Annotated in this window: 165 protein-coding genes, 2 tRNA genes and 5 pseudogenes (1 of these 172 cut by a window edge); 82 read left to right on the top strand and 90 right to left on the bottom strand. The window is 37.0% G+C overall.

Annotation, left to right across the window (positions count from 1 at the left end; genetic code table 11):
* From bamA to E4N74_RS11965, 10 genes are all read left to right on the top strand, one after another.
* Window positions 1-1,692, top strand: partial view of an outer membrane protein assembly factor BamA gene (bamA, locus tag E4N74_RS11920; protein WP_255805424.1) — the 3' portion only. It extends 759 nt beyond the left edge of the window; the window shows 1,692 of its 2,451 coding nt (coding positions 760-2,451); the start codon falls outside the window, past its left edge; its stop codon occupies window positions 1,690-1,692.
* A gap of 11 nt (window positions 1,693-1,703) precedes the next feature.
* On the top strand, window positions 1,704-2,231 hold the full coding sequence (locus tag E4N74_RS11925; RefSeq protein WP_044978363.1) for an OmpH/Skp family outer membrane protein: 528 nt from the start codon (window positions 1,704-1,706) through the stop codon (window positions 2,229-2,231).
* Window positions 2,232-2,244: 13 nt separating this feature from the next.
* Window positions 2,245-4,953 (top strand): DNA mismatch repair protein MutS, encoded by a 2,709-nt coding sequence (gene mutS, locus E4N74_RS11930; protein ID WP_044979707.1) that lies wholly within the window; start codon window positions 2,245-2,247, stop codon window positions 4,951-4,953.
* 76 nt (window positions 4,954-5,029) lie between these two features.
* Entirely contained in the window at window positions 5,030-6,712 is a 1,683-nt protein-coding gene (locus tag E4N74_RS11935; protein WP_255805426.1) for an IdeS/Mac family cysteine endopeptidase, read from the top strand.
* Window positions 6,713-6,783: 71 nt separating this feature from the next.
* The gene (locus E4N74_RS11940) at window positions 6,784-7,569 is read left to right on the top strand and encodes an ABC transporter ATP-binding protein (protein ID WP_338113398.1); all 786 of its coding nucleotides are present in this window, start codon (window positions 6,784-6,786) and stop codon (window positions 7,567-7,569) included.
* Window positions 7,570-7,584: 15 nt separating this feature from the next.
* Window positions 7,585-8,385: an ABC transporter permease gene (locus E4N74_RS11945; protein WP_255817925.1), complete on the top strand. Its 801-nt coding sequence runs from the start codon at window positions 7,585-7,587 to the stop codon at window positions 8,383-8,385.
* An 18-nt stretch (window positions 8,386-8,403) separates the two neighbouring features.
* Entirely contained in the window at window positions 8,404-9,189 is a 786-nt protein-coding gene (locus tag E4N74_RS11950; RefSeq protein ID WP_255817927.1) for an ABC transporter permease, read from the top strand.
* A 190-nt stretch (window positions 9,190-9,379) separates the two neighbouring features.
* A complete protein-coding gene (locus E4N74_RS11955) occupies window positions 9,380-11,500 on the top strand; it encodes a methyl-accepting chemotaxis protein (RefSeq protein WP_255817929.1) in 2,121 nt (706 codons plus the stop codon).
* Window positions 11,501-11,536: 36 nt separating this feature from the next.
* Window positions 11,537-12,310, top strand: coding sequence for a hypothetical protein (locus tag E4N74_RS11960; protein ID WP_255817931.1), 774 nt, complete (start codon window positions 11,537-11,539; stop codon window positions 12,308-12,310).
* Between the two features lie 131 nt (window positions 12,311-12,441).
* Entirely contained in the window at window positions 12,442-12,699 is a 258-nt protein-coding gene (locus E4N74_RS11965) for a hypothetical protein (RefSeq protein WP_255817933.1), read from the top strand.
* 51 nt (window positions 12,700-12,750) lie between these two features.
* On the opposite strand, the gene E4N74_RS11970 is transcribed toward E4N74_RS11965, so the two are convergent.
* Window positions 12,751-13,551, bottom strand: coding sequence for a putative ABC transporter permease (locus E4N74_RS11970; protein ID WP_255817943.1), 801 nt, complete (start codon window positions 13,549-13,551; stop codon window positions 12,751-12,753).
* A complete protein-coding gene (locus E4N74_RS11975; protein ID WP_255817944.1) occupies window positions 13,551-14,972 on the bottom strand; it encodes an alpha-L-fucosidase in 1,422 nt (473 codons plus the stop codon). Before E4N74_RS11975 ends, E4N74_RS11970 begins: the two co-directional genes overlap by 1 nt.
* Before the next feature lie 102 nt (window positions 14,973-15,074).
* Here E4N74_RS11975 and E4N74_RS11980 point away from each other — a divergent pair, with 102 nt between their 5' ends.
* Together E4N74_RS11980 and hcp are read left to right on the top strand one after the other, a co-directional pair.
* On the top strand, window positions 15,075-16,688 hold the full coding sequence (locus E4N74_RS11980) for an ATP-binding protein (protein WP_255817946.1): 1,614 nt from the start codon (window positions 15,075-15,077) through the stop codon (window positions 16,686-16,688).
* A 78-nt stretch (window positions 16,689-16,766) separates the two neighbouring features.
* Window positions 16,767-18,398: a hydroxylamine reductase gene (hcp, locus tag E4N74_RS11985; RefSeq protein ID WP_044978373.1), complete on the top strand. Its 1,632-nt coding sequence runs from the start codon at window positions 16,767-16,769 to the stop codon at window positions 18,396-18,398.
* Between the two features lie 44 nt (window positions 18,399-18,442).
* Here hcp and E4N74_RS11990 read toward each other — a convergent pair whose 3' ends face one another.
* Window positions 18,443-19,093, bottom strand: a complete 651-nt coding sequence (locus tag E4N74_RS11990) for a Crp/Fnr family transcriptional regulator (RefSeq protein ID WP_044978374.1) — start codon at window positions 19,091-19,093, stop codon at window positions 18,443-18,445.
* Between the two features lie 55 nt (window positions 19,094-19,148).
* Between E4N74_RS11990 and E4N74_RS11995 the strand changes: the two genes are divergently transcribed.
* On the top strand, window positions 19,149-20,456 hold the full coding sequence (locus E4N74_RS11995; RefSeq protein ID WP_255817948.1) for an ABC transporter substrate-binding protein: 1,308 nt from the start codon (window positions 19,149-19,151) through the stop codon (window positions 20,454-20,456).
* A 52-nt stretch (window positions 20,457-20,508) separates the two neighbouring features.
* Here E4N74_RS11995 and E4N74_RS12000 read toward each other — a convergent pair whose 3' ends face one another.
* A complete protein-coding gene (locus tag E4N74_RS12000) occupies window positions 20,509-21,576 on the bottom strand; it encodes a biotin--[acetyl-CoA-carboxylase] ligase (RefSeq protein ID WP_255817950.1) in 1,068 nt (355 codons plus the stop codon).
* 104 nt (window positions 21,577-21,680) lie between these two features.
* Here E4N74_RS12000 and E4N74_RS12005 point away from each other — a divergent pair, with 104 nt between their 5' ends.
* The 7 genes from E4N74_RS12005 (at window position 21,681) to E4N74_RS12035 (ending at window position 29,555) form a co-directional block, all read left to right on the top strand.
* Entirely contained in the window at window positions 21,681-23,333 is a 1,653-nt protein-coding gene (locus E4N74_RS12005; RefSeq protein WP_044978376.1) for an AMP-binding protein, read from the top strand.
* Between the two features lie 159 nt (window positions 23,334-23,492).
* Window positions 23,493-24,728 carry a beta-ketoacyl-ACP synthase II gene (gene fabF, locus E4N74_RS12010; RefSeq protein WP_044978377.1) on the top strand — a complete coding sequence of 412 codons (1,236 nt, stop codon included), beginning with the start codon at window positions 23,493-23,495 and terminating at the stop codon, window positions 24,726-24,728.
* Between the two features lie 237 nt (window positions 24,729-24,965).
* Complete coding sequence (locus E4N74_RS12015) at window positions 24,966-25,214, top strand: AbrB/MazE/SpoVT family DNA-binding domain-containing protein (protein WP_002666876.1); 249 nt, start codon at window positions 24,966-24,968, stop codon at window positions 25,212-25,214.
* A complete protein-coding gene (locus E4N74_RS12020) occupies window positions 25,211-25,621 on the top strand; it encodes a putative toxin-antitoxin system toxin component, PIN family (RefSeq protein ID WP_255817953.1) in 411 nt (136 codons plus the stop codon). Before E4N74_RS12015 ends, E4N74_RS12020 begins: the two co-directional genes overlap by 4 nt.
* A 242-nt stretch (window positions 25,622-25,863) precedes the next feature.
* Complete coding sequence (locus E4N74_RS12025) at window positions 25,864-26,508, top strand: endonuclease/exonuclease/phosphatase family protein (RefSeq protein WP_255817955.1); 645 nt, start codon at window positions 25,864-25,866, stop codon at window positions 26,506-26,508.
* Window positions 26,509-26,688: 180 nt separating this feature from the next.
* Window positions 26,689-28,197 (top strand): McrB family protein, encoded by a 1,509-nt coding sequence (locus E4N74_RS12030; protein ID WP_255817957.1) that lies wholly within the window; start codon window positions 26,689-26,691, stop codon window positions 28,195-28,197.
* Between the two features lie 5 nt (window positions 28,198-28,202).
* Window positions 28,203-29,555, top strand: a complete 1,353-nt coding sequence (locus tag E4N74_RS12035; protein WP_255817959.1) for an McrC family protein — start codon at window positions 28,203-28,205, stop codon at window positions 29,553-29,555.
* Between the two features lie 233 nt (window positions 29,556-29,788).
* Here the strand turns inward: E4N74_RS12035 and E4N74_RS12040 are convergent, their stop codons facing one another.
* Window positions 29,789-31,759 carry an alpha/beta hydrolase family protein gene (locus tag E4N74_RS12040; protein ID WP_255817961.1) on the bottom strand — a complete coding sequence of 657 codons (1,971 nt, stop codon included), beginning with the start codon at window positions 31,757-31,759 and terminating at the stop codon, window positions 29,789-29,791.
* Between the two features lie 70 nt (window positions 31,760-31,829).
* Window positions 31,830-33,986: a glycogen debranching protein GlgX gene (glgX, locus tag E4N74_RS12045; protein WP_255817963.1), complete on the bottom strand. Its 2,157-nt coding sequence runs from the start codon at window positions 33,984-33,986 to the stop codon at window positions 31,830-31,832.
* 63 nt (window positions 33,987-34,049) lie between these two features.
* Between glgX and E4N74_RS12050 the strand changes: the two genes are divergently transcribed.
* Window positions 34,050-35,354, top strand: coding sequence for a cyclic nucleotide-binding domain-containing protein (locus E4N74_RS12050; protein WP_044978381.1), 1,305 nt, complete (start codon window positions 34,050-34,052; stop codon window positions 35,352-35,354).
* A gap of 25 nt (window positions 35,355-35,379) precedes the next feature.
* Here E4N74_RS12050 and E4N74_RS12055 read toward each other — a convergent pair whose 3' ends face one another.
* From E4N74_RS12055 to E4N74_RS12065, 3 genes are read right to left on the bottom strand one after another with little or no spacing between them, the layout of a single operon-like run.
* Window positions 35,380-36,522 carry a cysteine desulfurase family protein gene (locus E4N74_RS12055; protein WP_255817965.1) on the bottom strand — a complete coding sequence of 381 codons (1,143 nt, stop codon included), beginning with the start codon at window positions 36,520-36,522 and terminating at the stop codon, window positions 35,380-35,382.
* Window positions 36,519-37,550, bottom strand: a complete 1,032-nt coding sequence (locus E4N74_RS12060; protein ID WP_044978383.1) for a 3-dehydroquinate synthase — start codon at window positions 37,548-37,550, stop codon at window positions 36,519-36,521. Before E4N74_RS12060 ends, E4N74_RS12055 begins: the two co-directional genes overlap by 4 nt.
* Window positions 37,551-37,567: 17 nt before the next feature.
* Window positions 37,568-38,290 (bottom strand): 5'-methylthioadenosine/adenosylhomocysteine nucleosidase, encoded by a 723-nt coding sequence (locus E4N74_RS12065; protein ID WP_044978384.1) that lies wholly within the window; start codon window positions 38,288-38,290, stop codon window positions 37,568-37,570.
* Between the two features lie 169 nt (window positions 38,291-38,459).
* Here E4N74_RS12065 and E4N74_RS12070 point away from each other — a divergent pair, with 169 nt between their 5' ends.
* Window positions 38,460-39,449: an asparaginase gene (locus E4N74_RS12070; RefSeq protein WP_255805449.1), complete on the top strand. Its 990-nt coding sequence runs from the start codon at window positions 38,460-38,462 to the stop codon at window positions 39,447-39,449.
* Here the strand turns inward: E4N74_RS12070 and E4N74_RS12075 are convergent.
* Entirely contained in the window at window positions 39,446-41,041 is a 1,596-nt protein-coding gene (locus tag E4N74_RS12075) for an ATP-binding cassette domain-containing protein (protein WP_255817968.1), read from the bottom strand. The two genes, E4N74_RS12070 and E4N74_RS12075, sit on opposite strands and share 4 nt — an antisense overlap.
* A 2-nt stretch (window positions 41,042-41,043) precedes the next feature.
* Complete coding sequence (locus tag E4N74_RS12080) at window positions 41,044-41,454, bottom strand: hypothetical protein (protein WP_044979713.1); 411 nt, start codon at window positions 41,452-41,454, stop codon at window positions 41,044-41,046.
* A gap of 61 nt (window positions 41,455-41,515) precedes the next feature.
* On the opposite strand from E4N74_RS12080, the gene rsmI reads away from it, so the two are divergent.
* Window positions 41,516-42,187: a 16S rRNA (cytidine(1402)-2'-O)-methyltransferase gene (rsmI, locus tag E4N74_RS12085; RefSeq protein WP_044978387.1), complete on the top strand. Its 672-nt coding sequence runs from the start codon at window positions 41,516-41,518 to the stop codon at window positions 42,185-42,187.
* 70 nt (window positions 42,188-42,257) lie between these two features.
* On the top strand, window positions 42,258-42,539 hold the full coding sequence (locus E4N74_RS12090; protein WP_044978388.1) for a flagellar biosynthesis anti-sigma factor FlgM: 282 nt from the start codon (window positions 42,258-42,260) through the stop codon (window positions 42,537-42,539).
* Window positions 42,540-42,669: 130 nt separating this feature from the next.
* On the opposite strand, the gene E4N74_RS12095 is transcribed toward E4N74_RS12090, so the two are convergent.
* The gene (locus tag E4N74_RS12095; protein WP_044978389.1) at window positions 42,670-43,692 is read right to left on the bottom strand and encodes a hypothetical protein; all 1,023 of its coding nucleotides are present in this window, start codon (window positions 43,690-43,692) and stop codon (window positions 42,670-42,672) included.
* A gap of 125 nt (window positions 43,693-43,817) precedes the next feature.
* On the opposite strand from E4N74_RS12095, the gene gltX reads away from it, so the two are divergent.
* Complete coding sequence (gltX, locus tag E4N74_RS12100) at window positions 43,818-45,338, top strand: glutamate--tRNA ligase (protein WP_044978390.1); 1,521 nt, start codon at window positions 43,818-43,820, stop codon at window positions 45,336-45,338.
* 72 nt (window positions 45,339-45,410) lie between these two features.
* On the opposite strand, the gene E4N74_RS12105 is transcribed toward gltX, so the two are convergent.
* Window positions 45,411-47,204, bottom strand: a complete 1,794-nt coding sequence (locus E4N74_RS12105) for a leucine-rich repeat domain-containing protein (RefSeq protein ID WP_044978391.1) — start codon at window positions 47,202-47,204, stop codon at window positions 45,411-45,413.
* 181 nt (window positions 47,205-47,385) lie between these two features.
* On the opposite strand from E4N74_RS12105, the gene E4N74_RS12110 reads away from it, so the two are divergent.
* Both E4N74_RS12110 and E4N74_RS12115 read left to right on the top strand, forming a co-directional pair.
* Complete coding sequence (locus E4N74_RS12110) at window positions 47,386-48,558, top strand: glycerate kinase family protein (protein WP_255817970.1); 1,173 nt, start codon at window positions 47,386-47,388, stop codon at window positions 48,556-48,558.
* Between the two features lie 103 nt (window positions 48,559-48,661).
* The gene (locus E4N74_RS12115; protein ID WP_255817988.1) at window positions 48,662-51,298 is read left to right on the top strand and encodes a heavy metal translocating P-type ATPase; all 2,637 of its coding nucleotides are present in this window, start codon (window positions 48,662-48,664) and stop codon (window positions 51,296-51,298) included.
* 85 nt (window positions 51,299-51,383) lie between these two features.
* Here the strand turns inward: E4N74_RS12115 and E4N74_RS12120 are convergent, their stop codons facing one another.
* Window positions 51,384-52,205, bottom strand: coding sequence for a cytidylate kinase family protein (locus E4N74_RS12120; protein ID WP_044978394.1), 822 nt, complete (start codon window positions 52,203-52,205; stop codon window positions 51,384-51,386).
* An 82-nt stretch (window positions 52,206-52,287) separates the two neighbouring features.
* Between E4N74_RS12120 and E4N74_RS12125 the strand changes: the two genes are divergently transcribed.
* The 3 genes from E4N74_RS12125 (at window position 52,288) to E4N74_RS12135 (ending at window position 54,153) form a co-directional block, all read left to right on the top strand.
* Entirely contained in the window at window positions 52,288-52,854 is a 567-nt protein-coding gene (locus tag E4N74_RS12125; RefSeq protein WP_044978395.1) for an NUDIX hydrolase, read from the top strand.
* Window positions 52,855-53,051: 197 nt separating this feature from the next.
* The gene (locus tag E4N74_RS12130) at window positions 53,052-53,489 is read left to right on the top strand and encodes a Dps family protein (RefSeq protein ID WP_044978396.1); all 438 of its coding nucleotides are present in this window, start codon (window positions 53,052-53,054) and stop codon (window positions 53,487-53,489) included.
* 16 nt (window positions 53,490-53,505) lie between these two features.
* Complete coding sequence (locus E4N74_RS12135; protein ID WP_044978397.1) at window positions 53,506-54,153, top strand: peroxiredoxin; 648 nt, start codon at window positions 53,506-53,508, stop codon at window positions 54,151-54,153.
* Between the two features lie 102 nt (window positions 54,154-54,255).
* Here E4N74_RS12135 and folD read toward each other — a convergent pair whose 3' ends face one another.
* Window positions 54,256-55,137: a bifunctional methylenetetrahydrofolate dehydrogenase/methenyltetrahydrofolate cyclohydrolase FolD gene (gene folD, locus E4N74_RS12140; protein WP_044978398.1), complete on the bottom strand. Its 882-nt coding sequence runs from the start codon at window positions 55,135-55,137 to the stop codon at window positions 54,256-54,258.
* A 207-nt stretch (window positions 55,138-55,344) separates the two neighbouring features.
* Between folD and E4N74_RS12145 the strand changes: the two genes are divergently transcribed.
* The 3 genes and pseudogenes from E4N74_RS12145 to E4N74_RS12155 form a co-directional block, all read left to right on the top strand.
* A complete protein-coding gene (locus E4N74_RS12145; protein WP_044978399.1) occupies window positions 55,345-55,959 on the top strand; it encodes a TP0733 family outer membrane beta-barrel protein in 615 nt (204 codons plus the stop codon).
* 18 nt (window positions 55,960-55,977) lie between these two features.
* Window positions 55,978-57,000 carry a hypothetical protein gene (locus E4N74_RS12150; protein WP_044978400.1) on the top strand — a complete coding sequence of 341 codons (1,023 nt, stop codon included), beginning with the start codon at window positions 55,978-55,980 and terminating at the stop codon, window positions 56,998-57,000.
* Window positions 56,945-58,315 (top strand): annotated as a pseudogene (locus E4N74_RS12155) (AAA family ATPase); the annotation flags it as partial. The gene E4N74_RS12150 and the pseudogene E4N74_RS12155, both read left to right, overlap by 56 nt.
* A 64-nt stretch (window positions 58,316-58,379) precedes the next feature.
* On the opposite strand, the gene E4N74_RS12160 reads toward E4N74_RS12155, so the two are convergent.
* The 3 genes from E4N74_RS12160 to E4N74_RS12170 form a co-directional block, all read right to left on the bottom strand.
* Window positions 58,380-59,408: a M42 family metallopeptidase gene (locus E4N74_RS12160; RefSeq protein ID WP_044978402.1), complete on the bottom strand. Its 1,029-nt coding sequence runs from the start codon at window positions 59,406-59,408 to the stop codon at window positions 58,380-58,382.
* Between the two features lie 87 nt (window positions 59,409-59,495).
* Complete coding sequence (locus E4N74_RS12165; RefSeq protein ID WP_044978403.1) at window positions 59,496-60,026, bottom strand: LysM peptidoglycan-binding domain-containing protein; 531 nt, start codon at window positions 60,024-60,026, stop codon at window positions 59,496-59,498.
* Window positions 60,027-60,150: 124 nt separating this feature from the next.
* A complete protein-coding gene (locus E4N74_RS12170; protein ID WP_145475305.1) occupies window positions 60,151-61,815 on the bottom strand; it encodes a formate--tetrahydrofolate ligase in 1,665 nt (554 codons plus the stop codon).
* Between the two features lie 291 nt (window positions 61,816-62,106).
* Here E4N74_RS12170 and E4N74_RS12175 point away from each other — a divergent pair, with 291 nt between their 5' ends.
* Genes E4N74_RS12175 through E4N74_RS12185 form a run of 3 tightly spaced genes read left to right on the top strand, consistent with a single transcriptional unit; the run spans window position 62,107 to window position 65,101 of the window.
* A complete protein-coding gene (locus tag E4N74_RS12175; RefSeq protein WP_044978404.1) occupies window positions 62,107-63,459 on the top strand; it encodes a glycine--tRNA ligase in 1,353 nt (450 codons plus the stop codon).
* Window positions 63,460-63,474: 15 nt separating this feature from the next.
* Window positions 63,475-64,476 (top strand): CDP-alcohol phosphatidyltransferase family protein, encoded by a 1,002-nt coding sequence (locus E4N74_RS12180; protein WP_255817992.1) that lies wholly within the window; start codon window positions 63,475-63,477, stop codon window positions 64,474-64,476.
* A gap of 55 nt (window positions 64,477-64,531) precedes the next feature.
* Entirely contained in the window at window positions 64,532-65,101 is a 570-nt protein-coding gene (locus tag E4N74_RS12185; RefSeq protein WP_044978406.1) for a hypothetical protein, read from the top strand.
* Window positions 65,102-65,133: 32 nt separating this feature from the next.
* Here E4N74_RS12185 and E4N74_RS12190 read toward each other — a convergent pair whose 3' ends face one another.
* The 3 genes from E4N74_RS12190 to E4N74_RS12200 are packed head-to-tail and all read right to left on the bottom strand — an operon-like array spanning window position 65,134 to window position 68,184.
* Window positions 65,134-66,033: a GNAT family N-acetyltransferase gene (locus tag E4N74_RS12190; RefSeq protein ID WP_255805459.1), complete on the bottom strand. Its 900-nt coding sequence runs from the start codon at window positions 66,031-66,033 to the stop codon at window positions 65,134-65,136.
* 10 nt (window positions 66,034-66,043) lie between these two features.
* Entirely contained in the window at window positions 66,044-67,717 is a 1,674-nt protein-coding gene (locus E4N74_RS12195) for a glycoside hydrolase family 3 protein (protein WP_255817994.1), read from the bottom strand.
* An 8-nt stretch (window positions 67,718-67,725) separates the two neighbouring features.
* On the bottom strand, window positions 67,726-68,184 hold the full coding sequence (locus E4N74_RS12200; RefSeq protein WP_044978408.1) for a hypothetical protein: 459 nt from the start codon (window positions 68,182-68,184) through the stop codon (window positions 67,726-67,728).
* Between the two features lie 82 nt (window positions 68,185-68,266).
* On the opposite strand from E4N74_RS12200, the gene E4N74_RS12205 reads away from it, so the two are divergent.
* Window positions 68,267-68,338: transfer RNA gene (locus tag E4N74_RS12205), tRNA-Cys, on the top strand.
* A gap of 95 nt (window positions 68,339-68,433) precedes the next feature.
* On the opposite strand, the gene E4N74_RS12210 is transcribed toward E4N74_RS12205, so the two are convergent.
* The 4 genes from E4N74_RS12210 to E4N74_RS12225 all read right to left on the bottom strand — a co-directional run bounded on the left by E4N74_RS12210 (window position 68,434) and on the right by E4N74_RS12225 (window position 74,303).
* Window positions 68,434-69,624 (bottom strand): TraB/GumN family protein, encoded by a 1,191-nt coding sequence (locus E4N74_RS12210; RefSeq protein WP_044978409.1) that lies wholly within the window; start codon window positions 69,622-69,624, stop codon window positions 68,434-68,436.
* Window positions 69,611-70,594 carry a DHH family phosphoesterase gene (locus tag E4N74_RS12215; RefSeq protein ID WP_255817996.1) on the bottom strand — a complete coding sequence of 328 codons (984 nt, stop codon included), beginning with the start codon at window positions 70,592-70,594 and terminating at the stop codon, window positions 69,611-69,613. Before E4N74_RS12215 ends, E4N74_RS12210 begins: the two co-directional genes overlap by 14 nt.
* A gap of 66 nt (window positions 70,595-70,660) precedes the next feature.
* A complete protein-coding gene (locus E4N74_RS12220) occupies window positions 70,661-72,499 on the bottom strand; it encodes an ABC transporter ATP-binding protein (protein ID WP_255818007.1) in 1,839 nt (612 codons plus the stop codon).
* 1 nt (window position 72,500) lies between these two features.
* A complete protein-coding gene (locus E4N74_RS12225; protein ID WP_255818008.1) occupies window positions 72,501-74,303 on the bottom strand; it encodes an ABC transporter ATP-binding protein in 1,803 nt (600 codons plus the stop codon).
* A gap of 631 nt (window positions 74,304-74,934) precedes the next feature.
* On the opposite strand from E4N74_RS12225, the gene E4N74_RS12230 reads away from it, so the two are divergent.
* Entirely contained in the window at window positions 74,935-75,699 is a 765-nt protein-coding gene (locus E4N74_RS12230; protein ID WP_255818009.1) for an Rpn family recombination-promoting nuclease/putative transposase, read from the top strand.
* A gap of 74 nt (window positions 75,700-75,773) precedes the next feature.
* On the opposite strand, the gene E4N74_RS12235 is transcribed toward E4N74_RS12230, so the two are convergent.
* From E4N74_RS12235 to E4N74_RS12250, 4 genes are all read right to left on the bottom strand, one after another.
* Window positions 75,774-76,535, bottom strand: a complete 762-nt coding sequence (locus tag E4N74_RS12235; protein WP_255805465.1) for a class I SAM-dependent methyltransferase — start codon at window positions 76,533-76,535, stop codon at window positions 75,774-75,776.
* A 100-nt stretch (window positions 76,536-76,635) separates the two neighbouring features.
* Entirely contained in the window at window positions 76,636-77,382 is a 747-nt protein-coding gene (gene atcS / locus E4N74_RS12240) for a histidine kinase AtcS (protein ID WP_255818010.1), read from the bottom strand.
* Entirely contained in the window at window positions 77,382-78,101 is a 720-nt protein-coding gene (gene atcR, locus E4N74_RS12245) for a response regulator transcription factor AtcR (protein ID WP_255818011.1), read from the bottom strand. The genes atcS and atcR overlap by 1 nt, the downstream gene beginning before the upstream one ends.
* Before the next feature lie 16 nt (window positions 78,102-78,117).
* Window positions 78,118-78,852 (bottom strand): hypothetical protein, encoded by a 735-nt coding sequence (locus tag E4N74_RS12250; protein WP_044978416.1) that lies wholly within the window; start codon window positions 78,850-78,852, stop codon window positions 78,118-78,120.
* Between the two features lie 283 nt (window positions 78,853-79,135).
* Here E4N74_RS12250 and E4N74_RS12255 point away from each other — a divergent pair, with 283 nt between their 5' ends.
* The 10 genes and pseudogenes from E4N74_RS12255 to E4N74_RS12300 all read left to right on the top strand — a co-directional run bounded on the left by E4N74_RS12255 (window position 79,136) and on the right by E4N74_RS12300 (window position 84,284).
* Window positions 79,136-80,110 (top strand): hypothetical protein, encoded by a 975-nt coding sequence (locus E4N74_RS12255; protein WP_255818012.1) that lies wholly within the window; start codon window positions 79,136-79,138, stop codon window positions 80,108-80,110.
* Between the two features lie 231 nt (window positions 80,111-80,341).
* Window positions 80,342-80,770, top strand: a complete 429-nt coding sequence (locus E4N74_RS12260) for a hypothetical protein (RefSeq protein WP_044978418.1) — start codon at window positions 80,342-80,344, stop codon at window positions 80,768-80,770.
* Between the two features lie 16 nt (window positions 80,771-80,786).
* Complete coding sequence (locus E4N74_RS12265) at window positions 80,787-81,029, top strand: hypothetical protein (protein ID WP_044978419.1); 243 nt, start codon at window positions 80,787-80,789, stop codon at window positions 81,027-81,029.
* A gap of 29 nt (window positions 81,030-81,058) precedes the next feature.
* A pseudogene (locus E4N74_RS12860) lies at window positions 81,059-81,214 on the top strand (death domain-containing protein); the annotation flags it as partial.
* A 144-nt stretch (window positions 81,215-81,358) separates the two neighbouring features.
* Window positions 81,359-81,790: a YdbC family protein gene (locus E4N74_RS12275; protein WP_158506571.1), complete on the top strand. Its 432-nt coding sequence runs from the start codon at window positions 81,359-81,361 to the stop codon at window positions 81,788-81,790.
* 109 nt (window positions 81,791-81,899) lie between these two features.
* Complete coding sequence (locus E4N74_RS12280) at window positions 81,900-82,268, top strand: hypothetical protein (RefSeq protein ID WP_255805469.1); 369 nt, start codon at window positions 81,900-81,902, stop codon at window positions 82,266-82,268.
* A 2-nt stretch (window positions 82,269-82,270) separates the two neighbouring features.
* Window positions 82,271-82,591, top strand: a complete 321-nt coding sequence (locus E4N74_RS12285) for a TfoX/Sxy family protein (protein ID WP_255805470.1) — start codon at window positions 82,271-82,273, stop codon at window positions 82,589-82,591.
* A gap of 180 nt (window positions 82,592-82,771) precedes the next feature.
* Window positions 82,772-83,077: a flavodoxin family protein gene (locus E4N74_RS12290; protein WP_245609021.1), complete on the top strand. Its 306-nt coding sequence runs from the start codon at window positions 82,772-82,774 to the stop codon at window positions 83,075-83,077.
* On the top strand, window positions 83,050-83,655 hold the full coding sequence (locus tag E4N74_RS12295; protein ID WP_245609022.1) for a 4Fe-4S dicluster domain-containing protein: 606 nt from the start codon (window positions 83,050-83,052) through the stop codon (window positions 83,653-83,655). Before E4N74_RS12290 ends, E4N74_RS12295 begins: the two co-directional genes overlap by 28 nt.
* 170 nt (window positions 83,656-83,825) lie before the next feature.
* Window positions 83,826-84,284: a flavodoxin family protein gene (locus tag E4N74_RS12300; RefSeq protein WP_255818014.1), complete on the top strand. Its 459-nt coding sequence runs from the start codon at window positions 83,826-83,828 to the stop codon at window positions 84,282-84,284.
* 76 nt (window positions 84,285-84,360) lie between these two features.
* On the opposite strand, the gene E4N74_RS12305 is transcribed toward E4N74_RS12300, so the two are convergent.
* The 16 genes and pseudogenes from E4N74_RS12305 to E4N74_RS12380 form a co-directional block, all read right to left on the bottom strand.
* A complete protein-coding gene (locus tag E4N74_RS12305; protein WP_255818015.1) occupies window positions 84,361-85,782 on the bottom strand; it encodes an ABC transporter ATP-binding protein in 1,422 nt (473 codons plus the stop codon).
* A pseudogene (locus E4N74_RS12310) lies at window positions 85,782-86,479 on the bottom strand (energy-coupling factor transporter transmembrane component T family protein). Before E4N74_RS12310 ends, E4N74_RS12305 begins: the two are co-directional and overlap by 1 nt.
* 55 nt (window positions 86,480-86,534) lie before the next feature.
* Complete coding sequence (locus E4N74_RS12315) at window positions 86,535-87,137, bottom strand: MptD family putative ECF transporter S component (protein WP_255818018.1); 603 nt, start codon at window positions 87,135-87,137, stop codon at window positions 86,535-86,537.
* A 9-nt stretch (window positions 87,138-87,146) separates the two neighbouring features.
* Window positions 87,147-87,911, bottom strand: coding sequence for a class I SAM-dependent methyltransferase (locus tag E4N74_RS12320; RefSeq protein ID WP_255818020.1), 765 nt, complete (start codon window positions 87,909-87,911; stop codon window positions 87,147-87,149).
* Between the two features lie 191 nt (window positions 87,912-88,102).
* Window positions 88,103-88,771, bottom strand: coding sequence for a hypothetical protein (locus tag E4N74_RS12325; RefSeq protein WP_255818021.1), 669 nt, complete (start codon window positions 88,769-88,771; stop codon window positions 88,103-88,105).
* A gap of 126 nt (window positions 88,772-88,897) precedes the next feature.
* The gene (locus E4N74_RS12330; protein ID WP_255818023.1) at window positions 88,898-89,539 is read right to left on the bottom strand and encodes a transglycosylase domain-containing protein; all 642 of its coding nucleotides are present in this window, start codon (window positions 89,537-89,539) and stop codon (window positions 88,898-88,900) included.
* Between the two features lie 91 nt (window positions 89,540-89,630).
* Window positions 89,631-90,401 (bottom strand): HAD family hydrolase, encoded by a 771-nt coding sequence (locus E4N74_RS12335; protein WP_255818025.1) that lies wholly within the window; start codon window positions 90,399-90,401, stop codon window positions 89,631-89,633.
* 92 nt (window positions 90,402-90,493) lie between these two features.
* Window positions 90,494-91,048 (bottom strand): GNAT family N-acetyltransferase, encoded by a 555-nt coding sequence (locus E4N74_RS12340; protein WP_255818026.1) that lies wholly within the window; start codon window positions 91,046-91,048, stop codon window positions 90,494-90,496.
* Between the two features lie 67 nt (window positions 91,049-91,115).
* A complete protein-coding gene (locus tag E4N74_RS12345; RefSeq protein WP_338113399.1) occupies window positions 91,116-91,406 on the bottom strand; it encodes a BrnT family toxin in 291 nt (96 codons plus the stop codon).
* 261 nt (window positions 91,407-91,667) lie between these two features.
* Entirely contained in the window at window positions 91,668-92,081 is a 414-nt protein-coding gene (locus tag E4N74_RS12350; RefSeq protein ID WP_044978431.1) for a PIN domain-containing protein, read from the bottom strand.
* On the bottom strand, window positions 92,078-92,332 hold the full coding sequence (locus E4N74_RS12355; RefSeq protein ID WP_044978432.1) for a DUF6364 family protein: 255 nt from the start codon (window positions 92,330-92,332) through the stop codon (window positions 92,078-92,080). The genes E4N74_RS12350 and E4N74_RS12355 overlap by 4 nt, the downstream gene beginning before the upstream one ends.
* Window positions 92,333-92,672: 340 nt before the next feature.
* Complete coding sequence (locus tag E4N74_RS12360) at window positions 92,673-93,287, bottom strand: HAD family hydrolase (protein WP_044978433.1); 615 nt, start codon at window positions 93,285-93,287, stop codon at window positions 92,673-92,675.
* Between the two features lie 156 nt (window positions 93,288-93,443).
* Complete coding sequence (locus tag E4N74_RS12365; RefSeq protein WP_255818030.1) at window positions 93,444-94,250, bottom strand: HEPN domain-containing protein; 807 nt, start codon at window positions 94,248-94,250, stop codon at window positions 93,444-93,446.
* 331 nt (window positions 94,251-94,581) lie between these two features.
* On the bottom strand, window positions 94,582-95,196 hold the full coding sequence (locus tag E4N74_RS12370) for an L-2-amino-thiazoline-4-carboxylic acid hydrolase (RefSeq protein WP_255818032.1): 615 nt from the start codon (window positions 95,194-95,196) through the stop codon (window positions 94,582-94,584).
* Window positions 95,193-97,004, bottom strand: a complete 1,812-nt coding sequence (locus tag E4N74_RS12375) for an ABC transporter ATP-binding protein (protein ID WP_255818034.1) — start codon at window positions 97,002-97,004, stop codon at window positions 95,193-95,195. Before E4N74_RS12375 ends, E4N74_RS12370 begins: the two co-directional genes overlap by 4 nt.
* Window positions 97,001-98,806 carry an ABC transporter ATP-binding protein gene (locus E4N74_RS12380; RefSeq protein ID WP_255818041.1) on the bottom strand — a complete coding sequence of 602 codons (1,806 nt, stop codon included), beginning with the start codon at window positions 98,804-98,806 and terminating at the stop codon, window positions 97,001-97,003. Before E4N74_RS12380 ends, E4N74_RS12375 begins: the two co-directional genes overlap by 4 nt.
* Window positions 98,807-99,067: 261 nt before the next feature.
* Between E4N74_RS12380 and E4N74_RS12385 the strand changes: the two genes are divergently transcribed.
* Window positions 99,068-99,733, top strand: coding sequence for a CPBP family intramembrane glutamic endopeptidase (locus tag E4N74_RS12385; RefSeq protein WP_044979718.1), 666 nt, complete (start codon window positions 99,068-99,070; stop codon window positions 99,731-99,733).
* A 54-nt stretch (window positions 99,734-99,787) separates the two neighbouring features.
* On the opposite strand, the gene E4N74_RS12390 is transcribed toward E4N74_RS12385, so the two are convergent.
* From E4N74_RS12390 to E4N74_RS12400, 3 genes are all read right to left on the bottom strand, one after another.
* On the bottom strand, window positions 99,788-100,414 hold the full coding sequence (locus tag E4N74_RS12390; protein ID WP_255818044.1) for an HD domain-containing protein: 627 nt from the start codon (window positions 100,412-100,414) through the stop codon (window positions 99,788-99,790).
* Between the two features lie 115 nt (window positions 100,415-100,529).
* Window positions 100,530-101,234: a DUF4405 domain-containing protein gene (locus E4N74_RS12395; RefSeq protein WP_245609024.1), complete on the bottom strand. Its 705-nt coding sequence runs from the start codon at window positions 101,232-101,234 to the stop codon at window positions 100,530-100,532.
* A gap of 43 nt (window positions 101,235-101,277) precedes the next feature.
* Window positions 101,278-101,805, bottom strand: a complete 528-nt coding sequence (locus tag E4N74_RS12400) for a flavodoxin (protein WP_044978439.1) — start codon at window positions 101,803-101,805, stop codon at window positions 101,278-101,280.
* Window positions 101,806-101,953: 148 nt separating this feature from the next.
* Between E4N74_RS12400 and E4N74_RS12405 the strand changes: the two genes are divergently transcribed.
* Window positions 101,954-102,589 carry a TetR/AcrR family transcriptional regulator gene (locus E4N74_RS12405; RefSeq protein WP_044978440.1) on the top strand — a complete coding sequence of 212 codons (636 nt, stop codon included), beginning with the start codon at window positions 101,954-101,956 and terminating at the stop codon, window positions 102,587-102,589.
* A gap of 32 nt (window positions 102,590-102,621) precedes the next feature.
* On the opposite strand, the gene E4N74_RS12410 is transcribed toward E4N74_RS12405, so the two are convergent.
* The 3 genes from E4N74_RS12410 to E4N74_RS12420 form a co-directional block, all read right to left on the bottom strand.
* Complete coding sequence (locus tag E4N74_RS12410; RefSeq protein WP_255805488.1) at window positions 102,622-102,765, bottom strand: hypothetical protein; 144 nt, start codon at window positions 102,763-102,765, stop codon at window positions 102,622-102,624.
* A gap of 54 nt (window positions 102,766-102,819) precedes the next feature.
* Window positions 102,820-103,254: an aminoglycoside 6'-N-acetyltransferase gene (aac(6'), locus tag E4N74_RS12415; RefSeq protein WP_044978441.1), complete on the bottom strand. Its 435-nt coding sequence runs from the start codon at window positions 103,252-103,254 to the stop codon at window positions 102,820-102,822.
* A gap of 72 nt (window positions 103,255-103,326) precedes the next feature.
* Window positions 103,327-103,560, bottom strand: a complete 234-nt coding sequence (locus tag E4N74_RS12420) for a hypothetical protein (RefSeq protein WP_044978442.1) — start codon at window positions 103,558-103,560, stop codon at window positions 103,327-103,329.
* Window positions 103,561-103,597: 37 nt separating this feature from the next.
* Between E4N74_RS12420 and E4N74_RS12425 the strand changes: the two genes are divergently transcribed.
* Window positions 103,598-103,876 (top strand): hypothetical protein, encoded by a 279-nt coding sequence (locus tag E4N74_RS12425; RefSeq protein WP_245609025.1) that lies wholly within the window; start codon window positions 103,598-103,600, stop codon window positions 103,874-103,876.
* 146 nt (window positions 103,877-104,022) lie between these two features.
* On the opposite strand, the gene E4N74_RS12430 is transcribed toward E4N74_RS12425, so the two are convergent.
* From E4N74_RS12430 to E4N74_RS12465, 8 genes are all read right to left on the bottom strand, one after another.
* Window positions 104,023-104,370, bottom strand: a complete 348-nt coding sequence (locus E4N74_RS12430) for a hypothetical protein (RefSeq protein ID WP_255805489.1) — start codon at window positions 104,368-104,370, stop codon at window positions 104,023-104,025.
* A gap of 133 nt (window positions 104,371-104,503) precedes the next feature.
* Window positions 104,504-105,268 carry a CPBP family intramembrane glutamic endopeptidase gene (locus E4N74_RS12435; RefSeq protein ID WP_255818045.1) on the bottom strand — a complete coding sequence of 255 codons (765 nt, stop codon included), beginning with the start codon at window positions 105,266-105,268 and terminating at the stop codon, window positions 104,504-104,506.
* Between the two features lie 25 nt (window positions 105,269-105,293).
* Window positions 105,294-105,911, bottom strand: a complete 618-nt coding sequence (locus E4N74_RS12440; protein ID WP_255818046.1) for a DNA alkylation repair protein — start codon at window positions 105,909-105,911, stop codon at window positions 105,294-105,296.
* A 222-nt stretch (window positions 105,912-106,133) separates the two neighbouring features.
* Complete coding sequence (locus E4N74_RS12445) at window positions 106,134-106,391, bottom strand: type II toxin-antitoxin system RelB/DinJ family antitoxin (RefSeq protein WP_044978446.1); 258 nt, start codon at window positions 106,389-106,391, stop codon at window positions 106,134-106,136.
* A gap of 145 nt (window positions 106,392-106,536) precedes the next feature.
* A complete protein-coding gene (locus tag E4N74_RS12450; protein ID WP_044978447.1) occupies window positions 106,537-108,018 on the bottom strand; it encodes an ABC transporter ATP-binding protein in 1,482 nt (493 codons plus the stop codon).
* Window positions 108,015-108,719, bottom strand: coding sequence for an energy-coupling factor transporter transmembrane component T family protein (locus tag E4N74_RS12455; RefSeq protein ID WP_255818047.1), 705 nt, complete (start codon window positions 108,717-108,719; stop codon window positions 108,015-108,017). Before E4N74_RS12455 ends, E4N74_RS12450 begins: the two co-directional genes overlap by 4 nt.
* Complete coding sequence (locus E4N74_RS12460) at window positions 108,720-109,322, bottom strand: MptD family putative ECF transporter S component (protein WP_255818048.1); 603 nt, start codon at window positions 109,320-109,322, stop codon at window positions 108,720-108,722. It lies immediately after the preceding gene.
* Window positions 109,323-109,329: 7 nt separating this feature from the next.
* Window positions 109,330-109,947 (bottom strand): TetR/AcrR family transcriptional regulator, encoded by a 618-nt coding sequence (locus E4N74_RS12465; RefSeq protein ID WP_255818049.1) that lies wholly within the window; start codon window positions 109,945-109,947, stop codon window positions 109,330-109,332.
* 206 nt (window positions 109,948-110,153) lie between these two features.
* Here E4N74_RS12465 and E4N74_RS12470 point away from each other — a divergent pair, with 206 nt between their 5' ends.
* The 11 genes from E4N74_RS12470 (at window position 110,154) to E4N74_RS12520 (ending at window position 118,821) form a co-directional block, all read left to right on the top strand.
* Window positions 110,154-110,417 (top strand): hypothetical protein, encoded by a 264-nt coding sequence (locus E4N74_RS12470; RefSeq protein WP_255805494.1) that lies wholly within the window; start codon window positions 110,154-110,156, stop codon window positions 110,415-110,417.
* Window positions 110,399-110,755: a hypothetical protein gene (locus E4N74_RS12475; RefSeq protein ID WP_255818050.1), complete on the top strand. Its 357-nt coding sequence runs from the start codon at window positions 110,399-110,401 to the stop codon at window positions 110,753-110,755. Before E4N74_RS12470 ends, E4N74_RS12475 begins: the two co-directional genes overlap by 19 nt.
* A 242-nt stretch (window positions 110,756-110,997) precedes the next feature.
* A complete protein-coding gene (locus tag E4N74_RS12480; protein WP_255805496.1) occupies window positions 110,998-111,480 on the top strand; it encodes a pyridoxamine 5'-phosphate oxidase family protein in 483 nt (160 codons plus the stop codon).
* Between the two features lie 28 nt (window positions 111,481-111,508).
* Window positions 111,509-112,288 (top strand): protein-ADP-ribose hydrolase, encoded by a 780-nt coding sequence (locus tag E4N74_RS12485; RefSeq protein ID WP_044978454.1) that lies wholly within the window; start codon window positions 111,509-111,511, stop codon window positions 112,286-112,288.
* 18 nt (window positions 112,289-112,306) lie between these two features.
* The gene (locus tag E4N74_RS12490) at window positions 112,307-113,185 is read left to right on the top strand and encodes an SIR2 family NAD-dependent protein deacylase (RefSeq protein ID WP_044978455.1); all 879 of its coding nucleotides are present in this window, start codon (window positions 112,307-112,309) and stop codon (window positions 113,183-113,185) included.
* Window positions 113,182-113,601, top strand: a complete 420-nt coding sequence (locus tag E4N74_RS12495) for an Rrf2 family transcriptional regulator (protein WP_255818051.1) — start codon at window positions 113,182-113,184, stop codon at window positions 113,599-113,601. Before E4N74_RS12490 ends, E4N74_RS12495 begins: the two co-directional genes overlap by 4 nt.
* A 112-nt stretch (window positions 113,602-113,713) precedes the next feature.
* A complete protein-coding gene (locus E4N74_RS12500; RefSeq protein ID WP_255818052.1) occupies window positions 113,714-115,360 on the top strand; it encodes a hypothetical protein in 1,647 nt (548 codons plus the stop codon).
* A complete protein-coding gene (dgcA, locus tag E4N74_RS12505; protein ID WP_255818053.1) occupies window positions 115,341-116,456 on the top strand; it encodes a diguanylate cyclase DgcA in 1,116 nt (371 codons plus the stop codon). The genes E4N74_RS12500 and dgcA overlap by 20 nt, the downstream gene beginning before the upstream one ends.
* Before the next feature lie 20 nt (window positions 116,457-116,476).
* Window positions 116,477-117,103: a rhomboid family intramembrane serine protease gene (locus E4N74_RS12510; RefSeq protein ID WP_044978459.1), complete on the top strand. Its 627-nt coding sequence runs from the start codon at window positions 116,477-116,479 to the stop codon at window positions 117,101-117,103.
* Between the two features lie 20 nt (window positions 117,104-117,123).
* The gene (locus tag E4N74_RS12515; RefSeq protein ID WP_044979719.1) at window positions 117,124-117,804 is read left to right on the top strand and encodes a hypothetical protein; all 681 of its coding nucleotides are present in this window, start codon (window positions 117,124-117,126) and stop codon (window positions 117,802-117,804) included.
* A gap of 3 nt (window positions 117,805-117,807) precedes the next feature.
* On the top strand, window positions 117,808-118,821 hold the full coding sequence (locus E4N74_RS12520) for a tRNA-dihydrouridine synthase family protein (protein ID WP_255805501.1): 1,014 nt from the start codon (window positions 117,808-117,810) through the stop codon (window positions 118,819-118,821).
* Between the two features lie 47 nt (window positions 118,822-118,868).
* Here E4N74_RS12520 and E4N74_RS12525 read toward each other — a convergent pair whose 3' ends face one another.
* Both E4N74_RS12525 and E4N74_RS12530 read right to left on the bottom strand, forming a co-directional pair.
* Window positions 118,869-120,434, bottom strand: a complete 1,566-nt coding sequence (locus tag E4N74_RS12525; RefSeq protein WP_255818056.1) for an LTA synthase family protein — start codon at window positions 120,432-120,434, stop codon at window positions 118,869-118,871.
* Between the two features lie 31 nt (window positions 120,435-120,465).
* Entirely contained in the window at window positions 120,466-121,665 is a 1,200-nt protein-coding gene (locus tag E4N74_RS12530) for a coenzyme F420-0:L-glutamate ligase (RefSeq protein WP_145475238.1), read from the bottom strand.
* Window positions 121,666-121,810: 145 nt separating this feature from the next.
* On the opposite strand from E4N74_RS12530, the gene E4N74_RS12535 reads away from it, so the two are divergent.
* Window positions 121,811-122,710 (top strand): DUF4349 domain-containing protein, encoded by a 900-nt coding sequence (locus tag E4N74_RS12535; RefSeq protein WP_255805503.1) that lies wholly within the window; start codon window positions 121,811-121,813, stop codon window positions 122,708-122,710.
* Here E4N74_RS12535 and E4N74_RS12540 read toward each other — a convergent pair.
* The 8 genes from E4N74_RS12540 to E4N74_RS12575 are packed head-to-tail and all read right to left on the bottom strand — an operon-like array spanning window position 122,707 to window position 130,504.
* Window positions 122,707-123,330 (bottom strand): hypothetical protein, encoded by a 624-nt coding sequence (locus E4N74_RS12540; protein ID WP_255818058.1) that lies wholly within the window; start codon window positions 123,328-123,330, stop codon window positions 122,707-122,709. The two genes, E4N74_RS12535 and E4N74_RS12540, sit on opposite strands and share 4 nt — an antisense overlap.
* Window positions 123,327-123,665 (bottom strand): hypothetical protein, encoded by a 339-nt coding sequence (locus E4N74_RS12545; protein ID WP_255818060.1) that lies wholly within the window; start codon window positions 123,663-123,665, stop codon window positions 123,327-123,329. Before E4N74_RS12545 ends, E4N74_RS12540 begins: the two co-directional genes overlap by 4 nt.
* On the bottom strand, window positions 123,646-125,616 hold the full coding sequence (locus E4N74_RS12550) for a FapA family protein (protein ID WP_145475240.1): 1,971 nt from the start codon (window positions 125,614-125,616) through the stop codon (window positions 123,646-123,648). Before E4N74_RS12550 ends, E4N74_RS12545 begins: the two co-directional genes overlap by 20 nt.
* Before the next feature lie 9 nt (window positions 125,617-125,625).
* Window positions 125,626-126,414 (bottom strand): RNA polymerase sigma factor WhiG, encoded by a 789-nt coding sequence (gene whiG, locus E4N74_RS12555; protein ID WP_044978464.1) that lies wholly within the window; start codon window positions 126,412-126,414, stop codon window positions 125,626-125,628.
* A 33-nt stretch (window positions 126,415-126,447) separates the two neighbouring features.
* The gene (locus tag E4N74_RS12560; protein ID WP_255818071.1) at window positions 126,448-127,125 is read right to left on the bottom strand and encodes a hypothetical protein; all 678 of its coding nucleotides are present in this window, start codon (window positions 127,123-127,125) and stop codon (window positions 126,448-126,450) included.
* Between the two features lie 36 nt (window positions 127,126-127,161).
* Window positions 127,162-128,052: a MinD/ParA family protein gene (locus tag E4N74_RS12565; protein WP_044978466.1), complete on the bottom strand. Its 891-nt coding sequence runs from the start codon at window positions 128,050-128,052 to the stop codon at window positions 127,162-127,164.
* 1 nt (window position 128,053) lies between these two features.
* Window positions 128,054-129,403 carry a flagellar biosynthesis GTPase FlhF gene (gene flhF / locus E4N74_RS12570; protein WP_338113370.1) on the bottom strand — a complete coding sequence of 450 codons (1,350 nt, stop codon included), beginning with the start codon at window positions 129,401-129,403 and terminating at the stop codon, window positions 128,054-128,056.
* A gap of 21 nt (window positions 129,404-129,424) precedes the next feature.
* Window positions 129,425-130,504, bottom strand: coding sequence for a pyridoxal phosphate-dependent aminotransferase (locus E4N74_RS12575; RefSeq protein ID WP_255818092.1), 1,080 nt, complete (start codon window positions 130,502-130,504; stop codon window positions 129,425-129,427).
* A 208-nt stretch (window positions 130,505-130,712) separates the two neighbouring features.
* Between E4N74_RS12575 and E4N74_RS12580 the strand changes: the two genes are divergently transcribed.
* The gene (locus E4N74_RS12580; RefSeq protein WP_255818094.1) at window positions 130,713-131,342 is read left to right on the top strand and encodes a TetR/AcrR family transcriptional regulator; all 630 of its coding nucleotides are present in this window, start codon (window positions 130,713-130,715) and stop codon (window positions 131,340-131,342) included.
* A gap of 4 nt (window positions 131,343-131,346) precedes the next feature.
* On the opposite strand, the gene E4N74_RS12585 is transcribed toward E4N74_RS12580, so the two are convergent.
* The 3 genes from E4N74_RS12585 to E4N74_RS12595 are packed head-to-tail and all read right to left on the bottom strand — an operon-like array spanning window position 131,347 to window position 134,329.
* Window positions 131,347-132,159, bottom strand: a complete 813-nt coding sequence (locus E4N74_RS12585) for a DUF4300 family protein (RefSeq protein ID WP_255818095.1) — start codon at window positions 132,157-132,159, stop codon at window positions 131,347-131,349.
* A gap of 16 nt (window positions 132,160-132,175) precedes the next feature.
* Complete coding sequence (locus E4N74_RS12590) at window positions 132,176-132,505, bottom strand: nuclear transport factor 2 family protein (protein ID WP_255818096.1); 330 nt, start codon at window positions 132,503-132,505, stop codon at window positions 132,176-132,178.
* A gap of 45 nt (window positions 132,506-132,550) precedes the next feature.
* Window positions 132,551-134,329: an ABC transporter ATP-binding protein gene (locus E4N74_RS12595; protein ID WP_255818098.1), complete on the bottom strand. Its 1,779-nt coding sequence runs from the start codon at window positions 134,327-134,329 to the stop codon at window positions 132,551-132,553.
* A gap of 301 nt (window positions 134,330-134,630) precedes the next feature.
* Here E4N74_RS12595 and E4N74_RS12600 point away from each other — a divergent pair, with 301 nt between their 5' ends.
* From E4N74_RS12600 to fliP, 12 genes and pseudogenes are all read left to right on the top strand, one after another.
* Window positions 134,631-135,701 carry a DUF2871 domain-containing protein gene (locus tag E4N74_RS12600; RefSeq protein ID WP_255818100.1) on the top strand — a complete coding sequence of 357 codons (1,071 nt, stop codon included), beginning with the start codon at window positions 134,631-134,633 and terminating at the stop codon, window positions 135,699-135,701.
* 242 nt (window positions 135,702-135,943) lie between these two features.
* Entirely contained in the window at window positions 135,944-137,317 is a 1,374-nt protein-coding gene (locus E4N74_RS12605; protein ID WP_255818102.1) for a flagellar hook-length control protein FliK, read from the top strand.
* A gap of 11 nt (window positions 137,318-137,328) precedes the next feature.
* Window positions 137,329-137,838, top strand: coding sequence for a flagellar hook assembly protein FlgD (flgD, locus tag E4N74_RS12610; protein ID WP_255805515.1), 510 nt, complete (start codon window positions 137,329-137,331; stop codon window positions 137,836-137,838).
* Window positions 137,839-137,850: 12 nt separating this feature from the next.
* Window positions 137,851-139,242, top strand: coding sequence for a flagellar hook protein FlgE (gene flgE, locus E4N74_RS12615; RefSeq protein WP_255818103.1), 1,392 nt, complete (start codon window positions 137,851-137,853; stop codon window positions 139,240-139,242).
* Between the two features lie 25 nt (window positions 139,243-139,267).
* On the top strand, window positions 139,268-139,465 hold the full coding sequence (locus E4N74_RS12620; protein WP_044978474.1) for a flagellar FlbD family protein: 198 nt from the start codon (window positions 139,268-139,270) through the stop codon (window positions 139,463-139,465).
* A 21-nt stretch (window positions 139,466-139,486) separates the two neighbouring features.
* Window positions 139,487-140,266, top strand: coding sequence for a motility protein A (locus tag E4N74_RS12625; RefSeq protein WP_044978475.1), 780 nt, complete (start codon window positions 139,487-139,489; stop codon window positions 140,264-140,266).
* 1 nt (window position 140,267) lies between these two features.
* Window positions 140,268-140,987, top strand: a pseudogene (gene motB / locus E4N74_RS12630) (flagellar motor protein MotB).
* Between the two features lie 42 nt (window positions 140,988-141,029).
* Complete coding sequence (locus tag E4N74_RS12635; protein ID WP_044978477.1) at window positions 141,030-141,575, top strand: flagellar basal body-associated FliL family protein; 546 nt, start codon at window positions 141,030-141,032, stop codon at window positions 141,573-141,575.
* A gap of 14 nt (window positions 141,576-141,589) precedes the next feature.
* Window positions 141,590-142,624 (top strand): flagellar motor switch protein FliM, encoded by a 1,035-nt coding sequence (gene fliM / locus E4N74_RS12640; protein WP_044978478.1) that lies wholly within the window; start codon window positions 141,590-141,592, stop codon window positions 142,622-142,624.
* On the top strand, window positions 142,617-143,819 hold the full coding sequence (gene fliN / locus E4N74_RS12645; RefSeq protein WP_255805517.1) for a flagellar motor switch protein FliN: 1,203 nt from the start codon (window positions 142,617-142,619) through the stop codon (window positions 143,817-143,819). The genes fliM and fliN overlap by 8 nt, the downstream gene beginning before the upstream one ends.
* A gap of 25 nt (window positions 143,820-143,844) precedes the next feature.
* Window positions 143,845-144,504, top strand: coding sequence for a flagellar biosynthetic protein FliO (fliO, locus tag E4N74_RS12650; protein WP_255805518.1), 660 nt, complete (start codon window positions 143,845-143,847; stop codon window positions 144,502-144,504).
* Complete coding sequence (gene fliP / locus E4N74_RS12655) at window positions 144,501-145,316, top strand: flagellar type III secretion system pore protein FliP (RefSeq protein ID WP_145475241.1); 816 nt, start codon at window positions 144,501-144,503, stop codon at window positions 145,314-145,316. The genes fliO and fliP overlap by 4 nt, the downstream gene beginning before the upstream one ends.
* Window positions 145,317-145,346: 30 nt before the next feature.
* On the opposite strand, the gene E4N74_RS12660 is transcribed toward fliP, so the two are convergent.
* The 5 genes from E4N74_RS12660 to E4N74_RS12680 form a co-directional block, all read right to left on the bottom strand.
* On the bottom strand, window positions 145,347-145,823 hold the full coding sequence (locus E4N74_RS12660; protein ID WP_255805519.1) for a hypothetical protein: 477 nt from the start codon (window positions 145,821-145,823) through the stop codon (window positions 145,347-145,349).
* Window positions 145,824-145,848: 25 nt separating this feature from the next.
* Window positions 145,849-146,628 carry a hypothetical protein gene (locus E4N74_RS12665; protein WP_255818104.1) on the bottom strand — a complete coding sequence of 260 codons (780 nt, stop codon included), beginning with the start codon at window positions 146,626-146,628 and terminating at the stop codon, window positions 145,849-145,851.
* A 58-nt stretch (window positions 146,629-146,686) separates the two neighbouring features.
* Complete coding sequence (locus tag E4N74_RS12670; RefSeq protein WP_249689221.1) at window positions 146,687-146,959, bottom strand: BrnA antitoxin family protein; 273 nt, start codon at window positions 146,957-146,959, stop codon at window positions 146,687-146,689.
* The gene (locus tag E4N74_RS12675) at window positions 146,931-147,263 is read right to left on the bottom strand and encodes a BrnT family toxin (RefSeq protein ID WP_255805521.1); all 333 of its coding nucleotides are present in this window, start codon (window positions 147,261-147,263) and stop codon (window positions 146,931-146,933) included. The genes E4N74_RS12670 and E4N74_RS12675 overlap by 29 nt, the downstream gene beginning before the upstream one ends.
* Before the next feature lie 185 nt (window positions 147,264-147,448).
* Window positions 147,449-147,907 carry a hypothetical protein gene (locus E4N74_RS12680; protein WP_255818105.1) on the bottom strand — a complete coding sequence of 153 codons (459 nt, stop codon included), beginning with the start codon at window positions 147,905-147,907 and terminating at the stop codon, window positions 147,449-147,451.
* A gap of 312 nt (window positions 147,908-148,219) precedes the next feature.
* Between E4N74_RS12680 and E4N74_RS12685 the strand changes: the two genes are divergently transcribed.
* From E4N74_RS12685 to E4N74_RS12695, 3 genes are all read left to right on the top strand, one after another.
* On the top strand, window positions 148,220-149,839 hold the full coding sequence (locus tag E4N74_RS12685) for a peptide ABC transporter substrate-binding protein (protein WP_255818107.1): 1,620 nt from the start codon (window positions 148,220-148,222) through the stop codon (window positions 149,837-149,839).
* A gap of 126 nt (window positions 149,840-149,965) precedes the next feature.
* Entirely contained in the window at window positions 149,966-150,985 is a 1,020-nt protein-coding gene (locus tag E4N74_RS12690) for an ornithine cyclodeaminase (RefSeq protein ID WP_255805524.1), read from the top strand.
* 115 nt (window positions 150,986-151,100) lie between these two features.
* Window positions 151,101-152,168, top strand: a complete 1,068-nt coding sequence (locus tag E4N74_RS12695; RefSeq protein ID WP_044978487.1) for a peptidoglycan DD-metalloendopeptidase family protein — start codon at window positions 151,101-151,103, stop codon at window positions 152,166-152,168.
* A gap of 120 nt (window positions 152,169-152,288) precedes the next feature.
* On the opposite strand, the gene E4N74_RS12700 is transcribed toward E4N74_RS12695, so the two are convergent.
* The 8 genes from E4N74_RS12700 to E4N74_RS12735 form a co-directional block, all read right to left on the bottom strand.
* Window positions 152,289-152,561 (bottom strand): glutaredoxin domain-containing protein, encoded by a 273-nt coding sequence (locus E4N74_RS12700; RefSeq protein WP_255818111.1) that lies wholly within the window; start codon window positions 152,559-152,561, stop codon window positions 152,289-152,291.
* Between the two features lie 3 nt (window positions 152,562-152,564).
* Entirely contained in the window at window positions 152,565-154,277 is a 1,713-nt protein-coding gene (locus tag E4N74_RS12705; RefSeq protein WP_170225369.1) for a hypothetical protein, read from the bottom strand.
* 44 nt (window positions 154,278-154,321) lie between these two features.
* A tRNA-Ala gene (locus tag E4N74_RS12710) sits at window positions 154,322-154,394 on the bottom strand.
* Window positions 154,395-154,466: 72 nt separating this feature from the next.
* Entirely contained in the window at window positions 154,467-155,636 is a 1,170-nt protein-coding gene (gene hflX / locus E4N74_RS12715; protein ID WP_255818113.1) for a GTPase HflX, read from the bottom strand.
* Between the two features lie 53 nt (window positions 155,637-155,689).
* Window positions 155,690-156,148 (bottom strand): GNAT family N-acetyltransferase, encoded by a 459-nt coding sequence (locus tag E4N74_RS12720; RefSeq protein ID WP_044978490.1) that lies wholly within the window; start codon window positions 156,146-156,148, stop codon window positions 155,690-155,692.
* Between the two features lie 90 nt (window positions 156,149-156,238).
* Window positions 156,239-157,969, bottom strand: a complete 1,731-nt coding sequence (locus E4N74_RS12725) for a M3 family oligoendopeptidase (protein ID WP_255818115.1) — start codon at window positions 157,967-157,969, stop codon at window positions 156,239-156,241.
* Window positions 157,970-158,138: 169 nt separating this feature from the next.
* A complete protein-coding gene (dusB, locus tag E4N74_RS12730; protein ID WP_255818117.1) occupies window positions 158,139-159,134 on the bottom strand; it encodes a tRNA dihydrouridine synthase DusB in 996 nt (331 codons plus the stop codon).
* Between the two features lie 3 nt (window positions 159,135-159,137).
* On the bottom strand, window positions 159,138-159,911 hold the full coding sequence (locus E4N74_RS12735) for a TatD family hydrolase (RefSeq protein WP_044978493.1): 774 nt from the start codon (window positions 159,909-159,911) through the stop codon (window positions 159,138-159,140).
* Window positions 159,912-160,089: 178 nt separating this feature from the next.
* Between E4N74_RS12735 and E4N74_RS12740 the strand changes: the two genes are divergently transcribed.
* The 3 genes from E4N74_RS12740 to E4N74_RS12750 all read left to right on the top strand — a co-directional run bounded on the left by E4N74_RS12740 (window position 160,090) and on the right by E4N74_RS12750 (window position 163,062).
* A complete protein-coding gene (locus tag E4N74_RS12740; protein WP_044978494.1) occupies window positions 160,090-160,791 on the top strand; it encodes a lysoplasmalogenase in 702 nt (233 codons plus the stop codon).
* Window positions 160,792-161,132: 341 nt separating this feature from the next.
* Window positions 161,133-162,101 (top strand): GGDEF domain-containing protein, encoded by a 969-nt coding sequence (locus tag E4N74_RS12745; protein WP_255805531.1) that lies wholly within the window; start codon window positions 161,133-161,135, stop codon window positions 162,099-162,101.
* Window positions 162,094-163,062, top strand: a complete 969-nt coding sequence (locus tag E4N74_RS12750) for a GGDEF domain-containing protein (RefSeq protein WP_255805532.1) — start codon at window positions 162,094-162,096, stop codon at window positions 163,060-163,062. Before E4N74_RS12745 ends, E4N74_RS12750 begins: the two co-directional genes overlap by 8 nt.
* 170 nt (window positions 163,063-163,232) lie before the next feature.
* Here the strand turns inward: E4N74_RS12750 and E4N74_RS12755 are convergent.
* The 5 genes and pseudogenes from E4N74_RS12755 to gyrB form a co-directional block, all read right to left on the bottom strand.
* Window positions 163,233-163,421: pseudogene (locus E4N74_RS12755) on the bottom strand (hypothetical protein); the annotation flags it as partial.
* Window positions 163,418-164,590 carry an RNA-binding domain-containing protein gene (locus tag E4N74_RS12760; RefSeq protein WP_255818128.1) on the bottom strand — a complete coding sequence of 391 codons (1,173 nt, stop codon included), beginning with the start codon at window positions 164,588-164,590 and terminating at the stop codon, window positions 163,418-163,420. The gene E4N74_RS12760 and the pseudogene E4N74_RS12755, both read right to left, overlap by 4 nt.
* A 22-nt stretch (window positions 164,591-164,612) precedes the next feature.
* Window positions 164,613-165,287, bottom strand: coding sequence for a hypothetical protein (locus E4N74_RS12765; protein WP_044978498.1), 675 nt, complete (start codon window positions 165,285-165,287; stop codon window positions 164,613-164,615).
* A gap of 26 nt (window positions 165,288-165,313) precedes the next feature.
* A complete protein-coding gene (locus E4N74_RS12770; RefSeq protein ID WP_255818136.1) occupies window positions 165,314-166,033 on the bottom strand; it encodes a DUF5058 family protein in 720 nt (239 codons plus the stop codon).
* A 21-nt stretch (window positions 166,034-166,054) separates the two neighbouring features.
* Entirely contained in the window at window positions 166,055-167,971 is a 1,917-nt protein-coding gene (gene gyrB / locus E4N74_RS12775; protein ID WP_044978500.1) for a DNA topoisomerase (ATP-hydrolyzing) subunit B, read from the bottom strand.
* Between the last annotated feature and the right edge of the window lie 108 nt (window positions 167,972-168,079).

The raw sequence follows: 168,079 nt of genomic DNA on the forward strand, positions 1-168,079 counted from the left end.
ATAGATACGGAATCCGATCCGCAAAAAGATCAAATTACTCTTACATATGTAATAATGGAAGGGGAACAATTTACATATACAGGCACCGATTTTGAAGGAAACTATATTTTTTCTACTAACGAGTTAAGCGAAAAAATTAAGCTAAAAAAAGGTGATATTTTTAACTTAAGAAAATTTGAAACAGGGTTTGGAGATATTGCCAACTTATATTTTGAAAACGGTTATACCGGTAACTATATAGACAAAAAAGAAAACCGTAATACATCGACAAAAGAAGTAGGTTATACAATTATAATTGTGGAACGCGAAAGAAGCCATGTCGAAAATATTATAATAAAAGGAAATACCAAAACTAAGGAAAATGTCATTTTAAGAGAAATTCTACTAAAAGAAGGTGATGTATTTTCTAAAACCAAACTAATGAATAGTTTTAGAAATTTAGCCAACCTAAGATATTTTTCTGCTGTTTTACCCGATGTTTTACCCGGCTCGGAACCTGATCTTGTTGATGTTATCCTCAATGTTGAAGAACAATCAACCGCCGGAATTCAATTCGGTGTTACTTTTTCAGGTTCACCGGATCCGGATACCTTTCCTATGTCCGTATTTGCACAATGGGAAGAAAAAAACTTGTTTGGGACAGGAAGAGAACTGTCGGTTAATGTAAATGCTGCAAGCGATACGCAAAGCTTAATTCTAGGTTTTACGGAAAACTGGTTTTTAGGTAAACCTCTTTCGGTAGGGTTTGATTTTTCAATATCGCATAAGACGATGTATAGTTATCAGGACTTGAACTATAATAATATAGCCGATCCTTTCTTTACTGAATCGGAATTTAATTCTAATTCTTCATTGGCAGATGCATTTAAAATGAAATATGACAAACTGGAATTCGGTGTAGGAATGAACTCAGGATATAGATGGTTTCCAAAATTTGCCGTTATAACCCTTAGGGGCGGGCTAAATTTCGGTCTTGTCAAAAACTTTTATGATAATAATCTATACAGACCTGTTGACGAAAAAGTTAGAAAGCAACAAGAAAGATGGGGCTTAACTAATTCTTTAAAGGTAAAACTGTCTGTAGATGATAGAGATATTACATATGATCCTTCTAAAGGATGGTTTTTAAGCCAAGAAGTAAGTTTTTTCGGCCTTATACCAAAAATTGAAGATGAGTACTTTTTTCAGTCGGACACAAAGGGAGAATTTTATATTACACTTTTAGACTACCCTGTAAGCGACATATGGAACCTGAAATTTGTTCTAGGTTTTTACTCAGGGTTTTCCTTCCAAGTCCCTCTTGCTCAGCAGTCTATAAGTTTTGAGCGAATGCTCTATATTGACGGATCTTTTAAAGGCCGCGGATGGGTTGGACTGGGGCTTCAAGGAGCCGGAACCGTTATGCAAAATAACTGGGTAGAATTTAGATGGCCTTTAGCTCACGGAATTTTATCACTTGATTTCTTCTTTGATGCCGTAGCTGTAAAAAAGGACCTGAATGACTTAAAAAACTTGAGTATAAACGATTATTATTTTAGTTTTGGGCCGGGACTTCGGTTCTCTATACCACAATTCCCTTTGCGGTTACTACTTGCCAATACGTTTAAGTCTGAAAACGGCAAACCCGTTTGGGGAAACGGAAAAGGTGCTGACTGGAGATTCGTTCTTTCTTTCAATATTCCAAATTTATAAGAGGTTAGATTATGAATAAAAAAGGTGTTTTGATTATTTTTATTATGTTTTTAGTGTCTCTCGGAATCTATGCACAGCAGATTACAAGATTTGCCGTAATAGATACGGGTTTAATATTTGATACTTTTGGGCGCGATGCGAAAGCAGCCCGTGATTATCAGGAAAAAAAGGAAAAATTTGAAAATCAAAAGAAACTTCTTGAGGCTGAGATTATACAGCTTAGACAAAGAAAAGTTAATGCCGAAGCTGACGGACAGGAAGCTGAAGTAAAGAAATATGAAGAAAGGATAAAAAGTAAAATTACATTCTTGTTGGAATATGTAAAAGCTTCAAATGATGAACTCAATATGCTCCGAAAGAATTTAATAAATGATGATGAATTTTACAGCAGCCTTTATGAAGCCGTCCGCCGCGTTGCCGAATCGGAAGGCTACACGATGGTTTTAAGCTATGAACATAATGCCGGAATAATATGGTACAGTCCAACCGTCGATATTACGGAAAAAGTTATTCAAGAATTAAGAAGACAAAGTGAATAAGCCTCAAACGCCCATGATGAGGCAATACCTCAGCATTAAGGCAAAATACAAGGACGAAATACTTTTTTTTAGGCTCGGCGATTTTTATGAGATGTTTTTTGATGAGGCCGTTGAAGTAAGCCGAATCTTAAACCTAACCCTCACAAAAAGAACCGATGTGCCTATGTGCGGAATTCCATATCATGCCGCAAAAATATACATAGCCCGCCTCCTGCGTGCAGGAAAAAAAATTGCAATATGCGAGCAAGTTACGGAGCCCGTCGCAGGAGGATTGACCGAGCGCAAAGTAGTCGAAGTTATTACACCCGGTACCGTTGCAGAAGATGACTTTTTGGAGCAGGGAAGCAATAATTACCTTGCCGCCGTCTATTGTTCAAACAAAAAAACGGAGGGAAACAGCGGCACGGACTACTATACAGGCTTTGCCTATATCGATGTTACTACAGGCAATTTTTTTGCTACATCCTTTCCTAAATCGGACTTTAAGGAACAGTTTTTAAAAGAAATAGGAAGAATAAATCCAAAAGAAATTTTAATCCAGCAATCTCTTCAAAGTGAATTACCGGCTTTAAAGCAAATTCTTTCGGAATTCCCTTCGATGATACAAAACTTTTATCCGGATTGGAGCTTTAACCCCGATCAAGCCGAAAAAAGGCTTTGTTCACTTTTCGGAACCGAAAACTTAAAAGGCTTTTTACTCGATATAGATTCTCCCGAAGTTCCGCCTGCCGGTCTTTTGATTCAATACTTGGAAGAGATTTCAGGCAGGAGCATCTCCCATATTTCGGGTATTAAAATTTATGCTGAAAGTGACTTTGTTTCATTGGACGACTCCACAAGAAAAAATTTAGAGCTCTTATCAAACCTTAGAGACAACAGTACCTCATACAGCCTCTTTGAATCGGTAAATTATACAAGGACAGCAATAGGAACCCGTCTTTTAAGGAGAAGGATAAGCTATCCTCTCCGTTCAAAAATTGAAATAGATAAGAGGCTTGACAAGGTAAACAGTCTTTTTAAGGATGGAAAGGCCTCGGCTATTATACGGGATACTCTTTCTTCCATACTCGATATTGAGCGTCTTGCCGGACGAATTGCTATGAAAAAGACTCACGGAAAGGACCTTCTTGCCCTTAAGCAAAGTCTTAAATCGATAATAAAAATAAACGCATTCATAGAAGAAAAAAAACTTGACTTTTTGCAGCTTAATGATGAAGAAAAAAAATTGCTTAACGAAATCTACGAACTTTTGGAAAGGGCAATTAATGAAGATTGTACAATAGCCTTAAATGACGGAAAACTTATAAAAAAAGGCTTTTCAAAAAAAGTGGACGCAATAAAAAACATAAAAGAAAATGCCCACGAAATTCTTGAAAAATATTTGGATGACGAACGAAAAAAAACAGGTATTAATAATCTAAAAATAAAATACAATAGAATGATGGGTTATTTTTTAGAAGTTTCTTTAGGAAATATCTCGGCTGTTCCGGATTACTTTATCCGCCAGCGTTCTCTGTCGAATGCAGACCGTTTTACCACTGAAACCTTACAACAAATTGAAGATAATATAAATAACTCTGAAGAAAGGCTGATCGAAGCCGAAAAGGATGCTTTTGATGAGGTTTGTTCCGAAATAGGTTCACATCACCGCTTTTTACAAAAACTTGCAGAAGAGGTTGCAGAGCTTGATGTAAACCAATCCTTTGCACAAGCCGCCGTTTTGCACGCTTGGACAAGGCCGGAGCTTTGTGAAGATTCCGGTATTTTGAATATAATCAACGGCCGGCACCCCGTGGTCGAAAACCATCTTAGAGCCGGAGACTTTGTTCCCAACTCCATTGAGCTATTATCCGGAGAGGATGACTCTTATTTAGATGATGATAGGCCGGATTCAGGCCAAGATTCCAAGAGTCCGGACAAAGATTCCAACAAAAATATTCCCTCCTTTGCAGTAATTACAGGCCCCAACATGGCGGGAAAAAGCACTTTTTTGCGACAGACAGCCTTAATCTGCCTATTAGCCCAAATAGGCTCCTTTGTTCCGGCAGAAAAAGCCGTTCTAAGCCCCGTAGATAAAATTTTTTGCAGAGTAGGCGCTACGGATAATCTAGCCCGAGGGGAATCAACCTTTTTAGTGGAGATGATAGAAACAGCCTACATCCTTAATTCTGCAACACGGAACAGCCTTGTCATAATGGACGAGGTCGGCAGAGGAACTTCTATGGAGGATGGGCTTGCCATAGCTCAGGCTGTAAGCGAACACCTCCTTAATACTATAAAAGCTAAGACTCTCTTTGCAACCCACTATCACGAGCTTACCCGCTTGGAGCACAAAAAAATCATAAACCTAAAACTGGATGTACTTGAAGCGGAAGGAAAGATAGTATTTTTAAAAAAGGTCGTACCCGGTGCTGCGGGAAACTCTTACGGCATCCATGTTGCGGGTCTTGCCGGTATTCCTCAAAGCGTTCTAACACGGGCAGAAAATCTTTTATACATGCGAAGCCGGTTCCAAAATGAAGAAAATATCCAAAAAACGGATTCTGCTTTACAAGGAGCTGAAATAGCATCTCTGTCAGCTCCATCTGCAAAAAATTTATCTCTTTTTCCTGAAGAAGAGCTTATCTTAAACGAAATTCTTTCAACCAATCCCGACGAAACGGCCCCAATAAAGGCTTTGCAGCTCATAGCTTCATGGAAAAGCAGACTTTCGGGGAGATAAAAACGTTTTATAGGTAAATGTGCTTGACTTTATATACGGAATAATATATTTTATAAACATATTGGAGTTTTTTTTGATGTTAAAAAGATATAAACTGGTGAGTTTTGCCGCCGTTGCAATTTTTTTTCTTGTGTCCTGTAAAAACAGCTATATATCCGACATTAAACCGAAAAAAACTGTTGGACATGTTACCGAGAGTTCTTTTTTGACTGATGAAATCACCGTTGCACCGGAACCGGTTCCGGTTGAAAATATTGTGGTTGAAGAGACGGTACCTAAGCTTATGCTTATCGGAAATACCTTTAAAATCAAAGCGAAGGCACAGCCCGATGAGGCTACTGATCAAGGCCTTATCTACTCCGTAGATAACGGCAATGTGCACATTGCCGAAGACGGAACGGTAAGAGCTCTTAAAAACGGTTCTGCAACAATAACCATAGCATCAAAAAGTAATAGCGGCATTACAAAGAGAGTTACGGTTACTATTAAAAAAAGGCCAGAAATTGCACTGAATAAAACAGAATTTGAAATTGAGAGTACCGAAGCAAATCCCGCTTTTACGGTAAAAACGCTTCACGGCAAATTGAACTATAAGCCCGAGATAATAGGCGGCGGGGCTAAATGGTTGAGTTTTGACAAAAAAGTCTCTACAGACGAAAGCACAGATACAATAACGCTGATTTGCCAAAAAAACAAAACCGTTTGGGAAAGAAGTGCATATATCAAATTTAAGGATGACAATAATAAATATATTAAAGAGCCGGGCACTAATAAGGATATGGAGGTAAAACTCACCCAAAAGAAGAATGAGCATCCGGTTGTAACAATAAAATGGGTACACGGCATAGATGCCCCGCTCCCTGCTGAAAAAGAAAAAATTGAAATTCCTCATACATATCCCACAGAATACTGGGATAACTCCTATATATTTTTTTGGAATGAATCCGAAACGACAAAATGGTTTAACAACAGAAAGGTAAATAATTTAGGTATAAATACTCCCGACGGCGGGGATACTAATCAATGCTGGGCTAAAACCGCTGCCAATATGCTGGATTGGTGGTTTGAACAAAATAAAACCAACATAGCACGGTATATAGAGAAGGAACCTGTAACAGGTGCCGATGCTGAAAAATATATGTATTTTTATAAACGAGAATTTCAGGATGAGCAGGAAAAAGAAAAAAGCTATATAGCAAATATTTTCAGAACACAAGCCCATAACGGCGGACAAGGCGATTATGCTATGAGCGGACTTATGTGGTACCTATACGGCAATAACAGCGTGTCATCGCCGAAGATTAAAGCCGAAGACCCGTCGTTTATCGGCCCTGCCTTGTTTAAGGATGTGTTCGACAAAGACCATACACCAATCGCCACTGCAATAGGTCACACAAAAAAAGAATTTGAAGATGCACTGAAAAATGCCCTCGATTCCAAAAAAGCAATCGGAATAAATATAAAAGGCACAAAAGGCAGCAGGCTTGCATACGGTCATTGGATAACGCTGTGGGGTGCCGCCTTTGACGAAGACGGCAATATTCTTGCCGTTTACGTTGTCGATAATAATAACAAAGAAAACAGGATATTCCCTTACGGTATACATTATAAAAACGACATCTATACCGGCACCGGCGAAAACAGGCCGTACCTTTTTAATTTTCCCAATAATGCGGCCGACAATGACAAATATATTGAGGAAATAACCACGCTCGATACAGGCGAAGCGCAGTGGGAAAAATGGCTGACGGCACATTAGAATTCAAATCTATAAATTGATTTAACGGCCTTACAAAGCCTGATGATTCGTTTTTAAAAATGGAAGAAAAAATGATTACGGTTCAAAATATTTGCAAAACGTACAAGGTAGCAAAGAGAAATAAGGGCTTAAAAGAAGCGGCAAAAGCTCTTTTTACGAGGGAGTTTGAGTATGTAAAAGCCCTAGATGATATTTCTTTTACAATTAACGAAGGAGAAACCGTAGGTTACATCGGCCCGAACGGAGCCGGAAAGAGTTCTACCATAAAGGTTCTCTGCGGAATCCTTACTCCCGATTCGGGAACTTGTGAAATTGCAGGTCTTGTTCCATGGAAAAAGCGAGTGGAATATGTAAAAAACATCGGCGTAGTTTTTGGGCAAAGAACTCAACTGTGGTGGGATATTCCCGTTATAGATTCCTTTGAGCTTTTAAAGGATATTTATTCTGTGCCTCAAAATCTTTTTCAAAACAATTTGGAAGAGCTGATCAATCTTTTAGAATTAAAAGAAATTGTCAAAACACCTGCCCGTCAGCTTTCTTTAGGCCAAAGGATGAAGTGCGAAATTGCAGCCTCGCTTTTACACAGTCCCAAAATTCTTTTTTTGGATGAACCGACAATCGGACTTGATGCTCTTTCAAAATTGACGGTGAGAAAATTTATTTCGGAACTGAACAGAAAAAATAAAACGACTATTATTTTAACAACCCACGATATGCAGGATATCGAAGCAATTACCGAGCGTATTATTTTAATAGACAAAGGACAGATTCTTTTAGACGGCACATTAAAAGACATTAAGAAGGATTCCTTATCTTTGGATGAAAGCCTTGCCGAGTTTTATAAAAAAAATTGTTAAAGGGCTGTACGGCTTATGAAAAAATATCTTTCTTTTTTTAAAATACGTTTTATCGCAAACTTACAATACAGGGCAGCAGCTCTTGCCGGTATCTCAACTCAATTTGCTTGGGGAACTTTAAATATCATTTTATTTAAAGCCTTTTATGAATCCTCTCCGGAAAATTTTCCTATGGGCTTTTCTGCTTTTGTTTCTTATATTTGGATGCAGCAGGCCTTCTTAGCGTTTTTTGCAATGTGGACATTTGAAAGTGATATAACCGATTCGATTGTTTCGGGCTCTATCGCATATCAAATGTCTAAACCGATAAACATATACAATCTTTGGTTTACCCGCTCGGTTGCATTAAGACTTGCAAGAGGTCTTTTAAGATGTTTTCCGGTTTTAATAATTGCCTCAATTTTACCTCAGCCTTACCGTCTTATGATGCCCGATCCTATTACCTTTTTTATATTTATAGCTTCTATGATATTGGGGCTTTGCACGGCAGCAGCCTTTACCTGCCTGATATATGTGCTTTGTTTTTTTACTGTTTCTCCCAAAGGGCTTCAAATAGTATTTTTATCGGCCTCCGAGATGCTCATGGGGCAGATAATCCCTATTCCTTTTTTTCCTGAAACAATAAAAAAGATTTTGGAATTTTCTCCCTTTACGGGAATTCAAAATATTCCTTTAAGAATTTTTTCTTACGATATTTTACCTGCCGATGCAGGTAAAAAAATACTCTTACAAGTCTTCTGGCTCCTCGTTTTATTTTTATCGGGAAAAATTATTGCAAGAGCTGCAGAAAAAAAACTGGTAGTGCAAGGAGGCTAATTAAAATTTAGGATAATTATGAAAGGCTTAAAACTTTATTTTAAATATCTAGGTATTCTTTTAAAAAGTACAATGCAATACAAGGCTTCATTTTTTTTATCCTGCTTGGGTCAGTTTCTTTTAACATGTAACAGCGCGGCAGCTCTTTATTTTTTATTTGCGCGCTTTCAGTCCATAAAAGGATTTTCCTTTGCCGAAGTTGTTTTTTGTTATTCAATAATGCAGTTAAGTTTTGCCCTTACCGAAAGCTATGCAAGAGGCTTTGACTCATTTTCTACACTGATTATAACCGGAGACTTTGACAGACTTCTTTTGCGTCCCCGAAATTTACCCCTTCAAGTACTGGGAAGTAAATTCGAATTTTCAAGGATAGGAAGATTGCTCATAGCCGTTGTTTTATTTTTTTACGGCATAAGATTCGGAAATATAGATTGGTCTTTTTTAAAAGTTCTGACTGTTTTCTTTATGCTCTTAGGAGGCATAGCAGTATTTTCAGGGCTCTTTTTAATCTATGCAGCTATTTCTTTTTTTACCATACAAAGCCTTGAGTTTATGAATATCTTTACCGACGGAGCCAGAACATTTGCCTCATACCCTGTTTCAATATACGGAAATAAAATTTTACGCTTTTGCACTTTTATAATTCCTTATGCTCTTTTTCAATATTATCCGCTTTTGTTCTTATTCGATAAATACAAAAATCCCTGTCTCGCCTTTTTACCCCTTCTTTCATTTTTGTTTTTGATTCCTGCTTATCTTTTTTGGCGGCTCGGGGTTTCTAAATACAAATCTACAGGCTCGTAAAAACCTATCGGCTATAAATTTCTATTTTATAAATTTTCTCTACTATAATATTTTTCATTTATTTATTGCATAAACGCCTAGTAAAAATAAAAAAATTAGTGTAAAATTATATTTTCCGACTCTTAATGTATATTCAATAAAAATCAATTACAAATAGTTTTTAAAATAATACTTGAAAGGAACTCTAAATATGGTAAGTGGAAAAAATTATCAGAAGGAGGGAAGACGGTTTTCTATCTTAAGAAAATTAGTTTTCTTTTTTGGTGGGTTAATCCTGATAGGAGGATTTACAATGGGAGCCTCTGCTTTATTTGTAGCAAGAAAAGCCTTAATGGAAAAAATTGAAGAGGCTTTAATAATGAAGGCAAAGGATACGGCAGAAATTGTCGACGGCCGGGCCAATGCCTTGTTATATTTTTTGGAAGGCCTTGCACGTATCCCGATACTACGTGATTCCAAACTTAATTTTTCTGAGAAAGTAATAGCATTACAAAAAGATGCCGAGCGGAATAAAACGATAGAATACTTTGGAGTTTCCGATAAAAACGGTATAAGATATTCTCCTGACGGAACTTCCATTTTTGTCGGTGATCGGGACTGGTATAAGGAGGCTATTAAAGGCAGGAATTTTATTTCTGAGCCTCTTATAAGCCGTACAACGGGTGAACTTCAAATTATATTTTCCGTACCTATTTATGATGATGAACACAATATTTTAGGCGTGTTTAGTGCCGCAGTTAACGGCTTAGATCTTAACAATCTAATCGACGACATCGTAATAGGAGAAACGGGAGGTTGTTATATTATTGATGCTTCAGGAACAACGATTGCTGATAAGGACATAGAACTGGTTAAAAGACAAGAGAACAGCATTAAAAAAGCCGTATCCGACCCTGAACTTAAAAGCATTGCCGATTTTGAACAAAAAGTTTTGGCATCTTCTGAAGCCGGTTTAGATAGATTTGTATATGAAGGAGAAGAGGAAATTGCCGCTTATTCTCCTATGAAAACGACAAAATGGAAAATAATAGTCAGTGCTCCTGTTAGTGAACTTACCGGCAGTCTCCGGCCTTTAAAAATTACAATCAGAATTATAGGCATTATCATATTGATTGTGTCTATTATACTTACGGTTATTATCGCCCTTACAATAGTCAGACCCATTACATCGACAGTTCACGCTCTTAAAAATATTGCCGACGGTGACGGAGATTTAACGGTACGCTTACCGGTTAAACGAAATGATGGAATAACCGATTTGTCAAAATACTTTAATAAAACAATTGAAAAAATCGGAAACTCAATCAAAACGGTAGGAGCCGGAACACAAGAAATGGAACAAACAGGAAATGAACTTGCAAGTAATATGATTGAAGCGGCTAGTGCTATTCACCAAATAAGTACAAACATAGAAGGTGTAAAACAACAAGCCCTTACACAGGCGGCAAGCGTTACCCAGACATCCGTGACTATCGAACAGATCATTAAAACCATTACACAATTAAACGGCATGATAGAATCTCAAGCCGTAAGTGTAGCCGAATCCTCATCGGTAATAGAGCAAATGGTCGGTAACATAAGTTCTATAACTCAGAATCTTGTAAAAACGGATGAAGCAATCAAAAATCTTGCAGAAGCTACGGCTGAAGGAAAAGAGACTCTTTTACTATCAAATACCGTAACTCAAAAAATTTCGGAAGAATCGGGAGGTCTTTTGGAAGCTTCAAGCGTTATCCAGCATATTGCAAGTCAAACAAATCTGCTTGCTATGAATGCAGCGATTGAAGCCGCTCATGCCGGAGAAGCAGGAAAAGGTTTTGCCGTTGTTGCCGACGAAATTAGAAAACTCGCAGAAGAATCAAGCTCACAGGGAAAAACAATAACTTCAACTTTAAAAATTTTAAGCAAAGAAATTGAAAACCTTTCATCTTCTTCAAAATTGGCTGAAGAAAAATTTGACAGCATCTTTGCCTTATCGGAGCAGGTAAAAAAGATGAGTGAGACTCTTATGCTTGCAATGAAAGAGCAAGAAAACGGCGGCCGTGAAGTTTTGACGGCAATTCATAATATCAATTTAATAACTTCTCAGGTAAATGACGGCTCAGCCGAAATGCTTGAGGGAGGAAAAAATGTTGCCGATGAAATGCAAAAACTTGATGACCTTACAAGAGTTATCACTGCAAGTATGAATGAAATGTCAGCTGGTGCTCTTCAAATAAATGAGGCAACTCAAGAAGTCAACATCATCACTCAAAAAAATAAAGAAAATATCGGCAATCTCGTAAACGAGGTTGAAAAATTTAGAGTCTAAAAATAGAGAGGAATAAATTTGTACGGGGAGATTTTTATGAAAAAACTGGCTTTTATATTGGCATTGTTAGGAATGCTTTTTGGGTGCAGTAAAAACACTGAGGTAAGCACGAACGAAAGCATTACAAGGGAAACAGAAACTGCAACAGAAGTGCAAAACGAAGCAAGCACTGTTGTACAAAATTCAACAGGTGTTGAAACTAAAACAGAAGAACCATGGATTGCTCTTATCGAAAAAGAGATTACAAAAATTTCTTTTAACAATGGAGAATACAGGTTAATGCCAAATGACAAAGAAGGTTATTATTATATTAACGCTGAATTAAAAAATGGTTTGAATTTTTATGTACAGCTCATTCAAAAAAACTATATAGATGATTCCATTAAATTCGAACTGCCAGAAACATTTCAAGAATATGCAAAAGCTGTTTTGTCTGTTTCAACTTTACCGCAAGATTTGAGAACTGCTAGAGGGGCTGTTGAAGTGAATGGTCACAAATTTGCACGAAACATTCGGGTTTCGCAATTTGCACCTGATATTTCTATGTTTCAAATGAGTTATTATACAACAACGCCCATGTATACGCTAGAATGTACCTTTTCAAGGGGCGCTGATGAATTCAAACAAGAAGCCCCAGAGTACTTTGAAGAAAATGGAGACTGGAAAGAAGAAATGCCTTCAGGCGAAACTGGACATGATGAATTTGTAAAAAAGATAATTGACGGTACAATCGAAAGTGAAACTGCACGGGAATTGTATAAAATAAGTGAAGATTTTATGAAAACTATTGAAATAAAAACAGTGGAGTAATTATTAGTTTCTTTCAGAGTAATTAACGTCTTCATTTGACTGTAGAGGCGTTATCTCTAAAGAAAAACAAATTCCAAATGATGTAAAGCTGCCTTTTATTGCACATGTTGTTACGTCAGTTGGCAACCATTATGTTACTTTTGCAAGCAATACAAATCCGTAACAACCTTAAAATGCTTGATGAACAAATAAAAAATGCAAATAGTAAAATAGAAGCGCTTAAATTGCGCAATTTAGAAGCAGAAAGTATGTACTCATCTGGGTACATTAGCGAAGTAGAATGTAGTTTGCAGAAGCTAGAATTACAAGAAGCAGAGTTGGCATATACAAGTTTAAGACTTTCGAAAATTATCTATTATTTACAATTTTATAACAAAAAACAATTATAAGCTATTTAAGATATATCATCAATGATAATTTTGAATTTTATTCCTCTTTTTTTATTCTCCCCTCTTCTCCTTAAAATATTTTAAAAGTTTTAAGTGTAAATTATTTCTTCTTTGCCTCATATTCGGAAAGGCCGATAAAATATGCCCCTTGTTTTTTTCAGCAATAAGTTTAAGTTGTTCCTGTACTTTTTCATAAGCGGAATATCCGTCTTGTTTTAGTTTTTCACGCAGAAGATTAAAACTTTCTGCAATATTGCTTTCGCTTATTTTTTCATGTATATCAAGCGATTCAAGATGTGCATAAAAATTCTCTGTCAAAGTCTTAATATGTAAGAGCGCATCATGGAGACCGATCAGAGCCTTAAGCGTAAAAATAAAGTCGGCAATAAAAATAAAAAGTAAGGCTTTTGAAATAATCAAGATAAATAGATCGGGTATTTGATTTACATATTTTGAAATAAAAGGATTTACTATATACATTAAAGCAAGCCCCAATATTCCAAAAAGCGTCGAATTAAGGGCACAAACCCTTCCGTTAATATTCAGTTTGTGTTTTGAATAATCCCACCAAAGGGTATCAAATAAATATTCTAAAATAAAACTCGCAGCATATTCAAGAGCACTTGTCAAAAGTACGGCAGCAAAAAACAAAACTATAGGATAAGGGATTAAATTTTTTAGCGAAAAAATTAAAATCAAAGCCCCAAAACCGTATATGGGACATACAGGTCCGTAAAGCATTCCTCGGTTTAACACAAACTTCCTTTGTAAAAGCGAGCAATAGACTACTTCACAAAACCATCCGATAAAACTGTAAATAGTGAAATATAAAATCAAATAATCCAATGCCATCATTTTCCTCCTACTCTCAAAATTAAGTTATCCTGTTTTAAGGCCTTACGCAATGAAGGTGCTCCGCTTGTAGATACTGAAATTTTGAGAGGCTTTTCTATTTTTATGTTTTTAAAAATTTCCAATTCTTTTTTATTTGAGGGGAAGCTAAATTCATTCCCGTTTATTTTTAAAACTTCATTTTGGGATAAAGGCTTTTTTCTGACCAAATATATTGTCCACAAAGTTTTATTATTCACGTCTTTTGAAATTTTTAGATTAACTTCAAGTTCCGTACAAATAAAATGAGAAGAATAATAATCTTTTCCCGTAAATCGGTACAATTTTTTTGTAAATGGGATTTCGTTTATTTTATCTTTTAATTCTGTAATAAAATCTTGGGGGAGAACTAAATTTAATTCTTTACAAAGTTTTTTTGCGCACCCTTGAGAAAGAGCTTTTGATTTAAAAAAGTTGCCTATCTTTTTTAAGACTTCCGATTCAAAAGCGACAACGCCTCCGTCTCCTTTAGGGCCGATGTTCAAAAGGTAATTGCCTCCCATAGCTCTTACCCTTATAAGGCTTTCTATAAGCTCCCGCGCTTTTTTATTTTTATCGTCCCGTTTTTGCCATGAACGGTAGCCCCATGTTTCATGGTAAATGGAAGCAGGTGTTTGCCAAGGAACATTTAAACTTTTATCAGGGAATTTATTATCTCCCATGGTGCAAAAATCTCCGCAGTCATTCCATATACGGCCGTTTATCATCATGTTAGGCTGAAGTTGTTGAGCAAGAGCTTTCACCTCTTCGCTTTGTTTTTTCGTAGGAAAGCCCATATCCATCCAAAGCTCACAAAGGGGGCCGTAATTTGTAACCAGCTCTTTCAGCTGCTCAAGATTAAGTTTTTGATGCTTGGGCGGAATTTTATCGCTGTTATGATCGCTTATAGGAAGAGCAAATTCGCAGTCCCAATCTATCCAAGAAAAATAAAGCCCGAACTTTAAACCGTTTTTTTTGCATGCGTTAGAAAGTTCTGCAACAAGGTCTCTTTTTGCAGGTGCCTTCATAGAATTATAATCGGTAGTCTTTGTATCAAAAAGACAAAATCCGTCATGGTGCTTTGCTGTGATAATTATGTATTTCATTCTTGCAGCTTTTGCAAGAGCACATATTTTTTCCGCATCGAAATTTTTACAGGTAAATTTATTTTGTAAGGCCTTATATTCTTCTTTAGGAATTTTACCGTGACTTAAAATCTGTTCACTGTAACCGCGCTTTATAGGTTCACCCTTCCAAACACCTCCGCATAAAGAATAAAGCCCGTAATGAATAAACATTCCGAAACCTAATTTTTGCCACTGTATAATCTTATCCGGTTTCATAATATTGAGTATATAAGATAGAATGAGAGATTTCAAGTGAGTAAAAATAGACAAGCCCATAAAATTGATCAATACTTGAACCACTATAAATTATAATATATAATAAATAAAGGGAATGAAGAATAAGCACTTATCAACGATTATTTGGGGAGGCAAAAAACGATGGATTTTTCTCGGAAGATACCTATAGGTGTACAAAGTTTTGAAGATTTACGCAAAAAAAATTTTTTATATGCAGATAAGACGGAATATGTGTTCCGGCTTGCCAATTTCGGCAAGGTTTATTTTTTAAGCCGCCCCCGCCGTTTCGGGAAAAGCCTTTTTCTTTCTACTCTTGAAGCCTATTTTTTAGGAAAGAAAGAATTGTTTCAGGGATTGTATATCGAGAAAGCCGAAGAAAACAGAACTAAAAACGAAGGAACTGAAGCATGGATTCAATATCCTGTCCTTTATTTGGATTTTAATATGGGGCAGTATGACGAAAAAGAAGGTGTAAAGCAGATTCTAAATTATCATCTTACCGATTTTGAAAAAATATATGGGAGCAATAAAACGGATGACGGCTTGGCCGCCCGTTTTGCCGGTATCATCAATAGAGCTTATGAAAAAACCGGCAAACAGGTAGTTATCCTAGTAGACGAATATGATAAGCCCCTTTTACAGACAATGTATGTAAATGCAACACTAAACGATGAATTCCGAAGCACACTCAAAGCTTTTTATTCGGTTTTAAAAACTTGTGATAAATACATCCGGTTTGCATTTTTAACTGGAGTAACAAAATTCAGTAAGATAAGTATTTTCAGTGACCTAAATAACTTGCAGGACATAAGCCTTCACGAAGATTGTTCTGCCCTTTGCGGTATAACACAAGAAGAATTAGAGGCTGTATTTTGCCCCGAAATTCAGGTCTTGGCAGACAAAGAAAAAATAAGCTATGACGAATGTTTAAGTCTTTTAAAAAAACGCTATGACGGGTATCTTTTTGCAAAAGAAGGAAAGAGCGTTTATAATCCTTTCAGCCTTTTAAACGCTTTTTCTGCAAAGGATGTTGGAAGCTATTGGTTTGCAACAGGAACTCCGACCTTTTTGGTAAATTATCTAAAAGATGCTCACTATAATATTCCCGACTTAGACGGGAATATTGAGCTTGATGAGGCCGGCTTATCCGATTACCGAGCCGACACAAAGAACCCTCTTCCGATTTTATTTCAGGCAGGATATTTAACAATAAAAGAATATATAAGAGAAGCAGCCCTTTACAGGTTAGGTTTTCCTAATGATGAGGTCCGCTACGGGTTTCTAAAAAATCTTTTGCCGGACTATACTTCTTTGCGTGCTGATCAAACGGCTTCTTCCGTTTGGCGTTTTGTCGAAGATGTAAAGGCAGGAAATGTGGACGGCTTTATGGAAAGAATGAAGTCTATAATTGCCGGTATTCCTTACGATAATCTTCCCAAAGAAAAGTTAAAGCTTAGAGAGCAAAATTATCAGACTGCCGTTTATTTGATTTTTAAGCTGATGGGACAGTTTGTTGAAACCGAAATACACTGTGCTTCCGGAAGAGCGGATTGTATTGTTCACACGGCCGATACGATTTATATCTTTGAATTTAAACTTGACGGAAATGGAAGCTCGGAAGATGCGGTAGCACAGATAAAAGAAAAAGGCTATGCAGCACCTTTTAAATCAAGCGGTAAAAAAATTGTCTTAATCGGTTCCTCCTTTGATGAAAAAGAGCTCACCATAAAAGACTGGAAAACCGAAAAAATGTAACATCTGCGTAACATTCGTTACAGACTTCTATTCATAGAATAACTATAATTTATTTAAACCTTTGAATAGGAGAATACTATGGACACTATGTTTTGTTTTCAATGTCAGGAGACATTTAAAAATTCAGGCTGCGTAAGGGTAGGAGTATGCGGGAAAAACCCCTTAGTTGCAGGATTGCAGGATTTTCTCATCTGGGGAACAAAAAAACTTTCCGAGGTGACGAGTTATATGAGGGAAAAAGGGATTAAGGTTGAAAAAGAAATTAACCACATCGTAAGCACGAACCTTTTTGTTACAATAACCAATGCAAATTTTGATGAAAAGGCAATCAACAACAGAATAAATATTACTCTTAAAGCAATCCATGATTTGTATAGTTCTTTAAACCGCTCCCTTGATCCGGAGATTGAAGCACATCTTGGCTCGGATATACCGAAAAGGCTGGGCAAGGCCATGACAATAGGTGTTTTGCAGACAAAAGATCCGGATAAGCGTTCCTTAAAAGAACTTATTATCTATGGGCTAAAGGGGCTATGTGCCTACGTAAAACATGCTAACACCTTGGGCTATGAAGATGAAGAGGTGGATGCTTTTATTCAAAAAACGCTTTCAATGCTCATAGATGAAAATTTAAGTGTTGATGAACTTATTTCGCTTACCTTAAAGACAGGAGAGGCCGGAGTTAAGGGAATGGCTCTGCTGGATAGCGCCAACACAGGCAGCTACGGCAATCCTGAAATAACCGAAGTTTCGATAGGTGTAAGAAATAATCCTGGCATCCTTGTGTCAGGTCATGATCTAAAAGATATAGAAATGCTCCTTGAGCAAACCGAGGGAACCGGTATTGATGTTTATACTCACTCCGAAATGCTGCCTGCAAATTATTATCCAAAACTAAAAAAATATAAACATCTTGCAGGTAATTACGGTAATTCGTGGGCAAAGCAGGCTTCCGAATTCGAAAGTTTTAACGGCCCCATCCTTATGACAACCAACTGCATAATTCCTACAAAGGCTTCCTACGTATCAAGAATGTATACTACAAATGCAGCAGGACATCCCGGCTGTGTTCATATCGAAGCCGATGAAAACGGACATAAGGACTTTTCCGAAATTATAAAAAAGGCAAAATCTTGCCCGCCGCCTAAGGAAATTGAAACCGGAAAGATTATAGGCGGCTTTGCTCACGCCCAAGTTTTTGCTCTTGCCGATAAAATTGTCGAAAGCGTCAAAAACGGGGATATTAGAAAATTCATAGTAATGGGAGGCTGTGACGGCAGACACACAACGAGATCTTATTATACAAATTTTGCAGAAGCTCTTCCAAAAAATACCGTGATTCTGACAGCAGGTTGTGCAAAATATAGGTATAATAAACTAAATCTTGGAGATATAAACGGAATTCCAAGGGTATTGGATGCAGGGCAGTGTAATGATTCTTATTCGCTTGCTCTTATTGCTCTTAAATTGAAGGAAATATTTAACCTAAGCGATATTAATGATTTACCTATAATTTTTAATATAGCATGGTACGAACAAAAAGCCGTCATAGTACTATTGGCGCTATTATTCTTAGGTGTAAAAAATATACATCTTGGGCCTACTATTCCGGGTTTCCTTTCGCCCAATGTAAAGGAGGTTTTAATAAGCAAATTCGGATTATCGGGAATATCTTCAATAGAAGATGATATAAAACGTTTCTTCGGCTAGAAACATAATCGAGTGACAGACTAAGGGCTTTTTCTGATAAGCCCTTAGCTAAAATCTTCGAGCTTATCAAGGTTGACAATGATGGTATCTTTTTCGATTTTTAAAAGACCGTCTTTTTGCATGTTCATAAGCTCACGGGAAAGAGATGGACGAGGAAGGGCTAAGTATTCAGCCATAGCTTCCCTGTTTAGGTTTAGCTCAACCTTTGAGCTTCCTTTAGCCTGCTGCAATAAATAGAGGGCTATTTTTTGACGAAGACTGAATGAAGAAAAGATAAGGAGCTTTTGGTTTAAAAAATAAGCCTTATGAGCTAAAATATTTAATAGGTTCTTTAAAACCTTAAAATGAGTTTCGGAATAAACTTCGGCACCAAAAACTCCTTCTATGGGGAGACAAAGAATTTCAGCATCGTTTATGACACGGCATGAATAATCATATACGGCCGAATCTAAAAGAGCATAGACTTCGGCAAAAACCGTACCGGGATGTTCAAAGCGGTTTACAATCAACCGCTTTCCATCGGCGGTGTTTTTTTCGATTTGAACGATACCCGATTTTAAAACAAAGATAAAAGAAGGGATATCGCCCTCAAAAAAGATAAAGGCATCTTTTTTATAGTTGAGGGTTTTGGCCTTGGTATTTTTTAAATATTTTTCCGTTTCTTGGGCGGATATATTTTTAAAAATAGGATTCATACTTTTAATTTCGGGTTATTTTAATTTTAACTTGATTATATATCGGAGGATTATAATGAATAAATATTTTAATATGGATGAAAGCGTTTTTGATATTACAGAACGCTTTCCTGAAACAATAAGATACTTGGCAGGAAAAGGCTTTACCCCTCTTACCAATCCCCTTATGCGTAAAATAATGGGTAAAAAGATTAGTCTTGAAAAAGCTCTTTTATCGAAGAACCTTGATATTGATTCGTGCGAAAAAGAGCTTATCGAAATTATCGAACAAAATAAAAATACTGATTTTGCCAAAATAGATTTAAGCCTAGAAAATAAAGATGCACAAAATACCGGGTATGATGACGGCAAAAAAAATATAAGAATTGAGGGAGTGCTTCCATGCCCTATAAGAATTCCCTTGCTTGAAGCCTTTAAAGAATTTCATTCCAAGTATATTGAAGAAAATAAAGAAGAGCTTGAAAAACAAAACTACAAAATCAGCTATGATCTTCGTTCTGCAAACCTTGGAATCGACTGGATAATAAAGCAAGCTCAAACAGGGAAAAAAGAAAATCTTCCCGATATTCTCCTCTCTGCAGGATTTGAGCTTTTTTTCGATAAAAAACTCATGGGCTCCTTTATCGAGAATAAAGATTTTCATTGTTCAATCGAAAAAATGAATAAGGATTTTTGTAATGATTATATCGATCTTAGAGACAGTAGAAAAAATTATGGAATTATCGGAGTAGTTCCCGCAGTAATGATTGTAAATACCGAGATGCTAAGGGGAAGAAAAATGCCCGAAACTTGGGAAGACCTCCTCTTACCCGAATTTGAAAATTCTGCGGCAATTCCTTTCAGCGATTTGGATTTGTTTAATTCTGTAATTCTAAATATCTACAGCCGTTTCGGAGATGAAGGCATAAAAAAACTAGGCAGGGCATGCCGCACCTCTCTTCATCCGGCTCAAATGGTAAAGGGTAAAGCCTCTCTTGTTTTAAAAAAAGCAAACTCCGTTGTAAATGAGCCTCCTGCCGTAAGCATAAGCCCATACTTTTTTTCAAAGATGATAAAAGAGGATTCGGCATTAAAAACGGTTTGGCCTAAAGACGGGGCTATAGCAGCTCCTATTTTTATGCTTGTAAAAAAAGAAAGTGAAGCTTTAACTAAGCCCTTTGCAGACTTCTTTCTTTCAGAAAAGACCGGAAAGGTGTTTTCTGAAAGCGGCTTTTTTCCGTCAACTAATCCCGATGTCGATAACCGTTTAGGAGAGGATAAAAAGTTTTCTTGGGTAGGTTGGGATTTTATTTATCAAAACGATATAGGAACTCTATTGGAAAAAATCAAAACCGATTTTGAAACGGCAGCCGGAAAAATTTAAACCTATGTTATTTGGCAAAAAAAGTGAGGCAAAGAAAAAGAAATAGTAAATACTATTCCACTTGGTTCAAACTAACCTCGTCGGAAACTAACTCATTTTTTTTGCCGTCATCGGTTTCTATAATAAGGTGACCTAAATCGCTGATTCCCAAAACCAAGGCTTTATAAGGGACTCCAGCAAAGGGCAGAACTCTTACCTTTTTTCCGGTAAGAAGGGAGAGGCTTTTATATTCTTCCATTAGATTGCCTTGAGAATGCAAGCCGTAAAGGGCTTCAATCAGGCTTGATATAATGGAAGAAGCTAAAACATTCCGGCTAAAGGAAAGAGTTCCGGCTTCGGTAAAAGATGTGCCGGTTTCAGTAAAAAGTTTGCCTGCTTCGACAAAAAGAGAGCCGGCCTTGTTTTTAAGCTCGGGAGGAAAATTTGACTCTTTTACATTGAGGCCAATACCGATAATCACGGCTTGCATAGAAGAACTTTCCATATCGATTATACCTTCGCTTAAAATGCCGCAGATTTTTTTTCCGTTAAGATAAATATCGTTTACCCATTTTATTTGCGGAGCAAAGCCCAGAGCCTTTAAACAGCGGCAGATGATAACTGCCGAAATCACCGTATAAAGAGCTGTATCCGGCACTTCCTTTTCAGCCCTTGCCGGAATTGATGGACAAAAAATCAGGCTAAAATATAAACCTGCGCCCCTCGGCGAATAAAAACTGCGTGAAAAGCGGCCCCTTCCGGCACTTTGATGCTCGGCAAAAAGAACCGTTCCGTGAAGGGACTCGGCATTGTTTGAGGAATTTAAACGCCTTTTTGCTTCGGTGTTAGTGGAATCTATTGTCTTAAAAACTTCTATTCTTCCCTTACAAACAGACCGGGCAAAAGAAGATAAATTTTTTTCAATTAAAAAAGCGTTTAATACATCGGAAGATGGGCTTAAAATATAGCCCTTATTTTTTCCGCCTTGAATATCATAACTTTCGTCTCTTAGTTTTTGCACAGCCTTCCAGACGGAAACCCTCGAAAGCCCTAAGTGTAGTGCCGCTTCTTCGCCCGAAAGAGGCCTTCCGCTTTGTTCTATAAGCATATCCAAAAGGATATCGCTCGTTGTCCTTGACATAAACTCTCCATTAAAAATCGAACGGGATTCTATCATATTTTTGTTTTTTTTTCTATTGCAACTTTTTTTAAACAGCCTTGTCTATTATCTTATAAGGTGAAGCTATGTTTTATAAAGAATACATAAACTATATTGAAAGCGACGACTGGGAAACCGTACATAATTCTTTTTCAGTCAAAGCTCCGGAAAATTTTAATTTTGCTTATGATGTCATAGATAGAATGGCGAAAGAATATCCCGAAACGGAGGCACTCGTCTGGTGCGATGAAACCGAAGAAAGGATTTTTTCGTTTGCAGAATTAGCAAAGCAGATAAACAAAGCGGCTAATTTCTTTAAGGCTATGGGAATAGGAAGAGGCGATACTGTTCTTCTTTTTTTGCGAAGAAGATACGAGTTTTGGTTTGTTCTTCCTGCCCTGCACAAGATCGGAGCCATAGCCGTTCCTGCAACGGTTCAGCTTGCCTCTCATGATATCGAATACCGTATTCAGTCCGCCAATATAAAAATGGTCATGGCCGTACAAGAAAAAAATTTACAAGAAGAAATTCAAAAAGCTGCCGAATCCGCTTATAATAAGCCCCTTCTCGTATGGGTTCATGACGAAATGGAAGGCTGGATTTCCTTTGATAAACTTGTAAAAAATATGAGCGATGATTTTACATCTCCCCAAGGAGATGCCTATCCTTGCGGCAAAGACACTGCCCTCTTGTACTTTACCTCAGGCACTTCGGGCAATCCCAAAATGGTGGAGCATAATTTTTTATATCCGCTTGGACACATTGCAACGGCTAAATTTTGGCAAAACGTCAAAGAAGGCGGAAGGCACTTAAGCGTTGCCGAAACGGGCTGGGCAAAGGCTATGTGGGGAAAAATCTACGGTCAATGGCTTTGCGGATGTTCCGTCTTTGTGTATGATATGAAAATGTTTATCCCTAAAAACATGCTCGAAAAACTATCAAAATACAAGATAACCTCCTTTTGCGCTCCTCCGACGGTTTACAGGTACTTAATCCGCGAAAAGATAGAAGATTATGATTTATCATCATTGGAAGAATGTACAACGGCGGGTGAGGCTCTTACTATGGATATTTTTAATACCTTTAAAGAAAAGACCGGAATAGACCTTAGAGAAGGCTACGGCCAAACAGAGCTTACCCTCACAACGGGAACCTTCCCGGGCATGAAAATTAAACCCGGCTCAATGGGAAAACCTGCCCCCGGCTATGAGATAGATATTATCCGCCCCGACGGTTCTTCCTGCGAGGCAGGAGAATCGGGAGAAATAATCTTGCGTTTGGATAAAAAGGTTCCTTTCGGAATGTTCGGCGGTTATTATAAAAATGCGGAAAAAACGGCCGAGGTTTTTAAGGGCGGAGTTTACCATACTGGAGATGCCGCCTATAGGGATGAAGACGGTTACTTTTGGTTTGAAGGCCGAACAGATGACCTTATAAAAAGCTCCGGTTTCCGTATAAGCCCCTTTGAGGTGGAGTCGGTTCTTCTCCAGCATCCGGCAGTCTTTGAATGTGCAGTAACAGGCGTGCCCGACCCGAAAAGAGGGCAGGCAGTAAAGGCCTTTGTTGTTTTAAACAAAACCTATAAGCCTAGCCAATCCTTGGAAAAAGAGCTTATGTTCTTTGCAAAAAAAAATGCAGCCCTCTACAAGGCTCCGCGTTCTCTAGAATTTGTAGAAACTTTGCCCAAGACTCACAACGGGAAGATAAGCAGGGCAGCCATAAGGAATCGAATGGCTTGATAAAAAGTAGGACAGATAAAAACAGATAAAAATCGGCCTTGACAGAGAGGCTGTAAGCAAGTACACTTTGTTTATAGGCTGTTGAACAGACTGACATAAAAAACATTCTTTAACCAAAGAGTACAAAAATGCGGAAATTTACGCAAAATAGGAGTTTATATGAGAAGAGTTGTAATTACAGGCCTCGGTGCCGTAACCCCCATTGGAAACACCCTAGATGAAACATGGGAAGGAATCAAAGCAGGTAAATGCGGAATAGGAAACATTACCCAATTTGATTGCTCTGATTTTAAAATTAAAATAGCGGCAGAGGTAAAAAACTTCGACGCCTCACAATTTATGGATAAAAAAGATGCCCGTAAAATGGCCCGGTTTACTCAATTTGCTGTAGCCGCAGCTTCACAGGCAATGAAGGATGCAGGCCTTTCAAAAGAAAACATCGATGCAAACCGCACAGGTATCATACTTGGAAACGGTATAGGCGGTTTTGAAATCTACCAAGAGGCCTTTAAAAAATACTTTCAAGTCGCTCCGGATCGTATCCCCCCTATGACGGTTCCTCTTCTTATTCCGAATGAGGCCGCCGGAAACATAAGTATGCAGTTCGGCATAAAGGGCCCGTCTTGGACATTGGCTACGGCCTGTGCTTCCGGTACCGATGCCCTCGGAAATGCTTTAGATCTTGTCCGCTCAGGAAGGCTTGATGTATGCGTATCGGGCGGCACGGAAGCAACAATTACCGGTTTCGGCATAAGCGGTTTTACGATTTTGCAAACCCTTGCCTCAGGCGATCCTGCCAAGGCTTGCTGCCCCTTCGATAAAAAGCGTTCAGGCTTTGTAATGGGCGAAGGCTCAGGCATTCTCATTCTTGAAGAATATGAACACGCAAAAAAGAGGGGCGCTAAAATATATGCGGAATTTGCAGGCTATGGAGCTTCCTCCGATGCCTACCACTTAACCAGCCCCGACCCCTCAGGTGACGGAGGAGCATTGGCCATCACCAAGGCCTTAGCCGATGCAGGCGTAAAACCTGAAGAAGTTCAATACTATAATGCTCACGGAACCTCGACACCGATTAACGACCCTGCAGAAACGGCCATGATTAAAAAAGCTTTCGGAGACCATGCGTATAAAATGAAGGTTTCTTCAACCAAATCGATGATAGGCCACTGCTTAGGTGCCGCAGGAGCTCTTGAAGCCATCTTCTGTATAAAGGCAATGGAAGAAGGATTTTATCCCCCGACCATCAACCTAACCGAACCCGACCTTGAAGCCGGCTGCGATTTGGACTATGTTCCGAATAAGGGCGTCAAAGGCGAAATAAACTGTGCCGCCTCAGGCTCCCTCGGCTTCGGAGGCCATAACGGCGTCGCCGTCTTCAAAAAGATAAAGTAAGGGCTTTTTAAAAAACTCTAATTAGATAAGCTAAAACTGAAACAACACATTTAACTTTGGCCCTCGGAATTTCCGTACCGAAGTTAAATGTGCAATTCTAAAAGAAAAAGAAATCGAAGACTTCATAAGAATAAATTTTTCAAATAAAGTAGGATAAAAAGATTTAATACAAATTATTGACAGAAAGTAATTAATTATTATATAATAATATAAGTAAGGAAAGTAAGGAGGCGTTTTATGGAACTTGCAAAACTAACATCTAAGGGTCAGATTACAATTCCGCTTGCAATAAGAAATATGCTCGGATTAAAAACCGGCGATAAAGTCTTTTTTGAAGAAAGCAGAGGAAAAGTTTATATTACAAATGCTTCTCAAATAACTTTAGCAAATATTCAGACTCAAATGCAAGGAGAAGCAGAAAAAGCCGGCTTTCAAACAGAAGATGACGTTATTGCTTATATTAAAGAGCTAAGGAAAAAGAGTTGAGGATTTTCATAGATTCAAACATTGTGATTTCTGCGATACTTTTCCCTGATGGTAAGGTTGCTAAAGTTTTTTCTCATTTGCTTGAAAATCATACGGTAATAATTTCTTCATATACAAAGGAAGAATGCAAAAAAGTTTTTGAAAATAAATTTCCATTTAAAAAAGAGTTATTGGGTATTTTCTTTGATAGAATTACTTTTGAAGAATTTAAGAGTCCCGATACAATTGATGAAAATAAATATCCAAAAGTTCGGGATATAAAAGATTTGCCGGTTCTTGTATCTGCAATTTTATCTGATTCAGATATTTTGATTACGGGAGACAAGGATTTTGAAGATGTAAAAATTGATAAACCATTAATTTTTACACCATCAAAATATTTCGAATTGATTGCAGAAAAATATTGATATATTTAGGGGTGAAAATAATTTTAAAAACCGGAGGATAAAATTAAAATGGATAATTGTATATTTTGTAAAATTATCCGAGATAGAAAACTTATAGACTAATGGCATATGCGTACATATAAATTTTGAACGGTTTTTTGTTAGTTGAAAAAGATGATTTTTTGAGGTAGGATAGGTGTAGGCCTAATGTGTGTAAGAGGCGGCAAAGGAATTGGAATACGATGAAATTGATTAGTTGGAATATGAATTACTGGCAACAGAAAGATAACCATGATTTAGCTTGGGATTATTTAGTAAATACAATAAATCCTGATATAGCATTACTTCAAGAAACCGTTGTTCCTGAATTATATAAGGAGCAAACGGTATTTTTGGAAAGCCATACTTGCAGAGCTCAGGACCCGATAAAATGGGGAACATGTGTATATATCAGCAAAGATCTACTACAGAAAAGTTCATTTAAGAATGTTACTGAATTGTATGTCGATAATGTGTATGTAGATAATGAAAGTATAAATGGAAAACAAGTATTTGCAGAATTAATGTTTAATAATAATATTTTCACTATATGTAGTTTACATACTAATACTTCGCCTGATGATATTTATTCAATTAGAAACCATATTGAACAAATCTTCAATAATAAAATAATGAATGATAGCATTAGTAAATTTATCATTGGTGGAGATTTTAATGCTGATATTGAAATGTATAAGGGTTTTTTCTTGAAAACTTTCAATAGCATAAAAGCGCAGTATCATGAATGTATACCAAAATACACACAAACATTTTTTGGAAATAATATGGCTGAAAGAAATCATTATCAAGATGATCATATATTTGTCAGCAAGGATTTGTCAAATAATATAGGTGAAACATTTTCTTGAAATTATGGTAAAGTTAAGCAATATAGCGATCATACGATTTTGGAGGTAGAGCTTAATATATAAGAATAACCTGACACACACATTAATCTGATATTCATTTAATAAAACATAGATGAAAAATAAAATTATTTTTATTTTTCCGGCATATTAAAAAATCTTATATAGAATGGAGATGAATAAATGTTAACTGATGTTATTGAACGAGAAAAGGATAAAATTTATGAAGAATTCAACAATGAATTTCCTTTAGAAAGAGTACGAAATTTAACTTTGGAAGAATATACAAATACGGAGAGGAGTAACTCATTTTGTTATTGGGTTGAGAAAAAAACAGAAAAGCTAGGCTCAATATGGGGCGGATCAGCTTATAAATTTGGAATATTTAAAATAGGCGGTAAAATAAAGGGGAGAAATGGAACTTTATCCGACAATGAATATGCTTGGTATAGTAAATACGGGAAAGATCGACAGGAAGCCTATGAAAATGTACACTCAAATATAATCAGAATTATTGAAGCATCTCAAAAAGGTCATTTTGAAGAAATAGATTTAATTGATTTAGGCGATGCATATAAATGGAAAATTGCTTTTTTATACTCTAATAAAAAACTGCTAAATATTTATTTACCAAAAGCAATATTATATTTAGCAAATAAATATGATAACAATTTCACTATTAACAGTCCCATTTCAAAAATGCAGCAAATTATACTTTCAAACACTGATTCTAAAAAAACTATATGGCAAAAAGGAGATGAATTATGGAGTATTTGGGAAAATAGTCTGGAAGCAAAAAAAGATAATACTGAACAAGAAGAGGATGAACCTGATACAAATGATTTAATCCTCAAAACAAATATACAAAATTACAAAAATTTCCTTAAAAAGCATCACAATATAATTTTACACGGTGCTCCCGGAACGGGGAAAACATATCTTGCAAAACAGATAGCTAAACTCATGGATGCGGAAACGGAATTTGTTCAGTTTCATCCAAGTTATGACTATACGGATTTTGTTGAAGGCTTAAGGCCTGTAAATAATACCGATAAAACTAACATGATGTTTGAACGCAAGGATGGAGCCTTTAAGGCTTTCTGTAAAAAAGCCGTTCATAAAAAAACTGAACAGATAAAAGAAACCTCTTTCGTGTTTATTATTGATGAAATCAATCGTGGAGAAATAAGTAAAATTTTTGGAGAACTTTTCTTTTCCGTTGATCCCGGTTACCGTGGTAAAAAAGGACTTGTAAAAACACAGTATCAGAATCTTGTTGAAACAGGCGATATTTTTGAAGACGGTTTTTATGTTCCCGAAAATGTTTACATCATCGGTACAATGAACGATATTGACCGCAGCGTTGAAAGCATGGATTTTGCTATGAGACGAAGGTTTGCTTTTAAAGAAATTACGGCAGCTCAAAGTGCGGAAAATTTTGAGCTTTCAGAAAACACAAAAACACGTATGGAGAGCCTTAACAATGCAATAAGCAAAATTGACGGTCTTAATTCTGCATATCATATAGGAGCTGCTTACTTTAAGCAATTGGATGATGACATGGAAACTTCTGATGAACTTTGGGAAAATTCATTGCATGATCTTCTTGTTGAATATTTAAAAGGAAGCGGAAATGAAGAAAGCAATCTTGAATTATTAAAGAATGCTTTTGATATGATAAATATTGAATAATTTTTATGGCTATTTTTAAGACTACAGACAATAACGGCGGCAAACGCTTGCAAGTCATTAATCAAGAATATGGAGAAACTGATTTTAAGGCCGCCGTAAGTGATATAAAAAGAATTTCAAATAAAACGCTTGCAGAACTTTCAACGGAGGAAAACCTTTTGATATTTCCGACAAAGTTGGAAGATTCCGCAGACTTACTAAAAGAGTCAAAACTCGGAAGCCTTACAAAATCAGACAAGGAAGAAGATTATATTTTTTCTACGGAAAATATAGCGGGATTCATTGGCATAAATGATACTGATATTTCCATAACCTCACGATTTGCAAAAAACGAAGAAGATTTTTTTCTTCATTACATGATTCAAAAAGTATTAAACCTTAATATTACAAACCTCAATTTTTCATCTTCACAAGAAAGTGTATTAAACTTACTTATTTATATATTCCCACGGCTTTTGCAAAAAGCTCTCTCTCAAGGCATGTATAAAGAATATAAAACTTTTCATAAAAATGATGAAAACGTCAGGGGCGTCATTGAGATTTCCCGTCATATTCAAAAAAATATTCCCTTTGAAGGAAAGATTACATACAAAACAAGAGAATATTCTTATGACAATACAACAACAGAACTTATACGGCACACGATTGAATATATATCTGCCAAAAAAGATATTGCCGGTATTTTAACTTCTTCTCAAGAAATTCGTGATGCTGTCAAAACAATCAAAATGGCAACGACTCTTTACAATTCAGGTGAAAGACAAAAAATAATAGCTGTTGCTATAAAAAAACAAAACCATCCATATTTTACCTATTATGTTCCGCTAAAAAAATTATGTATTCAAATTCTTCAAAATAAAAAAATAAAATTTGCACGGCAGAAGAATCGTGTATATGGAATTTTATTTGATGTTTCATGGCTTTGGGAACAATACCTTGCAACAATATTAAAACAAATCGGATTTTTTCACCCTGAAAATAGAAAAGGAGTAGGGAGTATATCTGTTTTAACCAATAATATCGGCCGATTTATTCCTGATTTTTATAGAGATGACTTTGTGCTTGATGCAAAATATAAACCTTTTGATAAAAGGAATCCGCCTTCCGATGATTTAGCCCAAGTTATAGCATATATGCATATTATAAAAACTATGAAGGGAGGTTACATATATCCATCTGAAAATGAAAATGAGACAATTTTAAATGAGTTAGGAGAAATACAGGGAATTGGAGGGATGCTTTACCTATGTCCTTTTTATATTCCGCAAAATTGCAGCACTTTTTCGGAGTTTTCAGAAAAAATAAGAAAAAAAATGGAATCAAAATTAAGAAGATGGATAAATTCAGATGAATTCTGATAAAATCGATTTACGTACAAATGGTAAAAGAGATTGTAAAAGCCGAAAAAACAATCGGAGGGAGATATAAAGTTATCGACACTTATTGATTATGTTGATAGTATTGGAATGGGGCTGGAAATAAAAATATACCCTAAAGCTGTAATATATTTATGAAAGTAAAAATGATTTAATCCTGCCGATTTAAGGCAATTACCTCTAACCGGCAGGAGAAAGACTGTAAGGCCTTAGCCTTATTTTTTAAGATATTTTTCAAACCAGTTAAATATCTCGGTTAAGCGGCGGATTCGATGCTTGGGCTTTCCTGTTCGGGAGAGATCATGATTTTCTCCATGGAACAAGACAAGCTTTGCCTCGCAGCCGTGATATTTTAGAGCAGTAAACATCTGGAAGGCACAGGCTTCAAAGCAGCGGTAGTCCTCATCCGATTGAATAAAAAGAGTCGGTGTCTTGCACTTATCGGCATATTTGAGGGGGCTGTGATCCCACATTTTTTCTACGCCCTTCCAAGGAGTAACTCCTCCGTTTTGGTCGGAATTAAAATAGTAACCGATATCGGTAATTCCGAATTTGGATATCCAGTTTGAAATTGAACGCTGGGAGCAGGCTGCAGCAAAGCGGTTTGTGTGGCCGATTATCCAGTTTGTCATAAAGCCTCCGTAAGAACCGCCCATAACGCCTACTTTTTCCTTGTCGATATCCTTATACTTCTTTAGAACCTCATCTGTAAGCTTCATTAAATCGGAGTAGTCGATTGTTCCGTATTTGCCACGAATATCTGCAAAGGCTCGTCCCATTCCGTCGGCACCGCGGGGATTTGTAAAAAACACAAAGTAACCTGATTGAGCTAAAAACTGCATCTCGTGGTAAAAGATTGAACCGTAAACGGTCTTAGGCCCGCCGTGAATGCTCAAGATACCGGGATATTTTTTTCCGGCCTTGTAGTTTAAGGGCTTTAAAACAAAGCCGTGGAGTTTGACACCGTCATTGGTAAATTCGAATTCTTCAGGCACAATCTTTTGCAATTTTGAAGCATAGGTATTATGCTTTGTAAGGCAGTTTTCTTTTTTATCTTCAAAAAGATAAACCTCTTGTAATTCCTGTTTTCTAAAACCTATAAAAAGAATTTTTTCTTCATGAACGGCAAAGCAGTCCACAGAACCTTTTTCGGTAATAAGCTGTTTTAATTCTCCTTTTTCGTCAATGACATTTACAAAGGAAGAATCGTCCTCGGTTGTAATAAAATAATATTTTCCGTCTTTGACATGGGAATTGGCACCGCCTCCGTATCTTGAATCGGAACCCACGGAATTCCATAAGCTCTTATCGTAATCCTTGGGCGAAATCATCTTCGCTCCTGTTCCGGTTTTGGGAATAAGATAAATATCGGCATCTTGGTTTACGCCGTATTTTTTTCCGTCGGCACCCGTATAAAGAATTTTATCTTTGAAAAATTTGGCATCGGCGTACATAAAATCTTGACCGGCATTTAAGAGCTTTGCCTTTTTTGTTTTTAAGGGCATGAGCATCAGCTCATTATAGATGGGCATCTTGTCGGTATAGGTCGATTTTGTAAATAAAATTTCTTGGGTCTTTTTATCAAAATCAAAACCGTCAACCTGTGTAAACTCATCGGTTAGAGCAGACCCTTTCATGTTTGAAAGATTATAAACAAAAAGACGGTTTCTCTTGCGTGAGGTAAAGCCGCCCCCGTTACTCCAAAACGGAATCTCTTCAAAGGTTTCATAATCGGCCTCGTCTTTTTTTGCTTCTTCTGCCTTTTCTTTAGGCAGCTTTTTGAAAGGGTCATCCTTCCACGAGTGTAGAACAACAGCCGTCTTTTTATCGGCAAATTCCATTTTTAAAACGGGATGGGGAAAGGTGTAGGCAAGCAAGGCCTCACCGCCCGAAACAGGGATTGAATAAACAAAGGTTTTCTCTTTTTCTTCCTTTTCTTTTTTTGTTCTTCTTGCAGAAAAAAGAAGGCGATCACCGTCAAAGCCGTAAAAAGAATTTACGTCCTCGCCCGTAAGCTGCTTTGTCTTTTTTGTTTCCATGTCCAAAAGAAAAAGAGCCTTATTATAATCGTTTTCGGTTAGATCGGCATGAGCACAAATATAGGCTGCATATCTTCCGTCTTCCGAAAATTTAAGGTTACTTAAAAATGAGTAATTTTTAAAATCGTCCAACTTTATTGTTTTCATCAAAGTTCTCCTTTAAATTTTTGTTAAATAAGTATAACAGTATCGGACAGTTTGAACAAGTGGAGGAAAGCTATAAGTGCCCATATTTTGAAATTAAAACTACAGTTGTACGTGCAAGCACTACATATATTTGTTGGTTCATAATCTGCTCGGCTTTTTCTTCATCTAAAAAATCTTTTCCGTTCGTGTAAGAAGTGTCGATCAGCCGGTACCAAGATGTCCCGCTTAAAGATGGAGGGGGCAGCTTTACCGTTATGTCGTTATTATAACTATTTACCATAACATAAAAATCATTGTCGTCCTCGTCGCTTTCCAAATTAATTTTATTGCCGTCTATTAAAAATGCTAAAAAATTTGAAGGCACTCCCCAATTTGGGGATTGTGCATTATAATCAAACCATGTAATATCATTTGGGCTTCCGTTACTTTTAGGTACACCTGTAAAAAAATGATTTCTTAAAAAAGAAAAATGAGCCTTTCTTAAATTGATAAGTTTTTTGGTAAATTCGAGCAAGTCCTTATTTTCATTTAAAAGCTCCCAATCAAACCAAGATATTTCATTATCCTGACAATAAGTATTATTGTTTCCGTTTTGTGTACGGAATACTTCATCTCCCATATTCATCATAGGTGTGCCGGCTGAAAGAATAAGAGTTGTCAAAATATTTTTTGCAGACCTCATCCGCATTCTTTCAATTTCGACAGATGCAGGCCCTTCTATTCCATGATTATAGCTCAAATTTTCATTTGAGCCGTCCCGGTTATTTTCCCCATTTTCTTCGTTATGTTTTTCGGAATAGCTTAATAAATCGCAAAGAGTAAAGCCGTCATGACAGCAAACAAAATTGATTGACTGATAAGGCCGTCTGCCTTTTTGAGAATATAAATCCGCAGAACCGGTTACTCTGGTTGCCAAGTGTCTTATATCAGGATTGGGCTTCAGCCAAAACTCTCTGACGGAGTTACGGAATAAATCGTTCCATTCCGCCCAGCGTCCGGGAAATTTTCCTACCATGTACGCACCGGCTGCATCCCAAGCTTCAGCTATAATCTTTGTAGAACGAAGCACGGAATCATCTGCAATGGCCTGTATGATAAAAGCGTTGTAATCTATACCTCCGGTTTTATCGCGGGCCAGAACAGGAGCCAAATCAAAACGGAAGCCGTCCACGTGCATTTCAGTTACCCAATACCGCAGGCAATCCAATATAAATTTTATAACTGGAATTTCCGAAGCTTTTAAACTGTTACCGCAGCCTGAAAAGTTTTTATAATAGAGCTTATTATCTTCAAGATGATAGTAAATGGAATTATCCAATCCCTTAAAAGAAAAAACGGGGCCGTTTTCATTTCCTTCTGCGGTATGGTTAAACACCACATCTAAGATTATCTCGATACCTGCTTTATGAAATTCCCTGACCATAAATTTAAACTCGTTTACTGCATTGCCAGGGTCTTCGGCATAGAGGGCCTTAGGTGCAAAAAAAGAAATTGTACTGTAGCCCCAATAGTTTTTTAGCCGAATGCCGGTTTTAGGATTTACATTCATATTTTCGTTTTCATCAAAATCAAAAACGGGCAAGAGCTCAAGAGATGTGATACCCAGATTTTTTAAATATGGAATGAGTTCTACAAGGCCTGAATATTTACCTCGTTTTATAGGACTTATTTTATCGTTTAAAAAAGAAAAGCCTTTTACATGAGCCTCATATATTACACAGTTTTGAAGAGGAATATTTAAGGGCTTATCTCCCTGCCAATCGAATTCCCTATCATCTACAACTACACATTTTGGGAAACCCTTTGCCGTTCTTTTATGCTGATTTTTACCGCCTGAAGCCTTGCTCTCTCTTTGGTTAAAAGTTTGTTCCGAATTAAATACGGAATGAGAACTTATGAGTTTTGCATAAGGGTCAAGCAAGTAATTATTTTCATCGAATAAGAAACCCGATGCAGGTGAAAACTCTCCATCGGCCGTATATAAATAAAAAGCCCAACTTTTTAAACCCGCTGCAAACACATGCCAAACATCACCAGTTTTATTTACTTTAGGGTCAAGTCTATAAGATACGGCAGGATCGGCATCATCTACTGCTTCAAATAAGTGTAGAACTATCTCTTTTGCATTCCGTGAAAAGATGCTGAAATTCACTCCATCTCGGCTTAATTTTGCACCTAAGGGATCAGCTTTTCCTTGAAAAAAAGATAAATCGTTCATATTCATCATTAAAGTATAGTATGTATTTCAAATTTATGCTATAATGTGAGCGATATTTTAAAGGAAATAATGATGAAAAAAGTCCCTATAATAAGCACAATACAGACTACAGTGAATGGATTAAAAGCAGTTGCACAAAAACAAAACATAGAAAATGTCGATATTGCAGTCCTTGATAAATATGAAAACATTGTTTCGTTTTTTAAATATGAAATGCCCGAAATCAAAATCATCGATTTCGGGGATCCGAATATCGATGCCGAAGCTTGTGTTAAGGTTATAAAAGATGACCCATGGCTTTTATTCGGAGGAATTATAGCCATTACCAACAGCCGTCAAGAAAAGGCAAAACTTGAACAAATAAAGGAACCTAACTTTCTATTTGTATGCACAAGAAAAGATTTTGAAAAAAATACCGAACAGATTATAAAAATTTTAAACCAACATCAGCATTTTCTTTTTAACAGAGGAATGCATCAGCGGCCTGACGAAAAAGAAACAGGTCATTTTGTAAGCGATACCGATCCCTTTGAAATAGTTTTCTATGCTAACTTGATAGGAACCTATCTTTACAATACCGACAGAGTTAATGAAGAGGAAAGGTCTTCTTTACAAACGGCAATGATGGAATTTTTACTTAATGCCGTAGAACACGGAAACTGCAACATCTCTTACGAAGAAAAAAATAAATGGCTGAAAAGCGGAAAAAATATGCTGGACTTAATTGCCGAAAAGCAAAAGCAGCCTGAAATAAAAAAGAAGAAGGTGTATATCACATATTCGGTATTACCTGAAAAAACAAGGATAACTATAAAGGATGAAGGTAACGGTTTTGACTGGAAAAGCCATCTTGAAGCCGACTTTGAAGCAGGCCTTCACGGTATGGGCATTAAACTTTCTCAAACCCTTGTAAAAAATATACGCTACAATAATATTGGGAATGAGGTCTCATTTGAGGTAAAAAATCAAAGAAACATAGCAAACCTTACGCCTGCTATTTTAAAAGCTCAGCAATTACTAACCTTCAAACACATGCAGATTGTTTGCCGCGAAAACGAGGATTCAAGCGATCTTTTCTATATAAGTTCGGGACGCTATGCCGTCTATGTAAATAATAAATTAATGTCGGTTTTAACACCGGCTGATATTTTTATAGGCGAAATGGCGTTTTTAATGAATGACAGAAGATCTGCGACGGTCGTATCCATTGGAGAAGGCTCGCTAATTAAAATTCCTAAAATGAATTTTATGAAACTGATAGAAGAATACCCTCATTACGGTATTTTCTTATCACGCTTGTTGGCAAACCGCTTAGCCCGTCAGTCAAAGATTACGGCAAAACTAAAAGAAGAACAAGAAAACTGCAACAAGTACTAAAATGAATAGTTAATATAAAAATTCATCAACGGAACTTGTTTAGAATCTCTTTTAAAATTTTTAAAAATTCCTCAAGTTCATTTTTTTGTGTTAAAGGGCCTATTGAAACTCTAACGGAATTTTGCTGCATTTTAGAGTCAATTTTCATCGCCTCTAAGACGGGACGGTTTTGTTTTTTTGAAGAACATGCAGAACCTGTTGAAATACAGATGCCCCTTTCAGACAAGCAGCGGACAAGAACCTCGCCGGTTAATTCTTTAACCGCAAACTGTAAAATCCACGGCGAAAATTTGTCATTTAACTGCGGACGGGCTTCGGGGATAAAACTTAAACCCTTAATGCTTGCCAGTTCTTCAATCAAAAAATCCATTAATTTTTTTGCATGAGAAAAATATGTTTCAGAATTGTCATAATATTTTTTAAGACAGCCGGATAAGGCTAAAACACCTGCAAGATTTTCGGTACCGGGCCTTAACCCATTTTCTTGCCCGCCCCCGCGGATAAAGGCTTCCATATTTTTAGCAAGGTACAAAAAACCGATTCCTCTAGGGGCACCTATTTTGTGTCCGCTAAAAGAAGTGGAATGGATGGGCAGTTTTGAAAGTTCAAAAGGAATTTTTCCTATAGCTTGGACGGCATCGGTATGAAAATGAATCCTTCGTTTTCCCTTAGAATATTCTTCAATGGCCTTACCGATTTCAGCGATGGGCTGAATTGCTCCGGTTTCATTATTTACAGCCATCACCGAAACAAAGGCCGTATCAGAGTCTATGGTTTTTAAAACCGAATCGGCGCTTATAAAACCGTTTTTGTCCGCAGGAATTTGTAAAATCTTATAACCTCGTGCCTTCATAACGGCAGCCTGCTCCCTGACTGCGGAGTGCTCTATGCTGCTGACTGCAATCGAACAAGGAGAAGGCATGGCCATAAAAGACAGCATAGGAATATAATCACCTTCGGTTCCTCCCGATGTAAAAATAATATGATCGGGAATTACGTGCAAAAGTTCTGCAATTTCCGAACGGGTTTCTTCAAGAATTTTTCGGGCATCCTTACCTAAAAAATGTTTTGAGGAAGGGTTTGCAAAATATTTAAAAGACTTTTTTAAAGCCTCCGTATTTATATCTTCTTGAGGCATGGCCGTTGCCGCCCAATCCAAATAAATCATAGCACCTCCCTGATGTCTTTTTCAGAAACCTCATAAATAAAAGTCTCGCAAATATTTTTTTGTAAAATCAAACGGATTTTAGTATCTATATTTTTTTTATCTTTTTTCATTGCTAAAAGAATTTTATTTTTATCATATAAGAGCGAAGCATCTATACGGCTATAAGAACGTATAACAGCACAAACCTCATCCGCATAAGAAGAATCGGTTAATCCTAATTTTTTACCTAAAAGCATCGCTTTTGATATTCCCCAGGCGACAGCTTCCCCGTGAGTAATTTTTGAAAAATTTAAAACGGATTCCAGCGCATGGCCAAAAGTATGCCCCAAATTTAAAAAAGCTCTTTCATTTTTTTCATCAAAGTCACGGCTTACTACCTTAGCTTTCGCTTCAACGGCTCCTCTGACAAGCTCTAAACAAAGGCTTTCGTCCCGTTCCAATATTTTTTCTCTTTGCATCCTAAAGGCTTGGTAAATATTTTTTGAATATAAAAGGCCCATTTTAAATATTTCTGCCAGACCTGAAAGATATTCTTCATCGCTTAAACTTTTTAAAACTTTGGGGCTTATGTAAATTTCATCAGCCTTAAAAAAAGTTCCTACCATGTTTTTATAACCGTCAAAATTTATTGCAGTCTTCCCGCCTATGGCTGCATCCGCCATAGCTAAAAGACTGGTAGGAACAAGTTTGCATCTTGCCCCCCTCATATAAACTGAGGCGGCAAAGGCCGCTAAATCGCATACAAGGCCTCCTCCAACCCCGATAAAAACCGAATTCCGGTTTAAGCCTGCATCAAGGGCGGTTTTTAAAATGGACACAAGGGAAGTAAAATTTTTATTTTCTTCTCCGGCTTCAATTATAACTAAGGGAAGGTCTGAGCGGAAATTTTTTGAATTCTTTGCAATAGGTGCAGTATTGGAATCGGCAATATACATTCCGCCGGGCGAATCTATATGCGGTAAAAAAGGTTCATCGCAGTAAAACACTTCAGTTTTTCCTTGAACCGTTGTAAAAGAAAATTTATCCATAAATTACCAAAGCGTTATTAAAGCATTTTCAGCATTTGCAGTACCAGAAGAGAAGAATCCTTTGCCGCCTGTGCCGAAAAAACATCATAAGATATTTTTGCAATTTTGTCCTTTCCTGCCGTATCGGACATGCTCCTTAAAATTAAAAAAGGAATTTTATTTATGCTGCAAACTTGAGCTGCGGCGGCTCCTTCCATTTCAACACAGGCAGGATTAAATTCTTTTATAATTTTTGCCCTGAGTTTTTTATCAGAAACAAAAACATCCCCCGAAGCAATACGGCCTTCGATAAGTTTAAGTGTTTTTATGTGTTCATCGTCACTTTCGTTTTGCAAAGCCTTAAAGGCTTTTACGGCAAGGTTCTTAAGTTTTTTATCAGTGGGCCAAAAAGGTGATTTTGTCATAGGCACCTGACCTAGGGGATAACCGAAGGTAACAGCATTTACATCATGCTGAACTGCGTCCGTGGAAACTACCATATCGAAAACTTTTAAGCCTTCCAAAAGTCCGCCGGCAGCACCGGTATTAATTATAGCATTAACTTTAAATTCCGAAATAAGAATTTGGCAGCAAAGAGCCGCATTGACTTTTCCTATTCCGCTGCAAACAAGCACAACTTCCTTTTCCATTATTGTTCCCGTAAAAAAACTAAGTCCGGCAATTTTTCGAATTTCTCCCACTAAATGCTTTTTTAAAAGTTTAACTTCCTGCTCTTCAGCACCGAAGATTCCTATTTTCATATACTAACCTCTTCTAAATTAAAAATAACCAAAAACATTCTATCAAATGTCCTATGGTTTTTCAATGGCCCGGTTTTATGCACAACATAATTTTGCATATAACCTCTATTGACTATATGTATAAACTATAATAGAATTCATAAAACTTATACACTAATAGGAGAATAAAATGGAAATACTTTTAAAATCTTATAGAGGAAAAATTGAAGACCTTTATACATTCGGTTCAATCGCCGTAGTCGATAAAGACGGTAAGATTGTATACTCGGCAGGAGACCCAAAGGAAGTAGCATTTCCTCGTTCAAGTGCAAAACTTATTCAGGCTCTGGTACCTCTTTCATTGGGTGCTAAGGAAAAGTTCAATCTAAGCCATGAAGAAATAGCTCAAATCTGTGCCTCACATTCAGGGGAAGATTTTCATATAAAAACCGTAACGGGAATATTAAAAAAAATCGGACTTGATGAAAAAGCCTTAAAGTGCGGCCCTCACTATCCTTTTAAACCGGAAGTAGAATTGAGGATGAAGGTAAACAATGAAAAGCCGCGTGATATTCACAATAATTGCAGCGGAAAACATTCCGGTATGCTGGCGGCAGCCGTATTGATGAAGGCCTCCACTGACGATTATTACAAACCCTATCATCCCGTTCAGCAAAAAATAAGGGAAATGATAGAGCTGATTTGTGATTGCAAAATTCCCGATGATAATATCTCGGTTGACGGCTGCGGAGTTCCGGTTCACTCTCTGCCCCTTTACAATTTTGCATTTGGAATGGCAAGAATGGCCGACTATGAAAATTTGCCTCAAAATGTATCTACTCATGCAAAAGACATAATAGATTCCATAACAGCCTGTTCCGAATACACTTCCGGTACTGATAGAATAGACCATCTTTTGGTCAAAAAATATCCCGGAAAACTTGTTGTAAAATCGGGAGCAAACGGATATTTCGGCGGCCTTTTACCCGATAAAAAATACGGTATTGCCGTCAAAACCTATGACGGAATTTCAAAAACCAGAGATATCGTTTTGGTTCACTTGTTAAAAAAACTCGGTGTAATTGATAAAGCCGATTACGAATATTTTGATAGCATTGCCGATAAAAACATCAAAAATCACAGAGGCGAAATAGCGGGGGAAGTTGTTCCTCAGTTTTAAATTTCTTTTAATTCGGTATTTTCTATTCTTAAAAGGCGGTTGTAATTTAGACCGCCTAATTGGTCAGCCTCATGAGCTGTTAAAATTAAAATTTTAGGATTTAATTCATTTATTATTCTTATCATGTTTTCGGTATTTTGCAGATCCAGTCCTGAAAACGGTTCATCAAGTAAAACTATTTTTTCGCTTAAATTTCTTATAAGCAGTCTTGCAAAATCTATACGCCGCTCTTCCCCGCCTGAGAATTGCTTTTGATTTTCCATCTTTGTGCTTAAATAGGCTATATTAAGTTTTTTTATTGCATCTTCGGCGGCCGCATTATTTGCCGTATCAAACAATGTAATATTATCGATTAAGCCGGCATCAAAAATATGAGTTTTTTGCTCCAGCATAAAAATAAGATTTGAAAGACTAATATCGGCTTCTTGTAAAACTTCATCTATATAAAGCTTACCCATATTTTTTTCAAATCCTGCCAAAACATTAAGTAAGGTACTTTTTCCGGAACCGCTTACTCCTGTTACAAGAATTCTATCCCCTGTTTTTAAGGATAAATTTTCTATCTGCAAACATTCCTTTTCTTCTTTAACAATTACACAATCTTTAATCCGTATTTCTTTAAAATCTTTTATTTTATAAATATCTTCTTTTTCTTGTAGAACTGATTTTATAGTTTTTTTGATAGCTTTAGAAGACATTATACCGGCATATCTTTCACCTATAATTTGAAAAGGCCCGGCAATCGATTCGGCAATTTTGGTAAGAGCTATCAAACCGGAAAAAGTCAAAAGCCCGGCTCTTATAAAAAATGCCCCTGAAACCCATGTCAAAAGAATAATTAAAAGCCCTAGGCCGAAAGCTGATGACATAATAAGATTTTCACGCTTTGCAAGTTTTATTTCGGCTTGGGTATAATCATAATTTGAATTATCGGAATATTTTACACCGGCTGCTTCAGCTCCATACATTTTAATTGCTCTAAAACCGTTCAATATATCGCTTAATTTCTTTATAAAAAACGAACGGGTTTCGGATTTATTTTTTTGCAAGAATTCAAGTTTATTTTGTGTCAATCTAGGAAATAAAATCGGCGGAATACATATAACCAAAATAACAGGTAAAAAAAACGGCTGAATGTATAAAATCGCCAAAAATGAAAAAACTAAGTTAAGAGCTTGGTATAGGCACGATAAAATGGCCTCAAAATAGTTTTGCTCCAAACTTAAAATATCATTTAATAATAAGGATTGATAATCGGAATAAGATTTTTTTTCTTTATGAAGAACGCTTTTATTCAAAATATTAAAAATAATATCGTTTTTTAACAAGTATGAAATATGCTTACAAAATTTAATACGGGAATAATGGGCCAAAAAATCTGATAAAACGGCAAGAAAAATATAAACTACAGTACAGCTTCCAAGAAGAATCATTTTATTCAATTCGTAATTGAGAACCGAGTCGGCTATGAGTTTTAGTAAAAAAGCCGTACCGACATTAAAAAAAGAAGCTGCAACGGCCAAAAAAATTACAAAAAAAATAGATACTTTACTTTTAAAAAGATATTTTAGTGTAAAAGAATTTTTCTCCATTTTTAACTCATAAAGCGGCAGTTTGAACAGCCTAGAATGTGAACTCTTTTTTTCCCTTTTTTTCGGTCAAAGTATCTTGCAATTAGATGAGCTTCATTTGGAACGGTTTTATGGCAAACAGGGCATTGACGTTGAACGCCGTTTTCACATCTGGGATAACAATGCGGACAGCCGTATATATAGCATAATTTATCATCTTCACCCGGATAAACAGCCGATTTTACCTGTTCATCTCTAGCCAAAACCGTACCGCATATGGGACATACTCCGGGCGCACCTTTTTTTCCTGTTTGCCTGATTTTCTTTCCGCTTGCATGTTTTGCAGAAGCACTGAAAAGAGTATAAGCGAATACAATTAAAAATAGGCCTATAAAAACTAGTATCATCCATGATAAAGGCTGTAAATCAGTCATAAATATATCATACACTTTTTTTCCTATTGATTCAATACTAAAATTATGATACACTGTTTAAGTGGGAATTTTATTTGTCGTTGCCACTCCTATAGGCAATCTAAAAGATATCAGTTTTAGAGCTTTAGAGACTTTTCAAGAAGCCGATTTTATCGCCTGTGAGGATACAAGGCACACATTAGGCCTTTTAACTCATTATGAAATCTCTAAGCCTCTAATTTCGTGCAGGGCGGTAAATGAAGCGGCCTCCTCAGAAAAGATTGTAAAACTTTTAGATGAAGGGAAAAAAATAGCCTATGCCAGCGACGCAGGAACACCGGCAATCAGCGATCCGGGTTCTATTTTGGTTAGGGCGGCAAGGGAAGCAGGGCATACAATAATTCCGATTCCGGGAGCTTCAGCCTTTGGTGCTATGATGAGTATAGCTGGCACATACGACAAAACTGTTGTTTTTGAGGGATTTTTGTCGCCTAAGGCCGGAAAACGCAAACGTAGGCTTCAAGAGCTCTTTGATTTCGGGGCGGGCTTTGTTTTATATGAATCCCCCTATAGAATTGTAAAGCTATTGGCTGATATTGCCGAAATAGATAGTAACCGTGAGCTCATTGTTGGGAGGGAGCTTACAAAACTCCATGAAGAAATTATCAAGGGGCAGGCTGCAGAAGTTTTAGAAAACTTTGAAAAAAGACCCTCGATAAAGGGGGAATTTTCGGTTTTTGTTACAGGAAAATAGGCTTTTATAAAAATAAAACCTTAACTTTTGACTAAAATTAACCGATAATCGGTTATGAAAGCAGGAAAATATGATGATAGAAAAATTGGGCGGAATGGATCCGATCAAGAATTTACAAAATACTCAAAAACCAAGAAAAATAGAAAAGGTAGGAGCTTCCGATTCGATACAAGTGTCTCCTGAGGCTCAAAAACTATCAGAAATTTATTTTGCAATGGATGCAGTAAAGGCTGCCCCGGACATCCGTCAAGAAAAAATAGAAGAAGTTAGAAGAAAATTTCAAGACCCTTCATACATTGATAGTGTTTTGGATCAAACAGCAGAGAAAATTTTAGATTCTTTAGGATTTTAATTAAATATTTTGTTAAAGATATGGGCTTGTCGTATCTACCTTTCAATTTAACTCAAATCTTTAAAAAAAACAAAGGCTGTATCTCTTTATGAGTTTACAGCCTTTTTAATTTTACAATCTTTGATAATCTTTATTGATACATTATGAGATAAGGACGAGGGTTTAAGCTAAAAACCTCATCAGGGGTCATCATGGGCTGGTCATAACCTGCACCCGCAACAGTCGGCTTTGAAAAAAGCTTAAAAGATTTTAACGGAATGTTTTGTGCGAGAGCATTATAAGCATAAGAATCTTTCTTTAATTGAGGAGAGCCGAAGCCGTCCGCACAATGGACAAGTTGGACCCTTTCATAATCGCTTCTTACATTAGCCCTTTTTTTAATCATTATAGAATTAAACTGATGAATCACAAGCATTCTTCTGCCTGTAATACTATTTTCCTTTATGTATTTATCCATCATTTCCTGGGCCTTATTTATCTCATCCCCCGTAACAGAGCCGATTACCTTCATCGGTTCTGTCGTATGCCATTCGGGATCCAAGGCAAGATGAACATTCGGGTACCTCAAAAAAGGCAAAATTGCATTCATAGCCTTTTCTACCGTGTATTTTCCGATTTGGTGGTCAATAAATACATACCATCCCCTTTCGGCGGCGAATTCAATGTATTTTTTTACAGTAGATAGGCTAAGAAAACCGATTTCTCCTCCCGGCCAACATGTGCCGTAAATTAAATAAAAAGCAGGAATAAGGCCCCGCTCATTATTTGCTTCATCATAAATTGCCGCAAACTCATTCATAATCGGTTCAATTTCTTCAGGAGTATATCTTCCTAAAATGCCCATAGTATAGGCATCCGGTTTCCCATAAAGGGCAAAAATATCGTTATTTAATAAAACGGATTGCAGTTTTGATTCATCGAATTTAAGCGATGCTTCCATTTCCGGTTTAGTCTTTGCAGTATATATCACAACTTCCTCTTTAACCGGTGCATCCTTTATCCACAAAGCCGAGGGAAATAAAGGCTCCCATTTAGGAGGAGAAAAAGAGGCCGGAACATTTTGCTTTATATCTCCTGATTCGGAAAAAATAACTGAAATAAAAAATAAAAAAAATATTGCTCTAAAAGCAAATTTAACAAGAGACTGCTTCATTAATAAGTCTATCGGCTAAAAAAAAATAAGCTTTAATTTAGCCTTGCACCTAAGCCTAAAAAAATGTATAATAAGCCCCTTAATAAACTTGACATTATCTATAACAGTTAGGAGGTTTTGTAACTATGCAAGTTAAAGTCAGATATGCTCCCTCTCCCACCGGCTTTCAGCACATAGGCGGAGTCCGTACAGCCTTGTTTAATTATCTTTTTGCCCGCTCAAAAGGTGGAAAATTCGTTTTGCGTATTGAAGATACCGATAGAACAAGATACAGCGAAGAATATGAACAGAACCTTTATGATACCCTTGAATGGCTCGGCCTTGAATGGGATGAAGGCGGCCCAAAGGGAGGCCCCTGTGCGCCCTATATTCAGTCTCAAAGGTTCGAAATTTACCGAAAATACGCCCAAGAGCTTGTCGATAAGGGCTTTGCTTATTATTGCTTTTGCGACTCTGAAAGACTCGACAGAATCCGAAAGATTCAAACCATGAATAAGATGCCTCCGGGCTATGACAGGGCTTGCCGTAATTTGACCGCTGAAGAAATTAAGGCTAAAATGGACGAAGGTCTTCCCTATGTTATCCGCTTAAAGGTTCCACTTGAAGGCAGCACCAAATTTACAGATGCCCTTTTAGGCGATATTGAATGGAAAAATGAAGATATAAATCCCGATCAAATCCTTTTAAAAAGCGATGGGTTTCCGACATATCACTTGGCAAACATCGTGGACGATCACCTTATGGGCATAACCCATGTTATGCGTGCCCAAGAATGGCTCCCTTCCACCCCCATGCATGTGATTATGTACAAAGCCTTCGGTTGGGAACCGCCTCAATTTTGCCACCTGCCCATGGTTATGGGAAATGACGGGCAAAAGCTTTCAAAACGGCACGGAGCCACCAGCTGTAACGAATTCAGAAACAAGGGCTACCTAAAAGAAGCTATTATCAATTATGTTGCTATGCTCGGCTGTTCTTATGAAGACGGCCGTGATATGTACAGTCTTTCAGACTTGGAAAAACTCTTTGATGTTAAGCATTTAAACAAGGCTCCGGCCGTATTCGACTATAAAAAGCTGGAATGGTTTAACGGCCAATATATGAGAGAAAAAACCGATGAAGAGCTCTTCGATCTTACATGGCCCTATATTGCAAATTCAGGCCTTTTTGGAAAAATAAATGAAGAAGAGCTGAAAAAAGCCGGATGCCGCTTTGAAAACCAAACCTATTTAAAACCCTCTCAAGAACAAAAAGAAATTCTAATGAAAGTGATGCCCTTGGTAAAAGAAAGACTTCATCTTTTAAGTGAAATAACCGGCATGGTGCGTTTCCTCTTTGAAGAACCGGCAGTTCCTCAAGCCGAAGAGATAATACCGAAAAAACTTGATGCCGAAACTACAAAAAAAGTTCTTCAAAGGGCAGTCCAAGTAATGCCCAAAATTGCCGGCCTTGATGACCATGCAGGCGGAGAAGTCTTTAGGGCGGAAGCCGATGCTATGGGTATTAAGATGGGAGACTTTATGATGCCTGTCAGAATGACCGTTACCGGCAGCAGAATAAGCCCGCCCCTTGTAGGCTCAATCCAAATTTTAGGTATAGACAAAGCTATTAAGCGCATAGAAAAAGCCATAGCGGAAAGGTTTTAAATTTTAAGATGCTAAAAAGGCTAATCTTTTAGGTGAATCCGGAATTCCAAAAAAGATTAGCCTATAAAATTTTTAATGGCCCGTAAATTCTTCGCCCTCAGACTTTAGAACATTCCAATTTTTTTTCTTTGCATTATTAACCTGCTGAATAGTGCAGATATTATTATCTGTACTATTTTCCCGTCTATCGACTACATAGAGGCTTCCATTTTCTTCGTTTGAACGGGCAGGTAACGACTTTATGAGCCTTTCCATTTCTTTTTCTTTTATTTGGTTATTATAACAAGATATAAGCTTTATATTCTTATTATTTAAAACACTAAGCCCCATGAGTAAATTATCGTAACACCATAGCTTTTCCAATTTTACATTATTTCGTAAATTCAAAAATTTCAAACGGTTTTCGCTTACCGATAAAAACTGCAATTCCGTATTTTTTGTAAGATCTATATCTGTAATTTCATTTTGTTTACAGTATAGATTACTTAATTTTACATTATTAGATGTATTAAGAGCCTTTAGTTTATTATTTCCGCAATATAAGTTTTTTAACTTTCTATTACTGTTTAGATTCAGTTCTGTCAACATATTGTTGTGACAATAAAGTTCCGTAAGATTTAAATTTTGCCTTATATCCAAAGCTGTAAGGCTGTTTCCCGCTACATAAAGATACTCAATATCTTTAAGATTAGAACAGTCTATTTGAGAAAGATTATTTTTGCCGCAAGACAATCTTATCAACTTAGTATTTTTAGATACATCCAACTCGCTTATATTTGTATTGTGGCAATAACATTCTTGTAATTCCGCAAGATGAGAAATGTCAAGCGAATTCAGTTGATTATCATGGCAAGATAATATTTCAAGATTCTCATGGCCATCTAAGAATAAATCGGTTAGATTATTTTTATTGCACCAAAGTTCATTTAAACTGGAATTATTGCTTATATCCAATTCCGATAATACATTATTACTGAGCATAAGAAATGTAAGGTTCACATTTTTTGATAAATCGATATTTTCAAGTTTATTATTTGCACACCATAATTCACGCAAAATAGAGCTTGAACTTATATCTATATATGTGAGAGCATTTTCGGAACAAGCAAGAAACTTTAAATCTTTACAATTATCCGTATTTAAATATGTCAGCTCATTTTCATAGCAATATAAAGTTGTAAGAGAAGTATTTTTCGACATATCGAGAAATTTTAATTTATTTTTTTGAGCTTCTAAAGTTGTTAACCTTTTAATATGAGAAACATCGAGTTCTCTGATTTGATTTTCATCACAAAAAATTTCTTTTAAATCAAAATTTCGGCTAAAATCTATAGAAGTCAAATTATTTTTACCGCAAGATAAATATGTCAGTTCTCTGTTATTTATAAGAGACAAGTCTTGAAGATTATTATCGGAACAAGAGAGTTTTGTTAATGAAGGATTATTAGCTAAATCAATGCTTGTTATACGGTTTCCCTCACAAAAAAATCTATTTATTTTACCATATATAGTTATAACTTCACTATCAATAATATAATCACGATAAGCGGACATACCGGGTACAACAAAAGGCGTTATATCTTCATTTTCATCCATTTTTTTATTTGAATTTAAATCGATCCATATAGGTTCACGATTGGAAACAAATCTTTCAACCCTAAGCTTTATTTTTTCACCTTTTAACTTTGCTGTGGTCAAACTTATAGATTCCGTATTCGGCAAATTTATTGATGCTTCTTCTTTAATGTCGTTTTTGCTGTCAGCCGTTTTTATATCTTGTTCTTTCTCAGAATTATCCGAACAAGCCGCAGCAAGAAAAATAAAGCTCATAAAAATTATAGCCTTTTTCAGATTTTTTATATCCATAAAATAAAACCTCTCATTAAAATCATTAAATATGCTAAGACTATGATGACCCTTTTTCAAAATGATGTCAAGGCTTAATAAATTTGCAATATAAAAACCATATTTAAATTTGCATTCCAAGCGTTTATATGATATAATTATATGTGCACTTATATATAAATGTTTTTACAGGCCTAAATCTATGAAAAAGATACTGCTTATCCCCGATTCCTTTAAGGGAACAATGAGCTCGAGTCGAATATGTACTTTGATGAAGGATGCCGTAAAAGAAATTTTCCCTGAAGCTCAAACTCTTTCGATCCCTGTTGCGGATGGAGGGGAGGGCAGTGTCGATGCCTTTTTAGAAGCTGTAGGCGGCATAAAAAAAACCGTTAAAGTCAAAAATCCTTTTTTTGAAGAAATGGAAAGCTTTTACGGTATCTTAAAAAGCGAAGATTCGACTGCCGGAAAGACCGCCGTAATTGAAATGGCTGCCTGTGCGGGTCTTCCCCTTGCAATGGGAAGGCTTAATCCATCTCTTACTACGACCTATGGGGTGGGGGAGCTCATAGCCGATGCCCTTAAAAACGGCTGCACAAATATTATAATCGGTTTGGGCGGAAGTGCTACAAACGACGGCGGCTGCGGAGCTGCGGCAGCCTTGGGTGTCAAGTTCTTTGATAAGGATGGAAAAAGTTTTATTCCGGCCGGCGGAACTTTAAAAAATATTGAACGCATAGATATGACGGGCTTAAACCCTCTTGTAAAAAAAGCAAAGTTTACGGCTATGTGCGATATAGATAATCCTCTTTTCGGAAAAAACGGAGCGGCCTACATCTCTGCTCCGCAAAAAGGCGCTGATCCTAAAATGGTTGAAGAGCTCGATCAAGGCCTACAACACTTAGCCCTGGTTGCAGGGAAAACCGAATCCCTCAATTCCCGTTCCAAAGCGGCAGAAATTGCGGGAGCGGGGGCTGCCGGAGGTATGGGCTACGGAATGCTCATCTTCTTAGGTTCCGAGTTAAAAATGGGTATTGAAATTGTGCTTGATACGGTTGACTTTGAGAACAAACTGGATAAAACCGATTTTGTTTTTACGGGAGAAGGCAAATTAGATAGGCAAAGTTTAAGGGGAAAGGTTATTGCGGGCGTTGCCCAAAGGGCCAAAAAGAAAAATGTGCCTGTAATAGCTGTCGTAGGTGATGCAGAAGAGGAAATAGACGATATTTATAAAATGGGAGTTTCCGCCGTATTCAGTATAAACCGCCTTGCAGTACCTTTCAGCCAAGCAAAAAAAACAGCCGAGGCCGATTTGACTGCAACAATGAAAGATATTCTAAGATTAATCAAAGTTTCACAAATGTACCATACATAAATCTTTCCGTTGATATTTCATTTTTAGATAATTCTAAAACTTTTATTGTTTATTTACAATACATTTCCTAGACCTTTCAGGTTAAAAGTTGTATATTAGTAACATGAGTAAAAAAATAAAGTTCAACATTACAGGTATGACTTGCTCGGCTTGCTCTGCCCATGTTCAAAGGGCTGTCGAAAAACTCGAAGGAGCCGCCGAAGTACAGGTAAATCTTTTAACCAATAGCATGAGCGTCAATTACGATGAGGCTTCCCTCAGTGCGGATAAAATTATAGAGGCGGTCGAAAAGGCCGGATATGGAGCTTCGCTTGCCGATAGTTTAAAAAGCTCTTCTTCAAATAGAAATTCGGCTGAGACTGATGGAAAAACTTCCGGTACCCGCTCATATCAAAACGATGCTGCAAAGGCCGAAAGAGATAAAATAAAAAAAAGACTCTGTTGGTCTTTAGTCTTTATGATTCCTCTTTTTTATGTGTCGATGGGGCACATGGCCTCTCTTCCGGTTCCTCATTTTTTGCACGGAATAGAAAATGCGGTTATTTTTAGTTTTACCCAATTTTTGCTTGCCCTCCCCGTGCTGATTATAAATAAAAAATTCTTTGTAGGAGGCTTTAAGGCTTTTTTAAACAAGGCTCCCAATATGGACTCCCTCGTTGCAGTCGGTTCCGGTGCTGCCGTTGTTTACGGTATTTTTGCTATTTATAAAATGGCCTACGGAATGGGGCACGGAGATATGGAAACGGTAAGGCTTTTTTCAAAGGACATTTACTTTGAATCGGCTGCAATGATTTTAACCCTTGTAACCTTGGGGAAATTCCTTGAAGCCAATGCAAAGGGAAAAACTTCTCAGGCAATTACAAAGCTGATGAACCTTAGACCTAAAACGGCTATTGTTATCAGGGACAACAAAAAGGAAGAAATTCCGGTCGAAGAAATTGTAAAAGGTGATTTGATTTTAATCAAGCCTGGTTTTTCCATTCCCGTTGACGGCGTTATAGTGGAGGGCAATTCTTCGGTAGACGAGGCCGCAATTACCGGTGAAAGCCTTCCGGTCGAAAAAACCGTAGGAGACAGGGTGGTAAGCGCCTCCATAAACTTATCTGGAACCTTTACCTTTAAGGCTGAAAGAGTAGGTGATGACACAACCCTATCCCAAATAATTGTGCTTGTAGAAGAAGCCTCTGCCTCGAAAGCTCCCGTGTCTAAACTTGCAGATAAGATAAGCAATTACTTTGTGCCTGCGGTTATAGCCATTGCGGCTATTACGCTTTTTGTCTGGCTTATTGCAGGTGAAGGCTTTGAATTTGCTCTTTCCAGGGCGATTTCGGTACTTGTAATTTCCTGCCCTTGTGCTCTAGGCCTTGCGACGCCTACGGCAATTATGGCCGGAACAGGCAAGGGAGCCCGGCTCGGCATCTTAATCCGCTCTGCAGAAGCCCTTGAAACGGCTCATAAAACGGACACCGTGGTTTTGGACAAGACCGGTACAATAACCCAAGGCCGCCCCGACGTAATCGATATTAAAAAAACCGAAGGCTTTAGCGAAGATGAAGTGCTTCGGTTTGCTTATAGTTTGGAAGTGCTTTCCGAGCACCCGCTTGCAAATGCCGTAATCAAAAGAGCACAGGAAAAAAACTTAGAGGCCTTGAAAATTAAAGACTTTAAGGCCGAACACGGTTTCGGTATTTCGGGTATTGATGAAACTTCAAACTTAAAAATCTTTGCAGGGAATGAAAAACTTTTTCAAAAAAATAATATTGAAATTTCCCATGCCAAGAGCGAAATTGATGCCCTTGCGGAAAAAGGTGCGACTCCTCTTTTGATCGGTGTGGGCGGCGGTACGGGCGGAAGCTCTTCGGAAACCGGTACGGGTGCAAAGCTCATAGGAATTATAGCTGTTGCAGATAAAATTAAAGAAGGCAGCATTGAGTCAATAGCGGAATTTAAGGCGATGGGCATAAAAACCATAATGCTTACAGGAGATAACAAAAAAACAGCAAATGCTATAAAGGCTCAAACGGGAGTTGATGATTTTGCTGCCGAGCTTCTGCCTCAAAATAAAAAATTCGAAATCGAAAAATTGCACCAAGCAGGGCGTAAAACGGCTATGATAGGAGACGGAATAAACGATGCTCCTGCCCTTATGACGGCAGACGTAGGTATAGCCATAGGGAACGGAACGGATATAGCTATCGAAAGTGCAGATATTATTTTGATGAATGATAATTTACAAACTGCCGTAGATTCTATTCAGTTAAGCCGTGCCGTTATGCGGAATATAAAAGAAAACCTGTTTTGGGCGCTCTTTTATAATTCTTTATGTATACCTTTAGCGGCGGGAGCTTTTTACCCTGTCTTCGGTATTGTTTTAAGCCCGATGATTGCAGCAGCTGCAATGAGCTTGAGCTCCGTTTCGGTTGTAAGCAATGCTTTGCGCTTAAACTATTTTAAACCTAAAAGAAAACAAAAAATAAACCGTAATGCAGACTCTACAGAATCTTGCATAACGGGTGAAAATAAAATTAAGGAGAAAGAACTTATGAATACGGTATTAAAGGTAAACGGCATGCAGTGCCAACATTGTGTTTCCCATGTTAAGGAAGCTTTAACAAAGATTTCGGGTGTTTCTGCCGAAGTAGACCTAGGCGCAAAAACGGCAACTATCACACATCCTGAAAGCGTTACAGTTGCAGATCTAAAAAAGGCTATTGAAGATGCGGGCTATACCGTAGAATAGGCTTATTTTAGTAAAAGAAAAAAATCGGCCGAAACTCAATCTCGGCCGATTTTTCTATAAGTTTATGTAAGCTGTTTTTTAACTTTTACGGAAAAGGCTTATACTCGTTTACCCTGCTTATCGATGAAGAAACCTTACGTCCTTCTGACATTTCTTCGGCTACGGACACGGCTTTTTGGATAAGCCCTGCATTGTCGGCTACACCGTGTAAAATAATTTCATCTTTCGAAATATCGGCTTCAAGGAAATATATTTGAAGTTTTAAATCGAAGGAAATATGATTTACGATTTTTTGAGCCAATAAAAGCTCTTTTAATCTTTTATCGCCTGAGGCCGTTTCTTCTTTGCTTATGGTTTTTTCAAACCCGTATTTGATTATCTCGGCAGCTTGAAGAGGGGCTACATGCCCCGTATTTATAACTAAATTATATTCGGACGAGTCTTCATTAGCCGTATTAAAAAAATTCTTATGGAACCCGTCTCTATTATTATCACTTTCTTCCATTAGCGCTCTTGCATCTTTTTCGGAATAATTGAATTCTTTCATCAATCTTGAAATTCGTATATCGTCGGCAGCAACTAAGCGTACCGAATAAAGGCCGGGTACATTTCTCAAGATTGCGAACCCTCCCCTGCCTATAAAAATGCTGTTGCCGGAAGAAGCATGCTCGTATACTGCTTCACGCAGATAATCAAAGTAGGAATCTCTTTCCCTTGAAAGGGATGCCCAAAAGCTAGGCTTGCGTTCATCATATTTTTTTAGCTGCACTTCCGAAATTCCTCTTGCAAGCAAATCTTTTTCCAATGATTTGCGGTCAACAAAGTTGTAATTTAAAAGTTTGGCCAACTCAATTGCCGTTTCGTCACCAAAGGAAGCGATTTTGCGTGAAATAGTTATAATTGCCATAAAAACCTCCTTGCAATTAAATTCGCTTTATAATAGAATAACCTGAAATCCTTGATATGTCAAATGGAGAATTGCAATTTTTATGGAAAAGAATGACAAAATTATATGGAAACCTGATTCTTCCAGAGAAGTATTAAAGACAAGAGTATTTACCGTATGCGAAAAAGACAGTATTTCTCCTGAAGGGGAAAAAAAGACCTTTATTTCTTTAAAAGCACCTAGCTGGGTTATTATTGTTCCCGTGTACCGAAACTCATCTGGAGAAGACATGTTTGTAATGGTACAGCAGTGGAGGCACGGTGCGGAAAACGTCTACATAGAATTTCCCGGAGGTGTTGTTGATAAAGGAGAAAAGGCCGAAGATGCGGCTTTAAGGGAGCTTTTAGAAGAAACCGGTAGAGCCCCTAAAAAAATAAAATGTTTGTCGGTATTGTCCCCAAATCCTGCAATAATGGAAAACACATGCACGGTTTTTTTTGCAGAATTGGATGGCACTGAAGGCAAGCAAAACCTTGATGATGATGAGTTCTTAAATATTCTTGAAATCCCCGTTAAAAAAGTTATTCAAAACATGGGTAATCCGCCTTATACCCACGCAATGATGAATGCAGCCCTTTTCCTATACTTAAAAGAAAAAGAATATCACTGATATGCCGGTGCACTGATATATCGGTGATTGCCCGCTGATATATCAGTGAAAATTTTATTTAAAACAATCTTTTTTATTAAAATTCCAAGTATTTCGATAAAAATACCCTTATTTTTGCTTAAAAAAGCCTTTTTCCTTAAATTTTATGCTTAGCATAGATTTTGCTTGTATATAAATGAACAAATATGGAGGTGTTTATGAACAATATAACTAAAAGATTATCAGTACATACTGCCGACTTAGCGGTTCTTTATGTAAAATTACATAATTATCACTGGCACGTTGAAGGTATTGATTTTAAACCAGTGCATGAAATGATAGAATCATATTATGAAACTATTAGCGATTTCTATGATTCGGTTGCTGAAAGAATTCTACAGCTAAACGAAAAAGCTCCTTCTTCAATGAAAGAGTATTTGGCTGTGACAGGAATTGAAGAAGAAACAAACAAATCTTTTAAAAGCGTAGAAGCTCTTAAAAAAATCTTGGCTGATTTTGAGTACCTTGTAAAAGAAATAAAGGTAACTCGGATTGAAGCTGCAGACAGTAATGATGCATCTACAGACGGAATCCTTAGCGGGATTATCGAATATTTTGACAAACAAATATGGATGTTAAAATCCGCTTTAAAATAATTTTAAGGAGAAAATTATGGAACACATGGCAATGAATATGCCCCTTTTAGGGGATGATTTCCCTCAGTTAGAGGTTTCAACAACACACGGGCATCTTAATCTTCCCGGTGATCTTAAAGGCAGCTGGTTTGTGCTTTTTAGCCATCCTGCAGATTTTACCCCCGTATGCACTACGGAATTTGTAGCTTTTCAAAAACTTATGCCTGAGTTTGAAAAACTAGGAGTAAAACTTATCGGCCTTTCAATTGACCAAATACAGAGCCATTTAAAATGGATTGAGTGGATTAAGGAAAAGCTCGGTGTTGAGATTACTTTCCCTGTAATTGCTGCTAATGACAGTGTTGCAAATAAGATTGGTCTCTTGCACCCCGGAAAAGGTACTAACACTGTTCGAGCCGTATTTATCGTTGATCCTAACGGAAAAGTTAGACTTGTTATTTATTATCCGCAGGAAATCGGCCGAAATATGGAAGAAATTGTTAGAGCCGTTAAAGCTCTGCAAACATCCGATAAAAATAAAGTTGCTTTGCCTGCCGACTGGCCTAATAACGGCTTAATCAAGGACAAGGTTATCATTCCGCCGCCTCCCACAGAAGCGGAAGCTAAAAAGCGCTTAAAGGAATATGACGGTTATGACTTCTGGTTTTGCCACAAGTCTTTATAATCTTAAAGTGATTTAAAAAAGTAATTTAAAAATCAAAAATCCCCGAGTTGATAATCTCAATTCGGGGATTTTGTAGTTTTAACGGAACTAAAACAACTCGGCTTATTCCAAACCGTTTTGCCTTTTTGCGGCGATAAGAGTATTTGCAACGAGCATGGCGATGGTCATGGGGCCTACTCCCTTTGGAACGGGTGTTATTGCAGAAGCAATTTCGCAGGCTGGCTCAAAGTCTACATCGCCTACAAGCCTAAAGCCGCTTTTTTTGGTACTGTCATCAATCCGGTTTACACCGACATCTATAACGACAGCTCCCTTTTTAATCATATCGGCTTTAATAAATTTAGGCTTTCCCATAGCAGCAATCAGTATATCCGCTTCTTTTGTTACTTCGGCTAAATTTTTTGTACCGCTATGGCAAACGGTTACCGTTGCGTTTACATCCTTATTCATCATCAAAACGGAAAGAGGCTTTCCTACAATGTTGGAGCGGCCTACGATAACGGCCTTAGCCCCCTTAGTTTCAACACCGGCTCTTTTTAAAAGATGAATTACACCGTGGGGGGTGCAAGGAATAAAGGTATCATGTCCCAAAAGGAGTTTTCCGACATTTACAGGATGGAATCCGTCTACATCTTTTTCGGGATTTATGGCTTCAATTACAGCATCAGGATCGATTTGCTTAGGTAACGGCAACTGCACTAAAATACCGTTTATAAGTTTGTCTGCATTCAGTTCTTTTATAAGTTTTAGTAACTCATCCTGAGTTGTCGTTTCAGGTAGTCTGAATGTTCTGTCATTCATACCTACTTCATGAAGGGCGTTTGTTTTTCCCTTTACATAAGATTGGGAGGCAGGGTCATTTCCTACCAAAATAACGGCTAAGGTGGGCTGGACACCCTTTGCCTTTATTTTTTCTACATCTTTTGCAACATCTGCCCTTAAATCTGCCGCTATCTGGGCACCGTCAATAATTTTTGCACTCATTTTTTCCCTCCGTAAATAATTGTATAAGTAACTATTATTCTCCTTGTTTGTTCTACGCTCGTAATAGTTTTGAAAAACAAGGACTTTCTATATTATCTTATAGATATAATGTTATAACATAATAAGATTTTGTTCAAGACTTACATATAGACATTCTTGTAAAAAATACGATATACTATATTCTATCAAGCTAGAGGTGAACTAAACGTGAAGAAATTTATTTTCTGTATTCTTATAAGCATTTTTTTTATTCCGATTTTTGCACAAGATGAGGGAGAGGTTCCTTCAAACAGCAAAATAGACGGTAGTGCGGTGTTTCGGCCTGTCAGGCAAGGCGATAAATTTATAAAAATAGGCCTATCCCTAGGAATACCTCTTTTTAATACTTCTGCTAGCAAATTTGCGATTAAGCCTAATATTTGGCCGGGCGGTACTATCAATGCCGCTTTTGGGTATTATATTCTTGACGGATTTTCTTTGGGAGGAAGTATAAGTTTTCAGTTTTATCCTACATTGGCAAAAAACCTTTACTTTGCCGTACCCATAACCTTTGATATGGCTTATACCTTTGCTGCCGGAAAATGGCGCTTCCCTCTTGGCGGAGGTATAGGGGCTGCCGTTCAGTCTTATAGCGGAAACGGGGCTCAATACTTTGGGATGATTTTTAGGTTTGATGCAGGAACTTACTATCAATTTTCTCCTGAATGGTCATTCGGAGGCGATGTATCTTGGAATGTTGTTCCTGAGTGGCACAAGGATAAATCAAATAACCGAACAGGAAACTTTTTAGGCATAAGCTTTGCCGCCAGATATCATCTTTAATTAAACGGAGAATTCAGCATGAAATTTAGGAAATTAATTTTTATTTTAATACCGCTTATTTTTATCGGCTTTATGTCTTGTAATGATCGCCCCATATTTGCTGCTATTGAACAAGAAATAGAATTAAACAATTTTTCCGTTGCGGGGAATGTATTAAGTTTGCTGGAGGTGAACAATAATGTTTATGCTGCAAATCTGGGCGGCGTTTATTCAAAATCAAAAACTTCCGACGGCTCTTGGTCAAAAATTTTAAGCGCCCAAGGTACTCAACAGCTTGCAAGTAACGGTACCGTGGCATTTGCTTGTTTTGCTTCAGGAAGTGTAAAATATTATGAAAACGGAAGCTGGAAGGATGTTCCCAATTCTGAAAATATACGCATTATTGCCGGTAATAAGATTGTTTTCGGCTATGATTCAAGCCAAAAACAAGTTTTTAAGATAGAAGAAACAGGTCTTAGCACTTCTATAGATACAGGCAAAGTAGATTCCTTATCAGCGGCAGGAAACTATGTTTTAGTAAAATCGGGAAGTTCTGAAAAGCTATATAAAAATGGTGTTTCCTCAGCGGTCCCTGATTTGCCGAGCGGTGCAAAAGCTATTTGTCCTGCCGGAGCTGATAATGAAATTTTTGTATTGGCCGGATCAACAATCTATTATTATGATGGAAGTACCTTTAGCTCTTCAATACCAATATCCGGAAGCCCTGACAATATTTCATACTTTAAAGCCGGAACACGAAAAACCATATTGATAGGCTGCGCCGAAGGATATACCGAGGTACAGTTGGATGGTTCTACCCCGATTAACCTATCAAATGCAAAACAGCTTAACCCCGGTAATTCCGGTTCTACAACGCCCTCCGGTTCCTATTCCCAATATCAAACCACTCTTGGAAGTTATTATTCATTTCCTCTGTTGGGCGTTTCTAGAGGTGGGGATGAGTATGCCGTATTTATGGGCATCTATTCAGGCGTGATTCAACGAAATGCCGGTCTATGGGGCTTTTATAGCGATAAAAAACGCGAATGGAACCGTGAGTAAGGATCTTTTTGAAGCTGCAGCTTCAAGTTCTAAACAAAATGAACCTCTTGCCTCCAGAATGAGGCCCCTTAATTTGGATGAATATGTGGGGCAGGAGCATATTATTGGAGAGGGGTGTCTTTTAAGGAGGGCAATCCAAGCCGATAGGCTTTCTTCGGTTATTTTTTTCGGCCCTCCCGGCACGGGAAAAACCACCCTCGCCCGAGTTATCGCAAATACCACCAAAAGCAATTTTTTAAGTTTAAATGCCGTTTTAGCAGGAGTACAGCAGATAAGGGAAGCTATATCCAATGCTGAAGAAAATAAAAAACTCTACAACCGCAAGACTATTCTTTTTGTGGATGAGGTTCACCGCTGGAATAAGTCCCAACAGGACGCCCTCCTGCCATGGGTAGAAAACGGTACGATAATTTTAATCGGTGCTACAACTGAAAATCCTTATTTTGAGGTAAACAAGGCTCTTGTAAGCCGCAGCCGAGTTTTTGAATTAAAACCTTTAACCGATGATGATCTAAAAAAAGTTGTACAATTTGCTCTGGCAAATAAAGAAAGAGGTTACGGTAATTGGAAAATAGAATTTGAAGAAGGAGCCTTGGCTCATCTTATTGATACGGCATCCGGCGATGCAAGAAGTCTTTTAAACGCTCTTGAACTTGCTATTGAAACCAGCGTAGACCATTGGCCCCCTGAAGAAAATTTTAAAATCACGATTAGTTTAAAAGCAGCCGAAGAAAGCATCCAAAAGAAGGTTGTCTTATACGATAGAGACGGGGATTATCATTATGATGTTATAAGCGCCTTTATAAAGTCGATCAGGGGCAGCGATCCCGATGCGGCCGTTTACTGGCTTGCCCGTATGATAGCGGCAGGAGAAGACCCAAGGTTTATCTTTCGGCGGATGTTAATTTCAGCCTGCGAAGATATTGGGCTTGCTTCGCCCGGGGCTGTAAGCGTGGTTGCAGGTGCGGCCGAAGCCTTTGACAGGGTCGGTATGCCTGAAGGCAGGTATCATCTAGCCCATGCTGCCCTTTATTTGGCGACCTGCCCTAAATCAAACAGTGCAGAAGCCTTTTTTAAAGCCCTCGATTGTGTTCAAAAAGAGAATAAAGAAGTGCCTAATCACCTAAAAGATTCAAGCCGTGATGGAGAAGCTCTAGGTCATGGTGAAGGCTATTTATATCCTCATGCCTTTGAAGGGCATTGGGTCAAACAGCAATACCTTCCGGATGGGCTTGAGGGCACTCATTTTTATGAGCCGAGTGACCAGGGTTATGAAGGCAAAATAAAACCGGAAATTTTAAAAAAGCGGCAAAGCTAAAGACTTGCAGCCTTATAGATTTACCGCTATTCAACGTTATTGATTAAAAAGTTAAATTCACCTATTCACTCATCAGATAAGCATATAATAGGTTTATAGTTTCTTTATAGGAATCGATATGTGTCCGCTCATAATGATGTGTTGCGTTTACTCCCGGGCCCATACAGGCAAAGTTAATATCAAATCCCTGCAATACGTACATACTTGCATCCGAGCCGTATCTGAACATAACATCGGTTCTGTAGTTTATTTTATTTTGAATAGCAAGGTTTTCAAGTCTATGCCTAAAACCGAAGTCGTATGGGGTGCGTGAATCCTTAGCGATGATGGTTACTGCATGTTCATCCGAATTTTGCTCACCTCCGACCGTTCCGATGTCGAGGGCTAATACTTCAAAACATTCTTTAGGAATACCGTAAAAACCGTGTCCTATTTCTTCATAATTGCTTATAAAAAAATGTGTTGTATAAGCCGGTTTTTCGCCTTTTTCTTTTAGGGCCTTACAAGCGGCAAAAAGCATACCGATACAAGCCTTATCATCCAAATGACGGGATTTTATGTAGCCGTCTTCGGTTTCGACCGTGCGGGGCTCAAAGGCTACAAAGTCTCCTATATTTACACCAAGAGCCAGAGTTTCTTCCTTTGAGTGAGTTTCCGCATCAAGGCGGACTTCAAAGGTTTCTAAGTTTCTTTCTTCCTTTTCGATAGCTTCAAATATGTGAACAGAGGCTTTTTCGGGAAGGCCGGTCCCTGTGATGACCTTGCCGGTTCGTGTAATGATGTAAAGGTTTTCGCCTTCAATGCTGTTAAAAGCTATACCGCCTATGGCAGCAAGTTTTAAGCAGCCGTTAGGTTTTATTTGTCGTACCATTGCACCTAGGGTGTCGGCATGGGCTGAAACAACTCTGTGTTTAGCTGTGTTTTTTCCTTCAATAGTTCCATAAATGGCACCCTTATTCGTTTCGGTATATTTTATGCCTAATGAATCGAATTCTTTTTTTATTCGGTCTATGGCATTTTTTGTATAGCCTCCGGGACTGTGTATCTGTAAAAGCTCTTTTGAAAACTCAACTGCATATCTGATATTCATAAATTAAATTCTCCTAATTATCTTGTTTATAAGTATTTACTGCCGGAAATAAAAAAAACTTCCTCCCTAGGGAGGAAGTTGATAAGATTAAAACTCTTTAAGTCTTCGTCTCAAGGATTCGGCTACTCCTGTTCTAGCTTCGTCCTCATAAATTTTGATACATTTTTCAAACTCAGGTCTTGCAAGCATTTTTGAAGGCGAGTGCTGCATAAAAAGATCAAAATCAGGGATTAAAAGTTTCATTTTCGGTGTAAGCTTGTCCGGATGTTGAACCTTACCGGGGTTAATTGCCATAATTATGGGGAAATAGTAAGCTTTTTCTCTTGTCCCATAAAATTTCAAAGCAATTTCGGATAAAGTATCTCCTTGTGCTACTACATATTCCTTTACAGGAACATCTCTGGGTTCTTCAACGACAGGGGTAGGTTCGGGTTGCGGTTCCGGTGTAGGTTCGGGTTGCGGTTCCGGTGTAGGCTCAGGTTGTGCTTCCGGTACAGGTTCTTCTACAACTACAGGAGCCGGTTTTTCTTCAGGGGGAGGAGTCGGAGGTGTTCCGCAGCTCGTAAAAATAAAAGAAAAAACAGCCAATAAGGTTAAAATTTTCAAAATGTTTTTCATTTTTTACTCCTTAAATAATCGATAATTTATAAATTTGCTTTTCTGCAAACTTATAAATTGCTATTTTATTATTATACAACATTATTTAAGAAAAATCAAATAATATCGTATATTTTTATAAGTTTTATGACAAGCCTTCTATGTTTCCGTTTACAAGGTCAATTCTAACGGCCTGCGGATCTTTCGGAAGTCCAGGCATTCTCATCATATCTCCCATAATGGCTACAATCATTTCAGAACCGGAATTTAAAACGATGTCTCTGACATTCATTTCAAAGCCTTTAGGAACGCCGTAAAGTTTAGGATCCGATGAGAAAGAGTACTGCGTTTTTGCAATACAAACGGGGAAGCCTGCCATTCCGGCTTCTTCAATCTTTTTAATCATCTTGTCGGCAGCTCCCGAATATGTAACATCAGCGGCACCGTAGATTTCTTTACAGATCTTTCCTATCTTTGTTTTGATTGAATCCTTATCTTCGTAAACGAATTTTAAGGGCTTCGACGGATTGGTTTCGATTGTCTTTACGACAAGCTCAGCAAGTTCAACAGCACCCTTTCCTCCTTCAACAAAGGCATTGTTGACGGCAAAGCCTACACCCTGAGCTTCGCAGTGCTTTTTAACCAGTTCCAATTCGGAATCAAGGTCATACCCGTATCGGTTAAGGGCGACTATTACGGTTTGTCCGAATTTTTTCATGTTTTCGATGTGCTTATCCAAGTTTGCAAGGCCTTTTTTGAGGGCTTCTGCGTTGGGTTTGGATATTTCTTTTTCGGGAACATCCCCGTGCATTTTTAAACCGCCCGTAGTGGCCGCAATTACGGTCAATTTGGGGTTTAAGCCGGCCTTTCGGCACTTGATATCGAAGAATTTTTCGGCACCGAGGTCTGCAGCAAAGCCTGCTTCGGTAATTACATATTCACCGTAGGTAAGAGCCGTTTTTGTTGCGATTACCGAGTTACAGCCGTGGGCTATGTTTGCAAAGGGGCCGCCGTGGATAAAGGCGGGTGTGTTTTCAGTGGTTTGTACAAGGTTTGGATTGATTGCGTTCTTTAAAAGAACTACAATAGAACCTGCAATTCCTAAATCCTTTACGGTTACAGCCTTATCTTCCGTATCGTAGCCTAAAATAATATTTTCGATTCTGCGGCGCAGATCTTCAATATCTTTTGCAAGACAGAAAATGGCCATAATTTCGGAAGCCGGTGTAATATCAAAGCCGGATTCCATAACTACGCCGTTGCCGTCTCCTAAGCCGGTAACAATTTGGCGTAAGTTTCTGTCATTTACGTCCAGAACCCTCTTCCAAAGAATCTTCTTAATGGCCTTAGGTGTTCCTTGAGTTCTGAAGATGTAGTTGTCAAAAAGGGCGCTTATCATGTTATGTGCCGAGGTGATTGCATGGAAGTCTCCGGTAAAGTGGAGGTTAATGTCTTCCATAGGTAAAACTTGGGCATAGCCCCCTCCTGCGGCACCTCCCTTCATACCGAAACAGGGTCCTAAAGAAGGCTCCCGCAAAGCTGCTACAGCCTTTTTCCCTATTTTGTTTAAGCCTAAGGCTAGACCGATTGACACGGTTGTCTTCCCTATCCCTGCCTTTGTAGGAGTGATGGCGGTAACAAGGATTAGATTATTCTTTTTTACCTTTGCATCATCTATAACACTGTAGGGAACCTTGGCTATGTATTTTCCATAGGGAATGACATTATCGTCATGAATCCCTAAACCGTCTGCAATTTCAGCGATTTTTTTTAGCTTCGCTTCTCTAGCTATTTCTATATCAGTTTTCATACAAATATTATGACATAAAAAGAGGATATTTACAAGCTGTGATAGTTTTTTTTTTCACCGAAATAAATGTTTTACAATCGTACCTCTCGTGCCCAAGTGTCAAATGTTTACAGCTTTTCCGGACGAGATGTTTTTTCCCCTAAATTTCGGCTTTTGGGGTTTTTGGGGCGGTCTTGTATAATTATAAAAAAAATATTATAATCTTCAATCAATACTGCAATTACTTATACGGAAAAAACTTTTTTCGGAAGCTGAAGCTTCCTGCAAAAATTTTTTATAGGAGATAAATTTATGGAAGATCATAAAATTTCAATGGAAAAAATTGTAAGTCTTTGTAAAAGAAGAGGATTTGTTTTTCAGTCATCCGAAATTTATGGAGGGCAAAACGGTGCATGGGATTACGGCCCCTTGGGGATAGAGTTAAAAAATAATGTTTCCCGTGCTTGGTGGAAAGAGATGACCCAACTTCATGACAATATCGTAGGGCTGGATGCTGCAATTTTGATGCATCCCCGTACATGGGAGGCTTCCGGCCATGTTGAAAATTTTACCGATCCTTTGGTCGATTGCAAAAAATGTAAATCCCGTTTTAGGGCAGATCATTTACCTCCTGAAAACCTTGAAAAAAGAATTTGTCCCGATTGCGGCGGCGAGCTCACCGATACCAGAAAATTCAATCTTATGTTTAAAACTCACATCGGCCCCACAGACGATAATTCAAGCGTTATCTATCTTCGCCCCGAAACTGCCCAAGGCATTTATGTAAACTATAAAAATATTATCCAGTCAAATCGAATGAAGATTCCATTCGGTATTGCCCAAATCGGAAAGGCTTTTAGAAACGAAATTGTTACAAAAAACTTTATTTTTAGAACCTGCGAATTTGAACAGATGGAGATGCAGTTTTTTGTAAAGCCCGGAACTGATGACGAGTGGTTCAACTATTGGAAAAAACAACGCTGGGCTTTCTATGAAAAGTACGGGGTAAGAACAAATAAACTTCAATGGCATCAGCACGGCAAAGATGAGCTTGCGCATTATGCAAAAGATGCTTATGATATTGAATACGAATTCCCGATGGGCTTTAAGGAGCTTGAAGGTGTTCACAACCGTACAAACTATGACCTTACACGTCATACCGAGTATTCCGGCAAAGATATGCAATACATTGATCAAGATAACGGAAATGAAAAATATATTCCGTACATAATTGAAACTTCGGCAGGTCTAACACGGAATGTTCTTATGTTTATTTGCGATGCCTACGATGAAGAAAAGGTTGCAGATAAGGGAAACGATGATGACTGGAGAACCGTATTACACTTTCATCCTAATATTGCCCCTATAACCGTAGCTGTTCTTCCTTTGATGAAAAAAGACGGGCTTGCTGAATTAGCCGAAGAAATTCGAAATGAGCTTAAGGAAGAATTTAAAACCGATTACGATCAATCCGGAGCTATAGGCAAAAGATACCGCCGCCAAGATGAGGTCGGAACTCCTTTTTGTGTAACTGTAGATTATGATTCAAAAGAAGATAATACGGTTACCTTGCGCTTTAGAGATTCTATGGAACAAGTTAGAATTCCCAGAACCGAATTAATTGCAAGAATAAAGACTGAAATTAAAAACTATAAAAGAGTATAGTAAAAAGAGCAGAAAATGGAAAACTACTCCTACAGTGCAGAGGACAAGTCATTACTTACGCCTCTGCTCTATAAATATTTTGTATTTCCCCTTGTAAGAATTTTACCTGAATCGATTCCGGCAAATATAATAACGGTATTTTCAAACAGTTTTATACTTATTTCTTTTTTTATTGCCTATATAAATTATCTGCAGGATACGTATAAATTTTTGTGGCTCATACCGGTTTTGTGTTGGTTATATATTGTAGGGGACTGTTCGGATGGTGTGCAGGCAAGACGGACAAAAACAGGGTCTCCATTGGGAGAGTATCTTGATCATTTTTTGGATAGCTTTGTTACGGGATTTCTTACCGGCATTTTAATGCTTTGCTTTAGAGTTACAAATCCTATTTTGCTTTTTTGTGTATATCAGTTTTTATATTTGGGACAAATAGGAACATTTTGGGGCCGTTTTAAAAACGGGGTGATGCAGTTTGCTGCTTTTAGTACGAGTGAAGGAATTATGGCGATTTCCCTCATGTCGGCTCTTGCCTCTGTAGGTTTTATACGTGAAGCAAGCGTAAAAAATATTTTGTTCGGTGTTAGTATTCCATACATAATTATTTTTGCAGGTTTTGGAGCGGCTTGGTTTACGGGTTTAACTGAGATTTTTAAAACTAAGAGGTACAGTATACGTTTATTTTTGCATATCGTTTTTTCAGCTTTAATAGGGGCGGTTTTAGTTTGGTATGTAAAAGCTTCAATATTTACACAAACTGTAATTATTACATTTTATAATGTTCTGTTTATTCAATCGGTACTATCGGCTACGGCAGAAAAATTAAAAGAATCTTTTCCGGATTTTTTAGTGCCTTTAAGTTGTCTTCTTTATTTTATTTTTTTTGAATATAGTATTATTATTTCAATTATTCAAGGTTCATATCTTTTAGTTAGAATAGTAATAAGATTTTTAATATTTTTTAAAAAATATAAACATTGTTGGTATTGGAAAAATCCTCTCCCTACAAAAAAATAAATAAAAATGCTTTTAAGGTATTGACAAAATCCTGATAAAATAGCAAGGTATACCTATGGTTGGTCAGATATTTAATGATGAATTTTTAATGTCTCCTGAGATAAAAGATATAGCAGTGTTTGAAATCCCGAAGTTTATAGATGCTGCAGATGATGAAGTGGTCTCATCAGCTTTGAAAATCTCCAAGGCTTTTGGCCGATCAGCATCTTTTGAAATTTACACGGATGAGACCAAGACAGATTCAGAAAAAAACTTGATAGAAAGTTTTATGAAAAATATCCGGCTTCTTGTTCAAAAAACATGGGTTGAAAAAGATGATGAAGAATGTAAAGAAGATACCTTGTATAGAATAAATTCTTTATGTGAAAAATTGACTATATCTGAAAAACCTTCCGTCTATAAAGAATCATTTGATGAGTGTTTTGCAATTTTGCAAGATGTGGTTGCTCTTCTTTTCGGAGATATGGTAAAGGCAGATTCTTTTGTAGAATATGCTTTTCGTATAGACCCTGCTTTCGGTTTTTTTTGGTATTATGTTACACGCCTTTCAAAGGTTGAAATTATTTCCGATGTAAAAGCTAGGTATGCCGTTTTGCTTGCGATGTTCTTTTTGGCAAATTTTTAAAATAAGCTCTTTTGAATTTTCAATTGTTATTTCTAAAAATATGAGATTCTAAAATCACATGATTCGGTAAATCCTATTTTTTTGTACATTTGCCTCGCAGCCGAGTTTTTAATTTTTACAAAGAGGGCGCATTTTTTTTTATATTGAAAACAGTCGTTTACGAGCATCATCATATTGGCTGTTCCGACCCCCTTGTTCCGGTACTCAGGAATTGTAAAAACTCCGCCTATTTGGTTCCAGTTAAAACCTGAAGCGTTTATTCCGGCCTTTGAGATATATCGGCCGTTCTTTTTTACTGCATATAGAGCATGGCTGTTTATTCTTTTTTTTAATAGCTTTAAGCATGATTCATAAGAGGCTTTTACTCCGGGTGCTAAAACCTCCGATTCATTGTAATCTATTTCCATTGGGCAAAGAATTTCCGCATCTTCGATAGGAGGTTTTAAAAACTCTAAGGTTGACTTTAAATTATGGGAGGCTTTCATACAAAAGCCGTTTGTTTGATTCGGCTTATTTTCACTTAGAGTAAGAAGTTTATAGTTTTCAAATCTGGCCGGTACAAGAGATAGGCTTTGTTTTATTAGTTTTTCCAAATAAATGGAAGTGTTTTTTTCTCCCATTACTGAAAGCGGTTCTGTTTGTTTTAAAAAAATATTTTTGATATATTCTGCAATATCGTCAGTAATTTCTTTAGTAAAACAATGGAGCAAAACGCCGTGGGCTGCCAATAGCAAAACACCTATAAATTCTTTATCTCTTGAAAAAAAAGCTTCGGCTTTTATAAAGGTAAAAAAATCTTGATCAGTATCAAAAAATCTTTTTTGCTTTTTCAGACATTCGGTAAGGTTTACACAGAGGTGTTCATGGGGAAGAATCAGGTTTATAAACTTGTCTATATTTTTTTTTGTGAGCGGTACATGAAAAAAAATCATTTAGGTGTTCCTATTTTATTCCCGAAATAGGTAATTTTCCGTTAGGGGTGAAGTCGCCGCAGAGAGCCCCGAAGGCCGCGGTAAAGGAAGCCGGTGAATAGCTATAAATGGCGATTGCCGTTTGGGCATCAGGCACCTTCGCCAAAAATGCAGGAGATAGAACTGAGATAATGATGTATTTTTTCTTAGGGTATTTACTCATTATTTTTTGTAAAACACTTAAAGAATATTTGTCGGACAGGCAAAATATAATTGTATCAAAGTTTTGTACATGGTAATAGGCGGAATCGACTTCTATTATTTTTGCTTTTGGAAAACGTTTTAAACCGTATTTAAAAAAATCTTTATAGTCAGAGACAAGAAGAATATCTTCATTTTCTTCAGGCTTAAAAGGGATATCGGCATCCCGAACTATTGTGGTGGAACGGCCTGCTAAACTTAAAAAGAATTTTTGACCTTCTTTGTCGGGAATTCTTTCATCCAGTTTTTCCATATCAGGTATAATGGGAACATGATTGCTGCTTTTAAAATATTTTAATTTTTCAAGCAAAATACGAAAAGCCGCATCTTTTACTCTATCTTTAAATTGGGGTTCGTCTTTCATAGCCTTAATATTATCCTTCCAAAAGGCTTGATAATGCCGCGGTGTTGTAGAAGATTCAATGATGTCATTTCCTGCTTCAAGAGCTAACTTTACGGCCTTTGCAATTCCGCCTGCAAAATTCATAGCTCCATGCATCATCATATCATCGGTAATTATAAGTCCCTTAAAGCCCAGTTCGCCTCTAAGTATGTCCATTAAAAGATATTTGGAAAATGTTGCCGGTTCTCCATTAGGTAAAATTGATGAAAAGTTTAAGTGCCCTGTCATAATTGCGGGTACATCCGCATCTATTAGATACTTAAAAGGAATCAGCTCTCTGTTGCGGAATGTTTCTTCGGATATGTCGATTTTAGGCAGACGGCCGTGACTGTCGATGCTGGTATCTCCGTGACCCGGAAAATGCTTTGCTGTTGTAAGAACGCCTGCATCCCTGCTTCCTCTAACAAAGGCTGCTCCTAGTATTCCTGCGGCATGAGGGGAGTCTCCAAAGGAGCGTGGGCCTATTATTGATGAGTCATGATCCGTTAAAAGGTCTACTGCCGGTGCAAAGTTTAGGTTTATGCCGAGAGCACTTATTTCGCGGGAAATATAATAACCTGAATAGTAAGAATCTTGAGGTATGCCTGACGCTCCTATTGCAAGATTTCCGGGCGTTTCCGAGGTTAGGCCTTTTACATGTCTAACCCAGCCTCCTTCTTGATCCGTTGCTACAAAAAGAGGAATACCGAATCTGCCCTCAAGAGATTTTTTTTGTAAAATGGAAATAGATTTAGCAAGTTTGCGGGAGTCTCCCGTATTCCAGCCGAAGACCTTGATGCTGCCCAGCCCCGATTCTTCAATCCATGAAAAGAGTAAGTCCCCCGGATTTTGACCTGCCCACCCGAACATAAAGGTTTGAGCTAAAAGTTCCTCATCGGTCATGTTGTCGATTATTTCGGCCGCCAGTTTTTCATTCGGCACATTATCATAAAAATTCGGCAGTTTTTTTGCTGCCGGATTGGAATTCAAATTAAGCAATAATAAAAAAATATAAATAAAAAACAAAATATTTTTTTTTAAATTTGAGCCTTTTATTTTCATAAGTTTGTTTATTCCAGCCAGTAAACCTTATCCGGCGCTTTTTCCGTAAGGAAAAAATTTTCATATCGATTTGATGATTCTACACGAACATCATCGGGGAAATATGTTGAATGCAAAAACCAAACAACATCTAAAATGTCTCCAAAAGAGTCTGAACATGAATACCTGTAATAAAGCTCTATATCATCATCTTCTAATATTTTTCTTCTTTCGGGATCGGTTTTGGTATCGGGGTCTATGGCTTCCCGGATATTGCTTCGTAAGCCTCCATACCATGCATGTGTTACCGACAAAAGATTAAGACGTTTTTCTTTGTCCATTTTATAAAGTTCATAGACTCCCGACATTGCGGGAACGGCACGGTTAATCTTGTACTTATCAGCCTTAGTAAGAGGCGACCATGTGAGAATGTAGTGAGGCTGATTTTTAAACATCTTCTTTATAATTACAGGTTCCATTTCAAACATTGAGGCATTATACTATTTTTTTATTAAAATTGCTATAAGGCCTTGTCAAAGTTTGTATTTTTTGATATACTGTCAACACTTCGGCGCCGTACCCAAGTGGTAAGGGACAGGTCTGCAAAACCTTCATTCATCAGTTCGATTCTGATCGGCGCCTTCCCCATTTTTTAGTTTTTTTTCATAATGGGAGCCTCTTCACAGAGGTTCCCCTCCTTTTTTAATTTTAAGCCCTTTTATATATTTTCCTTTCTTTTATTTGATCAGATTAGCAATAAGGGCAGGAACAGTTATAAATGTTCCTATTGAGCTTCCAAGCGAAGAAAGAATAAAAACAAGAAGAACCTTTGTGATTCTGTTTTTATACCAGCCGGATATTTTTGCTGCATCATTTGTAAGGTTTTCCATATCCCTGACTTGCGGCTTTTTTGCCCAAGCCTGTACAAGGCCTGAAATCATGCCTATACCTAAAAGCGGATTTATTGTTGTAAATGGAGCTCCTAAAAATGAAGATAGAATAGCCAGAGGATGACCAAGGGCGATAATAGCTCCTATCGCTGCAAGCCCTCCGTTCCAGAGAACAAAGGATAAGAGCATTTGCCCTGTTTTTATACCGCCTCCTTTAATAAAGCCTAGAACAATCAAGCCTATTATAATTATAGGAAATATCCAAGAAGCAATTTTGCTTCCGGTGCTTTTCGGCGGGATTGCCTCAATGTCGGAGACATCTGTTGTTTTTGTACCTGCTTCCAATTCTTTTATAAAGCGTTCGGTACCCGGAAGATGGCCTGCACCTAAGACAGCTACAATTTTTTTTCCGCTGCTTTCCCAAATTTTTGTTGCGAGATAGCGGTCTCTTTCGTCTATTAAAACCCCTTTTATGTTCGGAAGATATTCGGCCATTTCCTGCATCATGTTGTCCATTGCACTTTGATTCTTTAATTTTTCTATTTCGGCTTCGTCAACTTTTTCGTTTGAAAAGGCGGCACTTAACAGGGTTGCTAAAAGTTTTGACCTTCCCCAACCCTTATTTTTGGCCCAAGCTCTTTTTAATGTTATGTGAATAGGGCGGTCAACCATTTCGGTTTTTATGTTCAGCTCTTGAGAAACTTCAATAGCCGCTTTCATTTCATCGCCCGGCTTTATACCGAGATCGCTTCCGAGTTTTTTTTGAAAAGAGGCAAGAACCAAATTTGCAAGAAGTAAAAAGCCTTTTCCTTCCCTTAATATTTGGGAAATATTGATTTGCTGCCATGCGTCTTTTGAGGTTAAGGACTTATACCTTGCTTCGTCCAATTCTACACAAACACAATCGGGGTTTTCTTCCCTAATTGTAGATTCAACATCCTTAATACTTTCTTTAGAAACGTGTGCCGTTCCTAAAAGAATAATTTCGCGGTCTTTTAAAAGAATACGCTTTAAAGTTTTTTCGTTATTTTCGTCCACAGTTGTTTCCTTGTTCAGAATGAGCTAACTCAATGATAGAGTTTAAAAATTCGGCTTTACCGCAGTATTTTGCTGCATCGATTACTCCGCCTGCCATGTGTGCATGACCTCCTCCCGATCCCATATCTTTTACCGCTTCTTGAATTAGATAGCCTGCATCGAGGTTTTTATCGCGGCTTCTTGCGGAGAGTTTATATTCAGGGCCGTTTATTTCCATTACAATAACAAAAGAAATATCTTTTATCCAAATTAAAAAATCGGCTACAACCGATAAAATAGCTCTTGAGTAGTCTTCACTTAATTCTACAATTAAAAAATTATCTATGCGTAAATAGTTGGTAAAGGCCTGTCCTATTTCTTCAAGGTCACAGATGTTGATGGTTGTTTTAATCATTTGATAGGTTTTTTGCACATCCGATTTAAAGTAGAGTTCATAATAAGCGTCCAGATCAAGTTTACTTACACTTCTGGATAGAAAAGCCGTATCCAGCTGTATACCCGCAATCATTGCTGTTGCAGTTACTCTGTCATATTCTTTTCCCGATTCTTTCCAATAGGACCAAATAATGGAAGAACAGGCTCCGATACCTACCCTTATATCCGTATAAGCTGCCGTAGATTGCATCCTTGCCGGATGGTGATCTATTACGGCCTTTAAGATACCGCCTACATTTTTTACGGTTCCTTTAAAAGGAGAGCCGTCTACAATTATAACTTGGTATTTTTTTAAATCATCAATTTCACCAAGTTTTAAAAGCGGGTAGTCTAAATATTCTACAAATTCTATTAAAGACAGACTTTGAATATGACCGCCGTAAGCAATCTCTACTTTGTAGCCGTAAGTTTCTAAAAGTTTTAAAAGAGCATAAGCTGCGCCTAGAGCATCATGATCGGGAAAATCATGAGTCTGTACAAGTACCGGTTGATCTTTGTTTAAAACCGAGCAAAGCGTAGAAAATTTTTCTTCCATGAATTTAATCCTAAAATACCGGAACAATATATCACAAAAAAAAGTGTTTTTCAATCGCCTGTGCTTTTATCTTAAAAGCTTTTCAATTTCCTCTTCCTTATAATATTGAGCTTGTGCGTTCCAGAGTTCACTGTATTTACCCTCTTTGTCTTGAAGAAGAACATCGTGAGAGCCTTGCTGTACCAACTTGCCTTCATCAAAGACTGCAATCTCATCGCAGAATTTACATGAAGAAAGACGGTGCGAAATATAAACGGCTGTTTTGTTTCCTATGATTGTATCAAACTTTGAATAAATTTCAAACTCTGAAATCGGGTCGAGGGCGGCGGTCGGCTCATCTAGTATTATAAAGGGAGAGTCTTTATAAATAGCTCTTGCCATCGCAATCTTTTGAGCTTCGCCGCCGGATATTTCAACGCCTCCTTCTTCATAGTCTTGATAGAGATAGGTCTTTAAACCTTGCGGCATTTTTTGTAAAGCTTTTTCGAAGCCTGCTTTGGTTAAGGCGTCTTCAGCTCTTTTTTCATCATATTCCATTGAAGCTGAAATATTTTGTCCCAACATAAAAGAGAAAAGTTTAAAGTCTTGGAAGACTACCGAAAATATATCCAGATACTCGTTATAATCATACTTTTGGATATTGATACCGTTTAATAAAATCTCGCCTTCCGTAGGATCATAAAAGCGGGTGAGAAGTTTTATCAAAGTGGTTTTTCCACTGCCGTTCATGCCGACTATGGCAAGCCTTTGGCCTATTTTGAATTTTAAGTTCACATTTTGTAGAACATATTTTGAGGTTTTAGGATATTTAAAACTTACATTTTTAAATTCAAACTCATATTCATTATCATCTCTTTTTTCGATAGGAAGGGAGCCTTCGTATTTTCCGTTAGATAAATTAAGATAATCGAAGATGGTCTTAAAATAATCTTTATTGGCATAAAGGCTTGAAATAGACATGATGATAAGAGTTACGGCATCGGCAGTTAGTACTGCAATGCCCGTATACTGAACAATATCGCCCAACTCGATAAGGCCGTAATAGGCTTTGAATCCTGCATAAAAGTATACAAGCAAAGAAGAAAAAATTGTCATCAGTCCCGTTTGAACATTGCACTTAAAAAAATTATGAGACATCCGGTTATAAAAATTTTTTACATTATTATTGGAATTTTTTAACACACTTGTAAGTAAATTGTAATTATAAAGACGGACATCCTTTCCCGATTTGTAATCATCGTTAGTATTCATATATACACGAAGTAGTCTGTTTAAAAATACGACATCCTTATCAAACATTGCCTGCATTTTGGTATTAAATTTTTTGGAAGCCAGTATTGAAATAAGGCTGAACGAAAAAAATAAAAGAATAAAAATCGTATTCCATAACCAATTGGCTATAGGAATAAGCTCCGATTGCATCCTAAAAAGATTTATGGAAAAAATTATTGCAAAAATAAAAGTCAATACCGAATTTATTATTGCACCGAAATGTCTGCCTACATGGTAGATACCGTAATTTCCGAAGTTGTCATATTCTCTCATCTTTGTAAGGCCCAACTGAAGATCAGTGTCTTCCAAAAATTCGTAATCGAGTTTCATAGTTTTTTTATTTATTTCCATATCCCTTTTATACAATATGATACGGAATCTGTTAGTTTGAGTCTCTTCTGAAAATCTTTTTATCAAGATTAAAACAAAGTTACTTATAAGAGCTATAAGACAGAGAAATAATATTTCTTCTTTTGTTTTACCCTTTACAAAAGCATTGATGATGAGCTTTACCAAATAAAGGTTTATAAAAATATCGGCTGTACTTACAATTTGTTCTAAAATTAATGATGTAAATAAAACCTTATCCGTTTTATAAGAAAATTTAATAATATCTTTTATACCTGTTTTCATTTTATTTCCCTCCCTTGTGTTTATTGTCTTGATAGTATGAACTTTGTATATCGAACATTTTTTTATATTCTCCGTTTTGTTTTATCAAGTCCGAATGACTTCCTTCTTCTATTATTTTACCGTTTTCGATTAAGATAATCCTATCACAAAAACGGGTTGATGCCAGTCTATGCGAAATAAAGATAGAAGTTTTATCTTTTGTCATATTATTGTACTCGGAATAAATTTGACTTTCCGCTATAGGATCAAGAGCCGCTGTAGGTTCATCTAAAATAGAAATAGGCCCGTTTTTATATAGAGCTCTTGCAAGCATAAGACGCTGTTCTTGTCCGCCTGAAAGGTCTATCGCATTAGGCCAAACGCCTTTTACAAGATAGGTGTTTTCCTTTTCGGTTAAGGTTTCAATAATTTTTTGTAAGCCTGATTGTTTTAGGGCAGAATCAAAGTCTTCTTGGTTAAATTTTTTATTTCCTGCGGTAACCAGATTTTTAATAGTATCGGGTAAAACATACATATCTTGAAAAACAGTTGAAAATAAAGAATAGTATTCATCAACATTGTATTCGTTTATATTTTTTCCGTTTAATAAAACTTCGCCTTCAGTGGGTTGAAGAAGATTCATTATCAAACATGTTAGGGTAGTTTTTCCCGCTCCATTTACTCCGACTATTGCAAGTTTTTCTTTATCTTCTATGCGCAAATTTAAATCTTTAAAAATATATCTCTCAGATTCGCCATATTTAAAAGAAACATTTTTTAACTCTATATCGAATTTTTTAGGAAGAGGAATGCCTTTACCTTTGGTTAATCCGTCATCAAGCTCGCAAAAGTTACGGTAATAGTCTATGTTTAAACTTTCTCTTTTTAAGAGAGTAATCTGCGAAATAATTCCCAATAGCCAACCTGAAAATGTTTTTATAATAGAGAATAAAAAGATAAATTCTCCTATGCCTATTTCTTTGTTTAAAACCATTCCGGTTAAATAAATATAGGCAAGGCCGTCTCTTAAAAATATAAAAAGAGCCGATATAAGGGCACCGATAAAATTTACGGTTTTTATTTTTCCGTAACATTTGTTTATTATTTTTAAAGAACTCTTATATGCTTGCACTATCCAAGTTTCTATCTTGTAGAGTTTTATATCTTTAGCAAATTTATAATCACAAGCCCTTTGTGTAAGATACCTCATCTTATGATGTTCTTTTTTTAAGACTTCATTTATTTCTTTATTCTTTTTTATCTCATATTTTCCGTAAAAATAACTTACTGTTCCCGATATAAAAATTAATCCGATAAGAATGGGATTAATAGAAGCAATAAGGCTTCCGAAAAAGAAGATGCCGACAATACTTACAATGAGGCTGCTTATTTTCCTCGGGAATTGCTGGCTTATTGAGTAATCATTATCTACCATATCTCTTGCTTTTTCAAAACTTAAAATTCCTTCTTGTGAAGCAATATTTTTATATGACATTGTCCACATTTTTTTGTAAAGCTCTGTCATAAGCTCTATTCTCCGGTAAGATCCTCGGCAATTAAACCTTGCATTTAAGAAGGTTTCAAGAGCTTTTAAGACTGCTACAATAAAGGCTATAATCAAAAAACTTTGAATAAAGACGGAAATTCCTGCCTTATTTTGAATCGATTCTATTACCGCCCTCGGCAAGTAGGCACTTGCAAGAGGCGAAAAAACAAAGACAGGTATGTACAAAACCATTAGACTAAAAAGAATCTTATCGGTTTTAAGAATGTTTTTTAACATATAAAGGCTGTTTTTTATAATCCCTCTTTCTTTTGACTCCATAAGAGTTTCCCTCCAATGAGCCTTATTATACAATAAAAACTAAGGTTTTGGGAGAGAATGGCATAGATGGTATCAGATTTGACGCAAACGGTTTTTGAAAATATGCGGGCAATTACTGCGTCGTTACACAAAAGCGAATGCTCAACGTACAGTAAGTACGCCTCCGCTTCGCTTTTGTTAAACTCCTTGTACTTACCTCGCCTATTTTCAAAAGGACTTGCGAAGGAGCGGGCATCTTCTGCGTCGCACGGCAAAAAAGTGTCCTCGACGTATACCCGATACGCCTGCGGTACTTTTTTGCCTAACTCCTTGAATCTGCTCCGCCTATTTTCAAAAAGATTATTCAAAAACTGCCACAGACGGCGGTGGTTACACCTCCGCTTCGCTTTTGTTAAACTCCTTGTACTTACCTCGACTATTTTCAAAAAGATTATTCAGCAAAGAGTATTGTATTGCAAAGATGCAAAGGAATTTTGATGGCGGTTTAATAAATCTTTTCTACATTTACCCTTCGAGGGCGTACCGGGTTCTGGAGTTTCTTTTCTTAGTAAATTTAGTATAAATTCAAACATTTTTTTATAATTTACTATTTTTTTCAAATAATAACTATAAATATAATGGGAGAAAGCAAATGCTAAAAAAATTTGAAGATTTAACATTTACGGATGATTTTATGTTTTGTAAAATCATGCAAAATGAAGATTTATGCAAAGGGCTTATTGAAATGATATTATCAGATACAATAGGAAAAATTACCTATATCTCGGTACAACATAATATTAGTACCTATGAACAGGCAAAGTCCGTACGGTTTGATGTTTTGGTGCAGGCAGAAGATGGTAAACTTTATGATATAGAAATGCAGGTAAGCAATGAACGCAATATCCCGAAGCGTATGCGGTTTTACCAAGCTGCCATAGATATTTCGTTTTTAGACAAAGGCAATTCCTATAATAACTTAAATGACAGCTTTATAATTTTTATCTGCTTGTTTGATGTTATAGGCAAAAATAGGCCTATTTATACCTTTGAAAACCTTTGTACAGAGGATAAAAATACCCCTTTACAAGACGGTACAAAGAAGGTTATAATAAATGCAGAGGCTTTTGAGAATACTGAAAACAAAGAATTAAAAAACTTTTTAGAATATATTAAAACCGGAAAAGTAAAAAATGAATTTACAAGGGAGATAGAAACTATGATACAAAAAGTAAAACAAAACGAACAGGCAAGACAGGAATACAGGTTATTATCTACTTTTGAAATGGATGCTAGGGATAAAGGCTTTTCTGAAGGTTTAAAGCAAACAGCTAAACTTATGAAGCTAAAAGACTTAGATATAGCTTTGATTAAAGAAATAACAGGCCTTTCTGAATCTGAAATTGAGGAACTGTAATTTTCTATTTTAATTGGTAGAATTCTATTAAATTGCACATTTAAATCAACATAGCCCGGCGCTTTAATTCATTGTTATTTTTTTTCGGCAACAAAATAATACCTATGAATTCTTCCCTTAATTACGCCTTCTTTTTTAAGAATTTCTTGCGCTTTAAAGAGATTCTTTTGATGTTTTTTTACTTCAAAGTATGGGAATTCCCAATCAATTATTCTCGCAAACCAAACAAGTGCACCCACATCATAAAATTCAATCGGCTTATAGGCTTCAGCTTCTTCTATAATATCAAACCCATTATCAATAAATTCTTGTTTTGAAATACTCAAGTAAGCATCAGGGAACGGAATTTCAACATTGCCGATTAAAAGTTCTACCAGTTCTCTGTCATTTTCAGCACCGACTTGCTGCGTAAGAAATACTCCTCCGCTTTTAAGAACTCTTTTAATTTCAGTTACATTGTATTTACCATGCCTATTAGTAATAATATCAAAGTAATTATCTTTAAAAGGAAGGGCGTCACCTCCATCGCATGGTTTAAAATCTATTCCTAAAGGAAGAAGTCTTTCCTCACATATTTTTATATTTGGATCATAGCCTTCAATTGCAGCAGTATATTTAGGATTTGAAAGAAAATATAAAAGAAATTCTCCTCCGCCTGTTTCCATATCTAATAAATAATCAGTATTACGCAGATAAGATTTTATTACATTTCCAAAATCCCATGGAAGGTCATCTTCTTCTTTATACCTTCCTCTAATGTGAGAGAAATCCCAACCTTTAATATGAGCTATTTCCTGCTCATGCAGCCATTGATTTAAAAGTGTTTGTTTTTCCATGTTCTTTATTCGTAATTAGTTTATCATGTATGAAAAATGTATTCAAGGAGTGTTTGCCATCTTGTCATCTTGTTTGCCAGGCAGCAAAATTGCAGTGTTTTTAAGCGGTACTATTTGTGCTGCTATTCAAAACAATCGGAAACATAAGTTCTACGGCGAAGGCTCCTTCTTCGCTTTGACGGTTTATAAAGGCCGAATATTTTTTAACTATTGCATCGATTCGTCCCGAGCCGAATCCGTGATCTTTACCTTGTTTTGTTGTAAGAAATTTTCCTTGAGTTTTTTTGCGGCGGCCATCGCAAGAATTTGTAAACGAGATATAGAGATTATCATTTAATTTTCTTATGTACACCCTTATAAATCTTTTATCTTTTTCTTTAAGGCTTAAAGCGCCCTCAATGGCATTGTCAAAAAGATTCCCTATTATTACGCAAAGTTCAAGATCGCTTAAGATTATGTTTTGAGGAATAGAAGCTTTTATGTTTAGTTTTATATCATGTGAAAGAGCGATAGCTATCTTTGTATTTAAGATTGCATCGCTCATCAAATTGCCTGTTTTTATTACACTGTCCACCTTAATGAGATCTTCTGTTAGATTGTTTAAATAGCTTTCAAGTTCATCATAGTTTTTAAATTCAAGATAAGCTTTCATAACTTGAATATGATTATGAAAGTCGTGCCGCCAGCCGCGCATTTTTTTATAGATGGAATCTACATCCTCGTAGTATTTATTGATAAGACCGTTTTCAAAATCATCGAAACGCTTATTGACGGCTCTTCTAATTAAAAAGTACAGAAGTATAAACAGCAAAAGGATTGAGCTTAAAACAAGTATAAAAATGAACATCAGATTTCTCCTTGGGTAAAAAAGCCGATAAAGAGGGTGTTGACATTTTTATATTCCCTGCGGCTTATCGGAATTAAAGTATTATCCGCAAGGACGGCCTTGTCTTTTTGAAGCTGCCTTATGTGCATCAGGTTTGCGATAAAGGCTCTGTGAGTTTTTACAAATAGTTTGGAATTTAACTTTTCTTCCGCCTCCGATAAATTCATTCTTGTTATGTATTCGCTTTTTAAAGTTTTTATTTTTAGATTATGTGAACTAGATTCTATAAAAATAATTTCAGATTGCTTTAATTTTATAAGGCTCCCTTCGCAGGAAAAAACAAAGCTTTCTTCTTTAACTTTATCCTGTTTTTTTAATGCTCTATCCAAGCAATCAAAAAGTTTTTCTTTTTTTACAGGTTTTAAAAGATAGTGTAAGGCTTCGACATCGTAGCCTTCCTGCATATAGTCGGGTATACCTGTTATAAAGATAATAACGGCTTCGCTTTTTATTTTTCTTATTTTTTTTGCCAGTTCTATGCCGTTTATTCTTGACATCTGTATATCCAATAAGATTATATCTATATCGGAAAGCTCTTCAAATTCAAACCAAAACCGTTCTCCTGAAGAAAATATTTTAATTTCCGAATGAAGATTATTTTTATTTGCCCATTCGGTTACATAATTTTTTAGGAGACGTGATTGAACTGCATTATCTTCAATAACGGCTATTTTAAGCATAGTTCTGCTAATCTTATCAATAGAAAGAAATATACTTCTCCGGCGTCTCTTGTTCGGCTGACTTTAATTTAGTTTTTTTATTTAAATTGATATCATACGAAAAAAACGTCAAAACACTCCCGTCATATTCAGTAAATAAGAGTTGGTTATTGTCTGTAATTCTAACTTTATATATTGAGTTTGAAAGTTTAATTAAATTTTTACCGTTATAGTCAGAGATATATAGGGCTATATTATCTTCTGAATTTAGTGTGTTATCATTATTTGTGTCTTCATTTACAACGGCATAAATATTTTTATCGCAATAAATATTATTTCCGGTTTTTTCTTCAGAAAATTTATATCTATATATAAAAATATTTGAGTCAAATAATTTATACTCTTCATAACTTGTATCATTTATAAAAATTAAGTTGGTAATTCCTTCGTTATGTGATTTTTTTGAAAAACTTGTGCCGGATTTAAAGGCTGCTTCAGGTATATTATCATACAATCCATCGGCCTTTATTTTGGAACTTTTAAGATTAAAAATAAAAACATCTTTTATTTTTTTGTTGAATTCGATATATTCCCGTATCTCCTCTTTTGGATCGTCTGCAACAATTGTTACTCCATTTGAGACAGTATGGCGGCCAAATGGATTAAATGCATCTATCATAACAATAGCCCATGTAACAATCCCTAAAATTAAGAAAATAAAAATTAACACAAAATCAATTTTTTTGATTAATTCAAACGATATTTTTTTCATTTTATAACTCCTATAAGATAAATAGTGAGGCAGCATTTATGCCGAACTGTTTATCGCCTATGTTTATAAATACTGTATGAACAGTATTGTATATCTTTTTATCAAGAAGTACAAGATACCGCATTTATCCAATTTATGTAATAGAGTGATGTGCTTTTAGCTTATACTATTTTTTGAATGATGCTTTTATCAATAAAGTGAGCTTTTGAGGCACACACGCAAAAAGTCCGCCGCTGGAAAAAACTGCTTGGAAATGATATGATGTAATGAAGAGATATAAAATATGAGCGATTTAAAATTAACTCTTTTTAAAAAATGGGAATTCGATAACGAATTTTCGTATGTGTATGGTTCGGTTTTGCTGGCGGACGGAACTGCGGTAATTTTGACCTCGGAGAACACCGATTGGAAAAAATATTGCGCCATTATCCTTTTCCCCGGCGGCATAAAAAAGATTCAGATTGACTACGCTAAAACATCCAATAGGGATTATCCCGTGCTTTTTCGGTCTGGGAACGGCTTCGGTATTATCATTTCGGCAAAAGAGGTGCGGTATTATTATACCGGTGATTTTTCATCACACGAAATCATTCCGATAAAAAACAAGCCCTCTTTTTTAATGAGGGGAATTATCCCCGAAAAAGCGGAACAACGGTATTTTCAAAATATATCCGATAGTATGACGATTCCCGTCTGTTTCGAAAACGAAGTATATTACGGCGATGCACGGAATTTCGCTCTGCTCGAATTCAACGTTGCAGCAAAACGCGCCGAATGGAAATCTTTTTCAAACATTGATAAAAAGGCATTCACACACCGTGATGACACAACAGACGAGACGCCCAAAATAGACAGTCTGAAAATAGCAAACCGAGACATCTATGCTTTTCTTTCGGGAGAAAGTACAACATCGGTTAATAAATGGGGGATGGATTACTATGCACTTGCAAAAATTTCTGCTGGCGGGAAAGTCGTTGAGAAGTTGATCGAATCGGAAGATTTAAAAATCGGAGGTAAAAAACGCGGTGTGAACGGAATGTTCACCAACTCCGACTATGTAGTAATGACACCTCTTTTTAAGACAGATGATTGGAAGGGAAAACAAAAATTTTTTTCACTTACTGCAAGGGAATATTTTGATATCAGTCTCCCGAGAGGAATGAGCAAACATAAGGTACAAAACATCAGCCAAGATAGTTGTATTACGTCTCTTTATGACAGAGGGTTAAAAGAAGTTGCACTTTGTAAAATAGGATAGCAACAGTAAAGATTTATGATATTTTTTAATTCGCAATAAACTATGATAAAATGAGTTGAATTCACATCAAAAGACCGTTTTTTTGGGTGGTAACATCATATTATCAGTTTGCTGAGGGAGTATGTTTTATTTCACAGTTTGATTTCAGGTTTGCATTTACTGAGATAAAAATGAATGCAATCATGTGATTGGCAAGGTAACATAACAATACAATTTTAGGAGGAATGTAGAATGCTGTTGGATGAGGAAAGATATGCTTCTGTTGTTGCTTATGGCAGGGATGCCGTAAGTAAATTTAATGAGAAGAGGATGGAGGAAGGATTCGCTCTTGCGGAACAAGGCTGGAAAGCTTTTCCGGAGTCGGGAGCAAAATGGAATCAGGGATACAACTATGCAAAAAGCTTTTTCAAACATGCAATGGAAAATCGTGATATGGTGATTGCAAAATGTTGGCTGGACAGAATGATAGAGAACAATGATGAACTGCATTTATATGATTTTGAGATTGAGCATATGAAAGCGAAGTATGAATTTGAAGTCGGAAACTTGGATGAAGCTTTTGAATTATGGAAGAATCTGCTCAAACAAAAAGGGGTAGGGTATCGATATTTTCAGTCTGATGATCCAAAGTATAAGGAGTTTTATAAATCTAGAAAATAAATGAGGAGAATGTATTATGAAAATGGAAACAGGAAAAAATTATCTCGTTAAAAAAGATATTTTCAGTTTCAAAAAGGGAGAAATCTGCTTATTATCCAATAAAGGATATCAGATTTACTTCGGCGAGCATAATTTTGTTTTTGTTAATGAAGAGAAGCAATGTAAATGGATGGTTTTGCGTGACGGATCAAGCGAAGATATGAGAATATATTGTCATTTGGAAGAATATTTTGAAGAAGTGAATAATACGGAAGCTTAATTGAATATCCGGAAAAAGGAGAAATTGATATGATAGCAAAGGCGGGAGATGTTTACTGCGTCTATAATAAACACTTAAAGAAATATACAGCTTGTCAAATCACAAAGATAGAAGAACATGGCAGGAAACCGCAGGCGGTAATTCTTTTACTGGATTGGTCGGGTGACCGGCCTCTTAAAATGGAGAATGACGGAGGAAGAGGTTGTCGATCTCATAAAAAAACTACAGTGAATATATCCAAAAATTTATTGCATATCGAACCGTGTCGCCACATCAAAAACAGCAGGAAAAACAATTAATAAAAAATTTTAAAGAAATGAGGGTAAATAATGAAAGCAAAATTTACAATGTATAACCATATCGGAAAACTGTGTGAACCGAATAACGGCTACACAAAAGAATTGAATCTCGTCAGTTGGAATAATCGTGAACCTGTCTACGATATCCGTACATGGAATGCAGACCATAGTGAATGGAAAGAGGGCGTTACCATAACTTATAATGAGATGCGCAAATTTCAAAAATTATTAGCTGATTATTTCAGTGCCGAAAACACGGATGAAGAACTGAGAAGTATCTATATTTCATTTGCATCAAAACTGAAAAACGGTTCTTTTGATGAAGATTTATACAATGTATTGTTTAAACAATTACAACAAAGATTCAAGCGGTGGAAAGATGATAACGCAGTACCTATGAGAACTTTTCAAGTTTGCATCGATTTGCTGTATGTGCTTTCAAAAAACAATCAGTTCCTTTGACAAGAAGATTTGGAAAAAGTAAAAGCTGCAAAAGATGAAATATACGGTCTTTTTATGGACTTCGAATAATTTATGTATTGTATAAAAAACGGTATTTTAGGACTAAAAGATGTTTCCAAATTATTTGGACGGTGCAAGAGTTAGATATTGCACAAATGAAGATGACTTTGGAACCGTCGATTACAACAACGGCGAAAAAATCATACCGATACACTATCTTGCAATTTGCAGTTATGCAAATGAGCAAGGTTTTTATTTATTTTTTTGCGATGAAAAATTTAGCACGGTTAGTGATTATTTTTTCGATACTGTAGAAGCATGCAAAGAGATTGCAAAAAAATCAAAAGAAAATATCGAGTGGATTGAGAAAGCAAATAGTATATCCGAATTTACGTTTGGAGAAATTAAAACTTTACTATTAAAAAGCATAGATGAATATGACTGTGAAGATTTTGAAATATTGGGGTTCCGGAAGTAATTATGGCATCGAGTAAAGCATATTTGGATTTTATTTTGGATCAGCTGTCTGCTTTGGAAAACATAAGCTATCGGGCGATGATGGGAGAGTTTATCATCTACTATCGCGGTAAAATTGTCGGCGGTATCTACGATGACCGCTTGCTCGTAAAAGCTGTCCCATCGGCGATTGCATATATGCCGAACGCTGCCCGCGAATTGCCGTACTCCGGCGCAAAGGAAATGCTGTTGGTAGACGAATTTGACGACAAAGCCTTTATAACCGGCTTATTTAATGCGATGTACGATGAGCTGCCCGCGCCAAAAGCGAAGAAGGCGAAATGAAAAACACGGGGTATTACGATTACGGCACATTTCTTATTTTTCCAATAGTCAATACTTTCTAAAATACGGTTTTGAAGCGGGTGTTAGGGCTTTGTGAATTCCAACAATTTTCCATAATATATTTTAGTTACTAAAACATATTGACAAAAAAAGGAAGATTTATTTTAAGGAGGACTTGTTATGAAAGCCGTTATTATCGTATTCAGTCCGTCAGGACATACATTGACCGCAGTGCGTATGATTCAAAAAAGTTTTGACTCTAAAGGAGGTACAGCTGATATTGTAAATATTACAAAAAATAATAATCTGTTGACTGCTTCAAAATCGGAACGGCAAAAAATGTTGGAAAATTGCTTAAAAGAGTTCGACGTGCTTTTTGCCGGAGCTCCGGTATATGCAGGGCATGAGGAAAGTCATATACTGCATATCCTTGAAGCATTGCCTTTGCCGGATCAAAAGTGTTCAAAATCGCAATTCCGTTTGTAACATACGGAGGCGCTCATTCGTTTATCTCATTGGAAGAAATAGGAAGGGCATTAAAAAAGAAAAAATATGTACCGGTTTTGGGAATAAAACTTGCTTCGTTCCATACATTAAGCAAATTTTTTCATACTAAAATATTGGAAAACAAACCCGGCAGTACGGAAGAGCGCTTAATAGAGGCGGCCGTAAGTAACATTTTCGATTTATGTTCGCATACGAAATGTATAAAAGATAACAGCGCTTCTTTTGCGTATACCAAAGGCCCCATGCGCTTTATCCTGAAAATACTTTCGCAGGAAAAAATACATAGTAAATTTAAAACCGTATCGATTATACATAAAAATTGCAGCGTATGTAAAAAATGTATTTCAGTGTGCCCTGTCAACAATTTTATATTCGCAGACGGTAAGGTATCGATAAAAAATCAAAAAAGTTGTATATTATGCGGAGAGTGTTTTTACAATTGCAGCTGCAATGCAATCGATTTTGCATACCGAATGGCTGCTCAAAAAAGATTAAACAATGGAAATATTGTTTTGGAAAAAGACCTGTCGGCAGTATATCCTAAACAATACGGCTGAGCATCTCTAAAAACTCGGTTAGATTTTTAGAGATGCCCGACGAGTATTTTTTATAAATTGTTATACTGTAATAATTTATAAAAAATACATCGCAAATAAATCTAAGGAAAACCTCTAAAAAACTGAAGTTTTTAGAGGTTCTCGGCTATAAATAATAAAGGAGATATGCTATGAGTAATGTATGTATTGTGTATAGTTCAACACATCATGGAAATACCGAAAAGGTATTGCGTAAGATAAAAGAAAAATTCCCGGAAATCGAACTTATAAAGGCCGGTGATTTTAAAAGCGATGATTTTGCGCGCTATGAGGTAGTCGGTTTTGCTTCAGGAATTTTTTATCTTAAATTCGCAAAAACCGTCGACAAACTATTTGAGAAAGCTCTTGAAAGCACTGTGCAAAAACTGTTTTTTATTTACACTGCCGGAGCGGTCAATTCCGGTTTTGAAAAAGCATTACGCAAAAAAACCGAACAAAGCGGAAAAACCTGTATGGGCATATTCGGCTGTAAAGGTTTTGATACCTTCGGACCGTTAAAGCTGATAGGCGGTTTAAACAAGGATAGACCTAACGAAGAGAATTTTAAAAACGCTATTGATTTTTTTGAAAAAAAAATTATGAACGGGTAAAGGATTTTTTGGATACGGCTGTTCTATTTTTTTAAGTCGTATGGAATAACGTTTAATAGCTCGCTCCAGACGGTTCTTATCCCTCAAGTGAGATCTCAAAGTTGCAGCACGCCGATATAAGTTCAAAGTCGTGAGTGATAATGATTATCGTTTTTCCGCAAGCTGCCGCGTCCAAAAAAGCTTTTGCAAGGATGTCCGCATGATAACCGTCCAAGCCGCTGGTGGGTTCGTCGAAAATGAGTATGTCTCGGCCGGATAGCAGGGCGCATGCAACGGAAAGCCTCTGTTTTTGTCCGCCTGAAAGTGTTGCTGGATGAACATCTTTTAGCTCATAGAGTCCCATCATTTGTAAAATATTCCGCGCTTGTTCAATCCTATCGGAACTGTGCATAATGCTTAATAGAATTTCCTCAGAAACGCTTTCGGTAAAAAACTGCGTTCCCGTATCATTGGCACTGTACCATACCGCTTTGCGGCGTGCCCTCAGTCCGCTTTTTTTCCCGTTAAGCCTTATCGTGCCGTCCGACTCTTTGTTAAGTCCGCTTAAAATAAGGCCGAGAGTTGTCTTCCCAACTCCATTTTTACCGGTAAGTGCAATAATTTGCCCACGCCATATGGAAAAAGATATTGTTTTTAAAATAAAGCGTCCTTTTTCTTTGCGGCATAATTCGTCAGCTTGTAGTAAGGGTTGATTTTCCGTACTATTTGCTGTACCGGAGGATGAGGCTGTTAATGGAGGAAGGGGAAGCACCGGTTTTAAAGCAGGCGTAAAAGACCTCAGCCCAAAACGTTTTTTTTGCTCAAGCGTCATTTTCTGCATTTCTTCAGCCGTACGCGTCCACTGTATTGTCCCTCCATCTATATAGACAAAACGGTCTGCTATCCCGTACAACCAGCTTAATCGATGTTCCGAAATAATCAGAGAACGCCCTTCTTCTTTTAGTTTCTTTAAAACATTACCAAGTCTTACAGAGCTTTCTTCATCGAGATTGGCAGTAGGCTCATCACATACGTATATCGAAGGAGAGAGGGCGTATACCGATGCGATTGCAGCACTCTGTTTTTCTCCGCTTGAAAATGTGTCAAGCGGATGGTCACGTAATGCCTCAAGGTGAAACGCTTTGATTGCCCTTTCCGTACGGCTGATAATCTCGTGTTGTGACAGTCCGTAATTTTCGCATGAGAAAGCGATCTCACCTGCAAGCTCGGAAGAAAAGAACTGGCTTTGCGGTTCCTGAAACACGCTGCCGATAAGCCTGCTCCGTTCCCACAATGGAATAGAAGACATATCTTTTTCTCCGATGAAAATGTTTCCCGAAAACATCCCATTGTAATACCCCGGTGCCAAACCGTTCAAAAGACGCAATACTGTTGTTTTTCCGCTGCCCGACGGTCCGGTCAAAACCGTGCATTCTCCTTCGTTAATTGTAAGATTGATATCCGATACACCTCTTTCACAGTTCTCATAATGAAAACTTACATTTTCCATCCGTATCATCAAGCAAGGCTCCTTACCATGATAACCGCAGCTGTAGTAGTGCTCCACACGATAACAGCGATATAGTCGAAAGCCCGCATTTTTTTTCGTAATAGCTGCTCCGTTTTACCGGACACTGAATACCTCTTACAACTGCCGAGACTGCGAGCTGATCGGCAATTTGAATGCAGCGTAAAAGCAACGGAATCAGCACATATTCTCCCGTTTCTAAGGGATGAGTTAGGATGCGGATCGGTTCCAAGAGCCCTTTGGTTTTCATTGACAGACGGAGCTTTTTTACTTCTGCTTTCATCACCGGTATAAAACGGAAAATAACGAGCAGCCCCAAAATAACGGACACCGGCATTCCGATGCGTGAAAGAAAAGCTGCAAGTTCTCCGGGCGGAGTTGTTATCACATCCCATCCGGTAAGCATAACCGGCAAGAGGCTCCAGCATAAAAAAATATAGAACTCCGGTATGATGATTGTTCTAACACCATACAGTCGGATACCTATTAAAAGAAGCATTAGCAGCGCATAAAAGAGGCAGAATGATATCAGCAGCCGCCATTTACATTGGACGGCAAGATATAAAAGTCCTATAAGCGAAAGAATACCGTTTATCCTATAATCGGCGATAAAAAATGAGCTTACAATAACGCACAAAAGCGCCCACAATTTTACCGGAGCCGGAAAATCTTTTGAAACATTTTTCATTTAATTTTATAACAGGGTATTTTTAAAAACTCGGATGAGCTTGTTACAAATATTTTTATAATACGCCTGCTTTTTCAAAATGTTTTTTTATCAGTTTTGAAGCAACCAGGCTTCCGACAAAACCGCAAAATGTAGTAAAAGCAACGATGAAAATGATCCAATAAGGGACGGTAAAATACCTAACGTATGAGTCGATATATTCTTGGCTCATTCCGCTTGAAATAGCAAAGGCATAATAAGCATCCCAGAAGAACCATATCGGAAGTAAATTTGTTCCATTAAATAACAGGCTGGAAATCGTCCATGCAGCTGTAAGCCTGCGCTGATTTTGATAGGCTCCTTGTTTCCATAAAACAGCTTCGCATATTAAACCGATAACAATGTAATACGGTAATAAATACCAGTTTCCCATTATTAGAAAAATGATGCCGAGAAGCGTCATGTAGATTAAAGACACACCCCGTTTTCCCATCCGTTGTACCATGAGAAAATAAACCGGTGCGCAGATAAATACGGAAAAGCCGACTGATAATGTCATGCTGACAAAATGATTTGCCATGCACACCATATTTACAATGAATTGCATAACGATAAGAAGAGCACTTAATAAAACCGTAGTTATTACATCTTTTATCGTCCATTTGGCTGTTTTGTTCATTTGAATCTCCTAATTTCCTGTGTATTCTATGTTTTTTGCTTTTATCGTGAACATAGGTATAGTTTTATATCTCTTTGCCTGAAAAGGGTCCAGATATTTATCTTTGGAAAGGATGCTGCTCATAATTTGCTTAAAGCCGATTTTTTTCAGAAGCTGTTCATCCCATTCAGGGCGATTTATATAGGCAAGCGGAAATTTTTTTAAAATATTTATCATCTGTTCATCATGATAATAATCTCTGAATTCGCCGTATTGCTTAACAAGCTCCGCTTCGTATGATTTGAACTTTTCAAACTCATCTGCATTCCATATGGGTTTAAGCCAATTAGCATCAATGTTCAGCATGGTCCCATCAGGCTTTAGTATTCTTTTCCATTCTTTGTATACGGTTTCCGGTGCATTAAATAGCCATGAAGCATGTCTGGAAACCACAGCATCAAATAAGTGTTCAGGAAAACCCGTTGAATGAGTATCTTTAAACAAAAAGGTAATTCTGTCTGAAAGCCCCAATTCTTCAGCCGTTTTTTTACCTTCTTTAAGCATCGCCTCGTTGCTGTCTATGGCGGTAACTTGCCAGCCGTCTTGTGCAAGTAAAATGGCTAAAAAACCTGTACCGCACCCTGCATCCAAAGCTTTCTTTCCCTTGCAGTCCTTGAGATTTTCTTGGAGCAGTTTTTTCCATTCGCTTCCGGTATCCTTTAATTCCTGCATATGAAACATTCGCATATTTTCTGCCTGTTCAGACCATTTTTTCATTAAATCATTTATATCCATTGTTTTCCTCCGGTTGTTTCTTCACGGATGTCGGCAAGGTTTTTTATTTTAAGCCTTCCGATAAAAAATAGCAATGCTATTTTTAGTATACATAATTTCTTTTAGATTGTCAAGATAAATAAAAACTTATTTTAAAACTTAAGTAATCCATATTGTCTGGAATACTGATAATTTATAAGTGAATGTCAGATTTATTTATTAGTAATATTATACTCCATTCTTTCTATTGCTTTTGCATGAATTCTATCATGCCATATCAACCGCCGCAGAATTTTTCTAATGGACCAATCTTCTTCATCATTCTTAAATACTCTATTTCCTTCTTCTTTGTATTTTTTTATCAGTTCATCAATATTATTTTTTCGTCCCTTTATGATATCAAGATCTATATCTGCTTTTAAACCTACTTGTCCTAAGTAATATTGTTGTACATTACATATATGTTTATATTGCTCAAAGATTGTAGAATATACATTTCCATAAAATGTCTTTCGTACTTTATTATCATCGATTACATTTTTGTTATTGCATTTGTTGTAAATGCTATAAACCTTTTTTGCCGATAAAAAAGCTAATTCACATTCACGATAAAAATCATTTTCATTCTCATACTCTTTTTTTTCTATTTCAAGAATAATATTACTATCAGCATCTTCAATCATCAAATCGCTATGTACAATTATTTCATCAACTTTGTCACCTTCATTAACTTCTATATCTAGCCATTGTCCGTATTCTTTAATTTCTCTTTTATATTTATTTCGTGCTTCTTCTAATGTTTTGCCTCGAACATAGGCACCGGGGAGATTTTCTATCCAACCAAGAAATCCTTTTCCATTAGTTTCGTATACTACTTTCATAAAAATATTCCTTTGCTTTTAATATTTTTTCTATTTTTCATCGCCATGCATCCGTCTAACATTTGCTTAACCTGCAAACGAGCTCAGTCCTATTTGTCTGTTTTGAAGCGGGTATTAGACACTGTGTTATTCATTTATATAGTTAGAAATCTCATTAACTTTTTCTTTTATAAGCCTTTTATTTTCAATTTCTATATTATAGTTACTTGGATTTGTTGTCATTAGTATTAATTCTATGAATTCTTTATTACTTAAACAATTATAATCTTTATCAAAATAAAATTTTGATGCATCAGCAAGTCCAATTATTCCATTTCCAAAATAGGCATTTGAAATCACATAGTTATAGCAATCTTTATATTTAATATTGTTTTTAATATTTCTCATAGTGCCAAAAATTATAATTCTCCAATCCATTGTTGTAATTTTTTTATTTCTTTCATCATTCGTTGCAAAATAAAATGTTGCCATTATGTATGCCATTCTATTTTTTGAAGAAAAAAGATCTATAATTAAAGGATGTTTTTTGAATTTCGGATTTTTATTATTTGTGTAAATATAACTCACAATTTCTATTTGCTTTTCAGTTAGTTCAATTGTAGTTTTATTTTGTATATTTTCATACTTTATTTTTAAACCTTTCTTATTAATATATATATTCGAAAAAATATATAAGCAAAAACAACACAATAACATAAATAAAAGTAAAGAAATAAATATTTTTATAATTAAAGATTTTATATTTTTTTTACTTTCTGCTAATTCCATTTTTTCCCTTGCACCCCCGCTGGGGGCATCCGTCTAACATTTGCTTAACCTGCATTTGCGGCTTGTCCGCAATGTCAGGTTGAAGCGGGTGTTAGGTGATAATTCCTTTTTCAACAAGAAATTTAGCAACACCATCGTTATCATTTGTATCAGTCACAAATTTTGCAATTGTTTTCAATTCACTAATTGCATTTCCCATTGCCACGGCATTCTTACAAAATTTGAACATTTCAATATCATTGTAATCATCACCAAAACAGTATATATCATTAGAACTAATTTTATATCTTTTAGAAATTTCATCAATTGATTTCTCTTTTGATGCATTCTTATCCATTATTTGAATTAATGTCTTTGAATCCGTCTCTATTACATTACAAATGTTATTAAACTTTTCATTTAAATAATTTAAATCTGAATAAGAATTTATCAATATCTTATTCGGATTTTTTTGAAGTAACTTAGTCTCAGTAATAATTTCAGGACCATCCTTTACAGAATAAAAATCCTTAAAATCAAAAGTGGAAGACGAAAACCATGTATCATTATCTTCGATAGAAACCACGGCACATTTATCATTTTCTTTTATATAATAAAATACTTCCTTAAAGACATCTTTTTCTATAAAATGCGAAAAAGTTATACCATCAAAACAGCGAACAAGAGCACCATTATAATAAATATTATCTGTTGGAACTCCAAGTTTTTTAATCTTAGAATCTATGCTTCTAGGAGGGCGAGCCGTTGCTATTACAATTTTATGACCGGCTAAATACAGTTTTTGAACAGCTTTTTTATTAGATTCAGATATTTCCTTTTTAGAATTTAATAAAGTTCCATCTAAATCAAATGCAAATAACATTTTTCCTCCAAGCGCCCCAGTGCGGGCGTCCACCTAACATTAGTTTAATCTGCAAACAGGCTCACTCCTATTTGTCTGCTTTGAGGCGGATGTTAGATTTTATTATTGTTTTGATTAACTCTGTACTCTTCATCTCGCAAATACATCATTATAAAATCCGAATATTCGCCATTATTGAAGAATCCATCCTTTTGTTTACCCTCTTCTTTGAATCCTATACTTTTCCAGAACCTTAATCCTCTTTCGTTACATTCCACAACTCCAATTGCTATTCTATGGAAATTTAAGCTATTAAAACCATATTCAAGCATTAAGTTTGCGGTTTCTTTTCCATAACCTTTATCCCAATAATTTCTGTTCCAAATCATTAGCGAATAATCTGCCGTTCTCCATGGCATAAAAATTCTTAAAAAACCTGTTTCTCCAATTATTGAATTTGTTTCTTTATCAATAATTACAAACCAGATCCTGTCATCTGTTTTTTGACATCGATCATAAAAGTTATCCATTTCTCTTTCAGTTATTGGATATACTTCTCCGCTTAATACTCCTATTTCTCTATCTGACATTAACTCAGCCAATTTTTTAAGATCATCTTTTTGGACCGGGCGAAGTCTTATTCTCTCACTCTCCATAAAATAACTCATATTATTCCTCGCATACATTTTAAATAAATATTTTCAGCGTTAAAGCGATTGTTAGATTTTATAATTATCAAATTGTGTACCTATATCTTTTTGCGTACTTGCTTAATATTTCATTTATCATTGTTTGGTATTTTACATTATTTTTCTTTATCTTATCATTACGCAAGGTAAAACGGATCGTCAATATTTTATCTTCAACTTTACCAAGACAAAAATATCTTTTCTCTTTATCCGAATGTCTTTCATCATATAATATAACTCTATTTTTATCAAAAAAAGCTTCCTGAGCTTCTTCAAATGAAACATTATGTTTTCTTATATTTATTTCATTTTTATTCTTATCCCATTCAAATGTAATAGTATATTATACATACTTTTTGCAATATTTTCAATACATATATTTTTATTTTAGAAAATAATATTTTATATAGTTATACTACTGTTTTATAATACTTGACTTTATAACAATATTTTTCAATCAAAGAAAACATTATAGGTCGGTTCTGCACAAACTTTTCCGCAAGCGATTAGCTTGTCAATCTAACGGGCGTTTAACCTGTATTTGCGGCTTGCCCGCAATGTCAGGTTGAAGCGGGTGTTAGAAATCTTTTTATCCGTATTAGAACATTCCGATAAATTCTTCCGGCAACAGGACTTTTATTTCTGCATTTTTGTAGTCTTCAATATTTCTGATTATTATATATTCGCATTGATTCTCTACAGCTGAGAAATATTGTAATGCATCCTCAAAATCAGAAAATTTTGATTTTAGTGCGTTTAATACATTCTGGTGATCGATTGTTATTACAGTTATATACTTAACTATATTTACTATAAATTTTCGTGCCTTACTATTCCCCCCTGATTTTCTCAATATATAATAAATATTGGCGATACAATTCGATGAAATATTCCCGATAATAATATTATTTTCTGCCATTGCTAATATGATTTTACTAGCAGAAAAAAATGGTTCTCGAGCTAATGCAACATCAAGGATAATATCGGTATCAATAAAAACTTTTTTTATCATAAATATTTATCCTGCAATGCTTCACTGAGCATATCTTTATAAGATTTTCCATTGTCATGAAACATTCCCGAAATACTATTGGTTATCGGTGATTTCATTTTAGAAAAAGAAGTACCTATTTCATGATTGGTTACGATATTTTTCAGATACTCTTCTACAATTCGAGAAACACTCCTATTCTTTTTTTGAGCATATTCCTTTGCTTGTTCTATTACAGATTGCTCTATAGTCAATGTAAGCTTTGCCAACATATATCACCTCGCACGTATAATTATAGTATATAAATACGTATAAGTCCATAAGTGTATACTTTATAATCAAAAAGGACATCTGTTTATCTTAGTAAAAAAAATTAATTCATATTCTTTATAAAACATATTATTAAAATTCAGCAGTCGAATAAAAAAGTAATTTTAGAAAATACTGAATTAGTACGCAAATAGCGGTTATCTAATCTGCGATGCTTCTAGTTTGCTTGAACTCCGTACTTAAGAAACCGTAGTATTTCAGCAGGCGATATTAAATCACAGCAGGCAACTTTCGTGACAAGACAAATGTCAGCATCGAATCGGGTGTTAGACCGTTATTATCTTAAAACTTTTTTAAAAGCTCTACTAGATTATAGATTATTGTATTAGGTTTTTCTTCTATATTCATTTTCCAATATTGTCCATATCCTTGTTTTATCCATATTGTTTTCATTCCAATTTCTTTTGCCGGGACAATATCATTATCAATCCGATCACCTATCATATAGGATTTTTCTGCTTTACATTTACTTCTTTCCAAAGCAATATTAAAAATTCTTTTATCTGGTTTTGCAATTCCTTCTTCTGCGGACGCTACAACTAATTTTATATATTTTAAAATTCCAAATTTTTCTAATCTTTCAGAACTTCCAAAATCTTGATTTGCTATTATTCCAATATTATATTTTTTACTAAGTTCTTCTAGGACTTTTTTTGTTTCCGGATATAATTCTTCAAGTCTAAAATTCCATTTAGGTAATTTTACACAAAATTCTTTTGCAACTTCCAAGTCCCCTTTCTTATTATTCTTATAATAATTAAGAATTTTATCATATATATATTCATATTTATATCCTGAAGATTTTGCTATAGTTTCAAACCTTTCCTTATAAACCTTTTCTTCATTTATAAGAGTTGATCCTATATCAAAAAATAACCATTCAATATTTTTATACATTTTTATCTAAGCTCCTATAAAATAGCTATCTCTATGTTTCACTTCAAAGGTATGTCGCCATAACGGACGGCAGCTTCGCAGCTCAGGGAGCAGTCCATATAACTGCCGCTTAACCTGCATTTGCGGCTTGTCCGCAATGTCAGGTTGAAGCGGGTGTTATGTGATCCTTTCATTTAATTTATTATCTATTTCTTTAATAAAATTATAAATTAAATCATATGTTTCTACTAATTGTGGTTTTGAAATATTTATCTCTTTATTATTTTTATCTTTTCCATTCCTATGAACCAAATCATGTCTAATTTTAATTCTCTGCATAATTTCACCCATATTATTAGGAATATCTATATCAAATATTATTTTATAAATATTACTTATCTTTGGTAAATTATGATACATTAGCTCAAATAAATCATCTTTTACTCTCTTTTGTAATTTATCCATTTCTTTATATATATCATTTAGGTTAAATGAAAGTTTGTGATAATCTTTGAAATTTTCAACAAAACGTTTTAAGTACTGTTCATTATTAAAAATAGAATTTATAATGGCATCCGAAAGATAGGTTTCTAAGCAGGTTATAAGATTTACAAACAAAAGTTTATTTAATGTTTCTATTAATTCTGGTTTCAAAATATCATTTTCAAAGAGTTTCTTATTTGATTCCATCTGATTACAAAAAGTATCAAAATATTTTGAGTTACTTTCAACAATTTCTGAATAATCTTCAAAATATTCATTCTCACAATCTTCGATTTCTACTTCTGTACTTTCATCCAAATCATCACTATATAATTCTCCACCACAAATACTTGCACTTAAATTAATTGAATATTCTTTATGACAATTTGGACATTCAATATAAGTAGTATCTAACTCCAAAGTTGCAGAATGAGTATCTTTTCTGCCATTAAGTTTGGAGTTGGAATATTTTCTAAAATTTCCTCTATAGGTTCTTTGCATTTACAACAATTAAATCTTAATATAATACTTTTTGTTGAAAAAATATTAAATTCACAACTAAACATTTAATTTTTTCTCCTGCTTAACTTTTATTAGAACAGTGTGTGGTACACATAACACCCTTTCGCCCCTTCCTTACTATAGCATAAAAACCAATAATTTGCAATCTAAACTGCTGTAAAACAAAAAATCACATCTTTCTATGATAATATGAATAGGATAAATAAACAGCTGGCAGATTAGGCCTATCCTCACTAAACGGAACAAAGAAAAATCATATCCTGTCTATATCGCATTGAATGTCTAGTCCGACGCGGTTTAGGACATGGGTTTAAAATCTCTTCACGGATTTTGTCTTAGAATGAAAACAAAAGTCGCATTTGTTGCCACCCATTCCTAATGTTTCGCTTCTGTCGAATTGCAATTTTTTTATATTTCCGAAGACGATATGATCACATAAACAAAATATCTCACAGATTTCAGGGCAGTTAAAATAGGTGCAGGTATCAAACCAAAGACACTTTAAAACATCCGTAGAATATTCATTCGCATTGTCGGCTAATGTTTTACTTATCCAAATTTCTTCACCGGTCATTCCCTTTCTCATAAAAAATCGGAACAGTTTAAAAAAGCCGGGAATATGGAACAATGCGTTCAAAATACGGTGAGCTTTTCCTGCAATATAAAAAGAATATTCTTTTACAAATTCCTTTGCCTCTTGCGCAGGAATTCCGTTGTCGATAAAAGTTTTATAAAGCGCTATGTTTGATATGATACTGCTTTTTTGCCGCTCCTTTTGTTTTTTTGTCCATGCTCCGAGATCGAGTTCCTGAATAAGAAGTTGCATTTTTTCTTTATGCGCCGCATCTATATGCTCTAATATGTGCGGCGTTAATTTCCCTGAATCAACAAAGCCTCTGCGCGAATAAAATCTTTTATATTTCATGCTTCTCTCCGATCAATCTTCCAGCCGATTGCTTCTTCACGGATACCGACAAAACGGCGGTACAAACCTTCCTGCTGCATAAGCTCGGCATGAGTGCCCCGCTGCACAATGCGTCCTTCATCAAGCACAATAATTTGATCCGCTTTGCGTACCGTATTTAAACGGTGCGCAATCATCAAGAGCGTTTTGTTTTTTGTCAATTCCTCAATAGCTTTTTGTAGTTCATGTTCATTTTCGGGATCGACGCTGGCGGTCGCTTCGTCCAAAATGACAACAGGTGCATCCTTGAGAATTGCCCGCGCGATGGAGATACGCTGCTTTTCTCCCCCCGACAAGGTTGCGCCGCTTTCGCCGATGTGCGTTTGGTACCCGTCCGGCAGCGCAGAAATAAACTCGTGACAACATGCTTTTTTTGCTGCGGCAATCACTTCGTCCATCGTTGCATCCGGCTTACCGAAACGGATATTGTTTTCTATCGTATCTTCAAACAGATATACCTGCTGAAACACAATAGAAAAATTTTTCAAAAGGCTGTCGCAGGTATAATCTTTAACATTGATACCGCCGAGTAAAATCTCACCCTGATCAACATCCCAAAAGCGAGCGATTAAATTACACAGCGTTGTCTTACCCGAACCGGACGGACCGACAATCGCGCAGCTCGTTTTTTGCGGTACCGTAAAACTTACATTCCGTATCGTTTCTTTTGTTTCATTTTTATATGCAGTATTTTTATTCGTAGTATTTGCATCGTAAGCATCTTTATCATACGAGAATGAGATGTTCCGAACCGTAATATCATAATTGTTTGGAATATGACCCGTGCCGTGTTCATCCAAAAGCGGCATATCGGAAATTTCTTCCAACCGGTCAAGCGATGCCTCTACAACCCGCGCAACAGCCGCCGTACTTCCGGCAAGTTCCACGGTTGCATAAATCGTAAAACTCGCAACAGCAAGCAACAAACATTTTTCCGGCGTTATTTCTCCGTACAGTAAAAGATACGGAGCGGCAATCAATATCGCGGCTCTGATCACCTTGAACACGGTTTGAAAGGCAGCAGCCAATTCCGAAAAAACTTTTTCCAAAATGATATTCGCCGCAGCGCTTTCAGTAATTGCAGTATCCACTGTTTTACCGGCACGCTCTCCAAGTCCAAACGCTTTTACCACGGCCATCCCTTGAATATATTCCAGAATACCGGTTACGAGCTGAGCCTGCGCTGCCTGCCTGCGGGGAGAATAATGTTTCCCTGCTTGTTGCGTTTTTGCATAAATGAAGAATGAGATACAAAGCCCCGCCAGCATCAGCAGCCCTATTCTCCATTCATACGTTAAAAGCCATACGTTGATAACAAAGGCGTGGATAAATCCGCCCGCTACCGATTCAAGCACCGTTACTGCGCTTGTTTCAAGATCGCCGAGCGTAGTGGTAACCGCTGCGGTAATATCTCCTAATCGATGTTCGCTGAAATATCCCATCGGCGCACGCTTTAATTTTTCACCGAAGTTCATCCGCCACTCGCTGCACATGGCGAAACTCCCCACGGTTCTATTTATCGAAGATATATTGATAAAAATTATTTTCCCAACGACGCTGATCAACATAATTGCAAGCGACACCCAAATGGTTTTATACGGCATCGTATTTCCCGAAAACGATGACACTATTCCTGCAAGCACCGTGAGAATTGCCATAATCGGGATCATTTCAAAAAATGAATTACCGATATGAAAAATAAAAGAGAGTATCAATCTTCTTTTTTCTACACCTGAAAAATTCAACAATCGTTTAAACATATTAATCATACAGACTCCTCCTTTTTGTCGCTTACGCTGATGTGCGCATTCCACAAGGAGCGGTACAATTCGCAGGATTCCAAAAGCGATTGATGACAACCTTCCGCTTCGATCTTTCCGTGATTCATAACGATAATTTTATCCGCCGCCGTGATAGTCGAAAGTCGATGCGCAATCACGATGAGGGTTTTGCCCGCTACGAGTTCCCCGATGGAACGCTGAATAACCGCTTCGTTTTCAGGATCGGTAAACGCTGTTGCTTCATCCAACACAATGATGGGGCTGTCTTTCAGTATAGCCCGTGCGATTGCAATGCGCTGCCGCTCTCCGCCCGAAAGATTATTGCCTCCGTCTCCCGCAACCGTATCATAGCCTTGAGGCAGTGAGCTGATAAAATCGTGGCAGCTTGCCTTTCGTGCAGCCTGTTCTATTTCGGCATCCGCAGCGTCCGGTTTACCCAGCCGGATATTTTCCCGAATAGATAAGTGAAACAAATAGTTATCCTGCGAAACATACCCAACCTGTTCCATCACTTGCGAAAGAGGCATCTTCCGTACATCGCAGCCGCCGATCATAACCGAACCTGCGCTTGCTTCCCAGAACGATGCGATTAAGCGGGCAACGGTCGATTTCCCCGAACCGGACGGACCGACAAATGCGGTCATCCCATTCGGCACTGTTTGAAAGCAGAGGTCATGCAGCACTTCCGTATCGTTATTCGTAGTGCTGCGATCCGCACCGTTATTATCCGCTGAGCTATATGAAAACGACACATGTGAAAACTCAATGGTGTTTCCCGTAAACGGTATCGGATTTTTGGGACGGTTCATTTCTTCCGCTTCCAAAAGCGCGGCAATTTCTTTGACCGTAGAATCCACCATTGCAAGACTGTCCGTATAACGCAGTGCCTGAATGAGCGGTGCGATAAGCCCCAGCGACAAGATGATACAGGAGATAAAATTCCCGGCGGATATGCTGCCCTGTATAAAGAACCACGTACCGAGCGGTAACACGCCCAGCAAACTTGAAGGCGCAATCGCCATTCCGGCAGCGTAGTAGGGATTGGTCTTTTTAAACCATTCCGCTTTAGCATTTTCATTTTCCGTTATCGCCTCGGTATATTTCCGATACGATGCAGTGCTTTGGTTAAAAGCTTTTATCACTTCAATTCCGCCTATGTATTCAACCGTAGCAGCATCCATATTTTTTCCCGCGGTGAGCACTTTTGCATACCGTTTTTCATAGTCCTTCATCATTCCCATATAGCAGAGGAGACCGAGCGGAAAGGTTGCAAACGCAATAAGGGCTAGTCGCCAATCCAGATAAAAGAAGTAGAGCAGCATCAACAACGGAATCAGCAAGTTTGCCGTCAGCTCCGGTATGATATGAGCGAGCGGCAGCTCCAGCTTTTCTACCGTATCGACCAGCATAGTTTTGAACTTACCGGATGGCGTGTCCAATATAAAACCCATCGGAACGCGTGAAAGCTTTGCCGTCAGCTGCATACGGATGTTTTTGAGCACCGTAAATGCGGCGCGGTGAGACCGTATCGTGGAAAGCGTGGATAAACACAGCTGCCCCAGATAGCCTGCAAGCGCGATAAGCGCAGTTAAAAGAACCGCTTGGAGGGTATAATTCCGTGCGCATATCCGGATGATAAGACCGGAAACGGCAAGGTACGGCACAATCCCCGCCGCTGCCCCAAAAACCGCAAAAATCACGGAGCTTGCCAGAAGACCCTTGCACGGTTTTGCAAGAGCGAGTAAATACTTCAAAGAACTTTTTTGCTCCGCCTGTTCAGCGTCTTTCATTATTTTCTCCTACTAAATAAAATAGCAGTGCTATTTTATTTAGTATACATAATTATTTTTTAACTGTCAAGATAGCAATGCTATTTTTTTTAATAATTTACCGAGTATTATTATCAATATATAGTAGAAAAAAATGAATTTAGGATGATATAATGCCGGCAAATAGTGAAAAATAGGGTAATTCCTGTGGATATTATTGAGAATTTATGGTATAAAAAGAAAAGAATATTTAGGGTAAGTTATATGGAGGGAACATATTTTATGCACAATGGGATATCTATAGGAAAAGGCATTTTGTGGGTACTTGTTTGGTTTGGCTTTATGATCTTGTATACTATTCTTGATGTTTCGATATGGAGAAAGATAGCCCCTGAACATAGCAGAGTTTTGAACATAATTACTGTTATTTTGTGTATGACTATATTCCTTATTTTACTAATGAAAAGAACAAATTTCAGACCTAATTTATTTACGAATATTTCTTTTCAAGGATTAATATTAGCTGTAGGCTGTTCCATATTGTTCTATTTCCTTTTAGATAAAGGATTAGATCCCATATTTGAAAGTTTTTTTCCATCAAGCAGAGAAAATTATCAACAAATCATTCAATCAATAAGAACTTCACCAATTATCGGTTTAGTTGATTTTTGCATACTTGCACCTATTCTTGAAGAAATCTTAATGAGAGGATTTCTGCTTGAGGGGCTATCAATAAATTATGGAAAAATTGTTGCCTTACTTATATCTGCAGCACTCTTTGCTATGCTCCATTTCAATATAGCCCAAATAGTTCCTTCATTTATTTGTGGTGTGATTTTAGGCTTACTTTATTTTCATACAGGCTCAATATTTTCTTGCATACTTGCTCATATGGGATACAATTTAATTGCGTACAGTGTGATAGTTTTACCCATATATAATAAATAATGGAAGAACTGAAAAGTACAGACTCCCGCTAAAACTGTAATTATAAATTTGCTGTTATTTAATTAAATATCCTTTTTCGACGGCTTTTTCCAATAATTGCAGGACAAAATTCCATATTTTTTCCGAGCCGTCTTTAATATGTATATTTTTATTTATTACCATATCATATGTTACGTTATTTTTTTTCCAAGAATAACCTTCAGACATATAATTTTGAATTATCGGTTCCAATCTATCAAATACGGAAGCAAATTTTGCTTCATTCGTTTTTCTTTCTTCAAATTCTTCCCATAAGCTTAAAAAATATTTTTTTTGATCCGGTTCCAATAAGCCGAATATTCTATCCGCAGCTTTTTTTTCATTATTATAAGATTCATCTCTTTGTGAAGAATATAAAAAGGTATCTCCTGCATCTATTTCAACGATATCATGGATTAATAGCATTGAAATAACTTTTTCAATATTAACTTCAAAATTTGCATATTCTTTTAACAGAATACACATGATTGAAATTGTCCAAGAGTGTTCGGCATCATTTTCCAATCTTTCGGAATTAAATAATTTTGATTGCCGGAAAATATGTTTAACCTTATCTATTTCTATAATAAAATTGAGTTGATTAACTAATTTATCATTTTGATTAAAATCAATTAAAAATGCTCCTATTCTTTTTGAATCCATTTTTTTCTCCTATTTCCTCACCGGAGGTATGCGGCTTAAATTAAGTCTATCTATATTATATTAAAAAACCGGTTTCTTCAAGTAATAAAACTTCTTGTCAAACTTCTTCAATACATTATTTTTTCTTTATAATTTTTCCTATAAAATGTGTTATTGCAGCAAGCAAAGACAAAATTGCAAAATAATCAACAAAAAACAGAATATATCCTTTTTCAAGGTTGAGGAAAAAGAATTGTTGTTGCAAGATTAAATACCGCCATACTCCGCGAGTGATAAAGGCGTGTAAGCCGTAAATGCAAAGGAGGGCTAGCATGATTCTGCATACGAGTATCTTTGCCCGTCCTGCATTTGTCATTGTCCGGCTTGACCCGGCAATCTTTTTCGCAATCATCCCAGCGTGAAGTCCGATATGAAACGACATAAACATAAAATACCAGTGACTTGCCAAAAGATGTACAATCCGTGCAAACCCAAGACCGATTTCAATTCCTAAGAATGTAAAAATATGATTTGAAAGAATTATTCCGCTTATCATTAAAAAGATAACACAAACAAAAATCCCGCAGTTTATTATTGTTTGCATAATACGGAGGCTGTTGTATTTTCCATGAAACATTGAACCGTACCATTTTCTGTTCAGTGTAATATGAACTGCCCACAGTACAAACAGAGCAGCCCCTATTATTTCATGTACAATATCAGCCGGAAATAAATACGCTCCTCCCATTAATATAATGGAAAGAAGCGTCATTACGATGTCAAGCGGCATTCTTAGTTTGTTGATCGTCATTTTCTTTGCAGTCCGTTTTTGTTCAGCCAAAAAGTATCACAATAGAATAAAGCGTTTTTTTCATACTTATTCCTTATTTTAAAAGGCTTTCGGAATATTTTTTGATTTCAGCGCCGCTGGCGCGGGTAAAATCTTTTCCGCCCTTAAAATCCGCTCCTTTTGCAAACTTAGCTAAATCCGCTCCGCTTCTTCCAAGTCCGCTTCCGCCGCTTGTGCAGAGTGTAATGAGTTTTTTGCCATTCCAGTTCTGGCTTTCTACAAAGGTGTACATTATTTTAGGCGCATACGCCCACCAGATTGGATAGCATAAAATTACCGTGTCATAGGCGGAAATATCGATTTTGTTTGCGATTTCAGGCCGGCATTTTGGGTCATTGCACTCAATCGTCGTAAGCGATTTTTTATCGTGCCAGTTCAAATCCGCATTGGTGTATTTGTGAACCGGTTGGATTTCAAAAATATCTGCTTTCATTTCTGAGGCTATGGATTTTGCCATTTTTTCCGTCGTTCCTGTTGCACTGAAATATACAACCGCCGTTTTTGCTGAAAGTCCTGCCATAATAGATCCTCCAAGTAAAAGTGTAAGAATTAGTTTTTTCATGATAAGGTCTCCTCAATAAGTTTTAGTAACACTTCGTTACTAAAAACAATATAAGTGATAAAGCGTTATTTGTCAATACCTAATAGTAAAATAATTAACAAAAAGTTACTTATTGCATAAATAAAAGATTAGTTGTAATATAATTGCTATGGCTGATTATATCCGTGCTAGAAGCGGCGAACACAAAGAAGAACGTTTTTCTCAAATCAAGCAGGCAACGGCAGAACTCTTTGAAAACGTACCTTATGCAGTAATTACGCTTACTATGATTGCAGAAAAACTAGGCTGGTCCCGTGCGAACCTTTATAAATATGTTACCACAAAAGAAGAAATTATTCTGAAAATTGCTGCAGATAAAATGTCTGCCTATTACGGCTCACTTCTTTCAGCTTTTCCCGACGGTAATAATTTTTCTGTCGAAGTCATTGCAGAAATCTGGGCTGGAATTTTGAACGCAAATCAGGATTATATGAGGTATGTTTCATATTTGAATCCTGTGATAGAAACGAATGTTACGGTCGAGCGTCTGGCAGCTTTTAAAAAGCAATACTATGATTTTACAAAGGCTTTAAGTGAAAGGCTTTCAGAAATGCTTGACGTTACGCAGGAAGCCGCTTATAAAATCCAGCTCGATGTTTTGTTTTACGCTTCATCAAATGCCGTCTGCTGCTACAAAAATCCACTCGTGCAGGAAGCGTTAAAACAAATCAATATTACTCCGCTTCCTATGGATTTTTATCAAGATATGAAAAAGTTTGTGAAAATGCGCATAGAATATAAATGATATCCCTGAACAGTACCCGATAGAGTGTTTTATCAAACACTTTTTTCTAATTTCCGGTTATTGAGTTCAGCTTTAATTAAGTCCGGAAATTTTTTGCTAATACCCTTATCTTGATTAATTGTCGTTAGTGGACATTCATTGTCCTTTAGATTCAATAACCATTCTTCCTTATCCATATTTATTCATTCTCCTTTCAACTTCTAATTTACCAATCTCCACAAACCTAGGTTTTACAATATCTTAGTAAAACAAATAATTCGATTTACTTCCTTGAAATTCAGGGCTTTATGAAAGCGAAAACTAACTATATTATCGATTTCGCAATCACTAGCAAACTCTTTGCAGCCGTTACATTTTGCCCATACTTCACACTCAGCCAAAAGTTCTTTCGCATATCCCATATTGCGATAACTCTCTTTTATAAAAATTCCCTCTAAGTAACCAACTGGACTATATTTTGTTCCTTCCACATAGTCATATCGTAACCGGCACTGTGCAAAGCCGACAGGAATATCCTCCTCATATTTCAAAAAGAATTGGGCTTTCCCTCTCGAAATAGTTTCTGAAAATTCAGCAATCAACTCGGTGTGAGAATGGCCATCCCATAATAATGCAGCTAAATTGGCCAATATTTCTAAATCCTGTTTTCCCGCTTTTCGTATCATATTCTATCTCCAGATTCTAATTTGTCAGTTTCTTGTCCACCCCATTATATCATATTTCCCATATTTTGTAATTTAATCAATTTGAATATTCATTCTTGTAACCTCTGTATTTTTTCTTAATTTTGCTTTTTCTCTTGTGACAAGATACTTCTGAATATCAAAGAAATTTCTCTTGTCATAGTCCTCCAATAGTTTGTAATTCTTATGTTTTGTGATGTCGAATTTATCCGATATAAAAGGGCGAACACCTCGAAGCTGAAAGATACATTTTCCTCCATCCATAACTGTAATCGCATCTTGACTCATCAGTTCTTTACCGGGCTTGGCAATGTTCGGCAGCCTTTTGAATGAGAAAGCGGTCGGCGGTGTTTGTGGTGCATTATTAACCAATATTGCAGGTTGGCTGTCCGGCGTTTTTATTCCGATTGATTTGATAGGCGGCGCTTTCAAAACAATAAGACTGTTGCCGTTCTATCATAGTACTGAAGCAATACGGATAAGTTTAAGCGGTAATTTCAGTCATATGCTTCCTCATTTGATTGTCGTAATAGGATATACAGCCATTATTTTCACGCTTGCTATTATCTCTTTTAATCGTAAAATGAATGGTGAAAAAGCTTAAAAATAAATCATCCCGTGCGGAGTGTGAGATAGTCCTTCGCACGAATAAAAAACAGTAAACCGATTTTGATTTACTGCTTTTTTAATAGCCATGTTGCAGCATTTTTATTTAATTGTTTTAGTTAGACAAACTGGGATCTATCGTTATTATACTCCAGCAAACTTTTCCCATCTTAATAAATATCTATAGTAAAGCCCCATTCTAAATTCACATCCTGGTAATTCTTCTGATATAACTTTTCTTACATCACCGAGATAAGGAAAATTATAACTAACAGGTATATTTTTATCTTCACAGGAACGTATTCTTTTTATCTTAGACATTATCATACAAGGTATAACTCTCATTCCCTCAATCAAATAGTCCATTAAATTTGAAGGCTTTGCAAGACCAACAATAATTAAAACACCATTTTTTGAAAGCATTGATTTTGCTTTCTTTATCCAGTTATAATAAACTGTATTGTGATTCCAGTATTCAATCTCTTTCAACATTTTCTCTCCACACCTTCTAATTCTGCCTGCTGGATTTCTATTTCTGATTTTATTTCTTGTAGATTTACTTTATTAGCTATTACATTTTATTTAATTGTTTAATTAAGTTAGACAAACTGAAATTTGTCGCTCTTTAAAGAACTGACACATCAGTTGCTTTTTTATTTTGCTCTCTAATCGAAAGAACAGCTGCCATTACTATAATAATTATTTTACAAGCATAAGCTATATTTTGATTACCACCTACTGCTAATTGTGAGAAAACATTTATTAACGAATGTGTCATCACACATATCCACAAACTGTTTGTCTTTATAAATAATGCGGATAAAATAAAGCAATTAGTCAACAATCCAAGCAAAAATCCAAACGCCCGTACTTGCGGCAATGTTCCTTCAATGTAGAAATAAGAAAAATGCCATATTCCCCATAGAACAAAAGTAATTAAAGTTGAACTAATATAACTATGGCGTTCCATCATAATTGGTTGAAAAACATATCTCCACCCTACTTCTTCAATCCCACCAAAAAGGATTGCTTTAAGAAATAAGATAATAGGAATATACCACGCATTCAACGCTAATTTTCCATCAAATGCAACATAGCAAAAATCCAAAAACAAGAACACAATAACGAATAAATAACTGCCGGTGTTTTGCTTTATATCGAAAAAATCCTTTAATATTTTCTTTGTACTGTACTTTTTGTATCTAACTGCAATAACAGTTCCCCATAGAGCAGATGAAACTCCACCTATTCCAATAGCAACCATTCCCATTGGCATCGTATAATCTACAACCATACCCAAATTACGCAATATAAAAACTATAATAAATATCGTCCATATTTGCCCTAAGGTTCCTAATAAATAAAGGAAAATTGCTTTTTTTCGACTCATAAATTTCCCCCTAAATTCAAATTTGTCAGCTAATAAATTTCCCCGCCAACTTGTACACTTGCTTTATTTCTTTGCTTTCTAAGTTCCAGTTATTGAGTTCAGCTTCAATTAATTCTGGAAATTTTTTGCTAATATCCCTTAAAGCGTTTCCTACTGATTTCCTAACATAGTCACTCGTATCTTCTTTTAATGAAGCAATTCGTCTAATAGCTTCATTCGGATTATCTTTGAAATATGGTCTGCTCGTCCATATTCTTAATCCTTCTGTAACGGCTCTTCTTGTATTAGGATTATTATTTCTTAACCATTCATCAATGATTGGAAGTGCTTTTTCATATTCTATTTTCTTGCAAAATTCATCAAATGCCTTTGCCAATACTTCCTGAACTCTCCAATTATCATCTTTAGAAACTTCATCTCGCATAAATGCTAAAATATCATCTTGTTCTGATAAGTGTCCAAAAAGAAATACACCGTACATTCTTACTTGATAGGTATCGGATTTATAGGCTAAAAAAGCCAACTTCTTGATATATTCATTATCATTAGATTTATAATCGGTTAAGGCTCTTTTTTCTTCCTCTTTGAAACCATTATCTACCAAAGAAAATTCTTTTTCTAAACTCGCAATATACTCTTTCAAACGAACTCACCCCCGTTATCTTCAAATTTTTCTCTCTACATATTTGCCGATATTATACCATTTTTAAACCGATTTTTCTACCGGCAAATTTGCTGCTTACTTTCAAGTCTTTCATAGAAACTATCATACCGTAATACCGGAGATTATTTATCATTATAATGATTTTTACACTGAATAATTTTAATCCGCCCACGCATCATCTGAAAAATCTTTATGCACTTGTTACGCCTCGACAAGTTCATGAATTGAATGCTGCCCATTTTTCATTTGAGCTTTAGAATGTTCCAAAGCTTTTATATTGTTTTCCGAATAAAAAGAATCATCTTGAACAATTTCAAATGGAATTTTACGTTGGATTAATATTTGCTTTAAAAAGATACGTATTGCAGTTGTCGTATCCATTCCGATTGATTCAAAAAAAGCATCTGCATCTTTTTTTAGCGTTTTATCTATCCGTGTTTGTAAAACAGCTGTTTTCATATTTAATTAAAAAGTTATTTGTCTTTAATCGAAACCCATATTTCTAGAGGTGTTTCACCATCATACTTTATTCATTTGCGGCTTGTTCGCAATTTCAGCATTGAAGCGGGTGTTAATTGCACATATTAAATTTACCAACATAATATCAAGACATCAGCTTTTCAAGTTCATTCTTTTCGGCACCGCACAGTTCTTTGACAATCTTCCCGCAGGATAAAATCAGTACGCGAGAGCAGATTGTTTTGATAAACTCAATATCATGGGTGATAACGATGACTATTTTTTTATCGTCCGCGAGCTGCTTGATTATGTGTCCTGCCTCCTGCATACTTTTAAGATCAAGGCCGCTGGTCGGCTCATCAAAGATAAGAATATCCTTTCCGCACAGCACACTGACTGCTACCGCAAGCCGCTGTTTTTGCCCGCCGGACAGAGAAAGCGGATGCCTCTCTTTTAGCCGGTCAAGCGAGAGTTCCGCTAATACTTCATCGATAGCGGCATCCGGTAAATCTTTGATACCTAACCGGCATTCTGCATATACGCTGTCAGTAAAAAGCTGATGACCGACATCCTGCATCACCATGTAGGAACGCTCTCTCCGCATTTTTCTCGATAGGGCTTTGCCGTCAAACGATATGCTTCCAGTCTCTTCCTGTGTAAGCCCGCATAGCGTACGTGCAAGTGTTGTTTTACCTGCTCCGTTTTCTCCCGCTATTGCAATAATTTCTCCGCCTGCTGCTGTAAATGAAATATTTTGAAGGACGGATGTATGCCCTAATTTGACGGTAATATCTTTTACTTCAAACGTATGTACGCCAGAAGATACGCGTACATCGGAAGATGCACTTATATCGGGAGTTGCGTTTACAGTCTCTGCTTTAACATCAGCAAGATTTCTACAGCGCAATTCCATATGTTTTATTTGCGCTTCAGGCAGATTTACAAACGTTTGAATATCCATATCCTGTGCAATCTTTCCGTTTTCCATAAAAATAACACGATCAGCTATATCCATCACATACCATATTCGATGTTCGGCAATAACGATTGTCTTTCCTTGCTGTTTGATTTTGCTAATAAGAACACGCAGTTCTTTGATAGAACGGTAATCCATATTAGACGAAGGCTCATCCAACACAAATATTTCAGGCTCTGCTGCATACACAGAAGCAAACGCAATCTTTTGTTTTTCTCCTCCGGAAAGTTCGAAGATACTGCGTTCGCGCAAGTTTTGTATCTGTAAATCTTGGGTAACTTTTTCAAGGCGGCTAAGTAATTGCTCCGGAGGAAGTCCGCGGTTTTCCAAACCGAATACGATTTCGCTATCCGTATCGGTATTAAAAAACTGTGTTCTTGGATTTTGAAATACCGTACCGACACTATCGGAAAGCTGCGCAATATCCGCTTCCGCACTGTTCATACCGTTTATAATTGCTTCTCCGGAAAATTCGCCTTCAAAAAAATGGGGAATTAAACCGTTAATTAAACGTGTTACTGTTGTTTTACCGCAGCCCGATCCGCCGCAGAGCAGCACGCATTGTCCTTTTGGGATATGCAATGATATGTCACTCAAATTATTCTCTTTTGTTCCGTTATAAGAAAAAGAAATATTTCGTAAAGTAATCAAGGAAGAACCGCTCCTTTTACAGTATTAAAAATGATAAGCACAACAATGCCTGCATAAAGAATGAGCAGCAGTGCATCTCTCATCCGGAACCGTATGTTTTCAAGACAGCTCCGCCGCTCAAGGTGATCGATTCCCCGTGTAATAGCAGCCTGTGTTATCTCGTCGGATATTTTTGACGCTGACACAAGCATCGGCACATACACATATTCCATTGTCCGTACCGGATGGAAAAGCAATCCAGCAGGAGAAACCGATATACCCCGCAAAGACATTGCATCCTTGATAAAACCCCATTCTTCCGTCATTGTTGGAAAATAGCGCAAGGTGATCGATAATGCAATCGTAAAACCTTTCGGTAAGTGCAATCGGCTGATTGCCGCCAAAAAAGTGCTTACCTTAGTTGTTCTGATGAGAAGAGAGCCGAGCATAAAACATGGAATGAGCTTTCGGATGTATACGGCAAACATATAGAGAATGCCGCCTACAGTTACCGGAAGGTGCGGCACTAGCAGCATCGGCAGTGCCAGCAAAATGACGAATGCAGCTCCGCTTTTAAATGCACGCCGACAATGTCTTGCTTGTAAGAGCAGCAAAAAGGGGAGGAATGTAAAAGCGTATTCTATCAGCGTACTCTCATTCAAAAAAACTGATACGCTCGTAATCGCAAGGATGAGTAATTTTGTGCGCGGATCAAAAAGCATTTACACAATTCCCGCTTTTTCAAAATGTTTTTTCAGCAATTTTTTTCCGATTATTCCGCCGATGAGCGCGCACAGAACCGTCCCCGCTATCATTGCCGGAAGCACCCATCGGTTAGCTCCGATTGCGTTAATAACTTCGGCAAAAGATGAAAAGTCCCCTTTTTTGCGCATAAACGCATCAAACTGAGCAGGCATCACGGCCATTGGAATATACGCTCCCATCGGTGCAAGCGCAAAAATACAATATGCCGTAAGATTTTTTTTAAAAGACTTAAACTCTCCAAAAGATGCGATACCGTCTGCAATAAAACCGAAAAGGATAAAAAAGGCCGACATCATCCAAAACATGCCGGTAATAAAGAGCAATAATCCGGCTAAAATCCCCAAAACCGAAATGGCGCCCCGCTTCGGAATTTTTGCGGTATACAGCATAAAAATACTGCCGGCAAATAAGGCGACAATCATCGGCATAAACGGAAAGGTAACCGGTGTCATCTGCGCAACCCCGCCGATTACAAAAGCAGCCGCAAAATAAACAAGCGAAAAAACGCCGATGGAAATAAAATCTTTAGTCTGTAATGTATTTGACTTTTTGTTTTTCATATTCTCCTCATATCAGCTTTAAAAGCCCCTCCCATCCTGAATTAAAGAAAACGGCGAGTTCTTCTATATATCCCATCGCCTGTTCTCTTGTCATATCATGTACTACGGTTTCAAACACTGCGGTAAAATACGCACTCGTAATCATGTGATGAAGTTCATGACTTATGCTTCCTTTGATTTTTCCCTTTTCCCGCAGCAGTCGGTAATATGTTTCGGTACGTTCCACATCCAGCTCCACCAGATCATGGATATAATTTGCATATTTCGTACCTTCTGCACCGCAAAGCACCAGCTTGAATTCGTCGAAACGGTCATACACGTAATTTACAAAGTGCCGTAAATACTCTGTCGATAAATCCCTGCTTTCTGCTGTCCGCTCTTGAGGAATCAACTCAAAATGTGCCTCTTGCGCCGCCTTAAATTGCTCGACCAACCCGTCTGCCGCTTCGGAAACAAGGGCTTCAAACAAAGCAGCTTTATCCGCATAATACCGAAAAATCGCTCCGGTCGTTAATCCCGCTTTTTTTGCAATCGTGCGGACAGAGGCAGCGTTATAGCCTTTTTCTAAAAACTCGCGCTTAGCCGTATCCAAAATCAATTGTTTGGTATCTTCACTTTTGCTCATAAACGAACCGCCTTTGTAAATAAAATAGCATTGCTATTTTATTTAGTATACATAATTTCTTTTTGAGTGTCAAGGGCCGTATTTGTCAACTAAAAAAAACATTTTTTTTATTGCCGCACAATACATAAATAAAAAATGTTGAAAACTTACCGTACGTAGTACGTATTGACAAAACATTAATTTGCATATATAAGAGGAAATATAAAATGAAAAGAACGGCACTTCATTCGTCGGCTAATTTTATATTTACCTCTTTTGAAGTTATTTTAGAATATACCTTAATAAGAATAATTGCAGCTTTACTTACCTCATTGCATAAGCCTCTTCCTTATATTTATTTGTTTTTAGCGGCTGGGTTTCTTTTCTTTTTTTGCAGCTTTTATGCACGAAAACTGCGTATGTTGGTAACCTTAGAAAAAACGCAAGATTTGCGCAGCAAGGTGCTTGATACGTGTTTATTCCTAAATTAGGAAACAAGGCTGAACTCTTTGCAAAACTTAAAGATTTTTTACACAGTTTTTCGGAAGTAATGATGTTTTCGATTATAGGAGCAAAAAATAATTTTACCGTAAGTTTAAAACGCTTTCAAAACATTGCAAATAAAAACACAATCATAAAATCATCAACCTCAGAATTTACAAAAATAGAATATAAAAATGTCCTTCCTTTTTATTTAAAAGAAAAACTTAAACCTCTTTCTTTTTGTATAAATAAAAATGATAAGGTTTTAATTAAAGGAGAAAACGGAATCGGTAAGCATGAGAATAATTTATCATATACTCTTCCTCACCCTTTAGCCCGTTTTTAAGCCGCAGGATTTTTTCAAAATATTGATAAAAATTGCTGAGGGCTATGCCTAAAGTATTTACTATATCCAAAACACTTGCCTGAAATATTGGATTATTGGCATTTAATATTTATAAAAAAAATCTATAAAAAATCAGAAGTTCTATTGACATTACAATAGATTTATTGTATATTATAGCTGTAAGTTAATTAGAACAACTTGCATAGATTTTAAACGGTCATTTATTTTATAATGAGGTTGCAATGGAAACAAAACTAAGTCTTAAAGGTATCGCAGAATATCTTGACGGAATCGGGCTGCAGTATATGGCTACAATCGGACTTGATGGAAAGCCTAAAGTACGTCCTGTTCAGTATATGATTTTGCGTGATGATAAATTATGGTTCTGTACAAACAAAGAAAAAGCGATGTATGCGGAATTGCAAAAATCGCCGTTTATAGACCTGTGCGGAAGCCGACTGCAAAAAGATGAAATTACAACGGCATGGATTCGGTTCAGTGCAGAAGTTGTTTTCCCGGTAGAAAGTGAAGAAATCTTCGCTGTAAAAAAGGCAATAATGCAAAAAAGTGAGATAGTTCATGAGCTTTATCATAACAATCCGGAGCATCCTCTGTTCAAAGTTTTTTATTTGAAGAATATTTGCGGTTCACTCAATAATCTCGGGCATGTAAAAGGTTTGGAAGAGCGAAAAGATTTTTCAAAGCCGATTGATTTTTATTTTTAAGAAAGGCTTATTGTAAGGAAGGTAAATTATGACACAGACAGAACGGCGGCGTTTTTTAATTGAATATCTTCTCGCAGAAAATTCTCAATACCGAGGCATGCAGATTCCTGAAAATGAAACGGAACAAAAGCATCTTCTTCGTTCACTTGTGAATCTACGTCCTGTCGTTCCTGCAAGTGAAGAGTTTTTGCATATTGAAGATGAGTATTTGCAGGAAGAAAATAAACTGCGCGGAATTACCGACATCATGGATTTGGTTCCGGCGTGCAGCGGCTTTTACCTGTGGAGGGGCGACATTACTACACTCAAAGTCGATGCAATCGTGAATGCTGCAAACAGCGGAATGACCGGCTGCTGGCAGCCCTGCCACTCCTGTATCGACAACTGTATCCACACCTTTGCAGGAATCAGACTCCGTGCCGCCTGCGATTCGATTATGAAAAAACAGGGTCACGAAGAGCCTGAAGGTCAAGCAAAAATCACTCCTGCGTTTAATCTGCCGTGTAAGTTTGTGCTTCATACCGTCGGCCCGATTGTTCAGGGAAAACTTCAAAAAAAGCATGAGGAGCTGTTAGCATCTTGTTACTCTTCCTGCCTGAAACTGGCTGAAGAAAATGAAGTTAAGAGCCTTGCTTTTTGCTGTATTTCTACAGGGGTATTTATGTTTCCGAATGAAAGAGCCGCCGAAATAGCAGTAGAGACCGTCCGCAAATATTATGAGGAAACGGGAAGCCGGATGAAAGTTGTGTTTAATGTGTTCACTGAAAAAGACGAGGAAATTTACCGGAGGCTTATTTTCAGCCGCTAAAAATAGGGAGTTTTTTATATGACAGAGAAGATTGAGAAATTAAAACAGATTCTTTCCGAAGCGAAAACAGTTGTCATCGGAGCGGGAAGCGGGCTTTCCACTTCGGCAGGATTTACTTATTCCGGTGAGCGGTTTGAAAAATACTTTTCCGATTTTGCGGCAAAATACGGTTTTCACGATATGTATTCGGGAGGATTTACGCCTTTTGAATCGCTTGAAGAGCGTTGGGCCTATTGGAGCCGTTATATTATGATAAACCGCTATATGAATCCGCCGAAACCGGTTTATGAAGATTTGTTTTCTCTTGTGAAGGATAAGGATTATTTTGTGCTTACTACAAATGTAGACCATTGCTTTCAAAAAGCGGGTTTTGACAAGGAAAGGCTTTTCTACACGCAGGGAGATTACGGATTGTTCCAATGCAGCGAGCCGTGCCATGAGAAAACTTATGACAACGAAAAACAAATCCGTGCAATGTGGGAATTCCGGCAGAGAATGGAAATCCCGGCAGAACTTGTTCCTCATTGTCCTGTCTGCGGAAAACCGATGAGCATGAACCTGCGGGCAGACATCACTTTTGTTACAGACAAAGGCTGGCACAAGGCATCAAAAAGGTACGAGAATTTTTTGCAGACCCGGAATATAATCTCCCCGCAGGGTCAACAAGAACATCAAGCAGACAGCGGAAAAGTGCTGTTTCTTGAACTGGGCGTTGGAGGAAATACGCCCGGAATCATAAAGTATCCTTTTTGGCAGATGACGTTAAAAAATCTGAATGCGGACTATGCCTGCATCAATTTTGGCGAAGCCGTTGTGCCGCTCAAAATAGAAAACCAATCTATTTGTATCAATGAGGATATTGGCGAAGTTTTGAAGGAAATTAAGGCAAAAAGATGAAGATAAGTGTCCGTTTTACGGCAGCAGTACATACGCTTTTGTGTATCCGGCATTTTCAAAAAGATATGCGCGTTACTTCGGATTTTATTGCCGCAAGCACGGGTGTGAATGCCGTTATAATAAGAAAGATTTTGCTTCAGTTACAAAAAGCGGGACTTATAGAAACGGCGGCAGGGGTCGGAGGATCGCGATTGGCACAGAATCCGGATAAAATAACCCTGCTCGATGTTTATAACGCAATCAATGAGGGCGATGAAGAGAGGAATATTTTTAATTTTCACCCTAATCCCAATCCGAAATGCCCTGTAGGAAGTAAAATTCATCTTGTGCTTGATGTCAAATTGGATGATGCTCAAAAAGCAATGAAGGATTCGCTTAACAAAACAACTATTGCCGATTTAAGTAAAGATATTTAACATGAGAGAAAGATTCCTAATTCAAGCTTCTCAGTCTGACACGGAGATCGAACCGTTGTTGTGCGTCGATGCGCTGTCTTGAAAATAAAGATTATTTTTGCTAATATGAAACGTGTTGATTTTATCTAATTTAATTCAGTCTATAAAAGACTTTTTCTATTCTTTGTTTTTTTCAACCGAAGAGGAAGCCGGCTCTCAAAAGGCCATGCGGAGTATTATTCAGGATTTAAAAAAATGCAGATACCCTGTATACCGTCATGACAACACCATATTGGCCGGCTTGCCTATGCTTATTTATGAAATCTACAGAATAAGCTTACCCCTTAAACATATTCTGCAAGAATCTATATGTTCCAATGATATTCGTATTTCAAATTTCTTTTTGGATAAAATTGTCGAGTCCTCATTTTCAGACCAACAAAGAACACTAAAGGAAAATATATCTTTTAGCTGCCGAATGGAAAAAATCGCTGATCTGATGAGAGATGATTTTGATCAAAAAATAAAGGAGCAAACAAATGAATTTGATGATTTGTTGTTTTCTTTAGCCGAGCCTGCATTTAAGGTTGTTGATGTAAAAATAAACAAAATATTTACTTTTTTTGATTTTTGCAGTTTTCAATTTAACACCTTTTTTGCTTATTTTGATCCGGGGTTTAATACGGTTATTAATACCGACGCTGTGATGGAACATTATAATTTTGAAAATGTAGACGGTATGACTATTTTTCAAGAAATTCTTGATTTGGATTATCTTATCCGTAATATATCTATAGACGAGCATTTGCTGGATGGTTTGCTCTTTCTTAATTCCATTCTTCCCGAAGATAAGCAGTCTGATGAGCTTTATATAAAAAAAAGTTTAAAAATGTTTGCTTCAACGCTCGAAAACAGTCTCGGTAAAAATACTTTAATAAACCTTGCCAAGCTGATAAAAAACGATCCTAAGTTTGAAGATAAAACAAAAGCTCCCCGATTTTTTTCTGAAACGGAAGACTATAAGACAAGGCTTATAACAAATTTTAGCGCCGATACAAAAAAAATCCTCAAATTAAGACAAGACGCTCAAATGGTATCGCTTATAGACGATTTATTCGGAAATATTGAAATTTTTAAACTGGATGTTTATAACGATGAACTAAATAATAAAATACAATCTTTATCAGGTCTTTCTTTAGATTGGATAAAACCTCTGGAAATTGTAAAAACTTATACAAAGAGTTTTTTTGTGCCTTTGATGGAGCCTTTTTTGAGAGAGCTTTTGGTAGAAGGACTTTTTGAAGATAAAAAAATGAAATCGGAATTTGCAGCGGACTATTATTACTGTTTGGCTGTTATAGAAAAGATAAATGAACTTGAAAAAGCGATGTACGGTAAAAATGAGTCTTCAATAGAGCTTATAAGAGGTTATTTAACAAGAATGGAGGCCGGAGGGGATTTTGAAAAACATCTATCAAAAGTGATTGATGATATTAACCAGCGTTCAAAGAAATTTTTAGAAGAAGCCGGCAAACACTACTTAAACTTGCTTAAATTTTGTAAGTTAATAATAAAAGATACTTATAAACCCGTTCCCGAAAATGTATATAACATAACAGCAATGATAAATTCTACAAAAAACAAAGAAAGATTCGCTATTTTTGCAAACGGAATAGAAAATTTTGAAAAAATGATAGAGCTTTTAAAAAAATATGTTGTCATCGATATGTCGGAACTCAACGAAAAGGCAGGTAACAGCTATGAAAACAGGATCAAATGAAAAATTATTAAAAAAAGCATTACATGCAGGGAATTGTAAAAAATATACGGATAAAATTTTTCATCAAGAAAAAGAAATATTTGATTTAAAGCAATTATTGCAAATTTCAAAGAGTTTAAATTCGGTTTTGGAATTTGACCGCTTGATTGAGGCAATATTATATATAGTTATGGCTCAGCTAAAAACCTTAGGCGCTGCAATTTTTACAAAAAAGTCCTTTGACGATAATAATTTTGTTTTAAATAGAGATCATTATGGGTTTGATATATCCCGTGATATTCAATATTCCATCAATACGGACCACCCGCTGATAAGTTTTTTGAATAAATCCAATTCAGGTTTTACTCCTGATGAAATAGGCAAAAACATAAAAACCGACAAAATTATAGAAGACTTATTTAGTCTCAGGCCTTCTTTTTTGATCCCCTTAAAAGCTAAAAACAGAATGGTAGGTTTTTTGCTCTTAGGCGAGAGAATGGAAAATTCTCATAAATTTACCGATTATGAAAAAAATATTATAGAAAATATTGCCTCCTTAGCGGCTATAGCAATAAATAATTCTCAGCTTCTGGAAATGACAACAACCGATATAATGACTCATTTAAAACTAAAACATTACTTTTTTACTCTTCTTATGGAGAGGTTGGATATTATAAATTCATCAAAAACAAAAGAAGAAACCCTTTCCATATTGATGATTGATATAGATTTTTTTAAAAAGATAAACGATACCTATGGGCATTCTGCGGGAGATATTATTTTGGAAGAAACAGCTAGAATTATAAAATCATGTACCCGATCTGCAGATACGGCCGCAAGATACGGAGGAGAAGAATTTGTTGTAATGCTTAGTAATACTCCGGCTAATGATGCTATGGCTATAGCTGAGAGGATAAGAAAATCGATAGAAAGGAATGTTATACTCTATAATGATAAACAAATCAAAATCACTGTTTCGACAGGTGTATCAAGTTATAACTTTGACCTTGAGCCAGCAAAATCTTTAGTGGACAGAGCCGATAAGGCCTTATATGAATCCAAACAAAACGGAAGAAATTGTGTAACATTATCTGAAAATAACTTGCCTAAAGGTTAGAAATTTTAGATATTCTATGTATGAAGTATTTAAGAAAACCTTTTAAATATACATATAAGAATGCCGTACTAGCCATAGCTATTATAAATGCGGCCGTTTTTGTGTTTACGAGTCTCTTTAAAAACCTTAGTGCATATCTGGGTTTGACTCCTTTCCTGGTAGTATATGCACAAACTTATTGGCAGTTTTTCACTTATCAATTCGTTCATGGAGATTTTTTTCATTTGGTATTTAACATGCTTGCTCTATTCTTTTTCGGCGTGCCGGTAGAAAGAAAAATCGGAACAAAGGAATTTATACTTTATTATCTTTTGATAGGTACAATCGATGGAGTTTTGAGCTTTTTGGCATATGCTGTGACAGGATTCAATATTACCCTTGTAGGTGCTTCGGGTGCAATTTTCGGTGTTTTACTTTTATATGCCGTAATTTATCCAAACTCAGTGATCTACCTTTGGGCGGTGATTCCCGTACCTGCTCCTCTTTTGATTTTAGGTTATGCCGTAATCGAGTTAATAAGCATTTTCTCTGTAGGTGACGGAATAGCTCATTTGACCCACTTTATAGGACTCCTTACAGGCTGGGTATATATAAGAATCCGCTTCGGAATAAAACCTCTTAAAGTCTGGAATTCAACGGGACGGTGAAATTATCCGATAATAATGTTATGAGAAAGTTAATAGCGGGAACTCTTTTTTTTATAAGTTTTTATTTATATGCGGATACTTATTCCGGCGCTTCCGACAGTGATGCTTTGATTGTAAGAGCTCCTGTCTGGGTCTTTGTTGATGAAGCCCCAAAAGGAATCGATGATGAGAATAAGGCTGAATTTATTCCGCCTAAAGAAGCCCTACTTAAACTTTCGGCTTATATCATCTCAGGCATGACCTACGGTTTAAACTTTGTATATACTCCCTTGGACAAAAAACGTAATGTAGAGGAGCTCTTTGAGCTTGAGCCTGTTTTTACACCAAGTACCGAAAATATAAAGATTACAGACGTAAGGGTTAAATACCCCTACTGCTATTCTTGGGCCGAATACGGCATCCCCGAATCCTATGCCGGGCATTTTAAACTCTGGACAAAAAATGCTCATAAAACGATAAAGGGGAGGGGAAAGGGAGACCGGTTTAATGAGCTTGAAGGGGTCTATGCAGCTTATACCGATGCGGTAAAAAATGCCGTGCGGGAGTATGCACGGGGGTTTTTAAAAAATAAGCCTAAAGAAATTCGAGGGGCTGTTTTGATAAAATCTCCTCCCCGCCTATTTGTAGAATCGGGCTTTTTTAAGGCAGAGCTTGAACTTTATATCCAAATAGATGAAATTATAAAATATACGGTTTTTTAACTTATGAATTTTATATCGGCACCTATGGCAGCAATAACCCATTCCGCTTTTAGAAGGTTGGTTGCCTGTTTTAAAGAGCCTGGTGAGTATTTTTCTGAAATGATACATGCTCCCTCGGCTGTTTCAGGCGGAGGTTTTGAAAAATGGTATTTTAGGGCCAATCCCTCGCCTGAAAAACTTGTTTGGCAGATTACAAGCCCTGATGAGAAGGCTGCGGCCGATTGCGTTCCCATTTTGCTTCGGCACGGAGGCTTCGCAGTTGACTTGAATATGGGCTGCTGTGCTCCGCAGATTGTAAACACCGGTGCAGGTTTTGCATGGATGAAAAAGCCGCTTTCCGAGGCGGCCTCATTGGTAAGCAAGGTTAAAAAAGCTGTTTTGCTGTATGATGAGCAAAAGGCCGGGCCGCAAGCAGTTCCTATCCGCCTTAGTGTAAAACTCCGCTTAGGTGAAGAAGAAAACTATGGCCGGCTTTTATCCTTTTGCAAGATGCTTGTTTCTGAAGGAGTAGATCTAATTACCCTCCATCCCCGTACCCAAAAACAAAAATATTCACGTCCTTGTAAACATGAATACATATCCCGTCTTGCTTCCGATTTGCCGATTCCGGTCTACGGAAACGGAGATATAAATTCTCTTGAAACCTTAAAAAAAATCAACTCAAAATACCCCTGTTCCGGCTGGATGATAGGCCGTGCGGCAGTACAAAAACCGTGGATTTTTTACGAACTTTCAAAGATCAATTTAAAAAAGGGAGCAATCGAAAACACAGAAAAAAAAATTGAAATAGATTTATTAAAAACGGCAGACTTATTTTTAAGCTTTTTGCAGGAAGAACAGCCTAAAGAATTTTATATTACAAGGGCTCAAAGGTTTTTTGCGTTTTTTTGTGATAATTTCAGTTTTGCTCACTACATAAAAAGCAAAGTTCTAAATTGCAAAAGCCTTGACGATATGCTTCATAATTTAAGCACTTACTTTGAAGAAGTACCCGAAGACAGGTTCATAAGGGTTTAATTTTTTTGATGTAAACATTTTAATAATACATACCACATACTTATATTTCAGTGTTTTTTCATCAGTTTTTCTTCATAAAAAACCGAGCGTTTTTCAATTTCGGAATTAAGCTTCTTTAAGCCTTTTTCTTCAAGCAGAGTTTTTTCGCCTGAAAATAAGGAGCGGCCTAGACCCAAACCCTTTGCATCGAATTCGATGCCCATACTTTCTACAACAGTGGGAAAAAGATCGAAGGTCGTAAATAGCCGGTTTTTGTTTTTATCCGTTGTTTTTGCCGAATTTATAAACGCATTGTAGGGGTGTCTGTCTTGTAGTTTAACAGTCGGCAGGTATAAATCCCCGCCCATGTATAAGTGATCCCCCAAAATGACTATTGTAGTATTTTTATAAAAGTCTTGAGTTTTAGCCCATTCTACAAAATCATAGGCTTTTTTTGATGCACCGGCGTAGACATTGTGTATTTTTTCAAAATAAAGGTTGGGACATTTTTCGTCGGCATAACCGCGGGGAGAGTGTGTGTCGGCAGTAAAAAAAATATAGACAAAAGGTTTATCTTCTTTTGAAAGTTCCGTAAGGTCTTCCCTTGCAAATTGATAGAGCTTTTCGTCTTCAAAGCCCCACCATACATTATAACCTTGAGGAATTCTTCCGTTTTCAACAAAGTAAGAATAATCTTGAACTTTAAAATTTTTATGACCGGTTAAAAAATTACCCAAGCAGCCGAAATTTTTATCTGCTGCCATACTGAACACAAGATTATATCCGTTATCGTATAAAAGGTCTCCTAGCCCGTAACCTCCTTCCATAAACCTATCGATTTTTAGTAAGGAAGTATTCAAGGATGAAATTTTAAAAGAAGATGCATCAAAAGAAAGAAGATTTAAAATTAACGGGACTCCCATATTTAGGGAGGTAAGGGAAGCTATCGAATGAGAGGTTCCCATAACTTGGGTACCTCCGCCCAATTTTTCACAGTGGCTGAATGAAAGGTTTTGCTCGGCTATCCCGCGTAATTCCGGAATAAGGTCATAACGGGATAAGCCTCCGAATTCCTTTGATGTAGCGCTTATTTCCATCGATTCAAGGTAGAGGATTATAAGATTCCTCTTTTTTTGAGGAAAGGTAAACTTTACTTTTGAAGGATCGATATAGTTAGTTTCATAAAGGTCTGTCGGATGGCTCAATTTATAATAGGCATATTGAATATACTCGAATTTATATTGGCAATATCCTAAAATAATGCACAGATAAATTGCCGCATAAAGACGGGGTCTCTTTATCAAGACAGGGAAAATACGGTAAGTTTTTTCTTGCTTTGTTGTTAAAATAAATTTTGTCTCTTTTAATATTAAAACAAGGTTTACAATGGATAGTATTATAGGAATTACAAGTGCCTTTATATAAAAACTTAGAAGAATTTCACTGCTTGTGCCGTCAATGGGTGTTACGGTAGTAAAGATAAGCTGATCTATTTGGGCATGAGGAAAAACTCCTAAAAGCCAGATTATAAGCATTATAAGAAAAGCGTACAAAAATACAAAAAGGCTGCCTAAAAAAGCTTGCTTTTTCTTTTCTTTTTTATTTGTGAATTCAATTTTTTCTCTTATAAACATATCGCATCTTTAAGCTTTCAAGCTAAAAAATTTATCCCGTATATTTATCGAAATATCCTTGTATAAATATTATAGGGGTTCCCTTGTCTCCGCTTCCCGATGTAAGGTCAGAAAGAGAGCCTATTAGGTCGATAAGCCTCCTCGGTGTAGTCCCTTGAGACTCCATAGAGTCTATGTGGGAGGAGGTTTCTTTTTGATGTTTTTCGATATATTCGGCAATTTTTTGCTTTTGTTCTTCTTTGCTTAGGTCTTTAAAGTTGTTGTCTGCCAGATATTTTAATTTTACCTCATTGGGTTTGCCTTCAAGCCCCTTTGTATAAGCAGGCGAAACAACCGGATCGGCAAGTTCCCAAATTTTGCCTATCGGATCTTTAAAGGCTCCGTCTCCATAAACCATAACTTCAATGGTTTTGCCTGTTTTTTCTTTTATTATAGCCTGTATCTTATCGACAATGACTTGAGCATTTTGGGGGAATAGCTTAATTCTGTCATCCCCGGATTTATTGGAACCTAAGAGGCCGTAAGTTGAATTAAAGCCGCTTCCGTTTACAGGGCTGCTCAAAATATCGTCGAGGCCTAAAACGGTCTTTGCTCCGGCTTTTTTTAAAAGTTTTTTTGTTCTGTTCCGTGTATGAATATCGCAGGCTAAAACCGAATCGGTGTATTCTATTATTTTTTTGGAATCATTGGATAAGATTACAAAGGATTCGGGATTATGCTTTTTGATTATAGAATCATAATATTCTATATAGTCCATCCCTGTAAATTTATGCTTGTGGTCTCCGAATTTACTTCTAAATTCTTCTCTTGTAAAGGAATTTGTCCATGGATTTACATCGGAATCTTCAAAGACATCGGGGTCAATCAAGTGGTTGCCTACCTCATCGCTGGGATAGCTTAACATAATAATGAGCTTGTTTTTTGAACGGGCGATGCCTTCCAAACAAACGGAAAAACGGTTTCGGCTTAAAATCGGAAAAATTAGGCCTATGCATGAATCTCCGAATTTTGCCTTTATATCGGCTGCTATATCATCGGCTGTTGCATAGTTTCCCTGTGCACGGGCCACTATGGACTCCGTAACGGAAAGAATATCTTTATCATTTATTGTAAAGTTTTCGGCTTTTGCGGCATTTAGAAGAGTTTCGGCAGCAATGGAGGCTATGTCATCCCCCTCGCGTATTATCGGAGCAATCAGCCCCCTGGATGTAGTTCCTATAAATTTCTTCATTTCGAACCTCGAAAGGATATTATATGGCCTTTTTTTTTGTTTGTCAATAAGTTTTTTATTACTTGTTTTTTAATATAAAGACATCGACTGCCCATTGTAAAATAAAATAAATTATGTTAAACTTTTTGCAGATGAGGGGAATAAAATGAAAAAAATTGCCTTTAATTTTTTATGTTTAACTCTGATACTCAGTTTTTTTCTTTCTTGCGGAGGGAGAAAAGATGCTTATGAAGCCGCCAAAAGCGGCCGAACTGAAAATTACATGTCCGAATCCAAAAGTGCATTATCAGATTCCGCTTTTACTGAAGACAAAAAAGAGTCTGAGGATGTTAATATTGCAAGTTTAGATAACACCGAAAACAACAATATCGAAAGAAAACTTATAAAAACGGGTTTTATAGAATTTGAAACTGAAGATATAAAAAAAACAAGGGAAATAATCGAAAACCTTGTAAAAAAATATCAAGCCTATATAAGTCAAGAAGATGAGAAACATTTTTATTCCGGCCTTAGACAAACAATTATTGTTAGAATACCAAAACAAAACTTTGATGTTTTTTTAAATGAGCTCACTGCCGGTATTAAAAAACTTGATAATAAAAATATTACGGTTGAAGATGTTACGGAAGAATTTGTAGACAGCCTTGCCCGATTAAGGGTAAAAAAAGAAACGGAACAGACTTATTTAAAAATTTTAGGCCAAGCAAAAACGGTAAAAGATATTTTAGAAGTACAAAATCAAATTCAATATTTACGCTCCGATATTGAGTCAATCGAGGGCCGTTTACGCTATTTACAAAATTCGGTAAATTACAGCACCTTAAATATTTCAATGTATCAAAATATTACCGATGGTACGGCAAAGCCGTCATTCTTTACAAAATCCTTTGATGCTATAAAAGACGGAATAAGTCTTTTTAGCGATATAATTATAGGTATCCTTTACCTTTGGATATTTATACTTATCATTATAGCGGTTTTAGTAATTATCATCAAAAAAAGACGCAATAAAAAAAGATTAAAGGAAAAACTTTTAGATAATTAGGTATTCATCGAAATTATAAGCTCTATTTCGCCGGTAGGAAGGGGGACTTTTTCGGCTATCAGCTCTATTGAAAGACCTTTTTTAGCCATTTCAATTATCTGTTCCTTCATCGAAGCTGTCCGATCGGGAACAATCCCTGATTTAGGAGCTAGAATTTGTTTTGTATATATCTTAATAGGTTCATCTTCGATATAAATATTTTCTTTTTTAGTTACTTGCTTTGGATGTCCGTTCTCCCTTATACCTCCATTTGAGGTTATAGGCCTTTCGGCTTTTGCTATAACATTTTTATCAAAGCCGGAAAAGGAATCGGCCTTGACTGTTTCAGCAAGGCTTTGGTAAACCCTTTCGGCAGCGCTTCGTTTTTCTTCTTCTTTTCCGGCAAGCAATATACGCTTGTCCAACTCAAGAATAAGACTGTTGACTTCCCTAATTTTATCTTCCATTATCGTAACGGACTGATCGGTTTGAAAAGCAATTTGCGCTACCAATTTTTGAGTTTCATTTTTTATATTATTTATCGAAGCCCTATCAGAAAATTGATTTTTAAACTTAAAATAAAAAAAGAGGATTAAAAAAATATTTAATACCAATAAAACAATTGCAATAATATTTATCATCCCGAAATATCCACCCTTTGTCCCAAAGAAGGGTCTTTTATATATTCTTCAGTATCAGGCTCCTGCTCGGTTTGAGGTGTGGTTTGTTTTTTTGAACTTTCTTCTTTCTTGTTTTCCTCTTCAGGAGACCTTCCGTCCTTATTAATTCTAAGATTTTCATTATTGTCGGAATCTACAATCTGAACAGTGCTTAATCTTTTTTCTGCATCAATTTTATTTTGCTGCTGCTGAGCATCCTTTACCATAGAAACAAGCTGCTGTTCGGCTCCCTGCTGTTTGCCGACTTTAGCCATTTGAGCATATAGAGTTTGCAAATCAATTGGTTGAATAGCCACTTGGAACCTTCTTAAAATCCTCTTCGTTTTCTTCCTGATACTTTCCGTAACGTACAATTCCCTTGTCAAGATAGAATGTAGTAGCTTTACAATCCATCCTTACATCCTCGGCAGTGTCCCTTATTACTATGCGTACTCCCGGATATACATGTCCTGAAGCGGAAACCCTGCCTTGATTTTTCAATGTATTTAGATATTCTTTTATTTGGGTAATTTCTTTTTGTACTTCGTTAATCTCGGTTTGAAGAGTATATTTATACTCGTTCATTTTATTATAATTTTCTTCTTTGTCTTTTGGCAGTTCTCCCCGCTTGGATTTAAGCTCTTCAAGACTCATTAGATTAAGTCTCAGGTCTTCAAGGCTCTTTTGATCCATTTCTTGTTTTTGAAGCAAAAAGTTTAGCCTCTCCTTGCTTTTGGGGTCGAAGCCTACACTTACCACAAGATCGTTCCCGCCTGAAACGCTGCCCAAATTTCTGGCCGAAATAGATTCGGAGGCACTTAAATTGCCGCTTATTATATCGGCTTTTTTTCCGCGGCATATGATTTTGCGGTTAGCCATTACATTCGATTTTATAATACCGTCCGAAACAATTACCATATCTCCGGCCTCAACTACGTCTGTGTTTTGAATAAATTTAGACCATATGGATTTGCCCGCTCTTATTGCGCCGCCTTCTTTACCCATGATGCCCTGACTTACAACTATATCGCCTTCGGTATCAAGCTCCGCCCTGCCGACCGAGCCTTTTACCTCAATATTACCGGAGGCTTTTATAACAAAGCCGTCATCGACATTTCCGTTTACAAATACGGAGCCTAAGAATGTAATATTTCCGGTTCTGATTGAAACGTCGCCTTCAACTACATAGATTTCTTGTACCGTAATCTTATTTTTTACTAAAAGAACTTGTCCGTTTACTTCAGCGACTATAGTTAAACCATCCGCAGCAATCTTTGTATTTTTGCCTACGGGCATAACAATATCTTTTCCGTTAAGAGCCTCAAGGTATTTTCCCGTAACGGTTTTTCCGGGCTTTCCTCTTTGGGCAGGAACCTTTTGAGCCACAGGCTGCCCTTCTACAACGTTTTGAATGAGGTTTAATTCCTTAAAATTGATTTGTCCGGAGCGGGTTTCCTGCAAACGTACCTGTGTGTTATCCACTTCAAAATTATAAATAATCTTTGCATCGGCACCGTTTTGAGGTGCTATACCTTCCGCTACTAAATAATCTTCACGGTACACAGGAGAGTCTTGGAATTGTTTGACTCTCTCTTCATTTATTCCGACTATTATTCTGTTATTCTTTAAAAATGCGATAATCGTATCTGCGGAAAGGTCAACTCCGCCTGCCGTAGGAGGAGTTACATAAAGGTAGGCCTTCATTTCATCATCGCTTATATTGACGGCCATCGCAGCATCATTGCCGGGTATCCGTTTATAAGGAGCGACCCTGACATATTCTCCGCTTTTTTCATCCAATATTGGGGTAAGCACATCATCTTCAGGTATGGGAAGAGCTCTGTCTCTAAACTTGTCTCTTGCGGCCTTTATGTCAAAAAGGCGGCCGTTTCCTGAAGGGGGTGTTACCTTAAAGTAAATGCCGTCTGCTGCACAGAACACATAGCCCATTCCGTCTTTATTTATAATTGCCTCACCTTCAATTATATCTTCGGCCTCAGGCTTTTCTTCTTCTGTATGTTGAGGTTTTTTTACTTTTATGGTTTCATAGGCTCTTATTTTCCATTCTTTTGGAATTATGGCAAAAAAGCCGGAAGCGCCTTTTTGCAGAATTTCATAGTCTATTGATGAAACAGGCATTCCCAGTTGTATAGCTGCATTAGCAAGGGCTTCATCAAGGGTATCTCCGCTTATATCAACAAAAAAACGCCCTGAATCCAATTCATGCATTTCAGACATTTTTTCTTGTATTTGATTAAGCCTAATCATATATTCCCCCTACTTTATACCCTTAGTAACATTTGAGAGTTTAGCTTTTAATTTTACGTTTGCACTTGTATGTATCTGCGATACGCGAGATTCGGTTACGTGAAGGACTTCTCCTATTTCTCTTAGGGTCATATCTTCATAATAGTACATAATTAAAACCTTTTTCTCTCTTTCAGGCAATTCTTTAAGAGCTTCAGATATAACGCGTTTTGTATCTTCACGTTCTACAATTACATCCGGATTCAAGGAGGAAGGCGACTCAATTATATCGCCTACGGAAAACTCTTCAGAGTCATCATTGGAAAATCTTAGATCAGTTAACGAAATAACATTTGTTCCCGATATTTTTAATAAAAGAGAATTATATTCTTCAATATCCAATCCCATTGCATGGGCGATTTCTTCGTTGGAAGCAGAACGCCCTAAGCGGGCTTCCAAATCGGCAATAGTTTCTTCAATTTCACGGCTTTTTTGACGCACAGACCTAGGAACCCAGTCTATAGACCGCAGTTCATCAAAGATAGCTCCTCTTATTCGATTAACGGCATAGGTATTAAATTTAACATTTTTATCAAGATCATATTTTTCTATAGCGTCCAGTAGGCCGAAGACTCCATATCCTACCAGATCGTCGAATTCTACATTAGTCGGCATTCCTATTCCTATCTTGCCGGCAACGTATTTTACCAATGGAGCATACTTTAAAATAAAATATTCTCGGATTTTAGGATCTGAGGTCTTTTTGTATTTTTCCCAAAGTTCGTCTTCAGGAATATTTTCATAATCCGTATTTGCCATTACCCACACCTTTTATATTCATAATTAAACAATTTAGGAATCCCTTTTAAGCACAGTCCGAATTGCACTAACCATAGTGTTCGTATCCATACCTGAAGCGGCTAAATCGGTCGAAACATCAAATGTAGATGTTCCCCTTTGGGTAAAATCCATTTGATCATCTCCCTGTTCCGAGTCATCCTCGGGTATAAAATCCTGTAAATCCGGAAGTTCTTCCAATTCTTTTACAGTATTTTTTTCTTGTTTTTTTACGGTTTCAATGGTTTTATCTGAAGATTCCTCTCTACCTACAGAGGCTGCTGAAGCATCTTTTGCAGTATCAAAATCTTCTTGATCCGGTTTTCGCTCACCTAAGCCTTGTATATCATCCAATACAGAGTCTTCATCGGCCTTTACTGCATCAGATTCCGCTGCAGATATTTCTTCATCATTTATAACCGGCATTTCTATAGGGTCGTCAATGCTTATATTTACATTCTTTCCGGTTTCTTTTTTGGCGGCTCCCTGAGTACTAAGAGGCTGAAATAAGTCCGGCACAAAATGTTCCAAAAGAATTTGTACTCCAAAAACAAAGCCGCCGCTTATTAAGAAAATAATCAAAGACCGCATTAGTATTGCAGAAAAACGAACCCCGCTTACCAAACCCAATAGGACAGACAGAGCTAACGCAATTAAAGCGCATATAAGGGGAATTTTCAATTTTGCCGTCACTCTCTGAACCTCCTATCGTTAATTTTAAAAAATGACTTAGTCCCACTTTCTTCCAAACAGTTTTTGTAAGAAACCGGAAAAACCTGAATATTCATTATAATCCGTTTTTTCAAGTTTTGCAACTATGTGGCGCAAACAACCGGACGCTTTACTCTTTGGAGCATGTATAAAGAAGGGTTTTTGCTTTAAAACAGCCTGTTCAACAGCCGGATCATTATAAATAAAGCCCAAGTACTCGACTTTTAAATTTAAAAATTGGGCTACTATTTGTATCATCCTCTCTGCTATTTTTTTGCCTTCAAGGGCGGAATTTACGCGGTTGACAATCATTTTTAAGTTTAAATCATAGTTTTCCACTTCGGTAGCTATTATTTTTATAATCCCATAGGCATCGGTTATAGCTGTAGGTTCCGAAGTGGTAACAATTACAACCTCATCGGCAGCAGCGACAAAGCTAAGCACATTCTTAGAAACACCTGCGCTTGTATCGATTATTATTATATCGGCTTCTGCAAGAGTGTATAATTCCTTAATAAAATCGGACCTTTCAGCCTCTTCCATATTTGCAATTTTTGAAAAACCGGAGGCTCCTGCAATAAATTTTATTCCATATTCCGTATCGATTATGATATCCGACATTTTCTTTTGCTTTTTCATTACATGATAAAGATTGAATTTCGGAATTATATTCATCATAACGTTTACATTTGCAAGGCCTAGGTCTGCATCGATTACAATAACGTTTTTTCCCATCTTTGCATAGGCAATCCCCATATTTGTAGAGATATTCGTTTTTCCTACGCCGCCTTTTCCGCTGGTTACGGCAATTATCCTAGTCTTACGTTTAGGAGGAAGGTCTGATAAGTCTTTGTTGCCGTTGTTTTTATTTTTCATCAATGTTTTTAAATCTTCTGCCTGATCTGTCATCTTAACTCCATACTATAGAAATTTCGTCATTGAAATTTTCATTGATATACTCCAAAGGGAATCCCGTAAGTTTTCTTAAAAAACTTATTTTAGAAGCCTTTGCAATATCTCTCGGGACTTTTTGCCCTTCGGTTATATATGCGGCAGGAATCTTGTATTCATCTAAAACACTTATAATGCTGCCCACATGAGCAGTTTCATCAAGTTTTGTAACTATCAGGCTGGAAAAATCAAAAACCGAATATTGTTTTATTATTTCGCTTATATCGGCAGCCTTAGTTACGGCACTGATTACAAGATGAATTTCTATCCGTCCCGGCTCTATTTCATCAAAATATTTTTGCATTTCAAGAATTTTTTCGGGATCGGACGGACTTCGCCCCGTCGTATCTATGCATATAATATCGGCAGAATCCTTATATAGATCGAGATATTTGCGCAAATCTAAGGGATCGCTTGCAATTATTAAGGGAATATCCATGTGTTCACAGTATTTTTTTATCTGAAATGCCGCCCCTATCCTAAACTGATCAAGGGTGATAACCCTCACATCCAGAGGTCTGCCTTCAAGTTTTGAAATAGCCAAAACATAGTAGGCGGCAAGTTTTGCAAGAGTTGTGGTCTTTCCTATACCTGTAGGCCCAACCAATGCAATCAAACCCTGTTTTTTTCTTTCTTCTTTTTTTATGGGAATAGAAGAAGCTATCCATTCCAGTACTTTTTTTTGTACGGTTTCAAAATCATTTAATTCGGCTAAACTCAAGTTAGCCGTTATTTTGTTTTTTATGGAACGGATATATTTAGCGGTAAAATCATTTTCTTCCAAAAGAGCTTCAATTTTTACAATGTTTTCATGTTCTTGTGAAGATTTCGTCTTTTGTTTTATCTGTTCAGCGAGCCGTTCAACGGTATCTGCCAGTTTTTTAAGCTCGATAGATTCAATATTACCTTTTGAAGGAGCGGGGGCCTGATTTTCAAGTTTTTCTATATACGGCATCATCTTTTCAGCCATTTCTTCCGATTGAGATGCAGCCATTTTTATTATTTTTAAGCGCTCTTCTTCAATATTCATAGGAGAATAGTTTGTTACGGATTTTTGTTTTGACTGTGTTTGTTTTTCTTCATTATCACCGGAGAATTTTGGAATAAAGGATTCGTTTTGGATATTAAAACTTACCCTTATTGTCTCCTTGTTAAAAAAACTAAAGAAGCCTTCATTTCTTTTTATCTCGCGCCGGGTAATCATTATATTCGGCCCGTACTTTTCTTGAATTTTTTGAATACACTTTTCATATGTTGAAGCTTCCTCGACAAATGTTTCCATAATAAACTTTATACCACCCAAAGCCATTATAAAACATTTTTATAAATTTTACAATACAGATATGAGATGTTTGTTTGACCTTTTAGAGCTAATTGTTTTAATAAATTTACAATTATCTTTGTGAGAGCGGACAGCAATTCTTATATGATTTTCACCGAGGGTTTTAAAACTCCTACAGGTTCTTATCAAGATCCCATTCCGTTCAAAGAACTTTAAAGCATCTTCATCCTTAGCATTTAAAACTTTAAGAAGGATAAAATTGCAGTGAGTTTTATAAGCTTGTAATTTTATATCTCCCCTTGTTCCATATTTATTTATATTTTCGAGCAAAAAAGCTCTTTCCTTTTGAATATAGGCCTTGCTTTCTGCAATAAATTCCTTATCGGAAAAGATTGAATTAGCCGCAGCTTCAGCAAAGGAGTTTATGTGCCATGCCATTTCAATTTTAGAAAGAGCTGAAACGGTTTCGGGGGAGGTACAGGCATAGCCTAAACGAAGTCCCGGAAGAGCAAAAAATTTAGTTGCAGCCCTTAGTATGCAGATGTTCTTATAACCGTCTTTTTTAAAAAGGCTTATACTGTCATAGTCAGGCAGACAAAACTCATAGAAAGCCTCATCTAAAAGCAAAAAAGCCCCTGCCTTTTGTACAAAAGAGTAAATTTGCAAAAGATCCGTTTTTTTTATTCTTAGACCTGTGGGATTATTCGGGTTTCCTAAAATGAGAAGGTCATCGGCTTTTAAGTTTTTTTTAAGAGCAGAAATATCGGAAGAAAAATCAGGAAGGTAAGGAATTTCTAAAACCGTTTTTTTATGAACAAGAGCCCTCAATCCGTATTCCGAAAAACAAGGTGTGCATAAAATTATTCTTTTAAACATTGAACAAAAATTATCGATTATTTCTACAGCTCCGTTCCCCAAAACAATATTTTCAAGCCCGCACTTTAAATACTTAGCTGTTATTTTCTTTAAAGAACGATAGCTAATATCGGGATAAACTAAAAGGTTATTAAAGGAAGAACTTAAAGCTCTTTTCAATCCCTTAGGGGCTCCCAGAGGATTTATATTGCTGCTAAAATCGATTAAAACTTCATCATTTTTTTTATAAGATAAAAAACCGCCGTGTTCCAAATTTTCCGCCTTCTGTGTAATTTAATACATTTCAGTTTAAGTGTCAGCCTCAGCATAAGCTGCTTAAAGTTTTACGTAAAAATTATATTATTTTTAATATTAAAACGCAAGGTCTCATTTCCCCACGAGTTGTAAAAAAGTTATAGTATTTTGTTTGCCTTATTTTTGTCCTTGAATAATTTTAACTTTTGTATTATACTACGGAGCAATGCCTAAAAAAACTTTTTTAAATTTGCCCCAAGAAAAACAGCAAAGGATACTCGAAACATGTAAAAAGGAGTTTGAAAAAAAACCTATTTTTCAGGCAAGTGTTTCGGATATAGTAAATACTCTGGGTATAGCCCGCGGAAGTTTTTATCAATATTTTGAAAATTTGGAAGAATGTTTTTTTACAATTTTAAGCTCCGAAAACATGGATGTCCATGCCCTGTTTCAAGAATCTTTACAAGAAAACGATAATGATTTTTTTAATGCCCTTTTAAGATATGCCGGTATTTTGTCTAAGGAGCTTTATAAAAAATCTAAGCGGAATTTATATAAAAACCGTTTTCTTTATTGGACTCCCGATTTGGATAAGGCTTGGCTTGAATACAGAAAAAAATATCTTCAAACCGAAAAGGTTGCCGAAATGGAAAAGATATATTTTTCAAATCTAAAAAAAAGCTCTCTTTCCCTTTCAACTTATGAAGATATAAAGGAACTTATAGAATACACCAAGGCCATTGTTCATAATCTTATATCCCGCTCCTTTATTGAAAACTGGAAACCGGAAGAATTTATTGAGCAATTTCAAAAACAAATAATGTGGATGAAAAACGGGCTTAAGAGCGGGAATTAACTTCTTAGTCCTTATACGCTTCCAATTCTATAAGCTCATTGTTTTCCATGATAAAAGGTTTTGCCGTATCTTCGTCTTGGTAATGTTTATATTTTAAAAAAAGGTAATTATAGCAATCTTCTTTTTTGGCAAATTTTACGGCTTGAAATGGCTCGGAAAAAGAAAGTTTTTCTACAAACAGGAATGTGTTATTGTTTTGCAGCAATACGCCCGTGTGTCCTATAAAAAGAAAGTCACCGTCCAAATTATCATGCAGAACAACCGAAAGCATTTTTACATTTTTATCGAAACCTATGTTTGCAAAATGTTCTTTCATCTTTTGGGCATGAATGAGAATATCCTTTGTATTTTCGGTTTTTACCCTCGAAAATAATTGTTTAAACCTTTCAGTATCGTTATCATTAAATATTTTTCCTACGGAGATAGCTTCATTATCCATAAACAAAAGAGCATCATCGATAGGGGCTTTTTTAATTTCAATATTATCCTTTAAAAGCATAAAGACGTTTATCCGGCAATTTGTTCCGATAAAATTGCCCTTTTTAGATTTCCATAATTCGTCTATTTTTTGCTCATCATATTCAGGAGGCTCTTTTTCAAAACCCTTTGTCAAGCCGGTTTTTTCAATCGTTTCATTATAGTCGATAACTCCCCGTATAAAGGCTTCCGCATTTTTGTTTTCTAAATGCGAATTCAAAACAGCTTGAACTTCTTTTATACTTTCATCGTCACTCATGTTCGAAAATAGGGGTTTATTCTTTTGACATGATACAAATACAATAGAAATGGTCAAAACCAATGCTAATATTTTTTTCATTTTTACCTCCGATTTTTTAATCCAATATAAATTCATATTCCCGATATATGAGATTATCTTTAAAATCAAAAATATCGATAGATATGTTTCCTTTATCATTTATTAAACAGGCAGCTATGCGGTTGCCCGAGTTAGAAATTTTCATGTCCTTGCAGGTAAATTTTATATCCGTATTTTTATAGGCATTTTTTATAAACTGCATATATTCATCAGTCCCTTTAATATTTTGGACATCGTTATTGAATAACTGCCATACAACTTCAGGATGTAAAAATTTTTTATATGCTGTCCAGTCCCGGCTATTTTCTGCCTCAAAAAAATTTTGTAAAATTTGCTGTGTTTCCATTTAAGCTTTCCTTTTTAAAAAAAGTTTTTTTATTCATTGTAATGCTTATTCCAAATAATTTTCTGCCTGTTTGGTAAACATCTCATAATACCGTCCTTTAAGTTCAATAAGTTCATCATGAGTTCCATATTCCTGTATGGTTCCGTTTTCTACCAAGACTATTTTATCCGCGTTGCGTACTGTAGAAAGTCTATGAGCTATCATTATTGTAGTAGTTTTATTTGCTTCGCCTAAAATAAGCTCATTCATTTTATATTCGCTTAGAGGATCTAGAGCTGAAGACGGTTCGTCTAAGATAAGAAGTCCGAATTTTCCCGACATAATTCTGGCTAATGCTATTTTTTGTATTTCTCCGCCCGACAACATAATACCGTCCGCATCAAACTCCTTTGTAAGCTCCGTTTCGCGGCCTGCACCGCTTTTTTTAAAAATAGAGAGAAGCCCCAGCTTTTCGCATATTGCTTCTATATCGTTTATCGGAATATCTTCGTACAGCGAAATATTTTCTTCTAACGACATAGCATAAACAAGAGGCTTTTGAAACGCAACACCGATTTTTTTTCGCAATTCCTTAATATTATACTCACTTATTCGGTTGCCGTTTATAAATATTTCACCATTCGTAACATCATAAAACCTAAGCAGTAATTTAACAAGTGTAGATTTACCCGCTCCATTTTCGCCTACAACAGCAATTTTTTCACCCGGCTTTATGGATAAATTTATATGAGACAGCGAAAAAGCGGACTTCTCATAAGCAAATGATACATCTTTTAGTTCAACCGAAAAAGCCGTTTTTTCAAGGATCGACTTACCGCTGATAGAAGATTCAATCTTGGATTCAATGTCAAAAAATTCGCGAAGTTTTTTCGCATTTAATGACAATTCGTCTGCTCCGGTAATAAGGTCAATAAGTTCACGAAGTTTAGAGTCCCCGCGGTAAAAAGCTAGCGTCATCATTATGTAAAGTCCTACTTCTGCGATATTTCCAACCGTAATATTATAGACAATATAACAAATAATAATAAACTCCGTTAACGCAAAAGTTGTCTCATGCAAAATACTGTAAAGTGCTTGTTTTTTCGAGTATCGTTTAACTATATCCAAATTTTCATTTTCAGTAATGTCATATTTATCCATTATCTTTTTACCGACTAAAGTCGATTTGATATCCGCAGCATATTCGCTCTGATAAAACAAACGTTGAAAATACGAAAGACGTCTTTTTACGGGAACTAATTTCTGTTTATACGCAATATTCATTTTATTTTTTACAAAATCTATTTTACAATGTAAAAACATTTGAATTATTTCTATAGGTATAATCCAAGGTCCTATAGCGGCTATCATCGTAAACAACATAGTTACAGACATAAAATGTTGAATAAATTTACTCATAAAATCGCGTGCGGCAAGAGTTTGTGCAGAGTATTCGGTAATTGCCCAAGCGTATTTATTATAATATTCAGGATTATCGATATATCGGTAATCAATAGATATTGCTTTTTTGTATATATCCCGTTTAATTTTAAGATCTACTTCTTTGCTTTTGCGTTGAAAATACGGATACAATATTTTAGGCGTCATATTTTTAATAAACAAAATTCCGCATACTATTGCAGAAAATGTTGCGACATACCAAAATGATTTTCCTACAGCTAAAAGATCAACGATTTCTTTGGGAAAATACACATAGAAAAAATCATCGATCGGTTCTAATAATGCGGAAGTCAATAGAATCACAAAAAAATAAACTCGGGCGTACTTCCGATACGGGCGGCATAACCAAAAAATATTTTTTAATCTTTTACCGAAATGCTTCATTTAATTTTTTAAACTCCTTTTTAAATTTCGGCTAAAGTATTTTTTAAAAGCGAGGTTTCAATAAAAAGATCAATTACACTTTGAATATCCTTTATAATATCTGCAAGCTGCGGCTCATAGATAGAATACTCGTCAATTAACTTTTTTACAATATATCTTTTTTTTTCGCTTTGTCAAGCCGACGCTGCACTATTTTTTAAAATAAATTTGAAAACCCTCTTGACAAAATGACATGCTGTCATTATATTATTATGTAAAAAATGACAATGCGTCATTATGTTTGATTCTATAAGGAGTTTTTATGTACATCGTTGAATCTATTTTTGATTTGAGTTACTTGGTTTTGGTTATGGCCCTAAGCATAAAGCTTTTGTTACAAAAGGATAGAACGGCAAAGCTGTTCGGGCTTATGGCTCTTCTTTTAGGTTCAGGGGATTCTTTTCACCTCCTCCCGCGTGTAATTTCTATGTGGCACAAGGGCGGTTTTGAGGCAAATGCTTTCTACCTTTCAATCGGGGTTTTAATAACCTCCATTACAATGACTATTTTTTATCTTATGTTCTACCATTACTATAAGATAAAAACAAATACAAGCAGTAAGTCAAAAGATATTCTCATATACGGTTTAGCCCTGATAAGATTGGTGCTTACTGTTATGCCTCAAAACGAGTGGGGAATGGCTGATGCAAATTATACTTGGAGCATTATCCGAAACATTCCCTTTGCAGCCCTTGGAGCAGTTTTGATTTACTTCTTTTACAAGGCTAGAAAAGCCCCCGGTTTGGAGCACATGGCTCTATTAACGGCCTTAAGCTTTTTGTTCTATCTGCCTGTTGTCTTGTTTTCAAAAACCGTGCCTTTAGTAGGGGCTCTTATGATGCCCAAGACGGTGGCCTATGTGGGAATCGTATATGTAGGATTTAAGCATTTTATACCTAAGTTTAGTCTAAAAAGCATCTTGGAAAATTCTTTTGCTTACTTGGTTTTAGGCTTGGCTGCAGGCGTATTTTTTAGGGAATTTACAAAATTCAATGCCTTTGACGGCTCCTCATATCTAAGCCTGATGCATGCCCATGTTTTGATTTTGGGTACTGTACTTTCCTTAGTTTCTTATCTTGCATTTAAGCAGGTCCCGGCCCTTAGCGAAAAAAGGCTTGCCTGTGTCAGAAGGGCTAACCATTTTTGGAATACGGGTCTTCTTATTACTGTGGTTCTCATGCTTTTAAGAGGCATTATTACAATTTTAGGAAATAATTACACCTCAAAGGCTCAAGATGCAGCCTTTTCAGGTATAGCAGGAATAGGACACATTCTTTTAGCTCTTGGTTTTATATATACATTTTTGATGATATTTAAGACAAGAGAAGATTAAAAGATTCTCTATCATTTTATTAAATTTAACCGCAGAGGCCGCGAAGATCGCAAAGAATTTTTTATACTTTACTAAATAATATAATCCTATATTCATCTTTGCGGAGTTGAGCGTAAGCTCAACGCTTTGCGTCCCTTGCGGTTTATTTCTAGATATTTTCTTTAGCTTTAAGCTCTCTTTTTTCCTAAACCCGCCTTAAAAATAAGCCGAAAATTTATTGAAGTGACATATAGGAGGTTCATATGCAGGCACTTGATGTTCGTATGCAGGCTTTGCCGGTACAAGAGCCGGAAAGAAAAGCTTCTGAGGACTTTAAAAGAGCTGATGCGGAACCTGTAAGAAACGGAGATTCATTCCTGGCAATGATCAAAAAGATGATTGCCGCTGCCAAGGATGGGAGCAAGGAGATTGATGATGCCCGATTTGAAGATTCCCGCTTTAGGGAAGACAAAGTAAGGAATTCATCGCTTCAAAAGGAAGCAGGAAGGCAGAATACGGAACTATCATCCGAAAACCGGCCGTCTAAGGAAATAGATGCCGAAAATCTGCTTAATTCCAAAGAAGCTTATCTAAAAGAGACCAAGGACTTAACGAAAAAGCCTAAGAGCGAAGCCAGTAAGCTGCACTCGGAAAATTTAGATGCCCAAAAGGTGCAAAAAAATATGCCTGAGCTGGAGCTTAAAATTCTCAATGAGGATTTTAATGAGGAAATTAAAGATTTTTTGCCGCAAGATTTAAAAGAAGAAGAAAGTATATCTCTTTTTTCGGATGAAGCTTTAAAAAAATTCGACAAGACTGAAAAGAAAAAGCTTTTTTCTACAGATGAGGAAAAGGCGGCACAAGCCGATAAGCTGGGGCTTTTATCCCGGGTCGATAAAAAGGACTCATCAAAAAAAGCTCATTCGCAAACCGAGTCATCACAGGAAAATTTAAGTAAAAAGTCTATTAACAAAACAAAAGCAAAAATCTCTGTAGAAGACTTGCGTTCAATGCCTTCCGTTCAATCGGATGCTGCTATTCATACTACAGTTGCCGAATCGAGGGTAGAGACGGATAACTCCGTCGATATGGTAATCGATTTTAGCAGCAAGGCTCAAAATGCATTACAAGACGGAGAATTTCAAAACACTCAAACCGGAAGCGAGTCCCAAAAAACAAGTCAAACTTTTTCGGCTATGTTGACTCAAGAAATAAGGGATGCGGCGGCAGACTTTGTACAAGCCGGAAAAATAGTTCTCCGCGATAATAATGCAGGAGAAATAAGACTGCATCTAAGACCTGAAAACCTAGGAGCCGTAAAAATCAATTTAGAGCTGAGTGAGGGTAAAAGGGTTACCGGAACAGTAACGGTTGCTTCAAAAGAGGCTTACGATGCCTTTGAGAAAAATTTGGATAATTTGGCTAAAGAATTTAAAGAAAACGGTTTCGAATTTGCCGAATTTAATTTAAATTGGTCGGGCTTTTCGGGCCAAGAGGGCTTTGCCGAAAATTTTGAATCTTTTGCAGGATTTGCCTATAAAAATCAAGAACAAGATTTAAGGCAGCTTGAAAAAACGGCCGATAATTTGATTACCTACAGTTATGTCTATGGTTCGACTGTAGATCTTTTGGCTTAAAGGGGTATTTTATGCAAGTAAATAACATTAATGGAAGTGCCGTAGATACGGCTTTTGAACAAGCTGAGATGATGAAGAATTTTAAATCCGAGATGAGTCCTGAAGAAAAAGCTCTTTTAAGTATGCAGGTTGACACCTTAAATAAGCAGAATTTTGCAGAAACAAGGGTTCCGAAACAGCAGCTTGGAAAAGACGATTTTCTTCAGCTTTTAATTGCCCAGCTCACCCATCAAGATCCTACATCTCCGATGGAAGACACGCAATTTATAGGGCAAATGGCTCAATTTTCATCCCTTGAGCAGATGACCAATATGAACAAAAACTTTGCAGCCTTAAATGAGCTAATGACAGGCTCATCGGCAGTAAATGCTGTCGGCAAAAAAGTTGACTTAGACCTAGGGTCTTCACAGGTTTCCGGTTATATTTCAGCCGCGACACGCGGTATAAATCCGGAAGTTATGGTAAACGGAAACTGGTACAACTGGTCGGCCGTTAAAACAGTTTATGCAGACAACAATTAGGAGGCAATAATTATGATGAGATCATTATTTTCCGGCGTCAGCGGAATGCAAAATCACCAAACAAGAATGGACGTTATCGGAAATAACGTAGCCAATGTAAATACAACAGGGTTTAAGAGGGGAAGAGTAAACTTTCAAGACTTAATTTCACAGCAGCTAAGCGGGGCATCCCGTCCTACCGAGGAGCTTGGCGGTGTAAACCCTAAAGAAGTAGGTTTAGGAATGATGGTTGCAAGCATTGATACAATCTTTACACAGGGAGCCTTGCAGACAACAGGCGTCAATACTGACCTTGCAATACAGGGAAACGGCTTTTTTATCCTTAAAGACGGCGAAAAAACTTTTTACACAAGAGCCGGTGCCTTCGGTCTTGATAGAGACGGAACCTTGGTAAACCCTGCAAACGGAATGAGGGTACAGGGCTGGATGGCTGAAGAAGCTGATGGACTTAGACTTATCAATACTTCAGGCCAAACTGAAGATTTAACTATTCCGATAGGCCAAAAAATAGATGCAAAGGCAACAACGAGCGTAGACTATGCTTGTAACCTTGACAAGAGATTGCCTGAATTACCCGAAAATGCAAATAGAGCCCAGATTTTGGAATCTACTTGGTCTACAGAATTTAAGGTTTATGACAGCTTCGGAGAAGCTCACGAACTTCAAATCGATTTTGCCAGAGTCCCCGGAGAAGTTAATGCTTGGAGGGCTACGGTAAATGTCGATCCTACAAATGCTGAAGCAGCAGCAACAAGGTCGGGAATTGGAACAACAGACGGCGTTGAAAACAGCTTTATAGTACGCTTTGATAATAACGGTCATCTTGCTTCTGTTACAGATACGGCAGGAAATGTGAGTGCCCCCGCAGGTAAAGTTTCCGTCCAAGTTTCTTTTAATGTTTTAGGTGCAAACCCCGGAGAAGGCGGAGCTGCGACCAGACAGACCTTGGATGTAAATTTAGGAGAAATAGGTACATCAAAAAATACCATTACACAGTTTTCAGATAAGAGTACTACAAAGGCTTATCAACAGGACGGTTACGGAATGGGCTATCTTGAAAACTTTAGAATCGACCAAAGCGGCATTATAATCGGTGTTTATTCAAACGGAGTAAGGCAGGAGTTGGGTCAAATAGCTATGGCCGGTTTTGCCAATCAAGGCGGTCTTGAAAAGGCAGGTCAAAACACATATGTTCAGTCCAATAACTCAGGCGTTGCTAATATTTCTACATCGGGAACTGTCGGAAAGGGTTATCTGATAGGCGGAACCCTCGAAATGAGTAACGTAGATTTAACAGACCAATTCGTAGATATGATTGTAACTCAAAAAGGCTTTCAGGCAGGTGCTAAAACAATACAAACTTCTGATACAATGCTTGAAACGGTCTTGAACTTGAAACGATAGTATGGTATAATATAGGGTATTTTTTATGATACAGGTAACGCGGCTAAACGGAACAAAGTATTGGATTAATCCTCACCAAATTGAAACGATAGAGTGCAATCCCGATGTTACTTTGCAAATGCTTTCAGGAAAATATTATGTAATTAAGGAAACGCCTGAAGAAATTTTGGACTCTATAGTCGCTTACCGCCGTAAAATCGGCATATTTAAAAATGAGTTGTAGTAGAAGCAAAAAGGGGTATATATGGATATAGCGTCGTTTATAGGAATATTCGGAGGTATAGCAGTTGTTGCATTCGGTGCAATCCTCGGCGGCTCGGCCGGAGGGCTTATTCACCCGGCTTCAATGTTAATTACGATTGGCGGCTCCTACATGTGTCTTTTTTTAACCTATCCTTTATCCTATACGATAGGAATTTTCAAAGTTGTTGCAAGAGTTTTTAAGGTAACCGATTACGGCGAAAAAGCTCTGGTTCAGCGTTTTGTAGCCCTATCCGAAAAAAGTCGCCGTGCAGGTCTTCTTGCCTTGGAAGAAGAAATTGAAGACTTTGAAGATCCATTTATGCGCTCCGGTTTACGAAATGTAGTTGACGGTATTGATGGAGAGGCTATCCGTTCTCTTATGGAAAACGAACTTAATCAAATGGAAGAGCGCCATAACACATGGATATCCTTAGTAAACGCTTGGGCAACCCTCGCTCCCGGTTTCGGTATGTTGGGAACGGTTATCGGTCTTATCGGTATGTTGTTAAACTTGGATGATAAAAGTGCTCTCGGTCCTAACATGGCTACGGCTCTTGTTACAACCTTTTACGGTTCTCTTATGCAGAACTGGCTTTTGGTTCCTATAGCAACAAAGCTTATGTACCAAAACAATATGGAAGTTAAGTCCAAAGAAATGATTATAGAAGGTGTACTTGGAATTCAAGCCGGAGATAACCCTCGAATCTTGGCTCAAAGACTGATTACATATTTGACGCCTTCCGATAGAAAAGCAATTGAAGCGGAAGTATTAAAGGATTAAAATGGCAAGAAAAAAGAAACACGGTGCAAGTGCCGCCGGAAGCGGATGGCTTACCACTTATGCAGATATGGTTACTCTCATGCTTTGCTTTTTCGTAATGCTTTTTGAGCCGTCTGAGGTAGATGTAACTCAGCTCTTGGCTCTTTCTGCGTCAATAAGCGGTGATCCGACGGGAGGCGGCCATTCGGTTTCTGCAGGCAGACTTTCAGACCTTGGTAACACCATAAGCTCAATGCCTTCAATGGAAAAAGGAAAGATGCTCGCAAGTGCCTTAAGAAAGGCCGTTTCACTTTTTGCTCCCGAAATTAAAACAAATAAAATTGCCGTTACAAGCGATGAGAGGGGGATAGTAATCAGCCTGGCATCGGACGTGTTTTTTTATCCGGGCAGTGCAGACCTTAATATTGCCGAATCCAGAGATACCCTTTTAAATCTTGCTCAGTTTTTATCTTCTCAAGATTTGGCTTCCTATAGGTTTAGGGTCGAAGGCCATACCGATTCGGGTGTAACGGATCCTAATGTATGGAAAAGTAATTGAGAGCTTTCGTCTGCAAGGGCAATAAATATTTTGCACAGCCTTACTGACTTTGGAGCCCAAGAATCCCGATTTTCCGTAGCAGGATATGCAGACACCCGGCCCATATTTTCAAATGATACGGCAGAGGGCAGGGCTTATAATAGGCGGGTTGATATAATTATTCTTGATGATGCACATTTTTAGTAAAAATAAAATTGTGCCGATTATAATAATAAGGAGAAAATTATGGCTGATAATGACTTAATGGATGACGATGATATACAGGAAAATATGACTTCATCAGTAGATACCAAAAAAAGAGGCGCAGGTCTTATACCCATGCTTATAAAATGGGTTGCAATTGTATTGGTTGCTATAATATTCGTTGTTACCGTCGTAGTTATTACAATGAATATAAGAGATAGAAGCGGTTCTTCCCATTCTAGTTCGCCGGTTTCTGAAGAATACAGGGAAACAAGGGATGTGCTTCAGTGGTATCAGGCAATCGGCATTTTAAAAATATATACGGCTGATAGAATTCCTGCGACCTTGATAGTTGACGTAGCCTTAGGTTATACTAACAATGATAAATCTACACCGCAGGAGCTTTCTGCAAGAAAGGTAGAAATAATCGACTTTTTGCGCTCTTATTTTAAAAGCAAAACTACTGCGGAATTAAGACAGGAAGAAAAAATAAAGATTGAAATAAAGCACGAAATAAACGATAATGTACTTACAAAAAACAAAATAAAGGATGTTAAATTCACGCAATACGATATTGTTGAACAATAAAGGATAGGAGAGCCATGACAGAAGTTCTTTCGCAGGATGAAATAGATCAGCTTCTCACCGCAATAAGCTCAGGAGATACGGAGACAGAGGACTTTCGAGCCGTCAATGATACCCGTAAAATAAAAATTTACGACTTCAAGCGTCCCGATAAATTCTCTAAAGAGCAGATGAGGACGGTACAGATGATGCATGAAACCTTTGCACGTCTTACAACCACCTCTCTTTCCGCTCAGCTGCGAAGCATGGCTCATGTTCACGTGGCAACCGTAGAACAGCTTACATATGAAGAATTTATAAGATCAATACCTACGCCGACGACTTTGGCGATTATAAACATGGATCCCCTAAGGGCAAGTGCCCTTTTGGAGATAGACCCCTCGGTTACCTTTTCAATTATCGACCGCTTATTCGGCGGTAAGGGACAGGGTTCAAAGGTTCAGAGGGAATTGACCGAAATTGAGAGTTCGGTTATGGAAGGCGTTATAGTACGTATTCTTGCAAATATGAGGGAGGCGTGGACAACTGTAGTCGATTTACGTCCCCGTTTAGGAAACATAGATACTAATCCTCAGTTTGTTCAGATTGTAACTCCGTCGGAAATGGTTCTTTTGGTAACCTTGGAAACTAAGGTCGGAGAAGAAGAAGGAATGATGAATATCTGTTTGCCTTACATAACTCTTGAACCGATTATATCAAAACTATCGACACAATTTTGGTTTTCTTCGGTTAGAAGGGCATCGACGGGACAATATGCGGCTGCAATTAAAGATAAACTTTCTTCGGTTGAAGTAGATATGATTGCCGAGGTAGGGTCTTTGGATGTTTCCATCAAAGACGTTCTTAACTTGAGAGCTGGAGATGTTGTCCGTTTACCCAATGTCAGGGTAGGAGATCCCTTTAAGTTGACTGTAGGCAGCAGACCTAAATTTTCCTGTCAGCCCGGTGTGAAAGGGAAAAAGTTAGCAGTTCAGATTTTGGAAAAAATAGAAGATATTAGCGGTGATGAATTCGAAGAATTAACATCGGAAGGAGATGAGTTGTATGAGTGATGGTTCAATTTCTCAAGATGAAATAGATGCTTTGTTATCCGGAGTAGGCGGAGGCGGAATTACACCGGCTCCTGCGGCAGGCTCAGGTGATGATTTGACAAGTTTTAAAAAAACAGCCTTGCTTCAATTTGTAAAAGAAAATGTTCCCGGATTATCTTCTAATTTGGAGTCAATGACAGGTAAAAATGTCAGTATTTCGGAACCTGTGATTGAATTTTCCGATAGAGAAAACTTCTTAAGAAAAGTATCGGAAATGGTTGTTGCTACGCTCATTGATTTTTCCGGGGCTATGGCAGGTGATCATGCCTTTATGATGAGTCCTGAGCTGGCAAAAAAGATAGTCAGCTTGGTCAATCATGAAGATAGTGTAGAAATAGATGACATGGCTCTTTCGGTTATAAGTGAGACCATAGCACAATATGTGGGAACTGAACTTAGTTATCTTGAGCGGGCAGGGCTTACCGGTGTTTCATCTGCTCCGGCAGAATCTTTGCATGTTCCTAAGGCTATGATGAGATTACCTCAAAGCAATTTTATAAGCGTAACTTATAATATGCAGCTTGATAATTCTTCATACCAGTTATGGGAGATTCTTACTGAAGATGTTGTTGATAAAATAACCTCGACGATTGCAGGTCCCGATCCCTCCCAAGCAACCGGAAGCAATGCCGGAATGCAAGGCATGTCTGCAATGGGGGGCATGCAAATGGGTACAATGCAAAACGGAATGGCTGGCGGTATGCAGATGGGAACGGTACAAAATATGGGAGCCCCTGCACAGCAAACGTTCGGTTCCGGAATGTCCCAAGGATCGCCTCAGCAAGGAGGAAATATGCAGGCTATGAATAATATGGGCATGATGCCACAAATGGGAATGGGCACTAATGTTCAGCCTGTTCAATTTCCGCCCCTCCAAGGTTTTGTAAGTCAGGAGGAGCAAGGTAATATCGGTCTTATCATGGACGTTTACATGGAGATGACCGTAGAATTAGGACGAACAAAGCGCATGATTAAAGAAATCCTCGGAATGGGAGAAGGTCATATTATTGAGCTTGACAAACTTGCCGGTGAACCTGTAGATGTGCTTGTAAACCATAAGCCTATAGCAAAGGGCGAGGTTGTAGTTATAGAGGAAAGTTTCGGGGTGCGTATAACCGAAATTTTATCTCCGTCAGAGCGTATTTCGGATATATAAATTAAAAATCGGGTGGGGGCTTTTAATGAGCTTTGGGAAAAAGCTGTTTTTTATTCTTTTCTTTTTGTTTTCAGTCTTGTTATTTGCAGAAACCGGCGGGACTTCTTCGGATGAGGATTCCTTGCCTTCAGAGTCGGGTATTTTATTGGATGCAAAAACAACAGATAATATCGGCGAAACCGGAGATAATTCTACACCCGCAGAAAATGAAACCGGGTTTAATTTAAATGTTGCAGAAAGAACTCAGTCTCCTGTTTCAAATCTTTTACGTGTACTTATATCCTTAGTTGTAGTATGTGTTTTAGCCTATGTTGTATTGAAGTTTTTAAAAAAATCTTCACTATCGTTTTCTTCAGATAGTCCTTATCTAAAAAGCGTTGCTTCAATAAATCTTGCTCAAGGAAAAAGTATCCATGTAGTTACTTTGGGCGAAAAAGCATACATTGTAGGTGTTACGGATTCTTCAATAAATATGATAGGCGAGGTTGAAGATAAAACCCTTATTGATACTATGAATTTAGATGCCGAAAGGCGAAGCTCTTCGCCTAAACAAGACTTTGCTTCTATGTTGGCTTCCGTTTTTAAGGGCTCAAAAAACAATAGTGTTGACGTAAATTTTTTTGAGGCGCAAAGAGAAAGATTAAATAAGGCTGCTAAGTCTCAAGTACCGGAGGAGAAAGAATGAAAAAAAAGTTTTTAATTCCAATCTTTTTTATTATGATTCTTTTTATTCCGGTTCAGATTTTTTCTCAAGCGAATTTTCCTGACGGCACTACGGCAGGAAGAACCGATGCCGATCCTAACAGGCAAGCAGGCCGTATTCCTTTTATCGATTTTTCGATAAGGGAACCTTCGACAAATAAGGATGTTGCCTTTTCCGTTCAGCTCTTGCTTTTTATTACTCTTATTTCGATAGCTCCCAGTCTTTTGATGCTGATGACGAGCTTTTTGCGCCTGAGCATTGTTTTGGATTTTGTCAAAAGAGCCTTGTCTTTACAGCAAGTACCGCCTACTCAGGTTCTCAATGGTATAGCCTTTTTTTTGACCCTTTTTATAATGTGGCCGACCTTTACCCAAATATACAACAATGCTTATAAGCCTATGAGTGATGGCCAAATCGGAATAGAAGAAGCCTATAGGGAGGCGGAAAAGCCTATGAGGTATTTTATGTACAAGCAAATGCAAAAAAATCCTGAGCATATCAGAACCTTTATGTCCATGGCAAAACTTCCAAAACCGAATACCCTTGCAGATGTGCCGACCCACATTTTGATTGCAGCGTTTATTTTACATGAACTTACAATAGCTTTTCAGATAGGAATATTTTTATACTTGCCCTTTATCATAATAGATATGATTGTAGCGAGTATACTTATGTCTATGGGTATGATCATGCTACCCCCTATTCAAATCTCGATGCCGTTTAAGCTCATTCTTTTTGTTATGGTTGACGGCTGGGGTCTCCTTTTCGGTAAATTATTTGAATCGTTTTTATAAAAACATTATATTTTACTGATAAGTTAATGTTTATTTTGCTAGTTTAATATCGGTATATAAAGTATTTTCTGATATTTGTTCTTTTATTGTGTAATAAAGGCATAAATAATACATTGCTTTATTTCTATACAATTCTATTCTTTCTGCACAATATTCACCAATATACACTTCTCTCCCTATTTTATTAAAATCAACATTTTCAGCTATCAATTTAAAATCTTGTTTTAGCGTTTCTTCCCATTTTTTTTGATTTTGTCTTATTTCCTCTTCAAACTCTGGAATAATTGAGATCAATCTTTCCATTTCCAAATACATTTGCTTTTCCCAAATAGATACATATTTTCCAATAATGCTCTGCCATTCATAATTAGTAACCCAAGTTTGCATATCTATTTCATATTGTTTATCAATTTCATTGTTTTTTGGAAAATAATCTTTATTTATCACTTGCGAGAAACAGGGAATACTTATAATTAAAACTAATAATATTAAAAATAATTTTTTCATTCTTATACCTTTCTATTCCTATAGGCTATTTATCTAACATCCGCCTAACCTGTATTTGTGGCTTGTCCACAATGTCAGCGTTGAAGCGGGTGTTAGGCGAATTTTTTCTTTCTAAATAAAGTTTTTTGCCTTTATTATCCAAACACCATAAAAACTTACTTGTTGCTTTACAATTATTACATTTATAGAAAAATTTCTTTCTAAATAAAGTTTTTTTAATTTCTGGAATTACTAATTTATTACATTTTTCACAGAAAGCCATCTTAAAAAAATTATCAGGTAATTGCTCTTTGTATAGGTCTATATCCAATAGTATTTTTTCTTTTATATAATCACATAAATTGTCTTTATTTATATCGTATTTGTAATAAGTAATTCCATCTTCGAGTAAATCAACAGCATCACCAAATTCAACCCATTCCCAAAATCTTTTATCATTTGTTTGATAATACATTTTTTCTAATATTGTAAGTGCATATATTGCTTCAATTTCATCATTATGAACTTTTCTACCTAAATAGCACAAGAAATTGTAATTAATATCTTCATCCATTTTAACTATTTTAAGCTCATTAATGACAGCAAAAAAATATTTATTTATATTATCATAATCATCTGAATCTAAGCCGGCTAAAATATATATGTTTTCAGATTCAATCTTTTCATCTAATAAATATAAAGCAAAATTTACGCATTCATACCATTTATTTTGAAGTTTAGCAGCAGAATAATTTTCTTTAGCAATTTTTTCTATTTCTCTCAATTCCAATTTTAATACTTTCCCTTCATACCATATCAGCGGCATAACTTGCTTAACCTGTATTTGCGGCTTGTCCGCAATGTCAGGTTGAAGCGGGGTTAGATTAATAATTACCTGTAGTAATTGCTTCCCGTAAAATACTATTTATTCTTGTTTGATAGCCTTTACCTAAAGACTGAAGCACAGCAAGAATATCTGCATCTATTTTTATAGAAATTGTTTTTTTAATGGGTGTTACATTCCAATATGCTTCATGAGCCGGTCTTAATCTTGCAATTTGTTTCTTTGTCAGTTTTGGACTATCCTCATCATACGATATAGGATAATTTTTTATTTCTTCCAATCTTTCAGCCGTTAATTTTTTTGAAGTAATCATAATATTCCTCCCTCAATTCTTTTTCTGCTTGCCGTGCAGATATCAACCGTATTCTGTTCTTCTTCTCAGTAAAAAAGACCAGAACTATCAATATCCCATTCAAATTTCCAATACCATAATATCTATCTTCTTTTTCGGAATGCTCAAAATCATATCCTATTAAAAATGCAGGATCGTCAAAGACTTCCAATATTTCTTCAAAAGCTATCCCATGCTTTTCAATATTAGCACTATTTTTCTCTTCATCCCATTCAAAACGATTATCTTTACTTATAATTGTTTTCCCCATAAGCATAATATACATTTATAAGAATATATTGTCAAGTATATATAATAAAATCATTTCTATATCATAGGTTATTTTATAAATTCCTATAAAATTAATTCTGCACAAGCCTTTCCCGCAAGAGATTAGCTTGTCAATCTAACATTCGCCTAACCTGCATTTGCGGCTTATCCGCAATGTCAACCTTGAAGCGGGTGTTAGGTTTATGGCCTTGGTCTAAATCCAATATCATTACTTTCACTTGATATTATTCCATCCATATACCTAATATCAAATTTACCGTCTCCATAATCACTTAGACTTGGCTTATTTTTATACTTGCTTATATACTCATCATTCTCAAAATTAGGTAATTCTCCATTCTCTTCTACATATTTAATTACATATGCTTTTAATTTATAAAGTTCTTCTTTTATTTTATTTGTTCTATGTATGTCAAAATAAAATCCAAGTAATGCAAACATTAAAGTTACAATAACTCCGAATGATAATAGATTAATTTTTTTGTTTTCCATTGATTTCTTTATAAATAATATGGAAATAATAAGACCTATAAGGCATCCCACTGCAACAAAAATAATTCCAAGAGGTAGTATTAGCCCTCCCAAAAATGATATTCCTGCAGCAAGTAATAATAATATTTCATACACAAAATTAAGCATTACCTACCTCTTTTTTAATAATACTTATTTTTTCGATAACACATTTTTATATAATCTAATTCATGCTTTATATCTGAATCAATTCATCAAGTTGATGTTATTCTGAAGAATACAATCAATGCTAGGGAAAACTTGATTCCTTTAATTTAAAGATAAAACAAGCGTGCACCGTCCGTCCAACCTACATTAGATCTTTCTAAAATAATACACCAGCGAATTATTTTTTTCAAGATATCTTATAAAACTAATAAAAGGGCTATACTGCTGGAAGAATCATCTAAAATTTGCTATAGTGCAAATCGAGGCTTATATATGAAAGGTAGAAAATTATTTTGGTTGCCGGCACTGGTGTTGCTTTTTTTTGCCTGCGGGAATAGTAAAAAAATTGATGCACCTCAAACAGTTACGGCTTCATTGGGTGCGGAACCGACTATTTTGGATGCTGCGAAGGCTTCGGATAGGTACTCTTTTATCGTATTGGATTATATAAACGAAAATTTGACCGATATTTTGACCGAAGATAACGGTGAGCGCAAGATTCTTCCGGCTCTTGCCGAGTCTTGGACTCATAATGCCGACTATACCGAGTGGACTTTTAAATTGCGCGAAGCCTATTGGTCTGACGGAGTAAAGATAAGGGCTGAAGATTTTGTTTACAGTATTCGCCGTATAATCAATTCGGAGTCAGCCTCGCCTATGGCTATGTATTACGACTATATCAAAAATGCTCAAGCCGTTTTAAAGGGAAAACTGGATTATTCCGAAATAGGAATCAAGGCTCTTGATGAAAGAACCCTCCAAATTATAACTGAAAATCCGATAAAAAACCTTCACGAATTTGCCGCAAAAATTCCGCCGCAGAGGGAAGATATTATAAAAGAATTCGGACTATCCTACGGCAGTGATGCCGGCAAGATAATTTGCAGCGGTGCTTTTAAGGTAAAAACTTGGGTACATAACAGCAAGATAGAACTGGTTAAAAACGATAAATTTTGGAATGCCGAAAATGTAAAAATAGATGCTCTTACATTTAAGATTATAAATGAAGAAAATGCCGCCCTCGGTGAGCTCTTAAACGGTAGTATTGATATTGCAAATGCTTATTCCATCAGCTGGATAAACAAGCTAAAAAAGGAAAACCGCTTTGCTGAAATAAACGGAGTTGACAGCCGTGTTCAGTATATTTTTATGAACCAAAAAGACGAGCTCTTTTCAAACAAAAAAATTCGGCAAGCTCTTTCGGCAAGCCTTGACCGCAAAGAAATTTGCACAGACCTGTTTGACGATATTTATAAACCGGCCTACGGTTTTGTATCCATTGCTACGGAACTTGAAGGCCAAAATTACCGCTCTATTGCCGGTGAGCCGATTCAAGAATTGATAAAAAAAATTCCTGATCCTAAGGCACATTTTATTGAGGGCTTAAAGGAATTGGGGCTTGGAGATGATCCTTCAAAGATAACAATTTCTATAATGTTTCCTTCAAATGAAAGCTCTAAATTTGATGAGTATCTGCAAAATAGGCTTTCAAATGTTTTAGGCGTAAATGTTGAGCTTGATAAGGTTGAAGGGACGGTTTTTAAAAAACGGAACAAAACCCTTGACTATCAAGCAGGCTTTAAATCATGGGGCGGAGGTATTGATACGCCTGCCCGTTATTTGGATTTATTTTTACCCGGGAATAAAATAGTTCCGATAGGCTGGGAAAACAAGGAATATGCTGATCTTGTACAAAGAGCAAAAAAAAGCTCCGATTTTAACGAAAAGCTGGAACTTTTTAAAAAAGCGGAAATGATTTTAGTGACTGAAGAATGCGGCATTTCTCCTTATGCCAACCAGACCTATAATATTTTTATGCAAAAAAAATTAAAAGGTGTTAAACAATTTTATCCGGGGACTTATAATTTAAAATATGCCTTTATATCGGATTGATATCCTTATAATTAAATACGGGATTAAAATTTATTTTCATAAAATTTTGACAAATCAATATTTTTTAGTGGACAAAAGCTATAAAATAAGGTAGCATAGTAGTATACAATCAACACATGGAGGCTTATGTTGAAAACGAAGTATATTGATTTGCCTACGATGGCAAAGTATCTTAAATCTGTCGGTGCCGAAACTGTTATTAAACGGCTTATTCCTTATTTGGAAGAAGATTACAAAAGATGGAATGACTTTGATAAGGTTCCAAGAATGGCTCATCACAGCCCCGTCGGGGTTATTGAGCTTATGCCCATAGGAGATTCCAAAACCTATTCTTTTAAGTATGTAAACGGTCATCCCGAAAACCCCAAACACAATTTTTTAACGGTTATGGCTATCGGAGTTTTAGCTGAAGTTTCTACGGGATTTCCGCTTCTTCTGAGCGAATTGACGTTGACGACAGCGATCAGGACTGCTGCAACATCGGTAATGGCTGCAAAATATCTTGCAAAACCGAATCCGAAAAAAATGGCCCTTATCGGAAACGGATGCCAAAGCGAATTCCAAGCTCTCGGCTTTCACCATATTTTGGGCATAGAGGAAATTTACTGCTATGATGTAGATCCTGCTGCAACCGATAAACTTATGGATAATCTTAAAAATGTAAAGGGCCTAAAACTTATCAAATGCGGCAGCACAAGAGAGGCTTGTAAAGGAGTAGATATTATCACCACGATTACGGCCGATAAAAAAAATGCCATTATAATTACCCCCGATATGGTTGAGCCCGGTATGCACATAAACGGCGTAGGAGGCGACTGCCCCGGAAAAACCGAACTTGATTCAAAAGTCCTTTTTATGGGTGATGTTTATGTAGAATTTGAGCCGCAGAGCCGAATTGAGGGCGAAATTCAGCATATGGATGATAGCTTTAAGGTTACCGAAATTTGGAATATAATTAAAACAGGTAAGCCCATCAACCGCAAACCTGACGAAATTACTATTTTTGACTCCGTAGGTTTTGCTCTGGAAGATTTTTCGATTCTTCGCCTGATGTATGATATAGCAAAAGATGAAAATGTCGGAATACCCCAAGAGCTGGTTCCGGTTTTGGAAAATCCGAAAAACTTATACGGTATGTTGAGATAGTTTTTGCATACTTGGGATAATCTTTATAAAAGGTTTAAGGTTTTAAAAAATCTTAAACCTTTTTTTCACTTCATATTTATCTAAAACCATATTTTTTTATGCCGATATAGGTAATATGGATATCATAACCTATGCCGATACAGTGCATCATAATAATACATATAAAAAATCCGTAAAAAATCGAGTCTTAACGTCAAAGGATGAATCTTTTATTGTTTTAGGGCTTTTAGTGATATTGACAGCAGGCTTTATATTTTTTTATTTTTCGATTTTAAGGCTGAACTGGGGCGTTTCATCGATAAAACCTATAGCGTTTTGGGAAGACCCTTCCTCTATGAATGCAATGCGCCAATATGTTATGCCGTCGGCTGATATTTCAAAGGGAGATGATATTCTTCAAACAGAAGCCTCCGAAAAAATCGGTTTTTCTCCGGCAGATGTACCGGATTTTATTACTGCCGTTGACTTTGAAGAATATATGGTTTCAAAAGGAGACACGGTAAGCGGCATTATTCAAAAATTCGGCCTTAAGAATTTGGGAACACTTCTTTCAGTCAACGAAATAAGCAGCGCAAAAAAGTTGAGAATAGGGCAAAAACTGATTATTCCTTCGATTGACGGACTTATTTATACGGCCGCAAAGGGGGATTCTTTAAGTTCGATTGCTCAAAAATATAACTTACCTCTTAATGCAATTTTGGATGCAAACGATCTTGAAAATCAGACCCTAAGTATAGGTCAAAAGCTATTTATTCCCGGTGCATCTATGAGCTCTTTCGAGCTTAAAAAGGCTTTGGGGGAACTTTTTATTTATCCGATAATAGGAAGGCTGACTTCTCCATTTGGATACAGAAGTGATCCTTTTACCGGAAGAAAGAGCTTTCACACAGGTATAGATATAGCAGCACCCATTGGAACCCCGATTAAACTGACCCTTGACGGTACGGTCTCTTATACAGGCTACTCTTCAGTTTATGGTAATTATGTGATAGTTACTCATTCGGGGGGCTATCAGTCAATGTACGGGCATATGCACACAATAAAAGTAAAGCGGGGTCAAATTCTAAGTCAGGGCGGTATTATAGGAACAGTAGGAAGTACAGGCCGCTCTACAGGCCCGCATGTTCATTTTTCCGTATATAAAAACGGAAAACTCATTAACCCTTTGACCGTATTAAAGTAAGCAATTATACATAAAAAAGCAGGCCGTGTTCTATCACGTCCTGCTGGGTTGTATTTAGGATTAGCCTAAATACCAATCGGCATAAGTTAGTGTAAAGATAGTCATAAGACAGTCAATAGATTAAGACCATTTTGACAGGTCAGCCTCTTTAACGTCAAATATAAACTCTTCGCCGTCTCCAATCATCAAGCATGGAATGCCGATTTTTCCCTCCTTTTTGAGCTGAGCAAATTCAGCCCTTTCATCCCGATACTTTAACAAAAACTTTAGATAACCTAAGTCTTCAGTAATGTCAAAATAACGGAACTTTACTCCTTTTCTTTCTAAATATTCCTTTGCAGGCCCGCAATCGGGGCATAATTTACTACCGAATAAAAATAATTGTTTTCTCATATTTTAGTACCCATCCGACATTTGGCGGTTTAAATCTCTTTGGCAAAGCTCCTGATATACCAATGCCCTATCCTTGAGTTTTGCCTTAATCGAGTCAGAAAAGGGCATATACCGCCAAAACACTTCTCTAACTTCCTTGTCTAATTTTTGAATGCCTTCGCTTTCTTTTATCATCCAAGTTATATAATCCTGAATAAAATATTCCTTTATGTCGCCTTTTAGCTTTTGGTTTTGAAACCATTGGTAATAATTGCCGGTCAAACCTTCTTCCATCCAGTAGTAAGAGGCTTTTTCCTTAGCAACCTGCCAGCGTAAATCCGCAGTAGCCATTAAGAGCGAAACTTTTAGACTTTTAGGATACATCGGAATTACTATCCTTCCTCTACTTGTAACCCTATTATAGCGGTCAAAGGGTTCCCAGCAAAAACCTATATCCCCGTAAGTCGGAACTAAGATAACAAAGGGCGGTATTCGGTTTAGTTGATTTTTATATTGACGGCAATAAGCCTGAACATCTATGTCTTCAAGCCACTTCAGTTCTCTTAAAACATTTTCACGGGTACCTAGCTCCTTTGATGAGCTTCTAAAATATTCACGGGATAAAATCGGAAAGTGATTGCCTTTTCGTCCGCATGTCATCTTAGCCATTTGTTTTACGGTATCGAATTCTCCTTCAGCCCCGGACATATTGGTCGTGATTCCTCCGGAAGCATCGGCCTTTTCCCTCAAGCTGCGTACATCCGCATCGGCTTCTTTATAATCCGAAATGCAGCTTTGCAACTCTTTATCAGAATTGAGAAGTTTTTTCAGCTTTTCGTTTATTTGCATGATCTGCTGTTTTTGAGATTCTGAATAAGGCGATTTTACGTTGGAAAAATTAGCCAGCATATCATGAGAGAACATGCTGTCAATTTGCTGTTTTATGGAGTCTTCAAAGCGGCTGATTTCTTCCGATTTTGCTCTTAGCAAATTATCGGCAGTTTGAAGTTTTCCCTTTGCCTTTTCTAAAAGCTGATTAAATCTTGAGTTATCGTCTCTTTTTGAAATTTTAACTTCGTCTGTTGCCGAAGGGGTGATTTTTCCTATTCCTATTTCTCTGAACCATTCATCCAAATAATATACGGCCTCACAATATGTATTCTCGTCTATTATTTTTGCAAACATATTTTTTTGTTCTGTGGTTAAAAGGGTAGGAAGAACAAGTCCGTACCTTACTGCATATTGCTTTTCTTTTGAAGATTTTCCGGAGGCTATTTTCATAATCATATCGGAAACAAGATTCCAATAAGAAGATTCTACTTGCTGCCTGAATACGCTCCGATCTTTAGGGTCTGTAGCTGTTAAAAATTTAGTAAGAGCTGCATGAAGACGCTGAGCATTCTCGCCTTCGCCTTTTAAAACTGTCTTGTAAAACTCAGCAGTATCAAACAAAGTGTGCGGGGTATCAGAAAAAAATTTTTCAACTTTTTCAAAATGAGTTAAGGTAAGATCAGGCTCGCTCGGGTCTCTTTTTTTTTCGCCCCTCGCTTCAGGAGCCATTGAAAACATAGTCTCCTTGCTTAGACCTCCGGCTTTTATATTTGGAAAAGGATTAGCCTGATTTATATCAAAGTCAAGTCCTTCGGGCGTAGAGGAAGATGGTGCAGTGCTGCTGCCGGAAGGCATTACTACATCTTTGAGAAGCTCATCAAGATCTATTTCTGTTGTCGAATCCACTGATTAGCCGCCTTATTAAATCAATACGCCGATAATATACCAACTGGAGATAAGGGGAATTGAACCCCTGACCTCTTGCATGCCATGCAAGCGCTCTACCAATTGAGCTATATCCCCATCAACACGAAAGGATTATATCAATAAAGCTAATACTATGTCAAGTGTATTTAAAGAATTATCCGCTATTTATTACAAAATAATCATACCGCTTATTTTTTCTTTTAGCTGTTCAATCCCTCTTCCCGTCTTAACCGATATTTCAACAAGTTCGGGGTAATGCTCTTTTAAGCTAAGTATTTGAGCCTCATCAAAAACGTCATCCGTTTTGTTTACGGCAATTATAGAGGGCTTATTACCGCAGGAAAGCTCGTCTAAGACCTTTTTTGTTACTTCAAGACATTCCGGCATTGCAGGATGGGCTGCATCGCATACTATTATTAAAAAGTCTGCAAGAGCCGCTTCTTCTAAGGTAGAGCGGAAGGCATCAATCAACTGGTGAGGAAGATTGCTTACAAAGCCTACGGTGTCGGTCAATAGAATTTGAATATTTTTTTCGGCTGTTTGTAAAAAAACTTTTCTGGTTTCGGCATCAAGGGTGGCAAAGAGCTTATCTTCGGTAAATACTTCCGTTCCGGAAAGTTTTTTTAACAGGGAGGATTTTCCGGCATTTGTGTAGCCTACGATGGCTCCTATTTTCTTATCCCCGTTTAAGCGGGTTTTACGCTGCTCACTCCTTTGAAGTCTTACCCGCTCGACTTCTTTTTTGAGCTTGGAAATTTCGGTTTTTAACCGTCTTCTGTCAAGTTCCAGCTTTTTTTCACCGGCACCTCTGGAAGCTCCTCTCGTTCCCTTTGCCCCGCCCCTTTGCTGGGCAAGGCTCGTCCATCTTCTGGTAAGGCGGGGCATAGAGTATTCTAAACGGGCGAGTTCAGCCTGCAAGACTGCCTCCCTTGTTTGAGCCCTGTCCGCAAATATTTGGATAATAACCTCGGAGCGGTCTATAACGCAGGTGTTTAGGGCTGCTTCAAGGTTTCGCTGAATACGGGGGCTTACTGCACTATTAAAGACAACAAGGTCAGCTCCTTCTTCTTCGATAGCTTGGGCAATTTTTTCAAGCTGCCCCGAGCCTACAAGAGTTGCAGGGTTTTCTTTTGCTATTTTAAAACGGAGGGAGGATAGGGGCTCTAAAAAGATGGTCTTAACAAGGCTTTTTAGCTCTTTTTCTTCTATTTCTTTTAGGGCATCCGCACTTTTTTCATGCAAGGAAGAGCGGCTTATATGAGAATTTGAGGCCGAACTTGAAAATATATCCGTAAAAATGAGTAAGGCCTTTTTTGTTTCGTTATCGGTTATATACATGCCGCTAGCTCCTTGTAAATTATCAATCTGTTAGACTGCCAATGGTTGCATTTTTATAATTTTTTAATCATTATCAAACACGGATTCCATTCATCCCAAAGTGTGGGAAAAACTTCTAATTTTTTAAATCCTTGTTTTTTGTAAAAGGCTATTGTTTGGTCATATTCTTTATAATGACCTTCATCTACCGTTTTTACCTGTATATAATCATATTTAGTTGAAGCAAATTTTTTTAGCTCATTAAATAATAATGTGCCGATTCCCTTATTGTGATATAGTTTTTTTACTCCCATGCAATGCACATCAGCACAATCGGGGCTCGATTCGGTTAATGTTATAAACCCGATAATTTCATCATTTTCCTTTGCTGCCCATAAATCCAATTCTTTTGAATCATTGATATACTCTTTTGTGCTTTCAGGCAAGCCGAACCATTCCGGTAAATCAGTCAAAACTTCTTCGACAATTTTTGCTTTTTCGTCTTTGTTTTCTATTTTGATAATTTTTATCATAAATAACTCCTATTTTGCTTTTTAAACTTATTCTATATCTAAGCCCTTAAAAAAACAAGGGCTTACCCGATTTTAGGTAAGCCCTTATGATTAAAGTTTTGAATCGTCTATCGAATTAAGCCATTTTTCACATTCAGGGGTAACCGAAGCGATGCAGCCTTCTTCAAAGGGATTTTTTAGGTTTGCAAGTTTTAAAAGCTCCAAGAAGGGAAGGCTTCCGCCGGCCTTGCAAAGGCGCAAATAATCTTCCCAAGCCTTTTTTCGGTCGGCATTGGCTTTTACCCAGAACTGTAAGGCACAAACTTGAGCCAAGGTGTAGTCGATGTAATAGAATGGGGAAGCAAAGATGTGCCCCTGCTTTACCCAAAAACCGCCTCGGTTTAGGTAGCCGTTATCGGCATAATCGATTGAAGGATCGTACTTTAATTCGATTTTATGCCATTCGGCCTTTCTTTCGGCAGGGCTTGCTTCGGGATTTTCATATACCCAATGCTGGAACTCATCGACGGTCGCTCCATAGGGAAGAAATTCGAAGGCACCGGAAAGATGGGTAAACTTAAATTTTTCGGTTTGGTGTTTAAAGAAAAGCTCCATCCATGGCCATGTAAAAAACTCCATACTCATCGAGTGAATTTCGCAAGCCTCAAGGGTCGGCCATCCGTATTCGAGAAGACGTGCATTTCTGCTTTGATAAGCTTGGAAGGCATGGCCTGCCTCGTGAGTCATAACCTCGACATCGTGCTGGGTTTTGTTAAAGTTTGCAAAGATAAAGGGAACCTTGTACAGAGGAAAGCCCGTACAATAGCCGCCTCCCGCCTTTCCCTTAGTAGAAAGTAAGTCCATAAGGCCGTAACCGGTCATCATCGTAAAGAATTCGCTTGTTTCGGGCGATAGCTCGTTGTACATCTTCTTTGCCTGTTCTACAATCCAATCAGGCTCGCCTTGAGGAACGGCATTTCCCGTAAGGTATTTAAGCCCGGTGTCGTAATAATAAACCTTATCGAGCTTTAACCTCTTGCTTTGGCGTTTTTTTAAACTTTGGGCAATGGGAACAACAAGCTCGTAAATCTGCTTGCGGTATTTTGCGACCATTTCGGCATTGTATTCGGTTCTGCCAAGCCGGTCATAGGCAAGCTGAACAAAGTTTTTATAGCCCAGTTTTTTGGCTATCTTTGTGCGTACCTTTACAAGCTCATCATAGATAGAATCGAATTCGGCTTCATTTTCTTCAAAAAAACCGTAGTAGGCCTTTGCCGCCGCCTTTCTTACCTCTCTGTCCATGTTTTGCATAAAGGGACTTAATTGGGAAAGGGTTCGTTTTTCGCCTTGAAATTCGATTTGAGCAGAAGCAATGAGCTTACTGTATTTGCTGGCCAGTTTGTTTTCGGTCATAAGGTCGTCCATAATTTCGGGACTGAATACCTTTAGGGCTAAATCGGTTAAATCAAAGATTTGATGGCCGAATTCCTTTTCTAGCTCGGCTCTGAATTTGGATTTGACCATTTCTGCACCGAATTCGTTTGAAAGTTTACTAAAGAGAGGCCCTGCTTCATCATAAAAGTCATTCTCTTTATCGTAGAATTCATCCCTTGTATCGATAGTATGCCTGACAGAGGCCAAAGACGACATAGTGCTGTACTCGCGGTTGATAGCCTGCACCATATCGATAGCTTCTATCTGTTCTTTTACCGAAGAGGCTGCCTTAAATTTAGATAGGGCATCGGCAAAGCCCTTTTCAATAGCTTTCATATCCGGCCTCGTATAAGGCATTTCCTTAAAAGGAACCAAAGGCAAAGTTTTTACTGTAGATGTGTCTGACATAAGTTCTCCTGAAAAAAGTTTTTTACAAAACAAGTATATAAAAGAATTAGCCTTATGTCAATTGAATGGGTTTTGGTAAGATATTCTTTAATTTACCCTTTGCGGTTTATTTAATTTAACCGCAAAGATGCCAAGAGCTCAAAGGGATTTGAAGAAAGGCCAAGAAATACTAAAAAGCTCTTTGAATTATAGTTTTATACTCCGCTATTGTCGAGGCTTGTACCAATTCTTGACGGAGGCGGGATCCGTTCGGTATGCCCTTGGTGTAGGCGGCAAAGCGTTTACGCATTTCACGGCAGCCTTTTTCTTCTCCTTTTTCGCCGCATAAAAACATCAATTCTTTTAAGCCTGTGCGGATTTTTTCTTCAGGGCTTATTTCGCTGTATGTTCCAGTGGTTAAGAGCTCCCTTGTTTGGGTAAAAATAAAGGGGTTTCCCATAGCGCCTCGGGCAAACATTATGCCTGCACAGCCTGTTTTTTCAAGCATTTTTTTAGCGTCTTCGGGCAAAAACAAATCTCCCGATCCGAAAATAGGGATTTTATAAGGCCTTGCAAATTGAACCAGCTCGCCAAGGATGTTCCAATCGGCCTTTCCTGAATACATTTGGGTACGGGTTCGAGGATGGAGGGTGAGCATTTTAATTCCCGCATCTATGGCGGCTGCGGCAGCTTCTTTCCAGTTAAGTTTGTCGGCGGTAAAGCCCGACCGTATTTTTAGGGTTACGGGAATCTTATATGGCTCCATTGCATCGTTTACCGCCTTTACAATCCTGTACAAAAGGGAAATGTCCGTCATCAAAGCTGATCCGGCTCCGTTTTTGGTAATCTTTGCCATGGGGCAGCCCGAATTTATGTCGATACATTCGGGAGAATATTTTTCGGCAATTATGACGGCTGTTTTTGCCATGTATTCGGGGTTTGATCCGAATATCTGTACGGCATAGGCCTTTTCGTTAGGCGCTCTTCCGATAAGGGTTTCGGTTTTTTCGGAATTCCGCACGACGGCCTCCGAAGAGACCATTTCGGTGTATGTAAAATCCGCACCGCAGTCCACGCAGATGGAACGGAATGCCTTGTCGGAGTAGCCTGCAACAGGGGCTAAAAAGATGTTCCCCGATAAAAGAAGCCCGCCTATTGAGACGGGCTTGTAAAGCAATTCTTCCATGTTTTATTCGGGCAGCCGGAAGAGCTTACAGCTGTTTTTCCAAAGTTGATCGGCAAGTTCTTCAATATCTTTACCCAGCATTTCCGCCATAAACTTCACGGTTTCGATGGTGTTGGCCGGCATATTTCTTTGGCCGCGATATACCGATGGGGGCATAAAGGGGCTTTCAGATTCGACTACGATGCGGTCAAGGGGAAGGGCTAAAACCGTATCATGCAAATTTCTTGCATTGCGGTAAGTCAAATTTCCTGCAAAGGAGAAGTACAGAGGAAGCTTTAAGGCTTCTTTTGCATAAATATCGTCTTCTGAATAGCAATGTAAAACGCCTCCTTCTTTGGGAATCCTTTCCTTTAAGATATCAAGAAGATCTTTTCCGGCTTCTCTATTGTGAATAATTACCGGAAAACCTGCCTTTGAGGCAATGTCAAGCTGGGCTATAAAAAGCTCAATCTGGGAGCGTTTATCCCCGTATTTTTTGCAATAATCAAGGCCTATTTCTCCTACAGCCACTACATTTGGTAATTTTAAGCTTTCTTCTATTGTTTTTTGCCAGTCTTTTCCGGGAGATGTAACTTCAGACGGAGATACACCTACGGCATGGTATACCGCCGGTGAAAACCTAAGAGTTTCATACACCTTGGAAAAGTCGTGTAAACTGTTACATATACTTACTATTCTCATTACAGAGCCTTGGCGGGCTTCCTGCACAACGCGTAATTGCTCAATCGGATCGGAATAGATCAACCCGACATGAGCATGAGTATCAAAAATCTGCATATTATTCTTCCATGTAAAATTGATATAATAAATTTTTACCTATTAATTAAGGTAATATTACCGTCCTGTACAGGATAGCATAGAAATGCTTAATCGTCAACTTAAATTTTAAAAATATCTTGCTTTTTTGATGATTTCAGTATATGATTATCGTATAAGTATATTTTTGGAGGTATATATGTATAATGAATGTTTAGATCCTTTGTGTATTGCAGCTCTTGCCTTGTTTTTAGTTATTTCGATTATTCATTTAATCAAGTGCTTTCAGCAAAGACAAAAATGGGCTGATATGACAAAATTTATGCTGATGCCGGCCCTTCTTTTATTCTTTTTGGCCTTCAGCTTTGTAAGTATTAAAACATTTTCAATATTGAATGTTTTAATAATAATTGCTTTGGTTTTCAGTTTTTTGGGAGATGCAATACTTCTTTTTGATAGGGAAAAACAGAATTTTGCTCTTGGTATCTTATTTTTTGCAATTACACAAATATCTTATATAGTTTTTGCAATACTCGGTGCTAAGGTTGAATATATTCCCATTATCCCCGGAATTGTAGCGGCATTGATCTTTTTAGCGGCAATTGTTTATATTATAATGAGAACTAAAAAACAATTAAAAGGGCTTAAACCTATTGTAGTGGCTTACGGACTTATAATATCACTAATGAGCTGGATTTTTATAGTTTTTGCCTTTGCAAACCCGTCCATAGGGCTTATATTGGCCGCTATTGGAAGTGTTTTGTTTATTATATCGGACACTATGGTTTCAGCTAAATACTTTTTTGGCGGCAAGGCCGGAATGCGCTTTCTTATTATGATAACTTATATTTTTGCCCAAGTTTTAATTGTATTCGGAGCCATAGGAATTATCGGAGCTTAATGGTTTAATAAGAGTCTTTAGTAATTCAAATCGGTAAGCGGCTGCGGGTGTTTATCCGCTGCCGCTTATTTTTTACAGTTACAATATGGTTGGCCTTTTTGAGTCAAGTTGATATGTAAGAATATATGCATAATTATATTTTAGAAAAATGCGGAAAGACGCAAAAATCTAAAATGAGGTAAGATGCTTATGAAAATAGCTGAAAGACAAATGTTCAAGGTGATATATATGCGGCATGGAAGAATTGCTTTATGAATAAGTTTTTAACTTCTTTTCCGATTTTTTTTACTATGCACTTTTCTTTTATCGAAAATATGCTATAATACTACGAGGTGGTATGCATGATTACTGATAAACGGAAAATAGAGGCTTTGAGTAAAGCTCCTCTTTTTGCAGGATGGGATGAAATCTACTTAAAAGACATAGCCGATAAGGCAGGGGTAGACAGCTATCAAAAAGGGGATATCATTTTTAGGCAGGACGCAAAGGGAGACCGTTTTTATATTATTGTAGAAGGGAATGTTATAATTTTATCGCCTGAAGATAATTCAGTTCTTGCCGAATTTGTAAGCGGTGAAATGTTCGGAGAAACGGCAATGCTGACAGGCGAGGAGCAAAAAGCTATAGCTTCTGCCAATGAAGATTCTATTATTCTTTCTTTTCCTAAAGAAGGCACTCCTATGGAAGACGTTTTTAAGGATAATCCTATAACCTACGCTCAACTTTTAAAGTCTTACTTGGTAATGGTTTCAAGAAGAACCCGAAAGGCTAACTCTTTAATAAAAGAAAACTCCCCCATTATGCAAGAATTGCAAAAGCAGGTTTATGGCGATAAGCTTACAGGGCTTTTAAACAAGGCCTATCTTGAAGAAAACATTGCAAAGTTTATGAAAAGCTCTTTTTCTCTAATTATGATGAAACCCGACAACTTTAAAGCTATAAACGACACCTACGGCCACGAAAAAGGAGATGCCTGTCTTACCTTTATAGGTAATCATTTAAGCCGTTTTTTGGATACGGATTCGGTTCTAATCCGTTATCAGGGAAACGAATTTGCCGTTTTAACGCCTGAGCAGGGAAGAAAAGCCTCAGCTGTTTTAGCCGAAAAAATAAAGTCGGAGCTTGAAAGCCTCGATATTTCTCCGGTTTTAAACAGCCCCTTTAAATTGAGCATGAGTTTAGGCATTTTACTTTATCCCGATACGAAGATTGAAAAAACTGACTTTATAAAACGATGTGCCGAGATACCTCTTATCGGACGGGGGCGCGGAGGCTCTCTGATTCTCTTTGAGGAGGACATAAATGAATAGCTCAAAACAAAAATGGCTTGAAATTTTACAAAAGGCGCGGCTTTTTGACCATCTTTCTATAAAAGAAATTGAAGTTTTAGCTGAGGCAATGTTTTATGCCGAATTTGAAGCAGGTCATGCTCTTGTCTATGAAGGAGAATCGGGCAATGAGCTTTTTATCATAGTAAAAGGCACTATTTCCGTTTCGGTAAAATCGGAAGGAAAGGAAATAGAGCTTGTCCGTCTGGGAGCGGGAGATTTTTTCGGTGAAATGGCAATGCTGGAACAAGAGCACCGCTCGGCGACATGCCAAGCTGTTGAACCTACTTCCTGTCTTGTTCTAAAATCTCAAGATTTTTCTTCTTTAATTATAGATCAGCCGAAAATAGCTTCGACGGTTTTGTACAATATGCTTAAGATTACCGGCAGCCGATTAAGTAAGACGGACGGCCTTTTGTCGCAGATAATCCGGTGGGGTGATGATGCAAAAAAAAGAGCTATTACCGACGAGTTTACAGGGCTTTACAATCGAAGATATTTAGATGAATCTTTTGAAAGCCTTCTTAAACGCTGTGTCCGCCAGCATATCGGGGTCAGCTTTGCCATGGTAGATATTGATCACTTTGGCCGGCTTAATAAAGATTATGGAGCCGTCTTTTGCGACAAGGTTCTGTTATCCATTGTCGAAGTTTTTAAGCGCAATTTTGATACTGACGATATTTTAATCCGGTACGGCGGAGATGAATTTTCGTTTATTATCAGAGGAATATTGGAAAGAGCCGAATATCAGTGTAAAAGGGTATGTACCGAAGTTAATGCTTTAACTTTTCAAGAACACCCTGAATTACGGGTTTCATGTTCTATAGGCCTTGCCGTATATGACGAAAAGATGACTACACCTGAACTCTTAAAATTTTCCGATACGGCTCTTTATTCAGCAAAAGAGGGCGGTAGGAACAGGGTCTTTGTTTATCAAAAATAGAAAGTTTTACCGGAGTGTGTTCTTTAACATAATCAATGATATTCATCTTAGACACTTCCCAGCTCTACAAAGTCGGTAGAAATTTTATATGCTAAAAATTCCTTTTTATAAAAGATTTGTTATTGATTGTATTGATTATACCATAAACTAATTTCTTAGGCCAAGTTCGTTTCCCCAAAGACAATCTCCTTTGAGTTTTGTAAAAGCTCTGCAATTAAGTCTATTAGCTTCATCGAAATAAAAATTCTTAAAGATGGGAAAACGCCTAAGGCAAGGGTCAGCACAATTACGGCACTTATCCTAAAAGGCGAGGATTTAAAAAAAAGCTTAAATGTCCTAATAAAAGGATATTTGCTCATTTAGATTTTTCCGGTCTTGGTATAATTACTTTAAATTGTTCACCTTGAATATCATTTATTAATTCTATATTAGGCTGTTCGGATATAGCTCTTTTAATTCCTGACCCTAAACCGCTAAAAGGTAAAAGATGTAAAGCGTAAGAAACTAATTGGTTATTTCTTATTACGGGATTTCCGAATTTTATTTCTTCGACAGTCAGGTTATTAGGCAGTTTACCCGGGCTAATTATTTCAACTCTATTATCAAAAATGAGAATTCTAATAGGGGAATTTTTAAAATAATCTCTATGCAGCAAGGCATTTTGTAATATTTCAATAAGAGCTATTTCGGAGATTTCAAGAATACCTGTCGAATTAAAACCCTGTTCTTTTTGAACATGGTGTAAACAAGATTTTAAATATCTCATAGCTTCATCAAAGAGCTGAGGAATTGTACCTTTTAGATCTGAAGGTTTATTTCTATAGTAATTTCCCGATATATCGTTTCCAAAAAAAGAAACAAATTTAATCGTAAAAGCCGGTTTTATTTCTTGAGGATTTTTCCCAAAAAAAAGTAATCCCGCAAGCGTTAAGTGTTCATTTCGCAAAACCCGTTTTGCTTTTAAGGCCTGCTCAAGATTTAATCCTTTATCTTCGTATGTTGTACCGAATTCTTTTTTAAAAAAGTCTGAAAATTTTTCTTTATTGATATCATCGACGGAGGATCCATAAACTTCCATTTCATCTGCAAGCAAATTTGCACTTTGTTGGAATAAACGCATTATTTCCGAATTATCGGTAACAAGTCTTTTATTTGCTCCTTGTTTTATAAATATTTCGCCTTTTGATGTTTTATAAGGTTTATTTATTCCTTCTTGAATATGAATAGCTAAAATATATTTAGTTTCAGGGGTTTCTATTTTTAATACTTCGGTTGCAATATAAACAGGAGGCTTTAAATTATCGGCAGCTTGAGATATCCTTTTATCATAATCCTCTATTTTTTCGGGAGATAAGCCTACTATGCCGCCGGTAACATCCTTAATTCCAATTAAAATAAGCCCGCCTATGGAATTAGACATTGCAACAATTTCTTGTGCTATGCTTTCCAAATTAGGCAAATCTTGTTTAAATTGAACTTTGCTTGTTTCTCCCAATGTAATAATTTCCAATATATCTTTAGTATTCATAAATGCATATCTCCATTTATTTTTATATCTTCCCCTTTTTATACATTATCCTTGTGTAGATAATTGTGATTGCGGCTCCTACAGGGATGAGCATGCTTATGGCCTTTCCAAGTTGAGGCATTGCAATAAAAAGAATCAGCATAAAAACGAATGGGACTACGGCAATCTTAGGATTTTTTGCAACGAAGACTACCAAGAGGCCGCCGAAAAGGGCTGGCAGGATATTTTTAAAGGCCGGTGCCATGATGGGAGATTCCAATATGGGTTTTAATTGAGTCAATAAAAGCATTCCCAACACCAAGATGAGGGTTGTAGTAATGGAAGAAACTGCGACGGCTATTGTAGTAACCACATCACCTTCTTCGGTATTGGCCTCAACCTTTGCAGCTTCCAAAGCCAAAACTCCGCAGGGGACTTTTAGGTTCGTTAGGTTTCCTGTAATAAAGCCTACATATGTCCCGCCTGCACCGAGCATGGGTGCAAAGGTAAAGGCTTCGATAATGCCTACCGGCCAAAAAACAACGGCCACACCGAAAAGCCCCCTTAAAAGGAGCCAAAAATTAGGCCAAGTATTATAGTAAATACAGGTAAAAAGAGGATAAGAAAGAAACATTATAATGGCTATTATCATCCATGTTCTTCCCCACCTATGTATGCTTTTTTCGTATGAGCTGAATTCGATTTGTTTATCTTGCATAAAATTCTCCTATAAACTTAGACAATTTAAACTATCAACATAGTAATCGGAATGGAAAATGCCATCCCGCCCAAAAGGCTTATCGGCATCGCATAGCTTTCAAGCCATTTAGCGCTTGTTTTTTTTACGATTAAACCGCAGATAAGCATTAAAAGAGCCGAAAAGAACATCACAAAAACCGGAATCCAGCCCTTAAGCCCGAACCTGATTTCAGAAAATATCATTCCTAAAAAGGCGGAAATCATTCCCATAAAAAGGGCATCGATGAGGAGCTTACTCCATTTTTCATCCTTGGACTTCATCTTAATAAGATTTTTTTGCATCTTAGGCAGAAAAAGAGCAATCACGACAATCCCCGAAATTATTCCAAGAGCCATAACCCAAGAAATAGTCGTATAGGCTGCTGCATCTGCAATAGGCTGATCCAAGGGAATATCTAAGACGGAAGCTGCCGTGCTTGCCGCCGTAAGTTCATAGGTTAAAGCCCCTAAAACCGAAAGCCGGAGCCAGGGCAGAGGAAGGCCTAAAAATTTAGAAAGGCTTATCATGCCCAAAATTATGGAAATAGCTGGGGCAACCGTAAAAATCGCCGCTCCCGAGATAATTTGCTTTATCTTTTTTTTGGACATATTGAGCTCTTTTGCCCGCTTTAAAGCCTTTATCAAAAAAGAGACGGATTGAATTAAAACAAAGAGTATTACAACTCCTGCAAACCAAAAGAGAATAGAACTATTAACATCAAACATACATACTCCTTAAATTAGATATCACACATCCAGATTTGCATAGACGGCATTTTCTTCGATGAACTTTCGTCGGGGCTCGACTTCTTCGCCCATTAGGGTGCTGAAAATTCTGTCGGCTTCAACGGCATCGGGGAGGGTAACCCTCATCATTTTCCGTCTTGCAGGATCCATTGTTGTCTCCCAAAGCTGGGTTCCGTCCATTTCGCCCAAACCCTTGTACCGCTGAACGGCCGCATTGTTTCCGCGTCCTATTTGGTCCAAAACGGAATCTCTTTCATCATCATTGTAAACATACCATTCTTTTTTATTGTGAGAAATTTTATAAAGAGGAGGCATGGCAAGGTACACATGGCCTTTTTCGATAACCTGAGGCATGTACCTAAAAAAGAAGGTTAAAAGAAGGGTTCGGATATGGGAGCCGTCAACATCGGCATCGGCCATTATTATAACCTTATGATAGCGTAATTTTTCTATATTAAAATCTTTTCCGATGCCGGTTCCGAGGGTCGCAATAATAGGCTGAAGCTTTTCGTTATTTACCACCTTGTCGAGACGGGTTTTTTCGACATTAAGCATTTTTCCCCAAAGGGGCAGGATGGCCTGCGTCTTGCTGTCCCTTCCTTTTTTTGCAGAACCGCCCGCAGAGTCTCCCTCAACTATGTAAACTTCGCAAGATTCAGGATCCTTTAAAGAACAGTCTGCAAGTTTCCCCGGAAGGCCGAAACTGTCCAAACCGCTTTTCCGTCTGGTAGCTTCCTTTGCCTTTCTTGCAGCAATTCTGGCGGCGGCCTCTGCGACGCATTTTTCCAAGACCTTTTCCACTTCGCTTGGGTTTTGCTCAAAAAATAAGGTGAGCTTTTCGTTTACAAATGAGTCAACTATACCTCGAACATCGCTGTTGCCCAACTTTGTTTTTGTTTGTCCTTCAAATTGAGGTTCGGGTACCTTGACGGAAACGATGGCGGTAAGACCTGCACGGACATCTTCGCCCGTAAGTTTTTCTTCCTTATCCATCTTTTTTACAAGTTTAGGATACTTCTTTAAAAAGTCGTTCATTACACGGGTGAGGGCTGTTTTAAAACCTTCAAGATGAGTTCCTCCTTCGCGGGTGTTTATATCGTTTACAAACGAAAGGAGGTTTTCGTTATATCCGTCATTGTATTGGATGGCAACCTCACAGAGAATATCGTTTTTTTCGCCTTCGATAAAAACGGGACTTTTCGGAAAAACTTGTTTTGATTCGTTTAAATAAGAAACAAACTGCGATATTCCGCCTCCAAAAGCGAAGGTAACCTCTTTTGGGGTAGAAAGGCGTTCATCCCTCATCGTAATGGAAATATGACTGTTTAAAAAGGCCAATTCCCTTAAGCGGGTTGCAAGCACTTCAAAATTGTATACTGTAGTTTCGGTAAAGATGGAAGAATCTGCTGCCCACCTGATGACCGTACCGCTTTTTTCGGTTTCTCCTATTTTTTTTACGGGCTCAATAATGGAGCCTTTTTCGAACTTTGCATAATGCTCAAAGCCGTCCTTGTAAACCTTGGCTTCCATCCAGACGGAAAGAGCGTTTACAACCGAAACGCCTACACCGTGTAAACCGCCTGAAACCTTGTAAGAACCCTTGTCAAACTTACCTCCGGCATGAAGGCGGGTTAAAACCAGCTCTAAGGCACTTATTTTTTCGGTGGGATGGATGTCTACGGGGATTCCTCGGCCGTTATCTTCTACACGGACAATATCGTTAGGCTCAAGCACTACCAAAATTTTATCGCAAAAACCGGCCATAGCCTCATCTATACAGTTATCTACAACCTCATAAACAAGATGATGAAGACCGTCCGGCCCTGTAGACCCTATATACATACCCGGCCTTTTTCTGACCGCTTCCAAGCCCTTTAAAACCGTAATATTATTTGCCGAATAATTTGATTTTGTCATTTTTTTCCCTTAAAAACTTATAAATTCCCATAAAATTTGACAATAAATGCCTTTTTTCACTATATCATTATTGCAAAAAAAAGTAAAGAAGTAGTATAATGGGCTTCT

The sequence above is a fragment of the Treponema putidum genome, assembly GCF_024401155.1.
Lineage (GTDB): Bacteria > Spirochaetota > Spirochaetia > Treponematales > Treponemataceae > Treponema_B > Treponema_B putidum.

Bases quoted from the DNA above. Each gene is read 5' to 3' on its own strand.
- E4N74_RS11925 (WP_044978363.1), top strand. From the start codon at position 1,704: ATGAATAAAAAAGGTGTTTTGATTATTTTTATTATGTTTTTAGTGTCT.
- mutS (WP_044979707.1), top strand. From the start codon at position 2,245: ATGATGAGGCAATACCTCAGCATTAAGGCAAAATACAAGGACGAAATA.
- E4N74_RS11935 (WP_255805426.1), top strand. From the start codon at position 5,030: ATGTTAAAAAGATATAAACTGGTGAGTTTTGCCGCCGTTGCAATTTTT.
- E4N74_RS11940 (WP_338113398.1), top strand. From the start codon at position 6,784: ATGATTACGGTTCAAAATATTTGCAAAACGTACAAGGTAGCAAAGAGA.
- E4N74_RS11945 (WP_255817925.1), top strand. From the start codon at position 7,585: ATGAAAAAATATCTTTCTTTTTTTAAAATACGTTTTATCGCAAACTTA.
- E4N74_RS11950 (WP_255817927.1), top strand. From the start codon at position 8,404: ATGAAAGGCTTAAAACTTTATTTTAAATATCTAGGTATTCTTTTAAAA.
- E4N74_RS11955 (WP_255817929.1), top strand. From the start codon at position 9,380: ATGGTAAGTGGAAAAAATTATCAGAAGGAGGGAAGACGGTTTTCTATC.
- E4N74_RS11960 (WP_255817931.1), top strand. From the start codon at position 11,537: ATGAAAAAACTGGCTTTTATATTGGCATTGTTAGGAATGCTTTTTGGG.
- E4N74_RS11965 (WP_255817933.1), top strand. From the start codon at position 12,442: ATGTTACTTTTGCAAGCAATACAAATCCGTAACAACCTTAAAATGCTT.
- E4N74_RS11970 (WP_255817943.1), bottom strand. From the start codon at position 13,551: ATGGCATTGGATTATTTGATTTTATATTTCACTATTTACAGTTTTATC.
- E4N74_RS11975 (WP_255817944.1), bottom strand. From the start codon at position 14,972: ATGGGCTTGTCTATTTTTACTCACTTGAAATCTCTCATTCTATCTTAT.
- E4N74_RS11980 (WP_255817946.1), top strand. From the start codon at position 15,075: ATGGATTTTTCTCGGAAGATACCTATAGGTGTACAAAGTTTTGAAGAT.
- hcp (WP_044978373.1), top strand. From the start codon at position 16,767: ATGGACACTATGTTTTGTTTTCAATGTCAGGAGACATTTAAAAATTCA.
- E4N74_RS11990 (WP_044978374.1), bottom strand. From the start codon at position 19,093: ATGAATCCTATTTTTAAAAATATATCCGCCCAAGAAACGGAAAAATAT.
- E4N74_RS11995 (WP_255817948.1), top strand. From the start codon at position 19,149: ATGAATAAATATTTTAATATGGATGAAAGCGTTTTTGATATTACAGAA.
- E4N74_RS12000 (WP_255817950.1), bottom strand. From the start codon at position 21,576: ATGTCAAGGACAACGAGCGATATCCTTTTGGATATGCTTATAGAACAA.
- E4N74_RS12005 (WP_044978376.1), top strand. From the start codon at position 21,681: ATGTTTTATAAAGAATACATAAACTATATTGAAAGCGACGACTGGGAA.
- fabF (WP_044978377.1), top strand. From the start codon at position 23,493: ATGAGAAGAGTTGTAATTACAGGCCTCGGTGCCGTAACCCCCATTGGA.
- E4N74_RS12015 (WP_002666876.1), top strand. From the start codon at position 24,966: ATGGAACTTGCAAAACTAACATCTAAGGGTCAGATTACAATTCCGCTT.
- E4N74_RS12025 (WP_255817955.1), top strand. From the start codon at position 25,864: ATGAATTACTGGCAACAGAAAGATAACCATGATTTAGCTTGGGATTAT.
- E4N74_RS12030 (WP_255817957.1), top strand. From the start codon at position 26,689: ATGTTAACTGATGTTATTGAACGAGAAAAGGATAAAATTTATGAAGAA.
- E4N74_RS12035 (WP_255817959.1), top strand. From the start codon at position 28,203: ATGGCTATTTTTAAGACTACAGACAATAACGGCGGCAAACGCTTGCAA.
- E4N74_RS12040 (WP_255817961.1), bottom strand. From the start codon at position 31,759: ATGAAAACAATAAAGTTGGACGATTTTAAAAATTACTCATTTTTAAGT.
- glgX (WP_255817963.1), bottom strand. From the start codon at position 33,986: ATGATGAATATGAACGATTTATCTTTTTTTCAAGGAAAAGCTGATCCC.
- E4N74_RS12050 (WP_044978381.1), top strand. From the start codon at position 34,050: ATGAAAAAAGTCCCTATAATAAGCACAATACAGACTACAGTGAATGGA.
- E4N74_RS12055 (WP_255817965.1), bottom strand. From the start codon at position 36,522: ATGATTTATTTGGATTGGGCGGCAACGGCCATGCCTCAAGAAGATATA.
- E4N74_RS12060 (WP_044978383.1), bottom strand. From the start codon at position 37,550: ATGGATAAATTTTCTTTTACAACGGTTCAAGGAAAAACTGAAGTGTTT.
- E4N74_RS12065 (WP_044978384.1), bottom strand. From the start codon at position 38,290: ATGAAAATAGGAATCTTCGGTGCTGAAGAGCAGGAAGTTAAACTTTTA.
- E4N74_RS12070 (WP_255805449.1), top strand. From the start codon at position 38,460: ATGGAAATACTTTTAAAATCTTATAGAGGAAAAATTGAAGACCTTTAT.
- E4N74_RS12075 (WP_255817968.1), bottom strand. From the start codon at position 41,041: ATGGAGAAAAATTCTTTTACACTAAAATATCTTTTTAAAAGTAAAGTA.
- E4N74_RS12080 (WP_044979713.1), bottom strand. From the start codon at position 41,454: ATGACTGATTTACAGCCTTTATCATGGATGATACTAGTTTTTATAGGC.
- E4N74_RS12090 (WP_044978388.1), top strand. From the start codon at position 42,258: ATGATGATAGAAAAATTGGGCGGAATGGATCCGATCAAGAATTTACAA.
- E4N74_RS12095 (WP_044978389.1), bottom strand. From the start codon at position 43,692: ATGAAGCAGTCTCTTGTTAAATTTGCTTTTAGAGCAATATTTTTTTTA.
- gltX (WP_044978390.1), top strand. From the start codon at position 43,818: ATGCAAGTTAAAGTCAGATATGCTCCCTCTCCCACCGGCTTTCAGCAC.
- E4N74_RS12105 (WP_044978391.1), bottom strand. From the start codon at position 47,204: ATGGATATAAAAAATCTGAAAAAGGCTATAATTTTTATGAGCTTTATT.
- E4N74_RS12110 (WP_255817970.1), top strand. From the start codon at position 47,386: ATGAAAAAGATACTGCTTATCCCCGATTCCTTTAAGGGAACAATGAGC.
- E4N74_RS12115 (WP_255817988.1), top strand. From the start codon at position 48,662: ATGAGTAAAAAAATAAAGTTCAACATTACAGGTATGACTTGCTCGGCT.
- E4N74_RS12120 (WP_044978394.1), bottom strand. From the start codon at position 52,205: ATGGCAATTATAACTATTTCACGCAAAATCGCTTCCTTTGGTGACGAA.
- E4N74_RS12125 (WP_044978395.1), top strand. From the start codon at position 52,288: ATGGAAAAGAATGACAAAATTATATGGAAACCTGATTCTTCCAGAGAA.
- E4N74_RS12130 (WP_044978396.1), top strand. From the start codon at position 53,052: ATGAACAATATAACTAAAAGATTATCAGTACATACTGCCGACTTAGCG.
- E4N74_RS12135 (WP_044978397.1), top strand. From the start codon at position 53,506: ATGGAACACATGGCAATGAATATGCCCCTTTTAGGGGATGATTTCCCT.
- folD (WP_044978398.1), bottom strand. From the start codon at position 55,137: ATGAGTGCAAAAATTATTGACGGTGCCCAGATAGCGGCAGATTTAAGG.
- E4N74_RS12150 (WP_044978400.1), top strand. From the start codon at position 55,978: ATGAAATTTAGGAAATTAATTTTTATTTTAATACCGCTTATTTTTATC.
- E4N74_RS12160 (WP_044978402.1), bottom strand. From the start codon at position 59,408: ATGAATATCAGATATGCAGTTGAGTTTTCAAAAGAGCTTTTACAGATA.
- E4N74_RS12165 (WP_044978403.1), bottom strand. From the start codon at position 60,026: ATGAAAAACATTTTGAAAATTTTAACCTTATTGGCTGTTTTTTCTTTT.
- E4N74_RS12170 (WP_145475305.1), bottom strand. From the start codon at position 61,815: ATGAAAACTGATATAGAAATAGCTAGAGAAGCGAAGCTAAAAAAAATC.
- E4N74_RS12175 (WP_044978404.1), top strand. From the start codon at position 62,107: ATGGAAGATCATAAAATTTCAATGGAAAAAATTGTAAGTCTTTGTAAA.
- E4N74_RS12180 (WP_255817992.1), top strand. From the start codon at position 63,475: ATGGAAAACTACTCCTACAGTGCAGAGGACAAGTCATTACTTACGCCT.
- E4N74_RS12185 (WP_044978406.1), top strand. From the start codon at position 64,532: ATGGTTGGTCAGATATTTAATGATGAATTTTTAATGTCTCCTGAGATA.
- E4N74_RS12190 (WP_255805459.1), bottom strand. From the start codon at position 66,033: ATGATTTTTTTTCATGTACCGCTCACAAAAAAAAATATAGACAAGTTT.
- E4N74_RS12195 (WP_255817994.1), bottom strand. From the start codon at position 67,717: ATGAAAATAAAAGGCTCAAATTTAAAAAAAAATATTTTGTTTTTTATT.
- E4N74_RS12200 (WP_044978408.1), bottom strand. From the start codon at position 68,184: ATGTTTGAAATGGAACCTGTAATTATAAAGAAGATGTTTAAAAATCAG.
- E4N74_RS12215 (WP_255817996.1), bottom strand. From the start codon at position 70,594: ATGGAAGAAAAATTTTCTACGCTTTGCTCGGTTTTAAACAAAGATCAA.
- E4N74_RS12220 (WP_255818007.1), bottom strand. From the start codon at position 72,499: ATGAAAACAGGTATAAAAGATATTATTAAATTTTCTTATAAAACGGAT.
- E4N74_RS12225 (WP_255818008.1), bottom strand. From the start codon at position 74,303: ATGGAGTCAAAAGAAAGAGGGATTATAAAAAACAGCCTTTATATGTTA.
- E4N74_RS12230 (WP_255818009.1), top strand. From the start codon at position 74,935: ATGCTAAAAAAATTTGAAGATTTAACATTTACGGATGATTTTATGTTT.
- E4N74_RS12235 (WP_255805465.1), bottom strand. From the start codon at position 76,535: ATGGAAAAACAAACACTTTTAAATCAATGGCTGCATGAGCAGGAAATA.
- atcS (WP_255818010.1), bottom strand. From the start codon at position 77,382: ATGTTCATTTTTATACTTGTTTTAAGCTCAATCCTTTTGCTGTTTATA.
- atcR (WP_255818011.1), bottom strand. From the start codon at position 78,101: ATGCTTAAAATAGCCGTTATTGAAGATAATGCAGTTCAATCACGTCTC.
- E4N74_RS12250 (WP_044978416.1), bottom strand. From the start codon at position 78,852: ATGAAAAAAATATCGTTTGAATTAATCAAAAAAATTGATTTTGTGTTA.
- E4N74_RS12255 (WP_255818012.1), top strand. From the start codon at position 79,136: ATGAGCGATTTAAAATTAACTCTTTTTAAAAAATGGGAATTCGATAAC.
- E4N74_RS12260 (WP_044978418.1), top strand. From the start codon at position 80,342: ATGCTGTTGGATGAGGAAAGATATGCTTCTGTTGTTGCTTATGGCAGG.
- E4N74_RS12265 (WP_044978419.1), top strand. From the start codon at position 80,787: ATGAAAATGGAAACAGGAAAAAATTATCTCGTTAAAAAAGATATTTTC.
- E4N74_RS12275 (WP_158506571.1), top strand. From the start codon at position 81,359: ATGAAAGCAAAATTTACAATGTATAACCATATCGGAAAACTGTGTGAA.
- E4N74_RS12280 (WP_255805469.1), top strand. From the start codon at position 81,900: ATGTTTCCAAATTATTTGGACGGTGCAAGAGTTAGATATTGCACAAAT.
- E4N74_RS12285 (WP_255805470.1), top strand. From the start codon at position 82,271: ATGGCATCGAGTAAAGCATATTTGGATTTTATTTTGGATCAGCTGTCT.
- E4N74_RS12290 (WP_245609021.1), top strand. From the start codon at position 82,772: ATGAAAGCCGTTATTATCGTATTCAGTCCGTCAGGACATACATTGACC.
- E4N74_RS12300 (WP_255818014.1), top strand. From the start codon at position 83,826: ATGAGTAATGTATGTATTGTGTATAGTTCAACACATCATGGAAATACC.
- E4N74_RS12305 (WP_255818015.1), bottom strand. From the start codon at position 85,782: ATGATACGGATGGAAAATGTAAGTTTTCATTATGAGAACTGTGAAAGA.
- E4N74_RS12315 (WP_255818018.1), bottom strand. From the start codon at position 87,137: ATGAACAAAACAGCCAAATGGACGATAAAAGATGTAATAACTACGGTT.
- E4N74_RS12320 (WP_255818020.1), bottom strand. From the start codon at position 87,911: ATGGATATAAATGATTTAATGAAAAAATGGTCTGAACAGGCAGAAAAT.
- E4N74_RS12325 (WP_255818021.1), bottom strand. From the start codon at position 88,771: ATGAAAGTAGTATACGAAACTAATGGAAAAGGATTTCTTGGTTGGATA.
- E4N74_RS12330 (WP_255818023.1), bottom strand. From the start codon at position 89,539: ATGGAATTAGCAGAAAGTAAAAAAAATATAAAATCTTTAATTATAAAA.
- E4N74_RS12335 (WP_255818025.1), bottom strand. From the start codon at position 90,401: ATGTTATTTGCATTTGATTTAGATGGAACTTTATTAAATTCTAAAAAG.
- E4N74_RS12340 (WP_255818026.1), bottom strand. From the start codon at position 91,048: ATGAGTTATTTTATGGAGAGTGAGAGAATAAGACTTCGCCCGGTCCAA.
- E4N74_RS12350 (WP_044978431.1), bottom strand. From the start codon at position 92,081: ATGATAAAAAAAGTTTTTATTGATACCGATATTATCCTTGATGTTGCA.
- E4N74_RS12355 (WP_044978432.1), bottom strand. From the start codon at position 92,332: ATGTTGGCAAAGCTTACATTGACTATAGAGCAATCTGTAATAGAACAA.
- E4N74_RS12360 (WP_044978433.1), bottom strand. From the start codon at position 93,287: ATGTATAAAAATATTGAATGGTTATTTTTTGATATAGGATCAACTCTT.
- E4N74_RS12365 (WP_255818030.1), bottom strand. From the start codon at position 94,250: ATGCAAAGAACCTATAGAGGAAATTTTAGAAAATATTCCAACTCCAAA.
- E4N74_RS12370 (WP_255818032.1), bottom strand. From the start codon at position 95,196: ATGAAATATAAAAGATTTTATTCGCGCAGAGGCTTTGTTGATTCAGGG.
- E4N74_RS12375 (WP_255818034.1), bottom strand. From the start codon at position 97,004: ATGATTAATATGTTTAAACGATTGTTGAATTTTTCAGGTGTAGAAAAA.
- E4N74_RS12380 (WP_255818041.1), bottom strand. From the start codon at position 98,806: ATGAAAGACGCTGAACAGGCGGAGCAAAAAAGTTCTTTGAAGTATTTA.
- E4N74_RS12385 (WP_044979718.1), top strand. From the start codon at position 99,068: ATGCACAATGGGATATCTATAGGAAAAGGCATTTTGTGGGTACTTGTT.
- E4N74_RS12390 (WP_255818044.1), bottom strand. From the start codon at position 100,414: ATGGATTCAAAAAGAATAGGAGCATTTTTAATTGATTTTAATCAAAAT.
- E4N74_RS12400 (WP_044978439.1), bottom strand. From the start codon at position 101,805: ATGAAAAAACTAATTCTTACACTTTTACTTGGAGGATCTATTATGGCA.
- E4N74_RS12405 (WP_044978440.1), top strand. From the start codon at position 101,954: ATGGCTGATTATATCCGTGCTAGAAGCGGCGAACACAAAGAAGAACGT.
- E4N74_RS12410 (WP_255805488.1), bottom strand. From the start codon at position 102,765: ATGGATAAGGAAGAATGGTTATTGAATCTAAAGGACAATGAATGTCCA.
- E4N74_RS12420 (WP_044978442.1), bottom strand. From the start codon at position 103,560: ATGAGTCAAGATGCGATTACAGTTATGGATGGAGGAAAATGTATCTTT.
- E4N74_RS12430 (WP_255805489.1), bottom strand. From the start codon at position 104,370: ATGTTGAAAGAGATTGAATACTGGAATCACAATACAGTTTATTATAAC.
- E4N74_RS12435 (WP_255818045.1), bottom strand. From the start codon at position 105,268: ATGAGTCGAAAAAAAGCAATTTTCCTTTATTTATTAGGAACCTTAGGG.
- E4N74_RS12445 (WP_044978446.1), bottom strand. From the start codon at position 106,391: ATGAAAACAGCTGTTTTACAAACACGGATAGATAAAACGCTAAAAAAA.
- E4N74_RS12455 (WP_255818047.1), bottom strand. From the start codon at position 108,719: ATGCTTTTTGATCCGCGCACAAAATTACTCATCCTTGCGATTACGAGC.
- E4N74_RS12460 (WP_255818048.1), bottom strand. From the start codon at position 109,322: ATGAAAAACAAAAAGTCAAATACATTACAGACTAAAGATTTTATTTCC.
- E4N74_RS12465 (WP_255818049.1), bottom strand. From the start codon at position 109,947: ATGAGCAAAAGTGAAGATACCAAACAATTGATTTTGGATACGGCTAAG.
- E4N74_RS12470 (WP_255805494.1), top strand. From the start codon at position 110,154: ATGAAAAGAACGGCACTTCATTCGTCGGCTAATTTTATATTTACCTCT.
- E4N74_RS12480 (WP_255805496.1), top strand. From the start codon at position 110,998: ATGGAAACAAAACTAAGTCTTAAAGGTATCGCAGAATATCTTGACGGA.
- E4N74_RS12485 (WP_044978454.1), top strand. From the start codon at position 111,509: ATGACACAGACAGAACGGCGGCGTTTTTTAATTGAATATCTTCTCGCA.
- E4N74_RS12490 (WP_044978455.1), top strand. From the start codon at position 112,307: ATGACAGAGAAGATTGAGAAATTAAAACAGATTCTTTCCGAAGCGAAA.
- E4N74_RS12495 (WP_255818051.1), top strand. From the start codon at position 113,182: ATGAAGATAAGTGTCCGTTTTACGGCAGCAGTACATACGCTTTTGTGT.
- dgcA (WP_255818053.1), top strand. From the start codon at position 115,341: ATGAAAACAGGATCAAATGAAAAATTATTAAAAAAAGCATTACATGCA.
- E4N74_RS12510 (WP_044978459.1), top strand. From the start codon at position 116,477: ATGAAGTATTTAAGAAAACCTTTTAAATATACATATAAGAATGCCGTA.
- E4N74_RS12515 (WP_044979719.1), top strand. From the start codon at position 117,124: ATGAGAAAGTTAATAGCGGGAACTCTTTTTTTTATAAGTTTTTATTTA.
- E4N74_RS12520 (WP_255805501.1), top strand. From the start codon at position 117,808: ATGAATTTTATATCGGCACCTATGGCAGCAATAACCCATTCCGCTTTT.
- E4N74_RS12525 (WP_255818056.1), bottom strand. From the start codon at position 120,434: ATGTTTATAAGAGAAAAAATTGAATTCACAAATAAAAAAGAAAAGAAA.
- E4N74_RS12530 (WP_145475238.1), bottom strand. From the start codon at position 121,665: ATGAAGAAATTTATAGGAACTACATCCAGGGGGCTGATTGCTCCGATA.
- E4N74_RS12535 (WP_255805503.1), top strand. From the start codon at position 121,811: ATGAAAAAAATTGCCTTTAATTTTTTATGTTTAACTCTGATACTCAGT.
- E4N74_RS12540 (WP_255818058.1), bottom strand. From the start codon at position 123,330: ATGATAAATATTATTGCAATTGTTTTATTGGTATTAAATATTTTTTTA.
- E4N74_RS12550 (WP_145475240.1), bottom strand. From the start codon at position 125,616: ATGATTAGGCTTAATCAAATACAAGAAAAAATGTCTGAAATGCATGAA.
- whiG (WP_044978464.1), bottom strand. From the start codon at position 126,414: ATGGCAAATACGGATTATGAAAATATTCCTGAAGACGAACTTTGGGAA.
- E4N74_RS12565 (WP_044978466.1), bottom strand. From the start codon at position 128,052: ATGACAGATCAGGCAGAAGATTTAAAAACATTGATGAAAAATAAAAAC.
- flhF (WP_338113370.1), bottom strand. From the start codon at position 129,403: ATGGCTTTGGGTGGTATAAAGTTTATTATGGAAACATTTGTCGAGGAA.
- E4N74_RS12580 (WP_255818094.1), top strand. From the start codon at position 130,713: ATGCCTAAAAAAACTTTTTTAAATTTGCCCCAAGAAAAACAGCAAAGG.
- E4N74_RS12585 (WP_255818095.1), bottom strand. From the start codon at position 132,159: ATGAAAAAAATATTAGCATTGGTTTTGACCATTTCTATTGTATTTGTA.
- E4N74_RS12590 (WP_255818096.1), bottom strand. From the start codon at position 132,505: ATGGAAACACAGCAAATTTTACAAAATTTTTTTGAGGCAGAAAATAGC.
- E4N74_RS12595 (WP_255818098.1), bottom strand. From the start codon at position 134,329: ATGAAGCATTTCGGTAAAAGATTAAAAAATATTTTTTGGTTATGCCGC.
- E4N74_RS12600 (WP_255818100.1), top strand. From the start codon at position 134,631: ATGTACATCGTTGAATCTATTTTTGATTTGAGTTACTTGGTTTTGGTT.
- E4N74_RS12605 (WP_255818102.1), top strand. From the start codon at position 135,944: ATGCAGGCACTTGATGTTCGTATGCAGGCTTTGCCGGTACAAGAGCCG.
- flgD (WP_255805515.1), top strand. From the start codon at position 137,329: ATGCAAGTAAATAACATTAATGGAAGTGCCGTAGATACGGCTTTTGAA.
- flgE (WP_255818103.1), top strand. From the start codon at position 137,851: ATGATGAGATCATTATTTTCCGGCGTCAGCGGAATGCAAAATCACCAA.
- E4N74_RS12620 (WP_044978474.1), top strand. From the start codon at position 139,268: ATGATACAGGTAACGCGGCTAAACGGAACAAAGTATTGGATTAATCCT.
- E4N74_RS12625 (WP_044978475.1), top strand. From the start codon at position 139,487: ATGGATATAGCGTCGTTTATAGGAATATTCGGAGGTATAGCAGTTGTT.
- E4N74_RS12635 (WP_044978477.1), top strand. From the start codon at position 141,030: ATGGCTGATAATGACTTAATGGATGACGATGATATACAGGAAAATATG.
- fliM (WP_044978478.1), top strand. From the start codon at position 141,590: ATGACAGAAGTTCTTTCGCAGGATGAAATAGATCAGCTTCTCACCGCA.
- fliN (WP_255805517.1), top strand. From the start codon at position 142,617: ATGAGTGATGGTTCAATTTCTCAAGATGAAATAGATGCTTTGTTATCC.
- fliO (WP_255805518.1), top strand. From the start codon at position 143,845: ATGAGCTTTGGGAAAAAGCTGTTTTTTATTCTTTTCTTTTTGTTTTCA.
- fliP (WP_145475241.1), top strand. From the start codon at position 144,501: ATGAAAAAAAAGTTTTTAATTCCAATCTTTTTTATTATGATTCTTTTT.
- E4N74_RS12660 (WP_255805519.1), bottom strand. From the start codon at position 145,823: ATGAAAAAATTATTTTTAATATTATTAGTTTTAATTATAAGTATTCCC.
- E4N74_RS12665 (WP_255818104.1), bottom strand. From the start codon at position 146,628: ATGCCGCTGATATGGTATGAAGGGAAAGTATTAAAATTGGAATTGAGA.
- E4N74_RS12670 (WP_249689221.1), bottom strand. From the start codon at position 146,959: ATGATTACTTCAAAAAAATTAACGGCTGAAAGATTGGAAGAAATAAAA.
- E4N74_RS12675 (WP_255805521.1), bottom strand. From the start codon at position 147,263: ATGTATATTATGCTTATGGGGAAAACAATTATAAGTAAAGATAATCGT.
- E4N74_RS12680 (WP_255818105.1), bottom strand. From the start codon at position 147,907: ATGCTTAATTTTGTGTATGAAATATTATTATTACTTGCTGCAGGAATA.
- E4N74_RS12685 (WP_255818107.1), top strand. From the start codon at position 148,220: ATGAAAGGTAGAAAATTATTTTGGTTGCCGGCACTGGTGTTGCTTTTT.
- E4N74_RS12690 (WP_255805524.1), top strand. From the start codon at position 149,966: ATGTTGAAAACGAAGTATATTGATTTGCCTACGATGGCAAAGTATCTT.
- E4N74_RS12695 (WP_044978487.1), top strand. From the start codon at position 151,101: ATGGATATCATAACCTATGCCGATACAGTGCATCATAATAATACATAT.
- E4N74_RS12700 (WP_255818111.1), bottom strand. From the start codon at position 152,561: ATGAGAAAACAATTATTTTTATTCGGTAGTAAATTATGCCCCGATTGC.
- hflX (WP_255818113.1), bottom strand. From the start codon at position 155,636: ATGTATATAACCGATAACGAAACAAAAAAGGCCTTACTCATTTTTACG.
- E4N74_RS12720 (WP_044978490.1), bottom strand. From the start codon at position 156,148: ATGATAAAAATTATCAAAATAGAAAACAAAGACGAAAAAGCAAAAATT.
- E4N74_RS12725 (WP_255818115.1), bottom strand. From the start codon at position 157,969: ATGTCAGACACATCTACAGTAAAAACTTTGCCTTTGGTTCCTTTTAAG.
- dusB (WP_255818117.1), bottom strand. From the start codon at position 159,134: ATGGAAGAATTGCTTTACAAGCCCGTCTCAATAGGCGGGCTTCTTTTA.
- E4N74_RS12735 (WP_044978493.1), bottom strand. From the start codon at position 159,911: ATGCAGATTTTTGATACTCATGCTCATGTCGGGTTGATCTATTCCGAT.
- E4N74_RS12740 (WP_044978494.1), top strand. From the start codon at position 160,090: ATGTATAATGAATGTTTAGATCCTTTGTGTATTGCAGCTCTTGCCTTG.
- E4N74_RS12745 (WP_255805531.1), top strand. From the start codon at position 161,133: ATGATTACTGATAAACGGAAAATAGAGGCTTTGAGTAAAGCTCCTCTT.
- E4N74_RS12750 (WP_255805532.1), top strand. From the start codon at position 162,094: ATGAATAGCTCAAAACAAAAATGGCTTGAAATTTTACAAAAGGCGCGG.
- E4N74_RS12760 (WP_255818128.1), bottom strand. From the start codon at position 164,590: ATGAATACTAAAGATATATTGGAAATTATTACATTGGGAGAAACAAGC.
- E4N74_RS12765 (WP_044978498.1), bottom strand. From the start codon at position 165,287: ATGCAAGATAAACAAATCGAATTCAGCTCATACGAAAAAAGCATACAT.
- E4N74_RS12770 (WP_255818136.1), bottom strand. From the start codon at position 166,033: ATGTTTGATGTTAATAGTTCTATTCTCTTTTGGTTTGCAGGAGTTGTA.
- gyrB (WP_044978500.1), bottom strand. From the start codon at position 167,971: ATGACAAAATCAAATTATTCGGCAAATAATATTACGGTTTTAAAGGGC.